Genomic DNA, 228,156 nt, shown 5'->3' with positions numbered 1-228,156 from the left:
CCTCCGACCGGCTGGTCGCATACGCAAGGCTCGTCCGGCCGCTGAGACGTCCGTCCGGTAGTACGGACCGGAAGATGTCAGGCTGACGTCAGAAATCTTTCGGCGCTTTGCGCCATTCGTCCCGCTATGCCCGGTGTGAATTGCTGTCGTCTGCCGCTTTCATCCCGGGATATCCGTCCTGTGCCCCGGTGAATTCCGCAAGGTTGGGCCTGTTGCAGAGGGCGTCTGTCCGGATACATTCAGCCGCGGTCGACGCATTCGCCCGCTGATCAGCCGCCCCCAGGGCGGCGTCAGCGGCCGCTTGCGGCGTGCAGGGCTGCGTCCAGGGGGGGTTCCCTCGGGCGTGCCTACCAGACCTGGACCCGCATCCCTGCGGGTTCGTGAAGGGCCAGCACAGTACAAGGGGAGTTCGGAATGGCTCAGGGCACCGTCAAGTGGTTCAACGCGGAGAAGGGCTACGGCTTCATCGCGGTCGACGGTGGTGCGGACGTGTTCGTCCACTACAGCGCGATCCAGATGGACGGCTACCGCACCCTCGAGGAGGGCCAGCGGGTCGAGTTCGAGATCTCCCAGGGACAGAAGGGCCCGCAGGCGGACATGGTCCGTGCGCCCGCGGTCTGACCTTTCCGCCCCTGCGGGGCCTCGGCTCGGTCACGAGCTGGTGCTCAACAGCTTCACCCGGCAGGCCCGTACGACACCCGTCGTACGGGCCTGCCGCCGTCTCCGCCGCCGTCGCCTGCGACATCGGCGCGGCTCGGCCGATTGGGCTTGCACTCGATACCCGAGAGTGCTAATCATTGGCGTTAGCACTCACAGCATGAGAGTGACAACGGACCGGGTCGGTGAGGCCCCCGGGAGCGGTTGGGGACATGACCCCCGCACACCAGGGCCGTCCGTCGCGGGCACCTCTGGTCCGAGCAGTCGACCGTGTCCTGGAGGACCACTTCCGATGGCCAAGATCATCGCTTTTGACGAGGAAGCTCGCCGCGGACTCGAGCGTGGCATGAACCAGCTTGCCGACGCCGTCAAGGTGACGCTGGGCCCCAAGGGCCGCAACGTCGTCCTTGAGAAGAAGTGGGGCGCCCCCACGATCACGAACGACGGCGTCTCCATCGCCAAGGAGATCGAGCTCGAGGACCCGTACGAGAAGATCGGTGCGGAGCTCGTCAAGGAGGTCGCCAAGAAGACGGACGACGTCGCTGGCGACGGCACCACCACCGCCACCGTGCTCGCCCAGGCGCTCGTCCGCGAGGGTCTGCGCAACGTCGCCGCCGGCGCCAACCCGATGGCCCTGAAGCGCGGCATCGAGAAGGCCGTCAAGGCCGTCTCCGACGAGCTGCTCGCCCAGGCCAAGGAGGTGGAGACCAAGGAGCAGATCGCTGCCACCGCCTCCATCTCGGCCGCCGACACCCAGATCGGCGAGCTCATCGCCGAGGCGATGGACAAGGTCGGCAAGGAAGGCGTCATCACCGTCGAGGAGAGCAACACCTTCGGTCTCGAGCTCGAGCTCACCGAGGGCATGCGCTTCGACAAGGGCTACATCTCCGCCTACTTCGCCACCGACCTGGAGCGTATGGAGACCTCGTTCGAGGACCCGTACATCCTGATCGCCAACTCCAAGATCGGCTCGGTCAAGGACCTGCTGCCGCTGCTGGAGAAGGTCATGCAGAGCGGCAAGCCGCTCGTCATCATCGCCGAGGACGTCGAGGGCGAGGCCCTGTCGACCCTGGTCGTGAACAAGATCCGTGGCACCTTCAAGTCCGTCGCCGTCAAGGCCCCGGGCTTCGGTGACCGCCGCAAGGCCATGCTCGGCGACATCGCCATCCTCACCGGTGGCACCGTCATCTCCGAGGAGGTCGGCCTCAAGCTGGAGAACGCCGGCGTCGACCTGCTGGGCACCGCCCGCAAGGTCGTCATCACCAAGGACGAGACGACCATCGTCGACGGTGGCGGCGACAGCGAGCAGGTCGCGGGCCGCGTGAACCAGATCCGCGCCGAGATCGAGAACAGCGACTCGGACTACGACCGCGAGAAGCTCCAGGAGCGCCTGGCGAAGCTCGCCGGTGGCGTCGCCGTCATCAAGGCGGGCGCGGCCACCGAGGTCGAGCTCAAGGAGCGCAAGCACCGCATCGAGGACGCCGTCCGCAACGCGAAGGCCGCCGTCGAGGAGGGCATCGTCGCCGGTGGTGGCGTCGCGCTGCTGCAGGCTTCGGTCGCGTTCGACAAGCTGGAGCTCGAGGGCGACGAGGCCACCGGTGCCAACATCGTCCGCGTCGCGCTGGAGGCCCCGATCAAGCAGATCGCGGTCAACGCCGGCCTCGAGGGCGGTGTCGTGGTGGAGAAGGTCCGCAACCTCCCCTACGGCCACGGCCTGAACGCCGCGACCAACGAGTACGTCGACCTCATCGCCGCGGGCATCATCGACCCGGCGAAGGTCACCCGCTCGGCGCTGCAGAACGCCGCCTCCATCGCGGCGCTCTTCCTCACCACCGAGGCCGTCATCGCCGACAAGCCCGAGAAGGCCGGCGCCGCTGCCGGCGGCGGCATGCCGGGCGGTGACATGGACTTCTGATCCTCCTGAGGATCGGCAAGTTCTGATCGTTCGCGAGGGCGGTCTCCCCACCAGGGGAGGCCGCCCTCGCGGCGTTCCTGTGTCCGTCACCCGTTCGTGGGACGCTGAGTTCATGGAGGGTCTCGGCGCTTCGGAGCGCGACTACGGTGACGACGAGCAGCGTCATGCGGGAGAGAGGGGGTCGGGGGTGACCGCGATGGCTGTGGAGTCGGGCCGCGAGTGGGCCTACCTGCTGGACACCTGGCGGGGCTTGGACGTCCCGGAGGGGTGGCGCGCCGAGATCGAGGAAGGGCAGATCGTCTTGGTGCCACCGCCTGGCAAGGGCCACAATTTGATCGCGGGGCAGGTGCACGGCGCGTTGGTGCGCTGTCTTCCTGCAGAGGTCGGTGTCTACCAGACGCTCGGTACGGAGATCGCGCGACTGGAGAAGGTGTACGTCCCCGACCTGGTGGTGGTGGACACTGCTCTACTGGAGGACACTGACAGCCCTGACGCGAGTCCGGTGGACGCCTCGGACCTCCTGTTGGCTGTCGAGATCACCTCGTCCGGCAATGCCCGGCACGACCCGACGAAGAAGCTCTGGGCCTATGCCCACGCACCCGTGCCGCTCTACCTGCTCATTGATCGCTTCGACGAGCACGGCCCGACTGTGACGCTGTTCTCCGAACCGGTGAACGGCGCGTACCAGAAGAGCAGTCGCACGCCGTTCGGCAAGCCGGTCGAGCTGCCGGCACCATTCGAGGTCGAGCTGAGGACCGAAGGCTTTCCAGCTCCTCGGTGATCTGCGGGAGAATGGGTGGATGGCCACTCCTGACATCGAAGCCGCCCTGCACAGTGCGCGGGCGTTGATACTTGCCGACCTCTCCGCCCGGGACGTGGCGGACGCGACCGTGGTGTCGCTGGTGGAGAACGCCGTGACGCACCGGCGGTGGTGGCTGGAACAGTGGCCGGACGGGACGGAGTACGTGCTCGGGCTGGTCGCGCAGGATGTGCAGGACGCGCTGCTGGAGGCGTACGGGCGGTGGCCGCTGTGTGAGGCGTGTGCGGCGGAGGACGACCCGCACGCGCTGAGTGTGGAGCCGGAGTTGGGGCCCGACCCGCACTGGGTGTGCGGCAAGGAGGCCGTCCTGGTCGCACCGGTCGGGCAGCTCACGTGATCCTGATCGACCCGCCGACCTGGCCGGGGCACGGCAAGCTGTGGTCGCACCTGGTCAGCGACGTCTCGTTCGAGGAGCTGCACGCCTTCGCGGTGCTGCTCGGCGCGCCCGCGAAGGGCTTCGAGCGGGACCACTACGACATCCCCGCCCAGTGGTACGACGAGGCCCTCCGGCTGGGCGCCCGGCCGGTCGGCAGCAAGGAGCTCGTCGCCCGTCTGACCGCCGCCGGGCTGCGGCGGCGCAAGGCTACGAGCTGAGCGGCCCGCTCAGCTCGGCCAGCTCGGCGGCCAGGTTGCTGCGGGCCGGGGCGTCGAAGCGGGCGAGGGCCGCCGGGGAGCGGTAGAGCGCGGGCAGGTCGAGCAGCTGCCGCAGGACGGCGGCGCGCCCCTCCCGGAAGGCGTCCTCGGGGACGAAGGCGTACTCCGCGCGGACGGCGGCCGCGTAGGCCGCGTACTCCTCGGGGGAGCCGCCGAGCACCGCCAGGTCGGCGTCGCAGAGCAGCTCGCCGTTGTGGTCGCCGGCTTCGGGGTGGTGGGTGACGGTGAGCCGGACCAGCCGGACGACCTCCTCGGTGAGCGGCTCGGGCAGCCCCGCCTCGGGGAGGGCGCGCAGGGCGAGCTGGGCGCTGCGCTCCTCGTTCTCCGAGCGGTCCGGCCGGTAGACGGCGTCGTGGAACCAGACGGCCAGCCGGACGGCGTCCGCGTCCTCGGCGTGCCCGGCCAGCGCGTCCACGTGGTCGAGCATCGCCCGCAGGTGGTCGGTGGTGTGGTACCTGCGCTGGGGTTCGGCCCAGCGCTTCAGCAGGTCGCGGCCGTAGGGCTCCGGGTCGGCGGTGGCGCCGCAGCGGCGCAGCAGTACGGTCCAGCGGTCGAGCAGGACATCGTGCGGGACATCGAGCAGTGCGTCGAGCGCGGCATCAGACATGGGCATCATTCTGGACCGTCCGGCCGGCCCGCCCGGCAATTCTGATGGACATCATATGCAGTTCACCGATATATATGGACGCATGACAGAACGCGCCATGCAGGAGCCGACGCTGCTCCTGCTCACCGCGCTGGCCGATGCCCCCCGGCACGGCTACGCGCTCATCCAGGAGATCGCCGCCATCTCGGGCGGCCGGGTCAGGATGCGGACGGGCACCCTCTACGGCGCGCTGGACCGGCTCCTCCAGCAGGGCCTGATCCGGGTCGAGAGCGAGGAGGTCGTCGACGGCCGGGCGCGCCGCACGTACGCCCTCGCCGAGGACGGCCGCACCGCGCTGGCCGCCGAGGCCGACCGCCTGCGCGCCGTGGTCGCCGAGGCCGACCGCCGTCTCACCGTCGTCCGCCCGCACGTCAAGGGGGCCTTCGCATGAGCGGGTCCACTGCACTGAAGCTGGCGCTGCGGCTCTACCCGGCCGCCTACCGCGAGGAGCGCGCCGACGAGATCGCCGCCGTGTATGCCGACGCCAGCGCCGACGGCGGCGCCCTGCGCGAGCTGCTCGGCATCGCCGGGTACGGCCTGCGGGTGCGCACCGGGCTGACGTCCTCGCGGCTGCCGGGCCAGGTGGCCGCCAAGGCAGCGCCGCTCGCCGCCGGGGCGGCGGCCGGGATGCCGCTGCTGGTGCTGCTGGCAGCCGTCCACTACCTGCTACGGGGCACAGGGGGCTGGGCCGACGACCCGTTGCGGGTGGTGGCGTTGGCGGCTGCCGGGCTCTCGGTGCTGGGCGCGGCCGCCGCCGCGGCCGGCTGGTGGGCGGCGGCCCGGGGACTGGCGGCGCTGAACGTGGTCGGCGGCGTCCTGGCGGAGGTCGTCGGGTTCGCACAGCTCCGCGGGATGGAGCTGGCCGGGGCGATGTTCGTGATCGTGCTCGGGCTGCCGATGCTGCTCTGGGCCCTGGTGCTGTTCGCGGCGCCCACGGATCTCCTGCCGGGGCGTTCGCTGCGCGGTGCCGTGCTGGTGCCGGCCTCGATGCTGGGCGGTGTGGTGGTGACCGTCGGGGTGCGGGTCGGCTCGGGGTGGCTGCTCGCGGTGGCGCTCTTCCCGCTGCTGGCGGTGCTGGGTGCCCGGCGCGGGCGGCTGTTCGCGGCGGCCGTCGGGGTGGCTGCCCTCCCGGCGGTGGTCGGCCAGGCGGCCGACCAGTTGGCGGTCGCGGCGCACGGGAGCCGCAACCTGCTCGGCGCCACTGCGGTCGCCGTGGTCGTGGCGGTGGTGTTGACTCGGCTGAGCCGCTCGGCGGGTGCGGGTGCGGCAGCAGGTACCCCGGCGGGCCCGGGGGCCGGAGCGCCGCCGGCCGGCGGCTGACTCCGCCGGTCCGGCCCGGTCGGAGGGCTCGCCCGGAAGTCCCGGATGTGGCAGGGTAGCTGATATGTCTAGACCAATTTTCGAAGTGATCGCGTTGACGCCGCAGGACGCCCAGGCCGCCGAGTCCGGCGGCGCCGACCGGCTCGAACTGGTCACCGACATGGCGGCGGACGGCCTCACCCCCTCGGCGGAGGACTTCGCGAAGATCCGCGCCGCCGTCGACCTCCCGCTGCGGGTCATGCTCCGCGCCCGGGACGGCTTCACCCCCGGCGATCTGGACGCCCTGCTGGCCCGGACGGCGGAGCTGCGGGCCGAGGGCGCCGAGGAGTTCGTCTTCGGCTTCCTCGACGCCGACGGTGCGGTGGACCTGGCCGCCACCGGAGCGGTCGCGGAGGCCGTCACGGGGTGCGACTGGACCTTCCACCGGGCGCTCGACCACAGCGCGGACCGGGCCGCCCTCCGCGCGGCGGTCGGCCATCTGCCCGGCCTGGACACCTTCCTGACGTCCGGTTCGCCCGCCGGGGTCGAGGCAGGTACGGCCGTCCTCGGTGCCGAGCTGGCCCGTGCGGGCGAGCCCGGCTACCGGCAGCAGATCCTGGTCGGCGGCGGCCTGAAGGCCGAGCACGTGCCGGGGCTGCGGGCGGCCGGGTTCACCGGCTTCCACATCGGCGGGGCCGTCCGGGCGGGCTGGGACTCGCCGGTCGACGCGGCCAAGGTCGCCGAGTGGCGGGCCCTGATCGACGGCTGACCCCGCTGCGGTCAGCCGTCAGCGCTGGAGCTGGTCCGGCAGCGGCTCGGTGTGCAGCACGTGCAGCCCCGAGACGGCCCGGGTCAGCGCCACGTACAGCCGCCGCAGGCCCGTGCGCTCGTCCGGCTCCCCGGCGATGACGGCGGCCGGCTCGTCGAGGACGACGTAGTCGTACTCCAGGCCCTTGGCGAGGGAGGCGGGCACGAGGGTGAGGCGGGCGTCCGCGCTGGTCTCCGCGCCGGGGGAGAGGTGCGGGAGCCCGGCCTCGGCGAGCGCGGCGGCGTACAGCGGGATGCGGGCGTCGGCGGCGATCAGGCCGGTGGAGCCCTCGTGAGTGAGGGCCTTCCGGCAGGCCTCGACCACGGCGCAAGCCAGGTCGTCCGGGATGTGCGTGACCGTCAGAGAATCCGGCAGGTCGCGGATCGAGGTGGCGGGGGCCAGCCCGGGGGCGATCGCGGGCAGCAGGCGCGAGGCATACGCGATGACCTCCTCCGGTACCCGGAAGCCCTTGGTCAGCTCCTCGACGTGCGAATCGGGCTTGCCCAGGTGGCGCAGGGCCTCCTGCCAACTGGCCGTCGCCCAGGGGGTGGTGCCCTGGGCGAGGTCGCCGAGGACGGTCGCGGAGCCGGTGCTGCAACGGCGGCCGACGGCCCGGTACTGCATCGGGGAGAGGTCCTGCGCCTCGTCGAGCACCACGTGCCCGAGCGAGGAGGTGCGCTGGACGAGGTCGGTGGCCTCGTCCACCAGTACGGCGTCGGCCGCCGTCCAGGGGGCGGTCCTCACCGAACGGCCGGGCTTGGCCCAGAGGATCGCGGCCTGCTCCTCCGCGTCGAGAACCCCATCCGCGCAGGCGGCGAGGAACTCGGCGTCGCCGAGCAGCCGGTGCACCAGCTTGGCCGGGTCGACCGGCGGCCAGCACTCCTTGACCATGGCCTTCACCGCCGCGTTGCGGGCGACGGCGTCCTGCACCCGGTCGTCGGGCGCCTCGCCGCCCTGCTCCATCTTGAGCAGCACGGCGTGCGCGATCCGCTGCGGCAGGGCCTCCCGGGCGGCGCCGTAGCGGATCTCGCGGTTGCTCAACTCCTCGATGATCTCGACGAGTTCGTAGGCCGGGACGCGCCAGCGTCGGGAGCCCCGGACGACCACGCAGGGCTCGGTGGGCAGGGTGATCCCGGCCCGGACGGCGCGCCGCAGCACCTCGGCCATCCGGGCGTCGCCCTTCAGGCGGGCGGCCTCGGCCGGCTCCTCGGCCCGCACCTCGACGTGCGCGACGAGCTGCTGCACGGTGGCCTGGGCGACGTCCAACTCGCCGAGTGCGGGCAGGACCTGCTCGATGTAGCTGAGGAAGGAGCTGTTCGGGCCGATCACCAGGGTGCCGGTGCGGGCGAGCTTCTCGCGGTGGGCGTAGAGCAGGTAGGCGACGCGGTGCAGGCCGACGGCGGTCTTGCCGGTGCCGGGGGCGCCCTGGACGCAGACCGTGCCGCCGATGTCGGCCCGGACGATCTCGTCCTGCTCGGGCTGGATGGTCGCGACGATGTCGCGCATCGGGCCGACGCGGGGCTTCTCGATCTCGGCCGCGAGCAGGGCGGAGGCGCTGTCTGCCTCGGCCGGGTCGGTCAGGTGCTCGTCCTCGTAGGCGGTCAACTCACCGCCGGTGTAGCCGAACCGGCGGCGGCGTTCGACGTCCATCGGGTCGGTGCGGGTGGCCCGGTAGAACGGCTGGGAGACGGGGGCGCGCCAGTCGATCACCATCGGGTCGCCGGAGGCGTCGTGGACGTGTCGCCGGCCGATGTAGAACTGCTCGCCGGTACCGCCTTCTGCCAACTCCTCGCTGATCGCGTGCAGGTAGTCGAGGCGGCCGAAGAAGAGCGGGGTGTGTGCGAAGTCGGCCAGCGCGGCGATGCGTTCGTCGATCTGCCGTTGCAGGACGGCGGCGGAGACCCAGGTGCCGGTGACGTCCTTGAGATCGAGGTTCTCGACGTCCTCGCGCATCGCGCGCAGCGCGGACCGGGAGGCGGCCAGGTGGTCGCGCTCGCGCTGGAGGGGGTCTTGGGTGGGGGCGTGCACAGCGAACCTTCCCGGCTGCCGCGATCGGCGGCAGCGGTCTCGTCGTAGCTCACAGTGAAGGACCCCGGCCGGTTGCCGACCGGTCGGGACCTCCCCCGGCTGCCAGGACGGCACCACGGTTCGGGAGGGGGCAGACCGGAGATCGTAGACCCGGGAACGCCCTGGGGGCGAATCAATTACTCCCCGGGACGCCTCCGGGACACCCCTGAGAAGCCCCCGGGACGCCCCCGATCGGGTCAGGGGGCGGCATACGCCGCAAGGACGACTTTCGGGCCGCCGCTTACGGTCTTTGGACTGATGTGCAGGTGGGGGCCGGAAACCTACCGTTGGTGGCATGAGCACCGTACAGATCACTCCCCGCGTCCCGACCCCGCGTGGCAGCACGGTCGCGCCGAACGACCGCCGCCGGTCCAAGCCGGTGGCGGCAGCCGTCCGCAATGTCGGGATCTTCCTCGACACCGCCGCCCGGGTCGTCTTCCTCGGGCGCGACGGCGTCAAGTACTGAGAGTCACGCCTGAGCGTCCCGGCTGGGCGTCACTGCTGGGCGCTACGCCAGGATGTCGTCCGCGTCGATGATCCGGTACGCGTAGCCCTGCTCGGCCAGGAAACGCTGCCGGTGGGCTGCGAAGTCCTGGTCGACGGTGTCGCGGGCGACGACCGAGTAGAAGTGCGCGGAGTGCCCGTCGGCCTTCGGCCGGAGCACCCGGCCGAGCCGCTGGGCCTCCTCCTGGCGGGAGCCGAACGTCCCGGAGACCTGGATGGCGACGGTCGCCTCCGGCAGGTCGATGGAGAAGTTGGCGACCTTGGAGACCACCAGCACGCTGATCTCCTTCGACCGGAAGGCCTCGAAGAGCTTCTCGCGCTGCGCGTTGCTGGTCTCGCCCTTGATCACCGGTGCGTCCAACACCTCGCCCAACTCGTCGAGCTGGTCGATGTACTGACCGATGATCAGGGTCTGGTCCTTCTCGTGCTTGCGGACGAGTGCCTCGACCACCCGCCGCTTGGTCGCGGTGGTCGCGCAGTAGCGGTAGCGCTCCTCGGGCTCAGCGGTCGCGTACGCGAGCCGCTCGGAGTCGGTGAGCGTGACGCGGACCTCGCAGCAGTCGGCGGGCGCGATGTAGCCCTGCGCCTCGATCTCCTTCCAGGGGGCGTCGAAGCGCTTCGGGCCGATCAGCGAGAAGACGTCGCCCTCGCGGCCGTCCTCGCGGACCAGCGTGGCCGTCAGGCCGAGCCGGCGGCGGGCCTGGAGGTCGGCGGTGAACTTGAAGACCGGCGCCGGCAGCAGGTGCACCTCGTCGTAGACCACCAGGCCCCAGTTCCGGGCGTCGAAGAGTTCGAGGTGGGCGTAGACGCCCTTCCGCTTGGTGGTCATCACCTGGTACGTGGCGATGGTGACCGGGCGGATCTCCTTCTTCGTCCCGCTGTACTCGCCGATCTCGTCCTCGGTGAGCGAGGTGCGCTTGACCAGCTCGTGCTTCCACTGCCGGGCCGAGACGGTGTTGGTGACGAGGATCAGCGTGGTCGACTTGGCCTCCGCCATCGCGGCGGCGCCGACCAGCGTCTTCCCTGCGCCGCAGGGCAGCACCACGACGCCCGAGCCGCCGTGCCAGAAGCCCTCGACGGCCTGCTGCTGGTACGGGCGCAGCTCCCAGCCGTCCTGCTCCAGGAAGATCGGGTGCGCCTCGCCGTCCACGTACCCGGCGTGGTCCTCGGCGGGCCAGCCGAGCTTGAGCAGCACCTGCTTGATCTGGCCGCGCTCGGAGGGGTGCACCACCACGGTGTCCGGGTCGACCCGGTCGCCGACCAGCGGGGCGATCTTCTTCGACTTCAGCACCTCCTCGAGCACCGGCCGGTCGGTGGTCGACAGCACCAGGCCGTGCACCGGGTGCTTGGAGAGCTGGAGTCGCCCGTACCGCGCCATGGTGTCGGCGATGTCGACCAGCAGCGCGTGCGGCACGGGGTAGCGCGAGTACTTGACCAGCGCGTCGACGACCTGCTCGGCGTCGTGCCCGGCGGCACGGGCGTTCCAGAGGCCGAGCGGCGTCACGCGGTACGTGTGCACGTGCTCGGGCGCGCGCTCCAGCTCCGCGAACGGCGCGATCACGCGGCGGCAGTCGGCTGCCTTGGGGTGGTCGATCTCCAGCAGCAGCGTCTTGTCACTCTGGACAATGAGCGGTCCGTCGTTCACGCGGGGCAACCCTCCGTTGGTCTGTCGCAGACCCTCCAGTGTCCCGCACTCGGGTGGGGTGGGGTGACCCGACGGCCGTTGGCTCGTTGAGGCGGGTATGAACAAGCCGAACCGCCTCCTCGCCGCCGTCGCCCTCTCCGGTGCGGCCCTCGCCGTCGCCGCCACCCCCGCCCAGGCCGTGGGTGGCCTCGGGCAGCCGGGCGGGGTCTTCGGCTCCGTCGCCTTCACGCTCGCCGAGCTGACCAGCGGCATGCCGATGCCGGACACCGACGCGATGGTCGAGAACGCCAAGAACTCGCCGCAGGGCCAGGCGATGATGCAGCAGCAGGCTCACTGACGTCGGCGTTCCGACGCACAGCAGGTCCGACGTGCAGCAGGTCCGACGTACAGCAGGGGCGCGGGGATGAGCTCCCCGCGCCCCTGCTGAGGTCTGTCGGCGTCAGCCGCCGAGGACCTTGTCGCGGTGCTCGTCGGCCCACTCCAGCGAGTGGCGGATGCCGTCGTTGATGGAGTAGTGCGCCTCCCAGCCGAGCTGGCGCTTGGCGCGGTCGCTGACCGTGTAGGCCCCGGGCACGTCGCCGGGCCGGGCGACGGTGTCGACGGTCGGGATCGGGGTGTCGATCACGCTGTTGAAGGCGTCGACCAGCTCGCGGACGGTGGTGCCGGTGCCGGTGCCGAGGTTGATCGCGCTGGACGGCGTCTCGGCGTCGAGGATCTCGTCGAAGCGGGTGACGGCGGCGACGTGGGCGCCGGCCAGGTCCCAGACGTGGATGTAGTCGCGGACGCCGGAGCCGTCACGGGTCGCGTAGTCGGTGCCGGTGACCTGGAAGGCGACGCCCTCCTCCTTGGCCTCGATCATCTTGCCGAGCGCGTGGCTGGGGCGGCGCAGCTGGAGGCCGGTGCGCATCTGCGGGTCGGCACCGATCGGGTTGAAGTACCGCAGCGAGAGGATGCGGATCGGCTGGGTCGCCGCGATGTCGGCGAACATCGCCTCGCAGACGGCCTTGGTCCGCGCGTACGGGCTCTGCGCGTCGATCGCGGAGTCCTCGCGGACGGTGAGGTCCTCGTTCGCCTGGTAGATCGAGGCGGAGGAGCTGAAGATCATCCGGCCGCAGCCGTTGCGGATCAGGTGGCTGACGAAGTCCAGGCTCTTGGCGACGTTCGCCGTGTAGTAGCCGATCGGGTCGGCGACGGAGTCCGGCACCACGATGAGCGCCGCGCAGTGCACGACGGCCTCGATCTCGGGGTGCTCGGCGAAGATCCGGTCGATCAGCCCGCCGTCGGCGATGTCGCCCTCGTAGAACGCCCGCCCGTCGGCGAACTCACGCCGACCCGTCACGAGGTTGTCCAGGATCACCGGGGTGATCCCGGCGTCGATGCAGGCCGACGCGATGGTGCTACCGATGTACCCGGCGCCGCCGGAGACCAGAATCTTCATGCGGTCGATCCTAGCCGCGGCCGGCACCTCCTCCGGCGGCCCCGAACCGGCCTCCGGCACCCTTTGTGTGACATGTCCGACGTGCACGTGTGAGGTGCCTTACGGACAGCTGGCACTAGGAAAAACGACCTTAGTATTTAAGTTTAAGTTCATGTACCGTGGCATCGCCCGGGTATGACCAGAAGTCTGTGTACGGCCGGAGCCGACCTCCCTTGGAGAGGGGGGGAATCGTACAAAAGTGGCAAACCTCTCCAAGGCCCTATGTCGACTGCCCCGTCCGCACAGATAACTGAGAGTGCATGAGCATGACGCCTCCCCGTGTGAGCATCGTTGTACCCGTCTACAACGTCGAGGAGTACCTCCAGGAGTGCCTCGACTCCATCGCTGCCCAGACAGTCTTCGCGGACTGCCAGGTGGTCATCGTCGATGACGGCAGCCTGGACGGGTCCAGCGCCATCGCCCGCGAGTTCGCCGATGCGCACTCGAACGTACTCCTGCATGTCCAGGAGAACGGCGGCCTCGGCGCCGCGCGCAACGCGGGCATCGACCTCGCGCAGGGCCGCTACATCATGTTCTGCGACTCCGACGACATCCTGCCCCCGCGGGCCGTAGAGGCGCTCCACGAGGGCATCACCGCCGAGCCGGGCATCCCCGTCGCCGTCGGCCTGATGCAGACCTTCCCGTCGGTCACCAACTGGGCCTGGCGCGGCGTCTTCAACTTCAAGGCCGACCGCCGGGTCGTCGAGGGCATCGCCGAGGTGCCGACCCTGGTGCACAGCGCCAGCGCCTGCAACAAGATCTTCGACCTCGAGGTGCTCCGCGAGTCCGGGCTGCGCTTCAAGGAGAAGGCCCACTTCGAGGACGTCTGGGTGGTCGTCCCGTTCCTCTGCTCGGCGCCGAAGATCGCGCTGGTCAAGGAACAGGTCTACGACTACCGCAAGCGTGAGAGCGGCGGTTCGATCATGAACTCGCTCTTCACCCGGCCGCAGAACTACTGGGACCACCTCGCGGCCAACCTCGCGCTGCTGGAGCTGCGCAAGGACATCGACGTCCTCAAGCACGACGCGCTGGACCAGTTCAACGTCCGCAGCTTCCAGGGCTTCGCGATGCGAGCCTTCCGCCAGGTGCCCGCCGAGGACCTGCCGCGCTTCTTCGAGCAGGCCAAGCAGATCTACCAGGGCATCAGCGTCGCCAACATCCTGGCGGCCACCGTCGACACCCGGCACCGGGTGCCGGTGCTCGCCTGCCTGATGGACGACTACGAGCTGTTCGCCAACCCGGACAAGGTGCTGCGCACCGTCCGGGCCCGGCGCGGCCAGCTGCTGCTCGACTACCCGGCGGCCCCCTCGCACCTGCAGCCGCTCCTCGAGGTCAGCGCGTTCTCGGCCCGGGTCGAGCAGTTCAAGCCCGTCGACGACGGCCGGGCCGTGCAGATCGGCGGCCGCTTCGACATCAACGGCCTGCGCCTCGCGCTGCCGCTCGACGCCGAGGTGACGCTGGACGTCAAGGGCACCGGGATCAGTGTCCCGGTCGAGAACGTCCACCGCGGCGACCTCCGCGAGCTCGACGAGGAGAAGGCGTACACCGGCTGGCGGGCCACCCTGCCCACCGCCAAGCTCGGCAACGGCCGCCACACGCTGCGCTTCACCGTGCACACCAAGACCGGCCCCGTCACCCGGATGTGCCTGTCGACCATCGGCTACCTCCGCAGCGCCCGCACCATCGAGATGCCCACCGGCCGGATGCTGCCGGCCTGGGGCCGCGGTGACCGCGTGGTCATGGAGGTCCGCACCGGCAGCCCCGCCAAGCTGCAGACCTCGTGGACGCGGATGCTCGCCCGGCGTGAGCTCGCCCACGTGGTGCGCCGTCGCCCGCTCTGGAAGGAGCGGCTCGTCCGGCTGGCGACCAAGCCGCTGGTGCGCGGCCGCGACATCTGGCTGATCGGCGAGCGCGTCGACACCGTCCAGGACAACTCGGGCCACCTCTTCCGCCACCTGCGCACGGTGGAGAAGAAGAAGGACGCCTACTACGTGATCGACAAGTCGAGCCCCGACGCGAAGCGTCTGGACGGCCTCGGCAACGTCGTGAACCACAGCTCGTGGAAGCACAAGTTCCTGATGCTGCACGCCTCGACGCTGATCAACTCGTACGACATCGACGCGTACATGCTGCCGAAGGACTGGCAGCGCTCGAACTACCTGAAGCACCTCAACTGGCGGATCGGCGCGCGCCGCGTCTTCCTCCAGCACGGCGTCACCGACCAGGACGTCAGCAAGGGCATCCACCGCTCCAAGACCGGTCTCGACCTGATCGTGACGGCCACCCCCCGCGAGTCCGAGTACGTCGCGGACTGGATGGACTACGGCGACGCCGCCCAGCAGCTCGGCCTGCCCCGCTTCGACGCCCTGATCCCGGATCACGGCCACAAGCGGGTGCTCTTCATGACGACCTGGCGCAACTACCTCGGCACCCCGTCGTACGGGAAGTCGGCCAGCTCCGTCAGCGTGGAGTTCGAGGGCTCGACCTACCAGCAGTTCCTGGCCGGCTTCTTCGGCAGCGAGCGGCTCAAGGAGGCGCTGGAGCGTACCGGTTACACGCTGGACTTCCTGGCGCACTACGAGATGCGCGACTACGCGCCGGAGTTGGTGCCGCAGGGCGGCCCGTTCCACGTCGTCGACATGAGCAAGAAGACCTTCCAGCAGGCCCTGCGCGACTGCGACCTGTTCGTCACCGACTGGTCCTCGACCGCTTTCGACGTCGCCTACATGGGCACCCCGATGGTGTACGCCCAGTTCGACGCCGACGAGTTCTGGGGAAACCACTCGCGGCCCGGCTACTTCGACTACGCCAAGGACGGCTTCGGCCCGGTCTGCGACAACGTCGAGGCCACCGTGGACGCGATCATCCGCTACCTCGACGCCGACTGCGTGCGCGAGGAGCTCTACAACGACCGGGCCGCCGAGGCGTTCTCGCTGCCGCACGGCGGGAACTCCGCCCGCGTCGCCGACGCGATCAAGGCGCTCGACGCGCCCCTCGAATCCCCCGCCGCCCATCGCCGCCGTAGCTGAAGACAGAAGACCACCATGTACAACACGATCTCCGAGCCCCACACCGCCCTCGACCGGAACAGCCTCCCCACCCGGGTGGACGTGCCGCGCCGGGTGCTGGCCGTGGGCGCCCACCCCGACGACATCGAGCTGGGCTGCGGGGCCACCCTGCGGGCCCACGTCGCCGCCGGTGACCGGGTGGTCATGCTGGTGCTGAGCAACGGCGCGGGCGGGCCCGGTGACGTCCTCGCCCGCGAGGAGGAGCAGCGGCAGGCGTCCGAGCGCCTCGGCGCCGAGCTGCGCTGGGGTGCGAGCGACGACCGGGCCATCACGGACGGGTTCGAGACCGTCCACGTGGTCGAGTCGGTGCTGAACGACATCAAGGCCGACATCGTCTACACGCACTTCCCCGACGACTCGCACCAGGACCACCGCGCGACCTCCCGCGCGGTCGTCTCGGCGGCCCGCAACATCGAGCAGGTGCTGCTCTTCGAGGGGCCCTCCTCGCAGAACTTCCAGCCGCACGTCTACAGCAACATCACCGGTTTCACCGAGGACAAGCTGGAGGCGCTGCGCGCGCACGGCTCGCAGGTCGAGGGCAGCCGCAAGGTCGACCCGGACGCCGTCGCGGCGCTGGCCCGGGTCCGCGGCTTCCAGGCCGGGGTGCCGGAGGCCGAGGGTTTCGTGGCCCGGCGCTTCGTCTTCGACCTGACGGGTCGAGGCCGCTAGTCCGGACCGGACGGGAGCGACACGAGGGCGGCAGGCGCTACGGCGCCTGCCGCCCTTCCGTGCGTTCGGGCCGCCTCGGCGGTCAGGCCGACTCGTCGACCTCGGCGACGCCGGTGATGCGGTGCAGGGCGAAGGTGCGGACCTCGTCGGCGTGGTGGTCGTAGGCGGTGACGAAGCCGCCCTCGACCTTGACCGGGTCGACCACGCGCTGGGAGGCGAGGCCCTCGGCGTTGACGTAGCCGATCCACATCCGTTCGCCGAGCATGACGGCGGTCTGGAGGGCGGCGAGGGTGTCGGCGGCGGCGGTGCGCGGGAGGTGGCGCAGGTCGGTGCGGGCGGGGCCGGTCTGCTGGGGGGTGGCGGCGGGGCCGGCGACGGTCTCGCGGCGGACGGCGGTGGCGGCCCGGTCGCCCGCGCGGACGGCCCTGACGGCGGCGCCGAGCAGCACGTCGTCGGGCCGGGGCGGTCCGTCGGGGACGGGCGCGGGGGCGCTGCGCGGGGGTGTCCGGTGGCTGTCCGGGCGGGTGATCACCACGTCGCCGTCGGCGGATTCGGCGGCCGGGGCGTAGCCCATGGCGCGCAGCACCGCGAGCAGGGTGTCCGGTGCGGCCTGGGCGGCGAGCACCGTCGGGGCGAGCAGCCGCAGCCGCAGTTCGACGGCCCGCCGGTCGGCCAGCACCTCGGCGAGCAGCGCGGTGTCGTCGCAGCGCAGGTACGAGGAGGCGGCGCCGACCCGCAGCACGCCGTGCCGCCGTGCGACGTCGTCGATCAGGTAGGCGAGCGGCTGCGGGACGGGTGTGCGGGAGTGCTTGGCGAGGAAGGTGTGCAGCTCGGCGGCCGTCCGCCCGGCGTCCAGGGCGCGGCGGACGGAGTCGGTGCCGAAGCGGTAGACCGTGGCGCCGCCCTTGGACTCGATGTCGGCGCACAGGGCCAGTGCCTGGGCGAGCGGGGTGAGCAGCGGCCCGGGGGCGATCGCGGTGAGGTCGGGTTGGAGGATCACGTGGTCGAGCGGCTGGGGCAGCAGCGGCTCCAGCACGGCGGCCGGGTCCTTCCCGGCCAGCAGGGCGCGGGCGGGGGCGGCGAGGGCGCCCCGGCCGGTGAGGCCGAGGAGTTCGGCCTCGCTGAGCGTCCAGGTGGTGAGGTGGTCGCGGAAGTCCCGGCCGTCCGGCCCGGTCGGGCCGCCGCGCAGCGGCCGCTGCCAGCGCAGCGCGGGCAGCAGGGTGTCGGCGGCCGCCGTGCCGCCGGGCGGCAGCTCGGCGAGCAGGGCGAGGGTGGCGTGGCGGACGGGCGGCGCGAGGGTGCGGTCCAGCTCGGCGCCGAGCGCGGCGCGGGCCTTGCCCTTGCCGTCGGGGGTGCCGGTCAGGCCGGCGACCCGGGTGGTGGCCAGCCAGTCGCGGGCGAGCAGCTCCCAGCGTTCGGCGACGGGCTGCTGGAGCCAGCTGTCGTACGCCGGGGTGGGTGCCCAGCGCTCGTCCGCCTCGCCGTCGGGGGCGAGCAGGCCGGAGACGTACGCGAGCTCCAGCCAGAAGGCGGCGACGGGCTCCGAGCACTCCAGCGTGAGCGCGGCCCGCTTCAGGTCCCGGACGCCGAGGCCGCCGGCCCGCAGGGTCGGTGGTGACTGCAGGCCCCAGGCGTCGAGCAGCTCCTCGACGGTACGGACCGCCGTGTACGCCTGCCCGGCGGCGGCGCTGTCCACAGCCTGTGGATCGCGCCGGGCGTCGGCGGCGGGCACCGGCCGGGTGGCTTCGACGTTGCGGTGGGTGCGGCCGCCGCGCAGGTGCAGGGCCAGCTCGCGCGGGAGCACCACCGACGTCGGGCTGGAGGGCAGCAGCAGGCCGCGCGCGAGCAGCCACTCCACGGGGCTGCGCACCTCGTCCGCCGTGACCTGGCGGGCCGCGTCCGGCACGGTGCCGGTGGGCGGGCCCCAGACCAGCCGCTCCAGCAGGGCGAGCGCGGGCTCCGGGGCCTCGGCGAGCAGCGCGGTGCAGCGCTTGCGGTCGGAGAGCAGGCCCGCGAGCGCGGCGACGGCGGAGACCGGGTCGGGGGTGGCGGGCAGCCCGGCCCCGGCCAGCAGCTGCTGGAGGCGGGCCGGGGACATCCCGGTGGTCGCCTCCGCCAGCGTCGGCCCGAGGCCCGTCCGGCCCGGGTTGGCCGCCGTCGGCGCGAGCGCCTCCCGGACGGCTATCACCAGGCGCAGCGCCGAGTCGGGTCCCCAGAGCAGTGACTGCGCGCGGAGCGTCGCCAGGGCGCCCGGGAGCGCGGCGGTGACTGCCTGGCGGTCGACCGGGTCGGCCTGGGCGTGCGGCTTGACCCGCGCCGGGCCGGTCAGCAGATTGCGGACGAGGGTGTCCTGGCTCGCGTCCGGCGCGGCGGCAAGGGCCTCGGCGACCTGGAGGGTGAACCTGTCCAGCCGCTCCAGCGCACGCAGCGCGGAGGCCCGGCCGGAGGCGCGGGCGGCCAGCTGCGTCAGGTCGCTCGGCACCGGGTTGAGCAGATCCGGCCGACTGTGGAGCAGTTCGGCGAGCGCCTCGTCGCTGCGCGCCCGGAGCTCCTCGGCGAGCGTACGGGGGGCGGCGGAGGCCCGGGGTGGGCGCGGCTCGCTCTGCTGGCTGCTCATCCGATCCAGGTTAGACCCTTTGGCGATCAGGTAACCGGTGGGCGGGTGAAGGTGGGTGCGTACGGCCTGCCCGCGCGGGTAGCGTCGCGGTGGGGTCTGCGAAGGAGCGGGGTGCGGGTCATGGCACGTGAGGGCGAGTGGTGGCGGGTGGACGGGCCGTGGCGGGTGCTCGGGCGGCCGTCGCCGCAGGAGCCGGTGGCGGGTGACCAGGAGAGCGTGTACGCCCCCCAGGTGCCCGTCCAGCCGGGCCCGGCAGCGGCAGCGATGCCGGCCGCGGTGCCGGTGGAGGCGGCGGGCCCGGACGGGCCGGACGGCGCCTGGCTGATCGCCCGCGCCGCACCGGGCCCGCCGCGCACCCCCGCCGACTTCCCCGAGTGGGACAGCGTCGTCTTCGACTTCTCCGACTCGCTGCCGAAGGCCGAGCCGGAGGCCCCGGCGGCGACGGCCGTGCCCGAGCAGCGGGAGCCGGAGCCGGTGGCGGTGAAGGCGGTGGCGGTGAAGACGGCTGCGCTGGCCGGGCGGCGCCCGTCGGTGCTGGTGCTGCTGGCGGCCGTGGTGCTGCTCGCCGGGGCGGTGACGGGGCAGTTCCTGGCGCTGCTGGCCGGGTGGGCGCTCGGGTACGTGGCGCCGAAGCTCGGCGACCTGACCCGCAAGTTCGCCGTGCTGGGCATCCCGTTGGCGACGATGGCCGGTTCGACGGTCTGGTTCTGGGGGCGGGCGAAGGGCCGTTGGGGCTCGCCGCTGGCCCAGGGCGCCCAGCTGGGGCACGTCACCTGGGCGGCGGCGCCCGGCGTGCTGCGGGTGGCGGGCGCGCTCTCGGCGCTGTTCCTGCTCGCGGTCACGCTGCGCCGCCCCAAGGCTTAGACCCCAAGGCGTAGACCCCGAGGCGCGGGCCCCGGGGCCTTGGATCAGCCGCCTCAGCCGCCTCAGCCGCCGAGGAAGCGTTGGAGTTCGGCGAGGATCAGGTTGGCGCCGGTGTAGCCGATGCCCTGGAACCAGAGTTGGTCGCCGACCGGGAAGGCGCGGTGGGCCTGGACGGCCGTCAGCGCCTGCCAGGCGGGGCTGCCGAGCAGGGCGGCGGCGGGGGATTTCGCCGGGTCGCCGTAGGTGGCGTGGAAGAGGTAGTCGCCGTCGGCCTTGGCGAGCTGGTCGGGCGTGATCTCGACGTCGAAGGCTTCGACGTTCTGGGCGTCGGGGCGGCCGAGCTGGAGGTCGGTGAGCAGGGTGCCGATGAAGCTCTGCCGCCCGTACAGGCGGACGGTGGGGGAGCCCTCGACGAAGCGGACGATGCTGATCTTCTTGCCGCCGCTCCCGGCGGAGCCGATCGAGGCGACGGTCTGCGCGACGTGCCGGGCGTACTCGGCGACGACGGCGGCGGCCTCGTCCTGGCGGGCCAGCGCCTCGGAGTGCAGCCGGAAGTTGTCCTTCCAGGGGTAGCCGGTGGTCGTGGTGAGGACGGTGGGGGCGATCCGGGCGAGGGCGTCGTAGTGGGCGCCGTCCCGGGTCTGGTTGCCGAGGATCAGCTCGGGCCCCAGGGCGGCGACGATCGCCGGGTCGGGGCTGCCGATGTCGCCGACGTACGTGATCGCGGCCAGCCAGGAGGCGGGCCAGTAGTCGGGGAAGCCGTGGTCGGCGGCGGCGCGGGCGGCGCCGACCGGCGTGATGCCCAGGGTGATCGCGGAGTCGAGCTCGGCGGTGTCCAGGGCGACCACCCGCTGGGGGCCGACCGGCACCACGACGGGGCCGGTCGCGGCGGTGACGGTCGCCCGGGGGGTGGGCTGCGGGGAGCCGGTCACCGGGAGCGGTGTGGACGGCGGGCCGAGGAAGGAGCCGCTGCACCCCGTGGCGCCGGTCAGCAGGAGCGCGCCGAGCCCGGAGAGGGCGGTGCGGCGCGAGACCTGACGTGGCATCGGGACCTCTCGGGGGTGGCGGGCTCCCGGGTGGTGGGCCCGGGTGGTGGGCGCCTGGGCGGCGAGTGCCACGATTATGTCCGAAATGTCTGCTGATTTGGGTGAGGCGACGGCTCGTTAGGCTGGCCGGTATGGCTCTCACCGTGGGTTTCGATCTCGACATGACCCTGCTCGACACCCGGCCCGGCATCAGGGTGGCGTACGACGTGCTCGCCGCCGAGACCGGCGTGCCGATCGACAGCGAGCTGGCCGTCAGCCGGCTCGGGCCGCCGCTGGCGCAGGAGATGGGCCAGTGGTTCCCCACCGAGCAGGTCGCCGGGATGGTGGAGCGCTACCGCGCCCTCTACCGCGAGTTCGCGCTGCCCGGGGTGGTCGTCCTGCCCGGTGCGCAGGAGTCGCTGGCGGCCGTCCGGGCGGCGGGTGGGCGGGTTGCCGTGATCACCGGCAAGTACGGCCCGAACGCCCGGCTCCAGCTCGACCTCGTCGGGATGGACTTCGACGTCCTGGTCGGCGACACCTGGGCCGAGGGCAAGGGCGACGCGCTGCGCGAGCACGGCGCCTCGGTCTACGTGGGGGACCACCTCGGCGACATCCGGGGCGCGCTGGCCGCCGGAGCGGTGGCGGTCGGCGTCACGACCGGCCCCTACGACGCGGCGGCCCTGCGGGAGGCCGGGGCGGACGTCGTCCTCGCCGACCTCACCGGATTCCCGGCCTGGCTGGAGAGCCACCTCGGCTGACCGGAGGCGTCCACCGCACGGGCCTGCCGTGCAGACCTGGCTGCCCGCAGGGGACGTACCGGCCCGGTCAGCTGCCTGCCTGGACGCGTCGCTTCTGGGCGCGCGCGCCCTGGAGCAGCCCGACCAGGGAGACCAGGAAACCGAGCGGCATCAGCATGCAGAGCCAGTACGCGGCGGTCGGCAGCGGCGTCAGATGAAAGAAGAGTGGGACGAAAGTCACCAGCGTGGCGATCGATCCGACGCCGAAGACGACGGCTCCGGCCCGGACGAAGGCGCTGCCCGGTTCGGCGTTGCTGCTGCTCACGTCGGCTCCTCCTGGGTCGGGGCACCCAGTGTCTCAGAAGAGGGCACCCCCGCCGATCGGCGGGGGCGGGCTCCGTCTGGGCGCGCAGTCCTCCGGGCGAACTCTCAGGCAATCTGGAGGATGTTCAAAGAATCGTCGTTGGAGCAGGGGCGTACCGAGGCATGGGTCTGACGAGTCACAAGGTGCTGGCGCTGTCCGCGCTGCTCTCCGTCCTCCTGGTCGCAGGCACCGTCTGGCTCTGGCCGAGGCTGGCCAAGCAGAGCTGGGCGACCGTGCTCGGCCGGATCGGCACCATCCTGGCCACCCAGCTGGCCGTCATGTGCACCCTGGGCCTGGTCGCCAACAACTACTTCGCCTTCTACAGCAGCTGGGCCGACCTGCTTGGCACCAACGACAACAGCCCGGTGACCATCCAGAGCCGGCTGGCCGGCGGCAAGGGTGCCATCCAGCAGATCTCGGACGAGAACGTGCGCGGCACCAACACGGTCGGCCGCGACCCGTCCGTGGTCGGCAAGCTGGAGCGGATCCGGATCTCCGGCGCGACCACCGGCCTCTCCACCGAGGGGTACGTCTACCTGCCGCCGCAGTACTTCCAGCCGGCGTTCCACGACAAGAAGTTCCCGGCGGCGGTCGCGATCACCGGCCACCCCGGTCTGGCCAAGAACCTGATCACCAAGCTCAACTACCCCTCCACCGAGCTCCAGCTGATCAAGGACGGGAAGACCCCGCCGACCGTCCTGCTGATGATGCAGCCCTCCGCCGTGCTGCCGCGCGACACCGAGTGCGAGGACATCCCGAACGGCCCGCAGACCGAGACGTACTTCGCCAAGGACGTCCCGTCGGCGCTGCGCGCCGCCTACCGCGTCGCCGAGGGCCCCGGCACGCTCGGCGTGATCGGCAACTCCACCGGCGGCTACTGCGCGCTCAAGCTGACCATGAAGCACCCGGACGTCTACGCGGCCGGCGTCTCGCTCTCCGGCTACTACACGGTCGACAACGACGTCACGACCGGCGACCTCTGGGGCGGTGACCCGCAGCGCCGCAACCAGGCCGATCTCGACTGGCGGCTGAAGCACCTGCCCAAGCCGGACGTCTCGCTGCTGGTGGGCGGGACGAAGGAGGGCGACGGCGACTACTACCGGACCACCCAGAAGTTCATCGCCGCCGCGAAGGGCAGCCCGACCAAGGTCTCCTGGATCGATCTGCCCACGGGCGGCCACAACTTCAACACCTGGTCCCGGATGCTCCCCGCCTCGCTCGGCTGGCTCGGCGAGAAGCTGCACGCCCCCTCCGGCGCCGCTGCCTGACCTGCACTTCTCCGACTCCCCGTCACTGCCCGCAGTTCTGTGGGGACGGGGAGTTTCGGTGTACCTGTCGCAGGGGTATGCAGCTCTCGCACGGGGTTGATCGGACACCCCGGACGACCGGGTCGGGGGTGGGGAGCCAGTGGACAGCACGATGCCGGGCCCCGACGCCGCCGGTCCGGGGCCGGCGGCCGGCGCGAGAGCCCTGCCCGCCCCACTGCTCGTACGGGGCCGACGGCGCTCGAAAGAGCCGTTGACGGAGCGTTAGTCTGCTGATCGGGCCCGACGACCTGCCCGCTGTGCGCGGTCGGCCCGCCATCCACCGGTAACCCTCGGCCCAGGCCCGGGGTTCCCCACACTCACACTGAGGACTTTTCGAGATGCCCACCGGCCAGGTCAAGTGGTTCAACGAGACGAAGGGCTACGGCTTCCTGTCGCGCGACGACGGGGGCGAGGTCTTCGTCCACACCAAGGCGCTGCCCGACGGGGTCACCTCGCTCCGGCCCGGCCAGCGGGTCGAGTTCGGCGTCGCCGCCGGGCACCGTGGCGAGCAGGCGATGGCCGTCACCCTGCTGGAGGCGCTCCCCTCGGTCGCGGCCGCCCAGCGCAAGAGCCCCGACGACATGGCACCCATCGTCCAGGACCTCATCACCACCCTCGACGACGTCCTCCCGGGCCTCCAGCGCGGCCGCTACCCCGCCAAGCCCAACGGCCAGAACCTCGCGATCCTGCTGCGCGCGGTGGCCGACCAGTTCGACCTGTAAGGCCCGTCGGCGATGCCCCGCGCGGCTGCTAAGCCAGCTGCGCGGGGTCGACCCGGGGCACGAGCCCCTCGTCCGCCGCGCGGTCGAGCAGGGCCCGCACGGCGGCGTGGCCCTCCTCGCCGAGGTCGGCGGTGAACTCGTTCACGTAGAGGGCGATGTGCTGGTCGGCGACGGCCGGGTCCATCTCCTGCGCGTGCTCCAGCACGTACGCCCGGGAGGCGGCCGGGTCCGCCCAGGCGGCGCGGACGGAGGCACGGATGCCGTCCGCCAGCTCCCGCAGGCGCTCCGCGCCCAGTGAGCGCCTGGCGACGATCGCGCCGAGCGGGATGGGCAGCCCGGTCTCCTGCTCCCAGGCCTCGCCCATGTCGGCGAGCTGGTGGAGCCCGTACTGCCGGTACGTGAAGCGGGCCTCGTGGATGACCAGCCCGGCGTCGACCCGGCCGTCGCGGACGGCGGGCATGATCTCGTGGAACGGCAGCACCACGATCGACCCGAAACCGCCGGGCACGGCCTTCGCGGCCCAGAGCCGGAAGAGCAGGTACGCCGTCGAGCGCTCGCTCGGCACCGCGACCGTCCGGCCCGTCAGGTCGGCCCCCGGCTCGCGGGCCAGCACCAGCGGGCCGCAGCCGCGCCCGAGCGCACCGCCGCAGGGCAGCAGCGCGTACTCGTCGAGCACCCACGGCAGCTGGCCGTAGCTGATCTTCAGCACGTCGCCCTCGCCGCGCTCGGCGAGCCCGTTGGTGATGTCGATGTCCGCGAACGTCACCTCGGGCGTGTCCGCCCCCGGAACCAGGCCGTGGGCCCAGGCGTGGAAGACGAAGGTGTCGTTGGGGCAGGGCGAGTAGGCGACCTGGAGCGGATCAGCCACGGGTGACCTCCAGCAGGAGTTCCGGGAGGGGCAGGACGGCGAAGGCGCGCTCCAGGGCCGCGAGGGCCTCGCCGATCCGCCAGGCGGAGCGGTCCCGGGGGCCGACGGCGTTGGAGACCGCGCGCAGTTCGAGGGCGGGCGTGCCGTGCAGCACGGCGGCCTCGGCGACGCCGAAGCCCTCCATCGCCTCGGCGACGGCGCGCGGGTGGCGCGCGGTCAGCTCGGCGGCGCGCTCGGCACTGCCGGTGACGGTCGAGACGGTCAGCACCGTGCCGGTGACGGCGCCGAGCGCCGAGGCGGCCGCGCGGACGGCCGCGGCGGGCACCGGGTGCCGGACCCGCCCGAAGCCCAGCTGCTCGACGTCGAGGAAGCCCTCGGGCGCCTGCGCGCCCAGATCGGCGGCGACGATCTCCTCGGCGACCACCACCGAACCGATCGGCGCGTGCGGCAGGAAGCCGCCCGCGATCCCGGCGGAGACCACCAGCCCGTACGGCTGCCGGGCCAGCGCACCGGCCGTCGCGGCGGCCACCGCCGCCGGGCCGACCCCGCCGACCAGCACGTCGACCGCGACACCCGTCTCCGGAGCGCCGCCCAGGCCACGCCGCACGGCCTCCGCCTCGGCCGGAACGGCGACGACGACGAGCACCCGGGCGGGGCGCTCGTCGTCGTGAAGGCGAGGAGGGAAGGTCACTGGGCCGGGGTGGCCGGGGTGACGTAGTCCTTGTTGTCGAGGCTGAAGTACCAGGCGGCGATGACGTCGCCGGACTTCTCGTCGGCCTCGACCACGGTGATGACGGTCTTCTGGCCGGAGTTCAGCAGGCCGCTGACCGCGAGGGAGCCCGAGTACGTCGAGCCCTTGCGGCTGGAGACGATCGGGGTCTGGCCCTGCTGGCCGCCGTCCGAGAACGCGAACCAGCCCTTGTCGGCGGTGCCCGGGTCGACACCGATGCCGATGTGGTCGCCGGCGCGCACGTCCGAGGACGGCAGCTCGCCGTTGTCGGCGGCCTTCTTCGCCGCGGTCTGGCAGTTCGCGACGGCGGCCTTGTCGAGCGCCTTGCCGTCGTTGTAGCAGTCCTTGAACGGCTCGGCGTGGATGGACGAACGGCCGACGGTCAGGGTCGCCATGTGGCTGTTGGGCGCGTCCTGCCCGTTGGCGTAGGCGATGGAACCGCCCACCGTGCCGGCGCCGATCACGACGACGGCGCCGAGGGCGGCGATGACACGGGTGCTGAGGCTCATGGGCAAGAGGCTACCGGGCTTTGTCGATCACGCGACGTTGGGGTGGCGCACTTTCTCGTGTCACGTCCTCGTGTCACCTCCTGGGTCACGCCACCCGTGGTCGGGTCGCGGGGCCGTGCAGACCGATCCGGAAGAGCGAGTGCAGCGTCACCAGCAGCGCCAGCCCGACCAGTGCGGAGGCGACCGCCAGCCCCAGCGTGCCGTTCAGCGGCAGCACGATGCCCAGCCCGCCACCGGCCACCCAGGAGAGTTGCAGCAGTGTCTCCGACCGGGCGAACGCCGACGTCCGGACGGCCTCCGGCACGTCCCGCTGGATCAGCGCGTCCAGCGCCAGCTTGCTCAGCGAGGCCGCCACACCCGAGGCGCCCGCCACCACCGCGACCGTCACCAGCCCGTACCAGAGCGCCGCCCCGGCGGCCGCGCACGTCGCCAGCAGCAGCATCGCCGTCACCGTCACCTCGGAGCCGCGCGTCCGCAGCCAGGAGCCGAGCACGGACCCCAGCGCGTTGCCGGTGCCCGCCGCCACCGCGACCACGCCGAGCGCCGCCGTCGGCGCCAGGCCACCGACCGGGTCCTCCCGCAGCAGGAAGGCCAGGAACATCACCAGGAAGCCGACCAGGAAGCGCAGCGCCGCCACCGCCCGCAGGGCCAGGATCACCGACGGCCCGACCGTCCGGAGCATCGCCTTGACCGGCGGCGCCTTCGTGGGCTGCCCCTGCACAGGTTGCTGCCCCTGCTGCGTGGACGGCTCCTGCGCGGGCGGCTCTTTCGTGAGCCGCACGTACTGATCCGCAGGTGGGGCGTGGTGGCCAAGGTGCAGCCCGCCCGGGTGCTCCTCGGCGTGCAGCACGGCGCGCTGCTCGCCCTTCGCCGAGTCGACCTTGTGCGGCAGGTGGAAGGCCATCAGGGTGCCGATCACGAAGACCAGGAAGGCCCCGCGCAGCGGCCACCCGGGCCCGATCAGGTGCAGCCCGGCGCCCAGCGGCGCCGCGATGCCGGTCGCCAGCAGCCCGGCCAGCGTCACCCGCGAGTTCGCCTTCACCAGCGACAGCTGCGGCGGCAGCAGCCGGGGCACCACGACGCTGCGTACGACTCCGTACGCCTTCGAGGCGACCAGTACCCCGAGCGCCTCCGGGTAGAGCGCGATGCCGCCGTTGGAGACCGTACCCGCCATCGTCCAGGCCAGCACGGCGCGGGTCAGCATCGACATCGCCATCGCGGCCCGACGGCCGTGCGGCAGGCGGTCCAGCAGCGGGCCGATCACCGGGGCGAGCAGGGCGAACGGCGCCATCGTGATGAGCAGGTAGAGGGCGACCCGGCCGCGGGCCTCGCCGGTCGGCACCGAGAAGAAGATGCTGGAGGCCAGCGCGATGGTGATCAGCATGTCGCCGAAGGAGTTCAGCGCGTGCAGCTCGATCAGTTTCGCGAGACCGGATTCGCCCGCGCCCTCGGCGGCCGTGGCCCGGCGGATGCGGCGGCCGGTGCCGTTGACGACCTTGCCCGTCCGCACGCCGGCGGCCGAGGCACCCCGGACGAGGACGTTGCGCGATCTGGGGGAGTCGGGCGGCACGGACTCCGCCTCCGGCGGCGGCTCGGCGCCGTCCACCGGGGGGAGAGTGGGCTGCTGTCGCGGCACGGCGCCCGGCTCGGAGGGGGGCCCGGGAGAGCCGTTCGCCTGCGGGTCGTGCAGAGCGTGCTGCGACGGGGTCTCATCCGCCACATGGCCATCCTGCCTGAGAAAACGCCCGCAGACGAGGGAACGCGAGGTGGACCCGCCGACAATCGGAGGTCACCTCTCGGCACCGGACTGTCGTCGGCGCCCGACCGACGGGTAGCCTTCAGACGCGCGTGCACAGCCCAGCGGGCGGCGCGGCCGGTCATCGGACCGGTGCCGAGTCGCGCAGAATAGACATAGAGACGGTATCCAGCGGCACCCGAGCCCGTGGCAAGGTCTGCCGGAGGCCCCGGATTTTCTCCAACAGGAGGAGCTCCCAGGGCGGCCCCGGCGGAGTCGGCCGCGACGGAGCGGTCCGCGGACCGTCGGCCAGGAACAGCAGGCAACAGAACTGGGAGAGAATCGACGCCGTGAGTGCTGCGATGCGAAGCCGTACCCCCGACCGGCTCTGTGCCGAGGCCGTCGAACTCGCCCGTCAGGCCGCCGTCGAGGCGGTCGGCGCCGAGACCGTCGGCGCCCACCTCGGTGTCCAGGCCGACGGCGAACGGGTCGTCACCCACACCTTCGAGTGCCTGGACGCCGCCTACCGCGGCTGGCACTGGGCCGTGACGGTGGCTCGGGCCGCCCGTGCCAAGAACGTCACCCTGGACGAGACCGTCCTGCTGCCCGGCCCCGACGCCGTGCTGGCCCCCCAGTGGGTGCCGTGGAGCGAGCGGCTGCGGCCCGGCGACCTCGGCCCCGGCGACCTGCTGCCCACCGACGCGGACGACCTCCGCCTTGAGCCCGGCTGGACCGGCGAGGACGAGCCCGCCCCGAACTCGGTGGCCGCGCTGGCGGACGAGGACGACCTCGTCGTCACCGACCCGCACATCCAGCCCGCCCCCGCCCGCGCCCAGATCGGCGCCGTCGCCGAGGAGCTCGGCCTCGGACGCCCCCGGGTGCTCTCCCGGCTCGGCCTGCACCTGGCCGCCGACCGCTGGGAGACCGCGTACGGGCCGCAGACGCCGATGGCGCAGTCGGCCCCCGCGAACTGCAACAGCTGCGGCTTCCTCGTCCCGATCGGCGGCTCGCTCGGGCAGGCCTTCGGCGTCTGCGGCAACGAGTTCGGCCCGGCCGACGGCCAGGTCGTCTCGTTCTCGTACGGCTGCGGCGGCCACTCCGAGGCGGCGGTCCTCCCGGCCCCGCCGACCCCGTCCGAGCTGATCCTCGACGAACTCGTGGTCGAGCCTCTCCAGCTCCACCCCGACCGCACCAGCGGCTCCGTCGAGCCCGACGCCCCCGCCGAGGAGCTCGGCCACTCGTAACGCCACTGGATCTGCTCAGAGCAATCGGCACCTTGCTGCGCACCTGCGCAACGGGGTGCCTCTTGCGTGGAGCGGAGCAGCGAAGGCCCGGAGCCTGCCGATTCGCGCAGTTCCCCGCGCCCCTGGGAGTTGCCCTCCCGGCGGCCTGCCAGAATGCCCCCGTACGGCAGGCGTGGAGACGTGGAAGGGCGGCAGTCCCAGTGGAGCCTCGGATCATCGGCAGTGGCATGGACGGGCAGGGCGCTGATCTCTTCGACACGGCGGCCATGCGGCACCGGGTGCTGGACGCCTGGACGGCGGCGCCCGCGCGCTTCCGCGAGGACGCCAACGCGGAGGAGGAGCTCGCGCTCGGCGGCTACCGCGACCGGCTGATCGTCGAGCTGGCGCAGAACGCCGCCGACGCCGCCGCCCGCCTCGGCGCCGGGCCGGGCCGGCTCCGGCTGACCCTGCAGGGCGGGGTCCTGGCCGCCGCGAACACCGGTGCGCCGCTGGACGCCGCCGCCGTCGAGTCGCTCTCGACGCTGCGGGCGTCCTCCAAGCGCGCCGACGAGGCGCCCACCGTCGGCCGCTTCGGCGTCGGCTTCGCCGCCGTCCTCGCCGTCACCGACGAGCCCGCCGTGCTCAGCACCCACGGCGGCGTCCGCTGGTCCCTCACCGAGGCGCACGCGCTGGCCGAGGCCCGCCCGGCGCTGGTCGAGGAGCTGCGCCGCCGCGAGGGCCACGTACCGCTGCTGCGCCTGCCGCTGCCCGCCGAGGGCTCCGCACCCGAGGGCTACGACACCGTCGTGGTGCTCCCGCTGCGCGACACCGCCGCCGAGGACCTGACCCGCCGTCTGCTGGACGACATCGACGAGGCCCTGCTGCTCACGCTCCCCGGCCTGGCCGAGATCGTGGTGGAGACCCCCGAGCGGCAGCGGGTGCTGACCCGCTCGGCGGCCGTGCAGCAGCCCGACGGCCTCACCACCGTCACCCTCACCGACGACGGGGCCGAGACGGTCTGGCAGACCGTCACACTGGCCGGGGCCACCGCCCCCGAACTGCTCGCCGACCGCCCCACCGAGGAGCGCGCCCGCCCGTACTGGACGGTGACCTGGGCCATCCCGGTGGACGGCCGCAGCGCGCCGAAGCCGCTCCGCACCACCCCCGTCGTGCACGCCCCGACGCCCAGCGACGAGCCGCTCGGGGTGCCCGCCCTGCTGATCGCCGGGTACCCGCTCGACTCGACCCGGCGGCACGTCGCACCGGGCCCACTCACCGACTTCCTCACCCAGCGCGCCGCCGACGCCTACGCCGACCTGCTGCGGGCCCGCGGCGGCGACCTCAACTCGCTGGCCCTCGTCCCCGGGCCGCTCGGCCAGGGCGTGCTGGACAACGCCCTGCGCACCGCGATCCTCGACCGGCTGCCCGAGACGCCCTTCCTGCCGCACCCGGCCCCCGTCGAGGAGGGCACCCCGGCGCTGCGCCCACGCGACGCGACGCTGCTGGAGGGCGCCGACCACTCGGTGGTCGAGGCGCTCGCCCCGATCTTCCCCGGCCTGCTGCCCGCCGGGCTGGAGCGCCGCACCGAGCTGCGGGTGCTGGCCGTCCGCCGGGTGCCGCTGGCCGAGGTGGTCGACCAGCTCGGCGGCCTGGAGCGCGAGCCCGACTGGTGGCGCAACCTCTACGCGGCCCTCGCCGGGGCCGACCCGGAGGCCCTCGGCGCGCTGCCCGTACCGCTCGCCGACGGCCGGATGGTGACCGGCCCGCGCCGCGTCCTGGTGCCCTCCGACGCCACCGACTGGGCCGGGTACGAGGGCTACCCCGAGACGCTCGCCGAGGCGCTCAGCCTGCTCGACCTGCGGCTCGCCCACCCGGAGGCCGCCCACCCGCTGCTCAGCAAGCTCGGCGCGGGCACCGCGACCCCCGCCGGGGTGCTGGACACCCCCGAGGTGCGGGCCGCCGTGGCGCGCTCGCTGGAGGTCGGCGAGGACGACTTCGACGCTGCCGTCGACCTCGCGGACGCCGTGCTCGCACTGGTCAAGGCCGCCGAGACCACCCCGGGCCAGCACCCCTGGCTGGCCCGGCTCGCCCTGCCGGACGACGAGGGCGAGCTCTCCCGGGCCGGTGAGCTGATCCTCCCCGACAGCCCGCTCGCCGCCCTGGCCCGCGAGGACGACGCCGGGTACGTCGACGAGGATCTGCTGGAGCGCTGGGGCACCGAAGTGCTCGCCGCAGCCGGGGTGTTGAGCACCTTCGTGCTCGTCCGCGCCGAGGACGTGGTGCTCGACCCGGACGACCTGGAGCGGCTCGACCCGACCGCCCCCGCCGACCGCGCGGCCGGCGGCCGCCCGACCGGCCTGCTGGACGAGGCCCCCGACGGCCTCGCCGAGTGGTGCGAGGACACCCTGGAGGCCCTGCACGCCGACCAGGCCGACCTGGGCGTGCCTCCCGTCGCCGCCGAGCTGCTGGCCGTCCGCGACCTCGACCTGGTCGAGGAGGACGCCTGGCCCGAGGCCCTCGCCCTGCTCGCCCGCCCGCCCTACCGCGACGCGGTGGTCAACCCCGTCCGCGCCCTGCTGCCCGACGGCCGCTACGCCGACCTGCCGCCGTACACCGCCTGGTGGCTGCGCGACCACCCCGTGCTGGACGGCCGCGAGCCCGCCGGGCTGCGCGCGGCGGGCGCCGACCCGCTGCTGCGCGGCCTCTACGACGAGGCCCGCACCAGCCTGGACGAGACCTTCCTGCACGCCCTCGGTGTCCGCACCACGCTCGCCGCGCTGCTCGCCGAGCCGCACGGCCCGGACGAGCTGCTCGACCGGATGGCCGACCCGGCCTCCGAGGTGACGCACCGTCAACTGCACGGCATCCACACCCTGCTGGCATCCGTCCCGGCCGACCGGGTCGAACCGCTGGACGTCGTACGGGCGTTGCCCCCGCTGGACCCGCAGACCGGCCGCCGGCCGGAGGGCACGGTGCTGGTGGACGCCGCCGACGCGGTCGTTGCCGACGCCCCCGACCTGGCCGAACTCCTGCACACTCACCCGCTGTTGCCCGTCGCCCCCGAGCTGGCCGCCGCACTCGCCGAGCGCCTGCACGTCTCGCTCGCCAGCGAGGTGGCCGGCGGCCGGGTCCTCTCCGAGGGCACCCTGCACCGGACCCCGTCCGTGGTCCGGGAGTTGCTGCCCGGCTGCCCCGCCGTCTACGAGGAGCACGACGAACTCCTGATCGTCGGCCCCGACGGCGGCGAGGCGGCCGTCGGCTGGCGCTGGGACACCTCCGGATCCGCCCCCGAGCTGCCCTACGACCCGGAGGACACCGAAGCCGCCGACGAGGACGACGAGTTCGACACCCCGCCCGTCCCCGGCCTGCTGCACGCCGCCACCCCCGAGGGCCTCGCCGCCGGTCTCGCCTGGTCCGTCGGCCAGTGGCACCGCCGCTTCGAGATCCTCGCCGCCCTCACCGAGCCCGACCGCGCGTACGAGCTGCTGGCCGCCCGCGACTTCGAGTCCTGACGAAGTCGCCGGTGCCGTGGATGGCTAACGCTTGAGTCGCTGCACCTGTGCGGTGATCTCCAGCAGTACGCCCGCCGTCACCGCGATCCCGACGCCCGTCCAGGGATCGCGGGTGCCGGCCAGTTCGAGCTGGAAGAAGTTCGACAGCCACGGCACCAGCAGCACGAGCGCGAACGCCCCGCCCATCGTCCCGATCAGGGCCAGCCGCCACCAGGTGTACGGGCGGGCCACGATCGCCAGCACCCAGATCGCCACCAGGAAGAGCGTCAGCGTCGCCACGCTGGTGTCGGCCTTCAGGTCGGTCGCGTGGTTGGCACGGGCCAGCATGTACGCGGTGAAGGTCGCCGTCCCGGCGATCACCCCGCTCGGGACGGCGAGCCGCAGCACCCGCCGTACGAAGCCCGTCCGGGCCCGCTCGTTGTTCGGCGCCAGCGCCAGGAAGAACGCCGGGATGCCGATCGTCAGCGAGCTGAGCACCGTCGAGTGCCGGGGGAGGAAGGGATACGGCACGTGGGTGAAGACCACCAGCAGCGCGAGCAGCACCGAGTAGACCGTCTTCACCAGGAACAGCCCGGCGACCCGCTCGATGTTGCCGATCACCCGGCGGCCCTCGGCCACCACCGAGGGCAGCGTCGCGAAGCTGTCGTCCAGCAGCACGATCTGCGCCACCGCCCGGGTCGCCTCGCTGCCCGAGCCCATCGCGACGCCGATGTCGGCGTCCTTCAGCGCGAGCACGTCGTTGACACCGTCACCCGTCATCGCGACGGTGTGGCCGCGTGACTGGAGCGCGCCGACCAGGTCCCGCTTCTGCTGCGGCGTGACCCGCCCGAAGACGGTGGTGCGGTCGGCCGTGTCGGCGAGCTGCTCGGGGTCGGTGGGCAGCGTACGGGCGTCCAGCGGGCGGTCCGCGCCGGGCAGGCCCAGGTGGGAGGCGACGGCGCCGACGGAGACCGCGCTGTCACCCGAGATGACCTTGGCCTGGACGCTCTGGCTCTCGAAGTAGCGCAGCGTCTCGGCAGCGTCCTCGCGCAGCCGCTGCCGCAGCACCACCAGGGCGAGCGGCCGCAGCCGGGCCGCCGGGTCCGGTGCGTCCAGGGCCGTGGGCGTGCGGCCGAGCAGCAGCACCCGCAGCCCCTGCGCGCCCAGCTCGTCCACCTCGGCCAGCGCCGGGTGCCCGGCGGGCAGCAGCACGTCCGGTGCGCCGAGAAGCCAGCTCGCCTCGGCGCCCTGCGGCTCCAGCAGCTGCACCCCGCTCCACTTCCGGGCGGAGGAGAACGGCATCGCCTGGAGCACCCGCCACTGCTGGCCCGGGTCCTCCTCCCCGTACGCCTCGATCACGGCCTGCATGCTCGGGTTCGGCCGGGAGTCGGCCCGGCCCAGCGCGCCCAGCGCGTGCTGGAGCACCTGCGGGTCGGAGAGCACGTGGCTGGCGAGCGGGGCACCGGGGCGCAGCGCGCCGTCGACGCCACTGTCGGCGCCGTTGCCGTCGGCGCTGTTGCTGTCGGGGCCGGTGCTGTCGGGGCCGCTCTCGGCGACGGCGAGCGGGCGGAGGTCGACCAGGTCCATGCCGCCCTCGGTCAGGGTGCCGGTCTTGTCCAGGCAGACGGTGTCGACCCGGGCCAGCCCCTCGATCGCGGGCAGCTCCTGCACCAGGCACTGCCTGCGCCCCAGCCGCACCACGCCGATCGCGAATGCCACGGAGGTCAGCAGCACCAGCCCCTCCGGCACCATCGGCACGATGCCCGCGACCATCCGGCGGACGGCCTCGCGCCAGTCGTGCTTCTCCACCGCCAGCTGGCTGACGATCAGGCCGATCGCGGTGGGGACGAGCAGGTAGGTGATGAACTTCAGGATGCTGTCGATGCCGCTGCGCAGCTCCGACTTCACCAGCGTGAACCGGCTGGCCTCCTCGGCCAGCTGCGCCGCGTACGCCTCGCGGCCGACCTTCGTCGCCGTGAAGGCGCCGGCCCCGGCGACCACGAAGCTGCCGGACATCATCGCGTCGCCGGGCTGCTTGAGCACCGGGTCGGGTTCGCCGGTGAGCAGCGACTCGTCGATCTCCAGCCCGTCGGCCTCGGTGACCAGGCCGTCGACGATCACCTTGTCGCCGATGCCGAGCAGCACGGTGTCGTCCAGCACGATGTCGCCGACCGAGACCTGCTGCGCGGTGCCGTCCCGGCGGACCTGCGGCTTGGCCTCGCCGATCAGCGCCAGGCCGTCGAGGGTCTTCTTGGCCCGCAGCTCCTGGATGATGCCGATCGCCGTGTTGGCGACGATGACCAGCCCGAACAGCCCGTCCTGGATCGGCCCGACCACCAGGATGATCGCGAACATGACGCCGATGATCGCGTTGAACCGGGTGAAGACGTTCGCCCGGACGATCTCGCGCAGCGACCGGCTGGAGCGCACCGGTACGTCGTTGACCTGGCCCTTCGCGACCCGCGCGGCGACTTCGGCGGCAGTCAGGCCGCTCCGGCGCTCCGGGCCGAGGCCGCTGGAGTGCGCCCCGGGAGCTTCGGACACCCCGGACGCTCCGGGCGCGGAGCTGCTGGTGCGGTCCTGGTCGGCCGTGTCTTCCGCGGGGTGCGTCATGGCACTGACTCTAGGTGGGCGATTTGTCCGGTGCGCCCTACCGTGGTCCGATTCAGCCCAACCGAGTGGCGGGCTGGTCAGGCGGGCTGGTCAGGCGGGCTGGTCAGGCGGGCTGGTCAGGCGGGACGGCGGGCCTCGGGCTTGTGGGCGGTGATCAGGAAGCGGGTGGAGTGCGCGACGAACGGCCCCTCGGCCCGGATCTGCTCGTCCAGGGCGCGGAGCCGCTCGCGGTACTGCTCGACGGTGAAGCCCGGGACCATCCAGATGACCTTGCGCAGGAAGTAGACCACCGCGCCGATGTCGAGGAACTCGGTGCGCAGCGACTCGAAGCGCAGGTCGGCGACCTCCAGCCCGGCGGCCTCGGCGGCCCGGCGGTCGTGGTCGGGGTGCCGGGCGTTCCGTACCTGCTCCGGCTGCGGGCCGAGGAAGTACTCGACCAGCTCGAAGACGCTGGAGTGGCCGACGTGCTGCGCGACGTAGCGGCCGCCGGGCCGGAGCACCCGGGCGATCTCCTCCCACCACACGGTCGCGGGGTGACGGCTGGTCACCAGGTCGAAGGCCTCGTCGGCGAACGGCAGCGGCGGTTCGTCCGCGTCGGCGACCACCACGGCGCCGAGCGGGTGCAGCAGCCGGGTCGCCTTCGTGACGTTCGGCGGCCAGGATTCGGTGGCGACCATGACCGGCGGCAGCCGGGCCGCCCCCGCGAGCACCTCGCCGCCGCCGGTCTGGATGTCCAGCGCGGCCCCGGCCCGTGCCAGGTGCTCGCTCATCACCCGCTGGTAGCCCCAGGAGGGCCGCTGCTCGGTGGCCCGGCCGTGCAGCCAGGAGAAGTCCCAGCCGTCCACCGACACGGCCTCCGCCTCGGCCACCAGCTCGTCGAAGCTGCGGGCGTCGTTGCTGTTGCCGTTGCCCTTGTTGCTCTGCGTCATACCGGGATCATGGCCGGAGTCGGCCGACAGATCCACTCAATTCGGGCAGTCGACTGCCTCGTAGCGGAGGTGCAGCTCCCGTGCGCCGGGGGCGAGCACGCCCGAGTCGGCGTACAGCTGCGCGCAGTAGTGGGACGGGCCGGGGTGGCCGGGGCCGTTGCGTGCGACGTCCACGAAGTGGTGGGTGGTCGCCCGGAAGACGGGGGCGCTGCCGGTCAGGAAGAGCGTCTCGGCGGCGAGGTGCTGGTGGAACACGTCCCGGTGCCCCCGGTGATGACGGCCCGGGAGATCGGCCGGGGTGCCGTCCGGCTCCGGGAGGGTGAGGCGCTGCGGGCGGCCGGGGCCGAGCCGGCGGCGCAGCTCGCGCCAGCGGGCCGGGGCGAACTGGAGCGAGTGGTGCAGCAGCACCAGATCGAGGCCGGGCCCGCCCGTGAGCCCGCCCGTGGGTGCGCGCAGCGGCAGGTGGACGAGCGAGCGCGGTGAGCGTGCCGCCAGCTCCCAGAGCAGCGCGAGCTGCCGGGCGGCGTCCGCGTCGAGCTGCAGGTCGAGGTACCGGTCGTGGTCGAGCAGTACGGCGGCAGGCGGCACGGCCGGGCGGACGACGCGGTGCGGGACGCCGCGCAGCTGCGCGGTGTGGACGGTGACGAGCACGGGCGGGCGGGCGGGCGGGCGGGGCTACTGGCCGGGCTGCTGGTCGGGCTGCTGGTCGGACTCCTGGGCCGCGCTGCGGCGGATCGCGGCCTGGCGGGCGCGGCAGTACCAGAGGCCGATCAGGCCCAGGCCGGAGCCGGCCAGGCAGATCCAGGGCCAGTAGTGGTGGCCGTGGGAGGAGAGGGTGCTGTCGAAGGGCAGCAGCGCGAGGAAGGCGACGAACCACAGCACCGTGCCGCCGCCGACGATCGCGACGTCGTTCACCTCGTAGGGCGGCGGGGAGGGGTGCACGGGGGTCTTGGCCATGGGCCCTAGCGTACGGGTGCGGGTCGCCGCCATGGCCGAGGGCTCCCGGGCGACTGACCGGGGATGACCGTAAGGGCCGTGTTCTACGCGCGAAGATGGCGCGTGCACGACCGAGGAACTCATACTTGAGGCTCCGGTCAGCCTCCCCCGCGCCAGCTCCGCCCTGCGCGGGCCGCTCCCGGCGGACCCGGCCACCGTCGCTCGGGTGCCCCCTCTCCTCCTCAGCTCCCCCCACCCGACGAGGATGCCCGTATGTCTCCGCTGGCCCAGCCGACCGCCACGTCGCCCGAGCCCTCCCAGAGTGCGCCGCAGCCCCCCGGCGGCCCCCTGGACCGCTACTTCCGGATCTCGGAGCGCGGCTCCACGCTCGCCCGCGAGGTCCGTGGCGGTGTCGCCACCTTCTTCACCATGGCGTACATCCTGGTGCTGAACCCGATCATCCTCGCCAACGCCGTCGACATGAACGGCGCGCACCTCAGCAGCACCCAGCTCGTCACCGCGACCGCCCTCACCGCCGGGCTCACCACCCTGCTGATGGGTGTCATCGGCAACGTCCCGATCGGGCTGGCCGCCGGGCTCGGCGTCAACACCATCGTCGCCCTCCAGCTGGCGCCGAGGATGAGCTGGCCGGACGCGATGGGCATGGTGGTCCTCGCGGGCTTCGCGATCATGGTGCTGGTCGCCACCGGTCTGCGCGAGCGCGTCATGAACGCCGTCCCGCTCGGCCTGCGCAAGGCCATCGCGATCGGCATCGGCCTCTTCATCGCGCTGGTCGGGCTGGTCGACTCCGGCTTCGTCAGCCGCATCCCGGACGCCGCCCACACCACCGTGCCGCTCCAGCTCGGCGGCAACGGCCACCTGCTCGGCTGGCCGGTGCTGGTCTTCATCCTCGGGCTGCTGCTCACCCTGGTGCTGGTCATCCGCAAGGTGCCCGGCGCGATCCTGATCAGCATCGCCACCATGACGGCCCTCGCCGTCCTGATCGACCAGGCCGTGACCATCCCGGCCGCCTCCTGGGGCCTCACCGTCCCGGTCTGGCCCGGCAACCCCGTCGCCGCACCCGACTTCGGGCTGGTCGGTCACGTCAGCCTGTTCGGCGGCTTCCACCAGGTCGGCCTGGTGACTGGCGTCCTGTTCGTCTTCACCGTCCTGATGTCCTGCTTCTTCGACGCGATGGGCACCATCCTCGGCGTCGCCGACGAGGCCCACCTGCTCGACGCCAAGGGCGACCTGCCGGGCATCAACCGGATCCTGATGGTCGACGGCATCGCCACCGCCGCAGGCGGCGCGACCTCCTCCTCCGCCAACACCTGCTTCGTCGAGTCCACGGCGGGCGTCGGCGAGGGCGCCCGGACGGGCTTCGCCAGCATCGTCACCGGCGCGCTCTTCCTGCTGGCCCTCTTCCTCACCCCGCTGGCCACCATGGTCCCCGCCCAGGCAGCCACCCCGGCCCTGGTCACCGTCGGCTTCCTGATCCTGGCGAACTCCATCCGCGAGATTGACTGGAGCGACTACACCATCGCCGTCCCGGCCTTCCTGACGATGGTGATGATGCCGTTCACGTACAGCATCACCAACGGCATCGGCTTCGGCTTCATCACCTTCTGCGTCCTGCGGCTGGCCGCCGGTCGCGGCCGCTCGGTGCCGGTCGCGCTCTACGCGGTGGCGGCGGTCTTCGCCTTCTACTACCTGATGCCGGCCCTCGGCATCGGCTGACGCCCGGCCGCACCGATCCGTGAGCCCGTCCCCGTCGAGGGGGCGGGCTCACGTCGTGCGGGGGCTCGTGAGGTGACGTCGTCCGGGTCCGTCCGAGGGTGTCCGAGGGTGTCCGGGGTGGTTGCGGGGGTCTTGCCGGGCGGGCGGGCGGTTCGGAGCATGGGTTGGAACGGGGACGTCGTGGAGGCTAGGGGGTCAGCAATGCGTCGGATTGCCAGAGGGGTGGCGGCGGTGGTCGCTGCCGGGTGTCTGCTCGGTACGGGGGTGGCGGTGGCTCCGGTGGCCTCGGCTGCGCCGGCCAGTTGTTCGGGGAGCCAGCTGGGGAACGGGCCGTACGTCTATGACCGGAACGGGGCGTACGTCGGGTACCTCGCGCTGGAGTGGCTGTCCTGTGTCAGCCAGGTCTACGGCGACTTCCACTTCGCCGGTGGCTACCTGGCGAACCACCGGGACACCACCGGCACCGTGTACGTCATCCAGGCCACCGGCCACACCCAGCAGCGGGGCTTCAACGCGTACGGCGGGGACGTGGCCGACAGCCCCGTGCTGAGCGTCTACTGGGACGCCTACCTCGGGCGGGACTACTTCGCCCAGGTCACCATCAGCAACGGCGCCTGCTCGGGGTTCTCGACCACGTCCACCTGGAACATGGGCGGCTACATGTCCGACCCCTACCCGAGTGCGAGCTGCGGATGAGGCATCAGTAGCCCAGGGTGATCCGCCGGCGGACGAAGGTGCGCTGCTCCAGGGCGTCCACCACGGCGGAGGCGAGGTCGCCGAGGCTGATGCTGCTGTGGCCGTCGGGGTCGGTGAGCGGGGTGTCGCGGGCTTCGACGCGGTAGGTGCCGGTGCGGGGGCCCGGGGTGAGGTGCATCGGGGGCGGGCTGACGTACGTCCACTCGACGGGGGTGTCGGTGGCGCGCAGCAGGTCGAGGGCCTCGGTCTGGTCGCGGGCGGTCTCCAGGTAGGCGGCGGGGAAGTCGGGGGAGTCGACGAAGCGGCGTCCGTCCGGGCCCTCCAGACTGCCGCCGCCGCCCAGGAAGACGAGCCGGGGGACGTCGGCTGCGGGCAGGGCTTCGAGCAGGGCGCCGGCTCCGCGCGGCACCAGGCGGTCGGGGCCCTTGACGCTCGCGACGACGGCGTCGTGCCCGGTGACGGCGGCGGCGATCGAGGCCGGGTCGGTGATGTCGGCGTCCGTGCGGCCCAGCGGGGTGACGCGGTGGCCGCGGGCGGTTGCCTCGCGGGCGACGGCGCCGCCGAGGTGGCCGGAGGCGCCGATGACGGCGATCCGCAGTGGTGCCGGCAGGGAGTCGACGAAGTCGGCGATCAGTGGGGCGATCTCGGGCAGCTTCTCCTCCAGCGCGAAGTGGCCGGTCCGGAAGAGGTGGATCCGGGCCTCGGGCAGGTCGCGGAGGTAGGCGCGGGCCCCGGCCTCGGTGAAGAAGGCGTCGCCGGTGCCCCAGAGCACCAGGGTCGGCGGCCGGTGCTCGCGCAGCCACTGCTGCCAGGCCGGGTAGAGCTCGACGTTGGAGTGGTAGTCGAGGGCGAGTGCGATCTGCGCGTCCTTGCGGCCGGGCAGGTCGAGGAAGTGCTGGTCGAGCGTCCAGCCGTCGGGGGCGATCAGGGCGGGGTCGGTGGTGCCGCCCTCGTACTGGCCGCGCGTCACCGGGAGCACCAGGATCTCCGCCACCCGGCTCTCGGCGCCCTCGACGCCGGGGCGGTTGGCGATCATGCCCTGCGCGAGCTCGGAGAGGCCCTCGGTGTAGGCGTTGGCGTTCTGCACGATCAGCCCGGCGATCCACTCGGGGTGGCGGGTCGCGAGCCGCAGGCCGACGGGCCCGCCGAAGTCGAACGCGTACAGCGTGAATCGGCTCAGCCCGAGCGCCTGGACGAAGCCCTCGACCACGTCGGTGAGGCGCTCGAAGGTGTACGTGAAGTCGGCCGGCGCCTCGGTGTGGCCGAAACCCGGATAGTCGGGCGCGACCAGGTGGTAGCGGGTGCCGAGGGTGTCGATCAGCCGCCGGAACTGGTGCGAGGCGGACGGGAAGCCGTGCAGCAGGAGCAGTGTGGGCGCGTCGGCCGGGCCGGCCTCGCGGTAGAAGACGCGGACGCCGTCGACCTCCACGTGCCGGTGTGTGACGCGGGTGACCGGGTTGATCGGGTTGAGCGGTCCGAGCGGGACGTTCTTCTGCGGTGCCTTCTGCGATGCCGTCATTTCACATGCCCCCTGAGTGGTCCGATGCATTAGTAGTAGTCGATGGTCTTCTAATGTGTCAATGGCTCGATGTAGAGTTAGTGACATGAGCAGCACCCTGGTCGGAGAACCCCTCGCGCTGGACCTGGTCAACACCCGGTCCGTGGCCCTCGACCTGCTGTCCTCGGCCGACGACTTCCGGGGTTGGCTCGACGACCAGGCCGGACGCATCACGGCGGTCGCGGACGCGGGCGCCATCGACCTCGACGCCCTCCGCGCCCTGCGCGCGCACGTCGCCGAGGCCGTCGACAGCGGCCGCGACGGCCGGCAGCCCCCGGCGGCGGCGCTCGCCGCCCTGGTCGACGCCCAGCGTGCGGCCCCCGCCCACCGCGAGCTCACCTGGGACGGTGCGGCTCTGGCCGCCGTCCGGCGGCGGTCCGGCGCACCGACGGCCGTCCTGCTCGCCGAGCTCGCCGAGGCCGCCGTCGACCTGCTCACCGACCCGGCCACTCTCGCCCGCGTACGCGGCTGCGCCGCCCCGGACTGCTGCCTGGTCTTCCTCCCCGCGAACCCCCGGCGGCGCTGGTGCTCGCCGACGCTGTGCGGCAACCGCGTCCGCGTCGCCCGCTACTACCAGCGCCACAAGGGCCCGGCCGAGTAGCGGAGTCGACCCAAAAAGAAGGGGTGGCCCGAGTGGGTCCGTGGCTAGGCTCTGCGCTCATGCGAAAGATCCCCACGCTCTTCGTCCGTGACCCCGAGGACCGCTCCCGGGTGCTGCCCGTCGTCAACCCGGCCTGTGCCTGGGTGGCGGAGGGCGAGGGAGTGCCCACCCGGAAGTACGACGGCACCTGTGTCCGGCTCGACGAGGACGGGCGTTGGTGGGCCCGTCGGGAGGTGAAGCCGGGCAAGCAGCCGCCGCCCGGCTTCTTGGCCGTCGAGCGGGACGAGGTCACCGGGAAGACCGTCGGCTGGGAGCCGGTCGAGCAGTCGTCGTTCGCGAAGTTCCACGCCGAGGCGCTGGCCGGGTGGGCGGGCGGGCCCGGTGGCTACGAGCTGATCGGCCCGAAGGTCAACGGCAACCCCGACGCGTCGGCGACCCACCAGCTGGTCCGGCACGGCTGGGCCTCGCCCGCCGTCGGCGAGGACGTCGCCACGGCGCCGCGCGACTTCGACGGCCTGCGGGAGTGGCTGACCGACCGTGCGTACGAGGGCCTGGTCTTCCACCACCCCGACGGCCGGATGGCCAAGATCAAGGCCCGGGACTTCCGGGGCTGAGCGGTGCGCGGCCGCCCCCTTGGCGGAATCTGTGGATCTTCCGGTCCGGTTGTGGTCGGTGCGTGAGAGTCGCCCGTAAGTTCGGATCATCCGCGCCTAGCGTGTGCATGACCATGGTTGGATGGGCCCGCCCTCCGGTACTGAGCCGGGGGGCTGGTCGGGTTGGGGACCTGGTCAGAAAAGTGGGCAAATCGGGGGCCACTAGTACTCGCTGACACATAGTCGGAGGTCACCTTGCGCATTCTGCTGATCGCCAGTGCGTTCAACAGCCTCACCCAGCGCGTCCACACCGAGCTCCGGGATCGTGGGCACGTGGTGGGCGTGGAGCTGGCGTTGGGGGACGAGCAGGTACGGGACGCGGTGGCCGGCTTCGGGCCGGATCTGATCGTGGCGCCGATGCTGACCAGGGCGATCCCCGAGGACGTCTGGACCCGGCACACGGTGTTGATCGTCCATCCGGGGCCCAAGGGCGACCGGGGGCCCTCCTCGCTCGACTGGGCGATCCACGAGGGCGCCGAGGAGTGGGGCGTCACCGTCCTCCAGGCCGTCGAGGAGATGGATGCCGGGCCGATCTGGGCGTCCGTGCCGTTCTACGTGAAGCCCTGCGGGAAGAGCGAGTTGTACCGGAACGAGGTCGCCGGCGCGGCCGTCGAGGCGGTGCTGCTGGCCGTCGAGCGGTTCGCGGGGGCCAGAGCGGGCAGTGGCTTCGAGCCGGAACCGCTGGACTACGCCCGGCCCGACGTACGGGGCTGCCTGCGTCCGTACCACAAGCAGGCGTCGCGCCGGATCGACTGGGCGTTCGACGACACCGCGACGGTGCTCCGCAAGCTGCGCTCGGCCGACTCGCAGCCCGGTGTGCTGGACGAGCTGCACGGCCGTGAGTACTTCCTGCACGGCTGCCACAGCGAGGACCGACTGCGCGGCGAGCCCGGCGAGTTGCTGGCCCGCCGGGACGGCGCGGTCTGCCGGGCGACGACCGACGGCGCGGTGTGGCTGACGCAGCTGCGGGCCCGGCGCACCCCAGGCGGGCCGGTGACGTTCAAGCTGCCCGCCGTGCAGGTGCTCGGGCCGGTTGCCGAGGCACTGCCCGAGGTGCCGGTCTCGGCGGCCGAGGCGGCCGGGCGGGACACCTGGTCGGAGCTGCGTTACCGCGAGGAGGGGAGCGTCGGCTTCCTCGAATTCACCTTCCCCAGTGGGGCGATGAGCACCGAGCAGTGCCGCAGGCTGCTCGCGGCCTACCAGGAGGCGTGCGCCCGGCCGACCTCGGTGCTGGTGCTCGGGCCCGCGCGGGACTTCTTCTCCAACGGCATCCACCTCAACGTGATCGAGGCGGCGGCCGACCCGGCGGTCGAGTCCTGGGAGAACATCAACGCGATGGACGACCTCGTCCACGCGATCCTGACCACCACCGACAAGATCACCGTCTCGGCGCTCGCGGGCAACGCGGCGGCCGGCGGTCTGATGCTGGCGATCGCGGCGGACGAGGTGTGGTGCCGGGACGCGGCCGTGCTCAACCCGCACTACCGGCTGATGGGCCTCTACGGCTCCGAGTACTGGACGTACAGCCTGCCGCGCCGGGTCGGCGCCGAGCAGGCGCAGCGGCTGACCACCGAGGCCCTGCCGGTCGGCGCGTGGGAGGCCCGCGCGCTCGGCCTGGTCGACCGGACGAGCGGCGGCAGCGCGGCCGACTTCCGGGCCTGGACGCGCTGGACGGCTGCGGGCCTCGCGACCTCCCCCGAGCTGGCCGGCCGCCTGCTGGAGAAGAAGCACCGACGGGCGGCGGACGAGGAGGCCAAGCCGCTCGCGGCCTACCGCGAGGAGGAGTTGACGCAGATGCGGCGCAACTTCTTCGAGCCGGACGAGCCCTACCGGCAGCTGCGGCAGGCGTTCGTGCACAAGGTCTGCCCGTCCTGCACGCCGGAACACCTCCGGGGGGACCGCGAGTTGGTCCGCTCCTAGACATCGGTGGAACACGATGGCCGCCGCCGGGGTGCGAACACCCCGGCGGCGGCCATCAGTTCTGCCGGCTGCCGTCAGCGGCGGGCCGGGTACGAGTTGGCCTGGAGCGGAGCGGCCCGGCCGAGGAAGGCCGACTGCTGGGCGTTCGGCTTGCTGGGCGCGGCCGCGAAGGCGAGCGCACTGACGAAGACGTACATACCGAACCCGACGGCGAGCGGGAAGACGAACTTCATCGCCGGGACACCCTCCGCCGAGGCCGTGTGGATGCCGTTCAGGTGCACGGAGACCGCCGTCATGCCGGTGTAGTGCATCGCGCAGACCGCGACGCCCATCACGGGCGAGGCGGCCAGCACGGCGCGGGTGCCACGGATGTTCAGCGTCGCCCAGAGGGCCGCCGTGGCGGCGAAGACCGCGATCGCCACCGAGGCGCCCACGATGCTCGCGTCGTACGTGATGTCTCCGGGCACCCGCATCGCGGCCATGCCCAGGTAGTGCATCACCGCGACGCCCAGGCCGGTGCCCAGACCGCCCCCGAGCACGGCGATCTGCGGGCGCCGGCTGTACCCGACGGCGAAGATGCCCGCGCCGACCACCAGGATGGCGACGATCAGGCTCAGCACCGTCATCAGGATGTCGAAGTGGACCTCCGCACCCGAGACGGCGAAGCCGATGATGGCGATGAAGTGCATGGTCCAGATGCCGCCGCCGAGCGAGACGGAGGCGAAGGTGAGCCAGTTGCGCCGGGCGCGTCCCTCGGTCAGCAGTGCCCAGCGGGTGCTGCGCAGTGCTACCAACGCGCCCAGGCAGGCGGCGAGATAGGACAGCGCTGGTGTCACCCAGCCGTACGCGGCGTTCTCCATGTGACCCAATTGGACTCCCAGGGCTGGTGTGGCTTGAGGTGCTGCCGTGCCGTGTTCCTGTCAAGGCGGAGAGTAACGCTCCGATCGCACTGGGGCAATGCTTGAGGAAATCGTGAACTCCCAGGTCAGGGAGGGTCCTTCACGATATGGCCACTGGTCGGGCACGAAGTCCTGACGGTATGTTCAAGGTGGCCGGTTTCGGTAAGGCCAAGTGGAGGTAAGAAAGTTGGCCGTTTCTGACGAGTGATCAGTGTCGGTGGACGGTATTGCGGGTGGGGCGCTTGATCAATCAGGTTTCTTTAGCGAGAGTAATGACGTAGGCTAAGGACATGCCCGAGATGTCCGAAGAGGACCTCGCAGCCGTCAGCCAGCTGCGATCGTCCGCGATGCGCCTTGCCCGCCGACTGCGACACCAGCGTGTCGAGGAGTCGCTGAGTCCTACCGAGATGGGGGTGCTCGGCACGCTCGGGCGGTGCGGGAAGGCCACGCCGGGCGAGCTCGCCAGGCGGGAGCACGTACAGCCGCCCTCGATGACCAGGATCATCGCGATGCTGGAGGAGAAGGGGCTGGTGCGGCGCGAGCCGCACCCGGACGACCGCCGACAGGTGGTGGTCAGCGCGACCGAGCAGGCCGAGGCGATCCTGGCGGAGAGCCGACGGCGGCGGAACGCCTGGCTGGCCGGGCTGGCGGAGGGGCTGAGCGAGGAGGAGTGGGCCGTGCTGCGGGAGGCCGCACCGGTGCTCTACAAGCTCGCGCACCTCTGAGACGCGCATCCCTGAGGCCTGGAAGAAGGAGTACCGCATCACTGCAGGACAGCTACGAACGAACAGTCGCGTGTGCGCCGCCCTGGCGGCGCCCACGCACCGAGGGGAGACCGCCTTGACACCGCCGGCCGCAGCCGCCGCCACCATCCGTACCGACGAATCCAGCACAGAGCGGGTGGCGCCCGTCGTCACCTCTGCCGAGAGCCAGGCGCCCACCCCCGTGGGCCTGCCGGGCACCGGCGACGACGACCCCTGCGAACGCAGCGCGGCGGCACCGACCGCCGCGCCCGCCCCGATCGGTGCGACCGGGGCCCGCTTCACCCGGCCCGGGGGGATGTTCTCCTCCCTCCGCGTCCGTAACTACCGCTACTACTTCGCCGGTCAGGTGGTCTCCAACACCGGGACCTGGATGCAGCGCATCGCCCAGGACTGGCTGGTGCTGAGCCTCACCGGCAGCCCGCTCGCGGTCGGCATCACCACCGCGATGCAGTTCCTCCCGATGCTGCTGCTCGGCCTCTTCGGTGGCGTGCTCGCCGACCGGATGCCCAAGCGCCGCCTGCTGATCGCCACCCAGGGCGCGATGGGCCTGCTGGCCGCCGGGCTCGCTGTGCTGACCGTCACCGGCGTGGTGACCGCCGGGCTGGTGTACGCTTTCGCGCTGCTGCTCGGCCTGGTCACGGTGGTCGACAACCCGACCCGGCAGGCCTTCGTCAGCGAGATGGTCGGTCCGAAGGACCTCGCCAACGCGGTGAGCCTGAACGCCGCCAACTTCCAGACCGCACGGCTGGTCGGCCCGGCGGTGGCCGGTCTGCTGATCGCCGCCGTCGGCAGCGGCTGGGCCTTCGCGGTCAACGCGGTCTCGTTCGTCGCCGTGATCGGCGGGCTGCTCGCGATGCGTACGAGCGAGCTGCGGCCGGTCACGCCGATCGCCCGCGAGAAGGGCCAGCTCCGCGAGGGGCTCCGGTACGTCAAGGAGCGCCCGGAGCTGTTCTGGCCGATGGTGCTGGCCGGGTTCATCGGCACCTTCGGGTTCAACTTCCCGACGCTGCTGTCGGGTTTCGCGTACGACACCTTCAAGGTCGGCGCCGGGCAGTACGGCCTGCTGAACACCGCGATGGCGGTCGGTTCGCTGACCGGTGCGCTGGTGGCCGCGCGGCGCGGGGCGCCGAGGCTGCGGCGGCTGGTGCTGGCCGCGCTCGCCTTCGGCGCCCTGGAGGTGCTGGCGGCCTTCGCGCCCGGGTACTGGACCTTCGCGGTGCTGCTGACGGTGATCGGGGTCTTCGGCCTCACCTTCAACACCTCGGTGAACTCGGCGATCCAGCTGGCCACCGAGCCCGCGATGCGGGGCCGGGTGATGGGCCTGCTGGTGCTGGTCTTCACCGGCGGCACGCCGATCGGCGCCCCGCTGGTCGGCTGGGTGACGGCCGAGTACGGCCCCCGGCTCGGCCTGCTGGCCTGCGGCCTCGTCTCGGCGCTGGCGGCAGGCGTCGTCGCGCTGGTGCTGGCACGGGCGGCTGACCTGCGGGTGCGGGTCGACCTGCACCCCGGGCACGGCGGCCGGGTGGTCGCCGTGGTGCCCAGAGTGGCGCTGGCCACCGCTGCCTGACGGACCGTCAGGCAGCTGCGGCGGCCCGGTCTAGAGCCTCATCTCCAGGATCTGACCGGGCCAGTCGCTGCCGAACTGGGGGACGGTGAAGGTCTCGGTCGGAGTGAAGCCGAGCCTGCGGTACTGGCCGACCAGGCGCTGGTCGTCGCCGGCGTAGCAGTCCACCCGGAGCAGGTCCAGGCCGCGGCGGCGGGTCTCCTCGACCGCGTCGGCGATCAGGGCCGCGCCGATGCCCGAGCCCGAGCGGCTGCGGGCGGTGACCAGGTGGCGGATGTAGAGCTCGGGGCCGGGCGCCGGGGTGATGGAGGCGGACGGCTCGTCCGCGAGGATGCAGGCGCCGACGACGGCCCCCGTCTCGTCCTCGGCGATGCGGACGAGGTAGTCGGTGGCGTACTCGTGGATGCGGGCCACCGCTGCGGGGCGGGAGGTGTAGGGCCGGTCGCCCCACTGGCCGGTGCGGCCGAGCGAGACCAGCCAGTCAACGGCCTCGTCGAGGAGCCGGAGGATGTCGGGGGCGTGCTCGGGGCCGCCAGTGATGATCTTCATGAAAACCTTTCTACCCGCCGCCGGACGCAGGGCCAAGGGCTTGTCGGCTGTACACCCGTTACTCGGGCCCGGCCGCAGAATGGACGCATGAGACTGTTCGTGGCGGTGCTGCCGCCGGTGGAAGCGGTGCAGGAGCTGGTCGACGCGGCGGCGCCGCTGCGCGGGACGGCGGAGGGGGAGCGGCTGCGCTGGTCCGGGGTGGAGGGGTGGCACCTGACGCTGGCCTTCCTGGGGGAGCTGCCGGTGGTGGAGCTCGACCGGCTGGAGCAGCTGCTCGGGCAGGTGGCGGCCGGGCACGGGGCGCACCGCCTGCGGCTGGCCGGGGGAGGCAACTTCGGCGACCGGGTGCTGTGGGCCGGGGTGGAGGGGGAGACCTGGGCGTTGAAGCGGCTCGCGGAGGCCGTGCGGGTGGCGGTGGCCGAGCTCGGGGTGGAGACCGACCAGTACGGCTTCCACCCGCACCTGACGCTGGCGCGGGCCGGGTCGAGCCATGGGCAGCGGCGGGCCGAGCGGCGGGCGGCGGCCGGGGGGATGCAGGCGCTGGCGGAGGAGCTGGCGGACTTCCGGGGCGGCGAGTGGGAGGCGGCGGAGCTGCACCTGGTGCGGAGTGAGCAGGGGTTCGGGCCGTCGCGGTACACCACCGTCCGGTCCTGGCCGCTGGCGCGCTGGGAGGCCTGACGGCGGCCCGGGTGCGCCCGGTGGCTACCAGAACTCCTGTATGAGGTCGTACAGTTGGCGGACCGGGCAGCTTCGCGGGAGTGCTGGACGCATCTGGTTGACCACTGGGGACGCGGGCGACGGAAGGCCCTGCGGTGCCCAGGGCACCCGTGGCCCCCGGTGGAGCGACCTCCGAGGGCCACGGGGTGGTCGGAGGTGCGGACCGGAGCGGGGGAGTCGCGAGGCGGTGCGGGCCACCGGGTAGTCTCGTTGACCGTGGACCCGAAGACTCGCATGCGTATCGTGACCGGCGCTCTGTTGTTGCTGCTGACTGTCGTGCTGATCAGCTACCTGGTGAAGTAGCCCGCCGCTGACCAAGCAGTACGCGCCAGGGGCGCGGGGCTTCTGCTGGATCAGCGAAGCCCCGCGCCCCTGGCGCGTACCGGTTCGTTCGGTCAGCCGGTCAGAGCTGGCCGACGACGTAGTCGATGCAGGCGGTGAGCGCCTGGACGTCGGAGGGCTCCACAGCCGGGAACATCGCGACGCGGAGCTGGTTGCGGCCGAGCTTGCGGTACGGCTCGGTGTCCACGATGCCGTTGGCCCGCAGGGCCTTGGCGATCTCGGCGGCGTCGATCGAGTCGTCGAAGTCGATCGTGCCGACGACCTGGGAGCGCTCCTCGGCCTTGGCGACGAAGGGCTGCGCGAAGGAGGACTTCTCGGCCCAGGAGTACAGGATCGAGGAGGACTCGGCGGTGCGGGCGACGGACCAGTCCAGGCCGCCGTTGCCGTTCAACCACTCCAGCTGCTCGGCGAGCAGCACCAGGGTGGAGATCGCCGGGGTGTTGTACGTCTGGTCCTTCGACGAGTTGTCGATGGCCGTCGGCAGGTCGAAGAACGGCGGGATGTACCGGCCGGAGGCGGCGATCTCGGCGGCGCGCTCCAGGGCGGCCGGGGAGAAGGTCGCCAGCCAGAGGCCGCCCTCGGAGGCGAAGCACTTCTGCGGCGCGAAGTAGTAGACGTCCGTCTCGGTGATGTCGACGGGCAGGCCGCCCGCACCCGAGGTGGCGTCGACCAGGACGAGCGAGCCGGCGTCCGTGCCCTCGGGGCGGCGGATCGGCATCGCGACACCGGTCGAGGTCTCGTTGTGGGTGAGCGCGTAGACGTCCACGCCGGCCTCGGCGACCGGCAGCGGGTGGGTGCCGACCTCGCTCTTGACCACGGTCGGGTCGTCCAGCCACGGCACGGCCTTGACCGAGGAGGCGAACTTGGAGGAGAACTCGCCGAAGCTCAGGTGCTGCGACTTCTGCCGCACCAGCCCGAGGGCGGCGATGTCCCAGAACGCGGTGGAGCCGCCGTTGCCGAGCAGGACCTCGTACCCCTCGGGGAGGGAGAAGAGCTCGCGCACACCGGCCCGGACGCGCTTGACCACGTTCTTGACCGGGGCCTGCCGGTGCGAGGTGCCCAGCAGTGAGGTAGCGGTGGCGGCGAGGGCACTCACGGCCTCGGGGCGCACCTTGGACGGACCGCAGCCGAAACGGCCGTCTGCGGGCTTGATGTCAGCGGGGATCTGGATCTGAGCCACACGCGCAGCCTACTGCCCGGCACAGCGCGGGTGATACGGCAGTCCGGCCGCTGAGATGTGATCTTCGTGGCACGGGGTGCGGCCCAGGTCGTGGCACGGGCGGGCCCGGAGAGAATCCGGACCCGCCCGAAAGAGTGATGCCGCGTCAGTGACTCACGCCGGGTCGGTGTGCGACCGAAGCGTCAGTGCGCGATCGACTCGAAGCCCTCGATGTCGCGCGGGCTGCGCGGGCCGGGGCCGATGTAGCGCGCGGCGGGGCGCACCAGGCGGCCCGTGCGCTTCTGCTCCAGGATGTGCGCCGACCAGCCGGCCGTGCGGGCGCAGGTGAACATCGAGGTGAACATGTGCGCCGGGACCTCGGCGAAGTCCAGCATGATCGCGGCCCAGAACTCGACGTTGGTGGCCAGCACACGGTCGGGGCGGCGGTTGTGCAGCTCCTCCAGCGCGGCCTGCTCCAGCGCCTCGGCGATCTCGAAGCGCGGTGCGCCGAGCTCCTTGGCGGTGCGGCGCAGCACGCGGGCGCGCGGGTCCTCGGCGCGGTAGACGCGGTGGCCGAAGCCCATCAGGCGCTCGCCCTTGTCGAGGGCGTCCTTGACCCACTTCTTGGCGTCGCCGGTGCGCTCGATCTCCTCGATCATGCCGAGCACGCGGGACGGGGCGCCGCCGTGCAGCGGGCCGGACATCGCGCCGACGGCTCCGGAGAGCGCGGCGGCGACGTCGGCGCCGGTGGAGGCGATGACGCGGGCGGTGAAGGTCGAGGCGTTCATGCCGTGCTCGGCGGCGGAGGTCCAGTACGCGTCGATCGCCTTGACGTGCTTCGGGTCCGGCTCGCCGCGCCAGCGGACCATGAAGCGCTCGACGACCGTCTCGGCCTTGTCGATCTCGCTCTGCGGCACCATCGGCAGGCCCTGGCCGCGCGCGGACTGCGCGACGTAGGACAGCGCCATCACGGCGGCGCGGGCGAGGTCGTCGCGGGCCTGCTCGGCGGAGATGTCGAGCAGCGGCTTCAGGCCCCAGACCGGGGCGAGCATGGCGAGGGCGGACTGCACGTCGACCCGGATGTCGCCGGAGTGCACCGGGATGGGGAACGGCTCGGCGGCGGGCAGGCCCGGGTTGAACTTGCCGTCCACCAGCAGGCCCCAGACGTTCCCGAAGGAGACGTGCCCGACCAGGTCGTCGATGTCGACGCCGCGGTATCGCAGGGCGCCGCCTTCGCGGTCAGGCTCGGCGATCTCGCTCTCGAAAGCGACGACTCCCTCAAGCCCGGGTACGAAATCGGACATCAGACGGCTCCTTCAGTGATCCGATGCGCCGGTCCGCCTGGGTGGGGCGGGAGCCGACGGTGACCGTACGGTGGTTGGCACTCGGTGTCAGAGTGACAGGCACGGAGTGCATTACGCCAGACACCACCCCAGTGATGTTTCCCCGACAGCCGCTGGGCGCGGCTCTCGTCGCGTCAGGCGGCCGGCATCGGTGGCGGACCAGGCCCGGCATCGGTGGCGGACCTGCCCCGGCTTCGCTGGCGGACACAACCGGAGAGAACCGGACCAATCCGGACAGTCTCTCGCGCGGTGGGTGGTGAAGCGGTGGCGTGACACCTTAACTCCCACCCGGGTTTGCCTGGCAGTAGCGGTACCCGACGCTTGTCGTACGGGATGATGTTGGGGTGCCTACCGCGGAACGCCACCCGAAACACCCGACCACGCCCGCCGAGGACCGGCCCGCCCCGGACCCGAGCGTGATGCGTGAGCACTACCAGCACGACGGCCTCGCCGAGCAGCAGCTCGCGGCCGATCCGGTCACGCAGTTCACCCGGTGGTTCCACGAGGCCGAGCAGGCCGGAGTCCCCGAGCCGAACGCGATGGTGCTCTCCACGGCCGACGCCGAGGGCCGGCCGAGCTCGCGGACGGTGCTGCTGAAGGGCTTCGACCGGCGCGGCTTCGTCTTCTACACCAACTACGGCTCCCGCAAGGGCGCCGAACTGGCCGTCAACCCGCATGCGGCGCTGCTCTTCCCGTGGATCACGCTGGGCCGCCAGGTGCAGGTCACGGGTCGGGTCGAGAAGGTCGGCCGGGACGAGACCGCCGCGTACTTCCGGACCCGCCCGCACGGCTCGCAGCTCGGGGCCTGGGCGAGCGAGCAGTCCAGCCCGGTGAGCAGCCGCGAGGTGCTGGAGCAGCGGTTCGCCGATCTGGCCGGGCGCTACCCCGAGGGGGAGGGCGTGCCGGTGCCGCCGTTCTGGGGCGGCTACCGGGTGGTGCCGGAGTCCGTGGAGTTCTGGCAGGGCCGGGCGAACCGCCTGCACGACCGCCTCCGGTACGTCGCCGAGGGCGGCGGCTGGCGGGTCGAGCGGCTCTGCCCGTAGATCGTGGGCGTACGGTGGGCGGGCCCGATCGGGCCGTCTACGTCAACCGCCGTACGGGTTACTAGACCGAGCTGATGGACACTCTCACTCTTCCGGGCCATTCTTCGGCGGCGCCGGGCGCTGCTGGGCGTGCCCATGAGGAAAATCGGGCGTAATCGGGTTGGACCCAGTGCCAGGACAGGGTATCTGTGTTACCCCGTTTTCCCGCGCCGCAAGCTTCCCCGTGCCGCCGGCGCAGAAACGAGACTTCCATGGTCGCCGCACTCGCCACCAGGCCGGTCGACAGCGAGCCCGCCGAGCGCCCCGCCGCCCGGCCGTCCCTCGCCGACCTCGCCGCACTGGGTACGGACCTGCTCACCGCCGGGCTCCACCGCGCGCTGCCCGGTGACGAGCCGGGCCGGGTGGCCGTCGCCGCGTTCAACTCCTCGATCTGACACCTCGTCGGTTCGACCAAGCACAGGCTGCCGGGCCCGGGGAGGCAATCCCGGGCCCGGCAGGCCAGGTAAGCCGGTAACGCTCATGTCCCGCCCCACGGTGCCGTTCTCGCAGTTCGTGCTGAAGATGCACAGCCGGTGCGACCTCGCCTGCGACCACTGCTACGTCTACGAACACGCCGACACCAGCTGGCGCGCCAAGCCCCGCACCGTCTCCGAACGGGTGCTCGTACGGGCGGCCGAGCGGATCGGCGAGCACGCCCGCACCCACCGGCTCCCCGCCGTGCACGTGGTGCTGCACGGTGGGGAGCCGTTGCTCGCCGGGCCGGCCCTGCTGCGCCGGGCGGCCGAGGAGCTGCGCCGCGCACTGCCGCCAGGCTGCGAGCTCGACCTCCGGATCCACACCAACGGGGTGCGGCTCGACGAGTCCTACTGCGAGCTCTTCGCCGAGCTCGACGTACGCGTCGGCATCTCGCTGGACGGCGACCGGGCCGCCAACGACCGCCACCGCCGCTACGCCGACGGGCGCAGCAGCCACGGCCAGGTGCTCGACGCCGTCTCGCTGCTCCGCCGCCCCGAGTACCGGCACCTCTACGCCGGGCTGCTCTGCACCGTCGACGTCGAGAACGACCCCGCCGCCGTCTACGACGCGCTCGTCGCCCTCGACCCACCGAGGATCGACTTCCTTCTCCCGCACGCGACTTGGGACGCCCCGCCGAAGTGCCCGGCGGGCGCGGGCCGGACGCCGTACGCCGACTGGCTGCAGGCCGTCCACGACCGGTGGACGGCGCAGGGCAGGTCGGTGCCCGTCCGGCTCTTCGACTCCGTCCACCGGACGCTGCGCGGCCGCTCCAGCCTGACCGAGTCGCTCGGTCTCGACCCGGCGGACCTGGTGGTGATCGAGACCGACGGCACCCTGGAGCAGGCCGACAGCCTGAAGACGGCCTACGACGGCGCGCCCGGGACGGGCTTCGACGTGTTCGCGCACAGCCTCGACCAGGTCGGTCTGCACCCCGCGATGCTCGAACGGCAGTCCGGGCTGGCCGGGTTGAGCGCCGAGTGCCGCAACTGCCCGGTGGTCCGCAGCTGCGGCGGTGGTCTCTACGCCCACCGCTACCGGACCGCCAACGGCTTCGACAACCCGTCCGTCTTCTGCGGGGATCTGATGAAACTGATCACCACCATCCGGGACCGGAGTGCCATGCCCATCCCGCTGCCCACCCAACCGAGCCTGTCCGAGCGCCAGTTGGACGAGCTGGCCGCCGGGCACGGCAGCGCCGAGACGGTGCAGGCCCTGGTCGAGGCCCAACTCCGGCTCACCCGGCAGCTGGTGGCCGCTCTCGCGCCGCAGGCCTCCGAGGCCTGGGCGGTGCTCACCGAGCTGGACGCCGCCGCACCGCAGGCCCTCGACGCCGTGCTCCGGCACCCCTACGTCCGGGCCTGGGCGGTCCGTTGCCTCCGCGGCGAGCCGGGCGCCGACCCGGGCGGGCTGGCCGAGCTGGCGGCGGCCGCCGCAGTGCGGGCCGGGGCCGCGTGCTCGCTCGCCGTGCCCGTACGGGGTGGTGCGGTGCACCTGCCGACGCTCGGGCGGGTGCTGGTCGACGGCCCGGCCGACGGCAGCGCCACGCTCACGACGGCGGACGGCGGCCTCACCGTCCACGGGGTGACCGTCCCCCCGGGCGCACCCGCCGGGCCGCAGTGGCAGCCGCTGCGACGCGTCACGCTCCAGGGCGGCGGCGGGTGGGAGATCGCCCTGGAGGACCTCGACCCGCAGCGCGACAGCCACCAGCACCCCGTCGCCGACCGGCTGCCGGAGGACGAGCTGCTCACCTGGACGGGAGCCCTGCGCGAGGCCTGGGAGCTGATCCGGCGCGACCTGCCCGGTGCCGCCCCCGGCCTGCGCGCCGGGCTGGGCACCCTCACCCCGCTGCGGCCCGGCCCCGAGGGCCGGGACGTCAGCGCGGCCGCCCGGCAGGCCTTCGGGGCCGTCGGCATCGCCCGCCCCGCCACTGCGCCGACGCTGGCCCTGCTGCTCACGCACGAGTTCCAGCACGTCAAGCTGGGCGCGGTGCTCGACCAGTACGACCTGTACGACCCGGCGGACGCGCGGCGCTACCGCGCCCCCTGGCGGCCCGACCCCCGGCCGCTGGAGGGCCTGCTGCAGGGCACGTACGCCCATCTCGCCGTCACCGAGTACTGGGCGGCCCGGGTGCGGGCGTACGACGGGCTGCCGGGGGCCGCCGCCGAGCGGGCCCGGCGGGAGCTGGCGCTCTGGCGCGGGCACACCTGGGACGCCACCGGCACGCTGCTCGCCTCCGGGGCGCTGACGGCGCTCGGGGAGCGGTTCGTGGCGGGCATGCGGACGGCGGTGGAGCCGTGGCTGGCGGTGCCGGTGGGTGATGGTGCTGGTGGTGGGAGTGGCGATGGAGTTGGCGTCGTGGCGGGGCGGCCGAGCTGACGGAGTGCCGCAAGAAGCCCTGAAGGGTTGAGCGATGCCATGAAATGCCAACGGATTGCCACGAGATGGCACCTCGTAACGGGTGGTGACACGCCCGGGGCACCGCGTAACGTCTCCGCGTAACCTCTCGCCGAGGCATCCGAGTTGAGGAGCCCCCGTGTTCGCTGCCGGGAAGCTGGAGCAGGACTTGCAGGCGCTCGGCGTCCGGGCCGGCGAAACGCTGCTGGTGCAGTCCTCGCTCCGCTCCGTCGGCCCGGTGGACGGCGGTGCCGAAACGATTCTCAAGGCCCTGCTCGGCGCTCTCGGCCCCGAGGGCACCCTGGTCGTCTACACCGCCTCGCCGGAGAACTCCGACACGTCACGGATGGCCCTCGCGCTCACCGACCCGCTGCCGCCCGCCGAGCTGCGCGCGCACCGCGCGACCATGCCGCCCTTCGACCTGGCGACCACACCCACCACGCCGATCCTCGGCCACTTCTCCGAGCTGGTCCGGGCCCAGCCGGGAGCAGTCCGCAGCAGGCACCCGCAGACCTCCTTCACCGCCCTGGGCCCGAAGGCCGGGGAGCTGATGGCCGAGCACGCGCTCGACTGCCACCTCGGCGAGCGTTCGCCCGTCCGCCGCCTCTACGACAGCGGCGCCCGCGCCCTGCTGGTCGGTGTCCCGGTCTGGTGCTGCACGGCCTTCCACCTCGCCGAGTACCGCCAGCCGGGCCAGCCGGGCCAGCGCTACGGGTGCGTGATCACCGACGGGCGCGGCCTGCGCCAGTGGGTGCACTTCGACGCACCGAAGCTGGAGGACGAGCACTTCGTCGCGATGGGCGAGGCGCTGGCCGACGACATCACGGGCCTGGTGCGCGGCAGGCTCGGCGACGCCGACTGCTTCCTGCTCTCCATCGCCGAAGGCGTGGACGCCTCGACCGCCTGGCTGGCCCGGCGCCGCTGAGCGGCACGCCCCGGCCGGGCGGCATGGTGCATCTCACACGGCTCTCACAATGGTGCCGTCCGGAGGCGACCGGGCGGGCAGGGTTGGGGGCCTGACGGTCCGTATATCTGCACATAACGGACAAATGCTCCGGCTGGACTTCAGAGGTAGATGGCTACTCGGTTGACTTGAGAGATAATCGGATGAAGATGGGATGAAGGTGGCCTAGGGCTGACGCCAGAACGACACCTGCGGCAGGCTGTACCCCTCCTTGGGGCAGTGGTCAATTCATGTGTCGGGGAGTTGGGTTTTGGTCGGCATGGAGGGTGAGAGCGGTCGTGCCGGTACGGTGCGCCTGCCGTCGTCGCCTGACTCGGCGGCGATGCTCCTGCCCGAGACCCGCAGCTCGCTGGGTGTCCTGCAGTCCGAGCGGTCCCGGCTGGTCCGCGTCTACCGCAGGCTGCTGCCCGAGCGCAGCCGCGCCGCGATCGCCGGGAAGATCTCGCACGAGGTCCGTACCCAGGTCATCCACCAGATCTCCCGCTCGCTGTCCATCCAGCACCGCGTCACCACCGTGCGCGGCGGCCGGCTGGCCAAGCGGCACCCCGCACTGTTCGAGTCCGGCCAGGTCGTCCTGACCCAGGTCGGGCGGACGCGCAAGGTCGTCAGCCTGCGGCCGGACGCGGCCCCGCTCCAGGCCCGCCGCGACAACCTGCTGCTCGTCCGCCGGGCGCTGGAGACCGCCGGCATCGAGTACTTCTGCGTCCGCGGCGCGCTGGACGCCTCCTCCGTCGTCGCCGTCTCCCGCCAGGACCGTGCGGCCGTGCACGCCGCGCTCGCCGCGCTCTGCGCCCGCGTCCCCGGCTACGTCTCCGCCGTGCCGCTCGGCCCCGCCGTCGTGCCCGACCACTCCGAGCCGGGCTTCGAGCCGGACAGCTGGCACGAGGTCGCGCAGGCCGCCGTCATCCGGCTGACCTGGTTCCACGGTGACCCGTCCGGCCAGTACGTGCTCGGGCACGAGTACGGCTGCGACATCGAGTTCTGGACGCCCGCCGAGGGCGAGCTGCTCGCCCCCCGGCGCAACCGGGTCAGCGAGCGCGTCCCTGCCGGGCAGCCGAGCGTCGAGGGCGCTCCCGGCCTGTTCACCCGCCTCGAGGCCTGGGACAGACCCGGCGAGCCGGTGCCCACCAGACCCGAGTTCACCCACCCGCTGCCGGAGGACGTCCGCTTCCCGGTGGACGTCGTCTACACCTGGGTCGACGGCAACGACCCGGCCTGGCAGCGCCGCCGGGCCGAGGCCGAGGGCGTGGCGCACACGTACAACCCCGAGGCGGTGAACGACGCCCGCTTCATGAGCCGCGACGAACTCCGCTACTCGCTGCGCTCGCTGCACCTCAACGCGCCCTGGGTGCGCAACGTCTACCTCGTCACCGACGACCAGACGCCCGCCTGGCTGGACACCGCCAACCCACGGGTCAAGGTGCTCAGCCACCGGGACATCTTCCGGGACGCCTCGGTGCTGCCGACCTTCAACTCGCACGCCATCGAGAGTCAGCTGCACCACATCGAGGGGCTCTCGGAGCAGTTCCTCTACTTCAACGACGACGTCTTCCTGGGCCGTCCGGTTGCACCTCAGCAGTTCTTCCACTCCAACGGGCTGACGAAGTTCTTCCCGTCGACGGCGATGGTGCCGCTCGGCGACCCGACGCTGCTGGACGCTCCGGTGGCGGCCGCCGCCAAGAACAACCGGCAGCTGATCGAGGGCGACTTCGGGACGCGGCTGGTGCAGAAGATGATGCACGTGCCGCACGCCCTGCGGCGGGACGTCCTCGGCGAGATCGAGGACCGCTACGCCGACGGACACCGCGCCACCGCCGGCGGCCGTTTCCGCAGCCCCACCGACCTGTCGGTCGCCTCCTCGCTGCACCACTACTACGGCTACCACAGCGGCCGGGCCGTCCCCGACCGGATCGAGTACGCCTACCTCGACCTGATGCACCCGAGCACCTCCCGGCGCCTGGCCCGCATCCTGGCCGACCGCGGCCTGGACGTCTTCTGCATCAACGACACCGTCTCGGCCCGGAAGGACCTGGCGAACCAGCTGGAGCTGCTGCAGCCCTTCCTGGACTCGTACTTCCCGGTCGCCAGCCCCTTCGAGAAGTAGCCCTCAGACGGTCGTCCAGCCGCCGAACGCGCCGGCAGGGCCCGCTGTGAGCCGGCGGGCGGTGTGGAGGCGGCCGTCCGTGCCGAGCACGGCGAGGACGGTGCGGCCGGTGGTGTCGCGGGCCAGGGCGGGGGCGCCGGTGACAGGGCCTCCGGTGTCGGACCAGCCGCCGGTCGTGGTCCTGACGGTGAGGGTGCCGGAGTCGTTGCGGTGGGCCAGCAGGTCGCCGGTGCCGGTGCGGTGGGCGGTGATCTCGCCCTGTCCGCCGTGGCCGCCGAGAGCGGCAGGGAGCAGCGGCCAGCCGGAGGGCAGCCCCCGCAGGGCGGTGACGCCGGCGCTGCGGGCCTGGCGGTAGTAGAGGGTGGTCCGCCCCGGGCGGGACTCGACGGGGGTGAGGGCGCCCGCGACCGGGACGGCGGCGGGGATCCGCGCGGAGCCGAACCGGCCGGAGGAGTCCTGCTGCCAGTGCCAGGCGCTGCGGGCGTCGCTCGCGAAGACCTCGATCCTGCCGGAGGCGAGGGTGTGGGCGGTCACCGCGTCCTGCAGGGTGCGGCCGCCGAGGCTCTGCCAGGGGCTCCAGCTGCCGTCGGGGAGTTCGTGACGGTGGCTCAGGCCGTGGGCGAAGTCGCGGACGAAGAGGTGCAGGCGGCCGTCGGCGTCGAAGGCTGCTGCGGGGGTGCCGAGTTCGCGTCGTACCCGCTGGTCGGGGTTGTTGGGGTGGTCCGGTCCGGCGAGCGCCTCCCACGGGGTGAAGGGGGCGCCCGGGGCGGGCTGGGTGGCGCGGACCACCTCCAGGCCGACGGTCGCGTGGTCGCCCGCGGTGCGGCGCAGGGCGGTCAGGTGGATGCGGCCCGCCGGGTCGGTGACGGTGCGCAGGGTGGGCAGGAGCCACTCGCCGGGCAGCTGCCCGACGAGGGCGAAGTCGCCGCCAGGGGTCCGTTCGCGCCAGTGGGTGGCCCGGCCGCCGAGGACGGCGAAGGCGTTGAGGCGGCCGGTGCCGTCGGGCAGCAGCCAGTCGGTGGCGTCGGGGTAGCGGGAGGCGGTGCTGATCAGGTGGCTGCTCGCACCGGGGTCGGGGGTGACCTGGTAGTCGCCGCAGTCGTGCGCCGGGCAGGCTCCGGCGCCGAAACCGGCGTACGGGAGCAGGTAGCGGCGCTTCTCGGCCTTGGCCGCCGTGCTGAGGTTGGACGGCCAGAACTTGCTGGTGTAGCCCCGGTAGTGCTCGACCACGGGCCGGGCTCCGGTGTCGGCGACGTACTCGCGCAGGGCGGCCAGCGCGAACTGCGCGGTGGCGGTGTGGTCGATGTGGTCGCCGGAGGTGATGCCGGGCTCGTCCGGGTCGTGCTCCGGGTCCGGGTCCAGGGTGCGGACGGTGGCCGGCCGGTGGCGCTTCAGCAGGTCCAGCAGGACCGCGGTGACGCGGCCCGTGCTGTAGTCCTGCGAGGCGGTGACGGGCGAGCCCGTGCCGGGCAGGGTGGACTCCAGCGGTACGTCGCCGGACCACAGGGTGCGCAGCCGTACGCCGGTGCCGTCGGGGGCTTTGGCCTGGCCGTGCAGGTGCTGGCCGAGGTTGCAGAAGTAGAGCTGGACGGCGGGCCGGGCGGCGAGGGTGCAGCGCTCGACCAGGGCGCCGTCGGCGAGCGGGACGGCCTCGCGGCGCCAGGGGGAGTGCTGGTCGCCGGTGGCCATCAGGGCGTACGCGGCGCGCAGGCCGTTGTGGCGGGCCTCGGTGTAGCCGGGCTTGTCGGCGGGGTAGCGGTCGTGGTCGGGGGCGTCGTTGGAGATGTTCTTCCCGTCCGCCTCCCCTGCCGTGAGGACGACGGTGACGACCGGTGCGCCCTGGGCGATCGAGCGCTGCAGGGGCGGGTTCATGAAGTAGAGGTCGTCGTCCGGGTGGGCGATGATCTGCAGGTAGGAGCCGTGCCAACTGCCTTCCGGCAGTGCGCCGGTGCCGGTGACGCCGGCTCGGGCGGCGGTGTCGTCGGCCGGGTAGCTGCGGAGCACCTCGGTGAGCGGGAGGGCGGCGAGGCCGACGCCGAGGACGGCCCGTCGGGTCCACGGGCGGCGGGGAGCGGGGTGCAACGCGGCTCCTTGATCACTACGGCAGTTCGCCGCAGCGTCTCTACAGCGGTTCTCTACAGCGGTTTAGATTAATCAGACAACCTTACTTCCCCTGTGCACGTCGAGGCTGCTGCGGCGCTATTCCCATGGGCACCGGGTGTTCCTAGACTGAAGGCCCTCTGTGGGGGAACGACGCAACTGAGGACTGAGCCCACACCGGGCCACGTCTGGGACAGGGCACCACCAACACACCGGAAGGTCTCGGGGGAGGCGCGTGTGGACGACGACCCTGGTGGTTGGGACGAGGGCACGGTGCGACCGTACTTCTTCCTCAGCTACGCCCACACCCCGCGCGCGGGGACGAGAGGGGCCGGAGACCCGAACCACTGGGTGCGCAAACTGTACGAGGACCTCTGCGAGGCCATCCTCCAGCTGACGGACCTGCCCGAGGGCGCCCCCGTCGGCTTCATGGACCAGTCCATGCACCAGGGCGAGCGGTGGGCGCAGCGGCTCGCCAAGGAGCTGGCCACCTGCCGGGTCTTCGTGCCGCTCTACGCGCCGCGCTACTTCAACAGCGTGGCCTGCGGCCAGGAGTGGCACGCCTTCACCCGGCGGCCGGTCTTCCAGGGCAGCCAGAACTCGGAGCTCACCACCGGCATCGTGCCGGTGCTCTGGGTCGCCGCGGACAAAGTCCCGCTGCCCGAGGTCGCCAGCCAACTCCAGTTCAACCACAGCAGTTTCGGGCCCGACTACGCGGCCGAGGGCCTGTACGCCCTGATGAAGCTGAGCTACTTCCGGACGAGTTACGAGATCGCCGTCTTCCGGCTGGCCCGGCGGATCGTGGACGTCGCCGAGGGCATGGTCATCCCGGTCGGGCGGCCGGTGGACTTCCAGTCGGAGCCCAGCGCCTTCGAAGTCCGGCCGAGCGCCAACCCGTTGCGGATCTCGGTGTTCTCCTGCCACCAGGCCGAGCTGCCGGAGACCCGCAACCCCGACTTCTACGGGCAGCGCCGGACCGACTGGCAGCCCTACCGGCCGCACGGCGGACGGCCGTTGGCCGACCACGCGGTGCGGGTGGCGAAGCAGCTCGGCTTCCACCCGAGCGTCCACGAGTTCGACGAGGAGGTCAAGGAGATCCTGGCGGACGCCGAACCGGCCGCCCCCGGCCTGCTGCTGCTCGACCGGTGGGCCCTGCGGGACGACCAACGCCGGGAGATCGTCAAGAAGTTCGACCGCAAGAACCCGCCCTGGGTGAGCGTGCTGGAGCCGTGGAACACCGACGACCCGGACTGCACCCGGAACGACGGGGAGCTCGGCGCACTGAGCGACGGCGCGCTGCGCCACAAGCACCGCGAGGCCAAGCCCAGCTTCCAGGGCGACTCCACCGGGCTGGCCACCATGGAGGACTTCGAGGACGCCCTGCCCAAGGCCGCGATGCGCGCCAAGTACGCCTTCGTGGACCGCTCCCGGCGGGCCCAGGGCGGGCAGACCGGCTCGCGGCGGCCGGATCTGCGAGCCGCCTTCGACCAACCGGGAACCCCAGGGGGAGGAGAGTCATGACCGAGGACCCGACCAGGAACTTCCGGCTCGGCACGGAGGCCGCGGACGGACCGTCCGCCGCCGAGGAGGACAGGCAGGGCCGGATCGTCACGTTCTACTCGTACAAGGGCGGCACCGGCCGCACCATGACGCTCGCCAACACGGCCTGGATCCTCGCCGCCAACGGCTTCCGGGTGCTCACCGTCGACTGGGACCTCGAAGCGCCCGGCCTGGCCAAGTTCTTCCGGCCGTTCCTCGACCAGGCGGCCTTGACCGGGACCACCGGCATGATGGACCTGATCACCGAGTACCGCGAGGAGGCGCTCCGCGAGGTCGAGCACCTGCCCGGCTGGCACGAGGACTTCGCCCGCGTGCACCAGCACGCGCTCTCGCTCAACTGGCAGCTCTTCCCCGCCGGCGGCAGCCTCGACTTCCTCTCCGCCGGGCAGCCCAACCGCGACTACTCGGAGACCGTCGGGCGGCTCGACTGGGACCTCTTCTACGACCGTTTCGACGGCGGCCAGTTCTTCGACGCGCTCCGCCGCGACATGAGCCGCCGCTACGACTACATCCTGATCGACAGCCGCACCGGCCTCTCCGACATCGCCGAGATCTGCACCGTGCAGATGCCCGACGACCTGGTCGTCTGCTTCACCCTCAGCGACCAGAGCATCGAGGGCGCCTCGAAGATCGCCCAGCACATCAACGACCGCTACCGCGACCGGGGCATCCGTATCCTCCCCGTGCCGATGCGCATCGACGAGGGCGAGAAGGAGAAGGCCGACGCCGGCCGGGCCCTCGCCCGGATGCGCTTCGGCGGTCTGCCCGAGGGCCTCGCCGAGGACGAACTCGCCCAGTACTGGGGCTCGGTGGAGATCCCGTACCGGCCGTTCTACGCCTACGAGGAGATCCTCGCGACCTTCGGCGACCAGCCCGGAGCCCCGACCTCGATGCTCGCCGCCTGCGAGCGGCTCACCTCGGTGCTCACCCAGGGCCGGGTCAGTGGCCTGCCGCCGATCGACGAGGACGTCCGGCTGCACTGGGTCGACGCCTACACCCGGCGCCGCCCCAGCGTGCCCGCCGACCTCTACCTCAGCTACGTCCCCGAGGACCGGATGTGGGCGGACTGGATCGCCGCCGTCCTCACCGGCGCCGGCTTCCGGGTGGTGCCCAGGGACGTCGGCGCCGGGGCCGACTCCCGCTCCGACACCGAGCGCGGCATCGACGCCGCGTACCGGACCATCGCGGTCTTCTCCGCCGCCTACCTGCGCTCCCCGCAGGCACGGGCGCTCTGGGACTCGATGGCCGGCTTCGACACCGGCGGGACGCGCCGCCAACTGGTGCCCGTCCGGGTCAGCGACGTCCGGCTCACCGCGCCGTTCAACAGCCGCAACCCCGTCGACCTGGTCGGCCGCGACGAGGCGCAGGCCGCGCTCACCCTGCTGCGCGCCCTCGGCCGGGCCGACGCCGTGCTCGACGACTCCACCGCCGAGGTGCCGCGCTTCCCCGGCACCAAGCCGCTCTACTGGTCGGTGCCCCAGCGCAACCCCTCCTTCACCGGCCGCTCCCAGGTGCTCGACGACCTGCGCGACCAGCTCGTCGGCGGCCCTACCGTCGTGCTGCCCACCCCGCAGACGCTGTACGGCCTCGGCGGTGTCGGCAAGACCCAGCTCGCGCTGGAGTACGCCCACCGGTACATGTCGCACTACGACCTGGTCTGGTGGATCGACGCCGAGCAGACCGACCTGATCGCCCCCGCGCTCGCCGAACTCGCCGGGCGGCTCGGCCTGCGCGTCGGCGGCGTCAACGAGGACGCCGAGGCCGCCCGCGACGCGCTGCGCCGGGGCACCCCGACCTCCCGCTGGCTGCTGATCTTCGACAACGCCGACGAACCCGCCGACATCCGGCGGTACTTCCCCGGCGGCTCCGGCCACATCCTGGTCACCTCCCGCAACCAGGCCTGGTCCGGCCAGGCCGGGGTGCTCGGCGTCGACGTCTTCACCCGCGGCGAGAGTATCGAGCACCTGACCCGCCGCACCCGCGGCCTCTCCCGGCGCGACGCCGACCGTGTCGCCGAGGCGGTCGGCGACCTGCCGCTCGCCGTCGAGGTCGCCGCCGCCTGGCTCGACACCACCCGCACCCCCGTCGACACCTACGTCGACCAGCTGCACGACGAGGCGACGCGCGCCCTCTCGGTCGGCCGCCCCGCCGACTACCCCACCCAGGTCGGCGCGACCTGGAACGTCTCCATCGCCCGGCTCCGCCAGCAGTCCCCGGCAGCGGTGCGGCTGTTGCAGCTCTGCGCGTTCTTCGCGCCCGAGCCGATCTCGATGGACCTCTTCTACAGCGACCAGATGATCCGCTCGCTCGTCCAGTACGACGAGGAGCTGAGCGACACCTTCATGCTCGGCAAGGTCATCCAGGACGTCGGCCGGTACGCCCTCGCCAAGGTCGACGCGGGCAGCAACAGCCTCCAGGTGCACCGGCTGGTGCAGGCCGTCGTCCGCTCCGAGATGACCGAGGACGACCGGGTCGCCGCGATGCACGAGGTGCACCGCATCCTGGTCGGCGCCCGGCCCACCCTCGGTGACACCGACAACCCGGAGAACTGGCCGCGCTTCGAACGGATCTGGCCGCACCTCGCGCCCTCCCGCGCCCAGGACTGCGACGAGCGCGAGACCCGCGAACTGCTCATCGACCGCGTCCGCTACCTCTGGAAGCGCGCAGACCACGACCGCGCCCGCCGCCTCGCCGAACAGCTCGACAGCACCTGGGTCTCCCGGTTGGCGACCGAACACGGCGAGATCGACCGCCGCAACCTCCGGCGGCAGATCTTCAGCCTCAACTTCCAGCACGCCAACGTCCTCCGCTCCCAGGGCAGTTACGCCGAAGCGCTGGCGCTGGACGAGGAGACGCTGGCCGGCCAGAAGGAGCTGCTCGGCGACCGCAACCCGTACACCCTGATGACCGCCGGATCGCTCGGCGCCGACCTCCGGGCCCTCGGCCGCTTCCAGGAGGCCCTCGACCTCGACCTCGAAACCTTCGGCCGCTTCCGGGAGTTGTTCGGCGACGAGAACGCCCGCACGCTCTCCAGTGCCAACAACCTCGCCATCGACTACCGCCTCGTCGGCGACAGCGAGGCCGCCCGCGACCTCGACCAGGACACCTTCGACCGCCGGCTCGCCGTGCTCGGCCCGCGCCACCCCTACACCCTCTCCAGCAAGTCCAACCTGGCCCGCGACCTGCGCGAGGCCGGGGACTACAAGGGCTCGATCGAGCTGCTCCGCGAGGTCACCGTCGAACTCGACGCGGTGCTCCAGCCCGACCTGCCCGAGAACCTCCGCAACGCCAAGTCGCTGGCCGTCTCCCTGCGGCGCGACGGCCAGCTCCGCGAGGCCCGGCAGATCACCCTCCAGACCTACGAGCGCTACCTCGACCGGTACGGCGCCGAGAACGCCGAGACGCTCGCCTGCGCGCTCAACCTCGCCGCCGACCACAGCGCCTCCGGCGACAAGGAGACCGCCCGCGACCTCGCCACGGTCGTCTTCGAGGGCCACCGGCGGCTGTTCGGCGACGAGCACCCCTTCACCCTCGCCTGCGAGAACAACCTCGGCATCTACCTGCGCGGCAGCGGCGAGATCGACGAGGCCGTCCGGCGCGGCCGGCACACCGTCACCGGGCTGCAGCGCGTCCTCGGCCCCGACCACCCCTTCACCCTCAACGCGATGATCAACCTCGCCAACGCCCACGGCGAGTCGGGTGACCTCGTCACCTCCGAGGAGCTCTGCCGCACCGCCCACGCGGGCCTGTGCAACCGCTACAGCCCCAGCCACCCCGACGCCATCGCCGCCGAGGCCAACCTCGCCATCACGCTCCGCAAGGCCGGGCAGACCAACGAGGCCAACACCCTGCGCGAGCACGCCGTCGCCGAGCTGCTGCGGCTGTTCGGCGTCGAACACCCCAACACCGTCTCCGCCCGGGGCTGGAAGCGCATCAACCGGGATCTGGAGCCGCAGCCCTGGTGAGGGCTGTTAGGTTCGCTGCATGCTGCCCAAGGTACTCGTCACCCGTCGGCTCGCTCCCGGTGTGCTGGAGCGGCTCACGCCGCACGTCGACGTCACGCTGCACGACGACGACCTGCCCATGCCCCGGGCGGCCCTGCTGGCCGCCGCCGCGGGGAAGGCGGCCGTGCTGACCACGCTGGACGACGTGGTGGACGAGGAGTTCCTGGCCGCCGCCGGGCCCGGCCTGCGGATCGTCGCCAACCACGCCGTCGGGTACCACAACGTGGACGTCGCGGCCTGCGCCGCCCGGGGCGTGCTGGTCAGCAACACGCCCGGCGTGCTCACCGACGCCACCGCCGACATGGCCTGGGCGCTGCTGCTCGCCGCCACCCGCCGGCTCGGCGAGGGCGAGCGGCTGCTGCGATCCGGGCAGCCCTGGGTCTGGGCGCCCAATTTCCTGCTCGGGATGGAGCTCTCCGGCACGCCGCTGGGCGTTCTCGGGATGGGACGGATCGGCCGGGCGGTGGCCCGCCGCGCCGCCGCCTTCGACATGCCGGTCAGCTACCACAACCGTTCGCGGCTGCCGACCGAGTCGGAGGCGGGGGCGGGCTGGCTCCCGCTGGACGACCTGCTCGCGCAGTCCACCGTCCTGGTGGTCACCTGCCCGCTCTCCGACGCCACCCGGGGCCTGCTCGACGCCCGCCGGATCGCCCAACTCCCGCAGGGCGCGGTGCTCGTGAGCATGACGGCCGGAGTCGTCGACGAGACCGCGCTGGCCGCCGCCCTCGACTCGGGGGCGCTCTTCGCGGCGGCCGTCGACAACTTCGAACGTGAACCGGCCGTCCCCGCCGAGCTGTTGGCCCAGGAGCGGGCCGTCCTCGCACCGCACCTCGGCAGCGCCACCACCCGCACCCGGCAGGCGATGGGCGGCCTCGCCGTCGACAACCTGCTCGCCGTGCTGGGCGGCGGCCAGCCGCCCACGTTGGTCAGCCCGCCGCCCAGTTCAGTGCCTCGGCCATGACCTTCAGGGCCCCGAAGTGGGCCGCGCCGGGCTCCAGGTAGAAGTCGGCGCCGGGGATGCGGTCGGCCAGCCAGCGGGAGTGGTCGACCGGTGAGAACTGGTCGTCGGTGCCGTGCCAGAGCCGGGACGGGACGTCGATGTCCTCGACCTTGAAACCCCAGTCGCTGGTGAACGCCAGGACGTCGTCGATCCAGCCGTCCGCGCCGTACCGGAAGGCCTCCCGGAAGGTGTTCAGCAGCATCCGGCGGATTCCGTAGTCGGTGACCAGCGTCCGGTCGGTGGGCGGGAGTTCGGGCACCAAGTCCCGGATCAGCGCGGCCGGGTCGTCCCGGATCAGCTGGGACCGCAGGCGGAAGCTGGTGCCGAAGTGCTGGATGCCGCGCTCGACGTCGGTGTACTCGCGGATGTTGGAGGCCGTCATCCCGCCGTACCAGTCCAGCCCGTCCGCGTTCCGGGGGGCCAGGCTGACCAGCGCGGCCATCCGGGTCACCCGTTCGGGGAGCAGCGCCGCGCAGGCCAGTGCGTGCGGCCCGCCGCCGGAGCGGCCCAGCACGGCGAAGTCGCCCACCCCGAAGGCGTCCGCGATGGTGGTGACGTCGGCCGCCGCCGAGGCGACCCGGCGGCCCGGCAGCCGGGTGGAGCCGCCGTACCCGGGGCGGTCGTAGGAGATCAGCAGCACGCCCAGCCGGTAGAGCACGGAGGTGCGCGGCAGCGGGCCGACCCGGCTGCCGGGGGTGCCGTGCAGCAGGAAGACCGGCCGGCCCTTCGGGTCTCCGAGGCGGTCGACCGCCAGCGTGCGGCCGTCGGCGGCTTCGACCAGATGGAGCGTCACTCGGTACCTCCTGGGTCGGGCAGGGGCCTGCGGGAGCGAGCGGGTCGGGTCAGCCGGCCACGTCCGGGGTGCGGACCTCGCGGCGGGCCTGCCAGGTGGTGTGCTCGCGGGAGATGGCGTCCTCGGCGTCCCGGGCGAGCCGGGCCCAGGTCTCCTCCGCTTCGGGGGTGTCCAGCGGGAGGCGCCCCAACTGCACCTCGATCATCGAGAGTTCGGAGGCGGCGAGGGTGTAGGCAGCGGCCTGCGGCCGGTACTGGCGCAGCTGCGCCCAGGCGGCGACGGAGGCGGCGACGGCGGAGAGCGTGCCGAGCGCGTCGTAGCTGTACCAGCCGAGGGCGCGGAGCACGGCGAGGACGAGCCCGAGCAGCGGCAGCACGATCCCGAGGGCGCTGGCCCGGCGGCTGGCGTTGGCGCACCGGCGGGCCTTGTCGCGGTACCAGTCCCGCTGGGCCAGCACGCGTTCGCGCAGGTACACCTCGCGGCGTACGGCGAGCGGCTGGCCGCGCAACTGCCGCATGGTCTCGGTGATCTGCGGGTGGCCGGCCGGCCGCCCGGCCAGCGGGCCGCGCCAGAGCCGGAGTTCGGCCTCCACCTGGCCGGCCTGCGGGATCGCCCGGCTGGTGCCGAACTGGCTGATAATGCCCCCGAGTTGGACGTCGTACAGCCGTTCGGCGTCCGGCAGGCTCTTCGGCGGCGGCTGGTAGGCGTCGGCCCGGACGGCGTACTTCCAGGAGAGCGTCTTCACGGACTCGGCGGCGGCCCGGCCCTCGTACCAGAGCCCCTGCGGGTTCTGCCGGCTCGCGACGGTCGCCAGGGCGACGGTCGCCAGGTAGGCGGCGGCGGCCAGCCAGGCCCACAGCTTGCCGTCGGCGGAGCCGGTGGCGGCGGCCGCGACCAGCAGCAGCAGCTCCCAGAAGGAGAGCGAGACGGCCCGTCGCTGCCCCTGGAGGGAGGAGGAGTCGGCCGTCCAGAACAGGCCCGGCAGCAGGTCGTCCTCCCGCACCCTGCCCATCGAATGCGCCGATCCTGCCGCCATTCAGGCCCCCCGCACCGTCGCTGCCGCTTCTGCCGGTCGTCCCGTCTACGCCTGGTGTCCAGCCAGTATGAACGTCAACTGCCGTGCGGAACAGGGGTGGTACGGGCCATGTGGGGAGCGCGCGGGGGGCGTCGCGCGTAGGCCGACCGGTCAGCGGCGGGGCGGGTGCGCGTAGAAGATCCGGTCGGCGTTGTCGGCCATCACCTTGGCGTTCCACTCCGTGCCGCCGTCGACGTTGCCGGAGCGGAACAACGGAGGGGTGATTCCGCGTTCGGTCAGTCGTCCGATCGCGGACGCGACCACGGCCTGCATCAGGGCGCTGGTGACGACCGTCGAGACCGAACCGAACGGCGTCTCGGCGCCCGGCGTGCTGAGCTCGCCGTCGCCGACGGCGATCTTGCTGTCCAGCACCACGTCGCAGTTGTCCTTGAGGAAGGTGCCGGAGGGGTGGTTGGAGCCGACTTCCGCCGGGTACGCGAGCGACGTCACCCCGATCACCCGCAGCCCTCGGGCGCGGGCGTGCCGGGCCAGCTCGACGGGCATCACCTGGCGTCCGGAGAGCGAGACGACGAACAGCAGGTCGCCCTCCCGGGCCGGGGTGAGGTCGAGCGTGGCGGTCGCCAGACCGGCGACGCGTTCGAGCGCGCTGCCCAGCGGTGCGGGCATCACGTTGACCCCCGTCATCCCCGGGACGTTCAGCAGGTTGATCACGACCAGCCCGCCGGCCCGGTAGACCACGTCCTGCGCGGCCAGCGAGGAGTGCCCCGCTCCGAAGGTGAAGATCCGCCGACCCTCCGCCACCGCCTCGGCCAGCAGCTCGGCAGCCTCCTCGATCCGGTCGGCCTCCTCGTCGCGGACCCGCTGGAGCTGGGAGAGCGCGGCGTCGAAGTACTGCTGGACCAGGTCGCTCATCAGATCTCCGTACCGAGCCGGGGCGGTCGGGGTGGTCCAGACCGCTGAGGGAGAAAAAGCAATGGAGAAAGCTACGGCGAGCACCGTGCGGCCTGGGGTGTCCCGCTGTCAACAGGGACAGAAAGTGACGAGGCACGGGGTCGGGCGTCCGCGTCCGTCGGTGCGGTACGTCAGAATTGGCGATGAGTACACCGAGGAACGGAGCCAGCGGCGATGTCTGGGCTGATCGACACCACTGAGATGTACCTTCGCACCATTCTGGAGCTGGAGGAGGAAGGCATCACCCCGATGCGCGCCCGGATCGCCGAGCGGCTGGAGCAGAGCGGCCCGACGGTGAGCCAGACCGTTGGCCGGATGGAGCGCGACGGCCTGCTCCGGGTCGCCGGGGACCGTCACCTCGAACTCACCGAGGACGGCCGCCGGCTCGCCGTCCGCGTGATGCGCAAGCACCGCATCGCGGAGTGCCTGCTGGTCGACGTGATCGGCCTGGAGTGGGAGCAGGTGCACGAGGAGGCCTGCCGCTGGGAGCACGTGATGAGCGAGACGGTCGAGCGCAAGGTGCTCGCCATGCTCGGGCACCCGACCCAGTCGCCCTACGGCAACCCCATCCCCGGGCTGGACGAGCTCGGCGACACCAAGGCCGAGGGGGAGGGCTTCGACGCGGCCCTCGTCACGCTGGACGCGGTGCGGCCCGGCGAGGAGGGCAGCAGCGTCATCGTCCGCCGGATCGGCGAGCCGATCCAGACCGACGAGGACCTGATGCGGACGCTCAGCCGGGCCGGCGTCCGGCCGGGCGCGACCGTCCGGGTGGCGGCCGCCGCCGGGGGCGTCCAGGTCGGCGACGGAGCGACGGCGGTGGAGCTCGGCAAGGACATCGCGATGCACGTCTTCGTGGCGAGGGCCTAGAACCGGACGGGCCTCAGCCGCCCGCACGCCAGGAACAGGTCCGGCCCGGTGCATCCCCATGCACCGGGCCGAGCTGTCCCTCCCTGCCGTGCCACCGGTCACCCCGAGCGCGACCGGTGCCACACCCCCCCTGTCCCCTCCGCTTCGCCGAGCTCGGCTTCCCCGTCCGAGCCCCCTCCGGCTGCCTTCGGAGGAAATCCTCCCCTCGGCAGATCACCGCAATCCTTGAGCGTCGTCACTCGTACGAGGGGCTTTCGACCTTGGTGATCGGGTAGACGGATCTCTTACCGCCTATACAGCCCGACGGACCCTGCCTCCGGTGGGAGACAAGGCCCGTCGGTCGCGCGCGGGGTTTTCGCGCAGAGCGCGCCCTCACCCGATAGGCGTAGGGCGGCCGTTCCGGGGGGTCAGCGGGCGGCCGCCGACTGGGTGGGTTGGGCAGCCGGCTGCGGGGCGCGCGCGGGCTGCGCCGCCCGGCCGCAGGCGTACGCCAGCGGGCTGACCAGCTCGCCCGCGTCCGGCAGCCAGCGGTTCAGCGCCGACGGCGGCCGGGCCCACTGGGCGAACCCGTAGGCGCCGATCCGGGAGGGCGGGGCGACGATCCAGTCCCCCTCGCCCCGGCCGACCAGGTCGAGGCGCCCGGGGGCCCAGCCGAGCCGGCGGAGCAGGTCGGGCAGCTTGGCGAGGGTGCCGGGCAGGACGAGGAAGAGCAGTCGGCGCCCGCTCTGGCCGGCCGCCGCGGGGACGTTCACCACCGGGCCGAGCTGGAGCTCCAGCCGTTCCATCCGGGCCAGCGCCAGGCAGCCCGCGGTCTCCGGCACGTCCAGGGCGTCGAAGCTGCGGCCGGTCGGGAGCAGGATCGACGCCTGCGGGTTCTCCGTCCACCAGCGCCGCACCACGCCCGGCCCGGCGCTCGCCTTGCGGCGCCAGTCCTCGGTGGTCGGGTGGGCGCCGGGCAGCTCGCAGTGGCGGTCGCCGCAGGAGCACCGGGCCGGGCCGTCGCCGTCGATCAGCCAGGTGCCGGGGGCTACCTCCCAGTGGCGGTCCTCCGCGTAGCGGACGGCTTCGATGAGCAGCGGGGGCAGGCCCTGTTCGGGGGCTCCTGGGGTGTCTTCCACGCTGTGCTCAACTACTCGGGGTGAACGGGGTTACGGTCGAAAGGGAGGGAACACGTACGAGACACCGGGGAACGGACGAGGGGGTCGCAACCGGCGCAGGCAGGGGCGCATGGGTGCATTTGGCAGGGCGCGTGGGGAGCGGGTTGGTCACGGTGGGTATCCCGCTGGTGTTGCTGATCGCTAACCTGGGGTCATAAGACCGACCGTCAACTGGGGGCGGGTGAACGAGCGGACCGTCCGGGCGAGAGCCGTCGGCCCGTGGCACCGCCTCCGACCGACGGTCACTCTAAGCCCCAACCGGTCGGCACGTCGGCAACCGAGCAGCAGAATCGTCGCCCGCCGGTCAGGGCCGGGGGCGTGGGGAGGCGAAGCCCATGGCCGCTAGACCACTCGTCGCACGACAGCCCAATGAGCGTCTGCAGCAGCTGATCCAGGAGGCGAGCTGCTCGAACGCGGGCCTCGCCCGCCGGGTGAACCTCTGCGGCGCCGAGCACGGGCTCGATCTGCGGTACGACAAAACCTCGGTGGCGCGTTGGCTGCGCGGCCAGCAGCCGCGCGGGCAGGCGCCCGCCGTGATCGCCGAGGCGCTCGGCCGCAAGCTCGGCCGGGGGGTCACGGTCGACGAGATCGGCATGGCCGACGGCAAGAACCTCAGCTCCGGGGTGGGCCTCCAGTTCGCCGCCACCCTCAGCGGCGCACTCGACCAGGTCTGCGAGTTGTGGCGCAGCGACGTCGGTCGGCGGGAGTTCCTCGCGGGGGCGACGGTCGCCGCGTCCGCGCTGGTGGAGCCCAGCCGGGACTGGCTGATCACCCCGCCCGACCCGGTGGTGGCCCGCGCGGGCGGCCCCCGGGTGGGGATGGCGGACGTCGCGGCGATCCGGGCGACCACCCAGATGCTGGTCGAGCTGGACCACCGCTTCGGCAGCGGGCACGTCCGCCCGGTGGTCGTGCACTACCTCAACAGCGTGGTCTCGGGGCTGCTGAGCGGTGCGTACCGGGAGGAGACCGGGCGTCAGCTCTTCGGCGCCGTCGCCCGGCTGACGGAGCTGGCCGGGTACATGGCGGTGGACACCGGGCAGCCCGGCCTGGCCCAGCGCTACTACATCCAGGCCCTGCGGCTGGCCCAGGCGGCGGACGACCGCGGGTACGGCGGGTACGTGCTGGCGGCCTCGATGAGCCACCTCGCGGCGACGCTCGGCAACCCGCGCGAGATCGCCCAACTGGCCCGTGCCGCACAGGAGGGCGCCCGTGCGGTCGCCACCCCGACGGCGATGGCGATGTTCTACGCCGCCGAGGCCCGGGGCCACGCCCTGCTCGGTGACGCCCGCTCCTGCGAGGCCGTCGCGGCGAAGGCGCTGGCGGCGATGGAGCAGCGCAACCCGGAGGACGACCCGGACTGGATCGTGCACTTCGACGAGGCCTACCTGGCCGACGAGTTGGCGCACTGTCACCGCGATCTCGACCAGGCGCCGCAGGCCGAGAAGTACGCCCGCACGGCACTCGAGCTCCACCCGCCGACGCGAGTCCGGCGGCGGGCCGTCGACCTGGTGCTGCTGGCCACCGCACAGCTCCAGCAGCGGGACGTCGAACGGGCCTGCGAGACGGGCGCGCAGGCCGTCCGGCTGCTGAGCGGGCTGCGGTCGAACCGGGGGGTCGAGTACCTGGACGAGTTCCGGCGCAGGCTGGAGCCGTACCGCGATCACCGGGTGGTCCGGGAGTTCCAGGCACGGGTGGAGGTGGAGGCCGCGTGAGAGAACTCCGGGCCGCGTAGTCACCTGTACCGGTGAACGGGTAGCGTGGGCGCAAAATTCGGCGTCGCGCGTGTCCGGCCCGCCGATCAGGTGGGGTCCGCCGTCGACGAGCGCGCGGAAGAACCGAGGAAGGCCCGGGTGCGGCAACGGGAGAGACGGCTCGGACGGCCGACAGCGGCCGTCCGCAGGCTGTCGGCTGCCCTCGCACAGTCGGTGCCGCACACAGGTGAGGAATCGCGTTGAGCCAGCGCCGCTCGTACTCCAACTCCAACGACTTCAACATGGACGACCTGTTCCGGCCCGAGCCGGACGCTGCGCAGGCGCCCCAGGCGCCGCAGCAGCAGCCGGGCCCGGAGTACCTGAGCCCGCCGCCGCAGGCCCCCCAGCAGGCACCGCACCAGCAGGCACCCCAGCAGTACGCTCCGCAGCCGCCGCAGGCCGATCAGGCGCCGGAGACGCAGTACTTCCCGCCGTACCCCACGGGCAACCCGGCGCAGGGCGGCCAGCCCTCGTACGGCGGCCAGCAGCAGTACGCCCAGCCGCAGCCCTCGTACGGGGGCCAGCAGAGCTTCGGCGGGCAGCAGACCTTCGGCGGCCAGCAGCAGTACGGTGCGCCGCAGCAGCCGTACGGCGCCCCGCCCGCGCCTCCGGCGTACGCCCCCGCCGGGCAGGGGTACGGGCCGGAGGACGGCGGTCCCCGGTCGAACACCAAGCTGATCGTGGGCGGGGTGGTCGCGGGCGTCGTGGCGGCGGGCATCCTCGTGGCGGTGCTGATGAGCGGCGACCCCGCCACCGGCGGCACGCCCAAGGCCAAGAACACCGCGGTGGCCAAGGGCGGCAGCACCGCCCCGAGCAGCACGGGCAGCGGCGCGGCCTCGGTCAGCCCCGAGATGCAGGCCCAGGCGAAGTCGCTCGGCGAGCTGCTGGACACCGCCAACGCGAGCCGGCAGGCCGTGATCAGCGCGGTCGCCTCGGTCAAGCGCTGCGAGAAGCTGCCCGACGCACAGCAGGCCCTCACCCAGGCCGCCGCCCAGCGCGACGGGCTGGTGACGAAGCTCAACGCCCTGAAGGTGGATCAGCTGCCGAGCGGCGGCCAGCTGGTCGAGCAGCTGGTGAAGGGGTGGCAGGCCTCCGCCACCGCGGACCGCGAGTACGCGGGCTACGCGACGGACGCGATCGCCGCCTGCGACCCGAACAAGGCCTCCAGTGACCACCTGAGCAAGGCCGACGCGGCGAGCGGCCAGGCCAGCGAGGCCAAGAGCCAGGCCTCCACCCTCTGGAACGCGGTGGCGGCCCAGACCGGGCTCGCCACCAAGGGCCCGACGGAGCTGTAGCGCAACCGGCCGCGCCCCTGGTGGTCAACGCCCCCAGTACGTCAGGACGGGTGCGTCAGGACGGGTGCTTGGCGCCGGTGAGGACCCAGCGGACGTCCACGAAGGTGTTCTGCTGCTCGACCAGGCGGCCGCCCTGGACCTGCTGGAAGGTGACCGAGGTGTTGACCAGGCGGGGGGAGTCCGCGCTGGGCAGCATGTTGGTCATGCCCCAGCTGAGCGGAGGGGTGGCTCCGGCCGTCTCGATCGGGTCGCCGCTGTCGAGGACGCTCCGGACGGACTTGGCGGTGAGCGGCTTGGCGGGGCCGATCCGGGCCGCGACCTGGCGGATCACCTCGTAGGCGACCCAGGTGGTCTGCACGCCGGGGTCGGAGACGTCGATCGCGTTGCCGTCCGCGTAGTCGTGCAGGGTGCCCCGCAGGGCGTCCCAGACATGCGAGGCCTCGGGCGGGTACCAGCCGGTCGCGTACGCGCCGTTGAGCGGGCCCGTGTCGCCGCCGGTGGAGTCGACCACGGACTGCTGGACGCTGCCGATCACGGAGGCGAAGACGGTGTTCTTGGGGCCGAGCCGCCGGTAGGGGTCGAGCAGGTTGGAGGTCGGCTCGGCGCCGAGGGCGCTGGTGACGCAGTTGCCGGGGCGGTCGGCGCCGATGGCCTGCTGGGCGATGGCCGAGTAGTCGTTGGACTTCTCGGGGGCCTTGATGTCGGTCAGCTTGATCTTCTCGGTGCTGAGCGCACCGGTGAGGAAGCCGAGCAGGGTGTCGCCGGCGCGGGTGTCGGGGCGGATCAGCGCGACCGTCCTGCAGCCCGCCGCGACGAGCTGGCGGCCGCTGCCCGCGATCAGCGCGGGCGTGCCGCCGGCGACGGGGTAGGAGAGCGGGCTGCTGAACTCGGGGGTGGAGAGGCCGTACCCGCCGAGGTAGGGGATGTTCGCGGCCTCCAGCAGCGAGATGAAGCTGCTGCCGTACTGGCTGTACGAGCCGACCACCGCGATCACGTGGGCGTCGATGGCCTGCCGGGCGCAGTCGGCTGCGCCCTCGGCGGTGTTGTGCTCGTTGCAGGTGAGGACGTGGACGGGGTGCCCGGCCAGGCCGCCCTTGGCGTTGAGCTCGCGGCCGACGGCCTCGGCGAGGTCGGTCATGCCGGGCCGGTCGGCGGAGCCGGTGCCGGACGGCGCCCAGGTCATCACACTGACCTCGCCGCCACCGGTGGCGGCGGCGTCCGCCGGGCCGCCGCAGGCGGAGGTGGCGAGCAGGGCCGGCAGCAGGGCCGCTGCGGCGGCGAGTGCGACGGCCGGGCGGCGTCCCCGCGTGCGCGGACCCCGATCATGGCGTGCTCCGGTCAACAACATGAGCTTGTCCCTCCCCAGGCGGCAGCAGTCGGCCGTCTCCACCCTCGATGCGGCGGGGTGCCCGGAGAGGGCCGGAGAGCGAACGAGCGGCCAACGGGAGCGGAACACCGGGGGGTGATTGCTGATGACGCGTGTAGAAGGAGTGTCGACGGGGAACGTACGATCGATTCCCATGGTTGCCAGTACAGATCCCGCCGCAGGGACCACCCGGACAGATTCTTCGTATCGGTCTGCCCGAAACCCTTCTCGGACGGGCTACCGCTCAAGCACGATGGGCGGCATGCCGATCAACGACCTGCCCTGGTGGCGCTGGCGCGCCCGCGTGCGCTCGGGGCTGCACATGCTCTCCGACCCTGCCTTTCAGCAGCAGACCTGGCTGTCCGGCCGTGCGGGCTACGGAGACGTGACCGACGCCGTCTACCGGCTGGTCGAGGACACCTGGCTGGACCGCTGGCCCGCCGAGAAGTACCTCGGCACGGTCTTCCGCGACACCACCGAGACCACGCTGGTGAGCGCCGCCGTGCTGCGCGTCCTCCAGGTGCTGCACGAGACCGGGGCCGACGCGCCCGCCGCCGCGTACCTCGCCCACCCCGGCTGGCCGGACGCCGTCCGGGCCTGTCGGGAGGCGCACGTCCAGCTCGCGCTGGCAGACGGGGACGACCCGGAGGCGGAGCCGCGTTCGCTGGAGGTGCTGCGCATCCTCACCCGGACAGGCTGAACCCGGGCGGGCTGAACAGGGCCGGCTGAGGCCCGTCCCGCAGTGCGGTCGGATCGGCGCGCGGCGTCCGGTATGTGACACGCTGGACGGCTTGCGCCACTCGCCGACCTAGCGGACAGGACCCGACCCACCGTGGAACAGCAGACAGCAGCCTCGCAGTACGTCCTCACGCTGTCCTGCCCCGACAAGCAGGGGATCGTCCACGCGGTCTCCAGCTACCTGTTCATGACCGGTTGCAACATCGTCGACAGCCAGCAGTTCGGGGACGCCGACAGCGGGCTGTTCTTCATGCGGGTGCACTTCACGGCCGAGGGCCGGATCGGCGCGGAGAAGCTGCGGGCGAGCTTCGCCGCCATCGGCGCGTCCTTCCGGATGGACTGGCAGATCCACCCCAGCGCCGAGCGGATGCGGGTGGTGCTGATGGTCAGCAAGTTCGGGCACTGCCTCAACGACCTGCTGTTCCGCACCCGGATCGGCGCCCTGCCGGTGGAGATCGCGGCCGTGGTCTCCAACCACACCGACTTCCGCGAGCTGACGCAGTCGTACGGCATCCCGTTCCACCACATCCCCGTCACCCGGGACACCAAGGCCGAGGCCGAACAGCAGCTGCTCGACCTGGTCGCCGACCAGAAGGTCGACCTGGTCGTGCTGGCGCGCTACATGCAGGTGCTCTCCGACGGCCTGTGCAAGGCGCTCTCCGGGCGGGTCATCAACATCCACCACTCCTTCCTGCCGAGCTTCAAAGGCGCCAGGCCGTACCACCAGGCCCACAGCCGTGGGGTGAAGCTGATCGGCGCGACCGCGCACTACGTCACCGCCGACCTCGACGAGGGCCCGATCATCGAGCAGGAGGTCGCCCGCGTCACCCACGACGTCACCCCCGACCAGCTGGTCGCCGTCGGCCGTGACGTCGAGTGCCAGGCGCTGGCCCGCGCGGTGAAGTGGCACAGCGAGCACCGCGTGCTGCTCAACGGCACCCGCACGGTCGTCTTCACGTAGCCGCCCTGGGCTCCCTTCAGGGGCGGGAGAGCAGGGGCGCCGCCTCCAGGAGCTGCCGCACCGCCGCCGCGTCGCCGTACTGGCCGACCGGGAGGCGGGCCGGGTCGCGGCGGGCGGCGGCCAGGTAGCAGAACTCCAGTCCGTCGACGGCCACCGAGGCGACCACGTCGGCGTTGTCGGCGGTGCCGTCCAGCGGGACGAGCCACTCGCCCGCCGCCGGGCCCTCGACGACCAGCCGCACCAGCCGGGGCAGCGGCGGGGTGGGGGTAGGCCGGGCGGCGAGCGCGGCGGGCAGCATCCGGGCCGCGAGGTCGACCATCAGCCGCAGGTGCTTGGGCGCGGGCGGGGTGTACGGGTAGTCGACGGCGCGGGCGATGTCGTCGCCGTGGATCCAGCACTCGAAGGCGCGGTCGAGGAAGGCGTCGTGCAGCGGCAGGACGGCGAAGCCGTGGTCGACGAGGGCGGTGCCGACGGCGCCCAGCCCGGCGCGGCGGACGAGGGCGTGGCTCTGCCGCCGCCAGTGCGAGCGCTCGTCGCCCGGTGCCGGGGGCTGGCCGCCGTCGGCGGGGAGGCCCAGCGCGGGGGCCAGCCGGGCGTCCACCTCGGCGAGGTGCCGGAGCACCTGGGCCGGCCGCAGTCGCTCGACGCCGCCGTGCCAGGCGAGCTCGACGGTCTCCTGCCACTCCGCGGGCCCGAGGTCGCGCAGCAGCGAATCCAGCCGGGCGGTCTCGGCCGCGTACGGGGCGGCCCAGGGCGGTACGGGCAGCAGGGCGGGCCGCCGGGCCAGGCAGCGGTCGAGCACCTGCTGACGCAGCGCCACGGGCGGGTCGAGCGGGTCGGCGGCCTCCAGGACGGCGTCGGCGCCGAGCCGGGCCGTCCCCGGATTGGTCCAGAGGCCGGCGAAGATCTCGCAGGTGAGGTGTTCGGCGGCGGCCTGGTCACCCATCAGGCGCTGGGCGAGGCCGTGCGCCGGGGGCGCGTACCGGTCGTAGAGCTCCCCGAGAGCGCTCTCCTCGCCATCGGCCAACCGGCGGTGCAGCGCGTCGTCCTCATGGGGGTCGACGGCGGCCATGGGCCTCTCCTCTGTCCCCGTTCGTGCCTCTGTCCACGTGCCCGGTCCGGCCCACGGTATCCCGGGAGTCTGCGCGGGCGTGGAGAAAACGTGCGAATAGGAAGAAGGATGTTTCGGATCGTCAGATCCACTGCTCGCACCGGCCGTTGATGTTCGACCGGCCGTGGACACATGTAGGGAGGGTGGTTCGCTCGTGGCGGCCGCACCTTGGGGCCCGCGTGGCGGTACTTTCAATACGCTCGTCCGCGGGGCGCTACCACCGCCTCGGCCGGCCGGCCGGACGACCGCTGGTGCGAAGCTCGTCAGGGTGAGCGGGACAGTATGCACCGCGGTGTCCCCCGATCGCTGGAATATGCCTGAAGCGCTTGCTGTGACCGGTATGCCGGATCATCCTGAGGCGTATTCGTGACGAAGCCATGGGCAGTCCGACCAGGCCTCGGATTGTGCGCGGCCGGCCGGCCGGACCGGCGAGAGAAGAGCCCCCGAAGCCCGTGCCGGGCAGCGGGGTGTTTGGCCGAACTGCGAGTGCGGGTGGTGGAGCGGTGCAGGTACTTCAGGTGCAGCTGGCGGTCCAGGCGGACCCTGCCGAGGTCGGCCGAGCGCGCCGCTGGGTGCGCACCCGCCTCAAGGGGCACGGGCTCGACCCGGACACCCCGATCGCCGAGACGCTGGTGCTGGTCGTCTCCGAGCTGGTCACCAACGCGGTGGTGCACACCGGGTCGCCCGCCGTGCTGAGGCTGTCGATGCCGGTCTGCGGCGCCGTGCCGGTCGCCTCCTTCGACCTCGTCCGGGTCGAGGTCGCGGACGCCAGCCAGGCCGCGCCCGCCCCCCGGCACGCGCCCGGCGACGCGACCAACGGGCGCGGGCTGGAGCTGGTCGAGCTGCTCTGCGACCGCTGGGGCTGGTACCCGGAGGGCTCCGGGAAGCGGGTCTGGTGCGAGATCAGCTCGGGCCCGATGGCCGCCCGCCCGGCCGATGCGGCGCCTGCCGAGAGTGCGTACGCCGGTTGAGCCCCCGTACGCCCACCGGGCGTCCGCGCGCCGGAAATGCGCGCCAACCATTCCGAATTTCAGACAACCCATTGACGTGACGTATCCGACTGATCACTCTTGGGTGCAGCTCCCCGTCGAGTGAGGGGACGTCGAGGCCGTGTCCGACGGCGCCAGCATGGGGGACCGCACGCTGCCGGCCGCATCGGACACCTCCTCGACGAGTACGGAGAGCTGGCGTGCGGCACGGACCGGACGGTCCGTAGGGGCCCCGCACGCGGGGGACGGATGGCGGCCCGCCGGACGGGCATGGGGAGCGTACGTCGCGCCGCCATCCGACCGACGGGCCGCCTGCCTGGGCCGGGCATGGCTCGATCCTGGTGAAAGCTGGCAGTCAAACCCCTCGTCCGGCGGCCGCCGGGTCAGCAGACTCGGGCTGTGAACGACGCACCCGCCGAAGAAGCCCCGACCGCCCCCGAGGCCGTCCTCGAGCCGGCCCCCGAGTCAGCGCCCGAGCCGGCCCCCGCCGGAGCACCGCGCCTGCACTACGCCTGGGTCGTCGCCGGGGTCGCCCTGCTCGTCCTGCTCGGCTCGGCCGGCTTCCGCTCGACGCCCGGCCTGATGATGGACGCCCTGAACTCCGAGTTCGGCTGGTCGCACGCGACGATCGCCGGCGCCGTCTCGGTCAACCTCACCCTCTACGGGCTCACCGCGCCGTTCGCCGCCGCCCTGATGGACCGCTTCGGCGTCCGGCTGGTGGTGGTCTGCGCGCTGCTCACCATCTCCACCGGCGCCGGGCTGACGGTGCTGATGACGCAGAGCTGGCAGCTGGTGCTCTGCTGGGGCGTGCTGGTCGGCCTCGGCAGCGGCTCGATGGCGGGCGCGTTCGCCACCACCGTCAGCGGCCGCTGGTTCGCCGCCCGGCAGGGGCTCGTCACCGGCGTGCTCACCGCCGCGAGCGCGGCCGGCAACCTCGTCTTCATGCCGCTGCTCGCCTGGCTGGTCGAGCAGCACGGCTGGCGGACGGCCGTCGTCCTGGTCTCGCTCTGCGCCACCGCCGTCGCCGTCCCGGTGCTGCTGCTGATGCGCGAGCGCCCCGCCGACCTCGGGCTGCTCCCGTACGGCGCGACCGAGCAGCCGCCCGCCCCGGTGCTCGGCGGCAGTGCGCTCGCCCGCAGCCTGCGGGTGCTCCGGGAGGCCGCCCGCCGCAAGGCGTTCTGGCTGCTCGCGGGCTCCTTCGCGATCTGCGGCGCGACCACGGCGGGCCTGGTCGGCACCCACTTCATCCCCGCCGCCCACGACCACGGCATGCCCGTCACCACCAGCGCGAGCCTGCTCGCCCTGGTCGGTGTCTTCGACGTCGTCGGGACGATAGCCAGCGGTTGGTTCACCGACCGCTTCGACTCCCGGACGCTGCTGATCACCTACTACGCGCTGCGCGGCCTCTCGCTGCTCGTCCTCCCGCAGCTGTTCGCGGGTTCGCTGCACCCGCCGATCCTCGCCTTCGTGGTGTTCTACGGCCTGGACTGGGTCGCCACCGTGCCGCCGACGGTCGCGCTCTGCCGCCAGTACTTCGGCGCCGACGCCCCGATCGTCTTCGGCTGGGTGCTGGCGGCCCACCAGATCGGCGCGGCGGCCGTCGCCGCGCTGGCCGGTCTGGCCCGCGACCACTTCGGCAACTACGACGCGGCCTGGTACGCGGCGGGCGGGCTCTGCGCGGTCGCGGTGCTGTGCTGCCTCGCGCTGCGGGCGCGCGGCGGGCGGCTCGCGCCGGCGCTCTCGTGAGGGCTCGCGTCGTAAGGGCCTACTAGGCTCTGGGGGTATGACACTGACCTTTGCTCTCGACCCGGATCTGACCCCTGAGCTGCGGGCCGAGATCGTCACCCTCTGGACGGACGCCAGCAACGCCGGCGGCTCCGTCGGCTTCGTCCCGCCCGTGACGGAGGACGACGTGTGGGCGACGGCCGAGAAGCAGTTCGGCGGGGTCGGCCCCGGCCAGGCCGACCGGCTCCTGGTCGGGTACGCGGACGGGCGGGTCGCCGGGGTGCTGTTCTTCGAGGACATGCGGTTCTCGCTGATGGACCACTGGCGGCTGCTCAAGCGCGTCATGCTGCACCCCGACTTCCAGGGGCGCGGCCACGGCGCCGAGCTGATGGCCGAGGCCGAGCGGATCGCCCGTGGCTGGGGCCTGGACGGCCTGCGGCTCACCCTGCGCGGCGGCCAGGGGCTCGAACGCTTCTACGGCCGCAGCGGCTACGTCGAGGTCGGCCGCGTCCCCGGGGCGATCAGGGTCGCGCCGGGCGACGACCGCGACGACGTCACCATGTGGCTGGACCTCCGGCAGTAGCCGCACACGACCGGCCGCGCCCCTGGGTCCGTACGCCGCGGGGCTCGTGTTTCACTGGGAGACCAGTCGCCGCAGGACCCCGGAAGGACTCCACCGCCGTGAGCAGCAAGTCGCACGCCACGCTCCGCTACACCTCGATGCGGGCCAGCATCTTCCTCGGCTGCCTGCTGGTGGCGATGCTGCTGGGCCACTTCGGGGTGATCCCGGTCTCGGGGACGACGGGGTACGTGTTCCTGGTGCTGGTGGCCGGGCTGGTCTCGGCGCCGCTGAGCTACGTGCTGCTGAGCAAGCAGCGGGACGAGATGTCGGCGCAGATCGTGGCGAAGATCGAGGGGCGGCGGACGAAGACCTCCGCCCGGATCGCGGCCCAGAACGCCGAGGAGGACGCGATCGACGAGGCCGCCCGCTCGGCGGCCACGCCGCAGAACTGAGCCGGTGACCTTCCCTCCCGAGCCCCCGGCCAAGCGCCCCACCGGGCGGGACGTGGCGCGGCTCGCCGGGGTCTCCCAGGCGACGGTCTCGCTGGTCTTCTCGGGCACCGAGGCGGGCCACCGCGTCTCCGACGCGACCCGGGAACGGGTCCGGGAGGCCGCACGTTCGCTCGGCTACCGGCCGCAGGCCGCCGGGCGGCAGCTGCGGCTGGGCCGGAGCGGGATGATCCTGCTGGCAGTGCCGAACATCCTCGGGCCGTTCTTCGGACGGGTACTCGCGGGCGTCCACGAGGAGGCCGGGCGGCACGGCCTGGCGGTGGTGGTCAGCTCCGGCTGGGGGAGCGCGACGCTCGCCGAGGCCGCGACCACCAGCCGCTTCGACGGCCTGCTGATCTGCTCGCCGGACGACAGCCAGCTCGGCGAGCTGCCGCCGGCCACCCCGGTGGTCTTCCTGGACGCCGACCCGGTCACCGACCCGGCCCGGCCGACGGTCGAGCTCGACGTGGCAGGCGGCATGCGGGCGGCCGTCGAACATCTGGCCGCACTGGGCCACCGCCGGATCGGCCACCTGCGTTCGACCCACTCGGCGTACACCTTCCGGGTGCGGCAGGCGGCCTTCGAGGCGGCGGCACGGGCCCGGGGGCTGGAGGTGCTGGAGGCCGGGGTGAGCCTGAACGAGGGCCAGGCGGCCGCCAGTTCGGCCGCGTACGGGCTGCTGAGCCGACCGGACCGGCCGCAGGCCGTGGTCTGCGACGACGACGTGGTCGCCTCCGGCCTCTACCAGGCCGCCGCCGAGCTCGGCCTGCGCATCCCGGCGGACGTCGCGGTGGTCGGCATCGACAACATCCCGGTGGCCTCGCTGCTGGCCCCGCCGCTCACCACCGTCGACCTCCCGGGCGAGGAGCTGGGCCGGGCGGGCGTCGACGCCTTGGCGGCTCTGCTGCGCGGTGAGCCTGCCCCGGTGGTCGCTCCACTGGAGACCAGTCTGATCGTCAGATCGTCGACCGGTCACATCGGCACCTAGAGGTGCGGGCGTGACGTTGGGTCAATCGGATGAATGATCATCCGCTCGGACGAGTCGTCGCGTGCTGACCGCACCCCGGCGGTTCCACTGGGGACCATGCGGAAGACCATCCCTCGGGGCCCAGCCCGAACACCACGCCTGGTGGCAGCCTTCGGCCTGCTCTGCGGCACACTGCTGACCGGCGGCATCGCCGCCCAACCCGCGCAGGCGGCGATCACCTTCACCAAGACGGTCGACAAGGCCACGCCCGCCCCGGGCGAGAACGTGACATACACGCTCAACTACACCTGCTCGGTGGCTGAGTGTTCCAACGCCACGATCACGGACCAACTCCCGGCCGGGATGGAGTTCGTCGGGTGGACGCCGGACGCCTCCACCGTCGACGTCGCCAATTCGACGATGCCGGCCCCCGGGGCAGTCGGTGGTACCGCGACGATCAAGATGGTGACGCCGCTGCCCCCGGGCACCACGGCCTCCATCAAGGTCGTCCTCAAGTACCCGAACTGGACCACCGCCAACGGCGCCAAGGCCGTCAACACGGCGGCCCTGACCGCCGACCGCGAGACCCCGCAGACCGGCACCGCCAACACGACCGCCGTCGTCCAGCCCCAGTACACCGTCACCAAGGGCGTCCAGACGAGCAGTCAGGACGGCCGCACGGTCACGTACCAGTTCGGCACCTGCTCCAAGGACGGCGTGCCCAACGTCGACCTCGACGCCAGCCGCCTGGTGGACACCCTGCCGCCGGGCGCCGTGGTCGACACCAGCCGCTCGCCCGGGTGGACGGAGAACCCGCCGGGCAGCAACACCTGGGGTTACGACATCGGCGACTTCCGGGCCGGGAACGGCCAGGCGGGGTGCAAGTACCCCGGGGTGATGGTGGTGAACTACCCGGAGTCGGCCTTCCTCAACGGCACCACGTCGACCAACAAGGTGGACCTGAAGGGCGACCCGCTCGGCCCCGACGCCGAGAAGGACCTCTCCACCGCCACCGCCGTCACGCCCACCTTCCAGCCGACCACCACCGGCGTGGTGGTCGACGTCAGGAAGACCTGGGGCCCGACCGTCACCTCGGGTGACGTCAACGGCTTCAGTCTCTTCCCCGTCAACACGGCCGGCCCGATCACCAGCCTGGTGATGACCGACCCGGGCGCCGGGACGACCACCGGCCTCTACAACTGGCTCGACCCGCAGGCCATCCAGCTCGATCCGTGGAACCCGACCAGCATCGCGCTGACCCTGGAGTACCGCCTCAACGGCGACCCGGCCTGGCAGACCTTCACCCCCGGCAAGCCGTTCAACGGCGCCGCCGCCCGCCGGGTCAGCTTCGCGCACGGCGCCGCCGACCCGGCGAACGACGTGCTCGGCATCCCCGTCGGGCGCTGGCTGGACGGCCTGCGGTTCAGCTGGAACGGCCCCATCCCGGGCGGCTGGAGCCCCGGCAACTCGATCCAGGTGCTGATGCAGGTGCTCTACACCGGCCACGACGGCACCACTGCGCCCGACCCGCTGCACAACTGTGTCGACCTGGTCGGCACCGACGCGGCCGGTGTCCGGGCCCAGAGCAACGCCTGCGCCGACACCAGGGTCACCGATGCCACCAACCTCGGCGCCGCCAAGACCACCACGGCGGGTGCGGTGCTCTCCCCCGGAGGCAAGGCGACCTTCCAGGTCATCCCGTACAACCGCAGCGGCAAGGTCCTCGACAAGCCGCTGATCCTCTTCGACCTGCTGCCGCCCGGCATGGTCTACGTCGACGGCTCCGTCCGGCCCGACCCCGGATGGGGGGACAGCAAGGCGCCGTCCGAGGTGGTCGTGCTGCCCGGCAAGGACGGGCGCCAGCTGCTCCGGATGACCTGGCCCGGCCCGCACCCGGACATGACGTACCTGCACGACAGCCGGGCCAGCCGGGTGCTCTTCGAGGCGCAGGTCGCGGGCAGCGCCCGGCCCGGGACACTCACCAACGAGGTGTTCGTCACCACCGACCAGCCGTCACCGCCCGTCACCTGCATGTTCTTCGGCACCGACAGCAGCGTGCCGGACACCGACGACCTGAACGGCAACGGCAACACCACCGAGAAGCTCTGCCGGGCCAGCTCGCAGGTGCAGATCGAGGTGCCCGCCGTGCTGCACGCGTACAAGGAGGTCAAGGGCGACAAGGACACCGACTACGGCAGCACCGGCACCACCTCGCCGGGTGGCAACATCTCGTACCGGATGACCGTCCGCAACGACGCACCGGAGGCCGTCACCGACTTCGTCGCGTACGACCGCCTGCCGAGCCCGGGTGACGGCTACGTGCTGAACCCCGGCGTCGAGCGGGACAGCACCTGGACGCCCTCACTCACCGTGCCGCTGACCAGCAGCGACCCGACGGTGGTGATCGAGTACACCACCGACCCGAACCCCTGCCGCCCAGCCGAACTGCCCACCACGCCCCCGGACGCGCCCTGCAACGCGGGTGCGCAGTGGAGCGCGACCTTCCCCGGGCCGGGGCTGGCGACCTGGTTCCGCGTCCGGCGCCCCGGGGCGCTGCCCTCCGGCGGCACCTTCACCCTGACGTGGAGCATGGTCGCGTCCGTCGACGCGCCCGACGCCGGGTTCGCCTGGAACAGCTTCGCCTACACGGCCAAGGACAACACCGGCGCCCAGCTGCTGCCCGCCGAGCCCGCCAAGGTCGGCATCGGCGTGCAGTGGCCGCCCGCGCCGTACAACTCGCTCGGTGACTTCGTCTGGAACGACCTGAACAAGAACGGCCTCCAGGACGCGGGCGAGCCCGGGGTGCCCGGGGTCCGCGTCCACCTGCTCGACGGTCAGGGCCGCAACGTCCGGAACAAGTACGGCAAGACGGTCAGTGCCGTCACCGACAGCACCGGGCACTACCTCTTCGCAGCGCTGCCGAACGGCAAGTACGCCGTCCGCTTCGACCTGACCACCCTCCCGGCCGACGCCACCGTCACCAAGCAGTACGCCGCCGGGGCCCCGGGCCCCAAGGACTCGGACGCCGACCAGTCCACCGGCCTCACCCAGACCGTCGACCTCACCGGCGGCACCGACTACCTCGACCTGGACATGGGCCTGGTCTTCCCGTACGTACCCCCGACCCCGCCCCCGACGCCGCCGGTCACTCCGACCCCGACGCCGCCGGTGACCCCGACCCCGACCACGACTCCGAAGCCGCTGCCCCACACCGGCAGCGACCTCCCGGTCCTTCCGCTGCTCGGCACCGCCGCACTGCTCGTCACCTTCGGCCTGACCGTCCGCCGCAGGGGACGCCACCGCTAGAGGGTTCTTGAGGGGCGCGAGGCTCTGCTTGATTCACTGCAGGCGCGAACCGGAAGGCTAGACCGCTGCACCTTCCGGAGCGCGCAGCACCTCGCGCCCCTTCGCCATGTCCGGCGCGCCCGCGCTACGGAACCACCGCCGCGCAGCGAACAGCAGCACCGCCCCCAGCCCGATCCCGCCGACCGAGCACGCCGCCACCGCCGACAGCGACCCCGACACCAGCGACCCCGACACGGCGTAGCCCGCCGCGTTGCCCGTAGCGAACAGCGTCACCAGCCAGGCGAACGCCTCCGTCACGGTCCCCGTCGGAGCCAGCTCGGCGACCAGCACGAACGCCGCCGCCAGCAGCGGCGCCAGCCCGATGCCGGAGAGCAGCGCCAGCCCGGCCATCGCGTACGGGCCGGGGAGCAGCAGCAGCGGCAGGTAGCTGACGGCCATCGCGAGGGCCAGCACCCAGGTACGGGTCGCGGTGCTGCTGCGCCACTTCACCGCGCCGTAGGCGAGCGCGCCGAGCAGCCCGCCGAGGGCGGCGAGCGCGAGCAGGGTGCCGGCGCCGCCGGGGAGGCTGCCGGAGTGCTGCTCGGCGTAGGCGATGAAGAGCACGTTCTGGGCGCCGACCGTCCACCCGGCGCCCGCCAGGCCGATCAGCAGCAGCACGAGACCGGGGGAGCGCAGCGGCCCGAGCAGGCCCGATCCGGCCCCACGCGCGGGGGCGCGCCAGGCGCGGGCGGGGGCGGTGGTGGCGACCACCAGGGCCCCGGCGAGGCCGAGCCCGGCCGCTGTCCACAGGGCTGTGGACGGGCCGAAGGCCGCCGAGATCCCGGCCACGGCGAGCGGCCCGGCGACGTACAGGATCTGCTGCGAGGCGGAGTCGAAGGCGTACGCGGTGTCGAGCTGCTCCTCCTCGACGACGGTCGGCCAGAGCGAGCGCAGGCAGGGCTCCAGCGGCGGCATCGCGAGCCCCGCGATCGCGGCGCCGAGCGGCGCGGCGACGGCCGAGCCGGGCGCGAGCGCCAGCAGCGCGTACCCGAACCCGGCGACCACGGCGGCCCCGATCAGCACCCGGGGCTGGCCCGTCCGGTCGACGATCCGCCCGAGCACCGGCCCGCCGACGGCGGCGGCGATCGCGTACGCGGCGGTGGCCAGGCCGATCCTGCTGTACGGGGTGCCGGCCTCGCGCAGCGCGAGGGCGATGACCAGGGCGGTCATGCCGGCCGGGAGGCGGCCGAGCAGGGTGCCGGAGAGCAGTCGGGTGACGTGCGGGGCTCGGAGCAGGGCGAGGTAGCCCATGGGGCGGTCTCCCGGAGGGCAGGGGGCGGCAGTGGGATCGTATGCCAAGTTATACGTATAACTGGCGCGGTGCAAGTGACTGCGAGTGACCTCCGTGCCGGCGACCGCCGGGGAACCGCTCCCGGCCCTCCCGGCGTCCCCCGAACGGGAACGTACTCACCAGGCCGTACCGGGACGACGGCCGCGACCAGGCCGGGGCGGGGTAGGGAAGCCCGCCGCCCGGGGCCCGACAGGACCGGATGAACACCCCGAACCGCGGCTACGGCATGACCCGCTCGATGCGCCGAGCCTCGCTCTTCTGTCTGCTGCTGGTGCTCGCGCTGATGCTCCGCATCAGCTGGATAGCCGTCGCCGAGGCCGACTCGTACAGCACCAACCCGGCAAATGCCCGCATCGCCATCGACCGCTACGCCAAGCCGCTCGGCAACATCCTGGTCGGCGGGCAGCCCGTCACCGGCTCGGCCCCGACCGGCGGCACGCTCGCCTACGAACGCAGCTACACCGACGGCCCGCTCTACGCGCCCGTGACGGGCCACAGCTCGCAGAAGTACGGCTCCAACCAGCTGGAGAACCTCTACGCCCAGCTGCTCGACGGCCGTGACCAGCGCCTCGCCTCGCTGACCGACGGGCTCACCCGCAGCACCCCGCCCGGCGGCGACGTCGTGACCACCATCGACCCCAAGGTGCAGCGCGCCGCCTGGGACGCGCTCGGCGGCAAGCAGGGCGCCGCCGTGGCCATCGACCCGGCGACGGGCGCGATCCTCGGGCTGGTCTCCACCCCGTCGTATGACCCCGGGCGGATCGCCGGGAGCTCGGCCGCCGACGAGGCCGCCTGGCGGCAGCTCAGCGCCGACAACGGCTTGGCGATGCTCAACCACGCGCTGCGCTCCACCTATGCGCCGGGCTCGACCTTCAAGCTCGTCACGGCCGCCGCCGCGCTCGAGAACGGCCTGCTGAGCGGGATCGACCAGCCCACCGTCAGCCCCGACCCGTACACCCTGCCCGGCACCAGCCGGGTGCTGACCAACGAGAACCCGTCCGCGCCCTGCACCGACGCGACGCTGCGGACGGCCCTGCGGTACTCCTGCAACAACGTGTTCGCCAAGCTGGCCGCCGACCTCGGCGAGGCGAAGATGTCCGCGCAGGCGGCGAAGTTCGGCTTCAACCTCGCGAAGCTGGACACCCCCGTGCGGGCCGCCACCAGCGTCTACCCCGCCGGGATGGACGCCGCGCAGACCGCGCTGACCGGCATCGGCCAGTTCTCGGTCACCGCGACGCCGCTGCAGATGGCGATGGTCTCCGCCGCGATCGCCGACGACGGCGTGCTGATGAAGCCGTCCATGGTCGACCGGCTCACCGACCACTCGGGCCGGACGGTGCAGGACATCGCGCCCGCCCAGCTCGGCCGGGTGATGAGCGCGCACACCGCGAAGGAGCTCCAGTCCGCGATGGTCTCCGTCGTCACCGACGGGACGGGCCGCTCGGCGGCGATCGACGGGGTGACCGTCGGCGGAAAGACCGGCACCGCGCAGAACGGCGTCGACAACAGCGGCACCCCGTACGCCTGGTTCACCTCCTACGCCGACGACGGGCAGGGGCACCGGATCGCCACCGCCGTGGTCGTGGTCGACGGCTCGGCGAACCGGGACTCGGTGAGCGGCGGCGGGCTGGCGGCGCCGGTCTCCAAGGCGATGACCAGGGCGGCCTTCGGGCGCTGACCGCTCCCGGGCGGGGTGGTTCGTGGTCGCAACTCAAACAAGTACTTTGAACATCCCAAAGGTTTGTTGCTACTGTGTCGGCCATGACCACCACAGGCACGCCTTCGCAGCAGGGGATGAGCAGCTCGCTCATGCCCGCTGCCGCGTGCCTGCCGGGTGCTGTGGACAGCCCGCGCTCCTGTCGGGGCTTCAGCGGTTTCAGCTGTATGCGGGCGGCACGTCGCGCCTGACACCCCCCGGGTGTCCTCCCAGCCGTGCCGCCGCTCCCGCCCCGTCACTCTCCCCCTCCCCGGAGCTGCACCCGCATGTCCACACCTGGCACGTCCACACCCCGCACGCCTCTCGCCGCCCTCCGCCGAACGCCCTTCTGGGCCCAGATCGTCGGCGGGCTCGTCCTCGGTCTCGGCCTCGGCTATCTCGCCCGTAGCCAGGACGTCTCCTGGCTCACCACCACGCTCGACACCATCGGCAAGACCTTCGTCCAGCTGCTCAAGCTGGCCGTCCCGCCGCTGGTCTTCACCGCGATCGTGGTCAGCGTCGCCAACCTCCGCAACGTCACCAACGCCGCCCGGCTGGCCGTCCGTACGCTGCTCTGGTTCCTGATCACCTCGCTGATCGCCGTCGCCATCGGCCTCGGCCTGGGCCTGCTCACCGACCCGGGCAAGGGCGCCGGCCTGGCCACCACCGGCCTCAAGGCCCCCGACCACGCGGGCTCCTGGGTCGACTTCCTCACCGGCATCATCCCGACCAACATCGCCACCTCCTTCGTCGAGGTGAACGTCCTGCAGATCGTCTTCCTGGCGGTCGTCACGGGCGCCGCGATCCTCAAGCTCGGCGAGAAGGCCGCACCCGTCCTGCGGCTCAGCGAGACGGTGCTCGAACTCACCCAGACCGCCCTCTGGTGGGTCATCCGCCTCGCCCCGCTCGGCACCCTCGGCCTGATCGGCAAGTCCGTCGCCAAGTACGGCTGGGACCTCCTCAAGCCCTTCGCCACCCTGACCATCGACGTGTACGTCGGCTGCGCGATCGTGCTCTTCGGCGTCTACTCGCTGCTGCTGCGCTTCGCCGGGGGCCTCAACCCGCTGAACTTCTTCCGCGGCGCCTGGCCCGCCATCCAGCTGGCCTTCGTCTCCCGCTCCTCCGTCGGCACGCTGCCCGTCACCCGCCGCGTCACCGAGCGCCTCGGCGTCCCGAGCGAGTACGCCTCGTTCGCCGTCCCGTTCGGCGCGACCACCAAGATGGACGGCTGCGCCGCGATCTACCCCTCGCTGGCCGCGATCTTCGTCGCCCAGGTCTACGGCATCCACCTCGGCATCGGCGACTACCTGCTGATCGCCTTCGTCTCCGTGATCGGCTCCGCCGCGACGGCCGGTCTCACCGGTGCCATCGTGATGCTCACCCTCACCCTCTCCACCCTCGGCCTCCCGCTGGAGGGCGTCGGCCTCCTCCTCGCCATCGACCCGATCCTCGACATGGTCCGCACCGCCACCAACGTGGCCGGCCAGGCCGTCGTCCCGATCCTGGTCGCCGCCCGCGAGAAGACCCTCGACCTCACCGCCTACAACAACCCGACGGGCGACCTCCTGACGGACGAGCCCGCCAAGCTCGCCGAGAAGGTCGCCGTCGCGGCCTGACCCCTGCCACGACGAAGCCGGGCCTCCGAGGACGGGGCCCGGCTTCGGCCGTTCTCCGGCGTGATCTGGGCGCGCTCTGCTCCGACGGTCGACGCCCGGCGAGGGGTCAGCTGGTCGGGAACGGCGAGGCCCAGGGTTCCTCGTCGAGGAGGAGCCCGTTGGCCAGGTAGCTGATGGTCCGGTACCAGCCGGCCAGGACGAGGAACTCAATGAGTTGCGCCTCCTCGTAGTGATCGCACAAGTCGCTCCAGGCGGCCGGCGAGAGCTGGGCGCTGTCGTGAAGCTCGTCGACCGCGCGCAGCAGTGCCGCGTGTGGGGCCGACCAGGACGCGTGGGCCGCAGGGTCGGCCTCCGTGGTCGCTCGGAGCTGCTCGGGGCTGAGTCCGACCTGGTGGGAGTAGGCCGCGGCGTGCACGCCCCATTCGTAGGAACAGCGGGCCCGTGCGGTGACCCGGGCGATGACGATCTCGCGGTCGATGTCGGGAAGGAGTCCGTGGCCCAACAGCCCGGCCCCCAGGGCGAACATGCGCGATGCCAGGTCCGGGTTCCGGTGCAGCACTCTGAACAGCGCCAGTGGTTCGTGGGTGACGCCGGGTGGCATCCATCGCCGAAGTGCCTGGTCGATCTGTGGCGGGTAGGGCGGGCTGAGGGGTTCGATGCGTGGCATGCTCCACTCCTATGCTTCTATTATCGAATCAGTATGGTGCTTCGATAAGCGAAGCGCAAGGAGTTGGCATGGGAACCAGAACACCGCGGCCGGGCATGCCGGTACGAGGATCCGACTCGGGTCGTCCCGTCATGGCTGCACTCGATCTGCTCGGGCGCCGCTGGACCCTGCGCATCCTGTGGGAGCTGAGTCAGGCCCCGGCAGGCTTCCGTGAACTGCAACGCCGATGCGAGCGGATGTCCTCCAGTGTGCTCAGCACTCGGCTCGCGGAGTTGAGCGCCGCCCGCCTGCTCGCCCCGCACGGCGACGGCTACCAACTCACCGAACTCGGTCACACCCTCATCGAGGCGCTCGGTCCCCTGACGGCCTGGAGTCAGCAGTGGGCGAGCGCAACCGAGAGCGACGCCACGCCGTGACCAGGCCATGGGCCACCCGGCCCACGCTCGCGAGGATCGGCAACCGAATCCCCCCGGGGGGGCCACCGGTGACTGCGATAGGTTGCCGATCATGACTGAACTCGGACCTGTCCCCTGGCCGCCTGCCTCGATACGGACCGAGCGGCTGGTGCTCCGTGAGCCCGAGGCCCGGGACCGTGCGGCGGTCATCGAGCTGTTCACCTCGCCGGAGGTGGGCACCTACATCGGTGGCGCTCGACCGCGTGAGGAGTTCGAGCGGGCGGTGCCCGAGGTGCCCAGGCGGCGCCCCGGCCTCAGTGTGGTGGCTCTCGACGGAGCGATGATCGGGATCGTCACCCTCGACCGGCGGGACGCGGAGCGTCCGGGCCATGTCCGCCCGGATGCCGGGGAGGCCGAGCTCGGCTACATGTTCCTGCCGGAGGCGTGGGGCTTCGGGTACGCCGCCGAGGCGTGTGCGGCGGCGCTCGACTGGTTCGCCGGAGCGCTGCCCGGCGAGCCGGTGGTGCTCTGCTCGCAGACCGCCAACGACCGCTCGATGCGTCTTGCGGCGAAGCTGGGCTTCACCGAGGTGGAGCGGTTCGAGGAGTACGGCGCCGAGCAGTGGTTCGGCGTCCTGGAGCGGGAGCCGGAGGTCTAGGCCCCGACGGTGCGTCAGGCCGTCCGGGGTTCGCCGTACCAGCGCCAGTCGGTGCGGCGGGGGTGGCCGGGGAGGTCGGTGCGGCCGGTGGCCCAGAGGAGGGTGGGCCAGGGGGCTGCGCCGGGCGGGGCGTCGGGGAAGAGGCGGATGAGGGCGCGGGTGCAGAGGTCGGCGGGCGGGGTCCAGTCGAGGCCGAGGCCCTGGGCCAGGTCGTGGGTGTGGACGAGGGTCTCGACGGCGCCCATGGCGGCGAAGCCCTCGGGGTCGGCGTTGCCGTACGGGTGGTAGGCACGGGTCTGCGGCGGGGCTGTCCTGGTCATCGCGACGAGCAGGGCGCCGCTCGCCTCCAGCACCTCAAGCAGCCCGGCCGGGCCTGCGGTGCGGTCGGCGTGGACGGCGTTCGAGGGCCCGCCGGGGCGGCGGCGCTCCCACACGTACGGCACGTTGTGGTCCAACGGTGGCGTCTGCGGGCCGAGTTGGACGGCGTACGCGAAGAGGTCGTCGCTGAGGTGCTCGACGGTCTCCCAGCAGTCCCACTCCAGCGGCCCGGCCTTTGCCGTCCACGCCTGCGGTGGCGCCTCCCGGAGGGTGGCGACGGCGAGCAGGACGGCCTGCTGGAGGTCGTCGGGGGTGAACGGTGCGGCAGCGGGGGCCGGAGTGTGAGGCATGAGGCGGACGGTACCCCGGCGGGCCGGCTTTCTGCTCGATCGCCCTACGGTGTACGGCAGTTGAATGTAATGTCCACGTCATGAAGCTTTCACGGATGTGGGTTCTTGCCGGTGCGGTGGCCCTCACGGGTGTGATGGTGCCGGGCCCGGCCGCGCAGGCGGCCGAGGGCGACTGTCTGACGGGCCGTCCGGCCTCGGGGGACGTGGAGCGGCAGCGGCTGGCCGACCCTCGTGCGGCGGAGCTGGTCTCGCGAGCCGGGTTCGACGCGTTCACGGCCCGCTTCCCGGCGGCGCTGTGCGGGGTCGGATCGGCGGTACAGGCAAGGGAGTTGGCGGACACCTGGGGCGCGGCGCTGTGGGACTCGGCCGTGCGGCGGGCGCAGGGGCAGCGCCCGGGTGGCGACCTGGCGCCGGGGGACGACCGGCCGCTGTACTGGACGCGGCTCGCGATGGACGAGCAACTCGCCCGGTGGCAGCCGGGGTTCCCGGTGGACGTGGTGGCGCTGCGGAGTCGCTTCGAGGATGCCTCGCGCGGGCTGACCGGCAACGACTTCCGCCCGGCGCCGGGTGTGCGGCGGCTGTTCGTGAGCGGCTTCGACCCGTTCGGGCTGGACGGCGAGCTGCGGCGGGCCAACCCGTCCGGGTCGGTCGCGCTCGGTCTGAACGGCCGCCGGGTGACGCTGGCCGACGGGCAGCGGGTGGAGATCCGGGCCGTCGTCCTGCCGGTGCGGTACGCGGACTTCGACGGCGGCATCGTGGAGCGGGCGTTCGGGCGGCGGATGGCGGCCGGACCGCGTGCGGCCGACCGGATCACCACGATCAGCCAGGGCTACCCCGGCCTGTTCACCCTGGAGGCCTGGGCGGGACGGGCCCGCTCCGCCGACCCGTACCCGGACAACGAGGAGGCACTCTCCGGCGGCACGTACGAGAACCCGGTGGTGGCGCCCGGGATGGGCCCCGGTGCGGAGTTCATCGCGACCAGCCTGCCGACGGCGGCGATGGCCGCCGCCACCCAGACCCCGTACCCCGTCCGGCTGAACACCGAGGTCAGCGAGATCCCCGCCGGGGCGACCGAGCCGGTCGACCGCGAGGACGGGCCGACGCCGGGCTCCCGCGCGGTCGCGGGCGGCGGTGGGGGCTACCTCTCGAACGAGGTCGCGTACCGGAGCAACCGCCTGCGGCTGACCGTCCGTCCGGAGCTGCCCGGCGGGCACCTGCACACGCCCGTGCTCACCGGCCTCCCGGCCGACCCGGCGGTGCTGACGGGGCCGGAGTTCGAGCAGAACGAGGCGGCGATCGCGGAGGAGGTCCTGACCATCCTGAAGGCCGGCTGGTGACGACCGGTGCCGGCTGGGGCGACGGCTTCAGCCGGTGCGGCGGCCCCAGCGCTGGGCGAGCACCGTGCAGACGGTGAGCTGGAGTTGGTGGAAGAGCATCAGGGGGAGGACGGTGATCCCCACCGCCGCCGCCGGGAAGAGGATGGTGGCCAGCGGGAGGCCGTTGGCCAGGCTCTTCTTGGAGCCGCAGAACTGGATGGTGACCCTGTCCGGGCGGTCGAAGCCGAGGCGGCGGGCGGCGAGGCCGCTGCCGAGCAGGACGAGGGCGAGCATGGCCAGGCAGACGGCGGCGAGCCAGAGCACCTGCCCGGCCGAGACCCGGCTCCAGATGCCCTGGCTGACGCCCTCGCTGAAGGCGCTGTAGACGATCAGGAGGATCGAGCCCCGGTCGACGAGCAGCACGACCGGCCGGTGCCGGGCGATCCACGGGCCGACCCAGCGGCGGAGCAGCTGGCCGAGGGCGAACGGGACGAGCAGCTGCAGGACGATGTCGAGGATCTGCCCGCCGCTGATCCGGACGCCGGTGGAGCCGGCCAGCAGCCAGGCGGCGAGCAGCGGGGTGAGCACGATGCCCAGCAGGCTGGAGAAGGTCGCGGCGCAGATCGCGGCGGCGACGTTGCCCCGGGCCATCGAGGTGAAGGCGATCGAGGACTGCACGGTGGAGGGCAGCAGGGTGAGGAAGAGCACCCCGACCCGGAGTTGGGGGCCGATCACCCCGTCGGGCAGCAGCCGGGTGGCCTCTCCGAGCAGCGGGAAGAGCACGAAGGTGCAGGCCAGGATGAGCAGGTGGAGCCGCCAGTGCCGGGCCCCTGCCAGTGCCTCGGCGGGGGAGAGCCGGGCGCCGTAGAGGAAGAACAGCAGGCCGACGGCGGTGCTCACGGACCCGCTGACGACCGTCGCGGCGGAGCCGGTGGCGGGCAGCAGGGTGGCCACCCCGACGGTGCCCAGCAGCAGGAGCAGGTAGCCGTCGATGCCGATCCGGTGCAGGGCGCGGTCGGCGGTGCGGGCGAGGGCGACGAGGGTGGCCATACGTACGATCATGCGCCCGGCGGTGCGGGGGGAAAGGCAGGGGGCCCACCACGTACGTGACGTGGCGGGCCCCCTTGGTGGTGCTCGTCATGCTCTTGGTGACGGCCCGGACGGCCGTCATCAGACCCGCTCGGGGTCCTGAGCGATCAGATCATCAGAGGAGATGAATCAGATGGGGGTGACGTTCTCCGCCTGCGGGCCCTTGGGGCCCTGGGTGACGTCGAAGTTCACCTGCTGGTTCTCCTCCAGCGAGCGGAAGCCGCTTGCGTTGATGGCGGAGTAGTGGACGAAGACGTCGGGGCCGCCGCCATCCTGGGCGATGAAGCCGAAGCCCTTCTCAGCGTTGAACCACTTGACGGTTCCCTGAGCCATGCCGTTCTCCTTGCGAGGGACGTATTGGACACCACACCGTGTGGCATCCGGGGTCCGCTGCGCTGATCGCCCCGCCTCCGGAGTGGGTCCGGAGTTTTTCGATAATGCTGAAAAACTACGAAAAGCCTGCGGTTACATGCTCCGCAGGCTTCAAGTACTGCAAGGGGAATCAAACTGCAACTGGGTGGAACGGTAGCACGCGAGGGCAGGCCCGACCAGGGGTCTCCGGAGCCTCTCCGCGAGTGTGTCGAGTCCCGGATGAAGGCCCTCGCCGACCTCGGGCATACCCTGCGGAGAGGGTACGAACAACGGGTACGAGGGAGTACGTGGTGACCGGTCGGGAAGCTAGTGGCTCGGTGGCGGTAAGGCCCAGGGTCGGACACATCGAGTTCCTCAACTGCGTGCCCCTCTACTGGGGTCTCGCCAGGACGGGCAACCTCCTCGACCTCGACCTCACCAAGGACACCCCCGAGAAGCTCAGCGACCAGCTGGTCGGCGGGGCCCTCGACATCGGCCCGATCACCTGCGTGGAGTACCTGCGGCACGCCGACGAGCTGGTGGTGTTGCCGGACATCGCGGTCGGCAGCGACGGCCCGGTGATGTCCTGCGTGATCGTCAGCCGCCTTCCGCTCGCCGAGCTGGACGGCCGCCGGGTCGCCCTCGGGTCGACCAGCCGCACCTCCGTCCGGCTCGCCCGGCTGCTGCTGGAGGAGCGCGAGGGCGTGCGCCCCGAGTACTTCAGCTGCCCGCCGGACCTGGACGCGATGCTCGCCGAGGCCGACGCCGCCGTGCTGATCGGCGACCCGGCGCTGCGCGCCTCGCTGGAGCAGGCCCCCAGCCAGGGCCTGGCGGTGCACGACCTCGGCGAGATGTGGAAGGAGTGGACGGGCCTGCCGTTCGTCTTCGCCGTCTGGGCCGCCCGCCGCGACTACGCCGCGAGCCACCCCGAGACCGTCGCGGCCGTGCACCGCGCCTTCCTGGAGTCCCGCGACCTCTCGCTCGCGGAGGCCGCCAAGGTGGCCGAGCAGGCGGCCCGCTGGGAGGCGTTCGACGCGCCGCTGCTGGAGCGCTACTTCAGCGAGGCGCTGGACTTCTCGCTCGGCGAGCGCCAGCTGGCCGGCATCGCCGAGTTCGCCCGCAGGGTCGGGTACGACAGCGGCTTCGCGCCCGACGTGACGGTCACTCTGCTGGAGCCCGCACCCGTGGGTGGGTGAGGGCCGAAAACTGCGGGAGAGGGCTGGCGTACGCTGGTTCGGTCGTGCCTGCCGGGGTCTCCCCGGCGGTACGGCGGACAGGTGAACGGACGCCGGGCGGCAAGCGCCGGGCGGCCGCTCCGCAAGCGTTCGACGTTGGACAGAAAGAAGGCCCGCCAGGTGTCCGAGCAGACCCCCGCCGCCGCAGACCTGCAGGCCGTTCTGGACCGCGCCGCCGCCGGGGGCCGGATCACCCCCGAGGAGGCGCTGCACCTCTACCGCTCCGCGCCGCTGCACGCGCTCGGCTCCGCCGCCGACGCCGTCCGCCGCCGCCGCTACGCCGGTACCGAGCACATCGCGACGTACATCATCGAGCGGAACATCAACTACACCAACGTCTGCGTGACGGCCTGCAAGTTCTGCGCCTTCTACGTCGCCCCCAAGAGTGACAAGGGCTGGTCGCGCGACCTCGACGAGATCCTGCGCCGCTGCGCGGAGACGGTCGAGCTGGGCGGCACCCAGATCATGTTCCAGGGCGGGCACCACCCGGACTACGGCGTCGAGTACTACGAGACCGCGTTCGCCGCGATCAAGAAGGACTTCCCGCAGCTGGTGATCCACTCGCTGGGCGCCTCCGAGGTCGAGCACATGGCCCGCCTCTCCAAGGTCTCGGTCGAGGAGGCGATCACCCGCATCCACAAGGCCGGGCTGGACTCCTTCGCCGGGGCCGGCGCCGAGCTGCTGCCGGAGCGCCCGCGCAAGGCGATCGCACCGCTCAAGGAGTCGGGGGAGCGCTGGCTGGAGATCATGGAGATCTCGCACGGCCTGGGCGTCGAGTCCACCTCCACCATGCTGATGGGCACCGGCGAGACCAACGCCGAGCGGATCGAGCACCTGCGCATGATCCGCGACGTGCAGGACCGTACGGGCGGCTTCCGCGCCTTCATCCCGTACACCTACCAGCCGCAGAACAACCACCTCAAGGGCTCCACCCAGGCCACCGTCTTCGAGTACCTCCGGATGATCTCGATCGCCCGGCTCTTCCTCGACAACGTCGCGCACATCCAGGGCTCCTGGCTCACCACGGGCAAGGAGGCCGGTCAGCTGTCGCTGCACTACGGCGCCGACGACCTCGGCTCGGTCATGCTGGAGGAGAACGTCGTCTCGATGGCCGGGGCCAAGCACCGCTCCAACCTCACCGAGCTGATCCACCTCATCCGGGCCGCCGACCGCACCCCGGCGCAGCGCTCGACCACGTACCAGCACCTGCGGGTGCTGGACGACCCGGCCAACGACCCGGTCGACCCGCGCGTCGCCTCGCACATCGCCTCCACGGCGATCGAGGGCGGCACCGCGCACCCCGAGCTGAAGATCCTCTCCACCACCTGATGCTGACCCTCCACCGGGCCTCGGCCCTGCTGCTGGCGGATTCGCTGATCACGGACGGCGCCGTGCTGGTCGACGGCCCGTCCGTGGTCGCGCTCGGCCCGTACCGGCCGGTCGACGGTGCCCGGGTGCGGGAGTGGGACGGGCTGCTGACGCCCGGTCTGCTCAACCCGTACGGGCAGTGGCTGCTGGAGACCGCCTACCACCCGGACCCCCGGGAGGAGCTCGGCGTCGAGCCGCTGCTGCTCCCGGACGGCGAGGTGGACGAGGTGCGGCGGGGCGGCAGCGCGCGGCGCGGGCTGCAGCGGATGCTCGGGTACGGGACGACGGCGGTCGCCGGGCCGTTCACCCGGGCGGTGGTGCGGACTGCCGTCGCCCGCTCCGGGCTGGTCTCGGTGCCGGGGGCCGGGGAGCGTGGCGGGCTCGACCCGCTGGCTGCGGCAGGGCTCGCGGTGGGGCACGCGGTGGGGCTCGCGGCTGCGGTGCAGCGGCCGCTGGCGGTCGGTGGGCGGGCGGACTTCGCGGTCTTCGGCGTCGGTTCGGTCGAGGAGCTGGAGCGGGTGGGCGCCGGGAGTTGTGTGGCAACTGTGGTGGGCGGGCGGTTGTTGTACCGCAGTCGGTGAGATTCCGTCGGGAAACGGCCGGTGAAGTACGGGTGGATGGCCGGAATCCGGCTAATCCCCGTAGTAGTCATACAAACTGATCGACTCTTGCCGTGACCTGAGGCACCGCCAGCGGTTACGATCCGGAACAGCCATCTCGGTGAAGGTCGTTCCGGTTGACCGCGTCGAGGGGCACCCTCACCACCGGGCCCTCCCCAGGCCCCGTCCGGCAGCCAGGACAGGAACCATGCGATCCGCGACCGCTCTCCGTCCGCGCGGCGCGCGCCTCGGCCGCGGCTGGTACCTCGCCGCCGTGCTCAGCGCCGCGCTCGCGGTCGGCATGTGCCTGCTCGGCTGGCGCCAGGCCGACCAGGCCGACCGCATCGCCGCCCACCCCGTCCGGGTCGAGGGCACCGTCACCCAGCTCCCCACCGGCAGCGCCACCTACAGCGCCGTCAGCTACCGCGCCGACGGCCAGCTGCGGACGGCCGCCGACCTCTGGCTCCCCGGCGACGTCAAGGTCGGCGACCCGATCTGCCTGGAGCACGCCGCCGCCGACCCGGGCGCGGTGCGGGTCTGCGGCAAGCGCTACCCCCAGCCGGTCGGCATCAGCCTCGCCCGGATCAGCGTCCCCGTCGCCCTGCTGCTCTTCGCCGCCTGCGCCGCCCGCATCTGGCGGCACCGCCGCGTACGGGTGACACACCCGCGCATCCGCACGACGGTCGCCTTCGCCACCGAGGGCATGCCGGCCCTCACCCACGGCAAGCGTTCCCGCCGCCGCCGCAGCAGGCGGCGGCACGCCACCGGCTGAGCAGCAGCCGGGCAGGTCCGGCCCCCATTGCCCGGGTTGTCCGGGGGAGGGTGAACAATGGGGTACGTGACCCGAGCCTCCCTGGACAAGCAGCCGCACGAAGTCGCCGCGATGTTCGACGACGTCGCGGCGAAGTACGACCGGACGAACGACGTGCTCTCGCTCGGCCAGGCCCGCGCCTGGCGCCGCGCGGTGGCCGAGGCGGTGGACGCCCGGCCGGGGCAGACCGTGCTCGACCTCGGGGCGGGGACGGGCACGTCCTCGCTGCCGTTCGTGGAGGCGGGCGCGGACGTCGTGCCGTGCGACTTCTCGATCGGCATGCTCGCCGAGGGCAAGCAGCGGCACCCCGAGCTGGCGCTGACCGCCGGTGACGCGACCAGGCTGCCGTTCGCCGACAACTCCTTCGACGCGACGACGATCTCCTTCGCGCTGCGCAACGTGCAGGACACCGCCGTCGCGTTGAGCGAGCTGCACCGCGTCACCAAGCCCGGTGGCAAGGTCGTCATCTGCGAGTTCTCGACGCCGACCTGGACGCCGCTGCGCACGGTCTACACCGAGTACCTGATGCGCGCCCTCCCCCCGGTGGCCACCGCCGTGAGCAGCAACCCGGACGCGTACGTCTACCTCGCCGAGTCGATCCGCGCCTGGCCCGACCAGCCCGCGCTGGCCGCCAAGCTCCAGGAGGCCGGCTGGCAGAAGGTCGCCTGGCGCAACCTCACCGGCGGCATCGTGGCGCTGCACCGCGGCTTCAAGGCCTAGCGCCGCGCTCGGCGAGGCTTGACCCGGCACGCCGCCCGGTACGCACTCTCGCCGCACCGGCCGAAGGCCGAAGTAGCTCAACTACGAGCGCCCTTCGTCCGGCACGCCGAGAGCACGCACCGAACGACGCGACGGGTCAAGCCTCGCCGAGCGCGGCGCTAGCTAGACTCGTCCGAGTCCCTCCCCTGACCCCGCAGTACGCAGGAGTGTGCCCACCGTGTCCCAGACTGCAGCGTCCCAGACCGCAGCCGAGTCGACCAGCGAGACCGTGGAGAGCAGCGCAGACGTCATCGTGGTCGGGGCGGGCCCGGCGGGCGCGACCACCGCGTACTACCTGGCGCAGGCCGGGCTGGACGTGCTGCTGCTGGAGAAGACGGAGTTCCCGCGTGAGAAGGTCTGCGGCGACGGCCTGACGCCGCGGGCGACCAAGCAGCTGGTCGACATGGGCATCGACGTCTCGACCGACAACGGCTGGCTGCACAACAAGGGCCTGCGGATCATCGGCGGCGGCGTCCGGCTGGAGCTGGACTGGCCCGAGCTGTCGGCCTTCCCCGACTACGGCCTGGTCCGCAAGCGGGCCGACTTCGACGAGCTGCTGGCCCGTCAGGCGCAGAAGGCCGGGGCCCGGCTGTACGAGAAGTGCAACGTCACCGGGCCGGTGCTGGACGACCGTTCGGGCCGGATCGTCGGTGTGACGGCCAAGCTCGGCGACGAGAAGCGGCCGGTGACCTTCCGCGCCCCGCTGGTGGTGGCTGCAGACGGCAACTCGACCCGGCTCTCGCTGGCGATGGGGCTGCACCGCCGGGAGGACCGCCCGATGGGCGTCGCGTACCGGACGTACTTCACCTCGCCCCGGCACAGTGACGACTACCTGGAGTCCTGGCTGGAGCTCTGGGACACCCGGGGCGCCGAGAAGAAGCTGCTGCCCGGCTACGGCTGGATCTTCGGCATGGGTGACGGCACGTCGAACGTCGGCCTCGGCATCCTCAACTCCTCGCCCGCCTTCGGCGAGCTGGACTGGCGCGAGGTGCTCAAGTCCTGGTGCGCCAGCATGCCCGAGGAGTGGGGCTACACCCCCGAGAACATGACCGACCCGATCCGGGGTGCTGCTCTGCCGATGGCCTTCAACCGGCAGCCGCACTACACCCGGGGCCTGCTGCTGGTCGGCGACGCGGGCGGCATGGTCAACCCGTTCAACGGTGAGGGCATCGCCTACGCGATGGAATCCGGCCAGCTCGCCGCCGGGGTCATCGTGCAGGCGCACGCCCGCGTCACCCCCGCTGGCCGGGAGAAGGCCCTGCACGCCTACCCGGCCGTCCTCAAGGACGTCTACGGCGGCTACTACACGCTGGGCCGTGGCTTCGTGAAGCTGATCGGCAACCCGAAGGTCATGCAGCTCGCCACCCAGCGCGGCCTGACCCACCCCGTGCTGATGAAGTTCGTGCTCAAGATGCTCGCGAACCTGACGGACCCGCAGGGCGGCGACGCGATGGACCGCATCATCAACGGCCTCGCGAAGATCGCCCCCAACGCCTGACGCAGCCCCCGTCGGGGAGCTGTGGGACACGTGTGGGGCGGTCAGGCCCGGCGGTGCAGGGCGGTGTCGCACCAGTCGGGCCCGGTGGGGCGGCAGAGCGTCGAGGGGGTGAGCGCCCCGTACACGACCAGTTGGTCGCTGCCGCCGCCCGACAGGGTCAGGGTCAGAGCCATGCCCCAGTCGTAGCTGTCGGTCACCTTCCAGCGGCCGGTGGTGGGCGCCGACTGCTCCGACAGGCGGCCGAGGAAGTCGCCGCCCGCCCGCAGCTCCAGCAGCTCGCCGTCCGGGCCGGCCCAGGTGCCGGTGACGGCCGGGTCGGTGGGGGAGGAGGGTGTCCAGGGCTGCTCGGCCTCATAGCTCAGGACGCCCCAGGCGGACCCGGCGACCAGGGCGGCCGCGCCCGTGAGCAGCACGCCTGCGCGCAGCCACCGGGCCCGGTCGCGGGCCTTCGTGGCGAACAGGCCCGCGACGATCAGCAGCTGGACCGGCCACAGGACCGCCAGCAGGAGACCGAGGTCCCACCAGGCCGGCCAGGCAAGACCGTTGCCCCGGCCGTCGGGCCACCGCGCAGCTGCCCCCCAGAGGCCGACCACCCCCGCCACGACGGCCCAGACCGAGGCGACGTTCAGGTAGGTCTCGAAGCCGGCGGTGTCCGTCGGGTCGACGGACCAGGTGACCGCGGCCGAGAACAGCCACCACAGCAGCACGCCGACGCTCCCGAGGCAGGCGACCGCACCGAGGAGGAACCGGAGCCCGCCCCCGGCTGCGCGGCGCCAGCCGCCCGTGCCGCCCGTGCCGCCCGTGCCCCCTGTGCTCGTTCTCGATCCGCTCGCGTCGTCCATGCAGCCCCCTGATCAGCAGTTCCTGCCGAAACCTAGCCGGAGATCGCGCCGGGCAGCCCGGTGCGGAGGGCGCCGGTACAGAACTGCGACAGACGACCGCAGTGTCAGCTGCTCTGCCGGGTCGGCGCCTTTCCCCCCTCGGCGGTGATGGTGTGCTTGATGCCGGAGCCGGTGCCGGGGCTGGTGCCGAGGTCGACATGGATGCCCGCCGGGGGCTGCGGTGCGGCGTCCTGGTGGGGAGTGGGCCGGGAGTGGTCCGCGCTGGTCATGGTGGCTCCTGTGCTGTGGGGTGTGCTGCGGGGTGGGCCGCTCGTTGCGGCCGGGCTCATTCTGGGCGGAGCCGATCAACAGACGATCAACGTCGGATGTGCGGGCCCGGCCGGCGCGCGCATGCGGTGGAGTCCTGGCGGGCTCGTGTACCTTCTGGGCTCGGCAGGGGGACCACGCAGGTGAGGGCACGGAATGACCAATGGCAGGGGGGCGACCGGTCACGGCGTCAGCTTTCAGCTGCTCGGCCCGGTACGCGGCCGACGCGACGGCACGCCGCTCGACCTCGGGCCGCCGCAGCAACGCGCCGTACTGGCCGCGCTGCTGCTGCGGGCCGGAGCGCAGGCGAGCACGACCGAGCTGACGGACGCGCTGTGGGGTGAGGAGCCGCCCGCCCGCGCGGTCGGCACCCTGCGCCACTACGCCTGGCGGCTGCGCTCGGTGATCGAACCGGACCGGCCCGCCCGCGCGCCCGGGGCCCTGCTGGTCTCCGTCGCGGACGGTTACGCCCTGCGGGTGCCGCGCGAGGCCCTCGACGTGCACGTCTTCGAGCGGGAGGTGGCCGCGGCCGCCCGGGAGCGGGAGAGCGGTGACGCGGCCGCCGCGCACACCAGGCTCGGCGCCGCGCTCGGCCTCTGGGAGGGGACGGCGCTCGGCGGTGTCCCCGGCCCCTACGCCCGGAGCCACCGTGACCGGCTCGCCGAGCTGCGGGTCAGGGCGCAGGAGGACCAGTACGACTGCGCGTTGAGCCTGGGGCGGCACACCGAGGCGGTCGCCGAGCTGGGCGCCCTGATCAGCGAACACCCGCTGCGCGAGCGCCTGCGGGCGATGCTGATGCTGGCGCTGCACCGCAGCGGACGGCAGGCGGAGGCCCTCGCCGTCTACACCGAGACCCGCCGGGTGCTGGTCGGTGAACTCGGCGTCGGGCCCGGCGCGGAGCTGACCGAGCTGTACGGCCGGATTCTGGCGGCCGACCCGCTCACCCCGCTCACCCCGCTGCGCCGGCCCGGCCCCGCGCCGGTGCGGCCTGCGGTGACGCCGAGAGCCGGCCTGGTGCCGCGCCAACTCCCGGTCGACATCGTCGACTTCATTGGGCGGACGGAGACCGTCGACGGTCTGCTGGCCGCCCTGACCGGCGGGGCCGGGGCCGGGGCCGGGGCCGGAGCCGGGGGCAGTGCGGTCGCGGTCTGCGCGCTCTCCGGGATCGGCGGCGTCGGCAAGACGGCGCTCGCCGTGCACGCCGCGCACCGGGCCCGATCCGCCTACCCCGACGGGCAGTTGTACGTCGATCTGCGGGGGGCGAGCCCGACCCCGGCCGCCGTCGGCGCCGTGCTGACGCAGTTCCTGCTGGCCCTCGGGGTGCCCGAGACGGCCATCCCCGCCGACGTGGAACAGCGGGCCGCGCTGTACCGGTCGCGGCTCGCCGACCGGCGGGTGTTCGTGCTGCTCGACAACGCCCACGACACCGCTCAGGTAAGGCCGTTGCTGCCGGGTGGGGCCGGGTGCGCCGTCCTGGTGACCAGCCGGGCCCGGACCATCCTGCTGCCCGGCGCCCGGCAGTTCGAGGTGGACGTGCTGAGCCGCGCGGAGGCGCGCGACCTGCTCGCCACCGTCGTCGGCCGGGCCCGGGTCGAGGCCGAGCCGCAGGCCGCCGAGGAGCTGGCCGAGGCATGCGGGCACCTGCCGTTGGCCGTCCGGATCGTCGCCTCCCGGCTGGCCGCCCGCCCCGGACGGCCGCTGGCCGCACTGCTCGCCCGCCTGCGTGACCAGCGGCGGCGGCTGGACGAGCTGAAGGCCGGAGACCTCGCGGTCGAGGCCACCTTCCGGCTCGGCTACGACGCCCTCCCGCCGGAACAGGCCCGTGCGTTCCGCCTGTTCGCGCTCTGCGACGCGCCGGATCTGCCGCTGGACGCGGCCGCCGCCCTGCTCGGCACGGATCAGGACACCGCCGAGACGCTCGCCGAGGCACTGGCGGACGCGGGCCTGCTGGAGCCGTACGGAAACGGCCGCTACCGGTACCACGACCTGCTCCGGCTGTACGCGCGACGGGAGGGCGCGCGACGGGAGGGCACGCGCGGGGAAGGCGGGGCCGGGGAGCGGGACGCGGCGCTGCTGCGGCTGCTCGACCAGCTGCTGGCCACCGCCGCCAACGCCTCCGGCCTGCTGGAGCCCGGCCACGCGCTGCACCTGAGCCTGCACCCGGTCACGGCACCCGGCCTGCGGTTCGCGGGGGAGGACGAGGCGCGGGCCTGGCTGCGCGCCGAGTACGCCCTGCTCTCGGTGACGGTCGCCCAGGCGCTGCACGGGCTGAGTGAGCTGCCCGGCGGGCTGCGGGCCGCCGTCGACCTGCTGCTGCTCTGGTTCGGGCTGATCGAGGGCCTCGCGCACCGCCCGGAGTTCCAGCGGCTGGCCGCCCTCGCGGCCGACCGCGCGCAGCAGCGGGGGGACGCCGGGGCGGAGGCGCGGGCCCGGTACGTGATCGGCACGCTGCACTACCTGACTGACGCCTACGGGCTGGCCGAGGCGGAGCTCGGGCGCAGCCTGGAGCTGGCCGAGGCCGCGGCCGACCCCGCCGGCCGGCATCTGGCGGCGAACGCGCTCGGCATCCTGCACTACGCGACCGGCCGCCCCGAGCGGGCGCTCGCCCTGCTGCGGCTGGCCCAGGAGCTGTCCGAGCGTTCGGCCGACCCGGGCAGTGCGTCCCGGATCCTGGCGACCCTGGCCCGGGTGCACCTGGCGCTCGGCCAGGCGGCGGAGGCGGTGGTGGCGGCCGAACGTGCCGTCGGGCTGGCCCGGGAGGTGGGCAACACCGTCGGAACGGCCCGGGTGCTCTACCAGTACGGCTGCGTGCTGCGCAGCACCGGCAGGGCAGGGGCGGCGGCCGAGCAGCTGCGCGAGTCGCTGGCGCACTTCCGCAGCGGGCAGCACCGCGACGGGGAGGGGCTGGCGCTGGCCCGGACGGCCGAGTGCCTGCTCGACCTGGGGCTGGCGGCCGAGGCGGCGGGCTGCGCGCAGGAGGCCCTGACGATCGCGCGGGAGCAGGAGAAGGCATACTGCCAGGGGCTCGCGCTCAGCGTCCTCGGGCAGGCGCTCCCGCAGCTGGGCCGCGCCGGGGAGGGCGCGGAGCGGCTGCGGGAGGCGCTGCGGATCTTCGACCGGCTGGGCGTGCCCGAGGCCGGGGCCGTCCGCGCCCTGTCGGGTGCGAGCGGGGACCCGGCGGCTGGGTAGACCCGTTCAGGCCCGAGTGGCGGCGGCCGGGGTCGGTGCCGGCGCGGGGTGCTGCGCGGTGGGCTGCCGTACCAGGACGAGTACCGCCAGCCCGCCCAGCAGGCCCAGGACGCCCGAGACCAGGAAGGCGTCCTGGAGGCCGGAGGCGAAGGCGGTGTGCACGGCCGGGGCCAGCGCCGGGTCGTGGGCGATCATCGGGCCCGCCTGGCCGCCGGTCAGGGCGGCGACGGGTATGCCGCCGGGCAGGGAGTGGTCGAGGCCGGTCTTGAAGACGGCGCCGAGCACCGCGATGCCGAGGGCGTTGCCCAGCTGGCGGGAGGTGTTGAGGGCGCCGCCCGCCATGCCCGCGCGGGCCTGCGGCACGGCGGCCATCGCGGCCGAGGCCATCGCGGGGGTGGCGAGGCCGACCCCGGCGCCGGTCACGGCGAGGCCCGCGACGAGCACCGTCCACGTCGAGTCAGGGCCGATCGGGGTCAGCAGCAGGGCGCCGACGCCGATCAGCAGCAGGCCGCCGCCGACCGTCCAGCGGGCCGGGGTGTCGTGCAGCTTCTTGCCCGCGACCCCGGCGGTGACGAAGGCCACCACGCTCATCGGCAGCATCGTCAGCCCGGCCGTGACCGGGCCCATGCCGCGCACCGACTGGAGCCAGAGCGAGGTGTAGACGAGGTACGAGAAGGCGGCCACCGAGAGCAGCAGCCCGCCGAGCATGATGCCGACGAAGGTGCGGCTGCGGAACAGTCCGAGGTCGAGCATCGGCCGGGGGCTGCGCAGTTCGACGAGGACGAAGGCCAGCAGGGAGAGCGCGCCGAGCGCGAAGAGGCCGAGCGTGGTGGTCGAGCCCCAGCCGTTCTCGCCGACCCGGATCAGCGCGTACGTCACGGCCCCGGCGGCGAGGGTGAAGGTGACCAGGCCGGGCAGGTCGACGCCGGTCGCGTGCGGGTTGCGGGACTCCTTCACGTACCGGAGCGTCACGACGATCGCGATCACGCTGACGGGCAGGTTGACGAAGAAGATCCACCGCCAGTCGAGGTGCTCGGTGAGCAGCCCGCCGAGCACCGGCCCGGCGGCGGCCGCAGCGCCGTTGACCGAGCCCCAGACGCCGAACGCGACGCCTCTGTCCCGGCCCTGGTAGGTGCTGCTCAGCAGGGCCATCGTGGTGGCGAACATGGCCGCGCCGCCGACTCCCTGGAGGCCGCGGAAGGCGATCAGGGCGACCGGACCGGTCGCCAGGCCGCAGGCCAGCGAGGCGGCCGCGAAGACCACCAGCCCGCCGAGGTAGACCTTGCGGCGGCCGACCAGGTCGGCCAGCGAGCCCGCGCCGAGCAGCAGCGCGGCCAGCGCGAGGGCGTAGCCGTCCAGTACCCACTGGAGGTCGGCGAAGGTGGTGTGCAGGCTGGTTGCCATGTCCGGCAGGGCGACGGTCACGATCGTGACGTCCACCAGCAGCATGAACGCCCCCAGGCACACCGCGGTCAGCGGCAGCCACTTGCGCATCGGGTTCTCCTTGGAGTCTTCGGGCCGGGTGTGGTTGCCGGCACCCGAGAAAGCTCGCACCCCGTGCCCGGAAGGAGCCATCCAGCACTGGGTCGGTGGCGGATTCCGACACCGACGGGCGGTGGAATGATGGGAAGCATGAACGAGGTCGAGGAGCTCGACGAGCTGGACCGCGCGGTGGTGCAGGCGCTGATGATCGACGGCCGGGCCGCGTTCAGCCGGATCGCCGAGGTGCTCGGGGTCTCCGACCAGACGGTGATCCGCCGCTACCGGCGGATGCGGACCAACGGCCTGCTGCGGGTGATCGGGCTGGCGGTGGGCCACCGGGTGGGCCTGTTCGAGTCCTGGCTGCGGGTGCACTGCAAGCCGGACGCGGCGCTCGCGGTGGCGGACGCCCTGGCCCGCCGCCCGGACATCGCCTGGGTCACCCTCAACTCCGGCGGCACCGAGATCCACTGCTTCACCAAGGCCCGGACCCGGGAGGACCGGGACGCCCTGCTGCTGGAGAAGCTGCCCGGCACCCGGCAGGTCACCGCGATCACGGCGCACAGCAAGCTCCGGATGTTCATGGGCGGGCCGGGCCAGTGGGGCGGGCTGGACGTGCTCTCCGACGCGCAGGTCGCGGCGCTGGAGCGGCCGTTCGCCGAGAGCGGCGCGCAGGTGAAGCTGGACGAGGCCGAGCTGGCGCTGCTCGCCGTCCTGGCCCGCGACGGCCGGGCCGGCTACCCCGAACTGGCCCGCGCCACCGGGCTCTCCGAGTCGACGGTGCGGCGGCGGCTCGACCAGCTGCAGGCGGGCGGCGCGGTCTTCTTCGACGTCGAGATCGACCCGCTGCTGCTCGGCTTCCACACCCAGGCCGCCCTGCTCGCGACCGTCGCCCCCGCCGACCTCGCCGCCGCCGGAGCCGCCCTTGGCAGCCACCCGGAGGTCCCCTTCGCCGCGGCGATCACCGGCTCGGCGAACCTGCTGGCGGTGGTGATCTGCCGCGACAACGACGCCCTGTACGAGTACCTCACCGAACGGATCGGCGCCCTCCCCGCCATCCGCCAGCTGGAGGTCGTCCCGGTCCTACGGACGGTGAAGCGCGCAGGCATGCTCATGGACGGAGTCCGGCTGGTGGACCCACCGGCGTGAGGTCAGCTGCGGAAGTCCGCCGAGCGCCGTTCGACGTACGCGAGGCGTTCGGCGAAGACGCGGGGGGCGTCCGGGGTGAGGGTGCGGAGGGCGACGAGGGCGGAGAAGACGACGTCGCACAGCTCGTGCTGGACGTCCTCCCAGGTGTGGGTGACGCCCTTGCGGGGGTTCTGGCCGGTTGCGCCGATGACGGCCTGGCCGACCTCGCCGACCTCCTCGGAGAGCTTGATGATCCGCAGCAGCCGCTCGTCGCCGGGCGGGAGGCCGCTCTCCGAGTCCAGCCAGGCGACCAGGCGGTCGACGCTCTCCCAGATGGCGCTGTCCATGCTGTGTGCTCCCGTACGGTCTCGGCGGACCACCACCGTACGGGAGCACACAGGGTCAGTGGGCGCTGATCCGGACCCGCTTGATGTCGACCGGGAGGGTCGGGAAGCCGTCGCCGGGGCCGTTCTGGTCGTCCTCGCCGCCTGCCGCGATCTTCTGCAGCACGTCCAGCCCGGCGGTGACCCGGCCGAAGGGGGTGTAGGCGGGGGAGAGCTTGGTGTCCTTCCAGACGAAGAAGAACTGGCTGCCGTTGGTGTTCGGCCCGGCGTTGGCCATCGCGACCGTCCCGGCGGGGTAGGTCGCGCCGGTCAGGTTCTCGTCGGGGAAGGAGTAGCCGGGGCCGCCGCTGCCGGTGCCGGTCGGGTCGCCGCACTGGAGCACCCAGAGCCGCTGGGTGGTGAGCCGGTGGCAGTGGGTGCGGTTGAAGTAGTCGTGCTCGGCGAGGAAGCGGAACGAGAAGGTGGTGCAGGGCGCCTTGTCGGTGAGCGCCTCGAACTTGATCGCGCCCTGACTGGTCGACAGGGTCGCACTGTAGGGGCGGGCGGCCTTCTTGGCGTCGAAGACCGGTATGCCCTTGAAGTTGTCGGCGGGCACCGCCGGAGTGTAGGTGCAGCTCGCGGCCGGGGCCGGGCTTGTGGCCGGTGCGGCGGCGGCCGTCCCCACCGAGGTGGCGAGCGGCAGGGTGGTGGCGGCGAGCAGCAACGACCAGTGCTTGCGCTTCACTTGAGGGGTCCTCCGGCGAGTGATTGTCATGACTCACTCACCTATGCCCGGCCGCGACGGCGTTAAGCATGCGATCGCGAGGGTCTCTCGGGTCTGACGGGATACCTGAAAACAATTTGATCACAGCGTGCCCGGTGCGAAACGATGCGCAGCCCCGCCCCGGAGGAGATCTTGATGCGCGCGAGCAGCCAGACCGTCCGCGACCTGCCGTTGCTCGCCGTCGCCGTGGTCTGGGGGTCCAGCTTCCTGGTGGTGAAGCACCTGGCGACCCAGGAGACGGCCGTCGCGATGCTGGTGCTGCGCTTCGGGCTGGTGCTGCCGGTGCTCGCGGTGATCGCCCGGCGGGCGCTGCGCGGGCTCTCCTGGCAGGAGTGGCTGGGCGGCGGGCTGCTGGGGGTGATCCTCGGGTCGGTGTTCCTGCTGGAGACCTACGGCAACGTGAACACCTCGCCGACCAACGCGGGGCTGATCATCAGCCTCACCATGATTCTCACGCCGATCGCCGAGAGCCTGGCCGCCCGCACCGCGCTGCCCCGTGCCTTCCTGGCGGCCGCCGCGCTCTCGCTGGCGGGCGTCGGCCTGCTGACCCAGGGCGGTGGGATCCAAGCCCCGTCCACGGGTGACCTGTTGGTGCTCGGTGCGGCGTTCGTCCGGACGGCGCACGTGCTCGCGATGTCCCGGACGAAGGCGATCGCGAAGACGGATTCGCTCTCCCTGACGTGGGTCCAACTCGCCGCGGCCGCCGCGATGTTCACCGTCGTCTCGCCGTTCGTCGGGCCCTCGCCGCTGACGCTGGCCGGCTCCTGGAGTGCAGGGCAGTGGCTCCTGCTGCTGCACCTGTCGGTGCTCTGCACGCTGTTCGCCTTCCTGGTCCAGATGTGGGCGGTGCGCGCCACCTCGCCGTCCCGGGTCAGCCTGCTGCTCGGCACCGAGCCGCTCTGGGCCGCCGTGTTCGGCATCGCGGTGGGCGGCGACCGGCTGAGCGCCCCGGCCATGCTGGGCGGCGTCCTCGTGCTGGTCGGCACCGAGTGGGGCCGCCGCGCGACCGCCCCCGCCGTGACCGCCCCGGCCGCCGTGGAGACCCCCGAGTACGTGTGACCCCGACCCGCCCCGGCCGCTTGTGAACGAAAGGTCAAGCGGCTGCACCGGGCTGTCCACCCGGGAGGGTGAGGCTCACTATCACGTCAATCCGACGCCCAGAAATTTGCGATGGGCGGCGCCCGGTTGATATAGGCGCAGGCCGCTGACCAGTCGCTTCAGAAGCGAATGCGACGGATTGTGGTCATTTGCCTTCACTGCGTCGATACCTTGCGACTTGATCGTCTTGGCGGGCGTTTGTGAGGTGGCGCAGATCACAAAGATCGTCCAGAACTGCGTGTCGCAGATCACAAGCCGACGGGCATAGGATGCGCTCGTTCCCGGCCTTGTGAACTGCCTCACATGGGGTGGATCTCGGGGACTGGACCGCGGGTCAACACAGCGTGGCCCCAAGGTTTCGATCTGCAGTCAAGGACGACTGGACGGAGGGAGCGGGGGCTATGAATGCCTACGCGCCGATCCTCGTACTCGGTGCCATCGCGGCGGCTTTCGCGGTCGGTTCCGTCGTGATGGCCTCACTGACCGGCCCCAAGCGCTACAACCGGGCCAAGTTGGAGGCGTACGAGTGCGGTATCGAACCGACCCCGCAGCCGGTGGGCGGCGGTCGGTTCCCGATCAAGTACTACCTCACGGCGATGCTCTTCATCGTCTTCGACATCGAGATCGTCTTCCTCTACCCGTGGGCGGTCAGCTTCGACGCCCTGGGGATCTTCGGGTTGGTCGAGATGCTGCTTTTCATCGCCACCGTCTTTGTCGCGTACGCCTACGTGTGGCGGCGCGGCGGTCTGGAGTGGGACTGAACTGCTCCTTGTGAACGCGGTAACGCGGGGGCACACCACCGGACTTGAGAGGCTGAGAGGGATCTGATGGGTATCGAGGAGAAGCTGCCGAGCGGCTTTCTGCTCACCAGCGTGGAGACGGCCGCGGGGTGGGTGCGCAAGGCGTCGCTCTTCCCGGCCACCTTCGGGCTGGCCTGCTGCGCGATCGAGATGATGACGACGGGCGCCGGTCGCTACGACCTGGCGCGCTTCGGCATGGAGGTCTTCCGGGGCTCGCCCCGGCAGGCGGATCTGATGATCGTGGCCGGGCGGGTCAGCCAGAAGATGGCACCGGTGCTGCGCCAGGTGTACGACCAGATGGCCAACCCCAAGTGGGTCATCTCGATGGGCGTCTGCGCCTCCTCGGGCGGGATGTTCAACAACTACGCGATCGTGCAGGGCGTGGACCACATCGTGCCGGTCGACATCTACCTGCCGGGCTGTCCGCCCCGCCCGGAGATGCTGATGGACGCGATCCTCAAGCTGCACGAGAAGATCCAGCACGAGCCGCTCGGGGTGAACAAGCGCCGGGCCGAGGAGCTGGCCGAGGAGCTGGCCCTGGAGGCCACCCCGACCAGCGAGATGCGGGGGCTGCTGCGATGAGCGACGTACCCGCGACGCGCAAGGAGATCCCGGTCGAGGTGGTCGGCAGCCGGCAGGGCATGTTCGGCGCCCAGGGCACCGGCGACACCTCCGGCTTCGGCGGCCTCACCGCCCCGATTGCCCTCCCCGGCCCCAGCCAACGGCCTTACGGCGGAGGCTGGTTCGACGAGGTGGCGGACGAGTTCGAGGGCGCGCTGGAGGAGCAGGGGCTCGACCCGGCGGAGGTGGTCGAGAAGACCGTCGTCGACCGCGGCGAGCTCACCTTCCACATCGCCCGCACCCACCTGCTCGCCGCCGCCCGCACCCTGCGGGACGACCCGGCGCTGCGCTTCGAGCTCTGCCTCGGAGTCAGCGGGGTGCACTACCCGCACGACACCGGGCGGGAGTTGCACGCGGTCTACCACCTGCGCTCGATCACCCACACCCGGCTGCTGCGGGTCGAGGTCACCGCGCCGGACGCCGACCCGCGCATCCCGTCCGTGGTCAGCGTCTACCCGACCAACGACTGGCACGAGCGCGAGGCGTACGACTTCTTCGGGCTGGTCTTCGAGGGCCACCCCGGCCTGACCAGGATCATGATGCCGGACGACTGGCTGGGCCACCCGCAGCGCAAGGACTACCCGCTCGGCGGCATCCCCGTCGAGTACAAGGGTGCCCAGATCCCGGCTCCCGACCAGCGGAGGTCGTACTCATGAGCGTCGACTACGAGCACGCGGGCGCCCGCGACACCACCGAGGGCCGGGTCTTCACCGTCACCGGTGGCGACTGGGGCGAGGTCGTCGAGGCCGTCGGCCGGGCCGACGACGAGCGGATCATCGTCAACATGGGCCCCCAGCACCCGTCCACGCACGGGGTGTTGCGCCTGATCCTGGAGATCGACGGCGAGACCGTCACCGAGGCCAGGTGCGGGATCGGCTACCTGCACACCGGCATCGAGAAGAACATGGAGTACCGCAACTGGGTCCAGGGCACCACCTTCGTGACCCGGATGGACTACCTGACGCCGCTGTTCAACGAGACGGCCTACTGTCTGGCCGTCGAGAAGCTGCTCGGCATCACCGACGACATCCCGGACCGGGCGACGGTCATCCGGGTGCTGATGATGGAGCTCAACCGGATCGCCTCGCACCTGGTCTGCCTGGCCACCGGCGGCATGGAGATCGGCTCCACCACACTGATGATCTACGGCTTCCGGGATCGCGAACTCATCCTGGACGTCTTCGAGTTGGTCACCGGCCTGCGGATGAACCACGCGTACGTCCGCCCCGGCGGCCTGGCCCAGGACCTGCCGCCCGGCGCCGTCGACCAGATCCGCGAGGCGGTGAAGACGCTCCGCTCGCGGATGCACGAGTACGACAAGCTCGCCACCGGCAACCCGGTGTTCAAGGCCCGCCTGGTCGACGTCGGCTTCCTCGACCTGGCCGGCTGCCTGGCGCTCGGCGCCACCGGCCCGATCCTGCGGGCCACCGGCCTGCCGCACGACCTGCGCAAGACGGACCCGTACTGCGGGTACGAGAACTACGACTTCGAGGTCGCGACGGCCGACACCGCCGACTCCTACGGCCGGTTCCTGATCCGGCTGGAGGAGATGCACCAGAGCCTGCGGATCGTCGAGCAGTGCCTGGACAGGCTGAAGCCCGGCCCGGTCATGGTGGCCGACAAGAAGATCGCCTGGCCCGCCCAACTGGCCGTCGGGCCGGACGGGATGGGCAACTCGCTCGACCACATCCGGAAGATCATGGGCACCTCGATGGAGGCCCTGATCCACCACTTCAAGCTGGTGACGGAGGGCTTCCGGGTGCCCGTCGGCCAGGCGTACACGGCGGTCGAATCGCCCAAGGGCGAACTCGGGGTGCACGTGGTCAGCGACGGCGGGACGCGCCCGTACCGCGTCCACTTCCGCGACCCCTCGTTCACCAACCTGCAGACGATGGCGGCGATGTGCGAGGGCGGCCAGGTCGCCGACGTGATCGTCGCAGTGGCCGGGATCGACCCGGTGATGGGAGGCGTGGACCGGTGACAGACGTCCAACTGGGGATGCCGGCACTGCCGGCCAAGCCGTACCCGGCCGAGGTGCACGCCCGACTGGCGGCGGACGCCCGGGAGTTGATCTCCCGCTACCCCGTCGCGCGCTCCGCCCTGCTGCCGCTGCTGCACCTGGTGCAGGCCGAGGAGGGTTTCGTCAGCCCGAGCGGCATCCGGTTCTGCGCCGAGCAGGTCGAGCTGACCACCGCCGAGGTGACGGCCGTCGCGACCTTCTACACGATGTACCGGCGCAAGCCCGCCGGTAAGTACCACGTCGGCGTCTGCACCAACACGCTCTGCGCGGTGCTCGGCGGGGACCAGATCTTCGAGGAGCTCCAGCAGCACCTCGGGGTCGGGAACAACGAGACCACCGCCGACGGCGAGATCTCGATCGAGCACATCGAGTGCAACGCGGCCTGCGACTACGCCCCCGTGGTGATGGTCAACTGGGAGTTCTTCGACAACCAGACGCCGGAGAGCGCCCGGCAGCTGGTCGACGACCTGCGCGCGGGCGCCGACCCGCAGCCGACCCGGGGCGCCCGGCTCTGCTCCTTCAAGGACACCGCCCGCATCCTGGCCGGCTTCCCCGACGAGCGCCCCGGCGCCGTCGACGCCTCCGGCGCGGGTGGCGCCCCCTCGCTCGCCGGGCTCAGGCTCGCCAAGGGCGAGGCACTGCCCGGCACCCCGGGCACCAAGGTGGTCTCCCCCCGGCACGAAGGGACGGAAGCGTGATGACCTCCGCAGAGCCGGCCGAGAAGCTGCTCTCGCCCGTACTCTCCGCCTCCTGGGACGACGACCGCCCCTGGACTCTCGACACCTACCACCGGCACGAGGGCTATCAGGGCCTGCGCGCCGCCCTCGCCATGCAGCCCGACGAGGTCATCGCCCGGGTCAAGGACTCCGGCCTGCGCGGCCGCGGCGGCGCCGGCTTCCCCACCGGCATGAAGTGGCAGTTCATCCCGCAGAACGACGGCAAGCCGCACTACCTCGTCGTCAACGCGGACGAGTCGGAGCCGGGCACCTGCAAGGACATCCCGCTGCTCTTCGCCAACCCGCACTCGCTGATCGAAGGCATGATCATCGCCTCGTACGCGATCCGCTGCGACCACGCCTTCATCTACCTGCGCGGCGAGGTCGTGCCGGTGCTGCGGCGGCTGCACGCGGCGGTGGCCGAGGCGTACGGGGCCGGGTACCTCGGCAAGAACATCCTCGGCTCGGGCATCGACCTCGACATCACCGTGCACGCGGGCGCCGGGGCGTACATCTGCGGCGAGGAGACGGCGCTGCTCGACTCGCTGGAGGGCCGCCGGGGCCAGCCCCGGCTGCGGCCGCCCTTCCCGGCGATCGCCGGTCTCTACGCCTGCCCGACGGTGGTCAACAACGTCGAGTCGATCGCCTCCGTGCCGCCGATCATGGCCCGGGGCAACGAGTGGTTCAAGTCGCTCGGCACCGAGAAGTCGCCCGGCTTCACGCTCTACTCGCTCTCCGGGCACGTCACCAACCCCGGCCAGTACGAGGCGCCGCTCGGCGTCACGCTGCGCCAGCTGCTCGACATCACCGGCGGCATCCGGGCCGGGCACCGGCTCAAGTTCTGGACCCCGGGCGGGTCCTCGACGCCGATGTTCACCGACGAGCACCTCGACGTGCCGCTCGACTACGAGGGCGTCGGCGCCGCCGGATCGATGCTCGGCACCAAGGCGCTGCAGGTCTTCGACGAGACCACCTGCGTGGTGCGGGCCGTCACCCGGTGGACGGAGTTCTACGCCCACGAGTCCTGCGGCAAGTGCACCCCGTGCCGCGAAGGCACGTACTGGCTGGTGCAGTTGCTCAAGCGGATCGAGGCCGGCCAGGGAGCCCCCGGCGACCTGGAGAAGCTGCTCGACATCGCCGACAACATCAACGGCAAGTCCTTCTGCGCGCTCGGCGACGGCGCCGCCAGCCCGATCGTCTCCTCGCTCCAGTACTTCCGCGCCGAGTACGAGCGCCACCTCACCGAGCGCCGCTGCCCGTTCGACCCGGCGGCCGCGACCGTCTGGGCCGACCGCCCGCACGCCCACGACACCGCCACCGAGAGGGAGGTGCACGCGTGACCGTCACGAACAGTGACATTAAGGGCTCCGCCCAGGCGGCCACCGACCTCGTCACGCTGACCATCGACGGCGTCGAAGTCCAGGTCCCCAAGGGGACGTTGGTCATCCGCGCCGCCGAGCAGATCGGCACCCAGATCCCGCGCTTCTGCGACCACCCGCTGCTCGACCCGGTCGGGGCCTGCCGCCAGTGCATCGTCGAGGTCGAGGGCCAGCGCAAGCCGGTCGCCTCCTGCACCATCCCGGTCGCCGAGGGCATGGTCGTCCGCACGCAGGTCAGCTCGCCCGTCGCCGAGAAGGCGCAGCGCGGCGTGATGGAGCTGCTGCTGATCAACCACCCGCTGGACTGCCCGGTCTGCGACAAGGGCGGCGAGTGCCCGCTGCAGAACCAGGCGATGTCCACCGGCGGGGCCGACTCGCGCTTCGAGGGCATGAAGCGCACCTACGAGAAGCCGCTGCCGATCTCCACCCAGGTGCTGCTGGACCGCGAGCGCTGCGTGCTCTGCGCCCGCTGCACCCGCTTCTCCCAGCAGGTCGCCGGTGACCCGTTCATCGAGCTGCTGGAGCGCGGGGCGCTGGAGCAGGTCGGCATCGGCGCGGACGAGCCGTTCGCCTCGTACTTCTCGGGCAACACCATCCAGATCTGCCCGGTCGGCGCCCTGACCTCGGCGGCGTACCGTTTCCGCTCCCGCCCGTTCGACCTGGTCTCCTCGCCGAGCGTCTGCGAGCACTGCTCCTCGGGCTGCTCGCTGCGCACCGACCACCGGCGCGGCAAGGTGCTGCGGCGCCTCGCGGGCGACGACCCGTCGGTGAACGAGGAGTGGAGCTGCGACAAGGGCCGCTTCGCCTTCCGCTACGGCCAGACCCGGGAGCGCCTCGGCACCCCCCTGGTGCGCGGCGCCGACGGTGAACTCGCCCCGGCCTCCTGGCCGGAGGCGCTGGCCGCCGCTGCCGCCGGGCTGGCCGGCGGCCGGGCCGCGGTGCTGACCGGCGGCCGGGTGACGGTCGAGGACGCGTACGGCTACGGCAAGTTCGCCAGGGTCGTGCTCGGCACCAACGACGTCGACTTCCGGGCCCGCCCGCACAGCGGCGAGGAGGCCGACTTCCTGGCCTCCGCCGTCGCCGGGCGCGGCGTCGACCTGGACGGCACCGGCGTCTCGTACGAGGAGCTGGAGAAGGCGCCGGCCGTGCTGCTCGCGGGCTTCGAGCCCGAGGAGGAGTCGCCGATCGTCTTCCTGCGGCTGCGCAAGGCGAACCGGGCGAGTGGGCTGGCGGTCTTCTCGATCGCCTCGCACCGCTCGCGCGGCCTCGGCAAGCTGCACGGCGCGCTGCTGCCCGCCGCCCCCGGCACCGAGGCCGAGTGGCTGGCCGCGCTGGCGGACGACGAGGCGCTCGGCGACGACGCGGGCCGCGCGGCCACCCTGCTGCGCAGCCCGGGTGCGGTGATCCTGGTCGGCGAGCGGCTGGCGACGGTCTCCGGGGCGCTGACGGCGGCCCTGCGGCTGGCCCACGCGACCGGCGCCCGGCTGGCCTGGGTGCCGCGCCGGGCGGGGGAGCGCGGCGCCGTCGAGGCGGGCGCCCTGCCGGGCCTGCTGCCCGGCGGCCGCCCGGTCACCGCCGTGGCCGCCCGTGCCGAGGCGGCCGCCACCTGGGGGGTCGCGGACCTCCCGGCCCGGCTCGGCCGGGACACCGACCAGATCCTCGCGGCCGCCGCCCACGGCGACCTGGACGCGCTGCTGGTCGGCGGTCTCGACCTGGACGACCTGGCCGACCCGGCGCTGGCCGAGGAGGCGCTCGCCCGGGTGCCGTTCGTCGTCGCGCTGGAGCTGCGGCCGAGCGCCGTCACCGAGCGGGCCGACGTGGTCTTCCCGGTGGCCGCCGTCGCGGAGAAGGCCGGCACCTTCCTGGACTGGGAGGGCCGGGTGCGGATGTTCGAGGCCGCGCTCAAGGCCGATCAGCTGATGCACCGTCAACTGAACTCCGACGTCCGCGTGTTGAACATGATCGCGGACGCGATCGGGCAGCCCATGGGCCTGCCCGACGTCCGCGCCGCCCGGCTGGAGCTGGACCGCTTCACCCCGTGGGCGGGTGACCGCCCGGCCGCCCCGGCCGCGCACCCCGCACCGCTGCCGCGCCCGGCCACCGGCCAGGCCGTGCTGGCGGGCCACCGGCTGCTGCTCGACCAGGGCTCGCTCCAGAGGGGTGACGAGCACCTGGCCGGCACCCGGCACCCGGCCGTCGCCCGGCTCTCCGCCGTCACGGCGAAGGAGATCGGGGCGAGCGGGGCCGTCCGCCTCACCGGCCCGGCCGGTTCGCTGGTGCTGCCGCTGGAGATCACCGCCGAGCTGCCGGACCGTACGGTCTGGATTCCGCTCAACTCCACGCCCGGCGGCGCGTACCGGACGCTCGGCACCACGGTCGGCCACCTGGTCACGATCGCAGCCGCCGACGCGGCTCCCGCCACAGTCATGGGGGAGGAGACCTCGTGAACACCACTCTCGCCGCGTACGAGACGCTCGGCTTCTTCGGGCGTGACCCGTGGTGGCTGGTGCTGCTGAAGGCGGTCTTCGTCTTCGCCTTCCTCGTGCTCACGGTGCTGATCGCGATCGTCTGGGAGCGCAAGGTCGTCGCCTGGATGCAGCTGCGGATCGGCCCGAACCGGCACGGACCCTGGGGTCTGCTCCAATCCCTCGCCGACGGCATCAAGTTGGCGCTGAAGGAGGACCTGGTCGTCACCGGCGCCGACAAGGTGGTCTACGTGCTGGCCCCGGTGATCGCCGCCATCCCGGCGTTCATGGCCTTCGCGGTGATCCCCTTCGGCCCGGCGGGCAACGAGATCTCGATCTTCGGCACCCGCACCCCGATGCAGCTCACCGACCTGCCGATCGCCCTGCTCTACATCCTGGCGACCGCCTCGATCGGCATCTACGGCATCGTGCTGGCGGGCTGGTCCTCCGGCTCGACGTACCCGCTGCTCGGCGGCCTGCGCTCGGCCGCCCAGATGGTCAGCTACGAGATCGCGATGGGCCTGTCGTTCGCGGCGGTGTTCATCTACTCCGGCTCGATGTCGACCTCGGAGATCGTCGCCTCGCAGCAGCCGACCTGGTTCGCGGTGCTGCTGCCGGTCTCGTTCATCGTCTACATCATCGCGATGGTCGGCGAGACCAACCGCGCGCCCTTCGACCTCCCCGAGGCCGAGGGTGAGCTGGTCGGCGGCTTCAACACCGAGTACAGCTCGCTGAAGTTCGCGATGTTCATGCTCGCCGAGTACGTGAACATGGTGACCGTCTCGGCCGTCGCCAGCACGCTCTTCCTCGGCGGCTGGCGCGCGCCCTGGCCGATCTCGACCTTCTGGGCCGGGGCCAACCACGGCTGGTGGCCGATGCTCTGGATCACGCTGAAGATCCAGCTGCTGCTGTTCTTCTTCATCTGGCTGCGCGGCACGCTGCCCCGGCTGCGCTACGACCAGTTCATGAAGCTGGGCTGGAAGGTGCTCATCCCGGTCTCGCTGGTCTGGCTGGTGATGGTCGCCAGTGTCCGGGCGCTGCGCAACGAGGGCTACGACTTCAGCCAGGTGGTGCTCTACGTCGGGGCGCCGATCGGGGTGATCCTGCTGCTCGCGCTGCTCCGGGACTTCCTGCGGCACAAGCAGGCCGAGCCCGAAGTGGCCGCTGCGGAGGACGAGTTCGACCCGATGGCGGGCGGGTACCCGGTGCCGCCGCTGCCGGGGCAGGAGCTGCCGCCGGTGCCGCGCCGGCCCAGCCGCGCCCCGCAACTCCAGGAAGCCCTCAACGGGGCCGACCATTCCGAAGGGAGCTGAAACCGATGCCAGACTCCGACGACAAGTCGTCGATCCTGGGCCCGGCCGCAGGCTTCGGCGTGACCTTCAAGGCCATGTTCAAGAAGCGGCTGACCGAGCAGTACCCGGAGCAGAAGAAGCCCACCGCTCCACGCTTCCACGGCCGCCACCAGCTGAACCGGCACCCGGACGGCCTGGAGAAGTGCATCGGCTGCGAGCTCTGCGCCTGGGCCTGCCCGGCCGACGCGATCTACGTCGAGGGCGCGGACAACACCGACGAGGAGCGTTACTCGCCCGGTGAGCGCTACGGCGCGGTCTACCAGATCAACTACGCCCGCTGCATCCTCTGCGGGCTCTGCATCGAGGCCTGCCCGACCCGGGCGCTCACCATGACCAACGAGTACGAACTCGCCGACTCCTCCAGGGAGTCGCTGATCTTCACCAAGGAGCAGCTGCTCGTCGGGCTGACCGAGGGCATGGTCGACTCCCCGCACTCGATCTTCCCCGGCGCCGACGAGGGCGCCTACTACCGGGGCGAGATCACCGAGGCGGCGCCCGGCACGGTGCAGCAGCCGCAGACCGACCGGGAGCGGGAGGTGCAGTCATGAACCCGACCGGCATGACCTCCACGGGTGAGGCCTTCCAGTTCTGGATCCTCGCGGTGATCGCCGTCGGCGGCGCGCTCGGCACGGTGCTGATGAAGAAGGCGGTGCACAGCGCGCTATGCCTGGCCGCCACCATGCTGGCGCTGGCGGTCTGTTACCTGGCGCAGGGTGCGGTCTTCCTGGGCGTCGTGCAGATCGTCGTCTACACCGGCGCGATCATGATGCTCTTCCTGTTCGTCGTGATGCTGGTCGGTGTCACCTCGGCGGATTCGCTGAAGGAGCAGCTGAAGGGCCAGCGGGTGGCCGCCGTGCTCTGCGGCCTCGGCTTCGGGGTGCTGCTGATCGCGGGCATCGCCAACGCCAAGCTCGGCCACTTCACCGGCCTGTCCGAGGCGAACGCCGAGGGCAACGTGCAGGGCCTGGCCAGGCTGATCTTCACCAAGTACGTCTGGGCCTTCGAGGTCACCGGCGCACTGCTGATCACGGCCGCGATCGGCGCGATGGTGCTGACGCACCGCGAGCACGTGAAGGCCCCGGCGACGCAGCGCGAGCTGGCCGCCCAGCGGGTGAAGGACAACATCCAGGTGCCGCCGATGCCCGCCCCGGGCGTGTACGCGCGGCACAACGCGGTGGACATCCCGGCGCTGCTGCCGGACGGCACCATCTCCGAGGACTCGGTGATGGGCACCCTGCGCGAGCGCGGCCAGATCCGCGACGTCAGCCAGGCCATGCTGGCGAAGATGGCCGAGCTGGAGGGCAACACCGCCGAGTGGCTCGGGCGGGCGCCGTCCGCCCGGCCGCCGGTGACGGGCCCGCGCCAGGCGCTGGAGACCGTGCCGCAGCGTGTCGGCACCGAGCGTGACAGCACCGAGGAGGGTGGGGAGTGAACCCGGTCAACTACCTCTATCTGGCAGCCCTGTTGTTCACCATCGGGGCCTCCGGTGTGCTGATCCGGCGCAACGCCGTGGTGCTGTTCATGTGCGTCGAGCTGATGCTCAACGCCTCGAACCTGGCCCTGGTGACCTTCTCCCGGCTGCACGGCAACCTGGACGGCCAGATCATCGCCTTCTTCACCATGGTGGTCGCGGCGGCCGAGGTCGTCGTCGGCCTCGCCATCATCGTGAGCATCTTCCGGGCGAGGCATTCGGCCTCGGTCGACGACAGCAACCTGATGAAGCTGTAGGCGGAGGGCCCACGGTGAACTCTCTCATTCCGCTGCTCGTGGCAGCGCCGTTGGCCGGTGCCGCCCTGCTGCTGCTCGGCGGCCGCCGGCTGGACCGCTACGGTCACTGGCTCGGCACCTTCGCCGCCGCACTCTCCTTCGTCTTCGGACTGGTGCTCTTCGCCCAGATGCTCGGACGCGACGGCGAGGCCCGCACGGTGCACCAGCACCTGTTCAGCTGGATCCCGGTGAACGGCTTCCAGGCCGACGTCTCTTTCCAGCTCGACCAACTCTCGGTCACCTTCGTCCTGTTGATCTCCGGTGTCGGTTCGCTGATCCACCTCTACTCGGTGGGTTACATGGCGCACGACGAGCGGCGTCGCCGCTTCTTCGGGTACCTGAACCTCTTCCTGGCCTCGATGCTGCTGCTCGTCCTGGCCGACAACTATTTGCTGCTGTACGTCGGTTGGGAGGGTGTCGGGCTCGCCTCGTACCTGCTGATCGGCTTCTGGCAGCACAAGCCGAGCGCCGCGACGGCCGCGAAGAAGGCCTTCCTGGTCAACCGGGTCGGCGACATGGGCCTGTCGATCGCGATCATGCTGATGTTCACCGAGTTCGGCGACTTCAGCTTCGCGGGGGTCTTCCCCACGGCGCACCAGGCGAGCGAGGGCAAGCTGACGGCGATCGCGCTGATGCTGCTGCTGGCCGCCTGCGGCAAGTCGGCCCAGGTGCCGCTGCAGTCCTGGCTCGGCGACGCGATGGAGGGCCCGACCCCGGTCTCGGCCCTGATCCACGCGGCGACGATGGTCACCGCCGGGGTGTACCTGATCACCCGCTCGGGTGCGATCTTCAACCTCGCCCCGGACGCCCAGACCGTCGTGGTCGTGGTCGGTGCGGTCACGCTGCTCTACGGTGCGATCGTCGGGTGTGCCAAGGACGACATCAAGAAGGCGCTGGCCGGCTCGACCATGTCGCAGATCGGCTACATGATCCTGGCGGCCGGGCTCGGCCCGATCGGGTACGCCTTCGCGATCATGCACCTGGTGACCCACGGCTTCTTCAAGGCCGGGCTCTTCCTCGGTGCCGGTTCGGTCATGCACGGCATGAACGACGAGGTGGACATGCGCCGTTACGGCGGCCTGCGCAAGTTCATGCCCGTCACCTTCGTCACCTTCGGGCTCGGCTACCTGGCCATCATCGGCTTCCCCGGCCTGTCCGGCTTCTTCTCCAAGGACAAGATCATCGAGGCGGCGTTCGCCAAGGGCGGCGCGGAGGGCTGGATCCTCGGCCTCTGCGCGCTGATCGGCGCGGCCGTCACCGCGTTCTACATGACCCGCGTGATGATCATGACCTTCTTCGGCGAGAAGCGCTGGCAGCCCACAGCAGACATCAGCGGCTCCGCCGCGGGCGACGGCCACGAGCCGCACCCGCACGAGTCGCCGTCCACCATGACGCTGCCGATGATCGTGCTGGCCTTCGGCTCGGTCTTCGCCGGTGGGATCTTCGCCTTCAACAGCTCCTTCCTGAACTGGCTGGAGCCCGTCACCGGCCACGCCGAGGGCGACTCCCCGCTCGCGCCGATCGTCGTCACCCTGCTCACCTCGGTGGTCGTCGCGGCCGGCGTGCTGGTCTCGTACCTGATGTACGGCCGCTCGCCCGTCCCCGTCACGGCGCCGGTCGGCTCGCTGCTCACCCGGGCCGCCCGCCGCGACCTGCTCCAGGACGACATCAACCACGCCGTCCTCGTCCGGCCCGGCTCGGCCCTCACGGCCTCGCTGGTCTACCTGGACAGCCGCGCCCTGGACGGCTTCGTCAACGGCCTGGCCGCCGCCGTCGGCGGCATCTCCGGCCGCCTGCGGCGCATCCAGACCGGCTACGTCCGCACCTACGCGCTCTCCATGCTCGGCGGCACCGTCCTGCTGGTCGCCACCACTCTCCTGATGAGGTCGGTCTGATGACACGTCACCCGAAGAGGCGGGAGGTCACGCCATGAGCTACCTGCTGACCGCCACCTGCGCCGTCCCGGCAGCGGGTGCCGTGCTCACCGCCGCCCTCCCGGCGGGCTCCGACGAGGCCCGCCGCCGCACCACCAAGGCCGTCGCCCTGACGGTCTCGCTCGCCACCCTGGTGCTGGCCGTCGTGGTCGCCGCCCGCTTCGAGCCCGGCGGCGACCGGTACCAGCTCACCGAGTCCTACAGCTGGATCCGCTCCTTCGGCATCAGCTTCTCGCTCGGCGTCGACGGCATCGGCGCGGTGCTGGCACTGCTCACCGCCGTGCTGGTGCCGGTCGTGCTGCTCGCCTCCTGGCACGACGCCGACCCGGCGCAGAACCCGGACGGCACCTTCGAGAACCTCCGCCGCACGCAGGCGTTCTTCGCCCTGGTGCTCGCGGTCGAGGCGATGGTGATCGTCTCCTTCCTGGCCACCGACGTCTTCGTGTTCTACGTGTTCTTCGAAGCCATGCTGATCCCGATGTACTTCCTGATCGGCGGCTTCGGCGACCGCGCGGGCGGCCCGGACTCGGGCGCCCAACGCAGTTACGCCGCAGTCAAGTTCCTGCTCTACAACCTGCTCGGCGGGCTCGTCATGCTGGCCGCCGTGATCGGCCTGTACGTGATCGCGCAGGGCCAGGGCTTCGCCACCTTCGACCTGCCGACGCTGACGAACGCGATCGCCGACGGCAAGCTCGTCATCGACCCGACGGCCGAGAAGGCGCTCTTCCTGGGCTTCTTCTTCGCCTTCGCCGTCAAGGCCCCGCTCTGGCCGCTGCACACCTGGCTGCCGAACGCGATGGGCGAGGCGACCGCCGGGACGGCCGTACTCATCACGGCCGTCGTCGACAAGGTCGGCACCTTCGCGATGCTGCGGTTCTGCCTCGGGCTCTTCCCGCACGCCTCGAAGACCTTCGGCCCGGTGATCCTGGTGCTGGCGCTGATCGGCATCGTCTACGGCGCGCTGCTGGCCGTCGGGCAGAAGGACATCAAGCGGCTGGTCGCGTATGCCTCGATCTCGCACTTCGGCTTCATCATCATGGGCATCTTCGCCTTCACCAGCCAGGGGCAGAGCGGCGCCACGCTCTACATGGTCAACCACGGCATCTCCACCGCCGCCTGGATGCTCGTCGCGGGCTTCCTGATCTCCCGCCGGGGCTCGCGCCTGATCGCCGACTTCGGCGGCGTCCAGAAGGTCGCCCCGGTGCTCGCCGGGACGTTCCTGATCGGCGGCCTGGCCACCCTCTCGCTGCCGGGCATGGCGCCCTTCGTCAGCGAATTCCTGGTACTGGTCGGCACGTTCAGCAAGTACCCGGTGATCGGCGTGATCGCCACCTTCGGCATCGTGCTCGCCGCGCTCTACGCGCTGCTGCTCTACCAGCGCACCATGACCGGCCCGGTCAAGGCCGGGGTGGAGGGCATGCCCGACCTCAAGGTGCGCGAACTCCTGGTCGTTGCACCGCTGGTGGCGCTGACGCTGTTCCTCGGCGTCTACCCCAAGCCGCTCACCGACCTCGTCAACCCGGCGGTGGACGCCACGCTCTCCCAGGTCCACCAGACCGACAAGGCGCCGGCCCACCCCGTCGCCGCCACCACCGGAGGTGAGCAGAAGTGACCGGATGGCTCGCCGCTGCGGGCGGCAACAGCCCCAGCATCCCGGCCCCGCACGTCGAGTACGGCCAGCTCTCCCCGATGCTGGTGGTCTTCGGCGCGGCCGTGGTCGGCATCCTCGCCGAGGCCTTCCTGCCGCGCCGGGCACGGTACGGCGCCCAGCTCGGCATCACCCTGCTCGGCCTGGTCGGCGCCTTCACCGCCGTCATCGTGCTGGCCGCCCAGGGCTACGGCACCACCAAGGCCGGGCTGCTGGCGATGGGCGCCGTCGCCCTCGACGGCCCGGCGCTCTTCATCCAGGGCGTCATCCTGCTCTCCGCCGTCGTCACGGTGCTGATGTACGCCGAGCGGCGGCTGGAGCCGAAGCTCAACGGCTCCGCCGTGGACGCCTTCGCCGCCCAGGGCGCCTCCGTGCCCGGCAGCGAGCAGGAACGCCAGGCGACGATGGCCGGGTTCACCACCACCGAGATCTACCCGCTCACCCTCTTCGCCGTCGGCGGCATGCTGCTCTTCCCCGCCGCCAACGACCTGCTGACGATGTTCGTGGCGCTGGAGGTCTTCTCCCTCCCGCTCTACCTGCTCTGCGCGCTGGCCCGCAGGCGGCGGCTGCTCTCCCAGGAGTCGGCGGTCAAGTACTTCCTGCTCGGCGCCTTCTCCTCGGCGATCTTCCTCTTCGGCATCGCGCTGCTCTACGGCTACGCCGGCACCGTCCGGCTCCCGGAGATCGCCGACGTCGTCGCGGGCGTCGCCCCGACCACCCCGGCGCTGGCCGTCACCACCCAGAACGACGCGCTGCTGCTGATCGGCCTCGCGATGCTCGCCGTCGGCCTGCTCTTCAAGGTCGGCGCGGTGCCCTTCCACTCCTGGACGCCGGACGTCTACCAGGGTGCGCCCACCGCCGTCACCGGCTTCATGGCGGCGGCGACCAAGACGGCGGCCTTCGGGGCCTTCCTCCGCCTCTTCTACGTCGCCTTCCCCGGTCTGCGCTGGGACTGGCGGCCGGTGATGTGGGGTGTGGCGATCCTCACCATGGTCGTCGGCGCGGTGCTGGCCGTCACCCAGCAGGACGTCAAGCGGCTGCTCGCCTACTCCTCGATCGCGCACGCCGGGTTCATCCTCACCGGCGTGATCGCCACCAACAAGCAGGGGCTCGGCGCCGTCCTCTTCTACCTGCTCGCGTACTCCTTCGTCACCCTCGGCGCCTTCGCCGTGGTGACGCTGGTGCGCGACTCGAAGGGCGAGGCCACCCACCTCTCCAGCTGGGCCGGTCTCGGGCGGCGCTCGCCGCTGCTCGCGGCGGTCTTCGCGCTCTTCCTGCTGTCCTTCGCCGGCATCCCGCTGACCAGTGGGTTCACGGGCAAGTTCGCGGTCTTCCAGGCCGCGGCGGCGGGCGGGGCCACCCCGCTGGTGATCGTCGGTGTGCTGAGCTCGGCGATCGCCGCGTTCTTCTACATCCGGGTGATCGTGCTGATGTTCTTCTCCGACCCGCAGCCCGGCGGCCCGGCCGTCGCGGTGCCCAGCCCGATGACGGCGACCGCCATCGGCGTCGGCGTGCTCGTCACGCTGGGCCTGGGTCTGCTCCCGCAGTACTTCCTGGACCTGGCCTCGAAGGCAGCCGTCTTCGTCCGCTGATCCACCCCGAAGGGGCCCGTGGTTGCACAGCCACGGGCCCCTTCGCATGTGCTACCCGCACGCCCGTGCAGTGATCCACTCGCGACCGGATACCCTCCTTGTAGGCCAGCGGCGGCACTCAGGGACCAGGCCGCAGAATCGACCAGGGACAGGAGTGGTCTTCGTGACCGTCGTGGGGCCCTTCGGGCTGAGCGTGCAGGACCGCGATCTGACCCGGGACGTCCAGACCGGCATGGACGCCGTGGAGGCCGCGCTCGTCGAGGCCGTCAAGAGCGACGTCCCGTTCATCACGATCACCGCCAGCCACCTGATCGAGGCGGGCGGCAAGCGCTTCCGCCCCCTGCTGGTCATGCTGGCCGCCCAGTTCGGTGACCCGTACGCCCCCGGCGTGGTGCCCTCCGCCGCGGTCGTCGAGCTCACCCACCTCGCGACGCTCTACCACGACGACGTGATGGACGAGGCGCCCGTCCGGCGCGGCGCCCCCAGCGCCAACTCCCGCTGGGACAACTCCGTCGCCATCCTCACCGGCGACTTCCTCTTCTCCCGCGCCTCCCAGGTGCTCGCCGAGCTCGGCCCCGACGCCGTCCGGATCCAGGCCGACGCCTTCGAGCGGCTCGTCACCGGCCAGATCCTGGAGACCGCCGGGCCGACCCCCGAGGACGACCCGCTCCAGCACTACCTGGACGTCATCTCCGGCAAGACCGGCTCGCTGGTCGCCGTCTCCTGCCGCTTCGGCGCCCTGATGGCCGGCGCCGAGCCGTGGATGGTCGACATCCTCACCCAGTACGGCGAGCGGATGGGCACCGCCTTCCAGCTCGCCGACGACGTGCTCGACATCGCCAGCGACGGCCACGAGTCCGGCAAGACCCCCGGCACCGACCTGCGCGAGGGCGTCCCGACGCTGCCCGTCCTGCTGCTCCAGCAGACCCCCGCCGACGAGAACGACCCCGGCGACCTCCGCCTGCGCGAGCTGCTCCAGCTCGACCTCGCCGAGGACGACGAGCTGCACGCCGAGGCCCTCCGGCTGCTCCGCCGCCACCCGGCGCTGGAGCGGGCCCGCCGCGAGACGCTGCGCTACGCCGAGGAGGCCCGCGCCCTGCTCGCCCCCCTCCCGGAGTGCCCGGCCAAGGCCGCCCTCCAGGGTCTCTGCGACGCGGTCGCCATCCGCACCATGTAGGACCTGCGCACTTGGCAGCACCCCAGGGCCGACCGGTTGCGTAGAGTTCACCGTGCGCCCGTGGGGGGCTCGACAAGTGCGTCCAGGAAGGTTGCTTCATGCTGCGTGTCGTCATCGCCGAGGACTCCGTGCTGCTGCGGGAGGGGCTCACCCGGCTGCTCACCGACCGGGGGCTGGAGGTCGTCGCCGGGGTGGGGGACGGCGAGGCGCTGCTGAAGACCGTGCACGAGCTGAACGCCGCCGGTGCGCTGCCCGACGTGGTGGTGGCCGACGTGCGGATGCCTCCCACGCACACCGACGAGGGCGTCCGGGCCTGCGTGACGCTGCGCGGGCTGTACCCGAGGGTCGGGGTGCTGGTGCTGTCGCAGTACGTCGAGGAGCGGTACGCCTCCGAGCTGCTCGCCGGGTCCACCCAGGGCGTGGGGTACCTGCTCAAGGACCGCGTCGCCGAGGTCCGCGAGTTCGTCGACGCCGTGGTGCGGGTCGCAGGCGGTGGCACGGCGCTCGACCCGGAGGTCGTGCAGCAGCTGCTCAGCCGCAGCCGCAAGGGCGACGTGCTGGCCGGGCTCACGCCCCGCGAGCGCGAGGTGCTCGGGCTGATGGCCGAGGGCCGGACGAACGCGGCCGTCGCCAAGCAGCTGGTGGTCTCCGACGGCGCCGTCGAGAAGCACGTCAGCAACATCTTCCTCAAGCTCGGGCTGACCCAGTCCTCGGAGGACCACCGGCGGGTGCTCGCCGTGCTCACGTATCTCAACTCCTGAGCCCGGCCGTCTCAGTTGGGCCGATCGGGTAAGGCCCGGGGGCGGTTGGTTGTTTGACCTGACGAGGAGATTCACACACCTACGTCGTTTGTCCTGGGTTCCGGCTCAGCGACGCATCACCGCCTTAGGATGCGACTGGTGCACCAGGCGGACGGGGCACACGGCTCACGCCCGCGGCTGGTCGCCCCACGAGGAGGTCCGCGGCAGTGACCAGTCAGGTCGATCAGTCTGAGACAGTGGACGGCTCGGACGGAGACGAGGGGCACAGCGGCCCCGCCGTCCCGAACGGTGCACCGCTACGCCCCGCGAAGCCCGTACACCGGCTGGACCGGGTGATCATCCGGTTCGCGGGGGACTCGGGTGACGGTATGCAGCTCACCGGTGACCGTTTCACCTCGGAGACGGCGTCGTTCGGAAACGACCTCTCCACCCTGCCGAACTTCCCCGCCGAGATCCGGGCCCCTGCCGGGACGCTGCCGGGTGTCTCCAGCTTCCAGCTGCACTTCGCGGACCACGACATCCTCACTCCGGGCGACGCGCCGAACGTGCTGGTCGCGATGAACCCGGCCGCCCTCAAGGCCAATCTCGCGGACCTCCCGCGCGGCGCGGAGATCATCGTCAACACCGACGAGTTCACCAAGCGGGCGCTGGCGAAGGTCGGCTACGCGGCCGACCCGCTCGGGGACGGCTCGCTGGAGGCGTACCGGCTGCACCCGGTGCCGCTCACCTCGCTGACGGTGGAGGCGCTGAAGGACAGCGGCCTGGCCCGCAAGGACGCCGAACGGGCGAAGAACATGTTCGCGCTCGGCCTGCTGTCGTGGATGTACCACCGGCCGACCAAGGGCACGGAGAAGTTCCTGCGGCAGAAGTTCGCCAAGAAGCCCGCCATCGCCGAGGCCAACATCACGGCCTTCAGGGCCGGTTGGAACTTCGGCGAGACCACGGAGGACTTCGCCGTCTCGTACGAGATCCACCCGGCCCCGCTGCCCGCGGGGACGTACCGGAACATCTCGGGGAATCTGGCTTTGTCGTACGGGTTGATCGCGGCGGCGCGGCGCAGTGGGTTGCCGTTGTTCCTGGGGTCGTATCCGATCACTCCGGCGTCGGACATCCTGCACGAGTTGAGCCGGCACAAGAACTTCGGGGTGCGGACCTTCCAGGCGGAGGACGAGATCGCCGGGGTGGGTGCGGCGCTGGGTGCGGCGTTCGGTGGGGCGTTGGGTGTGACGACGACGTCGGGGCCGGGTGTGGCGTTGAAGTCGGAGACGATCGGGTTGGCGGTGTCGTTGGAGTTGCCGTTGCTGGTGGTGGACATCCAGCGGGGCGGGCCGTCGACGGGGTTGCCGACCAAGACCGAGCAGGCGGATCTGTTGCAGGCGATGTTCGGGCGCAACGGTGAGGCGCCGGTGCCGATCGTGGCGCCGGCGACGGCGGCGGAGTGCTTCGACGCGGCGTTGGAGGCGGCGCGGATCGCGGTGATCTACCGGACTCCGGTGCTGCTGCTCTCGGACGGGTACCTGGCGAACGGTTCGGAGCCGTGGCGCATCCCGGATGTCGAGGAACTGCCGGTGATCGCGCCGGACTTCGCGCAGGGCCCGAACCACGTGCTGGAGGACGGCGCGGAGGTGTTCTGGCCGTACAAGCGTGACCCGCAGACGCTGGCGCGCCCGTGGGCGGTGCCGGGCACGGCCGGGTTGGAGCACCGGATCGGCGGCATCGAGAAGCAGGACGGCACCGGCAACATCTCCTACGACCCCGCCAACCACGACTTCATGGTCCGCACCCGCCAGGCGAAGATCGACGGAATCGACGTCGCCCCGCTGGTGGTTGACGACCCGTCGGGTACGGCGCGGGTGCTGGTGCTCGGCTGGGGCTCGACCTACGGGCCGATCACCGCCGCCGTCCGGCGGGTGCGGGCCGACGGCGGAGTCGTCGCCCAGGCGCACCTGCGCAGCCTCAACCCCTTCCCCGCCAACCTCGGTGCGGTGCTGAAGGCGTACGACCGGGTCATCGTGCCCGAGATGAACCTCGGCCAACTCGCCCTGCTGCTCCGCGCCAAGTACCTGGTGGACGCGCAGTCCTACAACCAGGTGCGCGGACTGCCCTTCAAGGCGGCCCAGTTGGCGGATGTGCTGTGGGCGGCGATCGGGGCGCTCGAAGGTGCGCTCGAAGAGGATGGGGAGAACGATGTCTGACAGCTTCCGGTCGCTGAGTCTGGTGCCGAAGTCCGAGACGCCGCTCGCGGCCCGGGACTTCAAGACGGACCAGGAGGTCCGCTGGTGCCCCGGCTGCGGTGACTACGCGATCCTCGCCGCCGTCCAGTCGTTCATGCCCGAACTCGGCATCAAGCGCGAGAACACCGTCTTCGTCTCCGGCATCGGCTGCTCCTCCCGCTTCCCGTACTACATGAACACCTTCGGCATGCACTCCATCCACGGCCGCGCCCCGGCCATCGCCACCGGCCTCGCCGCCTCCCGCTCAGACCTCTCCGTCTGGGTCGTCACCGGCGACGGCGACGCCCTCTCCATCGGCGGCAACCACCTCATCCACGCCCTGCGCCGCAACGTCAACCTCAAGATCCTGCTCTTCAACAACCGCATCTACGGCCTCACCAAAGGCCAGTACTCACCCACCAGCGAGATCGGGAAGATCACCAAGTCCACCCCCATGGGCTCCCTCGACCACCCCTTCAACCCCCTCTCCCTGGCCATCGGCGCCGAAGCCACCTTCGTCGCCCGCACCATCGACTCCGACCGCCAGCACCTCACCTCCGTGCTCCGCGCCGCAGCCGAACACGAAGGCACCGCCCTCGTCGAGATCTACCAGAACTGCAACATCTTCAACGACGGCGCCTTCGAAATCCTCAAAGAACCCGCCACCCGCGACGAAGCCCTCATCCGCCTCGAACACGGCCAACCCATCACCTTCGCCGGCCAAGGCGTCTTCCGCGACAACGACGGCGAACTCCACACCGCCGCCCTCACCGACACCAACCGCGCCGACGTCCTGATCCACGACGCCCACGCCGCCAGCCCCGCCCGCGCCTTCGCCCTCACCCGCATCGCCGACGCCGACACACTCCACCACACCCCCATCGGCGTCCTGCGCGACATCCGGCGCCCGGTCTACGACACCCTCATGACCGACCAACTCGCCACCGCCGTCCAGCAACAGGGCCCCGGCGACCTCACCACCCTGCTCACCGGCAACGACACCTGGACCGTCAACTAGCCGGGAGTCACCACGACACCCCCGGGGCAGCTCGCCCCGGGGGTGTTACGCATCCCGGGAGTCGTAGCCCTCGCGGGCCTCGGAGACGGCGCACATGCTGCCCTCGATCCAGTGGGCCAGGGCGGCGACCATGGTGGCGGCCTCGGTGCCGAGCGGGGTGAGGCTGTAGTCCACCCGGGGCGGGATGACGGGGTGCACGACGCGCAGCACGAAGCCGTCGCGCTCCAGGGTCTGGAGCGTCTGCGCGAGCATCTTCTCGCTGACGCCGGAGACCCGGCGGCGCAGCTCGCTGAAGCGGTAGCCGCGCTCGTTCAGCGCGATCAGCACCAGCACGCCCCAGCGGCTGGTCACGTGCTCCAGGACGCCGCGCGAGGGGCACATCTTGTCGTAGACGTCCGGCAGCTTGTCCAGCAGCGCGATGTCGGGCTGGGTCATTACCTTCATGTTAGTACCCTACTTTGAAGTGTGTACTTACGAAAGGTTAGTACCTCTCCTAGGGTGAGTGAGCGAAGGCAGGAACACAAGACCCCAGGGAGCAGCAATGATCGTCGTCACCGGTGCCACCGGACAGCTCGGCCGCCACGTCGTCGAGGGCCTGTTGGCCCGGACCCCCGCCGGCGAGATCGCCGTCGCCGTCCGCGATGCCGAGAAGGCCGCCGACTGGGCCGGGCTCGGGGTGAGTGTCCGGGTGGTCGACTACGACCGGCCCGAGACGCTGGCCGCCGCCTTCGGCGCGGGCGACAAGGTGCTGCTGATCTCCAGCAACGTGATCGGCAGCCGGACGCCGCAGCACCGCGCGGTCGTCGACGCCGCCAAGGCCGCCGGGGTCGCGCTGCTGGCGTACACGGGCATCCTGGGCGGCACCGAGTTCGGGCTCGCCGACGAGCACAAGGAGACGGAGGCCCTGATCCTCGCCTCCGGCCTGCCGTACGTCTTCCTCCGCAACGGCTGGTACACCGAGAACTACACCGCCCACGCGGCCGGCGCCGTCGAGCACGGCGAGGTCGTCGGCAGCAACCGCGGCGGCCGGGTCGCCACCGCCGCCCGCCGGGACTACGCGGACGCCGCCGTCGCGGTGCTCACGGGTGCGGGGCACGAGAACCGGGCGTACGAGCTGAGCGGCGACGTCGCGTGGAGCCTGGGCGAGTACGCCGCCGAGCTGTCGGCGCAGTCCGGCCGCCCGGTGGTGCACCGCGAGCTCACGGCGGCGGAGTACCACGCGGTGCTGGTCTCCACCGGGATGCCGGCGGGCTTCGCGGACGTCTTCGTGGACGTGGAGGCCGGGATCGAGCGCGGCGAGCTGGCCCGCACGACGGGTGACCTGGCCCGGCTGATCGGCCGCCCGACCACCCCGCTCGCCGACACGGTGAAGGCGGCCCTGGCCGCCTGACCCCCACCACGGTCATGACGCAGGCGTCATGACCAAAACGTGGATACGCAGATGACAGCCTGCCCCTCGCCCGCTACCGTCGGCACGACAGCGGCGCGCGCGAAGGGCAGGCCCATCGATGGTGGACGACGCACGGCGGGAGGCCGCCAAGGGCGCCTGGTACGGCGCCACGGCGTACGGCATATGGGGGCTCTTCCCGCTGTTCTGGCCGCTGCTCGCGCCCAGCGGTGCCACCGACATCCTGGCCAACCGGATGGCCTGGTCGCTGGTCGCCGTCGCCCTGATGCTCGCCGTCCAGCGGAAGTGGCAGTGGGTCAGGCCGCTGCTCGCCGAGCCGAGGCGGATCGCGCTCTGCGCCGCGGCGGCCGCACTCATCTCCGTCAACTGGGGCGTGTACATCTGGGCGGTGAACTCCGGGCACGTGGTCGACGCCAGCCTGGGGTACTTCATCAACCCGCTGGTGACCATCGGCTTCGGTGTCGTCGTCCTGCGGGAGCGGCTGCGTACCGCGCAGTGGACGGCCGTCGGCATCGGTGCCGCCGCCGTCGCGGTGCTCACCGTCGGCTACGGGCGGCCGCCGTGGATCGCGCTCACGCTCGCCCTCTCCTTCGCCACCTACGGGCTGCTCAAGAAGAAGGTCGGCCTCGGCGGGGCGGAGAGCTTCGCGGTGGAGAGCACCGTGCTCTTCCCCTTCGCGGTCGGGTACCTGGTGTACCTCGGTGCCACCGGCCGGGGCAGCTTCGGCGTGCACGGCTGGGGCCACTCCGGGCTGCTGATGCTCAGCGGGGTGATCACCGCGATACCGCTGCTCTGCTTCGGCGCGGCCGCCGTACGGGTGCCGCTGACCACGCTCGGGCTGCTCCAGTACCTGACGCCGGTGTTCCAGTTCCTGCTCGGCATCGTGGTCTTCCACGAGTCGATGCCGCCCGTCCGCTGGGCCGGCTTCGGTCTGGTCTGGGCCGCCCTGGTGGTGCTCAGCGCGGATGCCCTCCGCCAGCTCCGGCAGAGCCGGGAGGAGGCCCTCGCCCTCGCGGGCTGAGACAGGTGCTCGTGTGAAGAACTCGTTGCCGGATCTCCTCAACAACCCCCCTCTCCTGCTAACGTCCGGGGTGCCGTACCTACCCCGCTCGGCAGCCCTGCCGACGCGCCACAGGATGGGGTTGCGATGGTCCAGCTCACGGGGCATTTCGCCCGGCAGTTCCGCCGGGGTGTGCCCGGCCCGGCGTCTGCGGGCGAGGCCCTGCGGGTGCTCGCCGTGCGGCGGGAGATGGACGCGGCCGAGACCGGCGAGCTCCTGATCACCCCGGGGCGGGACAGCGCCCACCCGGCCCTGATCCAGTGGCAGCGGCACGGGCGCCCGGCGATCACCCTGAGCCGCCCGTACCGGTTGGACCGGGTCGAACTCAAGGGCTCCCACCGGGCTCGCCTGCACGGCCTGACCGCCGGGGTCCGGCTGGTCTGCCCCGACTGGTCACCGCTGTTCCTGATCGCCCCCGCCCAACTCCCCGTCCTGGCCTGCGCGGCGGCGACCTCCCGTACGGGCGCCCTCACCTAGACCAGGCCCGGCGGGCTCAGGAAGCCACGTCCCGGCTGCTGAAGCGGGCCCAGGCCGCCGAGCCGAAGACGGCGACGTAGACCGCCTGGAGGCCCAGGTTCTGCAGCACGTTGTCCCAGTGCATGGGCTGTCGCAGCAGGTCGGAGAAGCTCAGCCACTGGTGGGTGAAGAGGTACGGCTGGATCGCCGACAGCTGGGGGAAGCCGTCCAGGATCTGCACCGCGATCACCAGCCCGACGGTGCTGGCCATCGCGGCGATCCCACTGCCCGTCAGGGTCGAGATGAAGATCCCGATCGCCGCCAGGCCGGCCAGCGAGGCCGCCACCACACCCGCGATCAGCACGGCCCGGAGCAGTGCGTCGGTGAAGCTGATGGTGTCGCCGGAGAGCAGCGTCGCCTCGCCGAGCGGGAAGAGCGCCGCGCCCGTGGCGAGTGCGGCCAGCGCCACGGTGAGCGTCGCGGCCAGGCTGAAGACGAGGGCGGCCGCGAACTTCGCCGCGAGCAGCCTGGTCCGCCCGGCGGGGGCGACCAGCAGGTACCGCAGGGTGCCGGTGCTGGCCTCGCCGGCGATCGAGTCCCCGGCGACCACGCCGACCGTCATCGGGAGGAAGATCGGCAGCGCGAGGGCCAGGGCGGTGAAGACCAGGAAGAGCCCGTTCTGGGTGACCTGGGCGACGAACGCCGGGCCGCCGCCCCGCCCCGAGCCGTCGGTGTGCATGCGCACGATGATGCCGATCAGCACCGGCAGCGAAGCCAGGATGCCGAGCATCGCGATCGTCCGCGTCCGGCGGAAGGTCAGCGAGATCTCGCTGCGGAAGAGCGCCAGGAAGCCGCCCGCCGTGACACTCCGTACGACCGGCGCGTGTGCCTGCGCCGGTGCCTGTGTCCGTGCCTGCGTGTTCTCGTCTGCGGCCTGCGGCGCGGCCGGTTCAGCCAGCGACATCGAAACCCTCCCCGGTCAGCGCCACGAAGGCGTCCTCCAACGTGCCCCGCTCGACGCCGAAGCCGTGCACCCGCACCCCGGCCTCCACCAGCGCCGCGCAGAGCTTGGCCAGCGTTTCGCCGTCCAGCCCCTCCGACGGCCCGCCGACGCCGTCCACCCGGCCCTCGTCCTGCCGCAGGTCGGTGATCTGACGGGCGCCCAGCACCTCGGCGGCGAGCGCGGTGTCGGGCGTCCGGACTACCAGGCGGCCCTGGGCCCGCGCCGCCAGCTCGGCGACGGTGCCCTGCACCAGCAGGCGGCCCTTCGCCATCACGGCGGCGTGCGTGCAGACCTGCTCGATCTCGTCCAGCAGGTGCGAGGAGAGGAAGACCGTGGTGCCCTCGGCCGCGACCTCACGGATGAGGGAGCGGATCTCGCGCATGCCCTGCGGGTCGAGGCCGTTGGTCGGCTCGTCCAGCACCAGCAGCTCGCGCGGCTGGAGCAGGGCCGAGGCGAGCCCGAGCCGCTGCTTCATGCCCAGCGAGTAGGCGCGGGCCCGCTTGCCCGCCGCCGCCGTCAGGCCGACCCGCTCCAAGGCGTGGTCGATCCGGGCGGCCCGGGTGCGGGAGTCGGAGGTCGGGTCGGCGGCGTCGAAGCGGGCCAGGTTGGCCCGCCCGGAGAGGTGCCCGTACAGGGCCGGGCCCTCGATGAGCGCTCCCACCCGGGGCAGCACCGAGCCCGCCGACTGCGGCATCGGTACACCGAGCACGGCCGCCGTCCCGGAGGAGGGCGCGATGAGACCCATCAGCATCCGGATGGTGGTGGTCTTGCCGGAGCCGTTCGGCCCGAGGAAGCCGAAGACACTGCCTCGGGGCACCGTCAGGTCCAGCCCGTCCACGGCGAGCTGGCCGCCGCGGAAGCGCTTGGTCAGCCCGCTGGTGCGGATCACGTCGTCCGAGGCCGTGCCGCCTCGGGTGGGAGCGCTCGTCACTACTTCACCCCGGCGGCGCTCTGCAGCACCGGGAGGGTCACGGCGCCGGCGAAGTACCGGCCGTCGTCGGTGAGCAGGACGTTGAGGGCCTTGGTGCTGATCAGCGAGCCGCCCTTGACCGGCTTGCCGAGCGTCTTGAGCATCGCCGAGGCGTCGCGCGGCATGCCCTTCTGCTGGGCGTCGGCCGGCTTGCCGGCCGGCAGCTTGCCGCTGACCACGGTGAGCCAGCCGTTGTCGTTCACGGCCGGTGCGACCCCGGCGGCGCCCGCCTTCGGGGCGCTCTTCGGGTCGGCCTTCGGGTCGGCCTTCGCGTCGGTCTTCGCGTCGGCCTTCGGCTCGGTGACGCGGGCGCCCTTCGGCACGGTGAACTGGAAGGTCTTCGCGTCGGGCTTGGCGAACGAGACCGAGCTGAAGTGGGTGTCCAGGATCGTGCTGCCGCTCTCGGACTTCACGACCACCGCGAGCGGCACGCCGTTGTCCGCGTCCACCGAGATCCGGATGTCGCCGATGGTGGAGCCGCTCTGCTTGGGCTTCACGCTCAGCTGGTAGGCCTTCTGTCCGGCGACGGTCGCGGTGCCGTCCACCGTGACGGAGGTGGTGGCCGCGCTCTGCGTCAGGAACTGCTTGGCCAGCTCCTGCGGCGTCGTCGGCACGCCCTTCGGCAGGACGCCCTTCGGCAGCGCCGCCTCCGGGTGCTTGCCGCCGGCCTGCTGCGGGCTCGTCAGGTGGTACACCTCGTTGCTGGCGCTGTCCCAGGCCCAGAGCTGGTCACCGTTGTGGATCAGCTCGTAGCCGGAGAGCCTGTCGACCACGCCGATGCGCTGCCGGTCCGGCCCGTCCGCCGCGACCTGGAAGGTGTGGTCACCGCCCAGCATCTGCATGATCTGGCCCTTGGGGTCGGCCCGGGTCTCGTTCTTGCCGCCGCTGCCGCCGCTGTGGGCGAGCATGCCGTTCGCCGCGCCCAGCAGCTGCGTCGGTACGCCCAGGTCGACCGAGAGCTGCACGGTGCCGGACAGCGCCTGCACGTCCGATCCGAGCGTCTTCGCCACCACCTGGTCCGCCGTCAGCGAGGGCAGGCTGGGCCCCGAGTCGCTGGCCAGTGCGGGCACCAGCCCGATGCCCGCTGCCGCGATCGCGGCCACCGCGACCGGCACCAGCACCCGGGCCGCCTTGCGCCTACCGGACCGGTACGGCACGCCGTTCTCCACCATGACGTTCAACCCCTCCGTCGTCACTGCTGTCAACTTTCCTGCTCCTCCATTGAAGTCCCTCACCCCGGCCCGGGGCATCGTCCTGAGGAGGCAATCGCTGTACACCCCTCGGTGCAAGTGACCCTGAGTCCGTCTCAGGGTCGGTGTACACCCAGGGGACGAACGCGGTCGGGGGAGGGCGGTCGCGTAGGGTCGGCCCATGGCTACGGACACCCCCTCTCCCTCCGCCTCCTCCGTGCGGCGGGCGTTGCACCGTGCACGGAGTGGCGTCGCACTGGACCTCGCCGAGGCGGCGGTGTTGCTGCAGGTCGGAGGCGATGACCTGAGGGAGCTGTGCGCGAGCGCGGCGCGGGTGCGGGACGCGGGTCTGGAGGCCGCGGGGCGGCCGGGCGTGATCACGTACTCGAAGAGCGTGTTCATCCCGCTCACCCGGCTCTGCCGGGACAAGTGCCACTACTGCACCTTCGTCACCGTGCCGGGGAAGCTCCGCAAGGCGGGGCAGGGGATGTTCCTGTCGCCGGACGAGGTGCTGGAGATCGCCCGCCGGGGTGCGGAGTTGGGATGCAAGGAGGCGCTCTTCACGCTGGGCGACCGGCCGGAGGACCGCTGGCCCGAGGCCCGGGAGTGGCTCGACGCGCACGGCTACGACGACACCCAGTCCTACCTGCGGGCGATGTCGATCCGCGTGCTGGAGGAGACCGGGCTGCTGCCGCACCTGAACCCCGGCGTGGTGAGCTGGCAGGAGTTCCAGCGGCTGAAGCCCGTCGCGGCGTCGATGGGGATGATGCTGGAGACCACCGCGACCCGGCTCTGGTCGGAGCCCGGCGGCCCGCACTTCGGCTCGCCGGACAAGGAGCCGGCCGTCCGGCTGCGGGTGCTGGAGGACGCCGGGCGCAGCTCGGTGCCGTTCACCACGGGCCTGCTGATCGGCATCGGTGAGACGTACGAGGAGCGGGCGGAGGCGCTGTTCGCGATCCGCCGGGTCGCCCGGCAGTACCACGGCATCCAGGAGCTGATCGTCCAGAACTTCCGGGCCAAGCCGGACACGGCGATGCGGGCCCGGCCGGATGCCGAGCTGGCGGAGCTGGCCGCCGTGATCGCCGTCGCCCGGCTGGTGCTCGGGCCGTCCGCGCGCATCCAGGCGCCGCCGAACCTGGTCGACTCGGAGTACGAGCTGATCATCGGCGCGGGCATCGACGACTGGGGTGGGGTCTCCCCGGTGACGCCGGACCACGTCAACCCCGAGCGCCCCTGGCCCCGGATCGAGGAGCTGGCCGCCCGCAGCGCCGAGCAGGGCTTCGAGCTGCGCGAGCGCCTCGCCGTCCACCCGGAGTACGTGCTGCGCGGCGAACCCTGGCTGGACCCGCGCATCCTGCCGCATGTCCAGGCGCTGGCCGACCCGGCGACGGGCCTGGCCCGGGACGTCCGGCCGTCCGGCCTGCCGTGGCAGGAGCCGGAGGATCTGCCCGCCGCCTCCGGCCGCACCGACCTGCACCGCACCATCGACACCGAGGGCCGCACCGGCGACCGCCGCGACGACTTCGACGAGGTGTACGGGGACTGGGAGGTGCTGCGGGAGCAGGTCGCGGCCGGGGTCGGGGCCGGGGCCGTGGAGCGGCTCACGGGTGACGTGCGGGAGGCTCTGGCGGTGGCCGCCGACGACCCGGTGAAGCTGACGGACGACCAGGCGCTGGCACTGTTCCACGCCGAGGGCCCGGCGCTGGACGCGCTCTGCCGGATCGCCGACGACGTGCGCCGCGACGCGGTCGGCGACACCGTCACGTACTGCGTCACGCGGAACATCAACTTCACCAACGTCTGCTACACCGGCTGCCGCTTCTGCGCGTTCGCGCAGCGGCGCACCGACGCCGACGCCTACACGCTCTCGCTCTCCCAGGTCGCGGACCGGGCCGAGCAGGCCTGGGAGGTGGGGGCGACCGAGGTCTGCATGCAGGGCGGCATCCACCCGGATCTGCCCGGCACGGCGTACTTCGACATCGCCCGCGCGGTGAAGCAGCGGGTGCCGGGCATGCACGTGCACGCCTTCTCGCCGATGGAGGTGGTCAACGGCGCGACCCGCACCGGGCTCTCGATCCGCGACTGGCTCCAGCAGGCGAAGGAGGCCGGGCTCGACTCCATCCCCGGTACGGCCGCCGAGATCCTCGACGACGACATCCGCTGGGTGCTGACGAAGGGCAAGCTCCCGGCCGCGACCTGGGTCGAGGTCGTCAGCACTGCCCACGAGCTGGGCATCCGCTCCTCCTCCACGATGATGTACGGCCACGTCGACACCCCGGCGCACTGGCTCGCGCACCTGCGGCTGCTGGCCGGCATCCAGCAGCGGACTGGCGGCTTCACGGAGTTCGTGACGCTGCCGTTCATCCACACCAACGCGCCGGTCTACCTCGCCGGGATCGCCCGTCCGGGCCCGACCACGAGGGACAACCGGGCAGTCGTCGCGATGGCCCGGCTGCTGCTGCACACCCACATCCCCAACATCCAGACCAGCTGGGTGAAGCTCGGCGCGGAGGGCGCCGCCGAGATGCTCCGCTCGGGGGCCAACGACCTGGGCGGCACGCTGATGGAGGAGACCATCTCGCGGATGGCCGGTTCGGCGTACGGGAGTTACCAGTCCGTCCGGCAGCTGGAGGCCATCGCCGAGGCCGCCGGGCGCCCGCACCGCCAGCGGACCACCACCTACGGCGAGGTCCCCGCCGACCGCCGGGCCGTCGCGCTGGCCTCCGACGGGCACCTCCCGGAGCTGCTGCCGGTGCTCGACTAGCGGGAGGGCCGGGCCTGCCGTCCCGGGGAGCACTTCGAATACAGTGCGGATGCCCGCGCAGATAATCAGCTCCCCGTAGCAGGACGAAAGGTGCCGAACCGGTGATGCCACTGTGGTCACGCGCGCAGCAGCAGGACTTCCGGAGCCGGGTGCGGGGCTGTCTGCTCGGCGGGGCGATAGGTGACGCGCTCGGTGCGGGCGTCGAGTTCGAGTCGCTGGAGAAGATCCGCGCGGCGCACGGCCCGGAGGGCGTGACGGGGTACATACCCGCGTACGGCCGCCGGGGCGCCGTCACCGACGACACCCAGATGGTGCTCTTCACCGTCGACGGCCTGATCCGGGCGCACATCCGCCGCGACAGCGGCAGTTGGCACCCGCCGACCGACGTGCACCGGGCCTACCTGCGCTGGGCGGCGACCCAGCAGGACTGGGGGCCGGACGAGCGCCGCAAGGACCTCGGCTGGCTCGGCCGCGAGGAGTGGCTCTACGCCCAGCGGGCGCCCGGCCAGGCCTGCCTGTCCGGCCTCACCGGGCCGGACGCCGAGCGGCTCGGCACCCTGGACGAGCCCCGCAACCCGCACTCCAAGGGCTGCGGCACGGTGATGCGGGCGGCGCCGTTCGGGCTGCTGACCGCCTGGGAGCCCACACTCGTCTTCCAACTGGCCGTCGAGTGCTCGGTGCTGACCCACGGACACCCGACGGGCTACCTGTCGGCGGGCGCCCTCGCGGTGATCGTCCACACGGTCGCCCGGGGCGGCACCCTGGAGGAGGGCGTGCACCTGGCTCTGGCGCTGCTCTCCGAGCGCCCGGCGCACGAGGAGACCACCGCGGCGCTGCGGGCCGCCCTGGACGCCGTCCGGGCCGGGGAGCCGTCCGCCGAGCGGGTCGAGGCGCTCGGCGAGGGCTGGGTCGCCGAGGAGGCGCTCTCGATCGGCCTCTACTGCGCGCTGGTCGCCCACGACGTCACCTCGGGCCTGCTGCTGGCCGTCAACCACTCCGGCGACAGCGACTCGACCGGCGCGATCTGCGGCAACCTGCTCGGCGCCCTGCACGGCGAGACCGCCCTCCCGCCGGCCCTGCTGGCCGAACTCGAAGGCCGCGCCACCGTGTTGGAGCTGGCCGACGACCTCGCCCTGGAGCTGCTGCACGGCCCCGAACTGCACGGCGCGGGGGCTCCCACCGGCTGGAACGAGCGCTACCCGGTCTGCTGAGCCGCCCGGAGCCGTTGCCACCGGACATGGCGGTGCCCGCCGTACGGGGGGCGGCGGGCACCGGTCACACACGGGGGAGCGGTTCAGATCGTGCCGAAGACACCGGATCCGGCGGCGGTCGCGAAGGCGGCCCAGGCCTCCTTGGAGAAGTGCAGCTGGGGGCCCCCGGGGTTCTTGGAGTCACGGACGGCGACGGTGGCGGTGCTCGGGAGGGCGATCTCGACGCAGTTGCCGTTGGGGCCGCTGTAGGTGCTCTTGCGCCAGGTCAGGTTGCTGGTCATTTCGTGAACCTCTCGACATAGGTGTTCATCAGTGCGCGGGTGTCCGCGACGCTGTGCGCGGCCGCTCGCAGGTGGTCGTACATATGGGTATAGCGGCGGACGTCGGCCTCCTTCTCGAGGTAGAGGTCGCTCGTCACCCCTTCGAAGTAGACAACCGTGGAATCCGCTGACTCGGGGAACTCCATCAGGGAGAATGTCCCGGTCATGCCGGGGTGCGCCCCGTGCGTGAACGGAATGACCTGGAGGTTGATGTTGGGCCGCTCGCCGAGCTCCAGCAGTTGGTAGAGCTGATCGGCCATCACCTGCGGCCCGCCCACCTCCCGCATCAGCACGGCCTCGTCTATGACGACCCAGAAGCTGGCCAGCGGGTTCTCGCCGTAGATCCGGCTCTGCCGCTTCAACCGGACGTCCACCCGGCGTCTGACCGCCGCGGCGTCGTAGTCCGGGGAGCTCCCCGCGACGACGGCCTCGGCGTAACTGCGGGTCTGCAGCAGGCCGGGGACGTAACTGGTCTCGTAGGCCCGGATCGAGGAGGCCTCGGCCTCCAGCCCGATGTAGACGCTGTACGGGATGTCGCCGAACTCGTGCCACCAGCCGCGCTGCCGGGACTCCCGGGCCATCTCCATCAGCCCGGCCCGCACCCGGTCGTCGCCGACCTCGTAGACGTCGCAGAGGTCGCGCACGTCGCGCTGGCTGATGCTGCGTCGGCCGTTCTCCAGCCGGCTGATCTTCGACTGGGAGACCATCAGGCGCCCGGCGACCTCCTCGGCGGTCATCCCCCTCAGCTCACGCAGACGCCGCAGTTCGGCACCGAGACGGCGTCGACGCACTGTCGGATTGATGCTGGCGGACACATCGACCTCCGGCCGGACCTCTGGCACGCCGAGGAGCGGCGTGCCTCGGAAGAGTGTGGAAATTGGTACCAACCCCCCTGACTTGGAGCAGCATGTCATCTCGGCTCTGGTCGGCGCCGGGGAATCGGCCCAGGAAGGTAGAACAGATCGTCGGAAAATCACTCAAATGCGACGACGCTGGTTGCGCCCGACCCCCTGGAACCGATAAAGGGCCGACTGCGTCCCCCTGGGTGTGACCGACCCCCACGACACCCGCGCTGCCTCCCCGGCGCCGGATCCGGGGACGACAGCGGGGCAGCCCGTCCCGGCACCGGTGTGCCGGGCGAACCGCCCCGAAGTGCTGTACCGCCGTGTGCCCTGCCGCCGTGCTGCGGCGCCTGGCTCACTCCACTGCTCACTCCGCTGCGGAGATCACGCCGTGGAGGTCACCTGGCACCGACGTGGGTGGCCACTCCTCGGCCGCCCACGGCCGCCCTGGCAGGGACGGCAGGACGGCTGCCCGCCGCGCCGGGCTGGGTACGGCTCTGCTGCGCCGGAAGGCCGTTCTGCACGTCCATCACGGCGTGCGCGACCATCCCGCCGAGCGGGTCGTACCGGATCAGGTCACGCAGCCTGGACCGCGAGGACCTGCCCTCGTTGCCCGGGTAGAGGTGCTTGCCCAGGCCGACGGAGTGCGCCAGCGCGGCCAGCGCGGCCGTCCGGGGGTCCGGCGGCACACCGGTCCGGATGGCGGTGTCCAGCCGCTGTTTGATGGCGGCGTTGGTGCAGTCGTCCGATGCCTGATAGCGCATCGTCGGCAGCACCCCGCACACCTGGCCCGGCACAGCCGTGACCATGCCGCACCGCTCCAGGTGCGCCAGGTACGTCTGCCGAAGCCCCAGTCGGGGCCCGCCGATCCAGTGCGCGGCTCGCACCGGGCTGCCACGACGGCGCAGCAGCTCCAGTGCATGGTCCAGGGTCGGATCACCGGTCGGCCGTGGCAGCACCACGGCGATCCGGTCTCCGTCCGGGACGATTCGTCCGGCCAGGGACAGCTCGACGAGCTGTGCCCCGGCGAGTCCGAGGTCGAGGGTCTGCGGCTGCGCTGTGGTGCCCGTGGTCGGGTCCAGAGCGAGCAGCAGGAGTTCCTCGGGAATTGTTCTGCGGCTCTTGCCCATCCAAGCCTCCCCGCGTGGATGGAAGACAGAGTGACGCCTCTCACAGCGGCTTGTCGAGTACGCCTCCGAATCGTGACCTTGGCACGACAGGGCGGAACCGCGCCCAGCAGGCCCGGCGTCCCTGACTTCGAACAGTCGTGGACGCGTCCGGCCGGGAGAATAACGGCCGGTCGGGCGGGGTGTGGCCGCCGGAACGGCCGCCGGTGGCGGAGACTGTACAGCTACGGATGTGCGGCGGGAAGCCGTACGAAATGAGGTCGGCCCGGCATGGGCGGACGAGGAGGATGGGTTACGTGGGCGAGTCCCCGGACAGTGTGCGGCGCGACGCGGAAGCGGAGGCGGTGGCGCCCGAGGCACCGGCCGAGCGGCCCGCTACCGGGGAGGGGAGGAGCAGCTCGACGGTGACCCTGCGGGTCCGCGATGTGGACACCGACACCACCATGCTGCGGATGCCGGTGGACAACGCGACCACCGCCCTGCGGCTCCCGTCCGAGGTCAAGCACATCGAGCGGGCCCCGGAGCCTGAGACCGAGCCCGAGCCCGAGACCGAGCCCGCCGAGCCGGCGGCGACGGTCGACCCGCGTCTCGCCATCCGGGACAAGCAGGAGAAGCCGGCGGCGGCCTCTGCGGCCGTTGTGACTGCCGATGCGGAGGAGGCCCCTGAGGCGGAGGAGAGCCCTGAGGCAGCCACCGAGCCCTCGGCGGGCACCGTCGCCTCGGCGGGCACTGTCCCCGAGCCCCCGGCCGAGCCGGAGCCCACTCCTGAGCCGGAGCCCGAACCCGCTCCTGAGCCCGAACCCGAGCCTGTTCCGGTCCCGACCCCCGTCCCGCCTCGGCCGCCGCTCCCCGCCCCGGTGCCGCTCCCCGTACCGGACCCCGCGCCGCTGCCCGTGCCCGCCCCGCTGCCCGCGCCCGAGACCACCTCCGAGGCGATGGAGGTGCTCGCCGCGCTCAGCGCCCGGCCGGTCTCCCCGTTCCGCCGTGGACTCAAGCGGTTCACCATCTGGACGGTCTTCCTCGGCTTCGTGCTCGGCATCGCGGTCGCCGGCCAGCTGCTGCGCCCGCTGCCCGCCCCGCAGGGCAAGCTCTCGCTGGCGGGCTCCTTCACCTTCACCGGCGACCAGCTCGCCCTGCCGTGGCCCGCCAAGGGCCAGGCCGCCGCCGAGGTGGTCGGGGTCGGCAGCCTGGGCAGCTCCGGCCAGGAGACGCCCGCGCCGATCGCCAGCGTCACCAAGGTCATGAACGCCGTGCTGATCCTCCAGGACCACCCGCTCAAGAAGGGCGAGAGCGGCCCGAAGATCACCGTCGACAAGCAGGCCGCCCAGGAGTCCAGCGACGCCGACCAGTCCCGCGTCACCCTCACCGAGGGCCAGCAGCTCACCCAGTACGACGCGCTGGAGATGCTGATGCTGCCGTCGGCCAACAACGTCGCCCGGCTGCTCGCCCGCTGGGACGCGGGCACCGAGGACGCCTTCGTCCAGAAGATGAACGACCAGGCGGCCAAGCTCGGCATGACCAACACCAAGTACGCCGACCCGGCGGGCTACAGCAACGACACCAAGAGCACCGCCAAGGACCAGCTCAAGCTGGCCGAGCTGGCGATGCAGGGGGAGATCTTCCGGCAGATCGTCGCCACCCCCGACACCACCTTCAACGGCCAGCGGGTCTACAACACCAACGCCCTGCTCTCCGCGAAGAACGGCGTCATCGGCGTCAAGACCGGCTCCTCCACCCCGGCCGGCTCCTGCCTGATGTGGGCCGCCGTCAAGGACATCGGCGGCACGAAGCGGATGATCCTCGGCGTCACCCTGGGCCAGCCCGCGACCAGCACCGACAACATCCTGAAGGCCGCCCAGACCGTCAGCCAGAAGATCATCACGGCCTCCCAGGCCGGCCTCACCGGTCAGACCCTGGCCAAGCAGGGCCAGGTCGTCGGGTACGTCGACGACGGCCTCGGCGGCAAGGTCCCGGTCGTCGCCGCCAAGGACCTGACGGTCGCCGGCTGGTCGGGCATCACCGCCAAGGTCACCCTCGACAAGGCCGCACTCGGCCACACCGCCAAGGCCGGCACTCAGGTCGGCACCATCAGCGCGGGCGAGGGCGACGGCCGTACCGAGGTCCCCGTCACCCTGCAGGGCGACCTCGCCCCGCCGTCCATCATGTCCCGCCTGCTGCGCATCCTCTGACGGTCAGTTGGTCACCCCGACGGGGGCGCCGGGCTCTGCCCCGCGCCCCCGTCGCTGTCTCGCCGTTCCTGCAACCGGCTGATCAGCCGTGCGACCACCGGCTCCTCCGCGATCACCCGACCCAGCGCGATGGCCACCGTCACGGCGGTGAACAGCACGATCAGCCAGCTCAGCCCGGTGAACACCACCCCGTACGGGCCGAACTTCAGCACGCTCTGCGTCATTGCCCGCGGCAGGTAGACCTGCCCGGCGACGCTGATCCCGACCGCCGCGCCGCCGCACAGCACAGCCCCCGGCAGCAGCGGGTACCAGCGGATCCGTCCACCGAGCAGCAGGTGCTGCGTCCACCACCAGAGCGCCGTCGCCAGCAGCATCAGCAGCGGCAGGCCCAGCCAGGCCCCCAGGCCGAAGCCCTTCCGTACGGGGCCCTGGAGCACCAGGAAGACCAGCCAGACCGCCAGCCAGGCCAGCCAGCGCCACGCCGCCAGCCGGACCCCCGTCTTCGGCAGCTCCCAGGAGCGCTCGCAGACCCGCTGCATCGCCCGGCTGAGCGCCGTCGCGGAGACCAGCGTGACGAGCGCCCCCAGGGCCCCGAAGCCCTGGGCGACCTCGTCGTCGTCCACCGCCATCAGCTGCTGCACCTGCCGCTGCGCCTCGCCCTGGATGCCCAGCTGGTCGCGGAGCGAGCCGACCACGTTGTTGCGCACCGCCGCGGGGGCGAAGACCGCCACCACGAAGAGGGCGGGCAGGGCGCTCAGGAAGGCCTGGGCGGCGAGCCGGGTCGCGGAGTCCAGCAGATTCACCCGAACGAGCTGCCCCACGGCCCGCCCGACGAGCGGCACCCGGTCGGGCAACCCCTGTGCGGTGCTCGCCAGCCCCCGGGCTCGCACCTTCGTCCTCGCCCACCGCCCGGGGCTGCCCTGACGCGGCGAATCTGTCACGCGAACCTCCGGGTGCGGGAACCCTCATGATCACCCGCACTCGGGCCGCCCGCACCCGGGCGGTCACCTGGTGCTGCTTGGTGCTACTTGGTGCCGAGTCGGCCGCCGGTGATCTTGTGGAGGCGGCTGGTGATGCCCCAGCCGGTGACGCGGAAGAGGGCTTCGACGAGGATGTTGCGGCTCATCTTGGAGGCGCCGAATTCGCGTTCGATGAAGGTGATGGGGACTTCGACGACCTTGTAGCCGGTCTTGACGGTGCGCCAGGCGAGGTCGACCTGGAAGCAGTAGCCGGCGGAGGCGACTTCGTCCATGCCGAGGCCGAGGAGGGTGTCCTTGCGGAAGGCGCGGTAGCCGCCGGTGACGTCCTTGATGGGGACGTTCAGCATGAGGCGGGAGTAGAGGGAGCCGCCGCGGGAGATGAGGAGGCGGGACTTGGGCCAGTTGACGACCTTGCCGCCGTCGACCCAGCGGGAGCCCTGGACGAGGTCGGCGGTGCGCAGGGCGGTGAGGAGGCGGTGGAGTTCCTCGGGCTGGTGGGAGCCGTCGGCGTCCATCTCGACGAGGACGTCGTAGCCGTTGTCGATGCCCCAGCGGAAACCCGCGAGGTAGGCGGCGCCGAGGCCTTCCTTGCCCTTGCGGTGCATGACCTGGACGTGATCGTCGTCGGCGGCGATCTTGTCGGCGAGGTCGCCGGTGCCGTCGGGGCTGTTGTCGTCGGCGACCAGGACGTGCACCTCGGGGACGGCCGCGCGCACCCGGGAGACGATCCGCTCGACGTTCTCCGCCTCGTTGTAGGTCGGGATGATCACCAGAACCTTGCCGAGATCGGCGAAGGTGGTCTCCTCAGGGGCAGTCACGTCTGAGCCTCTCGTTCACGGATGCGTGCGTACCAGCAGCGAGACCGTCAGCCCGCGTACGTGCCGGACCTCGGTCAGGGTGAAGACCGCCCGCAGGGCCGCCGCCTGGTCGGTGGGGAGATCCTCGTACGGGTTGCCACTGGTGCCGATGGTAACGACCCAGACGCGGGTCTCGGAGCCGATACAGACAGCCGGGACCGGGCAGTTGACCGGGTAGAGGTCGTTCGCCTGAACGGCCGTTTGCCCGATCATGAACGGGATCGGGCGGACGGTGGACGGCAGGTAGTACGCCACCCCCGGACCGATCATCATCCAGGCGTAGTTCCCGGTCACGATCCCGTCCCCGGCGCGGTAGTCGCCCGCGATCAGCCCGGCGGCGCCCCGGAAGTCGGTCTCGGAGTGCGCGGTCACGTACCGCAGCCGGCGCTGCTCCGGCACGCCCTGGAGGGCGACCAGCACGACCAGCGCCCCGGCCACGCAGGCGGACAGCGGCGCGGGGTTCCACCTCCGCGCCGTCCCCCCTGCCTTCTCGCGCGCCCCTGGGAGCAGCCTGGGCAGGCAGCTCAACGCGGCCACGCCCCCGCCCGCCAGGGCGGCCCAGGCGGGGAGGGTGAAGAGCACGTACCGGTCCAGGTAGTACGAGGTCGGGCCGTGCGAGACGACCCAGACGCCGACCACGGGCAGGACCGCCAGCGTCAGCATCCCCAGGGCCGCCCGCCACCAGGGGCTCAGCAGGGCGGCCAGCGCCAGCACCTCGAAGGCCCGCCAGACGTCCGGCGCGCCGAACAGCACCGGCCCGAAGTACCGCAGCGACCGCAGCGTGGGCGCGGCGATCCAGTCCAGCTGACGCCCCGACTGCTTGCTGCCCACCACCATCAGCGGCACCAGCACCAGTACGGCCGGCCCCGCCGACGCGAGGAACTGCCGGAGCAACCGCCACCGCCGTTCCCGCAGGGCGGCTGCCGCGACCAGCACCAGCTGCCCGGCCAGCGCGCTGAGCGAGACCAGGTGCAGCGCCCCGCCGAGCGCCGTGCACAGGCCGTACCAGGCCCAGCGGTCGGCTCCCGGCCGCTCCAGCGCCCGCAGCAGGCACCAGGTGCCGGCCGCGACCGCACAGGTGACCATGGCGTACGCGCGCGCCTCCTGGGCGTACGCGGAGATGTTCGGCACGGCCGCCAGCAGCAGGCCGCCGCAGACCCCGGCGGTGTCGCTGCGGAAGTGCTTCCGGGCCGTCAGCGCGGTGAAGGCCGCCGCCCCGGCCATCGCCAGGGCCGACGGCAGCCGCAGGCTCGGCACCGAGTCCCCGAACAGCAGCGTCCAGAAGTGCAGCACGAGGTAGTACGCCCCGTTGCTGGCGTCGACGTGCCCGAGCATTGCGAACAGCTGCCCGAGATTACGGGTGGCGGCGCCCCAGCTGGCGATCTCGTCCCGCCACAGCTCCGGCGTGCCGATCCGCAGGAGCCCGAGCAGCAGGGCGGCCAGCGCGGGGACGAACCAGACGCCGTGGGTGCGGAGCTTCCCGAGCTGAGGCATCTGAGGCGTCTGGGGCGGCTGAGGCATCTGGGGCCCTGCATCTGATGGTCCGACCACTTACGTGTCCGACGACTTGTGGGTCTGCGAGCAGCCCAGGATACCCGCACGGAGAGTGCCTGTGTCGTCACTCCTCGGGGTCAACTCCCCGCGTGCGGGCTCCGCCGGAACGGGTGGCGGTGCGAAGCTCGGCAGCCTTGACCGTCGGAGGTGGCCCGGTGCGGCACCGGCTCTCCTGGCCGCACCGAATCCGCAGGTCAGCCCCATGATCACGCCGACCCCGCAGGCGTACCCGTAACAGCCGCGATCTCCGGCGGCCTGATCCGCTAGTCTGTCATCGGGTCAGGCGGCCATCCCGCCGCGCCCAGCCTTCGCCTCATTAGCTCAGGGGATAGAGCACGGCTCTCCTAAAGCCGGTGTCGCAGGTTCGAATCCTGCATGGGGCACAGCCAGGAAGTGCAGAAAGGCCCAGGCCAGAGGGGTTGACCCTCCGGTCTGGGCCTTCGCCGTTCCCGGGTCTCGGTCCTCCCGTGCCCGATGAGTGCTGGTCGTGAGCGGGCGGCTCACGGTTTGATGGGTCCCAGGGCTACGATGCCGATCGATGCAGGGGGGATCATGGTTCAGCTGTCGATCGTGGCGACGCAGAGCCGATCGCCGGCAGTCGCAGCGGGCCTGTTCATGACGGCCTTCGCGGCAGTGTTTGTAGTGGTTGGCTACCAGCTGTTCAAGAGTGAGTCGAGGCTCTTCGGTGGCCAGCTCCCTGAGCGGAAGGACTACCGCATCATCCGCCGAATCGGCGGGGTGATGTTCTTGTCCGGTGGTGTGATCTGCGTGGGAGCCGGGCTTCTGGTCCTGGTCGAGGGTGCCCTGGGAGTCGCCTGACCGCAGTCGCGAACGGGCGAGTGTTGGAGGAGCGCCCGGTCCAGGAACCTTGCAGGTCACGCTGGTTGGCGCACTCCTGTGCTCCTGGAGCCGGTGTCGCAGGTTCGAATCCTTCATGGGGCATCCAGCGCCGGCCGCCGCTACCCGCCCGCGGTCTTGAGCTTCCCGAGCATGGCGGCGAGTGCCTGCTGTGCGCGGGTCTCGGTCTGGGTGGCGGTCTGCTCGTTCAATCCGTTGATGAAGACGCTGAGCACCACGTCGCCCTTGGCTGCGACCAGATAGACGTACGGGGCCGAGTCGGCACCGTCGCCCTCCTGCCTGCCCTCTTCGGCGTAGAGGGCATCGGCGGATCCGGTCGTCTCCTTCAACGAGATCTCGCGGGCACCCTTGTTGGCGACGCTCCCGTCCGGAACGAGCGTGTCCGGACAACGCTTGCCGTCCGCTCTGGCGGTGTCCAGGTAGTTCTGGGCGCCCGCGGAGGCGCTGAAGACACTGACGGTGGTCGAACCGGATACGGGAGTCTTCGCGTCGTCCCCGCCGTCGGGGAGCTCCACATACCGGGTCATCTGCCCGATCAGACCGGGCTGGGACGGCACGGACATGTACCGGCAGTCCGCCCCGAGCCGGTAGGAGGCGATTTGAGCGTCCTCGCCCGGATCGGAACTCCGGTACTCGCGGCCCCAGTCGGCCGGCGTGAGGGCAACTGCGGCGGCCAGTTCCTTGCCCTGGGCCTTGGCACCGCCGGTGGAGGCGCCGACCGACGCCGGGGTCGTCGCGGTGTCGGCAGCACGCTCGCTGTGATCACAAGCGGTGGACAGCAGGGCGGGCAGCAGGATGCAGGTGAGCGCGAGAGCAGCCTTCCGGCTACGAGTTCGAATCACGAGTGAGTAGGGACCCTTCCTCAAAGCTTTGGGGTGCTGTTGCGTCGGACTGGTCGAGACCTTGTCCAGGGAGGCGGGCCGTGGATGTCGCCGGGCGTCGGGCGCCAGCGTGGGTGCCGCCGGGGGTGGAATGCGGATAACGATGGATTGTCCGCTTCGGACATGAACGGGGAATTACGCCGGTGACAAGTCGTGGGCAGAATGGATCAGCATCTGAGATTTTCCCGGTTTGAGCTGTTACCTGACGTGCCTGTTGCGGTATTCCCCCGGCGGCATGTCGAACCACTTCCGGAAGGCGAGATGGAGGCCGACCGTGCTCTGGTAGCCGACCTTGGCCGCGATGGTGTGCTGGCTCTCGGTGGTCTCGGTGAGCAGCCGGGCTGCCTCCTGCATCCGGCGCCTGGTCAGGTGGCGGGCAGGGGATTCGCCGAGCAGTTCGCGGAAGGTCTCGCTGAACGAACTGCGCGACATCGCGGCCTCCCGGGCCAGATCCGGCAGGGTCCAGGGCCTGCTGACGTCGGCGTGCATGGCGGCGAGGGCCCGGCTGATCCCGGGGTGGCGGACGGCCTCCGGTGGGGTGGAGTCCGGCAGGCCCTCGTTCAGGGAGAGGTGGAGGGCGAGCAGCAGCACCATCTCGAACGCCCGGAGTGTGATCACCTCGCTGCTGGTGTCCGAGTCCGGGCACTGGGTCACCAGGCTGTTCAGGGTGTCCCGGAGGAGTGGGGCGCGTTCGAGGTCCTGACGGGTGGCCACGATCACCGGCGGGAGCGAGCGGTAGAGGGGGGACTCGCCGAGCGGCGCGTAGTGCAGCCCGCCGCACATCAGCTGGACCTCCTCGCCGGAGCCGCCGATCCGGACCGCGTCGGCGGTGCCCGGGGGCCGCTGCGGCAGTGCCACGTGGAGCGGGACGGCCGTCCGCCCGGGGGCGTCGGAGAGGGTGTGTTCGGTGCCGTGCGGGAAGAGCGCCAGGTCGCCGGTGCGCAGCACGACGGGCTCGGGGCGGTCGTCCAGGGTGAGCAGGCATTGGCCGGAGATCACGTAGTGCATGACCGCGCAGTGCTCCTCCCGGCCGTGGACGGCCCAGGGTGCTCCGGCTGTCCATCGGCTCCGGAACACCCCGCGTAACCGCAGTGGCATGAGCAGTGTGCTGAGCATGTCGTCGGTAACCAAGATCCGGATCATCCTTAAGGCATGGGAAGGTTTTGTTAATTGATTCAACCTACCTCCCCGGAGATGCTGTTGACGTAAGCCCGGCGGAGCGCAGGAAAGGCTATAACGGACATGAGCGGAAATAAGCAGCCGAATTATCTGGTGCTGGGGGCGGCAGGTTTCCAGGGGGGTGCGGTCGCCCGGCTGCTGGCCGAGGGCGGGCACACCGTCCGCGGTTTCGCCAGGGAGCCGGAGGCCGGTCAGCCGCCGGTGGAGCTCCCCGGTGTGACGGTCCTGTTCGGCGACCTCGGTCAGCCGGCGGACGTCCGGAAGGCGTTCGAGGGGGTCACCCACGCCTCCGTGGTGCTGCCCCTGGTCTACGACACCAAGACCGTCGTCGAGTACGCACGGAACATCGCGGCGGCGGCCCTCGAGGCCGGTGTCGAGCAGGTGGTGTACAACGCCAACACCCGTATCCCGGAGGGCCTCACCGAGCACGCGGCGTTCGAGACCCGGCGGGCGGCGGAGCAGGTGCTGCGCGAGAGCGGCATCCCGCTGGTCGTGCTGCGCCCGCCGGTGTACCTGGACAACCTGTTCAGCCCCTGGACCGGCCCGGCGCTGGTGAACGACGGGGTGCTCGCCTACCCGCTCCCGGCCGAGGCCCGGGTGGCCTGGCTCGGGCACCGCGACCTGGCCGCCGCCACCGTCGCCGCACTGGGGCGCCCGGACCTGATCGGGCAGACCGTCGACCTCGGCGGCGAGGCCGTCACCGGCACCGAGCTCGCCGCGGCCTTCGCCAAGGTGCTGGGCCGTGAGGTCGGCTACCTGCCCCTGAAGCCCGCCGACTTCGAGGCCGGGCTGGCCCAGGCCCTCGGCGCGGACACCGCTGCGGGTGTGGCCGGGGTCTACCACCACGCGGCCACCGACGGCGGGGCCGGGCTGCTGGACGGGGACCAGGCCCTGGTCGAGCGGACGCTGGGCATCCGGATCACGCCGCTGGCGGACTGGATCGCGGCCCAGCCGTGGGAGCACTGGGCGACGGCAGCCGCCTGAGCGCGCTCTGACGGGAGGTGAGCCGACCGGCCACCTCCCGTGCACCACCGATGACTTGTACGGAAGCCGCCACCCGGCATGGGGGCCGGGTGGCGGTGGCGCGGCACCACCGGTGTGAGGTGGTGGCACGTCGGCAACACCACACGGGGGAAGAGAGAGGAATGCTCTCGACGGCAAGAACGGGTGTCCGGCCAGAGCCGGTCGCCGTGATCGGAACAGGGTGCGCCTTCCCGGGCGCGCGCGGCCCGGATCAGCTCTGGGAGCTGCTCCGCGACGGGGTCGACGCGCTCGCCGAACCAACCAAGGAACGTTTCTCCACCGAGGAGTTGAACCGCTCGGTGGCCGGCATCGGCAGAGCCGCCGAGCCCGGCGCCAGGCGCGGCCTGCTGAGCCGGATCGACGAGTTCGACGCCGACTTCTTCGGCATCCCGCCGCACGAGGCCGCCCGGATGGACCCGCAGCAGCGCCTGCTGCTGACCGTCGCCTGGGAGGCCCTGGAGGACGCCGGGCAGACCCGCCCGCAGCTCGCGGGCAGCCGGACGGCCGTCTTCGTCGGCCAGATGCACTCCGACTACTGGGAGGCCCAACTCGGTCTGGGCGCCGACGCGCTGGACCTGGACGCCTTCACCGGCAGTCACCAGCGCTCGCTCACCTCCGGCCGCCTCGGACACGCCTTCGATCTGCGCGGCCCGTGCGTCACGGTGGACGCCGCCCAGGCCTCCTCCCTGGTCGCCGTCCACCTCGCCTGTCAGAGCCTGCGCAGTGGTGAGGCCGAACTGGCCCTGGCCGCCGGGGTCAACCTGATCCTCGGGCCGCACCAGGACCTCATGCTGCGACGCGCCGGCGTGCTCGCGCCGGACGGACGCTGCAAGTTCGGCGACGCGGCCGCCGACGGGTTCGTCCGCGCGGAGGGTGCCGGAGTCGTCGTACTCAAGCCGTTGGGCCGGGCGCTCGCGGACGGGGACCACGTCCGCGCCGTGCTGCTCGGCAGCGCCGTCAGCAACGACGGGCAGTCCGCCGCCACCCTCACAACCCCCTCGCTCACCGGCCAGCGCACAGCGATGCGCCTGGCCTACGAGAGCGCCGGAGTCCGGCCGGGAGAGGTCGACTACGTCGAGGCGCACGGGACGGGTACCGGTATCGACCGGGTCGAACTCACCGCCCTCGGCGAGGTGTTGAGCGAGGGCCGCGAAAGCGGTTGCCTGGTCGGCTCGGTCAAGACCAACATCGGCCACACCGAGGCCGCCGCCGGAGTCGCCGGGCTGATCAAGGCCGCCCTCTGCCTGGAGCACGGCCAGGTGCCGCCCAGCCTGCACCACCGCAGGCCGAGCACCGAGGTCGACTGGGCCGTCCTGCGCCTGAGCGTGCCGACCCGGCTGCAGGCGTTGCCCGAGCGCGCGGGCCCGGTGATCGCGGCGGTGAACGGGCAGAGCATCTCCGGCACCAACGTCCACCTCGTGCTCAGCGCGCCGGAGCAGCGCCCGAGCGCACCTCAGCGCCCTGCCGCGCTCGGGGGACAGCCGCAGCTGCTCACGTTCACCGCCCGCACCCCGCAGGGGCTCGCCGACCTGGCCGCCCGCTACCTCACCCACCTCCTGGGCGCGGGCCGCGGCCACGACCTGGCCGACCTCTGCCACAGCGCGGCGGCCCGCCGCACCCACCACGCGAGCAGACTCGCCGTCGTGGGGGAGACCCACGATGCGATGGCCCGCGCACTCCAGGGCCACCTCACCGGAAAGTCCGACCCGACCAGGGTGGCCGTCGTCCACGACGTCCCCGCCGCCGTGCGGGAGCTGGTCGACCCGGTGCGGACGGCCTGGGCCGGGCTGCTGGCCCGCGCACTGCCGGACGACGTGCTGCTGGACGGCGTGCCGCCAGGGGCCTCCTGGGCGCGCCTGTGCGCGCCGGACGGCCGGTACGTGCCGATCCCGCTCACCCCGTGGCAGCCCGCCAGCCACTGGCTGGCCCCGTCCTGTCCGAGCGGCTCCGAGGGCTGACCAGGCCCCTTCCGCCCCTGTCACGGAGCCGACCGCCGGCCTGCGCGGGGAGCTGACGCCACCTCACCGGCCGGAGCCACTCGCCCTGCCCACGGGCCCACCGCACTCGCGGACCCGACTCTGCGCTCGCGGACCGACTCCGCCCTCTCCCGGCCGGCGGCCGCTGCCCTGACGGCAGCCCGACGCCCCGGCCCTCCCACGCGTGCCACGGACCAACCATGGAGATCGCCATGCCCTCGCTCGACCACGTCGACCTCGCACACCCGCTGGCCATCGAGGCCGCCCGCTCGCTCGACCCGCTGCACGCCGACGCGCTCTGCCACGACGTCAGGGAGCTGAACCGGCGCGAGGACACCCGCGGCCTCACCGAGGTGCTGCGCCGCCTCACCCCGGGGCTCGCGGAGGCCTCGGGCTACTCGCTGCCGGAGGCCCTCGCCGCGATGCGCGACATCGGCCTGCTGCTGGGATCGCTCAAGCGCCACGGGATCGAGCCGGTCGAGGCGGTGCCCGAGGTCGAGCCCGTGCTGCTCACCCTCGGCGTGCGCACCGACCTGGTGCCCCGGGACACCGTCCACCACTACACCACCTGGAACCCACCGGGGGCGCGGCAGCGGATGTACACCGGGGACGAGCAGGAGGGGCACCTGCAGGAGTCGGTGCGGATGGTCTTCCCCCGGCTGCGGGACAGCCTCGAACTCTGCGACCGGCTCTCCGTGACGGACCCGGCGGACCCGCTGTTCGCCGTGCTGGCCGACGAACTGGCCGAGGGCCTGGGCGCCATGGTCGACTGCATCGACCTCGTGGTCGGCAACGTCTCCCCGGAGTTCTTCGCCCGGACGCTGCGTCCGTACTTCGAGGAGGTGACCGTCGACGGCGCCGTGCTGCTCGGCCCGGCGGCCGCACAGGCGCCGCTCTGGCTGGTCGACCTCGCGGTCTGGGCCTCCGACCGCAGCGCACCGGAGTACGCGGAGTTCCTCGCCGACTCGATCCCCTACAGCCTGCCGCGCTGGCGTGAGCTGTACGACCAGTGGCTGCCGCAGCCCTCGGTGGTGACCCGGCTCGTCCAGGCCCTCGACCGGTACCAGGACGGCTCGGCGGAGCTGCCCGTGGCCCTGCGGGCCAGTGCGGAGGCGCTGGCCCGCGCGCTGCGGGTGGTGGTGGTCTTCCGGGGCCGCCACCTGGGCATCGCCCGCAAGGCCTACCAGGCGGACCTGCGGCTCTACCCGGTGGGCAGCGGCGGCGCCAGCGTCGACCTGCTGCGCGAGATCCTCGACCTGACCCGGGAGAACTTCACCCTCACCCAGCCGCGCGGGCGCGCCGCCGCACCGGACGCCGGGGCCCCGGCGTCGACCGTTGCGCCGACCAGCGTCCCGGCCGGTGCCCCGACCAGTGCGGCCGGGCTGCTGCCGCGTCAGCGCGGCAAGATCTCCGGGGTGCCGCGATGAGGATCCTGATCGCCGGCGCCGGGATCGGCGGCCTCACCACGGCGCTCAGCCTGCACGCCGCGGGCTTCGAGGACGTGCAGATCGTCGAGGCGGCGACGCAGCTGCGCCCGCTGGGCGTCGGCCTGAACATCCTGCCCAACGCCGTCCGCGAGCTGGCGGAGCTCGGCCTGGCCGAGGAGCTGGCCGCCGTCTCGGTGCCGACCGGGGAACTGTCCCTGTGCAACCGCTACGGCTCGGTGATCTGGAACGAGCCGCGCGGGCTCGCCGCCGGGTACCGGTGGCCGCAGCTGTCGATCCACCGCGGCCGGCTGCAGGCCGTACTCGCCGAGGCGGTGCGCCGCCGGCTGGGCCCGGGGAGCATCGTCACGGGCAGCAGGGTCACCGACGTCGACGCCCTCCCCGACGGCAAGGTCTCCGTCGGCCTGGCGGGGCAGCCGGGCCGCACCGTGGCGGACCTGCTGGTCGGCGCCGACGGCATCCACTCCGCCGTCCGGGCCGCGCTCCACCCGCAGGAGGGCCCGCCGCCGTGGAACGGCCTGATCGTCTGGCGCGGCACCACCTGGAGCGAGCCGTTCCTGAACGGCTCGACGATGGTCATTGCCGGTGACGACCAGCAGAAGCTGGTGATCTACCCGATGTCCCCGCCGGACGACTCCGGGCGGGTGCTGATGAACTGGGCCACCGCCCGGCGCGCGGACCTGTCCGAGCTCGCGGACCGGGCCGACTGGAACCGGCCGGTGCAGCCGGAGAAGTTCCTCCGGTACTTCGAGGACTGGCGGTTCGACTGGCTGGACGTCCCCGGGCTGCTGGCCACCGCCGCCGAGGCGTTCGAGTACCCGATGGTCGACCGTGACGCGCTGCCCCGCTGGACCTTCGGGCGGGTGACGCTGCTGGGCGACGCCGCGCACGCGATGTACCCGACCGGCTCCAACGGCGCCACCCAGTCGATCGTCGACGCCCGGGTGCTGGCCCACCACCTCGCCCTGAACCCGGACGTGGACGAGGCGCTCGCCGCCTACGAGCACGAGCGGCGCCCCGCCATGACGAGGCTGCAGGCCAGCAACCGGCAGATGGGGCCGGAGATCGTGATCAACCTGGCCCATGAGCGGGCCCCCGAGGGGTTCGCGTCCGTCCACGAGGTCATCCCCGAGGCAGAGCTGCGGGCGATCTCCGAACAGTACGCGCAGATCGGCGCGTTCGACCCGGCCACCGTCAACTCCCGTCCGTCCTACGGCGTCAGCCGTGCGGAGCGGGTGGGCGCGGACCAGCCACAACTCATTTCCAGGAAGGTGACATGAAGGTCGAGATCTACTCCGACATCTCCTGCCCGTGGTGCTACGTGGGCAAGCGGAACTTCCAGGAGGCACTCGCCGAGTTCGACGGGCCCGAGGTGGAGATCATCCCGCGCGCCTACCAGATCGACGGCGAACTCCCCGCGCAGCCCGTCCCGTTGCTCACCTGGCTGGCCGGGAAGTACGGCGACCGGGCGCAGGCGATGAGCGACCAGGTCACCGAGGTCGGCCGGGTCATCGGCATCGACTTCCACAACGACCTCGGCTACGCGGTCAACACGCTGGACAGCCACCGGCTGCTGTGGTTCGCCCAGCGGGAGTACGGCTCCGCCGTGCACAAGCAGCTGGAGGAGGCGTTGTTCGCCGCGTACTTCACCGACGGCGGCAACGTCGGCGACCGCGAGCTGCTGGCCGACCGGGCGGCCCTGGTCGGCCTGGACCGCGAGCGGGCGCTCGCCTTCCTGGCCTCGGACGAGGGGACGGCCGAGGTCCGCAAGGAGATCCAGGCCGCCCGGACGGACGGGGTGACCACGGTGCCGACCTTCGTCATCGACGGCAAGTGGCAGTTGCAGGGCGCCCTCGACGCGGCGGGCTTCCTGAAGGCCCTGGAGACGGCCGCGGCCGCCCAGAAGCAGCCGGTGGTAACCGCCAAGGGCGCCGCCTGTGCCGACGGCGTCTGCGAGATCTGAACCAACTGCCTTGCCTGAACCAACTCCCTTGTCTTTGCAGCGATCTGATGGAGATTCAGTCATGACGAACACCTCACGCCGGAGCTTCCTGCGCAGAAGCGCGGTGATCGGCGGGGCTGCCGCGACGGCCGCGGCGGTGCCGGGCCTCGCGTCCGCGGTGGACGCGGCGGGTACCGACGCGAGCACCACCGCGAGCACGACCACCACGACCACTAGCACGATCGGGCCGCTCACCTTCGTGCCCGGGGACGAGCAGTACGGGGACCTGGCGCGCGGCGCCAACCAGCGGATCGTCGCCAGCCCCGACCGCATCCGCCTGGTCGGCTCGCCCGACCAGGCCGTGCAGGCGGTGCAGGCCGCCGTGACGAACGGCGAGCGGATAGCCGTCCGGGGCGGCGGGCACTGCTTCGAGGACTTCGTGGGCAACCCGGAGGTCAAGACGCTGATCGACCTCTCGGGGATGAAGAACGTCAGCTACGACTCGAGCCGCCGGGCCTTCGTGGTCGAGGCGGGTGCCAACCTCGGCGAGGTGTACGAGCGGCTCTTCAAGGGCTGGGGCGTGACCGTCCCCGGCGGTTCCTGCCCGACCGTCGGAGTCGGCGGCCACATCCAGGGCGGCGGCTACGGCCCGCTCAACCGGCTGTTCGGTCTCACCGTCGACCACCTCTACGCCATCGAGGTGGTCGTGGTGAGCGCCTCGGGCGTGGCCCGCAAGGTGGTCGCAACGCGCGAGCCCTCCGACCCCAACCGTGACCTCTGGTGGGCCCACACCGGCGGTGGTGGTGGCAACTTCGGCCTGGTCACCCGGTACTGGTTCCGCAGCCCCGGCGCTACCAGCTACGACCCGACCAAGCTCCTGCCGAGGCCGCCGAAGGAGATGCTCGTCGCCACCGTCAACTGGTCGTGGGACGACCTCGACCTGGCGGCGTTCACCCGGCTGCTGAAGAACTACAGCTCCTGGTTCGCCGCCGACAACGCACCCGGCAGCCCGAACAACCACCTGTACGCCCACCTCAGCCCGTTCCACAAGTCCGGCGGCAACGTGCACCTGAGCGTGCAGCTCTCGGCCGACATCGCGGACCCGGACGCCCTGCTCGACAGCTTCCTCACCGCCGTCAACGCCGGCGTGGGCGCCAACTTCCAGACCACGGACCGCCGTCGGCTGCCCTGGCTGCTCGCCACCCGCTGGCGCGGCTTCGCCGACGGCGCCACGACCTGGCGGATCAAGGGCAAGTCCGCCTACCAGCGGAAGACCCTGACCGACGACCAGGCCGCGGCGATCTACCACCACCTGACCCGGACCGACTACTTCAATCCCGGCGCCGGCATCCTGATCGCCTCGTACGGCGGCCAGGTCAACGCCGTCGCCCCGGACGCCACCGCTCTCCCGCACCGGGACTCGGCGCTGATCATGATGTACGTGACGCTCTGGACCGACCCGGCGCAGGACGCCGTCCACACCCAGTGGATCAGGGAGCTCTACCGGGACGTCTACGCCTCGACCGGCGGGGTGCCGGTGCCCGGCGACCTGACCGACGGCGCGTACATCAACTACCCGGACGTCGACACCTCGGACCCGGCCTGGAACACCTCCGGGGTGCCGTGGCAGAGCCTCTACTACAAGGGCAACTATCCCAAGCTCCAGCAGCAGAAGGCCCGTTGGGACCCGCAGAACATCTTCCACCACGCGCTGTCGATCACCGGCGCGTGACGGCGGCCGCCCACCCCGGCGGGCCCCGCGCCGGCGGCTGACGCTGCGCCGGCGGCTGACGCTGCGCTCCCCGGCTCCGGAGACCGGCCCTGGCACGCCCCAGGGCCGGGCTCCGGAGCCGCTCCCTCTCCTGGAAAGAACCCGGACCGTGACTGTGACCAGCCCCGCAGCTCTGCTCGCCCGCCTGACCGCCCCCGGCGCCCCGGCGTTCGCCCTGCTCCACCGCCGGGCACCCCGCCTGACCCCCGACACGGTCGAGATCCTCCTCGGCACCGTCGGCCACTACGACACCCTCGCCGACCTCCCCGTCCCCCTGGGCGCCCCCGAGGACGGCCCCCGGCACGACCTGCTCGCCCTCGTCCCGTACCGCCAGATCCGCGAACGCGGCTTCGACGCCCACGACGACGGCACCCCGCTCCAGGCCCTCGCCATCCACGAGCAGCACACCCTCCCCGTAGCCGAACTGCTGCCCGCCCTGCCCGAGTTGCCGGTCCGGCTCTCCGACGGCGGGTTCGACATCGACGACCGGCAGTACGCCGACATCGTCCGCCGCGTCATCCGCGACGAGATCGGCAGCGGCGAAGGCGCGAACTTCGTCATCCGCCGTGACTTCCGGGCCCGACTCGACGCCTTCACACCCGAGTTGGCCCTCACCCTGTTCCGGCGGCTGCTGGAGCAGGAGCGCGGCGCGTACTGGACCTTCCTGGTCCACACCGGTGACCGCGTGCTGGTCGGCGCCTCCCCCGAGGTGCACGTCCGCCAGTCCGCCGGGACGGTCGTGATGAACCCCATCTCCGGTACCTACCGCTACCCCGCCACCGGCCCCACCGTCGACTCCCTCCTCGCCTTCCTGCGTGACCCCAAGGAGTTGGAGGAGCTCACCATGGTGGTCGACGAGGAACTGAAGATGATGTGCACCGTCGGCGACCTCGGCGGCCAGGTCCTCGGCCCGCGCCTCAAGGAGATGTCCCACCTCGCCCACACCGAGTACGAGTTGCGCGGCCGCACCTCCCTCGACGTCCGCGACGTCCTGCGGGAGACGATGTTCGCCGCGACCGTCACCGGCAGCCCCCTGCAGAACGCCACCCGCGTCATCAAGCGGTACGAACCCACCGGCCGCGGCTACTACTCCGGCGCCCTCGCCCTGATCGGCCGCACCGCCAGCGGAGCCCAGCAGCTCGACTCACCCATCTGCATCCGCACCGCCGACATCGACCCCGCCGACGGCACCCTCGTCGTCCGGGCCGGCGCCACCCTCGTCCGCCACTCCGACCCCGACTCCGAGGTCGCCGAGACGCACGCCAAGGCCGCCGGCGTCCTCACCGCCATCGGCGCCCACCCCGCGCGCCCCCGGCCGGGCGGACGCGGCCAGGGCCCCCGACTCGCCGACGACCACCGCGTGCAGGCGTCCCTCGACTCCCGCCGCGCGGGCCTGGCCCCCTTCTGGCTCCGGATGCAGCAGGCAGCCCCCACCGCCACCCAGGACACCCTGGTGATCGACGCCGAGGACACCTTCACCTCGATGCTCGCCCACCTCCTGACCTCCCTCGGTCACCGCGTCCACGTCCTGCCCCACCACACCCCGGGCCTGCGCGAGATCGCCGCCACCCACCCCGGCCCCCTCGTGCTCGGCCCCGGCCCCGGCGACCCGGCCGACCTGGCCGACCCCAAGATGGCGCTGCTGCGGCCGATCGTCTCCGACGCGCTGAGCGCAGCCCGTACCGGAGGCCGCCCGGCCCCGCTGCTCGCGGTCTGCCTCAGTCACCAGCTGCTGGCCGCCGAACTCGGCCTGCCGCTGGCCCGCAAGGCCGTCCCCCACCAGGGCGCCCAGGCGACGATCGACCTGTTCGGCACCCCGCGCACGGTCGGCTTCTACAACACCTTCACCGCCCGCACCACCCCCGCCGACACCACCCGGCTGGCCCTGGACGGCATCGACGTCGCCCACGACGCGGCCACCGGCGACGTCCACGCCCTGCGTGGCCCCGGCTTCGCCACCCTCCAGTTCCACCCCGAATCCGTCCTCACCCGCGAAGGCATCGACATCGTCACCGGCCTGCTGCAGGCCCAGCCCGTCCCGGTCGCACCGATCCCGCCGCTGCGCCGCACGCCGGACGGACGGCTCTCGTGAGCGCGGCACACGGGCCGTCCGGGGTCATGGTCCTGGACAAGACCTCGCTGCTGCTGGAGGCCGTCGCGGCGGAGCCCGCCTCGCTGGCCGCGCTCGTCGCCCGCACCGGCCTCACCCGGCCGACGGCCCACCGGCTCGCCACCGCCCTGGAACGCCTCGGCCTGCTCGGCCGCGACAGGGACGGCCGGTTCGCCCTCGGCGCACGGCTGGCGAGCCTCGCCGTCCAAGCCGGCCAGGTGCAGCTGCTCCCGGCGGCCGACCCCGTCCTGGCGCGGCTGCGCGACCGGACCGGGCTCAGCGCGCGGCTGTACCGGCGGCGCGGCACCGTGCGGGTCTGTCTGGCTTCGGCCGACGTGTCGGCCGAAGCCAGTGCCGTGCCGGTCGGTGCGGCCTTCTCGCTGCGCGCCGGTTCGAGCTCCCAGGTGCTGCTGGCCTGGGAGGACCCCGCGCTGCTGCACGAGGGCCTGCGCGGGGCCAGGTTCGACGCCGGGATGCTGTCCTGCGTCCGGCGCCAGGGTTGGGCCCGGAGCGTCGACGAGGAGGGGCCGGGCACGGCCTCGGTGGCTGCCCCGGTCCGGGGCGCCGACAGCAGGGTCCTGGCGGCCGTCGTCCTCTCCGGGCCCGTCACCCGCCTCTCCGGCCACCCCGTCCGCGAGCACGCCAGAGAGCTGATCGACGCGGCCACCCGGATCGCGGCCCGGCTGCCCCACTGACGTCGAACGGCCGCCGTCGCCGTGATCCACACCACACATCACGGCACGTCACCCGTGTGCTGCGGTACCGCGAGTAGCGTCCGGATCAACAGCCTGACCTGGACGAGGAGCACGACAGTGGCCACAGACGATCGCATCGGACCGCCCAGCATCGGCAGCGAGCGCGAGACGCTCCGGACCTTCCTCGACTACCACCGCGCGACGCTCGCGATGAAGTGCGAGGGCCTCACCGACGAGGAGCTGCGGCAGCAGTCGATGCCGCCCTCGACGCTCTCGCTGCTGGGCCTGGTGCGGCACATGGCGGAGGTGGAACGGGCCTGGTTCCGACGGGTGTTCGAGGACCACGACGTGCCGATGGTCTGGTCCGACCGGATCGACTTCCAGGCGGCGTACGACGCGAGCGCCTCGACCCGGGCCGAGGCCTTCGCCGCCTGGGAGGCCGAGGTCGAGCACTCCCGCCGGATCGAGCTGGCGGCCGAGTCCCTCGACCTGGTCGGGCGTCAGCCGCGGTGGGACGAGGACGTCTCGCTGCGGATGGTGATGGTGCACGTGCTCCTGGAGTACGGGCGGCACAACGGCCACGCGGACTTCCTGCGGGAGGGCGTGGACGGGCAGGTGGGGGCGTAGCACCGCCCTCGGGCGCGTCCTCAGGGCGTGGCTGTCAGGCGTGGGCGCGGGTGCGGGCCAGCAGGTCGTGCAGGCGCCCCGCCCAGTCGGCGGTGTCGGGTGGGCGGGATGCCGGGGTGGTGGCGTCGACGACGACGTGCTCCGCGTCCGTCGCCAGGGCTCGCATGACCTGGGGGAGATCGAAGGGGTCGACGGTCTCGTCGACGACGATCACCAGCCCGTGGCCGGTGACCCGGGCGGCGACCTCCTTGGGCAGTGTCTGGTGGCGGCGGGCGACCGCGACCACCGCCAACCGGCCTTCCCCGTACAGCGCGTTGACCGCCCGGACCTCGGGGAACTCGGCCCTCAGCTGTCGGCCGAGGCGCCCGCAGGCGGCCGGGCCGGTCAGGTGGCCGAGCTCGGTGCCGGGCGGTCCGATGCGGAGCGATTCGGTGATGGGCCCGGCCCGGTGCGAGATGCGGTCGACGCGGACTGCGGGTGACCTGCTGCCGCCCGCACGGGCCTCGATCACACCTTCCAGCACGATCTCGCTGCCCCAGGGCACGTCCAGCCCGGTGAGCGGGGCCGCGGCGACCGGGCAGGGTGCGCCGCGCAGGGCCCCGGCCAGTTCGTAGCCCTGGTCGCAGGCGGCGGCGACGGTGACCATCGGGTCGTTGCCGAGCGTGATCGCGACGGGCACGTCCGAGCTGTGCCCGTCCGAGCCGTGCACGGGCCGGTCGAGGCTGAGCCGGTTGCGGGACCTGACGGTGAAGCGGGCCAGGCTGAGTCTCGTACCGTCGACCGTGACGAAGGCCCGCTCGGTGGACGGGACTTCGTCCAGCCGGAGCAGCGGCAGCACCAGCCCGAGGTCGACCTCCGGGCCCGCGGAGGTGTAGTCGTCCCAGGGCGGGTCGGCGCGGCGTTCGACGGGTACGGGCGCGCTCTCCCAGCGGCGGGTGAACTCTGCGACCTGTGACCGGACGGGGGTGGTGGCGGGCAGGCCCAGCGCGACCGCGTGGTTGGCCCAGGACCGGTGCAGGCCCACGGCGAGCTGGGCGTCGCCGAGTCCGCGCAGGTTGTCGAAGTAGAGGCCGGGCGCCCGATCGCCGAGTGCGGCTGCGGCTGCGGTGGCGGCTTCGAGATCGCACTCGGGGTCGATCTCGTCGGTGACGTGCAGGAGTTGCTGTTCGAGGTCGAGAACGTCGAGGTAGGCACGGAGGTCGTCGTAGGGCACGGGCGGCGCCTTTCTCCGAGGGCGGGCGGTGGCGCGGGCGACACCTACGATCACACCACGGCGCGGGTGGTATGCCCGGGATGCGGCGCGGGGGGTGTCGGGCGCGCTCAGCGCACGATGCGTGCCAGCCACGGCGTCAGCTGCGTCCGCAGGACGGGCTCCCGGTACGTCGGCTCGCCGGGCACGGTGACGACCAGGGTGGTCGACGGCGGGAAGGCCCGGGTCCGCACGTGGGCGAGGCCGGACCAGAGGGCGGCCAGGAAGGCGGGCACGGAGTCGCGCAGCACGTCGAACTCGATGCCGTCCACCGTGACCCGCGCCTCGTCATGGCTGAACAGGCAGACCTCGACCGCCGGTTGACCGCCCAGCTCGACGAGCGCCTCGTGCGAGAAGAAGCCGTCCGCGCCCCGCGCCGACCCGGCCGTCGGCCCTGCTGTCAGCCCGGCCGAGGTCCGGTCGTCCCCGATCTCCTCGGTGACGCGGACCTCCCGGCCGTACCGGTGGGCCGTCTCGCGGACGGCGGTGAGGACGCTCTGGGTGCTGCGCACGGGGGTGGGGCTCCTGGGGCTCGAGAAACCGGCATGGTCTAGACATCTTCTCCGGCGAGAAGGAGCCTGGCCACCTACGCGCGCGGCCCGGCCCCCGCCGTAGCGGGAGCCGGGCCCTCGGCTGTTACTGCTGCTCGGCGGTGCCGGCGGTCAGCCGGTGTAGTAGCCGGTGATGTCGGCGACGAGGTCGACGGCGCCGAACTTGTTGTACAGGTCGACCTTGCCGTTGGCCCCGACGGGGACGACGACCAGGTTCGGGATGACCTGCCCGGCGGTGAAGTTGAGGTTGGAGGCGGTGGGCAGCGAGGTGCCGTCCGGGTAGACCGTGACGAAGCCGCCGGCCGTCGGGGCGACGGCGGTGACGTTCAGGACGACGGCCTTCACGCCGGAGGTGGGCAGCCCGGCCCGGCCGGAGACCTGGAGCGCGACGTTGGAGCCCGGACCGACCTTGGCCTTGGCAGCGCCGACGCCGAGGCGGGTGTCGAGCAGCCGGGACGGGCCCGCGCTGGTGAACTTCGACGCGCCGCCCGGGGTGTAGTAGCCGGTGATGTCCGCGACGAGGTCGACGGCGCCGAACTTGTTGTACAGGTCGACCTTGCCGTTGGTGATCGGGACGATCACCAGGTTCGGGATGGTCTGCCCGGCGCTGAAGTTGAGGTTGGAGACCGTCGGCATGTTCGCGCCGTTCGGGTAGACCGTGACGAAGCTGCCGGCCGTCGGGCCGGTCGCCGTCACGTTCAGCACCACGCCGGTGGCGTCGGCGGGCACCCCGGCGTTGCCGGAGACCTGGAGCGTCACCCTGCTGTCGGCACCGACCTTGGCCTTGGGCGCGCCCTGGCCGAGGCGGGTGTCGAGCAGCCGGGTCGGCGTCGTGGTGGTGAACTTCGACGCGCCGCCCGGGGTGTAGTAGCCGGTGATGTCGGCGATCAGGTCGACGGCGCCGAACTTGTTGTAGAAGTTGACCTTGCCGTTCACGACCGGGACGACGACCAGGTTCGGGATGGTCTGCCCGGCGGTGAAGTTGAGGTTCGAGGCCAGCGGCCGGGGCTGCCCGTTCGGGTAGACCGTCACGAAGCTCCCGGCGGACGGCGACACGGCCGTCACGTTCAGGATCACCGAGGTGGCGTCGGACGGCACCCCGGTGCCGGCACCGGCGACCGGGAGCGTGATGGTGCTGTCCGCGCCGACCTTCGCCTGGTGGATGCCGGTGCCGATGCCGTACCGGGTGTCCATCACCCGGGCCGGGCCGAACGGCGTGTAACCGCTCGGGGCGGGCGTCACGGCCGTCACCACGTCGACGTCGGTCGACTTCAGGAAGGCCAGCCGGTGCCCGTAGCGGATCGGGTAGTACTTGTCGTTGCCGATCACCAGCACCTGCGGGTTGCCGTCGTAGTACAGGTCACCGGCCACCGGGCTGTCACTGGCCGCGACGTACCGCTGCCCGGCCGGGACGGTCGAGTTGAGCGGGATCGGGTTGTGGAGTGCCGGGTCATAGACGCCCGGGTACTTGCCGTACGCCGCGACCTCGGGGTACGACCGGCCGTAGACCGGGATGCTGCTCGCGCCCGCGCGCGGCGTCAGCACGGTCTGGTTCTGCCGGTTGTCGGCGGCGGCGCTCTGGCCGTTCGGGTTGTAGAACCAGCCCTTGACGCCGTCGTACCAGATCGCCGTCCAGTCACCCTGCTGGTCGGCCACCACGTAGCTCGCGCCGGCCACGGCCTTCGCGCGGACGTCGGAGGCGTAGGTCTGGCCGCCGTTGATCAGCGGAGCGTTGTTGTCCGGGGAGGTCCGCAGGTAGACGAAGTTCTCCGGACGGCCCGAAACACCGTCCACGGGCGGCTGGTTGGTCGAGTCGAAGGCCGGGGCGATGGTGACCTTGCCGCCGACCAGCAGCGAGCCGCCGATGTTGGCGCGGATCGGCGCACCGAGCAGGTCCATGTAGTGCGACCAGTCCCAGAACGTGCCCGGGTCCCAGTGCATCGAGATCGGCTTGCCCGCGCTGTCCAGCTCGGTCGGCTTGGGCACGTCGTCGTGGCCGATGATGTGCTGGCGGTCGAGCGGGATGTCGAACCTGCCCGCGAGGTAACGCGTCAGGGTCGCCGAGGACTGGTACAGCTGCTCGGAGTACCAGGTCGGGTTGCCCTTGCTGTCCGAGCCGATGGCGTAGCCCTCGTGCTCGATCCCGATGCTGTGCATGTTGAACGTCTTGTTGCCCGCGTGCCAGGCGACGTCCTTGGTGTTCACCAGCTGGGCGACGTGACCGTCGCCCGAGCGGACGATGTAGTGCGCGCTGGTGTTGCCCGAGGTCTGGAAGGTCTTCACGGCACCGTCGTACGAGCCCTCGGTGTCGTGGATGACGATGTACTGGATCGCGTCCTGGTCGGCCGGACGGTTCGCGGTGCTGTAGTTGTCCGAGGAGGCGGGCTTCGCCTCGCAGCCGAGCGTCGGCGGGCACTCGACGTTGCCCGGGGCGACGGCGCGCGAGGAGAGCTGCGGCCTGTCCACGACACTGCTGTCGGCGGCCAGCGTGACGGTCTGCCCGTCGGCGGTGGTGCGGGCCTCACCGGAACGGATCGTCCCGAGCACCCGGTCGGCGAAGGCGCTGCCGCCGCTCGCGGCGTCGTACTGGCTGAACGCCACCAGCGCGTCGTACCAGTCGCCCGGCGTCGCCGAGAGCGACTTGCCCGCCGCCTTCTGGTACTTCGCCAGCAGGGCGGCGCCGCCCCGGACGCTCTGGGCGGTGTCGGTCCGCAGCTGGTCGGCGGGCTTGCCGATCAGCTTGGCGGCGGCGTCCAGGGTGTGGAAGGCGGGGCTGTCAGGGGTCGTGACGGGTGCAGGCGCCGCCTTGGCCGGGGTGCCGTCACCACGACCGTCGGTCTCGGCCCCGGACGACGTCAGCGAGGCGACGTCGACCTGCGTCAGGCCCATCACGTTGTAGTTGCCCGTGGTGCTGGGCGAACCCTGGTGGGACTCCCAACGGGTCTGCTGGTACGACAGCGCCAGCAACACGCTCGCCGGGACGTGGAACTCACCGGCGGCGGCGGCGAACTGCCGCTGCAGGGCGTCCGAACCGGCGGCCGCGGCGGCGGGAGTCGTCGCGGCGGTGGACAGCAGGGCGAAGCCGGTGGCGGAGGCCGCGATGGCGGCGGTGACCGCGAGCGGCAGGCGGAGCCGGTTCTTGCGACGGTGGGTGCTGCGACGGTCGGTACTGCCGGGCACGGCGTGGTTCGGGTCGCTGGTGGGAGCGGCCCCCTGTATGGAAGTCAACGGAGTCTGCAGACCCTTCCCCTGTGGACCGGCGCAGGTGGCCGGCTCCTTGTGCTGGTGGCCTTCGGGGGCACTCGGCGCGCCTGTGGGGCCGCGGCCGGTGCCGATCACTCGGGAGGACGTCGGGGACGCTAACACCTACACGTGACGGCACCGCATACGGGGGCGTACTGAAGGGTCACGGCTCTGTCACGGGGCCGCAGGGCCGCGGGGCCGCGGGGCCTGGCGTGCGGCGGCGTGGGCTGCGACCGGGGGGCTACCGGGGGGCTACCGGGGGCTACCGGCGGTGCTTGCCGCTGTTGGCCGCAGCGGGGGCGGGGTAGGGGATGCGCAGCTTGCGGGCCAGCGGAGCGACGGACGCCCCGGCCCCGAGCGGGCGGGCCAGCAGGAAGAGCGAGGCCAGCACGGTGAGCGAACCGAGCCCGAGCCCGATCAGGTTGCCTATCAGGCCACCCCCGAGAGCACTCGCGCACCCGGACGCGATCCAGTGCCCGGCGAGCGCCCCCGGCACACAGGCCAGCGCGATCGCCAGGTGCAGCGTCACCACCTGGCCCCCGTCCAGCCCGCTCCGAGCGGGGCCGCGCCGCAGCCCGAGCATGACCGTCGCCTCGGGGTTGTACGCCGCTGCCGCACCGGCGGGAGGCGGGGCCTGCCGCAGTCGGCGCCCGAGCGCCCAGCCGGTGAGCACGATGCTGACCACGCAGGCCACGGTCTGTGCCCCGGCCATCCCGACGATGATCCACCGCACCGGCAGCAGCCAGTACGCGACGCAGGACAACCCGGCGTTGGTCAGCGTGGTGGCGACGGTCAGCCAGAACGGCGTCCGGGCGTCACCCATCGCGTAGAAGCCCCGGGCCAGCGCGTACTGCGCGCAGAACGCCGGGAGGCCGATCGCGAACGCCATCAGGGTCTGCGCGATGACCTGGACCTTGTCCGGGGTCATCCCGCCGTAGAGGTAGGCGACGGAGCAGATCTGCTCCGCCAGCGCGACCAGCAGCACGGCGGCCGGGACGATCATCCCGGCGGAGGAGCGGAGCATGCCCGCGAGGTCGGAGCCGACCGCCGTCAGGTCACGGGCGGCGGCCGAGCGGGACATCCGGGGGAGCAGCGCGGTGACCAGCGAGATGGTGATGACACCCTGCGGGACGACGAAGAGCTGGTAGGCGTAGTTGTAGGCGGCGTTGCCGACACCGGGCAGGCCCAGCGCCTCGCCGTGCTTCCCGGCGCTGGTGCTGAGCCGGGTGATCACGGCGAACGAGAGCTGAGTGACGATGACCAGCAGCAGTGCCCACCCGGCCGCGCGGAGCGGCTTCGTCAGGCCGGAGCCGCGCCAGTCGAAGCGCGGTCTCCAACGGAACTTCGCCGCCCGCAGCGACGGCAGCAGACCGAGCGCCTGGATGACGATGCCCAGGGTGCTGCCAAGGCCCAGCAGCATCGTCTGGCCGGAGGTCATCTGCTCGGCCTTGGTCGCCTCGCCGCCGATCACCATGTAGAGGCCGAAGACGCCGATGGCCACCACGTTGTTGAGGACCGGAGTCCACATCATCGCGCCGAACCGGTCACGCGAGTTGAGCACCTGGCCGAGCAGGGTGAAGACGCCGTAGAAGAAGATCTGCGGCAGGCACCAGCGGGCGAAGGCGATCGTCAGATCACGCTGGGCGCCGGTGTAGTTCGAGTAGAGGTCGACGATGGCGGGGGCGGCGAGCCAGGCCCCGACGGTCAGGACGACCAGCATGACGCCGCAGATCGTCAGCAGCCGGTCGGTGTAGGCGACGCCGCCGTCCTTGTGGGTCTGCGCGGCCTGCACCAGCTCGGGGACGAACACCGAGGCGAGCGCACCGCCGATCAGCATCATGTAGACGATGTTGGGCAGCGAGTTGCCGACGTTGAACGCGTCGCCGATCGGCCCGGTGGTCAGCGCGGCGACGATCATCGCGCTGCGCACGAAGCCCAGCGCCCGGGAGGCCAGCGAACCGAGCGCCATGATCAGGCCGCTGCGGGCGGTCGACGCGGGGGCAGTGGGCTGCTCCTGCGGCTTGCGCGGCGTGGGCACGGCACCAGCCGGACCGGCCGGAGGGTGAGTGGGCTGGGGTGCGTGGCCGGGCTGCGGCGGGACGCCGGGCATGGCGGGGATCGGCCGCAAGGGCATGGTGGGCGGGTCGCCGTACGAGCCGTGTGGCTCGCCCGTCGTGTTCATGGTCATCGGACCCCCGTCACTCGGTGCCTGGGCGGTGGAGCTGCGGGCCCTCCACACCGGGGTGAGCGCGGGTGCACCCAGCCGGAGAAGTCTGCCTCACCTCGGCACTCGTTGGGGAGGCAGGTGTCGTGTGCCGGAGATCTCGGCCAGCTGGTCAGGAGCACGACAGATCGGTGCGAGAGGGTCAAAGTCGGGGCTAATGCCCGAATTTGGTGCGTTTTTAAACTGTGTCTGTACGTACCTTCTCCGCATGTCCGCCACTTGGTCACCCCGACTCGGGGCCGCACGGAGGGCGTGTGACCTTTGTCACTGGCCGTCAGGAAAGGCGTCCGAGTCCGGCTCGGAGTCGGTCTCGGAGTCGGGGTCGGCATTGCGGTCGGGGTCGCCCGCTCGTCCACCGGCCAGGACGCGCTGCACGCGCGGTCTGGTTCGCCAGTTGACCCGCCGGACGTCCCGGGCGAGGGCGCCGGGGCGCCAGAGCTCGATCACCACGGTGATGCCGCCCAGTACGAGCCCGGCCGTGAGCCAGCCGGCCAGGACGTCGGTCGGCCAGTGGACGCCCAGCGCGACTCGCGTCCAGCCGACCGCGAAGGTGGCCAGCCCGGCGGCCGTGCAGGCGGCCGCCCGGCCCGCCCGATTGGCCTGCGGCCAGACCAGGATGACCAGCGCGGCGCAGGTCACGGCGGCGGCCAGGGCGTGCCCGGACGGGAAGGAGCTCTCGGATGCCTGCGCGACCGGGTCGGTGAACACCGGGCGGGGTCGGCCGACGGCGGCCTTGCCCGCGGCGCCGGCCAGCCAGCCGATCAGCAGTAGGACCGCGGCCCAGCTCGCGAGGAAGCGTGCGCCGACCGACCACAGCCAGACGGCGGCCAGGCCGAGCAGGACGCGCATGGTGAGCGGCCCGCCGATGTCGGTCAGGGTCTGCATCGAGGCCGTCCACGCGGTGTGGTTCCGCGCGAAGTGGTGCAGCCCGTTCACCCAGCTCTGGTCGAGCCGGGCCAGCGGCCCCCAGTGGCTCGTCACCAGGCCCAGCAGCAACCCGAGCAGGGCGGCGCAGCTCAGCGCGACGACGGCGTACCGGAGGGTGCGGCGGTGGACGGCGGACTCGGCCTCGGCGCCGGGTGGGACGCCGGGGTCGGTGCGGGTGCCGTCGGTGGACAGGTGCATGGCTGACACCTTCCCAGTGGGAGTGGTGGAACCGGCGCCGAGCGGATAGCGATTTGGCATCTTTTGTGGGTAGACGCTGCGGATGGCCGGTGTTGTTCGCCTGTCCGTAGCGGGAGCACGCAGTGACACTCCAGGTCGCCGCCCCGTCACGCTCGGTCGATGAGCCGGGAGAAATTCCGCAGGATACTGCATCGAACGAGGAATCTGGCCAAGTTGGGAATGTTGTCCGATTTCTGTGCGTTGGATCGTTACGTGTGAGCCTCTCTGAGGCCCGCATCTCTGTTGCCCCGGCTGGCCCCGGCCGGGTGGAGAGCGGAGAGAGAAAGCGGACGGACAGGGGCGGACAAGCAGGAAGACCGGTACCAGCAGTAAGGGAGCAAGCATGGCCACTCGTGCCGTCGTTCGCGAAAGGGCCGACCGGACTCGCTCGGCTCGCCCGACCAACTACGAGGCCGACCGCGACCTTGTCGGCATGTACCTCGACGAGATCGCCAGGACACCCCTGCTCGACGCCGCCGAGGAGGTCGAGCTGTCCCTGCGCATCGAGGCCGGCGTCTACGCCCAGCACCTGCTGGAGCAAGGCACCCTCCCGAAGGGCGTGAAACGCGAGGAGCTCGAGGTCATAGCCGAGGACGCCGAGCGCGCCAAGGACGTGTTCATCCGCTCCAATCTCCGGTTGGTGGTTGCGGTGGCCCGGCGCTACCCGCGGAGCGGGCTACCGCTGCTCGACCTCATCCAGGAGGGCAACGCCGGTCTGGTCCGCGCGGTCGAGAAGTTCGACTACGCGAAGGGGTTCAAGTTCTCCACGTACGCGACGTGGTGGATCCGGCAGGCGATCACGCGGTCGATCGCCGATCAGTCCCGGACGATCCGGCTGCCCGTCCATCTGGTCGAGGAGCTCGGGCGTATCCGGCGCGTGCAGCGTGAGAAGGCGAAGGAACTGGGCCGGGAGGCGGACCCGGCGGAGGTGGCGGCCGAGCTCGACTCCACCGAGCAGCGGGTCAAGGACGTACTGGACTGGGCACGTGACCCGGTCAGTCTGAACATGTCGGTCGACGACGAGGGCGAGACCCAGTTCGGAGACCTCGTGGAGGACACCGGTGCGACCTCCCCGGAGGATGCCGTGATGGTCATGCTCCGCCGTGAGGAGCTGGACGACCTGATCGGCCGGCTGGACGACCGGACGGCCTCGATCATCCGGTCCCGGTACGGGATGGAGGACGGCCGCGAGCGCACCCTCACCGAGGTCGGCAAGCAGCACGGCCTGACGCGTGAGCGGATTCGGCAGATCGAGAAGCACGCCTTGGCGGAGCTGAAGAAGATCGCGGACCACTCCGGCTTCGAGGCGGCCTGAGCAGGATGCACCAGCAGTAGCAGGAGTAGTGGATGGTGGACCCCGGTACGGCCTCTCCGGCCGTGGCCGGGGTCCATCGTCGTGCGGCCTACGCTTGAGTCGTTGGTGGCGGGCGGCAGGACAGAGCAGAGGAGCCGGTCGGATGGGCGAGCAGCAGGAGCAGCGGCCGGAGCAGCAGGAGCCGCAGCAGGACGGTCAGGACGTGCCGCGGAAGGCGAAGCTGGTCTTCAGCGACCCGCTGGACCGCCAGAGCAGTGACGACACCGATGGTGGCTGGGGCGAGAGCTCCGCCTCGGGGAGCGGTGGCGGGCGTGGGCTGGACTGGTACCTGAGTCAGCGGCCGCCGCACCACGGGTAGTGAGGCGGCCGGTTACGGGGAAGCCGGCGGGGGAGCCGGGGGAGCGGGCTCAGCCCTGGCGGACCAGCGCGTCGCGGATCTCGGTGAGCAGGACGACCTCCTGGGCCTCGGCCTCTGCCGAGGCCTGCTCGACCGTCTTGTGGTTGGCCATGTAGCGCTTCATGGGGACGATCAGGGCGAAGTAGACGACGGCGGCCGTGATGACGAACTGCAGGACGGCACTCAGCACGGAGCCCCAGAGGATGAAGACGCCACTGGTGACGTGGCCGGTCTCGTCCATGGCGCAGGGGCCCTTGATGCACGAGGAGTACGAGGCGAGATCCTCGCTGCCGAACAGCCCGACGATGGGGTCGATGACACCTTTCACGAAGGCGTTGACGATGTTGGTGAATGCCGCGCCGATGACGACGGCGACGGCGAGGTCGATGACATTGCCGCGGAGCAGGAATTCCTTGAAGCCCTTCATGCCGCGCAGAACGACGATCGACCGACAAGGTCACGGGTGAATCCGGCGGCGCGTGGTTGACGCCCCCTGAGGTTGGGGCGGCGCCCCGCTCTGCCGGGCAGCCGGCGCTGGACCGGCGGCTGCTGGACCGGCCATCGCCGGGCCAGCCACCACCGCCGGTGGCGGCCCGACGCGCAGCGGCCCGGCGGTGAGCGTGGTGGAGGCGGCCAGCAGCCCGGCCACCACCACCCCGGGCCGGTGCCGGACGGCCTGTCGGAGCCGGTGCCGCCCACCCGACCCACGCCGGATCGGCGCGAACACGGGCACCGTACGCCTGGGCGGCACGGAGGGGGCGGCGGTGGGCACGGGGGCCCAGGCGGGGCGGGAGGAGTAGGGGAGGAGCAGGGGCTCCAGCTGAGAGGTCATGGCTGTGGCACCGCCTCTGATCGGATCACGCGAGCCCGGTCGGCCTCGCGTGATCCAGAGTGCGCCGCCGACGGAAGACGCGGAATCCCCATCCCCATACCTGTGGATAACCCCGGGGTGTGGATAACTCGCATCCCCCACACGGGCTAACCGCCGCCCTCCCAGGCCCCCGTGTGCCGCTGTGCCGCCGGGCCGCCCGGAGAACGCCAGAAGGCCCGGCACCGATCCACGGTGCCGGGCCCCTGCGGAGCGCGTACGTCAGCTCGCGGAGCTGGAGCCCGAGCCGGAGCCCGAGCTGCTCGACGAGGACGAGGACGACGAAGCCGAGGCCGCCGCCGGAGCGGCGGACGGAGAGGAGGAGGACGACGAGGAGGACCCCGACGACGATCCGCTCACCGAGCTGGTCGAGGAGGAGCGGCTGTCGGTCCGGTAGAAGCCCGAGCCCTTGAACACCACACCCACCGCCGAGAAGACCTTCCGGAGCTTCCCCTGGCATGCGGGGCACGTGGTCAGCGCGTCGTCGGTGAACTTCTGCACCGCCTCAAGGCCGCTGCCACACTCGGTGCACTGGTACTGGTACGTGGGCACTTGGCTTCCTCCTGCACTTCCCCCTGGCACTCTCGCCTGATGAGTGCTAACGACGGTCAATGATGCGGCATTCCGCTGGATCAGTCCAGCGCCCCAGGTGTGAGATAGCCCGAAGGCGCTAGGACGACAGAACACTTCAGCCCTTCGAAGCTCCGACCAACTGCCCGGTAACAGGCGCAGCGACGGTCACCGCTACAGGCGCCGCAACAGGCGCCGCAACAGGCGCCGCAACAGGCGCCGCAACAGTCACAGCAACAGGCGCCGCGCTGCGCGCCACCGTGCGGCTGGCGGTGGTCGGCGGCACGAGCAGGCGCCGCAGCGCGACCAGGGCGGCCAGCCCGAGGCCGGCCCCGGCGACCGGCATCACGAACCCGGCCGAGGCGCCGTGGCCGTCGATCAGCTGCCCGGCGGCGGTGGAACCGGCGGCCAGGCCGAGCCCGATGGCGCCCGTCAGCCAGGTGAAGGCCTCGGTCTTGGCGCCGTCCGCGACGAGCGACTCGACCAGGGTGTACCCGGTGATCAGCGTCGGCGCGATGGCGAGGCCGCAGATCAGCCCGGCGACGGCGAGGGAGGTGAGGTTGGGCATCGCCCAGAGCGTCGAGCAGCCGAGCACCAGCAGCGCGTAGCTGCCGAGCATCCGCTGCCGGGCCGGGCGCCGCCAGGCGACCATGCCGTAGAGCGCCCCGGCCAGCATGCTGCCGCCCGCGAAGATGCCGTAGACGATGCCGCTGACGCCCGGCTGGCCGGCCGCCTTCGCGAAGGCGGTGACGGAGACCTGCATGGCGCCGAAGACGGTGCCGACGCCGAGGAAGGAGCCGGCCAGCAGCCGGACACCGGGCGAGGAGAGGGCCGAGACGCGCTCCGCACCGGGCACCAGGGGGTGCCGGGCGGGGGCGGTGCGGCGCTGGGCCGCGAAGGCGAGCCCGCCGACGACGGTCAGCGTGGCCTCGGCGATCAGCCCGGCGGAGGGGTTGACGGCGGTCGCGATGGCGGTGGCGAGCACCGGACCGATGACGAAGGTGAACTCGTCGGTGACGGACTCGAAGGCGAAGGCGGTGTTCAGCTTCTGCGGCGAGCCCTCAGCACCGGACGACTGGGCGCCCGACAGCTTGGCGACCCAGCGGGAGCGCACCATCGCGCCGATCTGCGGCACGGAGGCCCCGGCGGGGGCGGCGGCCAGGAAGAGCGTCCAGACCGGGGCGTGGCCGACGGCCAGCGCGATCAGGGCGCCGACCGAGACGGCGTGCACGGCGACGCTGGGCAGCAGGACGGCGGACTGGCCGTACCGGTCGGCGAGCCGCCCGGTCTGCGGCCCGACGAACGCCTGGGCCACGGCGGAGACCGCCGCGACGGCACCGGCGGTGCCGTACGAGCCGTGGGTGTCGAAGACCAGTAGCACGATGCCCAGGCTGAGCATGGCGTAGGGGAGGCGCGCGGCGAAGGCGGGGAGCAGGAACGTCCATGCTCCGGGGGTGCGCAGCAGCGCACCGTAGCCGACTCGTGCGGGGGTCTCGACCGTTCGGGGGGCCGTCACGGTCGGTCCTTCCTGCTGCCTGGTAGCGCGGAAGGGGTATGGGTGACCCCGACGGCGCCGAGAGTCGTCCTCTCGCGCGTCGACCGGGGTGATACCGGGTCCGGCTGGTCGTTCCCGGGTTACGGGGACCAGAGGGCAGAAGGTGCTGCGGACCGCGGCCGCCGAGCGGTCGCGCCAACTCTGCTTCAGGCAGATGTAGCGGGTGTTCAGGTTGTTACTGAAGCTTGTGCTCTCATACTACGCGCCGAGCCCGACAATCACCCGCGAACACAAGGTGAACGTCGCGGAAAACACACGACCTGAAGGCCCGGCCCGCACGCCCCCTCGCCCCTCACCCCCGCCCGTGCAGCCACCCCGCGAGCTTGCCGCCCTGGTCGACCGCGCGCAGCCGTCGTTCGGCCGCCTCGCTGACCTCGTCGGTGGTGACGACGAGGAGTTCGTCGCCGGCCCGCAGCACGGTCGCCTTGTCGGGGACGAAGCTGGCGCCCTCGCGCACCACGAGGGTGACGGCGGCCCCGGCGGGCAGCCGGAGTTCGCTGACCTCGACGCCGGACATCCGGGAGGCGGGGGAGAGTGCGACGGAGAGCAGCTGGCCGTGCAGGCGCTCCAGCGGTGCGGATTCGATGCCGAGATCCTGGCCCATCGAGCCGTCGCCGATCCGCAGCCAGCGGGCGACGAGCGGCAGCGTCGGGCCCTGGAGCAGGGTGAAGACGACGACCAGGATGAAGACGATGTTGAAGACTTCCTGGGCCTGCGGGATGTCGGAGACCAGCGGGATGGTCGCGAGCACGATGGGGACGGCGCCGCGCAGCCCGGCCCAGCTCAGCAGGGCCTGCTCGCGCCAGGGCAGCCGGAAGGGCGTCATGGTGAGCAGTACGGAGACCGGGCGGGCGAAGAAGACCAGCACGGCGCCGATGACGAGCGCGGGCACGATCGCCGAGCCCATGGTGTCGGGGTTGCAGAGCAGGCCGAGCACGACGAACATGCCGATCTGCCCGATCCAGGCGAGCCCGTCGGCGAAGCCGCGGACGGCGGGGCCGTGCGGCAGTTTGGCGTTGCCCAGCAGCACCGAGGCGATGTAGACGGCGAGGAAGCCGGAGCCGTGCAGGAGGGCGCCGCCCGCGTAGGCGAGCAGGGCGAGCGACAGCACGGCGATGGGGTAGAGGCCGGAGGAGGGCAGCGCGACGCGCTTCACGGCGTACGCGCCGAGCTTGCCGACGGCGTAACCGACGGCCAGGCCGATCGCCAGCTCGGCGATGATCGTGCCGACCAGGACGTACCAGGAGTCGAGCGGGCCGGTGGTGGCGAAGGCGACCACCAGGATGACGACGGGTGCGTCGTTGAAGCCGGATTCGGCCTCCAGCAGACCGGTCAGCCGGGGTGGCAGCGGCACCAGGCGCAGGACGGAGAAGACGGCTGCGGCGTCGGTCGAGGAGACGATGGCGCCGAGCAGCAGGGAGACCCGCCAGTCGAAGCCGCCGAGCCAGTGCGCCCCGGCGGCGGTGATGAAGACGCTGGCGGCGACGCCGAGGGTGGCGAGGACGGTCGCGGCCGGGATCACCGGCTTGATCGCCTTGAGGCTGGTCTTGAGTCCGCCCTCGGCGAGGATGACGACCAGGGCGGCGTAGCCGAGCACCTGCGTCAGCTCGGCGTTGTTGAAGGTGATGCCGAGGCCGTTCTGGCCGAGCGCGACGCCGATCCCGAGGTAGATGAGCAGGCTGGGAAGGCCTGAGCGGGTCGCGAAGCGCACCGCGACCACCGCGACCAGCAGGATCACGGAGAACTCGAGCATGAAGCGGTTCAGGTGGTCGACGGTCACGCAGTGGCACCTCGGCGTCAAAAGGGCGGGCGGCGGGGTGGATCTCAGAAGTAAAGGTCTCGGGGGCAAAGGTCTCAGGAGCTGGGCGGATCTCAGAAGCCTGAGGGCGGCCCCCTGTTCGTTACTCAGTCTAACATTTTACCTGTTCTTTTATGAAGCTCCGACGGTCAACCGGCCGCCGACCACCGCTCAGCAAGGCCCGGTAGGGTCCAACAGATCCAACCGTGGACGTCCCCCGTGCATGTCCGCTACCTGAGTCGCCCTAATGTGGTGACCTGTCACGGCCGTCGACCCCCAGCCAAGGACTCAGCCAGATGCCCCGCTCGAAGAAGTTCCGGCGCGCCCGTCTGTTCGTGATCGTGCTGGCCGTCCTGCTGGTGGCAGGCGTGGCCGGCGGCGGGTACTGGGCCGTGGCCACCGTCCGGGCCTCCTACCCGGACGTCTCGGGCAGCGTCCATGTCGCCGGGATGTCGGCGCCGGTCGACGTCAAGCGGGACGCCCAGGGCATCCCGCAGCTGTACGCCGACACCTCCGAGGACCTCTTCCGCGCCCAGGGGTACGTGCAGGCGCAGGACCGGTTCTGGGAGATGGACGTCCGACGGCACATCACCTCCGGTCGGCTGTCCGAGATGTTCGGCTCCGGGCAGGTCGAGACCGACTCCTTCCTGCGCACCATGGGCTGGCGCAAGGTCGCGCAGGAGGAGTACGACAGCAAGCTCTCCGCCGACACCAAGAAGTACCTCCAGGCCTACACGGACGGCGTGAACGCCTGGCTCGGCGAGCACCCCGGCGGCTCCTCCGCCTCGGTGGAGTACGCGATGCTCGGCGCCGTCAACGGCTCGTACAAGCCCGAGCAGTGGAGCCCGGTCGACTCGGTGGCGTGGCTGAAGGCGATGGCCTGGAGCCTCTCCGGCAACCTGCAGGAGGAGATCGACCGCTCGCTGCTGGCCCAGGACTTCACCCCGGACAAGATCGCCCAGCTCTACCCGGACTACCCCTACGCCCGTAACGGCACCATCGTGAAGACCGGCAAGGTCGGTGCGGGCGAGGTCTACCAGCCCGCCGACGGCTCCACCGCCCCGGCCGCCGCAACCCAGGCCGCCGCAGCGCAGGGCCGGGCCGCCACCAAGTCGCTGCTCCAGGGCCTGACCGACCAGATCTCCGCGATGCCGCAGCTGCTGGGGCCGCAGGGCCAGGGCATCGGCTCCAACTCCTGGGTGGTCTCCGGCAAGCACACCACCACCGGCAAGCCGCTGCTCGCCAACGACCCGCACCTCGGGCCGGAGATGCCCTCGGTCTGGTACCAGATGGGCCTGCACTGCCGGAAGACCGGCCCGGCCTGCGGCTACGACACCAGCGGCTTCACCTTCGCGGGCATGCCCGGTGTCGTGATCGGCCACAACCAGCACATCGCCTGGGGCTTCACCAACCTCGGCGCCGACGTCACCGACCTCTACCTGGAGAAGGTCACCGGCCCGGACACCTACCTCAAGGACGGGCAGGACAAGAAGTTCGAGACCCGCAAGGAGACCATCAAGGTCGCCGGCGGCGAGGACCGCACCATCACCGTCCGCACCACCGACAACGGCCCGCTGATCTCCGACCAGCGCACCGAGCAGCAGGACATCGGCAAGTACGCCCCGGTCGGCAACGCCGCCCCCGACCGCGCCTCCGGCTACGGCGTCGCGCTCAAGTGGACGGCCCTGCAGGCCGGTACCACCATGGACGCGGTCTTCAAGCTCGACCGCGCCGCCGACTGGGCCGGCTTCCAGGACGCCGCTGCCGCCTTCGCCGTCCCCGCGCAGAACCTGATCTACGCCGACACCAGCGGCAATATCGGCTACCAGGCCCCCGGCACCATCCCCGTCCGGGGCAAGGGCGACGGCCGCTACCCCGCCCCCGGCTGGGACTCGTCGTACGACTGGAAGAGCACCATCCCCTTCAAGTCGCTGCCCTACAGCTACAACCCGGACAGCGGCTACATCGTGACGGCCAACCAGGCCGTGGTCGACCCGAGCTACAAGTACCTGCTCACCAACGACTGGGAGTACGGCACCCGGGCCAAGGAGATCACCGACCAGATCACCGGCCGTCTCAAGAACGACGGCAAGATCTCGCCGGACGACATGCAGCAGATGCAGCTCGACAACACCAGCGTGATGGCGCAGACCCTGGTGCCGATGCTGCTCAAGGTCCCCGTCAGCGACCCGTACGTGCGCGAGGCGCAGGACCTGCTCAAGGACTGGAACTACCACCAGGACGCCTCCTCGGCCGCCGCCGCCTACTACAACGGCGTCTGGCGCCAGCTGCTCACCCTCGCCTTCGGCCAGAAGTTCCCCGCCGACCTGCGGGCCAAGGGCGACTGCCTGCTCGTCCGCACCAAGCGCGACAACACGCTGCCCGACGATGCGCTCAACAACAGCGTGACCGGCACCGAGTGCGGCACCCGCGACGCGTCCAAGGCCCAGCCGGACGGCGGTGACCGCTGGACGGAGGCCGTCCGGGGGCTGCTCAGCCAGCCGGAGAACGGTTGGTGGGACTACATCGACTCGGACCACCGCCCGCAGAAGGGCATGGCCAACCTGCTCGGCGAGGCGATGAAGGACGCGCGCCAGGACCTCACCTCCCGGCTCGGCAAGGACATCTCCACCTGGAGCTGGGGCCGCCTGCACACCCTCACGCTCAAGGAGCCGACCCTCGGCACCGACGACTCCTCGATCGCCTCCGGCCTGGTGCACAAGCTCCTCAACCGGGGCCCGTACCAGCTCTCCGGCGGCTCGGCGGCCGTCGACGCCTCGGGGTGGAACGCCGCCGCCGGGTACCAGGTCGACTGGGTGCCCTCGATGCGGATGGTCGTCGACCTCAGCAACTTCGACGCCTCCCACTGGATCAACGTCGGTGGCGCCTCCGGCCACGCCTTCCACCCCAACTACAACGACCAGACCGCCCTCTGGGCCCGAGGTGAGCTCCTGCCCTGGGCGTACTCCCCGGACAAGGTCGAGCAGGCCGCCAAGGACAAGCTGGTCCTGACGGCCGGCTGACGACCGCCGGCTGAGGTGCCGGCCCCGGGCGTCAACCGATCCGGTGCACCCCGTCAGGCGTCACGACGGCGTGCACCGGCAGGTCGTGCGCCTCCGCCGGCACCTCCTCCAGGTACTCGTGCGCGTACAGCAGCGTGACCAGCCGGGGCGTGACCCCGGCCCGCTCCAGCCGGGCGAGGACGCGGTCGTACGAGCCGCCGCCCCGGCCCAGCCGCAGGCCCCGCCGGTCGACGGCCAGGCCGGGCAGCAGCACCAGCGCCGCCTCGCAGACCGCCGCCACCCCCAGCCGCTCGCCGACCGGCTCCAGCAGGCCGCGCCCGGCGGGGGCGAGCCGCTCGTGGCCCTCGTACGCGGCCCAGTCGAGGTCGTTGTCGGGCAGCAGGACGGGCAGCAGCACCCGCACCCCCCGGGCCCGCAGTGCGTCCAGCAGCGGGCGGGTGCCCGGTTCGGCGCCGACCGAGACGTACGCGGCGCAGGTGCTGCCCGGCTCGGCGAGCCCGACGGCGTGCTCGGCGAGCCCGGCGGCGGCGGTTTCACGCCATTCGGGGGGAAGTGCCCGGCGCTCCGTCAGCAGGCGTGACCTCAACTCGGCCTTCTCGTTGTGCAATGGATGCTCCTCAGTTCGCTCTCGGTTCGTCGGACGGCCCGCCCACAGGGGCGAGCCTGACACGCGGAAGGCACCGGATGTCCAGCCCGCTCCTGGTCCAGGCCCTGGCCGTGCTCAGCGCCCCCGCGCTGGCCGCCGCCGCCGTCGCCGGGCTGCGCGGGCGGCGGGCCACCGCAGGGGCCGAGCAGCGGGAGGCCGGGCTGCGCGAGCGGCTCGCCGCCCTGGAGGCCGAGTGCGCCGCGCTCCAGCGCACCGCCTCCTGCGACCCGCTGACCGGCGTCTGGAACCACCGCCACCTGCAGCTCACCCTCGACCGCGAGGTCGAGCGGACGCGCCGGGCCGAGCCCGGCGAGGAGCCGAGGCTCGCGCTGCTGATGCTGGAGATCGCCGGGTTCGAGGCGATCGTCGCGGAGCACGGGCGCGGCCGCGCCGGGGCGGTGCTGCGGGATCTCGCCCAGCGGCTCAGCGTCGAGATCCGCCGCACCGACACCCTCGCCCGGTACGGCGGTGAGGAGTTCCTGATCGTGCTGCCCGACACCGATCTCGCGGGCGCGGTGCACGTCGCCGAGCGGCTCTGCTGGACGGTCCGCAGGCACCGGCTGCTCGACTGGTCGCCCGTCGCACCCCAGCCCGGCCTGCCGGCCGGTGACAACGGCCTGACGGCGGCCGTCGGCATCGCCTGCCTGCCCGGCGACGGCGCCCACGCCGCCCTGCTGCTGCGCGCCGCCGACCAGGCCCTGGCCCGCGCCCGCGCGGCGGGCGGCGACCGTTGGCACGCGGGCGAGCCCGAGCACGCGACCGCTGCCGACCTGCCCGAGGCGGCGGCCCGTACCGGCGGCCACCTGGCAGCTCGACCGGACGGCTACGAATCGGCCCGCGGGGCAGTGGCGCAGGGGGTGGCAGAAGGGTCCGAAATCCCCGGTAATCTGTCGCTCTGTACCGGAGGGGCCTCCCACAACCCGGCCGGTGCCGCCCATATCGCTTCCGCTGTGACCGCTGCGCGCGACGGGGTCTCCTGACCGGCCGGGATTAACCGCCGGTTCACCCCGATCTCGGCTCAACGGTACCGAGCCTTAGTAAGGTCTCCGCATGACGCAGACGAACGCTCGCATCCCTGTCACCAAGGCCGTCGTGCCCGCCGCCGGCTTGGGCACCCGCTTCCTCCCGGCCACCAAGGCGACGCCCAAGGAGATGCTGCCGGTCGTCGACAAGCCCGCCATCCAGTACGTGGTCGAAGAGGCCGCCGCCGCCGGGCTCTCCGACATACTGATGGTCACCGGCCGCAACAAGCGCGCGCTGGAGGACCACTTCGACCGCGCGTACGAGCTGGAGGAGCTGCTCGCCCGCAAGGGCGACCAGGACAAGCTGCGCCGCGTCCAGGAGTCCGTCTCCCTGGCCAACATGCACTACGTCCGCCAGGGCGACCCCAAGGGCCTCGGCCACGCCGTCTCGGTCGCCGAGCAGCACGTCGCCGGCCAGCCCTTCGCCGTCCTGCTCGGCGACGACCTGATCGACCCGCGTGACCCGCTGCTGGCCCGGATGATCGAGGTGCAGCAGGAGCTCGGCGGCTCGGTCGTCGCCCTCATGGAGGTCGACCCCTCGCAGATCCACCTCTACGGCTGCGCCGCGGTCAAGCCGAACGGCCTCGGCGAGGACGTCTTCCGGATCACCGACCTGGTCGAGAAGCCGGACACGGCCGACGCGCCGTCCAACTACGCGGTGATCGGCCGTTACATCCTCGACCCGGCCGTCTTCGACGTGCTGCGCGAGACCAAGCCCGGCCGGGGCGGCGAGATCCAGCTGACCGACGCCCTGCGCGAGTTGGCCGCCCGCGACGAGACCGGCGGCGGCCCGGTGCACGGCGTGCTCTTCAAGGGCCGCCGTTATGACACGGGCGACCGCGCGGACTACCTTCGCGCTATCGTCCGTCTGGCCTGCGAGCGCGACGACCTGGGCCCGGACTTCCGGTCCTGGCTCAAGGAGTTCGTCGCCACCGAGATGCAGGGCTGACACTTCCAGGAAGCGAGCGTGAGGCGATGACCGGGTCCACCCAGAGCAGCTGCTGCACGGAGGACGAGGGCCCGGTCCCCCGCATGTGGACGGTCGGCGAGCACCTCGCCGACGTCCTCGCGGCCGTCGCCCCGCTGCCCGCCATCGAGCTCCAACTGCTCGACGCCCAGGGCTGCCGCCTCGACGAGGACGTGGTCGCCACCGGCGACCTGCCGCCCTTCGACAACAGCTCGATGGACGGGTACGCCCTCCGCACCGCCGACACCACCGGCGCCGACGAGCGCTACCCCTCGGTGCTCACCGTCGTCGGTGACATCGCGGCGGGGGCGGGCGAACTGCCCAAGGTCGGCCCTGGCCAGGCCGCCCGGATCATGACCGGCGCCCCGATGCCGCCCGGCGCCGAGGCCGTCGCCCCGGTCGAGTGGACGGACGGTGGCACCGGCAGCGGCAAGGCCGCCGACAGCATGGGCGCGCCCGTCGAGGGCGAGGAGGTCCGCGTCCTGCGGCCGGTCGCCCAGGGCGCCCACATCCGCCGCCGGGGCAGCGACATCACCGCCGGGGCCGAGGTGCTCGGCGCCGGTACGGTGCTCGGTCCGGCCCAGCTCGGCCTGCTCGCCGCGATCGGCCGCGGCACCGTCCGGGTCCGCCCCCGCCCGCGCGTCGTGGTGCTCTCCACCGGCAGCGAGCTCGTCCAGCCGGGTGACCCGATCGGCCCCGGCCAGATCTCCGACTCCAACAGCTTCACCCTCACCGCCGCCGCCCGGGACGCCGGAGCCATCGCCTACCGCGTCGGCGGCGTCCCCGACGACGCGGCCGTGCTGCGCGCCGTCCTGGAGGACCAGCTCGGCCGGGCCGACCTGATCGTCACCAGCGGCGGTGTCAGCGTCGGCGCGTACGACGTGGTGAAGGAAGTCTTCGACTCGTACGGGAACGTCGACTTCCGGCGTCTGAGGATGCAGCCCGGCAAGCCGCAGGGCTTCGGCCGGATCGGCGGCGTGCCGCTGCTCGCGCTGCCGGGCAACCCGGTCAGCTCGTACATCTCCTTCGAGCTGTTCGTCCGCCCGGTGATCCGCACCATGCTCGGCGCCCCCGACATCCACCGGCCGGTGGTCCGGGCGGTCTGCCGCGCCGCGCTGCGCTCCCCAGCGGGCCGCCGCCAGTTCCTGCGCGGCTGGTACTCCTCATCGGACGGTGAGGTCACGCCGATCGGCGGCGAGGGTTCGCACCTGGTCGGGGCACTCGCGAAGGCGAACTGTCTGATCGTCGTACCGGAGGACGAGACCGACGTGGCGGCCGACAGCACCGTGGATGTGGTCCTTCTCACGGCCTGACCGGCCCGGGGAGGTACGGTAGCGCGGTATTCGGACCGTACCCCCTGGAGTTACCCCGTGACCGCACCCACCGGCGACCGCCTGACCCACGTCGACGACACCGGCGCCGCCCGCATGGTCGACGTCTCCGAGAAGGCCACCACCGTCCGCACGGCGGTGGCCGCCGGACGGGTGCGGGTCGCGCCGCGCGTCGTCGAACTCCTGCGCGGCGAGGGCGTCCCCAAGGGCGACGCCCTCGCCGTCGCCCGGATCGCCGGGATCATGGGCGCCAAGAAGACCCCGGAGCTCATCCCGCTCTGCCACCCGATCGCCATCTCCGGCGTCAAGGTCGAGCTCACCGTCACCGACGAGGCCGTCGAGATCACCGCGACGGTGAAGACGGCCGACCGCACCGGCGTCGAGATGGAGGCCCTGACAGCCGTCGCCGTCGCCGGGCTCACCGTCATCGACATGGTCAAGGCTGTCGACAAGGCCGCCTCGATCGAGGACGTCCGCGTCCTCACCAAGACCGGCGGCAAGAGCGGCGACTGGCAGCGTGAGGCATGAGAGCCCTCGCCGTCACCGTCTCCAACCGCGCCTCGGCCGGCATCTACGAGGACAAGGGCGGCCCGCTGCTGGTCGCGAGCCTGCGCGGGATGGGCTTCGACACCGACGGCCCGCAGGTCGTCCCGGACGGTGAACCCGTCGAGGCGGCCCTGCGCGCGGCCGTCGCCGCCGGGTACGACGTCGTCCTCACCACCGGCGGCACCGGCATCTCGCCGATGGACCTCACCCCGGAGATGACCGCCCGGGTGATCGACCGCCAGATCCCCGGCATCGCCGAGTCGATCCGCGCCTACGGCCGGGAGAAGGTGCCCACCTCGGCCCTCTCCCGAGGCCTGGCCGGCCTCGCCGGACGCACCGTGATCGTCAACCTCCCCGGCTCCACGGGCGGCGTCAAGGACGGACTCGCGGTGCTGACGCCGCTTCTCGCCCACGCCGTCGACCAGCTCGCCGGCGGCGACCACCCCCGGCCCGCCGCAGGGGGTGGGAGCTGAACGCCGGCTGGCAGGTCGAGCTGCACGAGGGCGACGTCACGCTGCGCCCGATCCGGGCCCGTGACCAGCGGGACTGGCAGGAGGTCAGCCGCCGCAACCGGGAGTGGCTGCGCCGCTGGGAGGCCACCGTGCCGCCCACCCTGCCCGGCCGCGACACGGGCACCCGCCCGACCTACCGGCAGATGACCCGCTACCTGCGCGCCGAGGCGGCGGCCGGGCGGATGCTGCCCTTCGTCCTGCTGCACCAGGGCCGGCTGATCGGCCAGCTCACCGTCGGCGGGATCACCTGGGGCTCGATGTGCTCCGCCAACGTCGGCTACTGGGTCGACGAGGAGGTCGCCGGCCGGGGCATCATGCCGACGGCGGTGGCGCTCGCGGTCGACTACTGCTTCGCGGTGCTCGGCCTGCACCGGATCGAGGTCTGCATCCGGCCGGAGAACATCCCGAGCCGTCGGGTGGTGGAGAAACTCGGCTTCCGCGATGAGGGAATGCGGCCGCGCTATCTGCACATCGACGGCGACTGGCGCGACCATCTCGTCTACGCGCTGACGGTCGAGGAGGTGCCCGAGGGCATGCTGGCCCGCTGGCGGGCGGTCAGTGCGCGTGGCCCGTACGGGAATTGAATATTTGTTCGAATTAGATATCGATATGGCATCGCCACCCTCGCGAGTGGTCACAAATACCGGCAAAATAGTCGGAGAATCAGCTTGATCGCCCGACACGCCGTGCCAAATTGCTGCCAGGGCTTCCCCTGCGCCCGTACCGTGTGAAACGTGAGCAGTAGCGGCCTTATCTACGCGGTCATCGTAGGGGCCTGGGCTGCCTATCTGGTGCCGATGTGGCTCCGCAGGCAGGACGAGCTCAACGAGGCACGTCCGACGGAACGCTTCAGTACCGCGATCCGCCTGCTGGCAGGCCGCTCGGCCATGGAGCGGCGGGCAACCAGGGCCCTTGGCGACGAACCCAACGACGAATCCAGCGACGAATCCAGCGACGAACCCAGCCCGGAGTCCCGCCCCGATGCCCCTTCGGGCGCGACCGACGACGCCCCGGCCCCCGTGGCCCCGGCGGCCGAGCACCCCGTGGCCCACGGCGCGTCCGACCCGCAGCGTGAGCGGCGCGCCCGGCTGCTGGCCCGCCGGCGGCGGATGGTCACCACGCTGTTCGTGGCCTTCGCGATCGGCGCCGTCGTCGCGGCCGTGGCCGGCCTCGCCTTCCTCTGGGTGCCCGCCCTCCCGGCGGCCCTCCTCACCCTCTACATCGGCCACCTCCGGCGGCTCGAACGCCAGCGGTACGAGGTCAAGCTCGACCGCACCCGCGCCGCCCAGGCGGCCGAGCGCCTGCGCGACCGCGAGCGGGCCCGCAGCACGGCCCCGACGGACCGTCAGGAGCCCGCCCGGCGCCCCGCCCACGACGCCGTCCACGCCACCGACCCCGGCCGCCCCCACCTCCGCCTCGCCACCGCCCCGGACGACCAGCCCGAGACGGCCGCCGCAGCCCTCGCCGAAGCGACCGACCACGAGGAGTGGGTCGACGACCTCCGCGAGCGCCACGCCCCCGGCCCCGACTCCTGGGAGCCCGTCCCCGTGCCCCTCCCCACCTACGTCACCGCCCCCGTGGCCCCCCGCGTCACCCGAGGCCTCGACCTCAACGCCCGCGACACCTGGGACTCCGGCCGCACCACCGACCCCCGCAACACCCCGCTCTTCGACCAGTACGCGGACCCCGCCGCCTCCGCAGCCCCCGCCGCCTCCCGGGTCGACGACGACTACGCCACCCGCCTCCGCGCGGCCAACGAGTAGCGCACCACCCCTCACCAGGGGGTGGTCACGGACCACCCCCGGAAGGTGCTAAAGTTTCATCTCGTTGGGGCTGTGGCGCAGGCCGGTAGCGCACCTCGTTCGCATCGAGGGGGTCAGGGGTTCGAATCCCCTCAGCTCCACACAACGACTGTTACTCGTGAACAGTCGCGAGATCCCGTCCGATCCATGTGATCGGGCGGGATCTTTGCGTTATGCGTGATTTGTCGAGGGCGAGCTGGTAGCCCAGGCGGCGCACAGGCAGTTGGAAGTGCTCCGTCCTCTGGTCGCTGTAGGCGGCCAGCAGGCCCACGGGCAGGCCGAGTTGGGACAGGGCGTTCAACGCGTGGACGGCGTTGGCCCCCACGCGCCTGCCGGGGTGCTCAGCCCTGTGGGATTCAACGGAAGGCGTCGGCGTTCTCCGAAGCCCACTGCTGAAACGGGCGGGCCGGGGTTCCGGTGACCTCTGAAACCGTGTCGCGCACCATCAGCAGTTCGTCATTGACGTCTCCACCCGTGACATCGAGCACCGCGTCCGCGTTGTCGGACCCGAAGACCGCGGCCATCTGTGAGTGGGCCTGCCGGCGGCTGATTTCGGCGAAGGGCACCTCCCGGCCCAGGGTTGCGGCGATGGCCTCGACCTGCTGTCGGGCGGTGACCGGCGCTGGACCGGTCAAGGCGTACGTGCGTCCGTGATGGCCGGGCTCGGTCAGTGCCACCCGTGCCACTGCCGCGATGTCCGCAGGGTGGATGGTCGGCAGTGCGGTCTCTGCGAACGGCGCGCGGACGGTTTCGTGGCCACGGATGGTGGCCGCCCACATCAACGCGTTCGAGGCGAACTGCGTCGGCCGCAGGATCGTCCAGGCCATACCGCTCGCCTTGAGCAGTTGCTCCACCGCCAGGTTCTCGGCGGCGGCGCCCAGGTGCTGGTGGGTCTGGACGGTGATGGAGGACACCAGGACGACGTGCTCCACGCCTGCCGCGCGGGCGGCGTCGAGGATGTCGGCGTCCGATCCCAGACGCGAGACGAGAAACAGCGAGCGCACCCCTTCCAGGGCGGGCTTCAACGACGCCGGCTCCGCGAAGTCGCCCTCCACGGCCTCGACCCCGTCCGGGAAGCCGGCTCGTGCGGCATTCCGGGTGAGCCCTCTCAGCGGCCCGACGCCGCGTGCGTGCAGCTCCTTCAGCAGGGCACTGCCGATGTTTCCGGTGGCTCCGGTCACGAGGATCATGAGTGGGTTTCCCTTCGTCAGATGATCAAGTGAGTGACACGGTAGAACCTCAACCGCACTTGAAGTCAAGAGACGTCCGGCTCCCCAACGGCACGGCACGGCGGGGCACGTCCCAGCCGGATCGGCCGGGACATATCGAATGGCTCGGTCAGGTTGCTCGGCTTCTGGGCGACGCCCGGGGACCGGACTCTGCCGAACCCCGCTGATCTCGTCGACGATGAGTGGGACGAATCGGAGCGACGGTGGGTCGCGGAGTACCTGAACCGCGGACAGTTAGCAGGGGGCTGGATGGGCTCGTCGAGGTGCAGGATTTGCTCGTGCCTCAACGGTTGCCGTGACCTCACCGACGGCTACTACCTCTGGCCGGAAGGGCTCGCGCACTACGTCCTGGATCATTCCGTCCGGCTGCCGACCGAGTTCCTCAAGCACATCGACCAACGCGTCGAAGCCCTGGAAGAGCTGGAGAGGGACATCTCGTGGTGGCGGCAGAACGCAGCTGTTGACGAGTCCGACTCGTGAATGATCACGAGATCCCGTCCGATCCTTGTGATCGGGCAGGATCTTTGCGTTGTGCGGGGTTGTTCGAGGTGCTGGCCGAATCCCGTGAGCGGGATCGGTGTGAGGCCGCCCCGCCGCCCCGCCCCCCGCAGGAGGCCGGGCGGCCCGCGCGTCAGACCGGCTGATCCGGCTCCGGCGAGGTCTCGCCCGCCGGTGGTGCGGCCTGGGCCAGGGCGGCCCGTAGGGCGGCGTTCTCGGCTTCGAGCGCGCCGATCCGCTTGCGCGCGAAGTAGAGCTCGAGCACCGCGTCGGTGAACTCCGCGACCAGTTCCTCAGGGGTGAGCTGCACAGTGATCTCCTGTCCCGTCGGCCCGGTCAGGCCGGTGCGATCTGGGTGACAGTGCCGTTGGAGCCGCGCCACATCAGGGCGCCGCCCTGCGCGTACAGCGCCCCGCCGTGCGCCGAGGAGTCCACCGAGGTCGGTACGGTCGCGGCGTCGCCGACCCGCACCACGCCCTCGACCAGCAGGGCGGCCGGGGCGGCGGGCCGCTGGACGATGTGCACCTGGGCCCGTGGCTTGTCCCCGCGTACGGTACCGATGCCGACCAGCCCCGAGCCCTTGACCACGAAGTCCTCCAGCTTGGTGCTGTCGGCGAGCGTGCTGTTGCGGAGGGCGATCAGGTTTCCGGTGGTGGCGCCGTTGGTGGAGGTGACGTAGATGCCCTGGGCCGCTGTGCCGGTGGTCTGCAGGTCGATGGAGATCGCGGCGGCGTTCAGGTCCGACCCGTCGGCGTAGCCGCGGTGGGCGATCTTCAGGGTGCCGCGCCCGGTCTCGGTGCCGCTGAGGTACATCGCCGAGGTGCCCGGGTTGTCGGAGACCACGTTCAGCGCCACGGCGCTGCCGGAGGTGCCGGCCTGGTAGATCGTCACAGCGTGCTGGTCGATCGAGGTGGTCTTGAAGAACGCCGAGAGGGTGTCCGACGCGGTCCTGAAGGTCCGCGCGACCACCTCGCCGTCGAAGGTGGTGACCGCAGGGTCGGTCGCCGCCTCGGCCGACCCGCCCGCCGCGACCGTCACCGCCCCCGCAGTGAATCCGCCCAGAAATATCCGCCGTCCGATGGCCATTTGACCGCCCTCCCCGTGTGTTCTGCCGACCGGTCACTATATCGACGCGCTCGAACACGAGGGGACGCCGTACTCGGCCGTCGTGCGAACCCATGCGCCGGATCCGGACATCGGCAACCGCACCTACCGCTCCACCCGCCTGTGCTCCGCACACTGTGCGCCTGCCGCGCATTGGCAGTTGACGCGAGCATGGGCGGCCGGGAACTATCCATCAGAATTCGTGCACTCCCTATGAGTTGACCGATGGAGTGCCGGGCGGGACGACGATGGGTTGAATCGACGATGACCAGCGGCTCACTCGGTCAGGAGACAGCCGCACCACCCAAGGTCGCGATGCCGGGGCCGGCTCCGGGCACGGCGAGGCGGACCGGGGTCGTCATCCTGGCGTCCTGCCTGGGCTTCTTCCTCATCAACCTGGACGCGACGATCGTGAACGTGGCGCTGCCGGCCATCGGCCTGCGGCTGCACGCGAGCCTGTCCGACCTGCAGTGGGTGGTGGCCGGGTACACCCTGGCCTTCGCCGGGCTGCTGCTGTCGGCGGGCACGATCTCGGACCGGATCGGTGCCACCCGGCTGTTCGGCTACGGCCTGCTGGCCTTCTCGGTCGCCTCGGCGGCCTGCGGATTCGCGCCCTCCGTCGCGTTCCTGGTCGTCGCGCGTGTGCTCCAGGGGGCGGCCGCCGCAGCCGTGCTGCCCTCCTCGCTCGCCCTGCTGCGCCAGCTGCTGCCGGACCCGGCCGCCCGTACCAAGGCGCTCGCGATCTGGGCGGCGGGCGGGGGAGCGGCCCTCTCGGCCGGCCCGATCGCGGGCGGGTTCCTGACCTCCCTGCTCGGCTGGCAGGCCATCTTCTTCGTCAACGTCCCGTTCGGCCTGCTGACCGTGGCCGGTCTCTCCCGGGCGCCCCGCTCGGTCCCGCAATGCACCTCCTTCGACCTGGCCGGTCAGGTCGCGGCCGTCGTCGCGCTCACCGGGTTCACCTTCGCCGTGATCGAGATCGCCCCCAGGGGCGTGCGGTCGCCCATGGTGCTCGTCCCGCTGATCGTCTCGGTCGCCGCGCTGCTCTGGTTCCTGCGGGTCGAGTCGACCGTCCGCGCTCCCATGGTCGACCTGCGGGAGTTGCGGTCGCGGGTGTTCGTCTCCTGCCTGGCGACCGGGTTCGCGCTGAACTTCTCCTTCTACGGCATCCTGTTCGTCTTCTCGCTCGTCTTCCAGGAGGACCGCGGCTGGTCGCCGATCAGGACCGGGCTCTCGTTCCTGCCGATGACGGTCCTCGTCCTGGCGTCGAACATCCTGGCGGGCAGGCTCACCCGGCTGGTCGGACCGCGCTACCCCATGGCATGCGCGCAACTCCTGTCCGCCTGCGGCTTCATGGGCATCCTGGCGGTCGGATCGCACGGACCGACCTGGCTCCTGCTGCTCGCCACGCTCCCGATCGGTATCGGCGGCGGTCTCGCCTCCCCGCCAATGATGACGGCCCTGCTCGAATCGATCCCCTCCGAGCGGGCGGGTGTGGTGTCGGGCCTGCTCAGCTCGTGCCGGCAGGCGGGCGGCGCGCTCGGCGTCACCCTCTTCGGCCTGCTGATCTCGTCCACCGGTTTCGGCATGGCGACCGGCCTGCGCTTCTCGGCAGTGGCGGCGGGCGCGCTGTTGATCGCGGCCGGAACGGCCTCGTTCCTGTGGATCCGGGGCGCCGACACGGCGTCGGACGGACCGCTGGGGTGATCCGGCGTCATGCCGAGGAGCTCGGCAGGCCCGCAGCAGCACCGGGGCCCAACTCGCCCGGCCCGCCCGGCATCGGAGGCCCTTCCGGGATCACCCGGGAGGGTCTTCGGACGGTCCACCCCAGTTCTCCGTGCGTTCGAACGCAGGCGCTAGGCTTCGCGCACTCTGCGTTCGCGCACTACCCAAGACTGGAGGGTCGGTGTCCCATCGCCGCCTCACTGCGACGGCCGCCCTGTTCGCGGCCGGCCTCGCACTGATACCTGCCGTCGGCCACGCCGCCGACGGCGGCCCCGCTGCCGTCCAGGCCCCGACCGCCTCCGCCGGGTTCGAGGCCGCGCGCGCTGCCGCGCTGGAGACCTTCGACAGCCCGGCAGCGAAGTCCTACCGCACCCCCAAGGCACTCACCGGGGGCGCACTGAGCAGCCGTGCGGCCAACAGCGCCCGGACGATCGTCGTCTCCCCCCGCGAGTGCCAGACCGACACCGGGACGGGCACCTCGGCCGCGCCGTTCTGCACCGTCCAGCACGGGGTGGACGCCGCCCAGGCCGGTGACACGGTGCAGGTGCTGGAGGGCAATCTGCGCGAGTCGGTGACCATCCACACCTCGGGCATCTCCGTCGTCGGCGCTGGCAACGCGGGCGTCTTCGCCCTCGACGCCCTGGCCGGCCAGCCGGCGCTGACCCTGGACGGCGTCACCGACGTGATGCTGCGGAACCTCCAGGTGCTGTCCGACGGCGTCCCCGCCCTGCGGGTCGTCAACTCGGCCAAGGTCACGATGGACGCCGGTATCGCCTACGCCTGGCAGGGCGACGCCGTCACCGTCGACGGCACGTCCAGCGATGTGACGGTCAGCCGGACCTACGCCCGGGTCGGGCGCTGGACCGCCGGGAAGGCCGCCGTCCGGATCGCCCCCGGCGCGAGCCGGGTCACCCTCACCGCCGACGCACTGGCGAACGGCGGCATCGTCGCCACCGGCGTGAAGGGGCTGGCCGTCGCGGGCAACACCGTCCAGCGCGGCTGCTCCCCGGCCCTGGACCTGGACGGCGCGTCGACCGGCGTCAGCGTCCGGAACAACCTGTTCGTGGACTCCAACTCCCGTACCAACGACAACGGCGGGTACAAGGAGGACTGCCTGGCGAAGTCGCAGCCCTGGGACCCGAGTGTCCGGGTCGCGACCGACGCGGTCGCGGGGGTCACCACCGACACCAACACCTTCTACTTCCCGTCCGGCAACGGCACCACTGCGTACAGCATCGGCGGGCTGGCCTACCAGACCCCGGCCGACCTCGCGGCAGCCACCGGGCAGGGCACGCACGACACCGTCGACACCGTGCAGCCCGGCTCGACCATGATCCGCAACATGTACGGCGGCCAGGACCTGGCGCTCCAGAAGGGCTCGACCGCGATCGGCACCGCCGACCCGACGGCGCCGGGGCAGCTGGACGTCGACTTCTACGGCACCAAGCCGCGCACCAGCCGTGGCGCGGTGGAGTACCTGAGCACCGACCCGGGCCTGGCGGTCGCGCTGTCCGTCAAGGACACCAGTGCCCGTGGCGTGGAGGTCACCACCACGCTCACCTCCCGCAAGTCGGAGGGTGCGAGCTACCTGCTGGAGTGGGGTGACGGCGAGCGGACCTCCGGTGGGCTCATGCCGCAGACCGGGTGGAAGGACCTGCACACCTACGCCAAGCCGGGCCACTACACCGTGACCGTCACGGTCACGCCCAACTACACGGGCGACGTGGTGACCAACTCGGTGGACATCACCACCGCCGGTTCGCACTACACCGCGTACGGCCCGACCCGCCTGCTGGACACCCGCATCGGCACCGGCGCGCCGACCGCCAAGGTGGCGCCGTTCTCCACGGTGAAGATCAAGGTGGCCGGCCAGGGCGGCATCCCCGCCGACGCGGTCGCCGCCGCGCTGAACGTCACGGCGACCGACACCGAGCAGGGCGGCTTCATCACCGCCTACCCGGCGGGCAAGGCCCGGCCGGGCACCTCGAACGTCAACTACACCGGCGGGCAGACGGTACCGAACCTGACGATCACTCCGATCGGTCTGAACGGCGAGGTCGAGTTCTACAACGGCAGCCGGGGCTCGGTGGATCTGGTCGCCGACATCACCGGCTACTTCACCCACTCGTTCTCCAGCGCCTACACCGCGACCGCCCCGGGCCGCCTGGTGGACACCCGGATCGGGGTCGGCACGGCCAAGGGCTCGGTGCGCGGCGGCGGTTCGTTCACCGTGCAGATCGCCGGCAACGGCGTGGGCCCGCTGCCCGCCAACGGCGTCACCGCCGTGGCGTTGAACGTCACCGTGACGGGCCCGCAGGGCGGCGGCTACCTGACGGCCTTCCCGGACGGCACGTCGCTGCCGACCGCGTCGAACCTGAACTACAGCCCCGGCCAGACCGTCGCCAACGCGGTGATCGTGCCGGTCGGCGCGGACGGGAAGATCAAGATCTACAACGGCAGCTGGGGCTCGGCCGACGTGGTCGTGGACGTCGTCGGCTACTACAGCCCGTCCGGCGCCAGCGCCTACCTGCCGATCGCCCCGTTCCGTTGGCTGGACACCCGGACGTGGGGCCAGGGGCCGCTGTACGACAGCAGCCACTACTACATCTACTCCCGGTTCGGTGACCCGGGCGATACGGGGTTCGTGCTCAACACCACCGTCGCCAACACCACCGGGGGCGGCTACCTCACCGTCTCGCCGGACCCGAACTCCATCGACGCGTACAAGGGCAAGTACGCGAGCTGGCCGAACCGGCCGCTGGTCTCCACCCTGAACTGGAAGAAGGGCGACATCGTCCCGAACCTGGTCCAGGCGACGCCCGGCCAGGGCGGCATCGTCGACTTCTGGAACACCGGCAACGGTGTCACCGACCTGGTCGTCGACGTCTTCGGGTTCTACACCCTCTGAGCAGCCGGTCCGTGAGTGACGGCGGCCTTCGAGACCTGTTCTCGAAGGCCGCCGTCCTGCGTTCAGGCTAGGGGCTTAGGTAGAGGGGGTGGGGCGGTCGTACACGTTGTCCGGGGTCACGATCTCGGTGATCGCCCGAGCGAGCAGTGAGGACGGCTCCTGGCCCTGGGAGGAGATGTCCGTGTTGGTGATGAGCACCAGGGTGGCCTCAAGCGGGGGCAGGTAGACGGTCACGCTCTGGTAGCCCGGGATGGAGCCGTTGTGCCCGATCCATCCGCCGCTGTCGAGGATCCCGAGGCCGTAGCTCGTCCCGGGGAAGCCGGTCGGCAGCACCTTGAGCCGCTCCCGCTGGGTCTGCGGGCTGAGCAGCTCCCCGGTGGCGACGATCTTCGCCCAGCGCCGCAGGTCGTGCAGGTCCGAGATCATCGCCCCGGCCGCCCAGGCCCAACTCGGGTTCCAGTCCGTGGAGTCCACGGTCGCGCCGCTCAGCGTCTGATTGGTGTAGCCGCGTGCGTGCGGCTGCGGGAACTCGGCGTCCGACGGGAACAGCGTGTTGGAGAGGCGGGCCGGACGGAGCACCCGCCGGTCGACGAAGTCGATCAGGTCGAGGCCGCTGACCTTCTCGATCACCAGGCCGAGCAGGACGAGGTTGGTGTTGCTGTACTCGAACTGCGCCCCCGGCTCGAAGGTGTTCGGGTGCTTGAAGCCGTACGCGAGCGACTCCTGCGGGGTGAACGAGCGGCTCGGGTCGCTCAGCAGCGCCTGCACGAAGTCCGGGTCGGCGGTGTACGGGAAGAGGCCGCTGCGCATCTCGGCCAGCTGACGCAGTGTGATCCGGTCGCCGCAGGGCACGCAGTCGACGTAGCGGGAGATCGGGTCGTCCAGCCCGATCAGGCCGTCGTCGACGAGTTCGAGCAGCGCGGTGACGGTGAAGGTCTTGGTCTCGCTGCCGATCCGGGTGTAGACGTCGGCGTTCATCGGTTCGCCGGTGACGGTGTCGGCAACACCGGTCGCCCGGACGTAGCTCCCCCTGCCCGGCAGCCACAGCCCGACGATGACACCCGGGATGCCGGCCGCCCGGCGGACCTCCTCGACGGCCTCGTCCAGCCGGGCCGTCAGCTCGGGCCCGAGACCGTCCGGCGGGTACTCGTCGGTATCGGGCCTGCCGAAGCTCTCGGCCTGGACAGCCACGGCCGGGGACACCGCCATCGGGGCCAGCGCAGACGCCAGCAGTGCCGCAGTGAACACACGGCGGGAGGGGGTACGTCGCATAGCGGGACGCCTCTTCCAACTCAGGGGCTCGGACGGCAACATCACCATCCGCCCCCGCCCCCGCCCGCCCTCGCCCGCCCCCGTCCCGGCGAGTCCACTCGTTCGGACCCACCCGCTGATGCCTTAGTTCCGGGCGGCCCACTCCGCCAGCGCGGCGAAGTCCGCCGGCCGCAGGCCGTGGCGGGGGTCGACGTGGTGCAGCAGGGCCGGCCCGGCGTGGTGGGCGGCGACCCAGGCGCGGTCTGGCTCTCCGATCTCGTCGTCCACCCAGGCGAACGGCCGGCCCCGCACCCATGCGACCACCTCAGGGGTCTTCCAGAACACCCCGCCCCCGGGCTCCGCCCGCTGCTGGGCCCAGGCGATGTACGGCAACTCCGGCAGCCCCAGCACGGGAGACACGAACGTGTTGGCCTCCTCCTCCCAGGTCGTCGCCCACACCAACTCGAACGGCAGCGCCGCCAGCGCCCGGCCGTGACTCCCGTCGAGCCAGACCCGCAAAGGCTTCGGCGGCTTGTTCGGCAGACCGTAGGCGGTCAGCCGCCGCCGCTCGGCCGCCTCCCAACGAGGGGTCAGCAACCGATGCGTCCGGTACCCGTCGGGCCGCCGATGCGGCTTCGCCGCGTACGGGTTCAGCGGCCCGTCGACGTCCAGGAAGAGCAGCGGGCGAGGGCTGGGGCGCAGCGTGGGAGCGGCCATGCCCTCACCGTAGCTCTGCTCGGGCGGGCTCCGGCACTAGCGGGCGCGGCGGGGGTTGAGGGAGGCCATGGTGGTGGCGGGGGGCTGGTGGAGGTCGCGGTCCGGGTGGAGGATCGGGCGGGCCAGGAGGTGGACGGCGGTGGCGAGGACGAAGCCGTAGACCGTCACCAGGCCGTGGCCGTTGGACTGGGCGAACCACATGGCCAGGCCGAGGGCGGGGGCTGCTGCGGCGAGCAGCTTCTCCTTGGTGGCGCGGGTGCGCAGCAGGAGGCCGGCGGCCAGGGTGGCGGCGAGGAAGTAGGTGGCGCCCGAGCTGCCGGCGAAGTTGCGGGGGTCGGTGCTGACGTCGGTCTGGCCGAAGAGGGCGTCGATGTGCTGGGGGAGGAGGATGCCGGCGGCGAAGAGGCCGAGCATCAGGGGTGCGCCCCAGAACCATTCGGCGAGGGCGGCGATGACGGCGAGGGTGGCGAGGTTCCAGGCGCCGCCGCCGAGGCCGCCGTTCTGCATGAAGACCGAGGTGATGACCCGCCACCAGCCGGTCTTGCTCGGGTCGCTGTCGAGGGCCGCCATCGCGCCGGACCAGCAGAGCTGGAGGACGACCCCGCCGATGGCGACGGCCGTCAGGGCGAACGCGGCCCACGGGAGGCGGCGCTGACTGATCGTCTCCTTCCCGATCAGGGCGAGCCCTCCGTTGAGCATCAGAATCATCAGTGCTGCCGTGGTCACGTTGAACAGCAGAGCGTCCATCGTCACCACCCCCCTTCGAACCCCGTTTGAATCGTGCTGTGGCCTGAGCGTAGTGGTAGCGGCCGGAAGATTCAAACAGTGTTTGAAAATGAGCGTAGGCTGGAGCCATGAAGCTGACGAAGGAGCGGATCATCGACGCGGGCATGGCCGTGTTCGCCGAGGCCGGGTACCACGGACTGTCCATGCGGCAGGTGGCGGAGCGGCTCGGCGCGCAGGCCGGGAGCCTCTACTACCACGTGCCCAGCAAGAGCGCGCTCGTCCAGCTGATGGCGGACCGGGTGGCCCGGCAGGCGTACGACGCGGGCACGGCCGCGTTGGCCGCGCTGCCGGAGCAGGCCGGCTGGCGGGCCCGGGTCGAGGCGCAGGTCGTCACGCTGCGGCAGAGCATCAGGCAGCACCCGGGCGGTGCGGTGATGTTCGCCGACAGCCCGAAGGTGCTCAGCGGCGGAGCGCTGTCGCTGATGGAGCGGCTGCTGGAGACGCTGGCCGAGGCGGGGGCACCGGAGGAGCAGTGCGGCATCGCCGCCGACACCCTGCTCAGCCACCTCACCGGCTTCGTGCTTCAGGAGCAGAGCGAATCGCCCGCCCGTCCGGTCGGCGAGCAGGAGGTGGCCGAGCTGCACCGGCGCTTTCCGAGGACGGTGGCCGCCGCCTCCGCCTTCGACGAGGACGAGAAGTTCCTCCGGAGTGTCCGGCTGGTCTGCGCGGGCTTCGGCCTGGAGATCGGTACGGCAGTCAGTACGGTGGAGCAGCCCTGAGTAAGGATCTTCACGAACGGTCCAGGTTGCTTCATAATGATTGACGGCAGGTCAAAACTTGGCATACGCACGTATTGTGACCGGACTGTTCCCGCCCGGAGATCTGTGCTGCCTAGGCTCCCGCCCGGGATCCGGCACTGCGCCGGCCTCACGGCGGGCCGGTCGTCACGGCGGCGCGCGGTGCCCCACCTGAACCTCCAGGACCTGCACGCATGCGCCTCAGCTCCCCCGCCGCCAAGCTCCTCGCCCTCGCCGCCCTCCCGCTGGCCCTGACGGCCTGCGGGCCCGGCGCGTCCAAGACCTCCGCCCAGGCAGCCCCGGCCCCTGCTGTCGCAACCGCCTCCGACAAGGCGGCCCCGGCCGAGCCCAACACCGGCCTGCGGACGGGTACGCAGCTCAAGGCCGCCCTGGCGCCCGCCTCCTTCTTCCCGGCCGGGTTCGCCCTCGACGCGGCGGGGTCGCGCGACACCGGGGACACCTACGAGCAGCCGAGCACGGCCGAGGTGCCGATGCCGGACTGCACCAAGCTCGGTGGCACCTCGTGGACGGAGATCACGGGCATCGCGGGCGTGTCGTTCGCGGAGAACGACTACGTCGACAAGAACTCCTCCGCCGAGATCTCGCAGGAGATCGACGTGTACCGGGGTGACACCGCCAAGACCGTGACCGGGGCGCTCGGCAGGATCTCGACGGCCTGCAAGACCTTCCAGGACGCCCAGACCAGCAGCACCGTGAAGGTGGCCGAGAAGCCCACCGCCGGGCTGGGCGACGAGGCGTACACCATCACCCTCACCGACCCGGCCTGGCAGAACGGCCAGACGCTGATCGCCGTCCGTACGGGCACCTCGGTGGTGACCGTCCTGGCGAACGACGGCAGCGACAACGGCGCGGCCACGGCGCGGAAGCTCGCGGCCCAGCTGTTCACCGGCCTCAAGGCCAAGGCCTGACGGCCCGGTACGCAGGGTCCGTCAGCGCTTGGGGGCGACCATGCGGTGGCCGGCCCAGTTGGGCCCGACGCTGACGGACTTGGTCTGGGAGAGGCCGGCGGTCTGGGACGCCTCGCTGACCTCGCTGGGTTCGATGTACCCGTCGCGGCCGGACTTCGGGGTGAGCAGCCAGATCGTGCCGCCGTCCTCCAGCATGCCGATGGCGTCCACCAGGGCGTCCGTCAGGTCGCCGTCCTCGTCGCGGAACCAGAGCAGGACGGCGTCCGCGACATCGTCGTAGTCCTCGTCGACGAGGTCCTGGCCGATGATCTCCTCGACGCCTTCGCGGAGCTCGTGGTCCGTGTCGTCGTCGTAGCCGATCTCCTGCACGACCTGGCCGGGCTGGAACCCCATCCGTGCCGCCGGGTTGATCCGCTCGTCCTGCGAAGTCGACACCACAGCCTCCTCTTCTCTCCTGCTGCAAGGTTCGTCTGCGGGGAGGCCGGACGGCCGCCTCGACGCCGCCATCGAACCAGGATTCATCCGCAAGGGGTCGGGAATCGACAAATCGCCCCACGACGGGGCAAAAGTATGATCGGCGCCACTGCCGAATGGGGCCTGGGTACGCCGAAGGGCCCGGCTGCCGAGGCGGCCGGGCCCTTCGGGTGGCGGTCGGTCAGGAGTGCCGGACCGGCGGCCGGTAGCCCCGGGGGTGGCGGGTGAGGGTGTAGCCGCCCACGCCTGCGAGGGCGGCCAGGGCGGCGCCGCCGAGGGTCCAGAACCAGCGGGTGTTCCAACCGGAGAAGAGGTCGGAGTACCAGTGCGTCTCGGCGGCGACGGGCGCGGGTGCGGCCGGTGCGGCGGAGGCGGCCGGGGGCACCAGCGGTGCCTTGAGCTCGCCGCCCTCGGGCTGGGCGTCGTCGGCGCCGCCGGTGGCCGCTATGTGCAGCTCGACCTGCGCCGCGAGGCCGAGATCCTGCGGGTCGGCGTCGCCGAGCGAGAGGCGGACGTAGTAGGTACCCGGCAGCGGGTCGCCCGACCAGGGCTCGGCCCAGGAGCGGATCTGCCGCAGCGTGCAGCTCAGCCGCAGCGAGCCGGTGGCCGGCGCGGCGGTGACGCTCTGCGGGCCGGCCGTGCAGGACTGCCGCCGCCGCAGGCCGTCGAAGAGCTCCACCGACCAGGTCTGCGGCCCGTGCCGGTCGGCGGTGGGCGGCAGGCTGACGGTGAGCCGGACGGTGTCGGTCTGGCCCTCGGAGGCCGCGAAGGCCCAGTAGAGGTAGTCGCCGGTCGAGGCGGCGACCGTCGCGTCCTGGCCGGTGGCCAGCTGGGTCGCGGTCAGGAAGGACGTGCCGGCGGTGGTGACGGGCGCGCTGGTGCTGACGGGCGCGCTGGTGCTGACGGGGGTGGGTGAGGCGGCCACGGCGGCCGGAGCCAGCACGGGCAGCGCGGCGAGGGCGAGCAGGCCCGCTCCGACGAACGACTTACGCCTGATCAATTCACGCATGGTCAGTTCTCCCGCCAGACAGCGATCCGCCAGCGTGCCAGCCAGCCGAAGATCAGACCGGTCAGCAGACCGGCACCGGTGAGCACCAGCAGCAGCACCCAGCCACGCCCGAGCCCGGCGGCCGGGCCGTCGGGGGCGGGGGAGGCGGCGGCCACGTCCACCGTCAGTTCCAGCGGCAGGCCGGGGTCGGCCAGGGTGCCGGGCTGCGGGGCGAAGGCGTTGCTGACGATCAGGCAGACGGTGCCGGCGCCGGTGGCGGTACCCGTGGTGGCACCGGCCGAGGGCGTCGGGCTCGTCGAGGCGGAGGAGGAAGCGGAGGAGGAAGCGGAGGAGGAGGTGCCCGGGGCGGACCAGCGCACGCCGGTCGAGGCGACGTCGGTGCGGCCGCTGCCCGCGTCCGTGCCGCGCACCAGCTCCTGGCCGGACAGGTCGGTGGCCTGGAGCAGCACGCCGTAGTCGCGCGCGACGGCACGGTCCAGCGAGACGCTGACGGCGGCCCGCAGCTCCTGGCCGGGCCTGACCGGCACCCGGTAGGCGCGGTGCTCGGAGAACTTCTCCCGGTCGCTGTAGACGCCGGGTGCGAGCAGCGGCGCGCCCTCGCACCTGTCGGCGCCGGTGGTCTTCACCGGGGTCGTCCGGTACGTCGTCCCGGCGCGGTCTACGAGCTGCTTGACCTTGCCGGTCAGCTGGTCCTGGGTGCGGACGTCGGTGTAGGTGCCGCCGGTCGCGTTGGCGATGCAGAGCAGCTGCTGACGGGTCTTGTCGTCGTGCGCCAGGCCGAGGGTGTCGACCACCAGGTGGGTGCCCTGGGCGGCGAGTTCGCGGGCGACCTCGCACGGGTCCGGCGGGGCGCAGGAGTCCTCGCCGTCCGTTATCAGCACCACCCGGCGGGTGGTCTGGCCGGTGCCGAGGTCCTGGGCGGCGCCGCGCAGGGCGAGGCCGATCGGGGTCCAGCCGGTCGGGCGGAGGGTGGCGACGGCGGTCTTGGCCTCCAGCTTGTCCGTCTTCCCGACCGGGAAGAGCACCTTGGTGTCCTGGCAGCCCTGGGCCTTGTCGTTGCCCGGGTACGTCGCGCCGAGGGTCCGGATGCCGAACTGGGTCTCGGACGGCATCGCGTCGATCACGTCGTTGATCGACTGCTGGGCGACGGAGATCCGGCTCTTGCCCTGGATGTCGGTGGCCCGCATCGAGCCGCTGACATCCAGGATGAGGTCGACGCGAGGTGCTTCGGTGCCGGTCGCGGCGGCCGAGGCGGTGGGCTGAGGGGTCGTCGGTTCGTCGGCGAAGGCCGGGAGGCCGCTGAGCAGTGCCCCGGCGGCTATCGCGAGGGCAGCCAGCAGCCCCAGCGGCCGGGCCTGCCATCGTCGTTGGAAGATCGTCACGGCCCGCATCCTAGGGACCGTCAGTTGCCGAAGACCAATCGCGTTCACGCTGCTCACATGCGCCGCGAACTACGCTCCGCAGCAGGCTCCGCCGGTCAGCCATGCACGGAGCAGGGGCGCGGGGAACTGCGCGAAGTCGGAAGCAACCGTGCCGCACCTTCCGCCTCGCGCAGTTCCTCGCGCCCCTGGGCAGTTGCATGGCTGACGGGCGGAGCCTCCGGGCGGAAGGGGGCAGCTGTGGAGCTGAGCGGGGTCGGGAAGCGGTACGGCCGGTCCGGGCCGTGGGTGCTGCGGGGGGTCGGGCTGGCGGTCGGGGCGGGCGAGCTGGTCCGGATCGCGGGGGTCAACGGCAGTGGCAAGTCGACGCTGCTGAAGCTGGTCGGCGGGCTGGAGCCGCCGAGTGCCGGGCGGGTGGAGGTGCGCGGCCGGAAGGCGTACGTGCCGGAGCGCTTCCCGCCCGCGCTGCCGTTCGACCCGGCGACGTACCTGCGCCACCTCGGGCGGGTGCACGGTCTCGACGCCGCCGAGGCCGGCCGCCGGGCCGGGTACTGGCTGGAGCGGTTCGGCATCGCGGACCGCTCCGGCACTCCGCTGAGCCGGCTCTCCAAGGGGACGTGCCAGAAGGCCGCCGTCGCGCAGGCGCTGCTCGCCGAGCCGGACGTGCTGCTGCTGGACGAGGCGTGGACGGGCCTCGACCAGGCCGCCCGCACCCTGCTGGACGAGGCCGCCGCCGAACGCGCGGCCAAGGGCGGCCGGGTGCTCTTCGTCGACCACGACCCGCAGCGGCTCGCGGGCCTGGCGACGGCGGCGTACGCGGTGCACGAGGGTGCCCTGCGCCGGGTCGAGGCGGAAGCGTCGGTGGCCGCGTCGTCAGGCCGGGTGGGCCCGGTGGTCCGGATCGAGGTCGCCGGCCCGCTCCCGGACGGGCTCCCCGGTGCCCCCGCCCGGACGGCGCTGGCAGGCGGCGTGACCCTGCTGGAGGTCGGGGCCGAGCACTCCGACGCGCTGCTGCGGCGCCTCCTCGCGGGGCCCGTCCACATCCGTTCCGTGCAGGAGGAGGAGACCCGGTGACCGCGCTGGTCCGCTATCAGCTGGAGCTGCTGCTGCGCTCCTCGCGCTGGCTGCCGCCCTTCCTGACGTACGCGCTGCTGATGGTGGTCGGATTCAACGCCGGGGAGTCGCTGCTCGGTGCGTACGGCTTCAGCACGGCGGTGCTGCTGCCGGTGACGGCCTGGTACGTGCGCTGCACGGCGACCGGCGAGACTGCTGCCTCGCGGGCCTGCCTGGCGGCGGCGGTCGGGCCGCCCAGGGCGCACCTCGCGGCGCTGCTCGCCGCGCTCGCCGTCGGGCTGACGCTGGGGGTGGGCGGGTTCCTGGTGGTCTGGGCGCTCGGCGGGCGGACGACCGTCCCGCCCGCCCCGGAGGCGCCGCTCGGGGCGGTGCTGCTGGCGGGGCTGCTCGGCACGGTGGTGTGCACGCTGCTGGGCCTGGCCGTCGGGGCGCTCTGCACCCGGCCGGTGCTGCTGCGCCCGCAGTACGGCATCCCGTTGAGCCTGGCGGCGGCGCTGCTCGTGCTGGTGGTGCCGGGCTCGCCCGCGAACGCGGTCGTCAGCTCGCTGATCACCGCCTCGCACACGGGGAGGGTGCAGCAGCCGGTGCTCGCCCTGGCCGGGGCGGCGGCGCTGGCGGGCCTGGTCGCCCGGGGCGCGTCACGCTTCGCCGGGCGGCGGACCGAGTAGGGCCGAATCGGACACACCGGCATCAACAGCAATAAATATGGCTAATTCTCGCTAGGGTGCAGGGGTACGGAACGCCTGACGCAGCGGAAGGACCACACCCGTGAGCAACCTGTTCGCGATCGCCTACCCCGATCTCGCCACCGCCCAGCAGGTCCGGGCCGAGGCGACGAGCCTGCAGAAGCAGAAGCTGATCGAGCTGGAGGACGCCGTCGTCGTCGAGCGGCGGCAGGACGGCAGGATCAAGCTGCACCAGGCCGTCAGCACCACGGGTGCGGGCGCGGCCTCGGGTGCGCTCTGGGGCGGCGTGATCGGGCTGCTCTTCTTCATGCCGTTCCTCGGTGCGGCGGTCGGCGGTGCGACGGGCGCGGCCGTGGGTGCCTCCACCGACATCGGGGTGGACGACAACTTCATGCGGGAGGTCGGCGAGCACCTCCAGCCGGGCACCGCCGCCGTCTTCCTGCTGGTCCGCAAGGCGACGGCCGACAAGGTCGTCCCCGCGCTGGCCCGGTACGGCGGCCGGATCATCCAGACCTCCCTGAGCGCCGAGGCCGAGGCCGAGCTGAAGGCCACCGTCCAGGCCGCCCAGACCGTCGGCGTCTAGGCACGCCACGCAGCCGCCCGGCCCCAGGGGGCTGGCCGGCGCACGTTCCCGTCCCGACGTACCGACAGGAAGCCGTGGCCTCACCATCCGCCGCCGCGCGGGCCGCCGCACCGGGCCGACAGCCCGTCAGGAGCCGTCGTAACACCGAGCTGGCCCTGACCCTCGGTGCGGTGGTCGTCGCCGTCTTCGGGTACATCGAGGTCGGCGTCAACATCGACGGCAGGGTGCCCTCCGGCGCCGCCGGGTACGGCGCCGCGCTCGGGGTGCTGGCGCTGCTCGCCCACGGGGTGGTCCGCTGGCGGGCCCGGTACGCGGACCCGCTGCTGCTGCCGATCGCCGTGCTGCTCAACGGCATCGGCCTGGTCGTCATCTACCGACTGGACCGGGCGACCCCCAAGAGCGAGGCCGCGCCGACGCAGCTGCTCTGGTCGACCCTCGGGGTGGCGCTCTTCATCGCCGTCGTGGTGCTGCTGCGCGACCACAAGATCCTCCAGCGGTACGCCTACATCGGCGCCCTGGCCGCGCTCGTCCTGCTGGTGCTGCCGATCTTCTTCCCGCCCGTCTACGGCTCGCGGATCTGGATCACCATCGGCCCGCTCTCCTTCCAGCCCGGCGAGTTCGCCAAGATCCTGCTGGCGATCTTCTTCGCCGCCTACCTGGCCGTCCACCGCGACGCGCTCGCCCTGACGGGCCGTAAGGTCTGGCGGTTCCAGTTCCCACGGGGCCGGGTGCTGGGGCCGGTGCTGCTGATCTGGGCGGCCTTCGTCGGGGTGCTGGTGCTGGAGACCGACCTCGGCACCTCGCTGCTCTTCTTCGGGCTCTTCGTCGTGATGCTGTACGTCGCGACGGCGCGCAGCGGCTGGATCGCCATCGGCCTGCTGCTGGCCGCCGTCGGGGCGGTGACGGTCGGTTGGCTCTCGCCGCATGTGCACAGCCGCGTCACCGACTGGCTCGACCCGCTCGGTTCGATCGCGGCGGGCCAGGGCGCCAACCAGATCGCGCAGTCGCTGTTCGCCTTCGCCTGGGGCGGCGTGCTCGGCGCGGGCCTGGGGCTCGGTCATTCGATCCTGATCGGCTTCGCGGCGAAGTCCGACTTCATCCTGGCGACGATCGGCGAGGAGCTCGGCCTGGTCGGCCTGGTGTCGATCCTGCTGCTGTACGCGCTGCTGGTCTCGCGCGGCTTCCGTACCGGCATCGCCCTGCGGGACCCGTTCGGGCGGCTGCTGGCGATCGGGCTGGCGGCGATCGTGGGCCTCCAGGTGTTCGTGGTCGCTGGCGGGGTGCTCGACCTCATCCCGCTGACCGGGATGACGCTGCCGTTCATCGCTCAGGGCGGCTCCTCGGTGGTGACGAACTGGATCATCGTCGCGCTGCTGATCCGGATGAGCGACGCCGCCCGCCGCCCGCTGCCCGCACCCGTCGAAGAGGTCTGATGTTGCGCCGCAACCGCCCGAACAGCTCGGGAGGCGGGCCGCAGGGCCTGCCGGGGATCTCCACCACCGGCCGCCGGGCCGGCACCTTCTGCATGCTGCTGATCGTGGCGCTGGCCGTGCAGGCGACCCGCGTCCAGGTCTTCCGGTCGGACTCGCTGAATCACAACTCCGCCAACCAGCGGCTCACCATCGTGCGGTACGACCAGCCGCGCGGAAACATCCTGGTCGGCGCCGAGCCCGTCACCGGCTCGACCCCGACGGGCGGGCGCTACGACTACAAGCGCACCTACACCGACGGCGCGCAGTACGCCGCCGTGACGGGGTACTCCTCGCAGACGTACGGCAACACCCAGATCGAAGGGGTGGAGGACGACCTGCTCTCGGGCATCGACACCCGCCTGGCGAGCTGGGCGGTCTGGGACAGCATCGCCCGCAAGCAGAACCCCGGCGGCGACGTCCGCACCACCATCGACAAGGCCGCCCAGCAGGCCGCGATGCGCGGCCTCGGCAACCAGAAGGGGGCAGTCGCCGCGATCGAACCGGCCACCGGACGCATCCTGGCGCTGGCCAGCACCCCGACGTACGACCCCGGGTCCTTCGCCGGCTCCGCCACCGCCGACCAGGACGCCTGGAACAGGCTCCAGGCCGACACGAACCAGCCGATGCTCAACCGCGCGCTGCGCCAGATCTACCCGCCCGGCTCGACCTTCAAGGTCGTCACGGCGGCGGCGGCGCTGGCCGACGGCGTGGTGACGGACATCGACGCGGGCACCGGCGCCCCGTACCCGTACGTCCTGCCGGGCACCGCGACCGAGCTGGTCAACGACACCTCCGCCTGCGACCAGCCGAACCAGACCCTCGACCAGGCGATGGTCAACTCCTGCAACAGCGTGATGGGTTACCTCGGCGTGCAGGTCGGGCTCGACAGGATGGTCTCGATGGCGCAGAACTTCGGCTTCAACGACGCCAAGCTGGACATCCCGGTGCGGGCCGCGCGCAGCAACTTCGACACGAAGATGAACCAGTCGCAGGTCGCGCTCTCCTCGATCGGCCAGTACGACACGGCGGCGACGCCGCTGGTGATGGCGATGGTCGCGGCGGGAGTGGCCAACAACGGCACGGTGATGAGTCCACAGCTTGTGGACAAGCTGACCAAGGGCGACGGCAGCACCGTCCAGGTCATGCAGCCCGCCACCTACCGGCAGGCGATGAGCCCGGCTGTCGCCGCGAAGGTCCGGCAGCTGATGACCGACGTGGTCGAGAACGGCACCGGCCGCAGCGCCCGGATCAGCGGCGCGACCGTCGGCGGCAAGACCGGCACCGCCCAGCACGGCGTCGACAACTCCGGCATCCCCTACGCCTGGTTCATCTCCTGGGCCAAGCCGGCCGGCTCCGACAAGACCCCGCCCGTCGCCGTCGCCGTGGTCATCGCCGACAGCGGCGCCACCGACGTCACCGGCGGCGGGCTGGCGGCGCCGATCGCCAAGTCCGTCATGCAGGCGATCCTGAACAAGGGCTGACGGGGCGCCCGTCGCCCCCGGGGGGCACGGCTGTTGAGTGAACGTCTGGCATCATCGGACGGATCTGCGAAGCACGCGCACCAGTTCGCGTGCCGCAGGACTTCCGGGGGGAACAGGCGTGAGCACTCTGACGACGGCCGCACAGGCCGCCGCACAGGCCACCGAGCAGGCCACCGAGCAGGTCGAGACGGCGGCCGCGCCGCCCACCGCGTCGCCGCGAAGACTGCGGTACCTCCCCTGGGCGCTGGCGCTGGTCTTCTTCGCGGCCTACACCCTGCTCTCCTTCCGCCGCCACGACCAGGCCCTCACCACCGGCTTCGACCTCGGCATCTTCGAGCAGGCCGTGCGCGGCTACGCCGAGGGCCACGCGCCGATCGTCGCCCTCAAGGCCGACGGCTTCAACCAGCTCGGCGACCACTTCTCCCCGGCGCTTGCCCTGCTGGCCCCGCTCTACTGGGTCTGGCCGGGCGCAAAGGCCCTGCTGCTCGGGCAGGCCGCGCTGCTCGCCCTCGCCGTCCACCCGCTGACCGGCTGGGCGCAGCGGCGGCTCGGCCCGGTGGCGGCCGTGGTGGTCGGGGCCGGGTACGGCGCGTCCTGGGGCATCGCCTCGGCGGTCGGCTTCGACTTCCACGAGATCTGCTTCGCCGTGCCGCTGGTCGCGTACGCGGTGGTCGCGCTGGGGGAGGGGCGCTGGCGGCACGCCGTCGCCTGGGCCGCGCCGCTGGTGCTGGTCAAGGAGGACCTCGGCGTCACCGTCGCCGCCGTCGGCTGTTACGTCGCCTGGCGCGGCGCCCGGCGGCTCGGCCTGGCGACGGCCGTGTTCGGGCTGGCCGCCACCGCGCTGGAGATGCTCGTCCTGCTGCCCGCGATGAACCCCGGCGGCAGTTTCGCCTACTGGGGGCAGATGACGGACGGCGGTGCGGCGGCCTCCGGCGGGCACAGCCTGCTCTCGCTGCCGCTGGACCTGATAACCCCGGCCGACAAGGCCCGCACCCTGATCCTGCTGCTCGCCCCGACGGCGATGCTCGCCGTCCGCTCCCCGCTGATGCTGATCGCCGTCCCGACCCTCGGCTGGCGGCTGATCTCCAGCAACCCCAACTACTGGGGCACGTACTACCACTACAGCGCCGTGCTGATGCCGATCGTCTTCGCCTGCTTCGTCGAGGTGCTCTCCCGGCCGGGCGCACGGGCGCTCTCCCGCCGGGCGGTTCAGGGGTCGCTCGCCGTGAGCCTCGCGGTGACGGCCCTGCTGGTGCCGACGTACCCGCTCGGGCAGCTCGGCACCGGCGTGGTCTGGGGCCACCCCGCTAGGGCCGCGGCGGTGCACCGGCTGCTCGCCGACATCCCGTCCGGCGCCCGGGTCGCCGCCTCCAATCGGCTCGTCCCGCAGCTGACGGAGCGCTGCACCGTCATCCTGTTCGACCGCCCCGAGCGCTGGAACACCGCCGAGTGGCTCGCCGTCGACGAGGGCAGCCCGATGGGCTGGCCGCTCACCCCGGCCGAGGAGCTCCGCCAGCTCTCGCTCGCCAAGGACGACGGCTACCACGTCGTCCGCTCCGAGGACGGCGTCACGCTGCTGCGCCGCTGAGGCCGCGCCCGGCGCGGCGCCAGCCTGTGACCGCCTTGTGACGGCAGGGGTGACGCCCGTCACGGAGGGCCGAGAGGGCCTCGCGTAGCGTGGGTGGCTTGGCTCGGGCCGTCCGGCTCGGGCTGTCAGACCCGGGGGGACCGACCGTCATGCCCACGTCCAGGGGAGCGACAACCGAAGCGGCGCCGAAGGCCGCACCGGCAGCCACCCCGCCCGCCGCCCCACCGGGGCGGGCCCGGCAGCGGACCCTCCTGCTGATGCTGCTCTGCGCCGCCGTCAGCTTCGCCCTCGGCCTCCAGCAGTGGACGGCCGTCCAGATCGGCGGCTTCGACCTCTCGATATTCGACCAGGGCGTGCGGGGCTACGCGCACTTCGGCCTGCCGATCTCCGAGGTCAAGAGCTACCACCACGAGTTCCCGCCCGGGTTCTCGCTGCTGGGCGACCACTTCTCCCCGGTCCTGGCGCTGCTCGCCCCGCTCTACTGGCTGTGGAACGACCCCCGCACCCTGATGCTCGGCCAGGCCCTGCTCTTCGCGGCGGGCGTCCCGCTCGCTCGCCGGATCGCCCTGCGCTGCTTCGACCGGAGCGGCCCCCTGACGGCCCGCCGGGCCGCCGACCTGACCGGCCTGGTGTACGCGCTGGGCTGGCCGCTGCTCACCGCCGCCAAGGGCGGCTTCCACGAGGTCGCGTTCGCCGTCCCGCTGACACTGCTGATGTTCGAACGGGGGATGGCCCGCCGTTACGGCACCATGGCCCTCGCCGCGCTGCTGCTCTGCTGCACGAAGGAGGACCTCGGCCTGCTGGTAGGCGCGTACGGGCTCGTCCTGGTGCTGCGCAGCCGCCGCAGCCGTGACGGCCGGGGCCTCGGGTACGGCGCCGGCCTGCTGGTCGGCGGGCCGGTCGCGGCGGGGGCCGCGATCGCCTGGCTGATACCCGCGATGGGCGGGCAGCCCGGCTACTACTGGAACTACGGCTCGCTGGGCCCGGACGCGGGCTCGGCGCTGCACAACGTCCTCGCCGATCCGTCGCTGCTGCTGGCGTCGGCGTTCAGCACCCCGGTCAAGCCGCTGCTGGTGCTCTGGCTCTTCGGCACGCTGCTCCTGCTGCCGCTGCGCTCCGCGACCACGCTCTGCGCCCTGCCGCTGCTGACCGAGCGCATCCTCTCCGACAACCCCAACCACTGGCCGATCGCGCACCACTACGACGCCTTCCTCTGGCCGGTGCTGCTCACCGCGACGCTGGAGGTGCTCGGCCGGCTGCACGCCCGGCCGCGCGGTCGCCGCACAGTCCAGGTGCTGGGCCTGACGGTGGCGGCCTGCTCGCTGGTCGCTGCGGTGCCGCTGGGGATCGGCGGTCTGCTGCTGCCGACCAGCTGGCAGCCGAAGACCAGCGGCGCGGCGATGGTCCGGGCGGCCGAGCAGATACCCGACGGCGCGACGGTCGAGGCGGACAACCAGGTCGTGCCCCGCCTGACCGGCCGTACCGACGCCGTCCTGGTGGACGGCACCCCGCGCGGGCGGGAGTACGTGCTGATCCGCCCGGCCGTCCGGACCTTCCCGTTCCAGTCCGCCCAGCAGCAGGCCGACCGGGTCCGGCTGCTGCTGGCCAACGGCTACCGGCAGATCTGGGCAGAGGACGGCGTGGTGCTGCTGCACCGGGTCGGCGACGCGCCCGTCCCCGGTGCCCACGCACCGGGGCCGGACAGCAAGCCGGTGCAGGACGTCGTCCCGAAGGACGTCGGCCGCAACCTCTTCACCGGCTGACCTTCGCAGGCCGAACAGGCTGAATCCGCCGGTCACCGGTTGCGCGACCGGTGCATTCGCGGGGTATTGTCCCATTTCGCCCGGTTGACACCTCCCCGCCTGGAAAGAACACCGCGTTGACTACCCCCACGCCCCTCGGGGCGCGCCTGCTCCGCCGGAAGCCGATCGAGAGCCTGATCGCCGAGAGCGGCTCGCCCGAGGCCCTGCCCGCCGGGGCGCCGGAGGAGGGCGGCCGGTCCGGCATCCACCTCCGCCGTTCGATCGGGCTCTGGCAGCTCTCCTCGATCGGCATCGGCGCGACCGTCGGCACCGGCATCTTCTTCGTGCTGAGCAGCGCCGTCCCCGAGGCCGGCCCGGCGGTGATCCTCTCCTTCGTGATCGCCGCCGTCACGGCCGGGCTGACGGCCCTCTGCTACGCCGAGATGGCCTCCGCCATCCCGGTCTCCGGCTCCTCGTACTCGTACGCCTACGCGACGCTCGGCGAGGGCGTGGCGTTCGGCGTCGGGGTCTGCCTGCTGCTGGAGTACGGCGTCTCCGCCTCCGCGATCGCGGTCAGCTGGGGGCAGTACCTGAACAAGTTCTTCGACCTGGCCTTCGGCTTCACCATCCCGGACTGGATGGCCGCGCCGCCCGGTGACGGCGGGTACTTCAACCTGCCCGCCGTGGTGCTGGTCGCGATGGTGGTCTTCCTGCTGATCCGCGGCGTCAGCGAGTCGGCCAAGGTCAACGCGACCATGGTGGCCATCAAGATCGTCATCCTGGTGCTGTTCGTGGCGATCGGCCTGACCGGCTTCCACTCCGGCAACCTCAGCCCGTTCATGCCGCTCGGCATCGGCGGGGTGCAGGTCGCCGCGTCCAGCATCTTCTTCTCGTTCATCGGCCTGGACGCCGTCTCCACCGCCGGCGAGGAGGTCAAGAACCCCCGCCGCACCCTGCCGTTGGCGATCATCATCTCGCTGGTCGTGGTCACCCTGCTGTACGTCGCCGTCGCGATCACCGCGATCGGCGCCCAGCCCTGGCAGCACTTCGACGGCCAGGAGGCCGGGCTCGCCCAGATCCTCCAGGACATCACCGGCCAGAGCTGGCCCGCCATGATGTTCGCGCTCGGCGCGATCATCTCGATCTTCAGCGTCACCCTCGTGGTGATCTACGGCCAGACCCGCATCCTGTACTCGATGGGCCGCGACGGCATGCTGCCGAAGAAGTTCGCCGAGCTCTCCCCGCGCACCGGCACCCCGGTCTGGAACACCCTGGTGGTCGGCGTCGCCGTCGCCACCCTCGCGGCGTTCGTACCGCTCGACGTCCTCACCGACCTGACCTCGCTGGGCACCCTCGTCGCCTTCTCGGTCGTCGCGGTCGGCGTGCTCGTCCTGCGCCGCACCCAGCCCGACCTGCCGCGCGGCTTCAAGGTCCCCGGCTACCCCGTCACGCCGCTGCTCAGCGTCGGCTTCTGCGCCTACCTGATCTACGGCCTGCACCCGCTGACGTTCCTCTTCTTCGGGATCGCCCTGGTGCTCGCCGCCGCCGTCTACTTCGGCTACGGCATCCGCCACTCGAAGCTCAACCAGCCGAAGCCCGAGCTGACGCCGTCCCGTTAGCCCCCAAGGGGCGGGCGGGCCTCCCACCGATCGGGCCCACCCGCTCCTACGCTGCACCCATGGTGACCGTACGGTTCCCCGACGTGACCGGCCGTGGGGTCCAGGCCGTCGGCTGCGGGCTCGCGGCCTGCTGGGCCGCCGTCTTCCCGCTCGCCGCCGCCGGGCCGAACCAGACCGTCTGGGGTGCGCTCGCCGCCCCCTCGTACGCGCTGGCGGGGCTGCTCCGGCTCACCCTGCCCCGGCGGGCCGCCGCCCCGGCCGCTGCGGCCGTCGCCCTGATCGGCGCGGTGCTCGCCCCGCTGGTGCTGCTCTCCGTGCAGGAGCGCCGCCAGTCCGAGGTGATGGTGGTCGAGCGCTCCGCCGACCTGCTGGTGCACACCGGCGTGCCGTACCTGGCGCACCCCGTGCTGGCCAGCGACTACAACCCGTACCTGCCGATGATGACGCTCTTCGGCCTGCCCCGGGCCTGGCTCGGCAACGTCGGCGCGGCCCACCTGCTGGCCGGGGACGCCCGGGTCTGGTTCGCGCTGGTCTTCCTGGGCTGCCTGCTCGCCTGCGGCCGCCTGCTCGGCGGGCGGCGCAGCCTCCTCCCGCTGGCCGCGCTCACCGCCTCGCCGCTGATCGCGCTGCCGCTCGCCGTCGGCGGCGTCGACCTCCCGCTGATCGGGCTGCTCGCCCTCGCACCGGCGCTCGCCGCCCGGGGCCGCAGCGTCCCCGCCGGTCTGGTCCTCGCGCTCGCCTGCACCCTCAAGTGGACGGCCTGGCCGGCCCTCCCCGTCCTCGCCCTGCTGCTGCACCGCCGGTACGGCCCGCGCCGGGCCGCCCTCGGCGTCGCCACCACCCTGCTCGCCTCGCTCGCCGTCCTGCTGCCGCTCGCCCTGACCCACGCCCGGGTGCTCGGCGAGCAGGCCGTGCGCTTCCCGCTCGGCCTCACCACCGTGCCCACCCCGGCGGGCAGCCCGCTGCCCGGCAAGCTGCTCGCCGACCTCGGCCCGACCGGGCACGCCGTCTCGCTCGGCCTCCTCGTCCTCGCCGCCCTGGCCGTCACCCTCCGCACGCTCACTCACCCCCCGGCCACCGCCGTCGCCGCCGCCGACCGCCTCGCCTTCGGCCTGACCCTGGCCTTCCTGCTGGCCCCGGCAGGCCGGTTCGGCTACCTCGCGCTGCCGGCCGTCCTGGTGCTCTGGCCGCGCGCGGCGAGCGGGTCGGAGGCCGACAGTCACGTGGAACGATGGGACCGGCAGACGATCAGCGGGGAGAAGGGCGCAGCGTGAGCGGCGGACGACAGGGCACCAACCGGCGGCGTTTTCTCGGCCTGGCCGTCGGCACGGCGGCGGCCGCAGGCCTGACCGCGTGCGGCGGCCCGGGGGACGACGTGAAGGCGAGCCTGTCCACCAGGGCGGGGAGCAGCAGCGACACCCCGGCGCCCACCGGCACCGGCACCGGCGCTGCCGCCACCGTGCAGGGCGAGAACGCCAAGGCCGGCAACGCCGACTGGCAGGTCACCAAGGCGGGCCCGGCCCAGGCCATCGAGGGTTTCGCCGACCGGGTGAGCGTCCTTCCGGGTGAACCGTTCGGCCTGCACGTCTCCACCACGGCCCCCGGCTTCACCGTCTCGGCGTACCGGATGGGCTGGTACGGCGGCGCCCGCGCCCGCCTGGTCTGGAAGTCGGACCGGATCGCGGGGAAGAAGCAGCCCACGTTCAGCGTCGACCAGAAGACCCGGACGGTCCGCACCGACTGGCAGCGGAGCACCACCGTCACGACCACCGACTGGCCCGAGGGCTGCTACCTGCTGCGGCTGGACACCGACAACGGCACCGGCCAGCGCTTCGTCCCGGTCACCGTCCGCTCCCGCTCCGCCGAGGGCCGGACGGTGGTCGTCAACGCGGTGGCGACCTGGCAGGCGTACAACGAGTGGGGCGGCTACAACCTCTACAACGGCCCGACCGGCGGCCTCCCGACGCGCTCGCTCCAGGTCACCTTCGACCGCCCGTACAAGTACGACGACGGCGCCGGGCTCTTCCTGGTGTACGAGGCGCCGCTGATCGCCCTCGCCGAGCGGCTCGGCATCCCCCTCGCGTACACCACGGGCGTGGACGTCGCGGCCGACCCGGCGGCGCTGCACGGCGCCGTGGCGGTGCTCTCGCTCGGCCACGACGAGTACTGGTCGCCCGAGCAGCGGCAGCACATCACGGCGGCCCGGGACGCGGGCACCAACATCGCGATCCTCGGCGCGAACTGCTGCTTCCGCCGGGTCCGGTTCGAGCCCACGCCGCTCGGCCCGGACCGCATGGTGGTCTGCTACAAGGCCGCCTACAAGGACGACCCGGGGTTCAAGGCGGGCAAGCCCGCCACCACCGACTTCCGCTCCGCCCCGGGGGCCGACCCGGAGAGCTCACTGCTGGGGGTCATCTACGACGGGTACCCGGTGGACGCGCCGTACGTCGTCACCAACCCCGGCCACTGGCTCCTCCAGGGCACCGGAGCCAAGCAGGGCGACAGCTTCCCGCACCTGGTCGGCGTCGAGTACGACCGGGTGAACACCGGCTTCCCGACGCCGCATCCGATCGAGATCCTGGCCCACTCCCCGGTGGTCTGCGAGGGCCGCCACAGCTTCGCCGACACCGCGTACTACTCGGCGCCCAGCGGCGCCGGGGTCTTCGCCAGCGGCACCATGCGGTGGGTCGAGGCCCTCGACGCCCAGGGCCCCGGCGGCGGAGGCGACCACGGCATGGACGCCCACGCCGGCGCCTTCACCCAGAAGGTCACCGAGAACCTCCTCCGCACCTTCGCCGCCGGCCCCACCGGCAAGTCCCACCCGGCCACGGACAACGTCCCGGCCGTCTACGCCAAGCACTGACGAGCCTCCAGGGGCGCGGGGAACTGCGCGAAATCGGAAGGTACGGCGCCGTCTCTCCCGTTTCGCGCAGTTCCCCGCGCCCCTGGAGGCTCGTCAGTTGCGTCTTACCGGTTGCCGACCGACAGCACCTCTGCCGCCGCAGGCCCTGCGGCAGCTGCGCCGTGCCCGCCGCCCTCGACCGTCGCGGCCACCGCGAGGTTGCCGCTGAAGGAGGTGAACCAACTGTTGTCGGTGGCCTGGTTGTTGACCTGCGCGGTGCCGGTCTTGGCGCCCGTGCCGCTCGGCAGGCCGGGGACGTTGGCGGCGGTGCCGCCGGTGACGACCAGCCGCATCATCGACCGCAGGGCGTCGAGGGTGCCCGGCGAGAGCTGACGGTCGGCGGGCTGCTGCTCGGCGCCCGCGGTGAGGGTCGGCTGGTGGAAGGTGCCGTTCTGGACGGTCGCCGCGACGGAGGCCATGCTCAGGGCGTTCATCGTGATGGTGCCCTGCCCGATGAACTCGGCGGCCCGCTGGTTCGGCGTGGTCGGGGCCGGCACCTTCGGGGGCGCGAGCTTCAGGCCGGTCTTCCAGACCGGGCCGAGACCGAAGACCTGCTTCGCCGTGTCCGCCAGCTCGGTGCCCTTGAGGGTGCTCAGGCCCTGCTGGATGAAGGCGGTGTTGCAGGACTGCGCGAAGTCCTGCAGGAAGGTGTACTCGGGGTGCGGCTCGGCGAAGTCGTTCTTGTAGTGCTGCCCGGAGACGGTGAAGTCGGCCGGGCAGGCCATCGTGGCGTCCGGCTTCACGCCTGCTTCGAGCAGGGCGGCGGCGGTGATCACCTTCATGGTCGAGCCGGGGGCGAGCGCGCTGAGGAAGGCCCAGTTGTAGCTCGCCGGGTTGTTGGCGATCGCCAGGATGCCGCCGGTGCTGGGCTCGATCGCGACGATCCCGGTGTGCCCGGCCTGCTTCTTCACCGCGTCCTCGGCGGCGCGCTGGAGGTTGACGTCCAGGGTCAGCTTGAGCGAGGCGGCCGGCTTGGGGTCGGTGATGGCGAAGAGCTGCTCGGCGGGCTTGGCGCCGGAGTCGTCCGTGATCACCACGCCCTGCCCGGCGTCGCTGGGGTTGGCGGCCGCCTGGCTCTTGAAGTTGGCCAGCAGCGGGTCGAGCGAGGCGTACCCCTTGAGCGACTTGCCGTTGCGGTCCAGCACCGTGCCGGGCTGCGCGAAGATCGGCTTCACGGTGATGGTCTCGCCGCTGTCCAGGTGCGGGTGGATGACGCTGGGCGCCCAGTGCACGGCCGCCGTGCCGTCGCTCATCTTCACCACGCCGAGCAGGCCGTCGTACGTCCAGGCGTTGGCGGTGGCCGCGAACTCCGCCTTGGCCTTGAAGCCGAGCAGCACCTGCCCGGCGGGGGCCGGAGCCGCCGACGCGCTGCTGGACGCGGTGGCCGTCGGGGACGGGCTCGTCGTCGGGGCCGCACCGGGCGTGAGCGTCAGGGCGCTCGGCTTGACGTTGTTCTGGAAGGCGGTGAGCGCGGTGAGCGCCGCCTCGGGCTTGTCGGTGAGCGCGGAGGCGCCTGCCAGATCGCCCTTGGCCCAGGCGTCCAGGAAGGCCTTCTCGCCGGCCGCCGCCAGATCGGCGCCGGGCGGCTCGGCGACGACCGTCCGCTCCTTCGGCGCGTCGGCGGTCTTGGTGCTGCTGCCGGTGTCGACGAAGCTGTAGACGCCGTACCCGGCGACGGCCAGCATGCCGGTACAGACCGCCGCCACGCCGATCTTCATGCCCTTGTGCATCGTGTCCATCCCCCGTGAGTCCCTGCGAGAAGTGCTCCGGACACCCTAGGCAGGCTCCGTGGGCATACCCACGATCCGATGCCCGGTTGTCACCGTACTGGTACGTAATGCGGCCCGGCCCGCGCGCTCTCCGTCAGCTCCGTCAGATCCAGCTGGTGAACCACATCCTCGCCCGCCAGGCGTCCATCGGGATCGTCTGCCCGGTGTACAGCGGGTAGAAGTACAGGAAGTTCCACATGATCGCCAGGACGATGACCCCGGCGGCCGTGGCGCCGATCACCCGCCGGTCGCGCGAGGCCCGAGCAGGCCCGATCAGCGCCCCGAGCAGCATCGTCACGGCGAGCACCAGGAACGGCACGAAGGCCACCGCGTAGAACAGGAAGATCGTCCGCTGCTGGTACTCGAACCACGGCAGGTACCCGGCGGCCAGCCCGCACAGGATCGCCCCGGCCCGCCAGTCGCGCCGCAGCGCCCAGCGGTAGAGGCAGTACGCGATCGCGACGATCCCGGTCCACCAGAGCAGCGGCGTGCCGATCGCCAGCACCTCGCGGGCGCACTCGGCGACCTGGCAGCCGCTCTGCCCGAGCTTGGGCGACTCGTAGAAGTACGAGACGGGCCGGCCCAGCACCAGCCAGCTCCACGGGTTGGACTGGTAGGTGTGCGGGCTGGTCAGGTGGGTGTGGAAGTCGTACATCGTCGAGTGGTAGTGCCAGAGGCTGCGCAGCGCGTCCGGCACCCAGGTCAGGTCGACCTGGAAGGGCATCTTCACGCCCAGCACGTGGTCGGGCGAGAGCCCGGCGCGGTGCAGGGCCCAGTCGCGGCCGTAGCCGCCCTGGTTCGGCGTGGTGCTGCTGAGGAACCAGCCGGTCCAGCTCGCGACGTACACCGAGGCGGAGACCAGCAGCAGCACGGGCCCGGCGAAGAGCGCGTCCCAGATGCCGAACAGCCACCAGCGGCGGGCCCCGGCGAGCCGGCGGGCGCTCGCGTCCCAGCAGACGCCGAGCAGCCAGAAGGCGACCAGGGCGTACATGCCGCTCCACTTGGTCGCGCCCATCAGCCCGATCGCCACGGCGGCGGCCAGCCGGTACGGGCGCCACCCGAGGAACCACCACTCGCCGCCGGGCTCGGTCTCCAGCCGCCGGGCGATCAGCGCCCGCGTCCGGTCGCGGTCCAGCAGCAGCAGGCCGAAGGCGGCCAGGAACCAGAACATCACCACCAGGTCGAGCAGTGCGGCCCGGCTCATCACGAAGTGCAGCCCGTCCACCGAGAGCAGCAGCCCCGCGACGCAGCCGAGCAGCGTGGAGCGGAACAGCCGCCGCCCGATCCGGGCGATCATCAGGATCGACAGCGTCCCGAGCACCGCGACGGCGAACCGCCAGCCGACGGGGTTCATCCCGAACAGGTACTCGCCCGCCCCGATCAGCCACTTCCCGACCGGCGGGTGCACGATGTACGACGGATCGATCCGGAAGGGCACCGCCTCGCCCGAGAGGATCTTGGTGTTGGCGTCCTCCGGCCAGTTGGTCTCGTAGCCGGCGTGCCAGAGCGAGTACGCGTCCTTGGCGTAGTACGTCTCGTCGAAGATGATCGCGTGCGGCTGCCCGAGGTTGGCGAACCGCAGCAGCCCGCCGAAGAGCGCCACCGCGAGCGGCCCCAGCCACCCCGACCACCGCACCAACCAGACCACCAGCCCGTACGGCAGCCCCGGCACCACCCGCGCGCCCACGGCCATCGGCGGCACCAGCACCTCGCCCGCCGCCGCCCGCCCGGCCTCCCGGTAGCCGAACCGTTCCAGCCCACGCCGCCAGAGGGGCCCGCCCGGCGCGGGCACTTCGCCCACGCTCAGCAGATCCACCCCACCCCGCTCGGAATGGTCTACGCCACCAGGCGTCTCAGTTCCCAGGTCGCCGCTCACCCGCCACATCGTAGGGGCGCCCCGTGAGCAGGCAATGGGCTGCTCCGAAGCTGCCCGGTTCGTCACCAATCTCCGCCCCCGCCGGGCGCGCGGGGAACGGGCGCCCCGCGGGCTGGGAGGATGGGGTCTGTGACAGGTGTACTGGTACTCGCAGGGACTCCCATCGGCGACGTCTCGGACGCTCCGCCCCGGTTGCTGACCGAGCTGGGCTCGGCGGACGTGATCGCGGCGGAGGACACGCGGCGGTTGCGCCGTCTCACGCAGGCGTTGGGGGTGACTCCGACCGGGCGGGTGGTGTCGTACTTCGAGGGCAACGAGGTCGGGCGGACGCCGGAGCTGGTCGAGGCGCTGCTGGGCGGCGCCCGGGTGCTGCTGGTGACGGATGCCGGGATGCCGTCCGTGTCGGACCCGGGGTACCGGCTGGTGGACGCGGCCGTCGCGGCCGGGGTGAAGGTCACCGCGGTACCCGGGCCCTCCGCGGTGCTGACGGCGCTGGCGCTCTCCGGCCTGCCGGTCGACCGGTTCACCTTCGAGGGCTTCCTGCCGCGCAAGACCGGCGACCGGGCCCGGCAGCTGGCCGAGGTCGCCGCCGAGCCCCGCACCATGGTCTTCTTCGAGGCCCCGCACCGGATCGCCGAGGCGCTCACCGCGATGGCCGAGGCCTTCGGCCCGGACCGCCCGGCCGCCGTCTGCCGCGAGCTGACCAAGACGTACGAGGAGGTCAAGCGCGGCCCGCTGGCCGAGCTGGCCGCCTGGGCCGCCGACGGTGTCCGGGGCGAGATCACGGTGGTCGTGGCTGGCGCCCCGCCCGCCGCACCGGACGAGTTCACCCCGGCGGAGCTGGCCCGTCGGGTCGCCGTCCGGGAGGACGCGGGGGAGCACCGTAAGGAGGCCATCGCCGCCGTCGCGCTGGAGCTCGGGCTGCCCAAGCGGGACGTCTTCGCCGCCGTCGTGGCGGCCAAGACCAACCGCTGACCGACTGCCGATCAAGAGGGTGCCGCAGGCTCCGCCCGGTCGTACCTTGGTAGGGAGCACTCCGTAAACGCCGCCTGGGCGAAGCTTTGGCCCGGCTTTCCTACAGGCATCTCCAATTCGACCCCAAGTCTTGGCAAGCCGGGTGGCGGAGTGCGCGACCTGGGCATTCCCTGGATTGGAAGACCCGAGCCGGACGAACGTCCGGAGGGCGCTGGGAGACGGCTATGAGCGAGACCATCGGTAGCCCTCTGAGTGGCAACGCGGTACAGCCCGTCAGTGGCGTCGGCCTGACCACCCGGCCGCACACCCCCGTCGAGACCGTCCGGGAGGCGTACTCCTTCGCCTGCCTGAGCTGCGGCTACGGCTGGGAGCAGGCGTACGACATCGAGCACCACAAGGCCCGCGACGGCCGCGTGCTGATCGAGTACCACGCGAACGGCGTCAGGGTGCCGTCGCCGCTGCTCAAGCCGACCTGTCCGGGCTGTGGCGGGCACACCGTCCGGATCATGCGGGAGGGCCGGGTCGCCACGGCCGAGAGCTCCCTGCACACCGCGCCCGGCTACCCCTCGCACGCCGAACCCGCCGACCCGACCCCGCCGCCGAGCCGCAGCCACGCCGCACCGCGCCGCCGCTGGTACTCCTTCCTGTTCCGCAATTCCGCCTGACGGCCGGGCCACCGGGCGCCCCTCGGTCCGTGCCCGGCCGCCCGGCTGGCTAGGATTTCCGGTATGGCGGCCACAACGGATCAGCGCGCGTACTACGTCACCACCCCGATCTACTACGTGAACGACCGGCCGCACCTCGGCCACGCGTACACGACCGTCGCGGGGGACGTGCTGACCCGTTGGCACCGCCAGCGCGGCGAGAAGGTCTGGTACCTGACCGGTACCGACGAGCACGGGCAGAAGATCATGCGGACGGCCGACGCGCACGGCGTCACCCCGCAGGAGTGGTGCGACAAGCTGGTCGAGGACGCCTGGAAGCCGCTCTGGCAGCACCTGAACATCGCCAACGACGACTTCATCCGGACGACCGAGCAGCGGCACACCGACCGCGTGCAGGAGTTCGTCCAGGACCTGCACGACAAGGGCGAGATCTACCAGGGCAGGTACGAGGGCCCGTACTGCGTCGGCTGCGAGGAGTACAAGCTCCCCGCCGAGCTGCTGCCGGGCGCCTCCGACGGGGAGAAGCTCTGCCCGGTCCACAAGCGGCCGGTCGAGTGGCTGGAGGAGGAGAACTACTTCTTCCGGCTCTCCGCGTACGGGCCGAAGCTGCTGGAGTTCTACGCCGCGAACCCGGACTTCATCGCGCCCGCCTCCGCGCGCAACGAGGTGCTGCGCTTCGTCGAGCAGGGCCTACAGGACCTCTCGATCTCGCGGTCGACCTTCGACTGGGGCGTGCCGCTGCCCTGGGACGAGAAGCACGTGCTGTACGTCTGGGTCGACGCGCTGCAGAACTACCTCACCGCCGCCGGGTACGGCGCCGACCCGGAGCGCTTCGCCGAGCTCTGGCCGGCCGCCGTGCACCTGGTCGGCAAGGACATCCTGCGCTTCCATGCGGTGATCTGGCCCGCGATGCTGATGGCCGCCGGGCTGCCGCTGCCGAAGCGGGTCGTCGCCAACGGCTGGCTGATGGTCGGCGGCGAGAAGATGTCGAAGTCCAACCTGACCGGTGTCGCCCCGCAGGACCTGACCTCGCACTTCGGCGTGGACGCCTACCGCTACTACTTCCTGCGGGCCATCCCGTTCGGCACCGACGGCTCGTTCTCCTGGGAGGACTTCACCGCCCGGTACACCTCCGAGCTGGCCAACGACTTCGGCAACCTCGCCTCCCGGCTCGCCGCGATGGTCGGCAAGTACTTCGACGGCACGCTGCCCGCGGCCACCGACCACGGTCCCGCCGAGCAGGCCGTCGCCGACGGGCTGGCCGTGGCGGTGGCGACCGCCGACCGGAAGATCGGCGAGGAGCTGGACTTCGCGGGCGGCCTCGCGGCGGTCTTCGACTTCGTGAAGCAGGTCAACGGCTACCTCACCGAGCAGGAGCCCTGGAAGGTCGCCAAGGACGGGTCGGCGACCGGGCAGGCCCGGCTGGCGACCGTCCTCTACACCGCCGCCGAGGCGCTGCGGGCCACCGCCGTGCTGCTCAACCCGGTGATGCCGGTCTCCGCCGCCAAGCTCTGGGAGTCGCTCGGCGCCACCGCCTCGCTCGGCGAGCTGTCGGCGCAGACCATCGCCACCACCGCCGACTGGGGCCGCCTCCCGGCCGGGACCACCGTCACCAAGGGGGAGATCCTCTTCCCCCGTCTGGAAGAGAAGCCGAGCGTCTGATGGCCAGCAAGGACACCAAGGACACCACCGCCCCGCCGCTGCCCGCCCCGCTGGCGGTGCCGGTCGCGGACTCGCACACCCACCTGGACATGCAGTCCGGCACCCCCGCCGAGGGCCTCGCCAAGGCCGCCTCGGTCGGGGTCACCACCGTCGTCCAGGTCGGCTGCGACGTGCCCGGCTCCCGCTGGGCCGCCGAGTTGGCCGCCGAGTACGAGGCCGTCCACGCGGCCGTCGCGCTGCACCCCAACGAGGCGCCGCGGATCTTCCTCGGCGACCCCGACGGCTGGTCAGGGCAGCAGCGGCCCGCCGGGGGTGCGAAGGCGCTGGACGCAGCGCTTGCCGAGATGGACGCCCTGGCGGCGCTGCCGCAGGTCCGCGCCGTCGGCGAGACCGGGCTCGACTACTTCCGTACCGGCCCCGAGGGCGTGGACATCCAGAAGGAGTCCTTCCGCCGCCACATCGAGATCGCCAAGCGGCACGGCAAGGCCCTCGTCATCCACGACCGGGACGCCCACGAGGACGTCATCGCCGTCCTGCTGGCGGAGGGCGCCCCCGAGCGGACCGTCTTCCACTGCTACTCCGGCGACGCCGCCATGGCCCGCACCTGCGCCGAGCACGGCTGGTACCTCTCCTTCGCCGGCCCCGTCACCTTCAAGGCCAACCAACCCCTCCGGGACGCCCTGCTCGCCACCCCCCTCGACCGCGTCCTGGTCGAGACCGACGCCCCCTTCCTCACCCCCCACCCCTACCGGGGCCGCCCCAACGCCCCGTACCTCATCCCCGTGACGGTCCGCAGCATGGCCGCCACCCTCGGCCTCCACGAGGACGAACTCTCGACGGCGATCGCGGCCAACACGGCGCGGGCCTTCTCGTACTGACGCGTCAGCCCCCGGCGGCGACGTCCCAGTACGTGAGCCCCGTATCCTTGGCGGGTGAGCAGCACCGACCCCAGCACCCCTGACAGCCACCTCCTCGGCGCCTCGGACATCCGGGAACTCGCGGCGACGCTCGGCGTGAAGCCGACCAAGCAGCGTGGGCAGAACTTCGTGATCGACGGCAACACCGTGCGCCGGATCGTCCGGGCGGCCGAGGTGACGGCCGAGGACGCGGTGGTCGAGGTCGGCCCGGGGCTCGGGTCGCTGACCCTGGCGCTGCTGGACGTCGCCGCGCACGTCACGGCGGTGGAGATCGACCCGCTGCTGGCCCAGCACCTGCCGACCACCATCGGCGCCCGGCTGCCCGCGCGGGCGAAGGACTTCGACCTGGTGCTGAGCGACGCGATGGAGGTCACCCAGCTGCCGGGCCCGCCGCCCACCGCGCTCGTCGCCAACCTGCCGTACAACGTCGCCGTCCCGGTGCTGCTGCACATGCTGGCGACCTTCCCCAGCATCGAGCGCACGCTCGTCATGGTGCAGAGCGAGGTCGCCGACCGGCTCGCCGCCAAGCCGGGCAACAAGGTGTACGGCGTGCCGTCGGTCAAGGCCAACTGGTACGCCGACGTGAAGCGTGCCGGGGCGATCGGCCGGAACGTCTTCTGGCCCGCGCCGAACGTCGACTCCGGCCTGGTCTCGCTGATCCGCCGCGAGCAGCCGAGGACGACGGCCACCCGCCGCGAGGTCTTCGCCGTCGTCGACGCCGCCTTCGCCCAGCGCCGCAAGACGCTGCGCGCCGCGCTGGCCGGCTGGGCGGGCTCCCCGGCCGCCGCCGAGGAGGCGCTCGCGGGCGCCGGGATCGACCACAAGCTGCGCGGCGAGATGCTGACGGTCGAGCAGTTCGCGGCGATCGCCGAGCACAAGCCGAAGGCGCCCGTCCTGTGACGGTCACGGTACGGGTGCCCGCCAAGGTCAACGTCCAGCTCGGGGTCGGCGGTCTGCGGGCCGACGGCTTCCACGACCTGGCGAACGTCTTCTTCGCCGTCGCCCTCGGCGACGAGGTCACCGCCGGGCCCGGGACGGCCGGGGTGACGCTCAGCTGCGAGGGCCCCGACGCCGGCCAGGTGCCGCTGGACGACAGCAACCTCGCCGCCCGCGCGGCCCGGCTGCTCGCCGCCCACCACGGCCTCGCCGAGCCGGCCGTGCACCTGCACATCAGGAAGGCGATCCCGGTCGCGGGAGGCATGGCGGGCGGCAGCGCCGACGCCGCCGCCGCGCTGCTGGCCTGCGACGCCCTCTGGGGCCTCGACACCCCCGCCGCGACCCTGCACGACCTCGCGGCCGAACTCGGCTCGGACGTGCCCTTCGCGCTGCTCGGCGGCGTCGCCCTGGGCCGTGGCCGGGGCGAG

Annotated in this window: 196 protein-coding genes and 2 tRNA genes (1 of these 198 cut by a window edge); 126 read left to right on the top strand and 72 right to left on the bottom strand. The window is 72.2% G+C overall.

Annotation, left to right across the window (positions count from 1 at the left end; all coding sequences use genetic code 11):
- Positions 1-414: 414 nt before the first annotated feature.
- The 5 genes from ACR68M_RS13845 to ACR68M_RS13825 all read left to right on the top strand — a co-directional run bounded on the left by ACR68M_RS13845 (position 415) and on the right by ACR68M_RS13825 (position 3,986).
- On the top strand, positions 415-621 hold the full coding sequence (locus tag ACR68M_RS13845; protein ID WP_035798772.1) for a cold-shock protein: 207 nt from the start codon (positions 415-417) through the stop codon (positions 619-621).
- A gap of 328 nt (positions 622-949) precedes the next feature.
- Positions 950-2,572 (top strand): chaperonin GroEL, encoded by a 1,623-nt coding sequence (gene groL / locus ACR68M_RS13840; RefSeq protein ID WP_441250781.1) that lies wholly within the window; start codon positions 950-952, stop codon positions 2,570-2,572.
- A 187-nt stretch (positions 2,573-2,759) separates the two neighbouring features.
- Positions 2,760-3,353 carry a Uma2 family endonuclease gene (locus tag ACR68M_RS13835; RefSeq protein ID WP_441251610.1) on the top strand — a complete coding sequence of 198 codons (594 nt, stop codon included), beginning with the start codon at positions 2,760-2,762 and terminating at the stop codon, positions 3,351-3,353.
- A 19-nt stretch (positions 3,354-3,372) separates the two neighbouring features.
- On the top strand, positions 3,373-3,729 hold the full coding sequence (locus tag ACR68M_RS13830; protein ID WP_441250780.1) for a hypothetical protein: 357 nt from the start codon (positions 3,373-3,375) through the stop codon (positions 3,727-3,729).
- The gene (locus tag ACR68M_RS13825; RefSeq protein ID WP_441250779.1) at positions 3,726-3,986 is read left to right on the top strand and encodes a DUF4031 domain-containing protein; all 261 of its coding nucleotides are present in this window, start codon (positions 3,726-3,728) and stop codon (positions 3,984-3,986) included. Before ACR68M_RS13830 ends, ACR68M_RS13825 begins: the two co-directional genes overlap by 4 nt.
- Here the strand turns inward: ACR68M_RS13825 and ACR68M_RS13820 are convergent.
- On the bottom strand, positions 3,976-4,653 hold the full coding sequence (locus ACR68M_RS13820; protein WP_441250778.1) for an HD domain-containing protein: 678 nt from the start codon (positions 4,651-4,653) through the stop codon (positions 3,976-3,978). The two genes, ACR68M_RS13825 and ACR68M_RS13820, sit on opposite strands and share 11 nt — an antisense overlap.
- Positions 4,654-4,735: 82 nt before the next feature.
- Between ACR68M_RS13820 and ACR68M_RS13815 the strand changes: the two genes are divergently transcribed.
- The 3 genes from ACR68M_RS13815 to ACR68M_RS13805 all read left to right on the top strand — a co-directional run bounded on the left by ACR68M_RS13815 (position 4,736) and on the right by ACR68M_RS13805 (position 6,760).
- Positions 4,736-5,083, top strand: a complete 348-nt coding sequence (locus ACR68M_RS13815; RefSeq protein ID WP_441250777.1) for a PadR family transcriptional regulator — start codon at positions 4,736-4,738, stop codon at positions 5,081-5,083.
- Entirely contained in the window at positions 5,080-6,012 is a 933-nt protein-coding gene (locus ACR68M_RS13810) for a hypothetical protein (RefSeq protein WP_441250776.1), read from the top strand. Before ACR68M_RS13815 ends, ACR68M_RS13810 begins: the two co-directional genes overlap by 4 nt.
- Before the next feature lie 64 nt (positions 6,013-6,076).
- On the top strand, positions 6,077-6,760 hold the full coding sequence (locus ACR68M_RS13805) for a copper homeostasis protein CutC (protein ID WP_441250775.1): 684 nt from the start codon (positions 6,077-6,079) through the stop codon (positions 6,758-6,760).
- 18 nt (positions 6,761-6,778) lie between these two features.
- Here ACR68M_RS13805 and ACR68M_RS13800 read toward each other — a convergent pair whose 3' ends face one another.
- A complete protein-coding gene (locus ACR68M_RS13800) occupies positions 6,779-8,827 on the bottom strand; it encodes a HelD family protein (RefSeq protein ID WP_441250774.1) in 2,049 nt (682 codons plus the stop codon).
- A 334-nt stretch (positions 8,828-9,161) separates the two neighbouring features.
- Here ACR68M_RS13800 and ACR68M_RS13795 point away from each other — a divergent pair, with 334 nt between their 5' ends.
- Entirely contained in the window at positions 9,162-9,332 is a 171-nt protein-coding gene (locus ACR68M_RS13795; protein ID WP_441250773.1) for a hypothetical protein, read from the top strand.
- Between the two features lie 42 nt (positions 9,333-9,374).
- On the opposite strand, the gene ACR68M_RS13790 is transcribed toward ACR68M_RS13795, so the two are convergent.
- Positions 9,375-11,015: a DNA repair helicase XPB gene (locus tag ACR68M_RS13790; RefSeq protein WP_441250772.1), complete on the bottom strand. Its 1,641-nt coding sequence runs from the start codon at positions 11,013-11,015 to the stop codon at positions 9,375-9,377.
- A gap of 97 nt (positions 11,016-11,112) precedes the next feature.
- On the opposite strand from ACR68M_RS13790, the gene ACR68M_RS13785 reads away from it, so the two are divergent.
- A complete protein-coding gene (locus tag ACR68M_RS13785; RefSeq protein WP_441250771.1) occupies positions 11,113-11,352 on the top strand; it encodes a hypothetical protein in 240 nt (79 codons plus the stop codon).
- A 102-nt stretch (positions 11,353-11,454) separates the two neighbouring features.
- Here ACR68M_RS13785 and galE read toward each other — a convergent pair whose 3' ends face one another.
- Positions 11,455-12,453: a UDP-glucose 4-epimerase GalE gene (galE, locus tag ACR68M_RS13780; RefSeq protein WP_441250770.1), complete on the bottom strand. Its 999-nt coding sequence runs from the start codon at positions 12,451-12,453 to the stop codon at positions 11,455-11,457.
- 320 nt (positions 12,454-12,773) lie between these two features.
- On the opposite strand from galE, the gene ACR68M_RS13775 reads away from it, so the two are divergent.
- Positions 12,774-15,521 (top strand): bifunctional glycosyltransferase/CDP-glycerol:glycerophosphate glycerophosphotransferase, encoded by a 2,748-nt coding sequence (locus ACR68M_RS13775; RefSeq protein ID WP_441250769.1) that lies wholly within the window; start codon positions 12,774-12,776, stop codon positions 15,519-15,521.
- A gap of 15 nt (positions 15,522-15,536) precedes the next feature.
- A complete protein-coding gene (locus ACR68M_RS13770) occupies positions 15,537-16,229 on the top strand; it encodes a PIG-L deacetylase family protein (RefSeq protein ID WP_441250768.1) in 693 nt (230 codons plus the stop codon).
- Between the two features lie 82 nt (positions 16,230-16,311).
- On the opposite strand, the gene ACR68M_RS13765 is transcribed toward ACR68M_RS13770, so the two are convergent.
- Positions 16,312-18,846 carry a helicase C-terminal domain-containing protein gene (locus ACR68M_RS13765; RefSeq protein WP_441250767.1) on the bottom strand — a complete coding sequence of 845 codons (2,535 nt, stop codon included), beginning with the start codon at positions 18,844-18,846 and terminating at the stop codon, positions 16,312-16,314.
- A 120-nt stretch (positions 18,847-18,966) separates the two neighbouring features.
- Here ACR68M_RS13765 and ACR68M_RS13760 point away from each other — a divergent pair, with 120 nt between their 5' ends.
- A complete protein-coding gene (locus ACR68M_RS13760) occupies positions 18,967-19,710 on the top strand; it encodes a hypothetical protein (RefSeq protein ID WP_441250766.1) in 744 nt (247 codons plus the stop codon).
- A 62-nt stretch (positions 19,711-19,772) separates the two neighbouring features.
- On the opposite strand, the gene ACR68M_RS13755 is transcribed toward ACR68M_RS13760, so the two are convergent.
- Positions 19,773-20,828 carry an ABC transporter substrate-binding protein gene (locus ACR68M_RS13755; RefSeq protein WP_441250765.1) on the bottom strand — a complete coding sequence of 352 codons (1,056 nt, stop codon included), beginning with the start codon at positions 20,826-20,828 and terminating at the stop codon, positions 19,773-19,775.
- Positions 20,829-20,887: 59 nt separating this feature from the next.
- Between ACR68M_RS13755 and ACR68M_RS13750 the strand changes: the two genes are divergently transcribed.
- Complete coding sequence (locus ACR68M_RS13750) at positions 20,888-21,493, top strand: HAD family hydrolase (RefSeq protein ID WP_441250764.1); 606 nt, start codon at positions 20,888-20,890, stop codon at positions 21,491-21,493.
- Between the two features lie 67 nt (positions 21,494-21,560).
- Here ACR68M_RS13750 and ACR68M_RS13745 read toward each other — a convergent pair whose 3' ends face one another.
- Entirely contained in the window at positions 21,561-21,797 is a 237-nt protein-coding gene (locus ACR68M_RS13745) for a hypothetical protein (protein WP_441250763.1), read from the bottom strand.
- 161 nt (positions 21,798-21,958) lie between these two features.
- Here ACR68M_RS13745 and ACR68M_RS13740 point away from each other — a divergent pair, with 161 nt between their 5' ends.
- Both ACR68M_RS13740 and ACR68M_RS13735 read left to right on the top strand, forming a co-directional pair.
- Positions 21,959-23,104: an alpha/beta hydrolase gene (locus tag ACR68M_RS13740; RefSeq protein WP_441250762.1), complete on the top strand. Its 1,146-nt coding sequence runs from the start codon at positions 21,959-21,961 to the stop codon at positions 23,102-23,104.
- 377 nt (positions 23,105-23,481) lie between these two features.
- A complete protein-coding gene (locus ACR68M_RS13735; protein ID WP_441250761.1) occupies positions 23,482-23,865 on the top strand; it encodes a cold-shock protein in 384 nt (127 codons plus the stop codon).
- A 28-nt stretch (positions 23,866-23,893) separates the two neighbouring features.
- Here the strand turns inward: ACR68M_RS13735 and ACR68M_RS13730 are convergent, their stop codons facing one another.
- The 4 genes from ACR68M_RS13730 to ACR68M_RS13715 all read right to left on the bottom strand — a co-directional run bounded on the left by ACR68M_RS13730 (position 23,894) and on the right by ACR68M_RS13715 (position 27,542).
- Positions 23,894-24,733: a 1,4-dihydroxy-6-naphthoate synthase gene (locus ACR68M_RS13730; RefSeq protein WP_441250760.1), complete on the bottom strand. Its 840-nt coding sequence runs from the start codon at positions 24,731-24,733 to the stop codon at positions 23,894-23,896.
- On the bottom strand, positions 24,726-25,424 hold the full coding sequence (locus ACR68M_RS13725; protein ID WP_441250759.1) for a futalosine hydrolase: 699 nt from the start codon (positions 25,422-25,424) through the stop codon (positions 24,726-24,728). Before ACR68M_RS13725 ends, ACR68M_RS13730 begins: the two co-directional genes overlap by 8 nt.
- Complete coding sequence (locus ACR68M_RS13720) at positions 25,421-25,972, bottom strand: hypothetical protein (RefSeq protein ID WP_441250758.1); 552 nt, start codon at positions 25,970-25,972, stop codon at positions 25,421-25,423. The genes ACR68M_RS13725 and ACR68M_RS13720 overlap by 4 nt, the downstream gene beginning before the upstream one ends.
- Positions 25,973-26,057: 85 nt before the next feature.
- Positions 26,058-27,542 (bottom strand): MFS transporter, encoded by a 1,485-nt coding sequence (locus ACR68M_RS13715; RefSeq protein ID WP_441251609.1) that lies wholly within the window; start codon positions 27,540-27,542, stop codon positions 26,058-26,060.
- Between the two features lie 527 nt (positions 27,543-28,069).
- On the opposite strand from ACR68M_RS13715, the gene ACR68M_RS13710 reads away from it, so the two are divergent.
- Positions 28,070-28,951: a DUF3027 domain-containing protein gene (locus ACR68M_RS13710; RefSeq protein ID WP_441250757.1), complete on the top strand. Its 882-nt coding sequence runs from the start codon at positions 28,070-28,072 to the stop codon at positions 28,949-28,951.
- A gap of 227 nt (positions 28,952-29,178) precedes the next feature.
- On the top strand, positions 29,179-32,442 hold the full coding sequence (locus ACR68M_RS13705) for a sacsin N-terminal ATP-binding-like domain-containing protein (protein WP_441251608.1): 3,264 nt from the start codon (positions 29,179-29,181) through the stop codon (positions 32,440-32,442).
- A 24-nt stretch (positions 32,443-32,466) separates the two neighbouring features.
- On the opposite strand, the gene ACR68M_RS13700 is transcribed toward ACR68M_RS13705, so the two are convergent.
- The 4 genes from ACR68M_RS13700 to ACR68M_RS13685 form a co-directional block, all read right to left on the bottom strand.
- Positions 32,467-35,034 carry an HAD-IC family P-type ATPase gene (locus tag ACR68M_RS13700; protein WP_441250756.1) on the bottom strand — a complete coding sequence of 856 codons (2,568 nt, stop codon included), beginning with the start codon at positions 35,032-35,034 and terminating at the stop codon, positions 32,467-32,469.
- Positions 35,035-35,150: 116 nt separating this feature from the next.
- Positions 35,151-35,963, bottom strand: a complete 813-nt coding sequence (locus tag ACR68M_RS13695) for a class I SAM-dependent methyltransferase (RefSeq protein WP_441250755.1) — start codon at positions 35,961-35,963, stop codon at positions 35,151-35,153.
- Positions 35,964-35,999: 36 nt separating this feature from the next.
- Complete coding sequence (locus ACR68M_RS13690) at positions 36,000-36,614, bottom strand: hypothetical protein (RefSeq protein WP_441250754.1); 615 nt, start codon at positions 36,612-36,614, stop codon at positions 36,000-36,002.
- Between the two features lie 24 nt (positions 36,615-36,638).
- Entirely contained in the window at positions 36,639-36,920 is a 282-nt protein-coding gene (locus ACR68M_RS13685; RefSeq protein ID WP_441250753.1) for a DUF2530 domain-containing protein, read from the bottom strand.
- A 252-nt stretch (positions 36,921-37,172) separates the two neighbouring features.
- On the opposite strand from ACR68M_RS13685, the gene ACR68M_RS13680 reads away from it, so the two are divergent.
- Entirely contained in the window at positions 37,173-38,636 is a 1,464-nt protein-coding gene (locus ACR68M_RS13680; protein ID WP_441250752.1) for an NCS2 family permease, read from the top strand.
- A 201-nt stretch (positions 38,637-38,837) separates the two neighbouring features.
- Positions 38,838-39,332, top strand: a complete 495-nt coding sequence (locus ACR68M_RS13675) for a hypothetical protein (RefSeq protein ID WP_441250751.1) — start codon at positions 38,838-38,840, stop codon at positions 39,330-39,332.
- Positions 39,333-39,336: 4 nt separating this feature from the next.
- Here ACR68M_RS13675 and ACR68M_RS13670 read toward each other — a convergent pair whose 3' ends face one another.
- Positions 39,337-40,851, bottom strand: coding sequence for an alpha/beta fold hydrolase (locus tag ACR68M_RS13670; RefSeq protein ID WP_441250750.1), 1,515 nt, complete (start codon positions 40,849-40,851; stop codon positions 39,337-39,339).
- Between the two features lie 85 nt (positions 40,852-40,936).
- On the opposite strand from ACR68M_RS13670, the gene ACR68M_RS13665 reads away from it, so the two are divergent.
- From ACR68M_RS13665 to ACR68M_RS13655, 3 genes are all read left to right on the top strand, one after another.
- Positions 40,937-41,491, top strand: a complete 555-nt coding sequence (locus tag ACR68M_RS13665) for a CGNR zinc finger domain-containing protein (RefSeq protein WP_441250749.1) — start codon at positions 40,937-40,939, stop codon at positions 41,489-41,491.
- A gap of 59 nt (positions 41,492-41,550) precedes the next feature.
- Positions 41,551-42,105, top strand: coding sequence for a hypothetical protein (locus tag ACR68M_RS13660; RefSeq protein ID WP_441250748.1), 555 nt, complete (start codon positions 41,551-41,553; stop codon positions 42,103-42,105).
- 234 nt (positions 42,106-42,339) lie between these two features.
- Positions 42,340-44,064 (top strand): enoyl-CoA hydratase-related protein, encoded by a 1,725-nt coding sequence (locus ACR68M_RS13655; RefSeq protein WP_441250747.1) that lies wholly within the window; start codon positions 42,340-42,342, stop codon positions 44,062-44,064.
- A 74-nt stretch (positions 44,065-44,138) separates the two neighbouring features.
- Here the strand turns inward: ACR68M_RS13655 and ACR68M_RS13650 are convergent, their stop codons facing one another.
- Positions 44,139-44,924 carry an MHYT domain-containing protein gene (locus ACR68M_RS13650; RefSeq protein WP_441250746.1) on the bottom strand — a complete coding sequence of 262 codons (786 nt, stop codon included), beginning with the start codon at positions 44,922-44,924 and terminating at the stop codon, positions 44,139-44,141.
- A gap of 329 nt (positions 44,925-45,253) precedes the next feature.
- Between ACR68M_RS13650 and ACR68M_RS13645 the strand changes: the two genes are divergently transcribed.
- A complete protein-coding gene (locus tag ACR68M_RS13645) occupies positions 45,254-45,688 on the top strand; it encodes a MarR family winged helix-turn-helix transcriptional regulator (RefSeq protein WP_441250745.1) in 435 nt (144 codons plus the stop codon).
- Between the two features lie 334 nt (positions 45,689-46,022).
- The gene (locus ACR68M_RS13640) at positions 46,023-47,294 is read left to right on the top strand and encodes an MFS transporter (RefSeq protein WP_441251607.1); all 1,272 of its coding nucleotides are present in this window, start codon (positions 46,023-46,025) and stop codon (positions 47,292-47,294) included.
- A 30-nt stretch (positions 47,295-47,324) separates the two neighbouring features.
- Here the strand turns inward: ACR68M_RS13640 and ACR68M_RS13635 are convergent, their stop codons facing one another.
- Positions 47,325-47,840, bottom strand: coding sequence for a GNAT family N-acetyltransferase (locus ACR68M_RS13635; RefSeq protein ID WP_441250744.1), 516 nt, complete (start codon positions 47,838-47,840; stop codon positions 47,325-47,327).
- Positions 47,841-47,927: 87 nt separating this feature from the next.
- Between ACR68M_RS13635 and thpR the strand changes: the two genes are divergently transcribed.
- Positions 47,928-48,518 carry an RNA 2',3'-cyclic phosphodiesterase gene (thpR, locus tag ACR68M_RS13630; protein ID WP_441250743.1) on the top strand — a complete coding sequence of 197 codons (591 nt, stop codon included), beginning with the start codon at positions 47,928-47,930 and terminating at the stop codon, positions 48,516-48,518.
- A 442-nt stretch (positions 48,519-48,960) separates the two neighbouring features.
- Here thpR and serC read toward each other — a convergent pair whose 3' ends face one another.
- Both serC and ACR68M_RS13620 read right to left on the bottom strand, forming a co-directional pair.
- Complete coding sequence (gene serC, locus ACR68M_RS13625) at positions 48,961-50,079, bottom strand: phosphoserine transaminase (RefSeq protein ID WP_441250742.1); 1,119 nt, start codon at positions 50,077-50,079, stop codon at positions 48,961-48,963.
- Positions 50,080-50,261: 182 nt separating this feature from the next.
- Entirely contained in the window at positions 50,262-51,362 is a 1,101-nt protein-coding gene (locus tag ACR68M_RS13620) for a citrate synthase 2 (protein WP_441250741.1), read from the bottom strand.
- 383 nt (positions 51,363-51,745) lie between these two features.
- Here ACR68M_RS13620 and pdxH point away from each other — a divergent pair, with 383 nt between their 5' ends.
- The 5 genes from pdxH (at position 51,746) to ACR68M_RS13595 (ending at position 58,422) form a co-directional block, all read left to right on the top strand.
- Positions 51,746-52,444: a pyridoxamine 5'-phosphate oxidase gene (gene pdxH, locus ACR68M_RS13615; protein ID WP_441250740.1), complete on the top strand. Its 699-nt coding sequence runs from the start codon at positions 51,746-51,748 to the stop codon at positions 52,442-52,444.
- A 251-nt stretch (positions 52,445-52,695) separates the two neighbouring features.
- The gene (fxsA, locus tag ACR68M_RS13610) at positions 52,696-52,878 is read left to right on the top strand and encodes an FxSxx-COOH cyclophane-containing RiPP peptide (RefSeq protein ID WP_441250739.1); all 183 of its coding nucleotides are present in this window, start codon (positions 52,696-52,698) and stop codon (positions 52,876-52,878) included.
- An 85-nt stretch (positions 52,879-52,963) separates the two neighbouring features.
- A complete protein-coding gene (locus ACR68M_RS13605; protein ID WP_441250738.1) occupies positions 52,964-55,336 on the top strand; it encodes an FxsB family cyclophane-forming radical SAM/SPASM peptide maturase in 2,373 nt (790 codons plus the stop codon).
- Positions 55,337-55,493: 157 nt separating this feature from the next.
- On the top strand, positions 55,494-56,279 hold the full coding sequence (locus ACR68M_RS13600; protein ID WP_441250737.1) for an aminoglycoside N(3)-acetyltransferase: 786 nt from the start codon (positions 55,494-55,496) through the stop codon (positions 56,277-56,279).
- A 361-nt stretch (positions 56,280-56,640) separates the two neighbouring features.
- Positions 56,641-58,422: a stealth family protein gene (locus ACR68M_RS13595; RefSeq protein ID WP_441250736.1), complete on the top strand. Its 1,782-nt coding sequence runs from the start codon at positions 56,641-56,643 to the stop codon at positions 58,420-58,422.
- A 3-nt stretch (positions 58,423-58,425) separates the two neighbouring features.
- On the opposite strand, the gene ACR68M_RS13590 is transcribed toward ACR68M_RS13595, so the two are convergent.
- The gene (locus ACR68M_RS13590) at positions 58,426-60,504 is read right to left on the bottom strand and encodes a PIG-L family deacetylase (protein ID WP_441250735.1); all 2,079 of its coding nucleotides are present in this window, start codon (positions 60,502-60,504) and stop codon (positions 58,426-58,428) included.
- Between the two features lie 255 nt (positions 60,505-60,759).
- Here ACR68M_RS13590 and ACR68M_RS13585 point away from each other — a divergent pair, with 255 nt between their 5' ends.
- From ACR68M_RS13585 to ACR68M_RS13575, 3 genes are read left to right on the top strand one after another with little or no spacing between them, the layout of a single operon-like run.
- Positions 60,760-62,043, top strand: a complete 1,284-nt coding sequence (locus ACR68M_RS13585) for a TIR-like protein FxsC (protein ID WP_441250734.1) — start codon at positions 60,760-60,762, stop codon at positions 62,041-62,043.
- Positions 62,040-66,047, top strand: coding sequence for an FxSxx-COOH system tetratricopeptide repeat protein (gene fxsT, locus ACR68M_RS13580; RefSeq protein ID WP_441250733.1), 4,008 nt, complete (start codon positions 62,040-62,042; stop codon positions 66,045-66,047). Before ACR68M_RS13585 ends, fxsT begins: the two co-directional genes overlap by 4 nt.
- Before the next feature lie 19 nt (positions 66,048-66,066).
- A complete protein-coding gene (locus tag ACR68M_RS13575; protein ID WP_441250732.1) occupies positions 66,067-67,047 on the top strand; it encodes a 2-hydroxyacid dehydrogenase in 981 nt (326 codons plus the stop codon).
- Here the strand turns inward: ACR68M_RS13575 and ACR68M_RS13570 are convergent.
- The 3 genes from ACR68M_RS13570 to ACR68M_RS13560 all read right to left on the bottom strand — a co-directional run bounded on the left by ACR68M_RS13570 (position 67,013) and on the right by ACR68M_RS13560 (position 69,827).
- A complete protein-coding gene (locus ACR68M_RS13570) occupies positions 67,013-67,879 on the bottom strand; it encodes an alpha/beta fold hydrolase (protein ID WP_441250731.1) in 867 nt (288 codons plus the stop codon). The genes ACR68M_RS13575 and ACR68M_RS13570 overlap by 35 nt on opposite strands.
- Before the next feature lie 49 nt (positions 67,880-67,928).
- Positions 67,929-68,891, bottom strand: a complete 963-nt coding sequence (locus tag ACR68M_RS13565) for a DUF4231 domain-containing protein (RefSeq protein WP_441250730.1) — start codon at positions 68,889-68,891, stop codon at positions 67,929-67,931.
- 174 nt (positions 68,892-69,065) lie between these two features.
- The gene (locus ACR68M_RS13560; protein WP_441250729.1) at positions 69,066-69,827 is read right to left on the bottom strand and encodes a sugar isomerase domain-containing protein; all 762 of its coding nucleotides are present in this window, start codon (positions 69,825-69,827) and stop codon (positions 69,066-69,068) included.
- Positions 69,828-70,040: 213 nt separating this feature from the next.
- On the opposite strand from ACR68M_RS13560, the gene ACR68M_RS13555 reads away from it, so the two are divergent.
- Complete coding sequence (locus ACR68M_RS13555; RefSeq protein WP_441250728.1) at positions 70,041-70,733, top strand: metal-dependent transcriptional regulator; 693 nt, start codon at positions 70,041-70,043, stop codon at positions 70,731-70,733.
- 407 nt (positions 70,734-71,140) lie between these two features.
- On the opposite strand, the gene ACR68M_RS13550 is transcribed toward ACR68M_RS13555, so the two are convergent.
- Positions 71,141-71,851: a bifunctional DNA primase/polymerase gene (locus tag ACR68M_RS13550; RefSeq protein WP_441250727.1), complete on the bottom strand. Its 711-nt coding sequence runs from the start codon at positions 71,849-71,851 to the stop codon at positions 71,141-71,143.
- 374 nt (positions 71,852-72,225) lie between these two features.
- Between ACR68M_RS13550 and ACR68M_RS13545 the strand changes: the two genes are divergently transcribed.
- On the top strand, positions 72,226-73,602 hold the full coding sequence (locus ACR68M_RS13545) for a transcriptional regulator (protein WP_441250726.1): 1,377 nt from the start codon (positions 72,226-72,228) through the stop codon (positions 73,600-73,602).
- 239 nt (positions 73,603-73,841) lie between these two features.
- Positions 73,842-74,936, top strand: a complete 1,095-nt coding sequence (locus tag ACR68M_RS13540) for a hypothetical protein (protein WP_441250725.1) — start codon at positions 73,842-73,844, stop codon at positions 74,934-74,936.
- Between the two features lie 55 nt (positions 74,937-74,991).
- Here ACR68M_RS13540 and ACR68M_RS13535 read toward each other — a convergent pair whose 3' ends face one another.
- Positions 74,992-76,284: an ABC transporter substrate-binding protein gene (locus ACR68M_RS13535; RefSeq protein WP_441250724.1), complete on the bottom strand. Its 1,293-nt coding sequence runs from the start codon at positions 76,282-76,284 to the stop codon at positions 74,992-74,994.
- Positions 76,285-76,555: 271 nt separating this feature from the next.
- On the opposite strand from ACR68M_RS13535, the gene ACR68M_RS13530 reads away from it, so the two are divergent.
- Positions 76,556-77,002, top strand: a complete 447-nt coding sequence (locus tag ACR68M_RS13530) for an SCO4402 family protein (RefSeq protein WP_441250723.1) — start codon at positions 76,556-76,558, stop codon at positions 77,000-77,002.
- A 132-nt stretch (positions 77,003-77,134) separates the two neighbouring features.
- Complete coding sequence (gene purU / locus ACR68M_RS13525; protein WP_441250722.1) at positions 77,135-78,001, top strand: formyltetrahydrofolate deformylase; 867 nt, start codon at positions 77,135-77,137, stop codon at positions 77,999-78,001.
- A gap of 16 nt (positions 78,002-78,017) precedes the next feature.
- Here purU and ACR68M_RS13520 read toward each other — a convergent pair whose 3' ends face one another.
- Positions 78,018-79,073 (bottom strand): MDMPI N domain containing protein, encoded by a 1,056-nt coding sequence (locus tag ACR68M_RS13520; RefSeq protein WP_441250721.1) that lies wholly within the window; start codon positions 79,071-79,073, stop codon positions 78,018-78,020.
- Between the two features lie 542 nt (positions 79,074-79,615).
- Between ACR68M_RS13520 and ACR68M_RS13515 the strand changes: the two genes are divergently transcribed.
- The 6 genes from ACR68M_RS13515 (at position 79,616) to ACR68M_RS13490 (ending at position 87,149) form a co-directional block, all read left to right on the top strand.
- On the top strand, positions 79,616-80,083 hold the full coding sequence (locus ACR68M_RS13515) for an ATP-binding protein (protein ID WP_441250720.1): 468 nt from the start codon (positions 79,616-79,618) through the stop codon (positions 80,081-80,083).
- 417 nt (positions 80,084-80,500) lie between these two features.
- On the top strand, positions 80,501-81,847 hold the full coding sequence (locus ACR68M_RS13510; protein WP_441250719.1) for an MFS transporter: 1,347 nt from the start codon (positions 80,501-80,503) through the stop codon (positions 81,845-81,847).
- A gap of 37 nt (positions 81,848-81,884) precedes the next feature.
- Complete coding sequence (locus ACR68M_RS13505) at positions 81,885-82,409, top strand: N-acetyltransferase family protein (RefSeq protein WP_441250718.1); 525 nt, start codon at positions 81,885-81,887, stop codon at positions 82,407-82,409.
- A gap of 98 nt (positions 82,410-82,507) precedes the next feature.
- Positions 82,508-82,840: a DUF4229 domain-containing protein gene (locus ACR68M_RS13500; protein WP_441250717.1), complete on the top strand. Its 333-nt coding sequence runs from the start codon at positions 82,508-82,510 to the stop codon at positions 82,838-82,840.
- 4 nt (positions 82,841-82,844) lie between these two features.
- On the top strand, positions 82,845-83,864 hold the full coding sequence (locus ACR68M_RS13495) for a LacI family DNA-binding transcriptional regulator (RefSeq protein ID WP_441250716.1): 1,020 nt from the start codon (positions 82,845-82,847) through the stop codon (positions 83,862-83,864).
- Positions 83,865-83,960: 96 nt separating this feature from the next.
- Positions 83,961-87,149 (top strand): SdrD B-like domain-containing protein, encoded by a 3,189-nt coding sequence (locus tag ACR68M_RS13490; RefSeq protein WP_441250715.1) that lies wholly within the window; start codon positions 83,961-83,963, stop codon positions 87,147-87,149.
- 57 nt (positions 87,150-87,206) lie between these two features.
- On the opposite strand, the gene ACR68M_RS13485 is transcribed toward ACR68M_RS13490, so the two are convergent.
- Positions 87,207-88,439 (bottom strand): MFS transporter, encoded by a 1,233-nt coding sequence (locus ACR68M_RS13485; protein WP_441250714.1) that lies wholly within the window; start codon positions 88,437-88,439, stop codon positions 87,207-87,209.
- A gap of 266 nt (positions 88,440-88,705) precedes the next feature.
- Here ACR68M_RS13485 and ACR68M_RS13480 point away from each other — a divergent pair, with 266 nt between their 5' ends.
- Entirely contained in the window at positions 88,706-90,157 is a 1,452-nt protein-coding gene (locus tag ACR68M_RS13480) for a peptidoglycan D,D-transpeptidase FtsI family protein (RefSeq protein ID WP_441251606.1), read from the top strand.
- A gap of 305 nt (positions 90,158-90,462) precedes the next feature.
- Positions 90,463-91,791: a dicarboxylate/amino acid:cation symporter gene (locus ACR68M_RS13475; protein ID WP_441250713.1), complete on the top strand. Its 1,329-nt coding sequence runs from the start codon at positions 90,463-90,465 to the stop codon at positions 91,789-91,791.
- 106 nt (positions 91,792-91,897) lie between these two features.
- Here the strand turns inward: ACR68M_RS13475 and ACR68M_RS13470 are convergent, their stop codons facing one another.
- Complete coding sequence (locus tag ACR68M_RS13470) at positions 91,898-92,458, bottom strand: carboxymuconolactone decarboxylase family protein (protein WP_441250712.1); 561 nt, start codon at positions 92,456-92,458, stop codon at positions 91,898-91,900.
- Positions 92,459-92,526: 68 nt separating this feature from the next.
- On the opposite strand from ACR68M_RS13470, the gene ACR68M_RS13465 reads away from it, so the two are divergent.
- Complete coding sequence (locus tag ACR68M_RS13465; RefSeq protein ID WP_441250711.1) at positions 92,527-92,874, top strand: winged helix-turn-helix transcriptional regulator; 348 nt, start codon at positions 92,527-92,529, stop codon at positions 92,872-92,874.
- A gap of 91 nt (positions 92,875-92,965) precedes the next feature.
- Entirely contained in the window at positions 92,966-93,511 is a 546-nt protein-coding gene (locus tag ACR68M_RS13460) for a GNAT family N-acetyltransferase (RefSeq protein WP_441250710.1), read from the top strand.
- Positions 93,512-93,525: 14 nt separating this feature from the next.
- Here the strand turns inward: ACR68M_RS13460 and ACR68M_RS13455 are convergent, their stop codons facing one another.
- Positions 93,526-94,179 carry a hypothetical protein gene (locus ACR68M_RS13455; protein WP_441250709.1) on the bottom strand — a complete coding sequence of 218 codons (654 nt, stop codon included), beginning with the start codon at positions 94,177-94,179 and terminating at the stop codon, positions 93,526-93,528.
- Positions 94,180-94,259: 80 nt separating this feature from the next.
- On the opposite strand from ACR68M_RS13455, the gene ACR68M_RS13450 reads away from it, so the two are divergent.
- The gene (locus ACR68M_RS13450) at positions 94,260-95,516 is read left to right on the top strand and encodes a pyroglutamyl peptidase (protein WP_441250708.1); all 1,257 of its coding nucleotides are present in this window, start codon (positions 94,260-94,262) and stop codon (positions 95,514-95,516) included.
- Between the two features lie 27 nt (positions 95,517-95,543).
- Here ACR68M_RS13450 and ACR68M_RS13445 read toward each other — a convergent pair whose 3' ends face one another.
- Positions 95,544-96,557 (bottom strand): bile acid:sodium symporter family protein, encoded by a 1,014-nt coding sequence (locus ACR68M_RS13445; protein WP_441250707.1) that lies wholly within the window; start codon positions 96,555-96,557, stop codon positions 95,544-95,546.
- A gap of 156 nt (positions 96,558-96,713) precedes the next feature.
- A complete protein-coding gene (locus ACR68M_RS13440; protein ID WP_104817891.1) occupies positions 96,714-96,917 on the bottom strand; it encodes a cold-shock protein in 204 nt (67 codons plus the stop codon).
- Positions 96,918-97,246: 329 nt separating this feature from the next.
- On the opposite strand from ACR68M_RS13440, the gene ACR68M_RS13435 reads away from it, so the two are divergent.
- The 6 genes from ACR68M_RS13435 to ACR68M_RS13410 all read left to right on the top strand — a co-directional run bounded on the left by ACR68M_RS13435 (position 97,247) and on the right by ACR68M_RS13410 (position 103,205).
- Positions 97,247-98,131 (top strand): menaquinone biosynthetic enzyme MqnA/MqnD family protein, encoded by an 885-nt coding sequence (locus tag ACR68M_RS13435; protein WP_441250706.1) that lies wholly within the window; start codon positions 97,247-97,249, stop codon positions 98,129-98,131.
- 159 nt (positions 98,132-98,290) lie between these two features.
- On the top strand, positions 98,291-99,499 hold the full coding sequence (gene mqnC, locus ACR68M_RS13430) for a cyclic dehypoxanthinyl futalosine synthase (protein ID WP_441250705.1): 1,209 nt from the start codon (positions 98,291-98,293) through the stop codon (positions 99,497-99,499).
- Positions 99,499-100,119, top strand: coding sequence for a hypothetical protein (locus tag ACR68M_RS13425; protein WP_441250704.1), 621 nt, complete (start codon positions 99,499-99,501; stop codon positions 100,117-100,119). The genes mqnC and ACR68M_RS13425 overlap by 1 nt, the downstream gene beginning before the upstream one ends.
- Positions 100,120-100,345: 226 nt before the next feature.
- The gene (locus ACR68M_RS13420; RefSeq protein ID WP_441250703.1) at positions 100,346-100,909 is read left to right on the top strand and encodes a hypothetical protein; all 564 of its coding nucleotides are present in this window, start codon (positions 100,346-100,348) and stop codon (positions 100,907-100,909) included.
- Positions 100,910-100,975: 66 nt separating this feature from the next.
- Positions 100,976-101,668: a demethylmenaquinone methyltransferase gene (locus tag ACR68M_RS13415; RefSeq protein ID WP_441250702.1), complete on the top strand. Its 693-nt coding sequence runs from the start codon at positions 100,976-100,978 to the stop codon at positions 101,666-101,668.
- Positions 101,669-101,936: 268 nt separating this feature from the next.
- The gene (locus tag ACR68M_RS13410; RefSeq protein ID WP_441251605.1) at positions 101,937-103,205 is read left to right on the top strand and encodes a geranylgeranyl reductase family protein; all 1,269 of its coding nucleotides are present in this window, start codon (positions 101,937-101,939) and stop codon (positions 103,203-103,205) included.
- A 41-nt stretch (positions 103,206-103,246) separates the two neighbouring features.
- On the opposite strand, the gene ACR68M_RS13405 is transcribed toward ACR68M_RS13410, so the two are convergent.
- On the bottom strand, positions 103,247-104,047 hold the full coding sequence (locus tag ACR68M_RS13405; protein ID WP_441250701.1) for a hypothetical protein: 801 nt from the start codon (positions 104,045-104,047) through the stop codon (positions 103,247-103,249).
- A 104-nt stretch (positions 104,048-104,151) separates the two neighbouring features.
- Positions 104,152-104,316, bottom strand: coding sequence for a hypothetical protein (locus ACR68M_RS13400; RefSeq protein WP_441250700.1), 165 nt, complete (start codon positions 104,314-104,316; stop codon positions 104,152-104,154).
- 193 nt (positions 104,317-104,509) lie between these two features.
- Between ACR68M_RS13400 and ACR68M_RS13395 the strand changes: the two genes are divergently transcribed.
- A complete protein-coding gene (locus tag ACR68M_RS13395) occupies positions 104,510-107,542 on the top strand; it encodes a BTAD domain-containing putative transcriptional regulator (protein ID WP_441250699.1) in 3,033 nt (1,010 codons plus the stop codon).
- A 6-nt stretch (positions 107,543-107,548) separates the two neighbouring features.
- Here ACR68M_RS13395 and ACR68M_RS13390 read toward each other — a convergent pair whose 3' ends face one another.
- Positions 107,549-109,036, bottom strand: a complete 1,488-nt coding sequence (locus ACR68M_RS13390) for a DHA2 family efflux MFS transporter permease subunit (RefSeq protein WP_441250698.1) — start codon at positions 109,034-109,036, stop codon at positions 107,549-107,551.
- A 138-nt stretch (positions 109,037-109,174) separates the two neighbouring features.
- On the opposite strand from ACR68M_RS13390, the gene ACR68M_RS13385 reads away from it, so the two are divergent.
- Positions 109,175-110,170, top strand: coding sequence for an Lrp/AsnC family transcriptional regulator (locus ACR68M_RS13385; protein WP_441250697.1), 996 nt, complete (start codon positions 109,175-109,177; stop codon positions 110,168-110,170).
- A 2-nt stretch (positions 110,171-110,172) separates the two neighbouring features.
- Here the strand turns inward: ACR68M_RS13385 and ACR68M_RS13380 are convergent, their stop codons facing one another.
- Together ACR68M_RS13380 and ACR68M_RS13375 are read right to left on the bottom strand one after the other, a co-directional pair.
- A complete protein-coding gene (locus ACR68M_RS13380) occupies positions 110,173-110,496 on the bottom strand; it encodes a MazG-like family protein (protein WP_441250696.1) in 324 nt (107 codons plus the stop codon).
- Between the two features lie 55 nt (positions 110,497-110,551).
- Positions 110,552-111,217, bottom strand: a complete 666-nt coding sequence (locus ACR68M_RS13375; RefSeq protein ID WP_441250695.1) for a peptidylprolyl isomerase — start codon at positions 111,215-111,217, stop codon at positions 110,552-110,554.
- 174 nt (positions 111,218-111,391) lie between these two features.
- Here ACR68M_RS13375 and ACR68M_RS13370 point away from each other — a divergent pair, with 174 nt between their 5' ends.
- A complete protein-coding gene (locus tag ACR68M_RS13370) occupies positions 111,392-112,315 on the top strand; it encodes a DMT family transporter (protein ID WP_441250694.1) in 924 nt (307 codons plus the stop codon).
- A gap of 81 nt (positions 112,316-112,396) precedes the next feature.
- Here ACR68M_RS13370 and ACR68M_RS13365 read toward each other — a convergent pair whose 3' ends face one another.
- A complete protein-coding gene (locus ACR68M_RS13365; RefSeq protein WP_441250693.1) occupies positions 112,397-112,606 on the bottom strand; it encodes a hypothetical protein in 210 nt (69 codons plus the stop codon).
- 149 nt (positions 112,607-112,755) lie between these two features.
- Here ACR68M_RS13365 and ACR68M_RS13360 point away from each other — a divergent pair, with 149 nt between their 5' ends.
- The 18 genes from ACR68M_RS13360 to ACR68M_RS13275 all read left to right on the top strand — a co-directional run bounded on the left by ACR68M_RS13360 (position 112,756) and on the right by ACR68M_RS13275 (position 133,817).
- Positions 112,756-113,115 (top strand): NADH-quinone oxidoreductase subunit A, encoded by a 360-nt coding sequence (locus ACR68M_RS13360; protein WP_014137597.1) that lies wholly within the window; start codon positions 112,756-112,758, stop codon positions 113,113-113,115.
- Positions 113,116-113,181: 66 nt separating this feature from the next.
- Entirely contained in the window at positions 113,182-113,736 is a 555-nt protein-coding gene (locus ACR68M_RS13355) for a NuoB/complex I 20 kDa subunit family protein (protein WP_441250692.1), read from the top strand.
- On the top strand, positions 113,733-114,431 hold the full coding sequence (locus tag ACR68M_RS13350) for an NADH-quinone oxidoreductase subunit C (RefSeq protein ID WP_441250691.1): 699 nt from the start codon (positions 113,733-113,735) through the stop codon (positions 114,429-114,431). Before ACR68M_RS13355 ends, ACR68M_RS13350 begins: the two co-directional genes overlap by 4 nt.
- The gene (locus ACR68M_RS13345) at positions 114,428-115,756 is read left to right on the top strand and encodes an NADH-quinone oxidoreductase subunit D (protein WP_441250690.1); all 1,329 of its coding nucleotides are present in this window, start codon (positions 114,428-114,430) and stop codon (positions 115,754-115,756) included. Before ACR68M_RS13350 ends, ACR68M_RS13345 begins: the two co-directional genes overlap by 4 nt.
- Positions 115,753-116,493, top strand: a complete 741-nt coding sequence (gene nuoE, locus ACR68M_RS13340) for an NADH-quinone oxidoreductase subunit NuoE (protein WP_441250689.1) — start codon at positions 115,753-115,755, stop codon at positions 116,491-116,493. The genes ACR68M_RS13345 and nuoE overlap by 4 nt, the downstream gene beginning before the upstream one ends.
- A complete protein-coding gene (nuoF, locus tag ACR68M_RS13335) occupies positions 116,493-117,851 on the top strand; it encodes an NADH-quinone oxidoreductase subunit NuoF (RefSeq protein WP_441250688.1) in 1,359 nt (452 codons plus the stop codon). The genes nuoE and nuoF overlap by 1 nt, the downstream gene beginning before the upstream one ends.
- On the top strand, positions 117,848-120,337 hold the full coding sequence (locus ACR68M_RS13330; protein WP_441250687.1) for an NADH-quinone oxidoreductase subunit G: 2,490 nt from the start codon (positions 117,848-117,850) through the stop codon (positions 120,335-120,337). Before nuoF ends, ACR68M_RS13330 begins: the two co-directional genes overlap by 4 nt.
- Positions 120,334-121,668, top strand: a complete 1,335-nt coding sequence (nuoH, locus tag ACR68M_RS13325) for an NADH-quinone oxidoreductase subunit NuoH (protein WP_441250686.1) — start codon at positions 120,334-120,336, stop codon at positions 121,666-121,668. Before ACR68M_RS13330 ends, nuoH begins: the two co-directional genes overlap by 4 nt.
- Positions 121,669-121,673: 5 nt before the next feature.
- Positions 121,674-122,255 carry an NADH-quinone oxidoreductase subunit NuoI gene (nuoI, locus tag ACR68M_RS13320; protein ID WP_441250685.1) on the top strand — a complete coding sequence of 194 codons (582 nt, stop codon included), beginning with the start codon at positions 121,674-121,676 and terminating at the stop codon, positions 122,253-122,255.
- On the top strand, positions 122,252-123,139 hold the full coding sequence (locus ACR68M_RS13315) for an NADH-quinone oxidoreductase subunit J (RefSeq protein ID WP_441250684.1): 888 nt from the start codon (positions 122,252-122,254) through the stop codon (positions 123,137-123,139). Before nuoI ends, ACR68M_RS13315 begins: the two co-directional genes overlap by 4 nt.
- The gene (nuoK, locus tag ACR68M_RS13310) at positions 123,136-123,435 is read left to right on the top strand and encodes an NADH-quinone oxidoreductase subunit NuoK (protein ID WP_441250683.1); all 300 of its coding nucleotides are present in this window, start codon (positions 123,136-123,138) and stop codon (positions 123,433-123,435) included. Before ACR68M_RS13315 ends, nuoK begins: the two co-directional genes overlap by 4 nt.
- A 14-nt stretch (positions 123,436-123,449) precedes the next feature.
- Entirely contained in the window at positions 123,450-125,369 is a 1,920-nt protein-coding gene (gene nuoL, locus ACR68M_RS13305) for an NADH-quinone oxidoreductase subunit L (protein WP_441250682.1), read from the top strand.
- A gap of 34 nt (positions 125,370-125,403) precedes the next feature.
- Positions 125,404-127,020, top strand: a complete 1,617-nt coding sequence (locus ACR68M_RS13300; RefSeq protein ID WP_441250681.1) for an NADH-quinone oxidoreductase subunit M — start codon at positions 125,404-125,406, stop codon at positions 127,018-127,020.
- Complete coding sequence (gene nuoN / locus ACR68M_RS13295; protein WP_441250680.1) at positions 127,017-128,648, top strand: NADH-quinone oxidoreductase subunit NuoN; 1,632 nt, start codon at positions 127,017-127,019, stop codon at positions 128,646-128,648. The genes ACR68M_RS13300 and nuoN overlap by 4 nt, the downstream gene beginning before the upstream one ends.
- A gap of 163 nt (positions 128,649-128,811) precedes the next feature.
- The gene (locus tag ACR68M_RS13290; protein ID WP_441250679.1) at positions 128,812-129,825 is read left to right on the top strand and encodes a polyprenyl synthetase family protein; all 1,014 of its coding nucleotides are present in this window, start codon (positions 128,812-128,814) and stop codon (positions 129,823-129,825) included.
- A 98-nt stretch (positions 129,826-129,923) separates the two neighbouring features.
- Complete coding sequence (locus ACR68M_RS13285; protein ID WP_441250678.1) at positions 129,924-130,586, top strand: response regulator transcription factor; 663 nt, start codon at positions 129,924-129,926, stop codon at positions 130,584-130,586.
- 206 nt (positions 130,587-130,792) lie between these two features.
- On the top strand, positions 130,793-132,781 hold the full coding sequence (locus tag ACR68M_RS13280) for a 2-oxoacid:acceptor oxidoreductase subunit alpha (RefSeq protein WP_441250677.1): 1,989 nt from the start codon (positions 130,793-130,795) through the stop codon (positions 132,779-132,781).
- A complete protein-coding gene (locus tag ACR68M_RS13275; protein WP_441250676.1) occupies positions 132,774-133,817 on the top strand; it encodes a 2-oxoacid:ferredoxin oxidoreductase subunit beta in 1,044 nt (347 codons plus the stop codon). The genes ACR68M_RS13280 and ACR68M_RS13275 overlap by 8 nt, the downstream gene beginning before the upstream one ends.
- Positions 133,818-133,862: 45 nt before the next feature.
- Here ACR68M_RS13275 and ACR68M_RS13270 read toward each other — a convergent pair whose 3' ends face one another.
- A complete protein-coding gene (locus tag ACR68M_RS13270) occupies positions 133,863-134,252 on the bottom strand; it encodes a winged helix-turn-helix transcriptional regulator (protein WP_441250675.1) in 390 nt (129 codons plus the stop codon).
- Positions 134,253-134,358: 106 nt separating this feature from the next.
- Between ACR68M_RS13270 and ACR68M_RS13265 the strand changes: the two genes are divergently transcribed.
- The 3 genes from ACR68M_RS13265 (at position 134,359) to ACR68M_RS13255 (ending at position 136,762) form a co-directional block, all read left to right on the top strand.
- Positions 134,359-135,207, top strand: coding sequence for an SDR family oxidoreductase (locus ACR68M_RS13265; protein WP_441250674.1), 849 nt, complete (start codon positions 134,359-134,361; stop codon positions 135,205-135,207).
- A gap of 118 nt (positions 135,208-135,325) precedes the next feature.
- The gene (rarD, locus tag ACR68M_RS13260) at positions 135,326-136,246 is read left to right on the top strand and encodes an EamA family transporter RarD (RefSeq protein WP_441250673.1); all 921 of its coding nucleotides are present in this window, start codon (positions 135,326-135,328) and stop codon (positions 136,244-136,246) included.
- Between the two features lie 126 nt (positions 136,247-136,372).
- Positions 136,373-136,762, top strand: a complete 390-nt coding sequence (locus ACR68M_RS13255; RefSeq protein ID WP_441250672.1) for a hypothetical protein — start codon at positions 136,373-136,375, stop codon at positions 136,760-136,762.
- A gap of 16 nt (positions 136,763-136,778) precedes the next feature.
- On the opposite strand, the gene ACR68M_RS13250 is transcribed toward ACR68M_RS13255, so the two are convergent.
- Genes ACR68M_RS13250 through ACR68M_RS13240 form a run of 3 tightly spaced genes read right to left on the bottom strand, consistent with a single transcriptional unit; the run spans position 136,779 to position 139,910 of the window.
- Positions 136,779-137,705: an ABC transporter permease gene (locus ACR68M_RS13250; RefSeq protein ID WP_441250671.1), complete on the bottom strand. Its 927-nt coding sequence runs from the start codon at positions 137,703-137,705 to the stop codon at positions 136,779-136,781.
- Positions 137,692-138,675 carry an ABC transporter ATP-binding protein gene (locus ACR68M_RS13245; protein ID WP_441250670.1) on the bottom strand — a complete coding sequence of 328 codons (984 nt, stop codon included), beginning with the start codon at positions 138,673-138,675 and terminating at the stop codon, positions 137,692-137,694. The genes ACR68M_RS13250 and ACR68M_RS13245 overlap by 14 nt, the downstream gene beginning before the upstream one ends.
- Positions 138,675-139,910: a LolA family protein gene (locus ACR68M_RS13240; RefSeq protein ID WP_441251604.1), complete on the bottom strand. Its 1,236-nt coding sequence runs from the start codon at positions 139,908-139,910 to the stop codon at positions 138,675-138,677. Before ACR68M_RS13240 ends, ACR68M_RS13245 begins: the two co-directional genes overlap by 1 nt.
- A 175-nt stretch (positions 139,911-140,085) precedes the next feature.
- Between ACR68M_RS13240 and ACR68M_RS13235 the strand changes: the two genes are divergently transcribed.
- Positions 140,086-142,668, top strand: coding sequence for a bifunctional FO biosynthesis protein CofGH (locus ACR68M_RS13235; RefSeq protein ID WP_441250669.1), 2,583 nt, complete (start codon positions 140,086-140,088; stop codon positions 142,666-142,668).
- Between the two features lie 104 nt (positions 142,669-142,772).
- Positions 142,773-143,879, top strand: coding sequence for an ADP-ribosylglycohydrolase family protein (locus ACR68M_RS13230; RefSeq protein WP_441250668.1), 1,107 nt, complete (start codon positions 142,773-142,775; stop codon positions 143,877-143,879).
- An 83-nt stretch (positions 143,880-143,962) separates the two neighbouring features.
- Here ACR68M_RS13230 and ACR68M_RS13225 read toward each other — a convergent pair whose 3' ends face one another.
- The 3 genes from ACR68M_RS13225 to ACR68M_RS13215 all read right to left on the bottom strand — a co-directional run bounded on the left by ACR68M_RS13225 (position 143,963) and on the right by ACR68M_RS13215 (position 146,171).
- Positions 143,963-144,160 carry a DUF397 domain-containing protein gene (locus tag ACR68M_RS13225; RefSeq protein WP_441250667.1) on the bottom strand — a complete coding sequence of 66 codons (198 nt, stop codon included), beginning with the start codon at positions 144,158-144,160 and terminating at the stop codon, positions 143,963-143,965.
- On the bottom strand, positions 144,157-145,014 hold the full coding sequence (locus ACR68M_RS13220; RefSeq protein WP_441250666.1) for a helix-turn-helix domain-containing protein: 858 nt from the start codon (positions 145,012-145,014) through the stop codon (positions 144,157-144,159). Before ACR68M_RS13220 ends, ACR68M_RS13225 begins: the two co-directional genes overlap by 4 nt.
- Before the next feature lie 425 nt (positions 145,015-145,439).
- A complete protein-coding gene (locus ACR68M_RS13215) occupies positions 145,440-146,171 on the bottom strand; it encodes a GOLPH3/VPS74 family protein (RefSeq protein ID WP_441250665.1) in 732 nt (243 codons plus the stop codon).
- A gap of 293 nt (positions 146,172-146,464) precedes the next feature.
- On the opposite strand from ACR68M_RS13215, the gene ACR68M_RS13210 reads away from it, so the two are divergent.
- Positions 146,465-148,357: a D-alanyl-D-alanine carboxypeptidase family protein gene (locus ACR68M_RS13210; protein ID WP_441250664.1), complete on the top strand. Its 1,893-nt coding sequence runs from the start codon at positions 146,465-146,467 to the stop codon at positions 148,355-148,357.
- Between the two features lie 11 nt (positions 148,358-148,368).
- Here ACR68M_RS13210 and ACR68M_RS13205 read toward each other — a convergent pair whose 3' ends face one another.
- The 3 genes from ACR68M_RS13205 to ACR68M_RS13195 all read right to left on the bottom strand — a co-directional run bounded on the left by ACR68M_RS13205 (position 148,369) and on the right by ACR68M_RS13195 (position 151,688).
- Positions 148,369-149,298, bottom strand: coding sequence for a ribonuclease BN (locus tag ACR68M_RS13205; protein ID WP_441250663.1), 930 nt, complete (start codon positions 149,296-149,298; stop codon positions 148,369-148,371).
- Between the two features lie 83 nt (positions 149,299-149,381).
- Entirely contained in the window at positions 149,382-150,155 is a 774-nt protein-coding gene (locus ACR68M_RS13200; protein ID WP_441250662.1) for a polyprenol monophosphomannose synthase, read from the bottom strand.
- A gap of 15 nt (positions 150,156-150,170) precedes the next feature.
- The gene (locus tag ACR68M_RS13195; RefSeq protein WP_441250661.1) at positions 150,171-151,688 is read right to left on the bottom strand and encodes a glycosyltransferase family 39 protein; all 1,518 of its coding nucleotides are present in this window, start codon (positions 151,686-151,688) and stop codon (positions 150,171-150,173) included.
- Positions 151,689-152,058: 370 nt separating this feature from the next.
- Here ACR68M_RS13195 and ACR68M_RS13190 point away from each other — a divergent pair.
- Together ACR68M_RS13190 and ACR68M_RS13185 are read left to right on the top strand one after the other, a co-directional pair.
- Positions 152,059-152,131, top strand: a tRNA-Arg gene (locus ACR68M_RS13190).
- 169 nt (positions 152,132-152,300) lie between these two features.
- Positions 152,301-152,567: a hypothetical protein gene (locus ACR68M_RS13185; protein WP_441250660.1), complete on the top strand. Its 267-nt coding sequence runs from the start codon at positions 152,301-152,303 to the stop codon at positions 152,565-152,567.
- A gap of 140 nt (positions 152,568-152,707) precedes the next feature.
- Here the strand turns inward: ACR68M_RS13185 and ACR68M_RS13180 are convergent, their stop codons facing one another.
- Positions 152,708-153,448 carry a hypothetical protein gene (locus ACR68M_RS13180; protein ID WP_441250659.1) on the bottom strand — a complete coding sequence of 247 codons (741 nt, stop codon included), beginning with the start codon at positions 153,446-153,448 and terminating at the stop codon, positions 152,708-152,710.
- Positions 153,449-153,685: 237 nt separating this feature from the next.
- Positions 153,686-154,585 (bottom strand): AraC family transcriptional regulator, encoded by a 900-nt coding sequence (locus ACR68M_RS13175; RefSeq protein ID WP_441251603.1) that lies wholly within the window; start codon positions 154,583-154,585, stop codon positions 153,686-153,688.
- A gap of 144 nt (positions 154,586-154,729) precedes the next feature.
- On the opposite strand from ACR68M_RS13175, the gene ACR68M_RS13170 reads away from it, so the two are divergent.
- From ACR68M_RS13170 to ACR68M_RS13130, 9 genes are all read left to right on the top strand, one after another.
- On the top strand, positions 154,730-155,650 hold the full coding sequence (locus ACR68M_RS13170; protein WP_441250658.1) for an SDR family oxidoreductase: 921 nt from the start codon (positions 154,730-154,732) through the stop codon (positions 155,648-155,650).
- A 206-nt stretch (positions 155,651-155,856) separates the two neighbouring features.
- Positions 155,857-157,647 (top strand): beta-ketoacyl synthase N-terminal-like domain-containing protein, encoded by a 1,791-nt coding sequence (locus ACR68M_RS13165; RefSeq protein ID WP_441250657.1) that lies wholly within the window; start codon positions 155,857-155,859, stop codon positions 157,645-157,647.
- 218 nt (positions 157,648-157,865) lie between these two features.
- Entirely contained in the window at positions 157,866-159,092 is a 1,227-nt protein-coding gene (locus tag ACR68M_RS13160; RefSeq protein WP_441250656.1) for a monodechloroaminopyrrolnitrin synthase PrnB family protein, read from the top strand.
- Entirely contained in the window at positions 159,089-160,390 is a 1,302-nt protein-coding gene (locus tag ACR68M_RS13155) for a flavin-dependent oxidoreductase (protein ID WP_441250655.1), read from the top strand. The genes ACR68M_RS13160 and ACR68M_RS13155 overlap by 4 nt, the downstream gene beginning before the upstream one ends.
- Complete coding sequence (locus ACR68M_RS13150; RefSeq protein WP_441250654.1) at positions 160,387-161,073, top strand: DsbA family oxidoreductase; 687 nt, start codon at positions 160,387-160,389, stop codon at positions 161,071-161,073. The genes ACR68M_RS13155 and ACR68M_RS13150 overlap by 4 nt, the downstream gene beginning before the upstream one ends.
- A 61-nt stretch (positions 161,074-161,134) precedes the next feature.
- Complete coding sequence (locus ACR68M_RS13145; RefSeq protein ID WP_441250653.1) at positions 161,135-162,784, top strand: FAD-binding oxidoreductase; 1,650 nt, start codon at positions 161,135-161,137, stop codon at positions 162,782-162,784.
- Between the two features lie 148 nt (positions 162,785-162,932).
- Positions 162,933-164,915, top strand: coding sequence for an anthranilate synthase family protein (locus ACR68M_RS13140; RefSeq protein WP_441250652.1), 1,983 nt, complete (start codon positions 162,933-162,935; stop codon positions 164,913-164,915).
- Between the two features lie 26 nt (positions 164,916-164,941).
- The gene (locus tag ACR68M_RS13135; RefSeq protein WP_441251602.1) at positions 164,942-165,628 is read left to right on the top strand and encodes an IclR family transcriptional regulator; all 687 of its coding nucleotides are present in this window, start codon (positions 164,942-164,944) and stop codon (positions 165,626-165,628) included.
- Between the two features lie 117 nt (positions 165,629-165,745).
- Complete coding sequence (locus tag ACR68M_RS13130) at positions 165,746-166,255, top strand: DinB family protein (protein WP_441250651.1); 510 nt, start codon at positions 165,746-165,748, stop codon at positions 166,253-166,255.
- Between the two features lie 34 nt (positions 166,256-166,289).
- On the opposite strand, the gene ACR68M_RS13125 is transcribed toward ACR68M_RS13130, so the two are convergent.
- From ACR68M_RS13125 to ACR68M_RS13105, 5 genes are all read right to left on the bottom strand, one after another.
- Positions 166,290-167,468, bottom strand: coding sequence for a UbiD family decarboxylase domain-containing protein (locus tag ACR68M_RS13125; protein WP_441250650.1), 1,179 nt, complete (start codon positions 167,466-167,468; stop codon positions 166,290-166,292).
- Between the two features lie 107 nt (positions 167,469-167,575).
- Positions 167,576-168,016 (bottom strand): hypothetical protein, encoded by a 441-nt coding sequence (locus tag ACR68M_RS13120; RefSeq protein ID WP_441250649.1) that lies wholly within the window; start codon positions 168,014-168,016, stop codon positions 167,576-167,578.
- Between the two features lie 150 nt (positions 168,017-168,166).
- The gene (locus ACR68M_RS13115; protein WP_441250648.1) at positions 168,167-171,283 is read right to left on the bottom strand and encodes an N-acetylmuramoyl-L-alanine amidase; all 3,117 of its coding nucleotides are present in this window, start codon (positions 171,281-171,283) and stop codon (positions 168,167-168,169) included.
- Between the two features lie 277 nt (positions 171,284-171,560).
- Entirely contained in the window at positions 171,561-173,486 is a 1,926-nt protein-coding gene (murJ, locus tag ACR68M_RS13110) for a murein biosynthesis integral membrane protein MurJ (RefSeq protein ID WP_441250647.1), read from the bottom strand.
- A 300-nt stretch (positions 173,487-173,786) separates the two neighbouring features.
- The gene (locus ACR68M_RS13105) at positions 173,787-174,647 is read right to left on the bottom strand and encodes a phosphatase PAP2 family protein (RefSeq protein WP_441250646.1); all 861 of its coding nucleotides are present in this window, start codon (positions 174,645-174,647) and stop codon (positions 173,787-173,789) included.
- 382 nt (positions 174,648-175,029) lie between these two features.
- Here ACR68M_RS13105 and ACR68M_RS13100 point away from each other — a divergent pair, with 382 nt between their 5' ends.
- Together ACR68M_RS13100 and ACR68M_RS13095 are read left to right on the top strand one after the other, a co-directional pair.
- Complete coding sequence (locus ACR68M_RS13100; protein WP_441250645.1) at positions 175,030-176,001, top strand: sigma-70 family RNA polymerase sigma factor; 972 nt, start codon at positions 175,030-175,032, stop codon at positions 175,999-176,001.
- Between the two features lie 142 nt (positions 176,002-176,143).
- A complete protein-coding gene (locus ACR68M_RS13095) occupies positions 176,144-176,359 on the top strand; it encodes a hypothetical protein (protein WP_441250644.1) in 216 nt (71 codons plus the stop codon).
- A gap of 49 nt (positions 176,360-176,408) precedes the next feature.
- On the opposite strand, the gene mscL is transcribed toward ACR68M_RS13095, so the two are convergent.
- The 5 genes from mscL to ACR68M_RS13070 all read right to left on the bottom strand — a co-directional run bounded on the left by mscL (position 176,409) and on the right by ACR68M_RS13070 (position 181,144).
- Entirely contained in the window at positions 176,409-176,825 is a 417-nt protein-coding gene (mscL, locus tag ACR68M_RS13090; protein WP_441250643.1) for a large conductance mechanosensitive channel protein MscL, read from the bottom strand.
- Between the two features lie 30 nt (positions 176,826-176,855).
- Positions 176,856-177,230, bottom strand: a complete 375-nt coding sequence (locus ACR68M_RS13085; RefSeq protein WP_441250642.1) for a hypothetical protein — start codon at positions 177,228-177,230, stop codon at positions 176,856-176,858.
- Positions 177,231-177,488: 258 nt separating this feature from the next.
- Positions 177,489-177,818 (bottom strand): FmdB family zinc ribbon protein, encoded by a 330-nt coding sequence (locus tag ACR68M_RS13080; protein ID WP_441250641.1) that lies wholly within the window; start codon positions 177,816-177,818, stop codon positions 177,489-177,491.
- A 136-nt stretch (positions 177,819-177,954) separates the two neighbouring features.
- On the bottom strand, positions 177,955-179,352 hold the full coding sequence (locus ACR68M_RS13075; RefSeq protein WP_441250640.1) for an MFS transporter: 1,398 nt from the start codon (positions 179,350-179,352) through the stop codon (positions 177,955-177,957).
- 331 nt (positions 179,353-179,683) lie between these two features.
- The gene (locus tag ACR68M_RS13070; RefSeq protein ID WP_441251601.1) at positions 179,684-181,144 is read right to left on the bottom strand and encodes a potassium/proton antiporter; all 1,461 of its coding nucleotides are present in this window, start codon (positions 181,142-181,144) and stop codon (positions 179,684-179,686) included.
- A 341-nt stretch (positions 181,145-181,485) separates the two neighbouring features.
- On the opposite strand from ACR68M_RS13070, the gene ACR68M_RS13065 reads away from it, so the two are divergent.
- Positions 181,486-184,212, top strand: a complete 2,727-nt coding sequence (locus tag ACR68M_RS13065) for a penicillin acylase family protein (RefSeq protein WP_441250639.1) — start codon at positions 181,486-181,488, stop codon at positions 184,210-184,212.
- A gap of 31 nt (positions 184,213-184,243) precedes the next feature.
- Here the strand turns inward: ACR68M_RS13065 and ACR68M_RS13060 are convergent, their stop codons facing one another.
- Positions 184,244-184,819, bottom strand: a complete 576-nt coding sequence (locus tag ACR68M_RS13060) for a 5-formyltetrahydrofolate cyclo-ligase (protein WP_441250638.1) — start codon at positions 184,817-184,819, stop codon at positions 184,244-184,246.
- Positions 184,820-184,896: 77 nt separating this feature from the next.
- Between ACR68M_RS13060 and ACR68M_RS13055 the strand changes: the two genes are divergently transcribed.
- From ACR68M_RS13055 to ACR68M_RS13020, 8 genes are all read left to right on the top strand, one after another.
- The gene (locus tag ACR68M_RS13055; protein WP_441250637.1) at positions 184,897-185,838 is read left to right on the top strand and encodes a GGDEF domain-containing protein; all 942 of its coding nucleotides are present in this window, start codon (positions 184,897-184,899) and stop codon (positions 185,836-185,838) included.
- Positions 185,839-185,908: 70 nt separating this feature from the next.
- On the top strand, positions 185,909-186,829 hold the full coding sequence (gene galU / locus ACR68M_RS13050; RefSeq protein WP_441250636.1) for a UTP--glucose-1-phosphate uridylyltransferase GalU: 921 nt from the start codon (positions 185,909-185,911) through the stop codon (positions 186,827-186,829).
- A 26-nt stretch (positions 186,830-186,855) separates the two neighbouring features.
- The gene (glp, locus tag ACR68M_RS13045) at positions 186,856-188,160 is read left to right on the top strand and encodes a molybdotransferase-like divisome protein Glp (protein WP_441250635.1); all 1,305 of its coding nucleotides are present in this window, start codon (positions 186,856-186,858) and stop codon (positions 188,158-188,160) included.
- 114 nt (positions 188,161-188,274) lie between these two features.
- Positions 188,275-188,706, top strand: coding sequence for a cyclic pyranopterin monophosphate synthase MoaC (moaC, locus tag ACR68M_RS13040; RefSeq protein ID WP_441251600.1), 432 nt, complete (start codon positions 188,275-188,277; stop codon positions 188,704-188,706).
- A complete protein-coding gene (locus ACR68M_RS13035; protein WP_441250634.1) occupies positions 188,703-189,197 on the top strand; it encodes a MogA/MoaB family molybdenum cofactor biosynthesis protein in 495 nt (164 codons plus the stop codon). The genes moaC and ACR68M_RS13035 overlap by 4 nt, the downstream gene beginning before the upstream one ends.
- A complete protein-coding gene (locus ACR68M_RS13030) occupies positions 189,194-189,820 on the top strand; it encodes a GNAT family N-acetyltransferase (RefSeq protein ID WP_441251599.1) in 627 nt (208 codons plus the stop codon). The genes ACR68M_RS13035 and ACR68M_RS13030 overlap by 4 nt, the downstream gene beginning before the upstream one ends.
- Before the next feature lie 150 nt (positions 189,821-189,970).
- On the top strand, positions 189,971-190,999 hold the full coding sequence (gene sepX, locus ACR68M_RS13025; RefSeq protein ID WP_441250633.1) for a divisome protein SepX/GlpR: 1,029 nt from the start codon (positions 189,971-189,973) through the stop codon (positions 190,997-190,999).
- A gap of 66 nt (positions 191,000-191,065) precedes the next feature.
- Positions 191,066-191,139, top strand: a tRNA-Ala gene (locus ACR68M_RS13020).
- A 255-nt stretch (positions 191,140-191,394) separates the two neighbouring features.
- On the opposite strand, the gene ACR68M_RS13015 is transcribed toward ACR68M_RS13020, so the two are convergent.
- Positions 191,395-192,228, bottom strand: a complete 834-nt coding sequence (locus ACR68M_RS13015; RefSeq protein WP_441250632.1) for an NAD(P)H-binding protein — start codon at positions 192,226-192,228, stop codon at positions 191,395-191,397.
- A gap of 153 nt (positions 192,229-192,381) precedes the next feature.
- Between ACR68M_RS13015 and ACR68M_RS13010 the strand changes: the two genes are divergently transcribed.
- Positions 192,382-192,747, top strand: coding sequence for a hypothetical protein (locus ACR68M_RS13010; protein WP_441250631.1), 366 nt, complete (start codon positions 192,382-192,384; stop codon positions 192,745-192,747).
- A 151-nt stretch (positions 192,748-192,898) separates the two neighbouring features.
- On the opposite strand, the gene ACR68M_RS13005 is transcribed toward ACR68M_RS13010, so the two are convergent.
- A complete protein-coding gene (locus ACR68M_RS13005) occupies positions 192,899-193,075 on the bottom strand; it encodes a hypothetical protein (RefSeq protein ID WP_441250630.1) in 177 nt (58 codons plus the stop codon).
- A 26-nt stretch (positions 193,076-193,101) separates the two neighbouring features.
- Complete coding sequence (locus tag ACR68M_RS13000) at positions 193,102-193,851, bottom strand: hyaluronoglucosaminidase (RefSeq protein WP_441250629.1); 750 nt, start codon at positions 193,849-193,851, stop codon at positions 193,102-193,104.
- A gap of 282 nt (positions 193,852-194,133) precedes the next feature.
- On the opposite strand from ACR68M_RS13000, the gene ACR68M_RS12995 reads away from it, so the two are divergent.
- Positions 194,134-195,573, top strand: a complete 1,440-nt coding sequence (locus tag ACR68M_RS12995) for an MFS transporter (protein WP_441250628.1) — start codon at positions 194,134-194,136, stop codon at positions 195,571-195,573.
- Between the two features lie 199 nt (positions 195,574-195,772).
- Positions 195,773-198,499 (top strand): hypothetical protein, encoded by a 2,727-nt coding sequence (locus tag ACR68M_RS12990; protein WP_441250627.1) that lies wholly within the window; start codon positions 195,773-195,775, stop codon positions 198,497-198,499.
- Positions 198,500-198,574: 75 nt separating this feature from the next.
- Here ACR68M_RS12990 and ACR68M_RS12985 read toward each other — a convergent pair whose 3' ends face one another.
- The 3 genes from ACR68M_RS12985 to ACR68M_RS12975 all read right to left on the bottom strand — a co-directional run bounded on the left by ACR68M_RS12985 (position 198,575) and on the right by ACR68M_RS12975 (position 201,214).
- Entirely contained in the window at positions 198,575-199,771 is a 1,197-nt protein-coding gene (locus tag ACR68M_RS12985) for a serine hydrolase domain-containing protein (RefSeq protein ID WP_441250626.1), read from the bottom strand.
- Positions 199,772-199,894: 123 nt separating this feature from the next.
- Positions 199,895-200,467: an HAD domain-containing protein gene (locus tag ACR68M_RS12980; protein WP_441250625.1), complete on the bottom strand. Its 573-nt coding sequence runs from the start codon at positions 200,465-200,467 to the stop codon at positions 199,895-199,897.
- Between the two features lie 36 nt (positions 200,468-200,503).
- A complete protein-coding gene (locus ACR68M_RS12975) occupies positions 200,504-201,214 on the bottom strand; it encodes a hypothetical protein (RefSeq protein WP_441250624.1) in 711 nt (236 codons plus the stop codon).
- A gap of 107 nt (positions 201,215-201,321) precedes the next feature.
- Between ACR68M_RS12975 and ACR68M_RS12970 the strand changes: the two genes are divergently transcribed.
- Together ACR68M_RS12970 and ACR68M_RS12965 are read left to right on the top strand one after the other, a co-directional pair.
- Positions 201,322-201,972, top strand: a complete 651-nt coding sequence (locus ACR68M_RS12970; protein ID WP_441250623.1) for a TetR/AcrR family transcriptional regulator — start codon at positions 201,322-201,324, stop codon at positions 201,970-201,972.
- Positions 201,973-202,184: 212 nt separating this feature from the next.
- Complete coding sequence (locus tag ACR68M_RS12965; RefSeq protein WP_441250622.1) at positions 202,185-202,919, top strand: hypothetical protein; 735 nt, start codon at positions 202,185-202,187, stop codon at positions 202,917-202,919.
- 21 nt (positions 202,920-202,940) lie between these two features.
- Here ACR68M_RS12965 and ACR68M_RS12960 read toward each other — a convergent pair whose 3' ends face one another.
- The 3 genes from ACR68M_RS12960 to ACR68M_RS12950 all read right to left on the bottom strand — a co-directional run bounded on the left by ACR68M_RS12960 (position 202,941) and on the right by ACR68M_RS12950 (position 205,793).
- On the bottom strand, positions 202,941-203,312 hold the full coding sequence (locus tag ACR68M_RS12960; RefSeq protein WP_441251598.1) for a DUF3052 domain-containing protein: 372 nt from the start codon (positions 203,310-203,312) through the stop codon (positions 202,941-202,943).
- Positions 203,313-203,574: 262 nt separating this feature from the next.
- Positions 203,575-204,402, bottom strand: coding sequence for a peptidase (locus tag ACR68M_RS12955; protein ID WP_441250621.1), 828 nt, complete (start codon positions 204,400-204,402; stop codon positions 203,575-203,577).
- Between the two features lie 2 nt (positions 204,403-204,404).
- Positions 204,405-205,793, bottom strand: a complete 1,389-nt coding sequence (locus ACR68M_RS12950) for a VWA domain-containing protein (RefSeq protein ID WP_441250620.1) — start codon at positions 205,791-205,793, stop codon at positions 204,405-204,407.
- Positions 205,794-206,021: 228 nt separating this feature from the next.
- Between ACR68M_RS12950 and ACR68M_RS12945 the strand changes: the two genes are divergently transcribed.
- From ACR68M_RS12945 to ACR68M_RS12900, 10 genes are all read left to right on the top strand, one after another.
- A complete protein-coding gene (locus ACR68M_RS12945) occupies positions 206,022-206,855 on the top strand; it encodes an ABC transporter ATP-binding protein (RefSeq protein ID WP_441250619.1) in 834 nt (277 codons plus the stop codon).
- Positions 206,852-207,523 carry an ABC transporter gene (locus ACR68M_RS12940; RefSeq protein ID WP_441250618.1) on the top strand — a complete coding sequence of 224 codons (672 nt, stop codon included), beginning with the start codon at positions 206,852-206,854 and terminating at the stop codon, positions 207,521-207,523. Before ACR68M_RS12945 ends, ACR68M_RS12940 begins: the two co-directional genes overlap by 4 nt.
- 100 nt (positions 207,524-207,623) lie before the next feature.
- A complete protein-coding gene (locus ACR68M_RS12935) occupies positions 207,624-208,124 on the top strand; it encodes a DUF1269 domain-containing protein (protein WP_441250617.1) in 501 nt (166 codons plus the stop codon).
- Positions 208,125-208,198: 74 nt separating this feature from the next.
- On the top strand, positions 208,199-209,557 hold the full coding sequence (locus ACR68M_RS12930) for an FtsW/RodA/SpoVE family cell cycle protein (protein WP_441250616.1): 1,359 nt from the start codon (positions 208,199-208,201) through the stop codon (positions 209,555-209,557).
- 92 nt (positions 209,558-209,649) lie between these two features.
- Entirely contained in the window at positions 209,650-211,077 is a 1,428-nt protein-coding gene (locus ACR68M_RS12925; protein WP_441251597.1) for a peptidoglycan D,D-transpeptidase FtsI family protein, read from the top strand.
- 118 nt (positions 211,078-211,195) lie between these two features.
- On the top strand, positions 211,196-212,665 hold the full coding sequence (locus ACR68M_RS12920) for a DUF2079 domain-containing protein (protein ID WP_441250615.1): 1,470 nt from the start codon (positions 211,196-211,198) through the stop codon (positions 212,663-212,665).
- Between the two features lie 149 nt (positions 212,666-212,814).
- Positions 212,815-214,428: a DUF2079 domain-containing protein gene (locus tag ACR68M_RS12915; protein WP_441250614.1), complete on the top strand. Its 1,614-nt coding sequence runs from the start codon at positions 212,815-212,817 to the stop codon at positions 214,426-214,428.
- Between the two features lie 116 nt (positions 214,429-214,544).
- Complete coding sequence (locus tag ACR68M_RS12910) at positions 214,545-216,026, top strand: amino acid permease (protein ID WP_441250613.1); 1,482 nt, start codon at positions 214,545-214,547, stop codon at positions 216,024-216,026.
- Between the two features lie 59 nt (positions 216,027-216,085).
- Positions 216,086-217,300, top strand: coding sequence for a hypothetical protein (locus ACR68M_RS12905; protein WP_441250612.1), 1,215 nt, complete (start codon positions 216,086-216,088; stop codon positions 217,298-217,300).
- The gene (locus ACR68M_RS12900) at positions 217,258-218,889 is read left to right on the top strand and encodes a N,N-dimethylformamidase beta subunit family domain-containing protein (protein WP_441250611.1); all 1,632 of its coding nucleotides are present in this window, start codon (positions 217,258-217,260) and stop codon (positions 218,887-218,889) included. Before ACR68M_RS12905 ends, ACR68M_RS12900 begins: the two co-directional genes overlap by 43 nt.
- A gap of 104 nt (positions 218,890-218,993) precedes the next feature.
- Here ACR68M_RS12900 and ACR68M_RS12895 read toward each other — a convergent pair whose 3' ends face one another.
- Both ACR68M_RS12895 and ACR68M_RS12890 read right to left on the bottom strand, forming a co-directional pair.
- On the bottom strand, positions 218,994-220,667 hold the full coding sequence (locus ACR68M_RS12895; protein ID WP_441250610.1) for a penicillin-binding transpeptidase domain-containing protein: 1,674 nt from the start codon (positions 220,665-220,667) through the stop codon (positions 218,994-218,996).
- Positions 220,668-220,800: 133 nt separating this feature from the next.
- Positions 220,801-222,582 (bottom strand): dolichyl-phosphate-mannose--protein mannosyltransferase, encoded by a 1,782-nt coding sequence (locus ACR68M_RS12890; RefSeq protein ID WP_441250609.1) that lies wholly within the window; start codon positions 222,580-222,582, stop codon positions 220,801-220,803.
- A gap of 120 nt (positions 222,583-222,702) precedes the next feature.
- On the opposite strand from ACR68M_RS12890, the gene rsmI reads away from it, so the two are divergent.
- The 6 genes from rsmI to ACR68M_RS12860 all read left to right on the top strand — a co-directional run.
- Positions 222,703-223,548, top strand: coding sequence for a 16S rRNA (cytidine(1402)-2'-O)-methyltransferase (gene rsmI / locus ACR68M_RS12885; RefSeq protein WP_441250608.1), 846 nt, complete (start codon positions 222,703-222,705; stop codon positions 223,546-223,548).
- A gap of 224 nt (positions 223,549-223,772) precedes the next feature.
- A complete protein-coding gene (locus tag ACR68M_RS12880) occupies positions 223,773-224,213 on the top strand; it encodes a hypothetical protein (protein WP_441250607.1) in 441 nt (146 codons plus the stop codon).
- Positions 224,214-224,276: 63 nt separating this feature from the next.
- The gene (gene metG, locus ACR68M_RS12875; RefSeq protein ID WP_441250606.1) at positions 224,277-225,875 is read left to right on the top strand and encodes a methionine--tRNA ligase; all 1,599 of its coding nucleotides are present in this window, start codon (positions 224,277-224,279) and stop codon (positions 225,873-225,875) included.
- A complete protein-coding gene (locus tag ACR68M_RS12870) occupies positions 225,875-226,753 on the top strand; it encodes a TatD family hydrolase (RefSeq protein WP_441250605.1) in 879 nt (292 codons plus the stop codon). The genes metG and ACR68M_RS12870 overlap by 1 nt, the downstream gene beginning before the upstream one ends.
- Positions 226,754-226,807: 54 nt before the next feature.
- A complete protein-coding gene (gene rsmA, locus ACR68M_RS12865; protein ID WP_441250604.1) occupies positions 226,808-227,692 on the top strand; it encodes a 16S rRNA (adenine(1518)-N(6)/adenine(1519)-N(6))-dimethyltransferase RsmA in 885 nt (294 codons plus the stop codon).
- Positions 227,689-228,156 carry the 5' portion of a 4-(cytidine 5'-diphospho)-2-C-methyl-D-erythritol kinase gene (locus ACR68M_RS12860; RefSeq protein WP_441250603.1) on the top strand. 459 nt of this gene lie beyond the right edge of the window, so 468 of the gene's 927 nt are visible here — the first part of the coding sequence; the start codon lies at positions 227,689-227,691; its stop codon lies beyond the right edge, outside the window. Before rsmA ends, ACR68M_RS12860 begins: the two co-directional genes overlap by 4 nt.

It is taken from the genome of Kitasatospora sp. McL0602 (assembly GCF_052076145.1).
Classification (GTDB): Bacteria; Actinomycetota; Actinomycetes; order Streptomycetales; family Streptomycetaceae; genus Kitasatospora.
The sequence above is the reverse complement of the archived record's forward strand: the minus strand, read 5'-3'. Positions and strand labels throughout refer to the sequence as shown.

Bases quoted from the DNA above. Each gene is read 5' to 3' on its own strand.
- ACR68M_RS13420 (WP_441250703.1), top strand. From the start codon at position 100,346: ATGCGATCCGCGACCGCTCTCCGTCCGCGCGGCGCGCGCCTCGGCCGC.
- ACR68M_RS13255 (WP_441250672.1), top strand. From the start codon at position 136,373: ATGGTCCAGCTCACGGGGCATTTCGCCCGGCAGTTCCGCCGGGGTGTG.
- ACR68M_RS13100 (WP_441250645.1), top strand. From the start codon at position 175,030: ATGGCCACTCGTGCCGTCGTTCGCGAAAGGGCCGACCGGACTCGCTCG.
- ACR68M_RS13465 (WP_441250711.1), top strand. From the start codon at position 92,527: ATGGGAACCAGAACACCGCGGCCGGGCATGCCGGTACGAGGATCCGAC.
- ACR68M_RS13150 (WP_441250654.1), top strand. From the start codon at position 160,387: ATGAAGGTCGAGATCTACTCCGACATCTCCTGCCCGTGGTGCTACGTG.
- ACR68M_RS13070 (WP_441251601.1), bottom strand. From the start codon at position 181,144: ATGCTCGAGTTCTCCGTGATCCTGCTGGTCGCGGTGGTCGCGGTGCGC.
- ACR68M_RS13815 (WP_441250777.1), top strand. From the start codon at position 4,736: ATGACAGAACGCGCCATGCAGGAGCCGACGCTGCTCCTGCTCACCGCG.
- ACR68M_RS13765 (WP_441250767.1), bottom strand. From the start codon at position 18,846: ATGAGCAGCCAGCAGAGCGAGCCGCGCCCACCCCGGGCCTCCGCCGCC.
- ACR68M_RS13695 (WP_441250755.1), bottom strand. From the start codon at position 35,963: ATGACGCAGAGCAACAAGGGCAACGGCAACAGCAACGACGCCCGCAGC.
- ACR68M_RS13565 (WP_441250730.1), bottom strand. From the start codon at position 68,891: ATGGGCAGGGTGCGGGAGGACGACCTGCTGCCGGGCCTGTTCTGGACG.
- ACR68M_RS13265 (WP_441250674.1), top strand. From the start codon at position 134,359: ATGATCGTCGTCACCGGTGCCACCGGACAGCTCGGCCGCCACGTCGTC.
- ACR68M_RS13750 (WP_441250764.1), top strand. From the start codon at position 20,888: ATGGCTCTCACCGTGGGTTTCGATCTCGACATGACCCTGCTCGACACC.
- moaC (WP_441251600.1), top strand. From the start codon at position 188,275: ATGGTCGACGTCTCCGAGAAGGCCACCACCGTCCGCACGGCGGTGGCC.
- ACR68M_RS13445 (WP_441250707.1), bottom strand. From the start codon at position 96,557: ATGATCGTACGTATGGCCACCCTCGTCGCCCTCGCCCGCACCGCCGAC.
- ACR68M_RS13390 (WP_441250698.1), bottom strand. From the start codon at position 109,036: ATGCGCAAGTGGCTGCCGCTGACCGCGGTGTGCCTGGGGGCGTTCATG.
- ACR68M_RS13575 (WP_441250732.1), top strand. From the start codon at position 66,067: ATGCTGCCCAAGGTACTCGTCACCCGTCGGCTCGCTCCCGGTGTGCTG.
- ACR68M_RS13065 (WP_441250639.1), top strand. From the start codon at position 181,486: ATGCCCCGCTCGAAGAAGTTCCGGCGCGCCCGTCTGTTCGTGATCGTG.
- nuoF (WP_441250688.1), top strand. From the start codon at position 116,493: ATGACCTCCGCAGAGCCGGCCGAGAAGCTGCTCTCGCCCGTACTCTCC.
- ACR68M_RS13545 (WP_441250726.1), top strand. From the start codon at position 72,226: ATGGCCGCTAGACCACTCGTCGCACGACAGCCCAATGAGCGTCTGCAG.
- murJ (WP_441250647.1), bottom strand. From the start codon at position 173,486: ATGACCATGAACACGACGGGCGAGCCACACGGCTCGTACGGCGACCCG.
- ACR68M_RS13795 (WP_441250773.1), top strand. From the start codon at position 9,162: ATGAGCACCGTACAGATCACTCCCCGCGTCCCGACCCCGCGTGGCAGC.
- ACR68M_RS13460 (WP_441250710.1), top strand. From the start codon at position 92,966: ATGACTGAACTCGGACCTGTCCCCTGGCCGCCTGCCTCGATACGGACC.
- ACR68M_RS12915 (WP_441250614.1), top strand. From the start codon at position 212,815: ATGCCCACGTCCAGGGGAGCGACAACCGAAGCGGCGCCGAAGGCCGCA.
- ACR68M_RS13705 (WP_441251608.1), top strand. From the start codon at position 29,179: ATGGACGGGCAGGGCGCTGATCTCTTCGACACGGCGGCCATGCGGCAC.
- ACR68M_RS13000 (WP_441250629.1), bottom strand. From the start codon at position 193,851: ATGGCCATCGGACGGCGGATATTTCTGGGCGGATTCACTGCGGGGGCG.
- ACR68M_RS13700 (WP_441250756.1), bottom strand. From the start codon at position 35,034: ATGACGCACCCCGCGGAAGACACGGCCGACCAGGACCGCACCAGCAGC.
- ACR68M_RS13170 (WP_441250658.1), top strand. From the start codon at position 154,730: ATGAGCGGAAATAAGCAGCCGAATTATCTGGTGCTGGGGGCGGCAGGT.
- ACR68M_RS13485 (WP_441250714.1), bottom strand. From the start codon at position 88,439: ATGGGCTACCTCGCCCTGCTCCGAGCCCCGCACGTCACCCGACTGCTC.
- ACR68M_RS12900 (WP_441250611.1), top strand. From the start codon at position 217,258: ATGGGACCGGCAGACGATCAGCGGGGAGAAGGGCGCAGCGTGAGCGGC.
- ACR68M_RS12925 (WP_441251597.1), top strand. From the start codon at position 209,650: ATGCTGCTGATCGTGGCGCTGGCCGTGCAGGCGACCCGCGTCCAGGTC.
- ACR68M_RS13660 (WP_441250748.1), top strand. From the start codon at position 41,551: ATGCGAAAGATCCCCACGCTCTTCGTCCGTGACCCCGAGGACCGCTCC.
- ACR68M_RS13845 (WP_035798772.1), top strand. From the start codon at position 415: ATGGCTCAGGGCACCGTCAAGTGGTTCAACGCGGAGAAGGGCTACGGC.
- ACR68M_RS13230 (WP_441250668.1), top strand. From the start codon at position 142,773: ATGCCACTGTGGTCACGCGCGCAGCAGCAGGACTTCCGGAGCCGGGTG.
- ACR68M_RS13680 (WP_441250752.1), top strand. From the start codon at position 37,173: ATGTCTCCGCTGGCCCAGCCGACCGCCACGTCGCCCGAGCCCTCCCAG.
- ACR68M_RS12965 (WP_441250622.1), top strand. From the start codon at position 202,185: ATGCGCCTCAGCTCCCCCGCCGCCAAGCTCCTCGCCCTCGCCGCCCTC.
- ACR68M_RS13675 (WP_441250751.1), top strand. From the start codon at position 38,838: ATGCGTCGGATTGCCAGAGGGGTGGCGGCGGTGGTCGCTGCCGGGTGT.
- ACR68M_RS12890 (WP_441250609.1), bottom strand. From the start codon at position 222,582: ATGTGGCGGGTGAGCGGCGACCTGGGAACTGAGACGCCTGGTGGCGTA.
- ACR68M_RS13360 (WP_014137597.1), top strand. From the start codon at position 112,756: ATGAATGCCTACGCGCCGATCCTCGTACTCGGTGCCATCGCGGCGGCT.
- ACR68M_RS13270 (WP_441250675.1), bottom strand. From the start codon at position 134,252: ATGACCCAGCCCGACATCGCGCTGCTGGACAAGCTGCCGGACGTCTAC.
- ACR68M_RS13105 (WP_441250646.1), bottom strand. From the start codon at position 174,647: ATGCACCTGTCCACCGACGGCACCCGCACCGACCCCGGCGTCCCACCC.
- ACR68M_RS13720 (WP_441250758.1), bottom strand. From the start codon at position 25,972: ATGAGCCTCAGCACCCGTGTCATCGCCGCCCTCGGCGCCGTCGTCGTG.
- ACR68M_RS13475 (WP_441250713.1), top strand. From the start codon at position 90,463: ATGTCCACACCTGGCACGTCCACACCCCGCACGCCTCTCGCCGCCCTC.
- ACR68M_RS13820 (WP_441250778.1), bottom strand. From the start codon at position 4,653: ATGTCTGATGCCGCGCTCGACGCACTGCTCGATGTCCCGCACGATGTC.
- ACR68M_RS13185 (WP_441250660.1), top strand. From the start codon at position 152,301: ATGGTTCAGCTGTCGATCGTGGCGACGCAGAGCCGATCGCCGGCAGTC.
- ACR68M_RS13605 (WP_441250738.1), top strand. From the start codon at position 52,964: ATGTCCCGCCCCACGGTGCCGTTCTCGCAGTTCGTGCTGAAGATGCAC.
- ACR68M_RS13455 (WP_441250709.1), bottom strand. From the start codon at position 94,179: ATGCCTCACACTCCGGCCCCCGCTGCCGCACCGTTCACCCCCGACGAC.
- ACR68M_RS12980 (WP_441250625.1), bottom strand. From the start codon at position 200,467: ATGGCCGCTCCCACGCTGCGCCCCAGCCCTCGCCCGCTGCTCTTCCTG.
- ACR68M_RS12880 (WP_441250607.1), top strand. From the start codon at position 223,773: ATGAGCGAGACCATCGGTAGCCCTCTGAGTGGCAACGCGGTACAGCCC.
- ACR68M_RS13810 (WP_441250776.1), top strand. From the start codon at position 5,080: ATGAGCGGGTCCACTGCACTGAAGCTGGCGCTGCGGCTCTACCCGGCC.
- fxsT (WP_441250733.1), top strand. From the start codon at position 62,040: ATGACCGAGGACCCGACCAGGAACTTCCGGCTCGGCACGGAGGCCGCG.
- ACR68M_RS13145 (WP_441250653.1), top strand. From the start codon at position 161,135: ATGACGAACACCTCACGCCGGAGCTTCCTGCGCAGAAGCGCGGTGATC.
- ACR68M_RS13300 (WP_441250681.1), top strand. From the start codon at position 125,404: ATGAGCTACCTGCTGACCGCCACCTGCGCCGTCCCGGCAGCGGGTGCC.
- ACR68M_RS13425 (WP_441250704.1), top strand. From the start codon at position 99,499: ATGCTGACCCTCCACCGGGCCTCGGCCCTGCTGCTGGCGGATTCGCTG.
- ACR68M_RS13645 (WP_441250745.1), top strand. From the start codon at position 45,254: ATGCCCGAGATGTCCGAAGAGGACCTCGCAGCCGTCAGCCAGCTGCGA.
- galE (WP_441250770.1), bottom strand. From the start codon at position 12,453: ATGAAGATTCTGGTCTCCGGCGGCGCCGGGTACATCGGTAGCACCATC.
- ACR68M_RS12870 (WP_441250605.1), top strand. From the start codon at position 225,875: ATGGCCAGCAAGGACACCAAGGACACCACCGCCCCGCCGCTGCCCGCC.
- ACR68M_RS13505 (WP_441250718.1), top strand. From the start codon at position 81,885: ATGACACTGACCTTTGCTCTCGACCCGGATCTGACCCCTGAGCTGCGG.
- ACR68M_RS13760 (WP_441250766.1), top strand. From the start codon at position 18,967: ATGGCACGTGAGGGCGAGTGGTGGCGGGTGGACGGGCCGTGGCGGGTG.
- thpR (WP_441250743.1), top strand. From the start codon at position 47,928: ATGAGACTGTTCGTGGCGGTGCTGCCGCCGGTGGAAGCGGTGCAGGAG.
- ACR68M_RS13785 (WP_441250771.1), top strand. From the start codon at position 11,113: ATGAACAAGCCGAACCGCCTCCTCGCCGCCGTCGCCCTCTCCGGTGCG.
- mscL (WP_441250643.1), bottom strand. From the start codon at position 176,825: ATGAAGGGCTTCAAGGAATTCCTGCTCCGCGGCAATGTCATCGACCTC.
- ACR68M_RS13095 (WP_441250644.1), top strand. From the start codon at position 176,144: ATGGGCGAGCAGCAGGAGCAGCGGCCGGAGCAGCAGGAGCCGCAGCAG.
- ACR68M_RS13480 (WP_441251606.1), top strand. From the start codon at position 88,706: ATGACCCGCTCGATGCGCCGAGCCTCGCTCTTCTGTCTGCTGCTGGTG.
- ACR68M_RS13635 (WP_441250744.1), bottom strand. From the start codon at position 47,840: ATGAAGATCATCACTGGCGGCCCCGAGCACGCCCCCGACATCCTCCGG.
- ACR68M_RS13380 (WP_441250696.1), bottom strand. From the start codon at position 110,496: ATGGACAGCGCCATCTGGGAGAGCGTCGACCGCCTGGTCGCCTGGCTG.
- ACR68M_RS13385 (WP_441250697.1), top strand. From the start codon at position 109,175: ATGAACGAGGTCGAGGAGCTCGACGAGCTGGACCGCGCGGTGGTGCAG.
- ACR68M_RS13085 (WP_441250642.1), bottom strand. From the start codon at position 177,230: ATGACCTCTCAGCTGGAGCCCCTGCTCCTCCCCTACTCCTCCCGCCCC.
- ACR68M_RS13405 (WP_441250701.1), bottom strand. From the start codon at position 104,047: ATGGACGACGCGAGCGGATCGAGAACGAGCACAGGGGGCACGGGCGGC.
- ACR68M_RS13235 (WP_441250669.1), top strand. From the start codon at position 140,086: ATGGCTACGGACACCCCCTCTCCCTCCGCCTCCTCCGTGCGGCGGGCG.
- ACR68M_RS13450 (WP_441250708.1), top strand. From the start codon at position 94,260: ATGAAGCTTTCACGGATGTGGGTTCTTGCCGGTGCGGTGGCCCTCACG.
- ACR68M_RS13175 (WP_441251603.1), bottom strand. From the start codon at position 154,585: ATGCCACTGCGGTTACGCGGGGTGTTCCGGAGCCGATGGACAGCCGGA.
- ACR68M_RS13350 (WP_441250691.1), top strand. From the start codon at position 113,733: ATGAGCGACGTACCCGCGACGCGCAAGGAGATCCCGGTCGAGGTGGTC.
- ACR68M_RS12955 (WP_441250621.1), bottom strand. From the start codon at position 204,402: ATGCGTGAATTGATCAGGCGTAAGTCGTTCGTCGGAGCGGGCCTGCTC.
- ACR68M_RS13370 (WP_441250694.1), top strand. From the start codon at position 111,392: ATGCGCGCGAGCAGCCAGACCGTCCGCGACCTGCCGTTGCTCGCCGTC.
- ACR68M_RS13015 (WP_441250632.1), bottom strand. From the start codon at position 192,228: ATGATCCTCGTGACCGGAGCCACCGGAAACATCGGCAGTGCCCTGCTG.
- ACR68M_RS13215 (WP_441250665.1), bottom strand. From the start codon at position 146,171: ATGGGCAAGAGCCGCAGAACAATTCCCGAGGAACTCCTGCTGCTCGCT.
- ACR68M_RS12950 (WP_441250620.1), bottom strand. From the start codon at position 205,793: ATGCGGGCCGTGACGATCTTCCAACGACGATGGCAGGCCCGGCCGCTG.
- ACR68M_RS13560 (WP_441250729.1), bottom strand. From the start codon at position 69,827: ATGAGCGACCTGGTCCAGCAGTACTTCGACGCCGCGCTCTCCCAGCTC.
- ACR68M_RS13770 (WP_441250768.1), top strand. From the start codon at position 15,537: ATGTACAACACGATCTCCGAGCCCCACACCGCCCTCGACCGGAACAGC.
- ACR68M_RS13520 (WP_441250721.1), bottom strand. From the start codon at position 79,073: ATGGCCGCCGTCGACCCCCATGAGGACGACGCGCTGCACCGCCGGTTG.
- ACR68M_RS12905 (WP_441250612.1), top strand. From the start codon at position 216,086: ATGGTGACCGTACGGTTCCCCGACGTGACCGGCCGTGGGGTCCAGGCC.
- ACR68M_RS13275 (WP_441250676.1), top strand. From the start codon at position 132,774: ATGTCTGACAGCTTCCGGTCGCTGAGTCTGGTGCCGAAGTCCGAGACG.
- ACR68M_RS13195 (WP_441250661.1), bottom strand. From the start codon at position 151,688: ATGCCTCAGCTCGGGAAGCTCCGCACCCACGGCGTCTGGTTCGTCCCC.
- rarD (WP_441250673.1), top strand. From the start codon at position 135,326: ATGGTGGACGACGCACGGCGGGAGGCCGCCAAGGGCGCCTGGTACGGC.
- ACR68M_RS13490 (WP_441250715.1), top strand. From the start codon at position 83,961: ATGCGGAAGACCATCCCTCGGGGCCCAGCCCGAACACCACGCCTGGTG.
- ACR68M_RS12975 (WP_441250624.1), bottom strand. From the start codon at position 201,214: ATGGACGCTCTGCTGTTCAACGTGACCACGGCAGCACTGATGATTCTG.
- ACR68M_RS13530 (WP_441250723.1), top strand. From the start codon at position 76,556: ATGGGCGGCATGCCGATCAACGACCTGCCCTGGTGGCGCTGGCGCGCC.
- ACR68M_RS13135 (WP_441251602.1), top strand. From the start codon at position 164,942: ATGGTCCTGGACAAGACCTCGCTGCTGCTGGAGGCCGTCGCGGCGGAG.
- ACR68M_RS12960 (WP_441251598.1), bottom strand. From the start codon at position 203,312: ATGGGGTTCCAGCCCGGCCAGGTCGTGCAGGAGATCGGCTACGACGAC.
- ACR68M_RS13830 (WP_441250780.1), top strand. From the start codon at position 3,373: ATGGCCACTCCTGACATCGAAGCCGCCCTGCACAGTGCGCGGGCGTTG.
- ACR68M_RS13395 (WP_441250699.1), top strand. From the start codon at position 104,510: ATGACCAATGGCAGGGGGGCGACCGGTCACGGCGTCAGCTTTCAGCTG.
- ACR68M_RS13155 (WP_441250655.1), top strand. From the start codon at position 159,089: ATGAGGATCCTGATCGCCGGCGCCGGGATCGGCGGCCTCACCACGGCG.
- ACR68M_RS13620 (WP_441250741.1), bottom strand. From the start codon at position 51,362: ATGTCCGATTTCGTACCCGGGCTTGAGGGAGTCGTCGCTTTCGAGAGC.
- ACR68M_RS13055 (WP_441250637.1), top strand. From the start codon at position 184,897: ATGTCCAGCCCGCTCCTGGTCCAGGCCCTGGCCGTGCTCAGCGCCCCC.
- ACR68M_RS13225 (WP_441250667.1), bottom strand. From the start codon at position 144,160: ATGACCAGCAACCTGACCTGGCGCAAGAGCACCTACAGCGGCCCCAAC.
- metG (WP_441250606.1), top strand. From the start codon at position 224,277: ATGGCGGCCACAACGGATCAGCGCGCGTACTACGTCACCACCCCGATC.
- ACR68M_RS13555 (WP_441250728.1), top strand. From the start codon at position 70,041: ATGTCTGGGCTGATCGACACCACTGAGATGTACCTTCGCACCATTCTG.
- ACR68M_RS13740 (WP_441250762.1), top strand. From the start codon at position 21,959: ATGGGTCTGACGAGTCACAAGGTGCTGGCGCTGTCCGCGCTGCTCTCC.
- nuoI (WP_441250685.1), top strand. From the start codon at position 121,674: ATGCCAGACTCCGACGACAAGTCGTCGATCCTGGGCCCGGCCGCAGGC.
- ACR68M_RS12985 (WP_441250626.1), bottom strand. From the start codon at position 199,771: ATGCGACGTACCCCCTCCCGCCGTGTGTTCACTGCGGCACTGCTGGCG.
- ACR68M_RS13650 (WP_441250746.1), bottom strand. From the start codon at position 44,924: ATGGAGAACGCCGCGTACGGCTGGGTGACACCAGCGCTGTCCTATCTC.
- ACR68M_RS12895 (WP_441250610.1), bottom strand. From the start codon at position 220,667: ATGGACACGATGCACAAGGGCATGAAGATCGGCGTGGCGGCGGTCTGT.
- ACR68M_RS13315 (WP_441250684.1), top strand. From the start codon at position 122,252: ATGAACCCGACCGGCATGACCTCCACGGGTGAGGCCTTCCAGTTCTGG.
- glp (WP_441250635.1), top strand. From the start codon at position 186,856: ATGACCGGGTCCACCCAGAGCAGCTGCTGCACGGAGGACGAGGGCCCG.
- ACR68M_RS13250 (WP_441250671.1), bottom strand. From the start codon at position 137,705: ATGTCGCTGGCTGAACCGGCCGCGCCGCAGGCCGCAGACGAGAACACG.
- ACR68M_RS13285 (WP_441250678.1), top strand. From the start codon at position 129,924: ATGCTGCGTGTCGTCATCGCCGAGGACTCCGTGCTGCTGCGGGAGGGG.
- ACR68M_RS13400 (WP_441250700.1), bottom strand. From the start codon at position 104,316: ATGACCAGCGCGGACCACTCCCGGCCCACTCCCCACCAGGACGCCGCA.
- ACR68M_RS13035 (WP_441250634.1), top strand. From the start codon at position 188,703: ATGAGAGCCCTCGCCGTCACCGTCTCCAACCGCGCCTCGGCCGGCATC.
- ACR68M_RS13345 (WP_441250690.1), top strand. From the start codon at position 114,428: ATGAGCGTCGACTACGAGCACGCGGGCGCCCGCGACACCACCGAGGGC.
- ACR68M_RS13440 (WP_104817891.1), bottom strand. From the start codon at position 96,917: ATGGCTCAGGGAACCGTCAAGTGGTTCAACGCTGAGAAGGGCTTCGGC.
- ACR68M_RS13160 (WP_441250656.1), top strand. From the start codon at position 157,866: ATGGAGATCGCCATGCCCTCGCTCGACCACGTCGACCTCGCACACCCG.
- fxsA (WP_441250739.1), top strand. From the start codon at position 52,696: ATGGTCGCCGCACTCGCCACCAGGCCGGTCGACAGCGAGCCCGCCGAG.
- groL (WP_441250781.1), top strand. From the start codon at position 950: ATGGCCAAGATCATCGCTTTTGACGAGGAAGCTCGCCGCGGACTCGAG.
- ACR68M_RS13665 (WP_441250749.1), top strand. From the start codon at position 40,937: ATGAGCAGCACCCTGGTCGGAGAACCCCTCGCGCTGGACCTGGTCAAC.
- ACR68M_RS13670 (WP_441250750.1), bottom strand. From the start codon at position 40,851: ATGACGGCATCGCAGAAGGCACCGCAGAAGAACGTCCCGCTCGGACCG.
- ACR68M_RS12970 (WP_441250623.1), top strand. From the start codon at position 201,322: ATGAAGCTGACGAAGGAGCGGATCATCGACGCGGGCATGGCCGTGTTC.
- ACR68M_RS13735 (WP_441250761.1), top strand. From the start codon at position 23,482: ATGCCCACCGGCCAGGTCAAGTGGTTCAACGAGACGAAGGGCTACGGC.
- ACR68M_RS13595 (WP_441250736.1), top strand. From the start codon at position 56,641: ATGCTCCTGCCCGAGACCCGCAGCTCGCTGGGTGTCCTGCAGTCCGAG.
- ACR68M_RS13685 (WP_441250753.1), bottom strand. From the start codon at position 36,920: ATGGCCAAGACCCCCGTGCACCCCTCCCCGCCGCCCTACGAGGTGAAC.
- ACR68M_RS12995 (WP_441250628.1), top strand. From the start codon at position 194,134: ATGACCAGCGGCTCACTCGGTCAGGAGACAGCCGCACCACCCAAGGTC.
- ACR68M_RS13710 (WP_441250757.1), top strand. From the start codon at position 28,070: ATGCGAAGCCGTACCCCCGACCGGCTCTGTGCCGAGGCCGTCGAACTC.
- ACR68M_RS13355 (WP_441250692.1), top strand. From the start codon at position 113,182: ATGGGTATCGAGGAGAAGCTGCCGAGCGGCTTTCTGCTCACCAGCGTG.
- galU (WP_441250636.1), top strand. From the start codon at position 185,909: ATGACGCAGACGAACGCTCGCATCCCTGTCACCAAGGCCGTCGTGCCC.
- ACR68M_RS13640 (WP_441251607.1), top strand. From the start codon at position 46,023: ATGTTCTCCTCCCTCCGCGTCCGTAACTACCGCTACTACTTCGCCGGT.
- ACR68M_RS13535 (WP_441250724.1), bottom strand. From the start codon at position 76,284: ATGTTGTTGACCGGAGCACGCCATGATCGGGGTCCGCGCACGCGGGGA.
- ACR68M_RS13805 (WP_441250775.1), top strand. From the start codon at position 6,077: ATGTCTAGACCAATTTTCGAAGTGATCGCGTTGACGCCGCAGGACGCC.
- ACR68M_RS13470 (WP_441250712.1), bottom strand. From the start codon at position 92,458: ATGCCACGCATCGAACCCCTCAGCCCGCCCTACCCGCCACAGATCGAC.